Here is a 224,990-nt window from a genome sequence, read left to right as displayed (position 1 = left end):
TCAGCACACGATCATCGAGGTCGTCCGCTCCGGCCAGGGGATTGCGCTCGCGGACCGTTCGCTGATCGACCAGGACGTGAATGCGGGGCGGATCTTCGTGATTTCCGAAAGCTACATCCGCCCGCCGCTGTCCTACAAGTTCGTGTGCGCCGAAGATATCATTGCCGCCACGTCCTATGTGGACGTGTTCAGGAAGTGGCTGATGGACGAAATCGCCGAGATACAGGCGCTCAGTGGAGGCTCCTGACCCGCCCCCGAAAGGGGAAAGACCGATCGGGACGATTTCGCCGGTGCGAAGGGCAACATCCTGGCGGACAGCACGGGGACGGCATGCGCGCATGCCATCACCGTCCCGGAAGACGGCAGTCCCGAAAGCCCGCAGATTGCCCGCTGTCTTCCCGCATCGGCCTGCTGTCCGCTTCAGCGGTTTTGTCAGGCCGGTGCGGGGGCGGCGCGGGCGGTGTCGCGCAACGCACGACGTTCGTCGGCCTGCCGCACGAGCCAGGCGAACAGCCTCTTCTGTCTGGGGGTGAAGGGCATGAGTTCCGGATGCCATTGAACCCCGAGCACGGGCGGGCCGGCGTCTGTCTCGATCGCCTGGACGATGTCGAACTCGTCCCTTGCACTGATCCGCAGTCCGGGGGCGAGATCCTTCACCGACTGATGATGGAGCGCATTGACCTTGCACCTGTCGCGCCCGAGGACGGACGCCAGCAGCGAGCCTTGCGAGACCGTGATCGTCTTGCGCGGGAGCACGGTGCGAAGCCGCGGCGCATCCTTGAAGACGGTCTGGATGTCGACATGCAGCGTCCCGCCGAAGGTGATGTTGATCATCTGCGAGCCCCGGCAGATGCCGAGCACCGGGACCCGGTCGGACACGGCGGAGCGGATCAGCTGCATTTCCAGCGCATCGCGTTTCGGATCGATCCGCACGTCGGGCATCAACTCGCCCCCGTAAAGCGTTGCGCTGATGTCGTCTCCTCCGCCCGCGACAAGCCCGTCCAGGCTGTCGATCGCGCGTGGCCGGTCGGCGGTGATGCGGACGGCCTTTGCGCCGGCACGCCAGAGCGCGAAGCGAATGGCCAGGAATGACCGCCATCCGCCGCGCACCGATGTCGAAACGCCGATCCGTACCGTCACGTCACTTGCCAATAACGTCGGCGAACATTCGCTTGAGTGTTCCCAGGGCGTCGTCCGTTTCGTGGCGGTCTCGGAACTCTTTCAAGCCATCGCGGAGGCGGCGTTCGTCGGCGGCCAGCGCCTCCACGCGCAGCCACCGCTCCCATTCCCGGGCAATCGACCAGTCCGCGACGCCGATAAGCGAATTGGGCAAGCGGTAGTGAAACGTCGGGCGGATCGCCGTCGGCTTTTCCCCCAGCGCGTGCTCAACCGCTTTTTCATCGATCGAGGCAAGCAGCGGCAAAAGGTCCAGCTCGCGGTTTTTCGACGGATTGGCCAGACAGTAATCGGCGACGAATTGCCGGAAATCCGGGTCGTAGTCGAGATCCAGGACCTTTGCCTGATAGTCCCTTGGAAAGCGGCCGATGAAGGGCAGGAGGGTCCTGGTCGTGTCGGGCTCGATATCGGCGCGAAGGGCGGGAGCCATCAGCAGATAGGCCTGCAGAACCCGCATGATGGAACCGACACCGGTCTCGGTCCATTCGATGTTGAGATGCACGCCGCAGGCAAGGTGAGGCTGCTCGGTGCCGACGGCACCGGCTTGCGCAAGATTGTCAAGAAGGTGGTCCACCCTGGCAATCGAGGACACCGGCAAGGGCTCCGTGATCAGCTCCGTGGGAACGACCGGTCCGGAGACGTCGCCGGCAAACCGGCGGACCTTTTTTTCCAGCGCGGATGCTTTTTCGCTGCTGTGGACATATTTGCTGTCCAGCTCGATGCGGATATCGCCAAGATCGGTGTCCTTCACATCGTAGCGATGGGCATCCGTCTCGACAATTTCGCCACCCAGAAGATCCTGAATCACGCAGGTTGCCTCGCGGGCATTCAGCCCGCCGAACTCGACCTCGATGCCCACCCGTCTTTCGTGCGGAGACGTGCCGCTATCAGTGCCGCGCGCCGTTTTGCTGGCGCAAGCCTCTCCTTGGAAAGACACGTGATCATGCTCCCGGGTCATGGTTGATACCACTTCGCTTTGCCAAGCCAACGTGCGAAGGCGGGTTTGGTTCCATGGCGGTTCGCAAAAAAAGCGCCGGCGGGTCTGCTCATGCCGGATGAACGATCGACATCCGTCGACGCACACGATCATGCCGCTTCCGCTTGAGATCGGGAACGTTTTTCAACGGCGCGCGTTTGCCCTGTTTGGAAAGGAGCTTCCCATGTCAGAGAAATCCAAGGGCGAACGCCAGGCGAAACTGGAAGACCCTTTGACGCTTGCGGAAAACGTCCGCAGCCAGGGAAACCGGTCCGGCGGCAATTTGCAAAGGGAGGTGGGGACCCGCGATCACAAGAAGCGCGCGTTCGAGCGTCCCGCCGGTGCGACACGGGTCGAGGGGCGGCACGAAAACAAAAATGGCTAGCCATGGCGGTGCCTTCCGGCAATGATGGACATGGCTGCGGCAGTTCCCTGCCGCAGCCATTTTTGTGCGCTGATCCCGACACGCCGGAGAGTAACCGATATGTCAGACGACCGGGCCTCGCAGACGGAGTGTCATAGATGCCCGCTGCGCAAACAGTCTATCTTCCGGCCCCTTGACGAGAACGAATTGAACTTCGTCTCCAGGTTCAAGACCGGCGAACTGACTGTCGACCCCGGTTCGACTATTCTTTTGGAAGAAAACAAGACCCCTCATCTCTACACCATTCTCGACGGCTGGGCATTCCGCCACAAGTCCCTGGTGGACGGGAGGCGGCAGATCCTCAATTTCGCCTTTCCCGGAGACCTGCTCGGTCTGCAACTGGCCATCTTGAGCGAAATGCAACACACGGTGACGGCTTTGACCCGCACGACGCTGTGCGTTTTTCAAAGAGACAAGGTCTGGTCCATTTTCAAGGAGTATCCGACGCTCGCCTATTCCATGACGTGGATGGCCGCGCGGGAGGAGCAAATGGTGGACGGTCATCTTTTGAGCATCGGCCGGCGCAATGCATTTGAGAGGCTCGCCTATCTTATCATTCATCTTTATGAACGGGCAAAAGTGGCCGGCTACGCCGGAAACCAGACCTTCGACGCGCCCTTCACGCAAGAACACCTGTCGGACGCCTTGGGGATAACGCCCGTGCACACCAACCGGACACTCAAGAAGATGCAGATGCGGAAGTTGATCAGCTGGCGCAGCGAGCGCATCCAGATCCTCGACAGGAGCGGGCTGGAAGCTGTGGCCGCCTATGAACCCGAGGGCGACGGACAGCGCCCGTTGATCTGAACCGCAGCGCCGCGGTTCAAGACTGCAAAAGCTCCATGAGCTGAGCCTTGGTATACGGCTTCCCGATCACGACATGATTGCGAAAGAACGGGGGCAGACCCTCGCCATCGCTGTATCCGCTGGCAAACACGATCCGCGCTCCACGTACCGCGAGGCCTTCGGCATATTTCACGCAGGCGTCGTCGCCGATCTGCACATCGAGAATTGCAAAGCTGAAGTCGTGGTCGGCAAAATCGGCATGTCCGGCAGACAGGCTCGACAAAACGATGACCGGCGAGAAGCCGATGTCTTCGAGCAGTGTCTGAGTATCCATCGCAATAAGCGGGTTGTCTTCAACAACGAGAGCCCGCCCACGCGATTTTTGCTCGGACGCCTTAAATTCGGATATCATGAAATATCTTTCCAAGAGCGTGATGATTTTCGCACTCTATACACGACCCATCCGGGCCCGCATTAACATATGTTTTGAGCGAAAATGAATTTTCAGTAATTATTTCAACGAGATGAATGCTTGGCGGCGTTTCCCTGCAACCATCCGTTAACTTGTGCGTTTTCTTGGCGGAGGTGACGACATGATTACTTTACGCAAACGCACACCCGTCATGAAATCGCCGGCGATCGTTGTGGGCGTCTTTCTGGCGGCCGCGCTCGGCGCCACGGAAATGCTTTCCGCAGAGCCGACGGCGCCGGTTGCGCAGACCGGTGAAGCGTCGAAAGCCGGGGCGGGTACGAAATCATCGGCGAAAGGCGATCTCAAGGTCGATCTTTCCGATGTGAGGGACAGGCACGTGCGCTGCGTCAGCCGGGTTCAGGAAACGACCTGCACGGGCTGGCCGGTGACCGTAGGTTCACTTGCCTACAACGGCGAGTGACCCTGCCGACACGCCCCCGTGAGCTGCAAGCAAGCCGCCCCCTCAAGGGCGGCTTTTGCGTGTGCGGCGGCCCGGAGGTCGGGCATGCCGCCGGGGCCGGATGTGCCGGGAGCGTGTCTGCCGGGGATGCCATGCCGTCTCAGTCTCTCTCCATGGCGATTTCCAAGATGGTGGCGGCAACCATCAGGATCGGAACCGCCACGAACCCGCCGACCGGGCCCCAGAGCCAGATCCAGAACGCGATGGAGAGAAACACCACGAAGGGATTGAGCGTCATCGTGCGGCCGAGGACGGTTGGCGTAACGAACTGCGCCTCGGTCAGGTTCAGTGCCAGATAAACCAGCGGCGGAGTGGCGATTGCGAGCGGCGTGTCGCCGATGGCAAGGCCGACGCAGGTCATCACCACCACCATGACCGCGGGGCCGACATAGATCACGTAGTTGAGCAGGCCTGCCAACATGCCCCAAAGCGCTGGCGAGGGCACGCCGAGCGCCCACATCGCAAGGGTTACCGCCACACCCAGCCCGACGTTCACCAGCGTGATCGAGAGCAGATATGTCGACAGGCGCTCTCCGATCTTCTTGAACACATTCGACATGTAATCCCGATCCAGGGGATTCGAGGCGAAGTCCAGGGCGGATCTGCGCAGATACGGTCGTGTCAGGATGAAGAAATACAGGCTGGCCAGAAAAAGAATAACCTGGGCGACGAAATTGGGTGCGAAGTAAAAGACACTTTCGACAGCCGAGGTCTCCTCGACACTCACCTTCATCTCTCGCGATTGGCCCATGGCATTGCGCAGTTCTTCCTGCAAGCTGCCGATTGAAGAAAACACGCCTTGCCAGCTTACAAGCTGGGCCTGAAGTCTGGACCATATGAGGGGAAGACGGTCCAGCCAGTCGGACAAGGGCACCATGAGTGCCGCGCCGACGGTGAGAATGAACGTGATGAACAGGATCACCATCGATGCGGCCGAGACCCAGGACGGCACGCCCAACCTGCAGAGGCGGTCGGCCGCCGGCCCGAAGATCGAGCCGACCACGATCGACAGGCACACCGGTGCGAAGATCATCTGTGCGATGTCCAGCGCCGCGACGGCGACGATCACGCACAGGATCAACAGGGCCGTGCGGGCAACCGGATCGCCGGCGACCGACGGTGCAGTCCTGTTGGTTGCGTGCGCCCCGGTGGTTGCGGGGCCATCAGCATGTTGTGTCATCGGGGACTCCGGTCCGCGAAACGCGATGTTTGCATGACGCGGGATCATGCATCGCCGTCGTCGTCGCGCCCCCGGCTGAGAAGAAAGGCAAGCCCCCCAGCCGCGGCAACGAGAAGGAGGCTTTTGGATTTGGTCAATTGCGGCAAAACGGAAAGTGCCGCGGCCGCGGTCAGCCGCTGTGCGGCCTGCCGGCGTGCCTGACGGCGTTTTTCGCGCCGCCGGAGAATGGCAACCACCAGAAGGATGAGCGTGCCGACGGCTGCCATGGCACCAGCCACCAGCAGCGCCGAGACGCCCGGACCGTAGATTGGAACCAGATAGGCGCCGATGGCGATCAGTCCCGCGACATAGGCGGTTGCGAAGCACACGGCCGCCAGGCCGTTCAAGACGGCATTGCGCTTCGCACGGCGATAGATGCCGCGTATGTCACGCGACGTTGCGGAGATCGCCATCGGAAGGGCGCGGGTGAGCATTACCGGCGCACCAGAGCCGCGATCAGAAAACCGATTCCTGCAGCAATGCCAAGGGATTGCAGCGGACGGCGGCGCACCTCTTCCATCAGCGCTTTCTCGTAGCCTTGCAGTTCGGCGCTGAGGTCGTTGAGGGCATCTTGCGACTTGCGGGACAGATCGTCCCCTGCAGCGGCTGCGCGCGACTTGTACTCGCTGGACTTGCCCGCACCGTATTTCTTCAAGGATCCTGCGAGGTCGGCAATGTCGCCGCGGATCCGGGCAATGTTTTCCTCGATTTCCCGGGCGCTGACCGCTTCGTCGCTGTCGTTGGCGGTCGATGATGCGGATGCAGTCTTTGCAGTAGCCATCTTGGCGCTCCACTCGTTCTGGGTTCTGCCGCCGCAGGACGTTGCGCGGCATGGGAATCAGGTCAGGCGGCAGGCACAATCGTCCCTGCCGCAGGCCGCGCAAACGCACGGCTCTTAGAAGGAAACACCCTAAAGACGGTTTGGTTTCAACCGGAAATAAAAATTTCGACCGGCGTGGCGGGTCTACCCGCGCAGGGCCGCGATGAGCGCGGCCTTGTCCATCTGCGATCGCCCTTCGATATCGAGCTCCTGCGCCCGCCCGTAGAGCTCTTCCTTCGTCCAGTCCTCATAGCGCGGGGCGTGACCGCCCTTTTTCGACGGCGCCTGTTTGTTGTTCGCCTGGGCGTTGGCGATCCGCGCTGCCTTTTCCTTGCTGTTGCCGTCCTTGCGCAAGGCCTCGTAGACGTCCTCGTCCTTGACGCTGGCTCTGGTCTTGGCGCTCATCGACATGTCCTCCTTCTGGTTGCCGGCATCGAACCGGCCAACGTCACGCCCCCGGATGGAAATGCCGGACCCTCCCGTCCGGTTCCGTGGTCGGGTCCAAAGACGCCATAGGCATGGAAAGCGCGGGCGAGGCATCCGAAGGCAACGAGGTTTGCCGAAGTCCGCCTGCGGTTCATGCCAGCCGCCCACCGATGACAGGACCTCGTCAACTGCCTGAAGAAGTCCCGGGTCTCTTGGGCTGTTATACTGAATATGATTATCTATTTTTCTTGAGTGGAGATGTTATATAGATTTTTTTATTTAATATAATTCTGTAAAAATGAATATAATCAGATTATTTACAAAATAACTTTGAATTATATGGCGCTCAAATTATTATATATTTCTATAAATCGATTTATTGACGTGGATATACTTTTGAAAATCATACAGAAAGGGTTGAATTATGAAATTGTTAATCCAGCTCACGGTCTGTTGATTGCGTTTTTTCTTGTTTGGGGAACCAATCTGACCCACAAATCTTTTCCAATTGTGATCATTCGACGGTCCTCGGGCGTCACAGGGGCCTCCCGAACACCGCAGACCGAGATCCTCGGGATGCGGCGAATTGCGGAGACGCGGCTCGTCCCGACGGCGTGGCGTTGAAGACGCCCCATTGCCCGCGTATCGGCGGGCCGCCTCGCCCGGTGCAGATGGTGCCCCCATGCGGGAAAGCCTGTTGTCAGGGCGTCGTGCGCGGTCCCTGCGCTTGCGAGCGTGAAATGATCCGGCTCAACACCCACTGACACGATATCCTGCAAGGAGGATCCATGTCTGGCGTTTTGAATATAGAAACTCCGAAAGCGGAAAGCATAAAGACGGGAGTCGCGAGCGAGGTTCGTGAACAGCTCGCAAGGCGTTTGTCCGACGTTTTGTCGGAAACCTACTGCCTCACGGTCAAATCCCATCTCTACCACTGGAATGTCGTCGGACCGCTGTTCAAGTCGATCCACGATCTGACCGAAGAGCACTACGAGGATCTCTTCGCTGCGACCGACGACCTTGCGGAACGTGTCCGCGCCCTTGGCTACAGGGCGCCGTTCGACCTTCGCGAGGGGAAGCTCGATCTTTCAATTCAGCTGCCGGGCGACGGTGTGCCCGACGCACATGCGATGATCGAGGACCTCGTGGCCCAGCACGAAGCCATTTCGGCACGAATGCGCGATATCGCGACCTATGCCGGCGACAATGGCGATGTGGTCACCGAAGACCTGCTAACTGCCCGGATCACCTTCCACGAGAAGGCGGCCTGGATGCTTCGCGCGCTCATCACGGAGTGATCCGTTTCAGTGTGCGGGCCGGTCCTGCGCCACGGTGACCTTGCCGCGGAGCGATTGACAGGCTGCACGTCGTCGAGAGCGGCGTGCAGCCCGTTTCATTCCCACACGAACCGAAGTGTCGAGATGATCAATGTGCCACGAAACTATGCGGGATTTCGCTCTGCCTTCAGCGTCCTGGACGATCCGGCGCTGACGCATGCGCAAAAACGCAAGGCCTTGTTGTCCTGGCGGTCCGCGATGCAGCAAGCGGTCGCGACCTCAAAGGAAGGACGCATGCGACGAAGCGCCGTCCTGACGGAGATCGACGAAGCTCTGGCCATCCTGGACGAGGAGACCTGAGGGTCTCCCGGCGCAGTGCCGGTCATCATGCCGGGCGAAAGCTTGCGGGCCCGTCCGGCCGCAGCGTAGCCGGGCGGACGGGCTGTCAGCTCGCCAGGTGGCGCGTCGGGAATGCAATGACGCAACGGACCCCCGATGCCGCGAAATCGATGGTCACCTCGCCATCGAGGGCGGGGGCAACCAGTCTTTCCAGCAGCATGCGTCCGAACCCGTCGCGCTCGGGCTCGACCACTTCCGGACCGCCGGTCTCCGTCCATGTCAGCCGCACGGTCTCTTCGCTGATTTCCCATTCAACGGTCAGCTTGCCGTCGAGCACCGACAGTGCCCCGTATTTTGCCGCGTTGGTCGTGAGTTCGTGCAGGGCAAGACCGAGGTTCTGCGCGGCATCGGCCGAGATCGAGCGGGGCGGACCGTGCACATCGATTTGCGGGCTGTTCGGGTCGATCGACTGACCGAGATGGGCAATCACCAAAGCGCGCAGATCGGCGCCGTACCAGGATTGCGACACAAGAAGGTCGTGGCTTGCGGCCATGGCCTGAAGGCGCGCGGAAAAGCTCTCGACGAAGGCCTCGGTGGTGTCCGAGCGCGCCGCCGTCTGCCGCGCCATCGCCTGAATGACGGCGAGCAGGTTCTTTGACCTGTGCGTGAGTTCGCGCATCACGAGATGCATCTGGCGCTCGTTCTGGCGCTTGTGGGTCAGGTCGACGGCGGTTCCGATCACGCCGGTGATTGCGCCGTCGCGATCGCGCGCGGGATCGATGGAGACATTGTAGTTTTTCTGTTGCCCCTCCAAGACCATGTCGATCTCGAGGACCGTGCTTTCCCCGGTTTCCATGACGCGTTTCTTGGCCGGAACGAGCTTGAGACAATCCTCCTCGGAGAGCAGTTCCCAGTCGTCCTTTCCGACGAAATGCTCCACGCTCGTGCCTGCCGGCGGATTGACGACATGAACGTACTTCAGGTCGCGGGTCTGTTCGAAGACCGTGATCAGGGAGCCGTCAAGCGCTTTTTCAAACCGCTCGTTGGCCTCCGCCAGCTTGTCGGCCAGGGACATGAGGCGGATTTCATAGAGATTTTTTTCCGTCATATCGATCGCGGTGCACACCACGCCGTCGACGACGCCCTCCGCGTCATGCGTTGGATGCACCACGAGATCGAAATACACCGTTCCGCCGTCCCGGCTTTCGAAGGCGATGTGGGTCGAGGCCGGATCCCCGGTCTCCATAACCCTTTGCTTGAGCGCAATCATTTCTTCCGCGGCGTCGGGCGAGAACGCCTCTCGGTCGGTCTCGCCGACAAGGCGCGCCGGATCGAGACCGAACCGGGGATTGTGGATCCAGGTGTAGCGAAGGTCGGTGTCCTGGGTGAAGATGGAAATGCTCGAGCCGGTCAATGCCATCTCGAACCGGTCGTTGATGCTGTTGATCTCGCGACGGCTCCGGCCGATCTGCCTGTTCAGCTGCCGGTTTTCCTTTTTCAAATGCTCGTTTGCGCGCTCGAGATCCTGCAGCGGCGGGATCGCCAGGAGTTTGGGAAGGGCGAGCCAGATTACGATGGCGGTCGCGATCGAGACTGCTGCGGTTGCGGCCTTGATCAGCCCTTGCGCGCCGTAGGCGGGCCACCAGAGGGTGACAAGGGCGGCCATATGGGTCGCGGCGCAGGCCAGGATGAAGGCGACGAAAAGGTAAGCGACCCTGCGCGAATTGCCCCTGATGTCCGGACGCCGTCTCAAAAAGACCAGCAGGGCACCGGGTATCGCGATGTAGGCAAGCGCGATGGCGGCATCGGAAATAGCATGGAGCGCCACCAGGTCGGGACGCCACAACAGGCAGTATCCATGCGGAACGAAGGAGGCTGCGCCAAAAAGATACTCAAGGATTTCCGCCATCGGGTCGGCTCCGTTGTCTTCGCGAGAGGGGCATTTGTCGCCCCCGCGATTGCTTGCCCCGTCCAGAGCACGTTGGCGCGCACGCCACGGCGGGCCGGATGGCGTTCAGGTTGATTTCGCCGGAACCTTCGACAGGTCCGAACGTTTTCTCCATGTCCACAAAGCAAGGAGGTTCATTCAATGAACTGGGACCAGATCGAAGGTAACTGGAAAGAATACAAGGGCAAGGCACAGGCCCAGTGGGGCAAGCTCACGGACGATGAACTCGACCGGGTCGCCGGACGGCGCACCGAGCTTGTCGGTCTCTTGCAGCAGAAGTACGGACAGCAACGCGAGGAGGCCGAACGCGAGGTCGACGACTGGCTTGCCCGGAACTGATCGGATGGACGCACGGCACGCACGGTGCCGGGACAAGGCGGGGATAACCCCGCCTTTGTCCATACCCCCGCCATTGTCCATACCCATGAAGCCCGTGAAGAGCGGCCCGTTGCCTTTCGCCCCGGCCTTCCTGTTGTCCGGGTGGTCACGCAGCGACAGCGTCGCTTCCCGAGAAGAACAGGGCCTGACTGATACCCGCTTTCACCGTGTTGGGATTGAATGGCTTGGTGATCAGGAACGTCGGCTCGGGGCGTTCTCCGGTCAGCAGCCGCTCGGGGAAAGACGTGATGAAAATGACGGGAACCGTCATGTTCGACAGGATTTCCTTGACCGCGTCGATCCCGGAAGAGCCGTCGGCAAGCTGAATGTCGGCCAGCACGAGGCCCGGTGTCTTGGTCTTGGCTGCGGCGATGGCTTCGCTGGCCGTTCGCGCGACCTGCGTTACCGAATGCCCCTGGGATTCGACGATCTGCGTCAGGTCCATGGAAATGAGCGGTTCGTCCTCGATAATGAGAACCTCGGTTTTTGTCTGCCGGTCGATCTCTGCAATGGCATCCTTGATCAGCTGTCCGACCTCGTCTTCGTTCCTGTCGATGATCCGGGCCGTTTCGGGAATGGTGAACCCCTCGAGCGTGGAGAGCAGAAGTGTTTGCCGGCTTTCCGGCGCCATCGTGGAAAGGCGGTGTTGTGCCGTCTGTTCGAAGATCGACGAGGTTCCGTCCGCCTCTGCGGCGGGAACGACGGTGGCGTTCCACAGGACATGAAAGAGACGATAAAGGCCGATCTTTATTCCGCCGTCGGTATCGATGATGGATTGATCGCTCACCAGGGCCTGAAGGCAGGCGCGCACATAGGCATCGCCGCTTTTCTGGCTTCCGGCCAGGGCCCGCGCATATCTGCGCAGATACGGCAAGAGGGGAGCGATATCTTGGGAAAGACTTGTCGACATTTAACGAATCCTCAGTGTGACATCGCGTTAAGATCGCATAGGGAGGCATCGCGGTGGCGCCTCCATGAAGCAAGAACGCGGCATGCGAAAAAAAGTTCCGGGAGCGCGGAACTTTTTTTCGCATGCCGCGTTTGCGCCATAGATCGACCACAAATCAACACGAGCTCAGGAAGTGGCAATGGCAGGACATACCCGACCTGGTCGGCTGGATCCCGATTGCGGCATCATCAAACCGACGGCTGGGGCGAAAAAAAAGGAAGACTGGATCGGCAACCAGCTTAAAAAAGTGTACGATGAAGCCCTGTGTGAAGACATTCCGCCGGACATGCTTGAACTGCTGTCCGCGCTCGATGACAGCGACGCGGACAAGACGGCCTCCGACGAGGAGGCCGCTGAATGAGCGCCGCACAGTTCAAGAAGGATCTCGTTGATGCGATCCCGCGGTTGCGTGCATTCGCGCGATCCATCAGCGGTGACCGGGACCGTGCGGACGATCTCGTGCAGGAGACGCTGTCCAAGGCGATCGCCAACCGTGACAAGTTCACGGAAGGCACCAATCTGACCGCCTGGCTGATCACCATCTTGCGGAACCATTTTTATTCCGTCGGCCGGAAAATGCAGCGCGAGGTGTCCGATCCCGACGGCAAGCATGCAGCGACGCTTGAATCCAATCCCCAGCAGACGGGCCATCTGGAACTCAAGGATTTCATGGGCGCCTTGCAGGTTTTGCCGGACGACCAGCGCGAAGCGCTTATCCTGATCGGCGCCAGCGGTTTTTCCTACGAGGAAGCAGCAGAAATCCTCGGTGTGAAGGTCGGGACCGTCAAGAGCCGGGTGTCGCGTGCAAGAATGCGTCTGGAAGAGTTGATGAGCGGCCGGGAAGAGTTCGACCGCTCCGAAGTCGCCATAGCGGAGTCCGCGGCGATGATCGAGGACGCCCTGTCCGTTTGAGCCCTGTCGCCTGCGCCGGCGACGGACCGCCCTCGGTCGCGAATTCCGTCTGCATTGGCTTTGTTCGCACCGGTGCCGGCAATCGCGGCGAGACAAGAATGCAAGACACAAGAAAGGGCGCCGGCGGCGCCCTTTCTTGTGTCTCGTACTGTTTTCGGCGTTGCCCGTTTAAACGCCCCGGCCGCGAACCAGATGGACAACCGCGGATATCAGGAACAGGGCGATGGCGACGAAGAAAATGATCTTCGCAATCGAAACGGCCGTTCCGGCAATTCCGCCGAAGCCGAGCACCGCAGCGATCAACGCGACGATCAGGAAAAAAATTGCCCAGGAAAGCATGACGTCCTCCGTTTTTGTGAACCTTGAGGACAAACGCCAGCAAAGCGATATCGTTCCGTTTCTGAAATAAAGATATGTATCAGATTCATTTCAAACGAGTGAAAGCTCCTGTTTTCCCGGCGCCTTTAAAATAACGTTGTTTTTTACTGGAACTTTCCATGCCGTTCCCGGTTTGCATCCTGTCTGATAATTGGAGGCACACCATGGAATACGGGATACTAGGCCTGATCATTCTTGTTCTGGATATCTATGCCATCGTCAAGACCCTGGGAAGCGGGGCTTCGACGGGCGCCAAGATTCTATGGACGCTTGGCATTTTGATTTTCCCGGTGATCGGTTTTGTCGTCTGGCTCTTCGCGGGGCCGCGCGGTAGCGCGCAGACAATCTGATCCCGAAAATCTTGCGCTGACAGGCGCTTTATTTTGGAACCAATCCCTGAACACGATGTTTGCAGTACGTAATCACTAATCGTGATCTGAAATTCAGAAGGAGGGCTTAATATGCTCCGCAATATTCTGGCATCCACAGCGATCGTTGCCTTGATGACTTCCGGCGCCATCGCGCAGAGCGAGACGCCGAGGGCAAAGAAGGCTGACGAACAGACGATGATGCAGGGCGAGAATGCCCGCGGTTCGGGCATCTACGAGTTCGAGACCGATACCGTCGCCCAGGAATCCGCGAGGGGCTTTCTTGTGTCGAACATGATCGGCGAGTCCTTGATGGCCGGCGAAGGTGAAAATGCCGAGGAAATCGGTGACATCAACGACATCATCGTGGAGCGCGACGGCTCCGTTCGTGCCGTGATCGTCGGCGTCGGCGGGTTCATCGGCCTCGGGGAAAAGGACGTTGCCGTGGACTTCGGTCGTCTGTCCTTCGTCTCTTCCAACGAGGATCAAATGCGGGTCGTCAGCGACCTCTCCAAGCAGGAGCTCGAGAACGCGCCGGGATATGAGCGTCCGGACAATATTCCGAACTGGATGTCCATGAATCGCCAGGGCGAGATGACCCAGGCTCGCCGTGATGGCGAGATGGACCAGGTCCGCAACGGCGACGAAATGAAGCAGACCGGGGAAGGTGCCGATGGTGCTTATCGGACGGCCCAGGACGAGTCGGCCGCGCCCGCCCAGAAGCAGATGGAGAGCATGTCGGATTCCGACTGGACGGCCGAGAGGACCGAGATTGATACCGCGACCGTGTCGACCGACGCGCTGGTTGGCGCTTCCGTCTACACTGCGGCCGACACTGACATCGGCGAGGTATCCGAGGTCCTTCTCGGGCAGGACGGTCAGGTCGAGGCCGTCGTGATCGACGTGGGCGGCTTCCTCGGCTTCGGTGAAAAGCCGGTTGCCGTGTCCTACGACAGCCTGAGGATGTACGAGGGTGACGGCGGGGGCCTGCTGATCACGGCATCCTTCACCGAAGAGGAGCTGGACAACGCAAGGTCCTACACGGAAGCCGACTACAAGGCCGATCCGGACAGCGTTACGCTGCAGAATTGATTGCCTGACCGGCATGGACAGAAGAACGGGCCGCCTTCGCGGCCCGTTTTTTTTGTCTCCGGGTCCGGCTGTGCCTGGCTGACCACGGAACGCAATTGCGCAGTCGGGTGGGGATGGACGCATATGTGCAAGCCGCCGCGTCCCGGGTTGCGCGCTACCCGGTGCGCAGCCGCGTTGAAGTCTTCGTCTCGTCGCAGCGGTCGCGCGGCATGTTCGCGGCTGACATGGCCTGTGTCGGTGAGCATGGCGCTGCGCTTGCAGGGTGCCCGATAGACAGGGTTCCCAACAAAGCGGGCGGGCGGTGGCCGTGTTGCGATACCTGTCTTTCGTGATCGGCGACTTCGCCGGCAGCCCCCGCCCCGGGCGGGTCGACGGTCGTCGTGTGGGCCTTGGTGCTCGCTGCGTCCCGAGAGTGGCAGATGCCCCGATCCGTGACGTTTTTCCGCGCACCGCAGCCATTTGCACGGAGCCACACGCTAGAGGGTCAGGACGACGACGGTGGCAATGGCGCCGGCGGTCGCGACCAGCCCGACGAGGATCACGACGCCGTCGCGGCTGAGAAGGCCGAGCGCCAGGAGCAGGATGGCGCCACCCGGCAGTGCCGCGGCAAAGGGCAGGAGCGTTGCCGGATAGACCAGCCCGGCAAGGACGATGCACAAGGCGGCGATTGTCCGGACCATCGTGTCGCCGGTCAGACCCGACAGGCGTTGACCGAGGATCCTGTCGACCCGGCAGGCGCCGGGGCGCAGCCAATCGATCGTCTCCGACACTTTTTCTTCGGGAATACTCCGGTCGCGGAGCTTCGTCGGGAGCCAGATGGAGCGGGCGCCGAAAAGGATCTGCGCGGCGACGAACACGACCAGCGTGGACAGGACGATGGGAACGCCCGGAACGGCGCCGACGGGCGAGATCATCACCAGCGCCGGCAGAAACAACAAGGGGCCGGCGGCACGGCTTCCCGTCGCGCGCATGATGGAATCGACATCGGAGCGTCCCTGCCGGACCTCCCGTTCCCAGGCGTCGAGGACGCCGGTCGTCGTGTGTGTTTCTTCGGTCTTTGCGGTCTTTGCGGTTTTCGCGGTCATTGGGCGCAGGTCCTTGTCACGGCAGAGGTACGTCGGCAAAAAAAAGCCCGGCTCGACGAGCCGGGCTTTCGTTTCTATTGATGCAAGGCGCGCATCAGCTCGTCGATGTCAGCGTCAACTGGCTCACGCCGAGGGTGATGTTGGCCCCCGTCTGGCTTTCCACGCTGATCGGGTTCAGCGCGATGGACTTGTCGAAGCCGCCGACAAGCGCATTTGCCTTCACACCCGCACCGAGGGTCGCGCCCGCGGTCACGCCGCCGTAGGACCCTTCGAGCGCGCCCGGCTTGGTGTCGGCGCTCGGGGCCAGAACGCCCCAAACGAGCGTCGCGTTGGATGTCGTGCCGATGTCGAGGCCGTAGTCGTTGATCGTACCCCTGTAGGTCGTTTTGGCGCCGGTGCCGGCCGGATCGAACACGCAGTTCAGGTTCGCGGTGGATCCGACAACGAAACTCGTTTCGTCCTGGACGGAGCAGGTCAGCGTGCCGACCTTGACGCCGGCGTTATTGTCGTTGCTCTGGGCGATCGCGGTCGTTGCCAGAAGCGTCGCGCCGGTGAGGGCGAGGGCATATGTTGCAAAGCGTTTCATCAGGTACTCCTCGGGTAGACGAGAAACATCCGGCCGGTTGGCCGGACTTGAATTCATTGTCCTGCCGGTGTCACACGTCACCCGGCAGCGATGAGGCCTAAACGGCTCAGGTCGCCCGGAGTTCCTGAAAATGTCTGGGAACCGATCGCGCGCGTCATGCGTTCGCTTTTCATGTCTGAACCCAAGCCCCCCTTGCGCAATCGCAATGGCGCCATGGCGACGTCCGTGCTGCACATTCCGCTCACCGGGTGGCGCGCTGTCTTGAAGCGCACATGGACACAGTCGAATGCGGACAATGTCCTGTTGATTGCCGCGGGCGTGGCCTTCTATTTTCTTCTGGCGCTCGTGCCGGCACTCACCGCCCTTTTCGCGGTCGTCTCGCTGCTGGCCTCGCCCGACGCCATCCGCGAACTGCTCGAGGAAGTCAGTGCCATCCTCCCGCAGAGCACGACCGTCCTTTTTACCGACCTGCTCGATCGCATCATCGTCTCGAGCCAGTCGGATTCCACGCTCACGCTGAAGGCTTTGTTCGGTCTTCTCCTGGCGTTCTGGGCCGCCGGGGCCGGTGTTCGGGCAATGATGACCGCCGTGACCGTCGCCTATCGCGAGCGCGAGGCGCGTCCGCTGCTGCGATTTCACCTGAGGGCGCTGGGCCTGACGCTCGCTGCGCTCCTGATCGGGGTTTTTGCGATCATTGCCTTCGTTGCCATTCCCGTGGCCGTCTCCGTGCTGCCGTTTTCGGTCCGCAACGAGACGCTGCTGACGCTGTTTCGCTGGCCGGTGATCCTGACCGCCGTGATCATCGGCCTTGCCCTGACCTACCGCTTCGGGCCCTCGAGACGGCAGGCGAAAACGAGGTGGGTGACGACGGGGGCGATTGTGGCAACGCTGCTCTGGCTGACCGGGTCCATCGCCTTCACCACCTATGTGGAACAAGTGGCGAACTACGAGGCGGTTCACGGAACCCTTTCGTCCATCGTCGTCCTTCTGCTCTGGTTGTGGTTTTCTGCGGCGGTGACGATCCTGGGGGCCGAGCTCAACGCGGAACTCGAGCATCAGACGAGCGTCGACACGACGGTCGGTCGCGACCGGCCAATGGGTGAACGCGGCGCTTTTGTCGCCGACCACGTCGCGGCCTGTACGGGCACCACGCCGGCGTCCGAAACGCCCGATGCAGCGCGCGAGTGACCCTTTGCGTCAGGTTTCTTCGCCGGGCCCGGCCGCTTGCCGCGGTCGATGTCAGGATGTCCAGTCGGGAAAGATGTCGGCTCCGTAGAGGTCGTCGATCCGCTTGCGTTCCTGCATGTCGGGGCGGGCATGCGACAGGTGGCGGCTGGTGAACGTCCCGCCGTTGAGGCGGGAGAGCGAGGTTGCCGCTTCCGCCATCGCGATCAGGCCGGCGATGCCGTTCACGACCGGCGCCCCGGTGTCGAAGCGGGTAATGCCGGCCTTGTCCATCAGCGCCATTACCACGCCCCCGGCCGGCACCACGACCTCCGCCGCGCCCAGCTCGCGGTCGACCGCATGTCCGATTGCCTCGACGAGACGCGCAAGGGCGTCGGGATCGTCGAAGGCCGCCCCCATGGCGGTCAGACGCGGCATGTCGAGGACGGCGAGCCCGGCGAGGCGGGCGTCCAGCCGGTCGGCACGCAAGCGCCTTTCCATCCGTGCCGCGTATTTCGCGTTTGGACAGATCAGGCCGTAGGATTGCCCCATGAAATGGCTGAGCGCGATGCTTGTCTCGCCGAGGCCAAGCACGGGGAAGGGCGCAACTTCGCGCGCTTCCTCCAGGCCGATATCGAAGAAGTTGCCGATGACGAAGGCGTCGGCCTGTTCGGCCACCGCCTGGCGCAGGTTGCGCAGGACATCGCCTTTTGCCTCATGCGCCAGCGTTGCATGATACTCGGCAATGCCGCGTTGCGTCCCGTTGAGGACGATTTCGGTGGTCGGCGACCGGGCGCGGTCGATCATGGCGCCGAGTTGCGCCGGATAACCGCCCCAGGCGTCGAGCCGGCCGAGACTTTGATACCAGATGCGCATGTGCGTCCCGCTTTCTCAGTCGGTTTCGCCGGAAGAGACCGGCGTCGAGGCGCGTTTCAGTCTCCGCCGCACGCCGGAAACGAGCGGCAGCAGCAGAAACACGACCGCCAGCGCAAGGAACCCCGCCGTGATCGGGCGATTGAGGAAAATCGTGAAGTCGCCTTGCGACATCTCCAGCGACCGCCGCAGGCCGCCCTCCATCATCGGCCCGAGGATCAGGGTCATGATGATCGGAACGAGGGGGAAGTCGAGCTTTCGCATCACGTAGCCGATAAGCCCGAAAACGGCGATCAGACCGAGGTCGAACTGGCTGTTTGCCAGACTGTAGGCGCCCACGACGGTGAAGCCGAGGATCACCGGGAACAGAAAACTGTAGGGAATGCGCAGGATCGAGACCCACATCGGAATGAACGGCAGGTTCAGGACCAGCAGAATGACGTTGCCGACATACATCGACGCAATCAGCGTCCAGACGAGATCGCTTTGTTCCTCGAACATCAACGGCCCGGGAACGATGCCGTTCATCATCAGTGCGCCCATCAGGATCGCGACGACGCCGGAACCGGGAATGCCCAGGGTCAACAGCGGCAAAAGCGCGCCATTGGCGGCCGCGTTGTTGGCGCTTTCCGGACCCGCAACGCCCTCGATCATTCCGGTTCCGAAGCGCTCTGGCGTGCGCGACAGCCGTTTCTCGGTGACATAGGACATGAAGGCGGCCGGGATCGTGCCCATGCCGGGAATGATGCCGATCAAAAAGCCGAGCACCGTGCCGCGCGCGATTGCCGGCGCCGAGCGGCGCGCATCGTCGCGGGTGATCTGCAGCTTGCTGACGACGGCCTCGCGAAAGCTGTTCGACGGGTCCTCCAGGTTCTTGAGAATCTCGCCGACGCCGAACAGCCCGATAATCACGGGAATGAAGGCGACCCCGTCCAGCAGGTGCATTTGCCCGAACGTCAGCCTGGGCAGGCCCATGACCGGATCGGTCCCGACCATGGCCAGGATAAGCCCGAAGACGGTGGTGATCAGGCCGCGCAGGATCGAGCTGCTTCCCAGCGTGACAACAAGCACAAGGCTGAGCACGATCAGGGCAAAGAACTCCGGCGGGCCGAAGCTCAGCGCGAGCGAGGTCAGGGGCAGGGCGATCATGGCAAGCACGCCCACCGTGATCGTGCCGCCGACGAAGGAGGCAATCGCGGCGATTGCCAGCGCCGTTCCGGCCCGCCCCTGCTTGGCCATCATGTGCCCCTCGACGGCCGTCATAGCGGCGCCGCCGGTGCCGGGGGTGTTGAACAGCACGGCGGTGATCGTGTCGCCGTACTGGCAGCCGTAGTAGATCGCCGCCAGCATGACGATTGCCGCGGTCGGGTCCATCGCCGCGGTGATTGGCAGCAGGATCGCTATCGCCGCCGACGGACCGAGGCCGGGCAACATGCCGACCAGCGTGCCCAGGAAACAGCCGGCGAATGCGAAGATGAGGTTTTCCATCCGAAGGGCATTGCCGAACCCGGACAGGAGCAGACTGAAATTTTCCGACATTGTGGAGCGGTGTCCGTCACAGGCCGAAGGCGCCGGAAGGCAGCGGCACGTTCAGCAGGCTCTTGAAGAAAAAGTGGTAGGCAAACGTCAAGGTGATTGCCAGCGTCGCGCTCAGGAGCAGGCGATGTCGCCCCAGCACCGCGAACATCACGAAAAAGAAGAGCGCCATCATGGGCCGAAAGCCCAGGTCCTCGATGAACACCGCGATGGCCAGCAGCGCGAGCAGAACGGTCGCGATGCGGGCGTAGGCGCGCGGATCGCCGGTGAAGGCGACCCGTGGCAGCGTGTCGGGACGAAACAGCGCCTGATACAACAGGCTCACCGACAGGAGCGCCAGAAGCCCGGCCAGGATGGCGGGAAAAAATCCCGCCCCCGGACCGAGGTACGTATAGAAACGCATGCTCACGGCTTGCTGGCCAACGATGCCTGCGATGAGGAGAAGCGTGAGCGCGGCGATGGCGTAGGTGCGATGCACCTGCCGCGTCCCTTGCCCCCCGGAGCCGGTTTGCGATGTTGCGCCCGTATCAGGCTGCGGGTCTGCCGAGGTCATTGCTGTGCGCTGCGTGCAAGCTCGATAAGCCGGGCCTGGCGCGTTTCGAAGTCAGCCCAGTAGGCTTCCAGCTCGTCCGCGGTCATGTAGTTCGATTCCAGCGACAGCGCCGTCAGACGGTCCTGGAATTCCGGCTTGGCGATGACGGTTTCAATGGCGCTGGAGAGGGTTTCGACCGTGGAGGCGTCCATCCCGGCCGGCCCGATGACCGCAAAGGAAGACGGTGCCGCAACGTCGATCTGCTGGTCGCGCAGCGTCGGCAGCTCGGGCAGGAAGGCCGTCCGACGGTCGCCGAAAAAGCCGATGGCGCGCATTTTTCCCGCCTTGATGTGGGGGATCGTCGTCTGCGTGCCGTTGATCGCCACATCCACGTCTCCGGCCAGGAGCGCGGTGACGAGCGGTGCCGCACCGTTGAAGTGGACGAAGGCGAATTGCACGTCGGCCGTGTCCTCGAGCGCGATGCCGGGAAGGTGACCGTTGCTCATCAGCCCGACCGTGCCCATGCGGACCGTGCGCGGGTTTTCCCGGGCCGCGTCGATCAGGTCGTTGACGCTCTTGTAGGGGCTGTCCGCCTGAACGGCGAGAAGGTTGGCGCCGGAGATATAGTGGGCGACCGGCGTGAAGCTGGAGCGGTCGTAGGGGGCCTGTCGGGCCTCGTCGACATAGGTCATCACCAGTGAGGGCAGCGAGGCGAGCGACAGCGTGTGCCCGTCCGGATCGGCCTGCGACAGCGCGGTGCTGCCGATTTGTGTGGTGGCGCCGGGCCGGTTGATCACCTCGAACGGCACGCCGAGTTCCGGCTCGAGAAATTCCGCAAGAACGCGCGCGCTGACGTCTGTGGTCCCGCCGGGCGAGAAGGGCACGATGATGGTGATCGGTTTGCCGGCTTCCGGAAAGGCAGAGGCCGGTGTCGGCGCGACGGAAAAGAGCGCCGCCGCCAGTGCGAGGCCCTTGATGAAGTTGCGCATGATGTCTCCTCCCATATGCATGACGGCGAGGTCGATGGTGACGCCGGTCAGCCGGCACAACATGGCAAAGTGTCGACAGTAGTGTCAACTGAATTGAATTATTCGAACAATAATTGCAGTTTTTGCGAAATATAAGGATGAATTCGCGGGTTATCGCGGAAATTTGATGAATTCTGTCGACACTTTTGAGGGGCATGCCGTCGCGTGCCCTGCCTTGCACGCCTAGATTTCAAGGCCGGTGGCATGCCCGTCGGCAGTGGCCGACAAAAGGTCGCCGGGGCTGCGGCAATCGCCGACACGGCGCACCTCGATCCCGGCTGCGCGAAGAGGTTCGACCAAGGCGTCATTCGGTGCTTTCGGACTGGCGTAGGTCAGCAGCGCCACGTCCTCGACGCGCTTGCGCAGTCCGGAATAGACATCCTCGTATTCGAGGTGGCCGTCCTCGATTGCGTCGCTCCACACCGGTTCGACCAGCGTCACGACATCGATGGACTTGCGCGAAAGACGTCGCAATATGCCTTGCCGGGCAACGATCCACAGCTCCGAGGCGACGGTGTCGCACGGGGTGAGCAGGACCACCTTGTCGAAGATGTCGGCGAGGTGTTCGGCGGCGGCGTAAACACCGTCCGACTGGTCCATGTCGTGGATCACGGCAGTTCCCGGCTGCCGACCGGGATGACGCAGCACGTCTTCCATGGCCCGATGCAGGTCCGGAATCAGGCCTTCTTCCCGGATGTCGGGCGGAATCCAGTCCGGCGCAAGGGGCGTCGCGCCCGTTGCGAGCACCACGACGTCGGGCTGGAGGGCGAGAATGCCGGCGGCATCGGCGGCAATGCCGAGGTCGATCCGCGCGCCGGCGCGCAGGGCCGCCATGTGCTGATAGTCGTAGATGCTTGTGATTGTCTCGCCGCCGGGAAGCCGGGCGCGCAGGTGCGCCTTGCCGCCGACCTCCGCGCCCGATCCCAGCACGGTGACGTCATGGCCGCGTGCGGCTGCAAGCCAAGCGGCTTCCATGCCGGCAATGCCGGCGCCGACCACCACGACCCGCTTGCTGTCGGTTGCCGGAGCGGGCTTGAAATCGACCTCGTCCGCTGCGGCGACGCGTGGATTGTTCACGCAGCTCAAGGCGCGGTGGAACAGTGTGCCGTACCCCCAGCAGGTGTTGCAGGACAGGCAATAGCGGATCTCGTCGGTGCGTCCGGCGGCCGCCTTGTCGAGCCACGCGGGATCGGCCAGAAGCGCCCGCCCGACGGCGATGAGATCCGCCTCGCCGGCGGCAAGCAGGCCTTCTGCCTCTGCCGGATCGGTGATGCGTCCAAGCGCCATTGTCGGCACGTCGGCGCAAGCCTTGCGCAGTTGGCGGTGAAGGTCGCGATACGGCATCGGCGGCCCGTAGCGGTCGGGGAGATGCATCTCCAGCGAGCGCGCGTGAGAGCCTTGCGTGAAACAGATGTAGCTTGAAAGCCCGGTCCCGCTCAGCCGTCCGGCAATTCGGGCGGCCTCCCGGGGGCCGATGCTGCCGGCGACCCCGTCGTCACCCGGCAGCTTGAGGCCGATGATGAACCCTGCTCCGCAGGCCGCGCGAATGGCCGCCATCAACTCCACCAGCAAACGCGTGCGGCCCTCCAGTCCGCCGCCGTAGTCGTCTTCGCGCCGGTTCGAATGCGGTGACAGGAACTGATGGAACAAATGTCCGTGGCCGGCGGAGATTTCGACGCCGGCCACGCCATACGCCTGCAATCGCGCGGCGCCTTCGGCGAAATCGGCAACCAGGGCGCCGATCTCGACCGGGCTCAGCGCGTGTGGGACCGTCCAGCTCAGATCGTCGGGAAGAACCGATGCCCCGATGGCCTGCTGCGTGCGGCCGCGCACATGGCGGCCGCGGCCCGGGTGCTGAACCTGTGCGAGAAGCAGGCTGTCACGGGCAGCGATTGCCGCCACCCAGCGCCGGAAGCCGTCGGCATTCGCCGGGTCGAGAACCTGCACCTTCGGCTGGTCCGACTGCGAGGGCAGCATGGCGAGCGGTTCCGACACGATCATGGCCGCGCCGCCGGCGGCGCGGTTTTCAGAGTAGCGGATCAGTCGATCGGTGATGCGCCCCTTCGCCTGCATGCGCGTTGTCATCGAGGCGTGAACAAGCCGGTTGCGGAGCCTGTGTCCGGCCAGCTCGAACGGGCTTTGCAGGTTCGGGTAGGCGGTCTGGACGCCAGGGACCGACACGACGCTCATGCGGATGCCTTTCCGAGCAGGGACACGCTTGCGGCAAGCGTTGCCGTGTCCGTGTTGCGCGCAATCAGTACCATTGTATCGCGAACCTCCCGCTCGACGGGCCAATCGACCGGGCGTGGCGGATCGAACAGCAGACGCACGCCCTGGACGGCATGGACCCGGCCATCCTCGAAGGTGACGAGGCCCTTGACGCGCAGCAGGCTGTCGGCATGAACCGATTGCAGATGCGCAACCCAGGCCGCGTATCCCGACCATGTCACGGGCGTCTCGATCGGAACGGCACAGGTGACATAGCCGTGCGCCTGAAGATGGGCGTCCGCCTCGGAAGCGTCGTGGCCGCAACTGGGGGGGGAGGCCGACCGCTGCCGGTTTCCGGTCAGCCCGTACATGAGCACACAGGCAGGATCGATATCGCCCGAAACGGCCATCAGCCGGTCGCACCGCGGGTTGAGCCTGGTCGCGGCGCCCAGTGTTTTTGCCAGCGCGATGTCCGTTGCCACGTCGCTTTTGGTGACGATTGCCCGGTCGGCCATGGCGAGCTGCAACCGCGCTTCCGCGAATTGCGCGAGATGGTCGGCCCCCTGGTGGCCGTCGAGCGTCGTGAGAATGGCGGCGAGATGGACGAAGCGCGAGACGAACGTCCCGCCTGCAAGGGACGTTGCGATGGGGCCCGGATCGGCAAGGCCCGTCGTCTCGACGACGACGCGCGCGAAGCGCGGGATCTCGCCGCGCTCGGCCTTGTAGTAAAGCGCCTCGAGTGTCTCCTCCAGCGATGTGGTCAAGGTGCAGCAGATACAGCCTGAATCGAGCAGGACCGTGTTGCCTTCCTCGCCCTGGCTGACCAGGGCATGGTCGAGTCCGACCTCGCCGAACTCGTTGACGATGACCGCGGTGTCGGCGAAGCCCGGGTGCCGGATCAGCCGCGACAACAGTGTCGATTTTCCGCTGCCCAGAAAGCCGGTGAGGAGAAACAGGGGAATGGATGCTGGCATCGTTCGTGGCTCCTGCTGATCTTCCGGCCTGGGCGCGCGCTTAGCCCCGTGCCAGATAGCGGCCCGACGGGGCGGTTCGAACCTGTTCGGGAATGGCGTGATTTCTGGCGATCGTTCGCCCGCGCAGCACGGTCATCACCGGCCAGCCTTTCAGGGACATGCCCTCAAACGGCGAATAGTCGGCAAAGCTTTCCAGTCCGGCGGGGTCGACGACGCGTTCCAGGTGCGGATCGATCAGCACGAGGTCCGCGTCGTAGCCAACCGCGATCTGCCCCTTTGAGGAAAGGCCGTAGAGACGCGCCGCATTGGAAGAGGTGAGGGCGGCGATCCGTTCGATCGGCACGCCGCGCCGGTGGTAACCTTCGTGGATCAGGAGCGGCAACATGGTGCCGACGCCCGGAAGGCCCATGCTCGCAGACCAGATTTCCTGCTTGGTTTCGCGCTTGCGCGGGACATGGTCGGTGCCGATCGTCGTCACGGTGCCGTCCAGCACGCCCTCCCAAAGCGCATCGACATCGTCCTGGCTCCGCAACGGCGGGTTCACCTTGGCAAGCGGGCCGGTGTCCGCCTCGCGGGTGAGCGAAAGATAGTGCGGACAGGTTTCGATCCCCATCGGCACGCGGGAGCGGCGGCGATGCCGTCGCGCTTCTTCCAGCGCCTCGCGACTCGAAAGATGCACAATGTTGACCGGGCAGCCGGTCTTTTGGGCAAAGTATCCCACCCGGTGAACGTTCTCCGCTTCCAGGAAGTCCGGGCTTTGGGCATCCCAGGCCGCAAGGTCGGTGCGCCCCTCGCGGCGAAGCGGGTCGCGCAGCACGGGGATCACCTCGACGTTCTCGCAATGCACGCCGAGCACACCGCCCGGCACCTTCAGGGTTTCCAGCATGGCGTGATAGAGCAGCCCGTCATCGATTTCGGTAAAGCCCTTCGACAGCCCGGCCTGTCCCTTGTACTGGAGATAGAGCTTGCAGGACGTGATCCCGAACCTCCTGGCGCATTCGACCATCGTCTCGACATGCAGCCGGTGCGTGATGCCGAGGTGGAAGCCGACGTCGATGCAGCTTTGAGCAAGCGCGAGGTCGCGCTCCTTCGCCAGGGCCTCGCGCGGGTCGGGGCTGCGATGGAAGGAGAGCACGCTGGTCACCCCGCCAAGGGCTGCGGAACGCGCTTCGGTGGAAAAATCCGTTTCCGGCGCGCCGTAGCCGAAATGGACATGAGGGTCGACGAGGCCGGGCATGAGCCAAAGCCCGCCGCAGTCCACCGTTTCGGCGGCAGGCAGCAGGGCGTCGGGCGCGAGAATTGCAGCAATGCGCCCGTCCTTCACGCCGACAGCTCCTGGCGTCACGCCGACATCCGGGAGCACCAATTGCGCATTGTGCAACAGCAGGTCGAGGATCATTGACGGCTCGCGTTGTCTGGCGGATCTGTGGCGGCCCGGAACCGGCGATGCCCGGGTGCTCGGATCTGCGAGGGGTGATCCGTAATTGTGTTGACAGTTTTGAGTGGAGTGTCAAGCGGGTTGCCACTTCCGGGCGTCGCACCGGACGCGGAGCGTTCCGACAATGGGGTGCGTCTCATCGACCGCGTATGCCTCACAAGATGAAAACAGAGGCGATTGGGTGTTCGAGGTTTTGATGTAATTGTTGTTTTTCTGCCAGCGCGATCTGGAAAGGGCCCGTCACTGCTGTTCGTGGCCCGTCCTCTTTTGACGCAGACATCGAACGGGTTTGTAGAGCAGGTTACCGCATTTTGTATAACTGTTGACAGTTTTGGATGGCGACCTCAGACTGAACAGCGACACTTGGACGGTGTTTCAGACTGAACAGCGACACTTGGACGGTGTTCAAGACCGTCGCGGCGCTGTGCCGGACGGTGGCATTCACTGGGAGGAAAAGACCATGCCGATCGTGACCGTTGCGATTCCCGAAGGGGTGTATACGCGTGACCAGAAAGACACCCTGATCGGGGAGCTGACCGATGCAATCGTGCGGGTGGGCGGCGAAAAGCAGCGCGCGATCACGCGGGTGATGATCCAGGATTATCCGGAAGGGAACTGGGGTTCCGGCGGCAAGACATTTGTTCGCACGCCACCGGCCGGCGCGGACTGACGGGGATCTCCGGTCTTTGGCGACGGCGTGCGGCTGTCGCGCGCCCGGCTGGCTAAGCGCCAGATCGCAACGGCACAGCCGGCTGTCCTCATGCCGGCTGCAGGCGTGCGCGTCGGCATGACCCACAGCGCGCCGACGCCCGCGCCGCGCCCGCTTGAATGTCCGTGCATCTCAAGCGGGCGCCCATTGTTCGCGCGGAAGCGTGTCTTGTCAGGCCAGGTCGGTGAGGGCAGGGCCGTTTTGGAAGGCTCGACCAGCGGCGTTCTCTTCGAGAACAATTGCCCCCGCAAGCAATTTGCGGGACTTTCCTGGTGAAGCTGACCCGACGCCGTGTGCCCGGCGCAGTCGCGGCCTCCGGCTCTTCGCTGCCGGCCTTCGCGCAAGCGGACGAGGGCCTTGCAACGCGGAAACGAGGTTCAGGGACTGGCCCTTCAAGATCGCGATCCGACCGCGCTGCAGCGACAAGATATTCATCGAACACAGGTATCCCGCCACGGCCTTGCATCGCCCGACAGGACTGACGTTCGACCTGAACAGTGGCCCGACCAGCCTCCAGGGCTAGATGCCGCGCGCCCCGGCGCAACGGGTTGGCGCAGCAAAAAGGTCTCGCTGCGGAAACAGACCTACGCGGCAGCCGGCCTGCTGCGCGACGCACAACGGCTGCAGCTCAAGGCCGGCTATTTCAACACTGGTGACAAGACGTGGAAACGCATCGCGCCGAACGATGTGGACGCCGAAGGTCTCGCCGGTGCGCTCGACCGGCTCACGAATGACATACGCGCCTGCCTGGCGCGGGAGGGGGCGGTCCGCAGACCTGCGGCAAGCCAAGGGACTGTTTCCTGACCACCGCCTGTTGCGCTCACATGGGCCGCGCGGATGATTGCTTCGAGCTGCGCCCCCTTCGCAGGTTCCGGGACGGCCGGCTCGCCGCCCGGCCGGAGGGCGAGCCGCCATCGCGGAACACACTCGCATCGCGCCGGAGATTGCCCGGGTGATCCGAAACGACCGCGTCACACCCGCTCGCCTCTATTGGGGAATGATCCTCCCCTGCGTCGCGGCGATCCAGCTGGGCGCGCATGGCCTGGCGTTCCGGCTCTGCGGACGGATGGTGCGGTCCCTGGCGACCGCGCATCCGCCTGCGGTCTGGGGGGAGCTTTCAGGAGGTTGTCAGGCGCTGGCGTGGTGAACATCCAGGGCTTCCGGCAGGTCGGCGATGCTTGCCAGGCAAAGGTCGGCATGCGGGGCGAGTTCCTCGCGCGTGCCGGTCCCGGTGAGCACCGCGACGCGCAGCCCGGCGTGTCCCGCGCGCGCCATCTCCAGGTCGTGCAGGTTGTCGCCCACCATGGCGATCTGCGAGGCCGGAATGCCGGTCTTTTCGCTGAAGGCCGTCAGCATGCCGGGACCGGGCTTGTAGCCGTAGCCCGAATCATAGCCGGCGAGAAAGGCGAAGCGGTCGCTCAGGCCGACGGTCGCGACAAACCGCGCGATCGCCCCCTTGCTGTCGGAGCTCGCGATCCCGAGCAGCAGACCGCGGCGCGAAAGACCGCCGACGGTTTCCGCAAGCCGTGGCACGGCCACGGCGCGTGTGGCGTTTTCGGTGAACCGCCTGTCGAGTTCCGCGACCAGTTCGGGAAGCGGAAGGCGCACGCCGGCCGCGCGCCAGGCTTCGGCGATCTCGGCGGTGTTTCCGGCGGCATAAAGGCTCCCGGACCGCGTCTTTTCGCTCATTGGGTCGAACCCCGCCACGGCCATCAGCCGGTCGGCGAATGCGGCGTCGCCGCCCGCCGCCCAACTGGCCGTGCTGCGGTTGACCGGGGCCCAGCTCTTGTCGAAGTCGAGCAGGGTGCCGTCCTTGTCGAAAAGGACGGCGCGGATTTCGGGAAACGTCATGGGAGCCGGACCTAACGGATGAGCGTGACCGATTTCGCGCCGGCAAGCCACAGCACCATGCGCACGATCAGGAGACAGGCGATCACGATCGCCATGATGCACATGGAAAACGCCGCCGCCTGGTTGACGGCGCCGCGATCCGCAAGCTGAAGCACGGAGACGGCGGCCACCTGGGTTTCCGGCGTGATCAGGAAGATCACCGCCGACAGCGAGACCATGGCGCGCATGAAGAAGAAGACGCCGACCCCCAGAAGTGTGGGCCACAGCAGCGGCAGCGTGACCTTGAAGAACGTCCGCAAGACGCCGCCGCCCAGCATTGTCGAGGCCTCGTCGAAGGAACTGCTGATCTGCTTCAGGCTGGTGGAGGTGATCAGGAAGGCCTGCGCGTGATTGTAGTAGACATAGAGAAAGATGATCAGCGCGAGACTGCCGTACATCAGATTGAGCGGATTGGCCGGATTGTTGAAGGCCAGCACATAGCCAAGTCCGAGCACCATGCCGGGGATCGAACTCGGCAGGATCGCGAGGAAGGACAGCGGCCCGCTCAACGGGGTCTTGAATTTCTGCACGACGATGGCCGACACCGTCGCGATCGTGACGCCGAGCCCTGCAGTGGCCAGCGCGACATAGACGGAGTTCCAAAGCGGTTCCGTGCCATTCTGGACGTCGAAGGCATAGTGCGTGAACGAGAACGCCATGTTGTAGGGCCACAGCTTGACGAAGCTCGCGGTCGCGACAATGCCGGGAATGGCAAGGAAAACGATCATGATCGCAAGGCAGTATCCGCCGAGGAGGAGATCGCGCATCCGGTTTGCGCGTGTCGTCAGCGGAACGGACTTGTCGGTCATCTGCGCTTGCTGACGGCTCGAGATGCGCTTTTCCAGAAGCTTGGAGATGACGGCGGGTGCGAGCAGGACGACGCCGATCACGGCACCCAGTGCGAATTGTCCCTGGCCGATCACCTTGTTGTAGATCTCGGTTGCCAGAACGCTGAAGTTGCCGCCGATGACGATGGCGTTGCCGAAATCCGTCACCGACAGCGAGAAGGTGACGAAAACCGCGGCCGCGATGCCATAGCGGGTGGCCGGAAGGGTGACCGTCCGGAAGATCCGTCCCGGCCGCGCACCGAGCATGGTCGCGCTTTCGTAGACGCGCGCATCCGCCACAGCGAGGGCGGCCGACAGGATCAGGAAGGCGTAGGGAAACGTGTAGAGCGTGTTGGCAAGCGCCACGCCCCAGAAGCCGTAGATGTCGAAATCGAAGCCGAGAAAGCGGTTGAAGGCGCCGTTTCGGCCCAGAAGCAGCAGCAGGCCCTGCGCTTGCACGAGCGATGGCGCAAAGAGCGGCATCATCACCACGATGCGCAACAGCGGCTTGAGCGGAACGTTCGAGCGCTGCAAAGCATAGGCGTAGAGATAGGCAAGGCCGACGGCGAGCGTCGAGGAGAGCAGGGACACCGAAAGCGAGTTGACCAGCAGGTCCCAGAAGCGCGGGTCGGCGAAGGTCAGCGCGAAATTGCCGAGGCCCGCGCCCGCCGGCGTGTCCAGGCTGCGCAGCAGGATCGCGCCGACCGGCAGGACGAGGAACACCAGCATCAGGCCGGCCATGACGGCCGACAGCAGAAGCGCGATGCCCCGATCGCTGGTCAGTGCCAGCCGGGAGCGGCTTTCGCCGCGCGGGGCCGCCGTTGGTGCCGCGCCGCTCATGCCAGGTCCTTCACATCGCCGGCGGCAATGCCGAGACGCAGTTTCCGGCCGGCTTCCAGTCCGTCGGCCGGGCCATGCGCCTCGAAGACGACCGGCTGGTCGGGAGCGGCCTCGAGACGCGCATGCAGCACCGTCATGTTGCCGAGGAAGGTTGCCTTCTCGATCGTCGCCGCAAAGACGTTGTCGGCCTCTTCCGCATCGCCAAGGACCTTGATCGCCTCGGGGCGCACGCCGACGGTGCTGCTGGCGAGAGGTTCCGACGTGCGAAGGCGCAGGGTGCCGAGGTGCGGGTCGGTTTGCGGGTCTTGAACGGTGAAGGTGTTGATCGCGCCGATGAATTCCGCGACGAAGCGGGTGCGCGGGCGATCGTAGAGCGCGCGCGCGCTGCCGGCCTGTTCGATCCGGCCGGCGTTGAGGACGACGATCTGGTCGGCCATTTCAAGTGCTTCGTTCTGGTCGTGGGTCACCATGATCGTGGTGATGCCGAGCCGCTGCTGGATGGCGCGGATTTCATGGCGCAGTTCTTCGCGGACCTTGGCATCGAGCGCCGACAGCGGCTCATCGAGAAGAAGCAGTGACGGGTGGGGCGCCAGGGCCCGCGCAATGGCGACGCGTTGCTGCTGTCCGCCCGACATTTGGGCCGGGAGTTTGTCGCGCTGGTCTTCCAGATGCACGAGCTCGAGCATTTCCGCGACGCGGACGCGGATGTCGGCTTTCGACCATTTGCGGCATTCAAGACCGTAGGCGACGTTTTGCGCGGCGCTCAGATTGGGAAACAGCGAGTAGGACTGAAAGACGACACCGAAGTTCCGGTCGCGGGCCGGCGTGTGCGACAGGTCGGCGTCGCCCAGCATGATCGCGCCCGAATCCGCGTCCTCCAGGCCGGCGATCACGCGCAAGAGCGTGGTCTTGCCACAGCCGGAGGGGCCGAGGAAGCAGGTCAAGCTGCCTTCGGGCACGTTCATGGTGACGTCGCTGAGCGCGGTGGTCGAACCGAATCTCTTGGTCAGGCCGGTGACGCGAATGTCCATCTTTGTCCTCAGGCTTTCAGGCGCAGCGAAGGCGAACGGCGCGCGGTGGGCGCCGGTCGCGATAGGATATCGGGCGGGAGACGCGGCATCCGCCGCAAGGGCGGATGCCGGTGTCGCTTGAAGACGATGCGGCCGCGCGACTTCGCCCGGCCGGATCGTGGTGTTCGGCGTGAGGTGTAACCGGCCTCAGCGCTCGAATTTTTCCTGCCACGTTGTGATGATTTCCTTGCGGTCTTCTGCAGCGGCCTTGAAGTCGGTCGGGTGCAGGACGCTGTTGGTGTCCGCCGGCAGGCCGGCATCCAGGAAGCGCTGCGGCATGTTGCCGCCCGGAATCGTCACGATGGCCTTCCATTCCAGGTAGGCGTCGGCGGCCGTCTTGGTAACGGTCCAGTCGAGGAAACGCTTGGCTGCGTCCTTGTTCTTCGACGTCGCGACGAGCGCGTTGGCTTCGAGCTCGTTGCCGGAACCTTCGGCCGGGATCACCATCGAGATCGGATAGCCTTCCTCGATGTTCTTGATGGCGCGCATGTCATAGGAGGCGCCGACCGCGAATTCGCCGGCAGAGGCGGCATGGCACGGCTTGGAACCGGACTTGATGTACTGCGCGATGTTCTCGTCGAGCTTTTCCAGGAACGCCCAGCCTTCGTCCTCGCCCATCATCTGCAAAAGCGAGCTGACCTGGATGTAGCCGGTGCCGGAGCTGGCCGGGTTCGGCATCACGATCTCGCCCTTGTATTTCGGGTCGAGCAGATCCTTCCAGGAGGTCGGCTTTTCAAGGCCGAGCTTTTCCAGGCGTTCGTCGTTGACGCAGAAGGCGGCCATGTAGCCGGTGACCGCGAACCACTTGTCGTCGGCGTCGCGGAATTCTGCCGGCACGGCGTCGATGCCCTTCGGGCGGTAGGCCTCGAGCGTTTCCTCGATCTGCGGGGTGACGATGGTCGAGGCGGCAAAGCCCCAGATGACGTCGTGCTGCGGGTTGGCCTTTTCGGCGATGATCCGTGCCGCAAGCTCGCCCGTCGACAGGCGCAGCATGTTGACCTCGAGATCGGGCATGTCCTGCTTGGCAAGCTCGAGGAACCTGGCGGCTTCGTCCTCTTCGTAGGAGGTGTAAACCGTGATCTCGTCCGCTGCGGCCGGCACCGAAAGGAGCAGGGCTGCAAGGGCGGTGATGCAGAGTTTCGAATCCATCCGTGATGATCCTCGTCTTGTGTGTGGGCAATGCGCTCTCTCAAGCTGCCTCATGAAAACCATATTGTAATCCAATTTACAATATTATGTTAGAAAAATTACATTTCCTCGGGATCGACTCATCGAATATGGCGTCGCTGCGGGGGCGGCGTTAAGAACCGGAGACGGCCCGTTGGCGACAGGACGGCCGGAGCGGAGGCAGGGTGATCGAGATTCCGAAGAAGCAGAAGCGCCAGCAGCGTCTCGTCGAGCGTATCGAGGCGCAGGGATACGCGACATTGGCGGATCTGGCGAGAGAGCTCGCGGTGTCGGAGCAGACCGTGCGGCGCGACATTTCCGAGCTGGATGCGGCGGGAAAGGTTCGCCGGGCACACGGCGGAGCCGCGATCCAGGGCAATATCGACCGCTCGGTCTATGCGCAGCGTCGCCTGCAACGTGCCGCGGAGAAACAGCTGATTGCCCGTCAGGTTGCGGATCTGGTGGAGGATGGATCGTCCGTCTTTCTCGACACCGGCACCACCTGCGAGGCGATTGCCTCGGCGCTGACGGCGCGCCGGCACCTGAAGGTCGTGACCTACAGCCTGCGCTCGGCCTTGCGGTTCAGCGAGAGGGACGACTTCGTGGTCGCCGTTCCGGCGGGCTTCGTCCGTCATGTCGACGGTGCCGTGGTCGGCGGTCAGGACACCGGTTTTCTGGAACAGTTCCTGTTCGACTACGCCATCCTGTCGGTGAGCGGGATGGATGCGGCCGGCAACATTTGCGACGACGACCAGTTCGAGGTCCGCTTCGCCAGCATGGCGATGAAGCGTGCCAAGACGATCGTGCTGGCGCTGGATTCCAGCAAGTTCGGCAAGGGTGGCCTGGTGCGCCTGTGCCACGTCGGCGCCATGGACTATGTGATCAGCGACAAGGCGCCGGATGCCGATATCGCGGCCCTGCTTGCCGCCCGCAACGTGAAACTCGTCACCTGCCCGTGAGGGGCTCTGTTTTCTCATGAAGCCGGACGGGGGGTCGCGTTGAACGGGCGCGATTTCTCGCGCCCGTCGCGCTGGCGATGCCGTCGATTCTGACCGATCTCTCGGGCCGCGCGATGCGGGCCTGGTCTCAGCCCTTGGCCACCCGGAATCGGGGCCGACGAGACGTGCAGCCCCTCCTTCGGCACGCCGACTGTCCGGCGCATTGCGCGTAGCTATTCCCCTTCATCGAAGATGCCCGCGCTCGTCCGGACTGGCGGGTTTGCGGTCGATCTGGCGGCGATGGAGGCTGAGGCGATTGTCGTGTCTCTGGCCGCCTTTACCCGTTCGTCCCCAGTCCGACCCTTTCCTGGCGCGACCCTGGTCCGCAGATGCAATGGGTCCCGGTCCGTGCAGGTCGGCAGGCGCGCCTCCCTGCCGAAGGTGCGGTGACCATATTGTGGTCAATTGATCTGATTTCCCCTCATGGTTTCGCAATGTGATGAATTTGATCTCCGGTTGCTTGACAGTCGGAGAAAACAAAATATGGTCATATATGCTGAATATGAACAAAAATGACCACAATATGGTTATTGTGAAAGGATCCCGAATGACCGCATCGCAGCTTTCCGCTGGCGCGAAGTTCCGCAAGGCGCTGGCCGAAGAGAACCCCTTGCAGGTGATGGGCGCCATCAACGCGTATACGGCGATGATGGCCGAGCGCACCGGCTACAAGGCGCTCTACCTTGCCGGCGCCGGCGTCGCCAACGCGTCCTACGGCCTGCCGGACCTCGGCATTACCACCATGACCGACGTCCTGACCGACCTGCGTCGTGTCACGGATGCGACCAGCCTTCCCGTCCTGGTCGACGTGGACACCGGCTTCGGCGGTGCCTTCTCGATTGCCCGCCTCGTGCGCGGCCTGATCAAGGACGGTGCCGGCGCCATGCACATGGAAGACCAGGTCTCGCTCAAGCGCTGCGGCCATCGTCCGGGCAAGGAGATCGTTTCCAAGCAGGAAATGGTGGATCGCATCAAGGCGGCGGTTGATGCGAAGACCGATTCGGACTTCTTCATTGTCGCACGGACGGATGCGCTGGCCATCGAAGGGCTGGACGGTGCGATCGACCGGGCCTGCGCCTATGTGGAAGCCGGCGCCGACATGATCTTCGCCGAGGCCTGCACCGAACTGTCGCAGTACAAGGCCTTCGTCGATGCGCTCGACACGCCCTATCCGGTGCTGGCCAACATCACCGAGTTCTCCAAGACGCCGAATTTCACGCTCGAGGAGCTGCGTGGCGTCGGCGTTTCGGCCGCGCTCTATCCGCTGTCGGCGGCGCGCGCCATGAATGCCGCTGCTCTCAAGGTGTACAAGCACATCCGCAAGGAAGGCTCGGCCAAGGGCATTCTCGACATCATGCAGGATCGTGAAGAGCTCTACGACTACCTGAACTACCACAGCTACGAGAGGAAGATCGACGAACTGTTCAAGACGCAAAAGTAATCACGAGACGTCTAGGGAGAGAGAGATGTTTACCAAGAGAGCAATCCTTGCAGGTTTCGCCAGCGCCTTCGCGCTGGCGGCCCTTCCGGCGGCGCAGGCCACCGACGCCTTTCCGGCAGAGCCGATCCGTCTGATCGTCCCCTATTCCCCGGGAGGGGGAACGGACGTCACGGCGCGGATCGTTGCCGAGGCGGTTTCCGAAAACATCGGTCAGCCGGTGGTCGTGGAAAACCGCCCCGGTGCGTCGGGCACGGTCGGCACGCTGCTTGCCTCGCGCGAGAAGGCGGACGGATACACGCTGTTGTTCGGCATTCAGGCCACGATGGCGCTCAATCCGTCCCTGTTCAAGGCCGCGACCTACAAGCCGAAAGAGGACTTCGACGGCGTCGCCCTGATCTCGGAATCGCCTTATGTGATCACGGTTCCGGGGGCTTCCGACATCAACACCTACGAGGAGTTCGCCGAAGCGGCCTCCGAGCGGATGACGATGGCGAATGGCGGCAGCGCCGCATTGCTCGCGGCACGGCTTCTGGCCCGTGACGCGGATCTGAAGTTCTCCAACATCCCTTACTCCGGTTCGGGTGCCGCGATCTCCGACATTCTGGCCGGGCGCGTCAATGCGCTCATCAGCAGCCCGGTGTCGGTGCTTCCGCACATCGAGAGCGGTGCGCTGAAGCCGGTCCTGGTGACCAGTGCGGACCGCTATCATGCGTTGCCGCAGGCGCCGACCGCGGATGAACTGGGCTTCGAGGGCTTCAAGGTTGTCGGTTGGTACAGCATCGTCGCTCCCAAGGGGGTCCCCCAGGACCGTCTCGCGAAACTGAATGCGGCCTTCAACAAGGCGGTCGCCGATCCCAAGACCAGCCAGCGCCTGTCCGAAATCGGCGTGACGCCGTCGGGACTGGCGCTCGGCCAGCAGGCCGTCACGGACTACATCGCCAAGGAATACGACCTGTGGACGGCGGAAATCGCCGAGGCCGGTCTGGAAGCGAAGTAAGCCGCGGCAAAAGACCGGGCGGAGGCGCCGCGCGCCTCCGCCCATCCCGAACAGGAATGGAGCAGGTCATGCCGCACGCATGGATCGAATATTCGAAGAACATCGCCGACGAGGCCGAGGTTCAGGGGTTTGGCAGATGCGTCCATGACGCAATGATGGAAACCGGCATCTTCCCGCTTGCCGGCGTCCGGATCCGCATCAACCGGATCGACGACTGCATCGTCGCGGACGGAAAGCCGGAGAACGCCTTCGTGCATCTTGCCATCCGGATCGGCGAAGGGCGCGACATGGAGACGAAACAGGCGGCGGCCGATCTGGTCTTCGAGCGCATTTCAACGCACCTCAAGACGCTTGCCGACCGAACCCCTCTGGCCGTGGCCTTCGAGATGCAGGAGATCCCCGGCCCCTTCAGTTACAAGATGAACAATCTGCATCGGCACCTCGCTGCCAAGTAATGCCGCCACGGCGGTTGGGAGGAAACATGAAGACCTTGAGGGACGCAGGTGGAGGCCTGCTGATTTCGACGATCGGGCTGCTGTTTTTGCTGGGAGCCAGGGACATGGCGCTTGGCGATCTGCGCAACATGGGCCCCGGCATGGTCCCGACCGCGCTCAGCGTCGTTGCCATCGTCGCCGGACTTGCCATCGCCGTGAGCGAGGTCCTGCGCGGGTCGGGCGGAGCCAGCGGCTTCGATCTGCGCGCGCTTGTCTGCGTCGCGGCCGCCATCGCGCTTTATGCGGTGATGCTGGAGACGGCCGGCGTGTTCGTCACCACGATCGTTGCGGTCTTCGTTCTGGCCCTTGCCCGGCCGCAGCTGCGTGCGGCCGAGACGCTGGTCGTCGGCATCGCGCTGTCGGTGTTCGCCTGGGTCGTCTTCGTGAAGGGGCTTGGCATGCCTTTGTCGTTCCTGCCGGACGTCCGGTCATGAGCGATTTTCTCTCCGGTTTCGCAACCGCGCTTCAGCCCGTCAATCTCCTCTATTGCTTTGCCGGGGTCATACTCGGCAACATCGTCGGCGTGCTGCCGGGCATCGGCGCGATCGCCGCGATCTCGATCCTGCTGCCGCTGACCTTCAGCCTGGAGCCGACGACCGCGGTGATCATGCTGGCCGGCGTCTACTACGGCGCCGAATACGGCGGATCGATTGCCTCCATCCTCCTGAACCTGCCCGGCACGGCGTCCAATGCCATCACCACGCTCGACGGTTATCCGCTCGCGCGGCGCGGCGAGGCCGGTCTTGCCCTGCTGACCGCACAGATCTCCTCCTTTTCCGGCGGCACGCTCGGCATCGTCGCGATGGTGGTGTTTTCGCCGCTGATCGTCAGTTTCTCGCTGTCGTTCGGACCGGCGGAGTATTTCGCCACCCTGTTGCTCGGGCTTGTCGCTGGGGCGTCCGCCATTGGGGCGGGACCCTTGAAGGGGATCGCGATGGTGGCCGTCGGCATGTTGTTCGGCACGGTCGGTCTCGATCTCAACAGCGGTTTCGCCCGTTTCGATCTCGGCATTCCCAACCTTCTCGACGGCTTGAGCATCGTGGCGGTTGCAATGGGACTGTTCGGCATTCCCGAGGTGATCGCAAACATCAGCGCCTCGCAAGCGAAGGAAAAGCCCATCGCGGTCAATGCGCGCGCGATGTACTCCGCCTTCCGCCGTCTCGGTGCCATCGTTCCCTCCGTCCTGCGCGGCGCGACGGTCGGCGGCCTCCTGGGCCCGCTCCCCGGTGCCGGTCCGACGATTTCCTCTTTCCTCGCCTATTCGCTGGAGCGGTCCACCTCCCGCAACCCGGAAGAGTTCGGAACCGGCCGCGTCAACGGCGTCGCCGCGCCGGAGGCGGCCAACAACGCCGCAGCGCAGACCGCGTTCATCCCGACGATGACGCTCGGCATTCCGGGAACGCCGACGATGGCGATCATTCTCGGCGCCTTGATGATCCACGGCATTTCGCCGGGGCCCCAACTGGTCGTCGATCACCCGGACCTGTTCTGGGGACTGGTCGCGAGCTTCTGGATCGGCAACGTCTTCTTGTTGATGCTGAACATTCCGCTGATCGGGGTCTGGGCCCGGCTTGTCGCGGTACCCCGCCGGTTCTTCTTTCCGGTGATCGTCGCGCTTGTCTGCATCGGGGTGTTTGGCGTGTCGAATTCCTCCTTCGACATCTGGATGGTGCTCTTGATGGGCGTGCTCGGCTATGTGCTGCGCTGCTACGGCTTTCCTCCGGCGCCCCTGCTGATCGGCTTCGTGCTGGGGCCGATGGTGGAGGAATACCTGCGCCGGGCGCTGATGATCTCGGCCGGGGACTACAGCTATCTGTTCAGCACACCCACGAGCATCGTCATTCACTGCCTGACCGCGGGCCTGTTGCTCTGGTCGGTCGTGCGCGGCTTCCGCACGAAAGCGCCGCAACCCGCCGGGTGACGGCTTTCCTTCTCACAAACGGCCGGGCCGGCGCGTGCGCGCGGCGGAACGGCACCCCCTTGCAAAATCGGAGACGAGACATGTCTGACTACGGTCGCCTTGCAACCTTCACGGCGGATGGAAAAACACGCTTCGGTCTTGTCACCGACGCTGGCGTCGTCGACCTGACGGCGGCGGGACGGGGGGCGTGGGCCGACCTTCAGCAGGTGGTGTGCGATGGCGACCTTCGCCGTGCCGTCGATGCGGCCGCCGGCCAGCCGGTCGACTTCGCCCTGTCCGACATCCGCTACGAGATCCCGATCCAGGCGCCGCAGAAGATCATCTGCGTCGGCGTGAACTATCCCGACCGGAACGCGGAGTACAAGGACGACAAGGCCGCCCCGCCCAACCCCTCGCTCTTCATCCGCTTTCCCGGTTCCTTCACCGGTCACGGCCAGCCGCTGGTGCGTCCGCGCGAGTCCGAGCAGCTCGACTACGAGGGCGAGATCGCGCTGGTGATCGGCAAGGCCGGGCGCCGGATCGCGGAAGCCGACGCGCTGTCGCATATTGCCGCCGTCACGCTTTGCAACGAAGGCACGATCCGCGACTGGGTGCGTCACGCCAAGTTCAACGTCACCCAGGGCAAGAACTTCGACGGCTCGGGAGCGATGGGGCCCTGGATCGTGCCCTTTGTCGACGAGGCGCAGATTGCCGACATTGCGCTGTCGACGCGGGTCAACGGCGACTTGCGCCAGGAAGACCGCACCGGCCGCATGATCTTCAGCTTCCGCAAGCTGCTCAACTACATCTCCACCTTCACCACCCTGCAGCCCGGCGATGTCATCGTCACCGGCACGCCGACGGGGGCGGGTGCGCGCTTCGATCCGCCGATCTGGCTGAAGCCCGGCGACGAGATCGTGGTCGAGGCCGAAGGCATTGGCCAGCTGCGCAATGGCGTCGTGGCGGAGGAGGCGTGATGCTAGCCGAAGCCGATATCGCCGGGCTTGCCGGCGAGCTGGACGCGGCGGAGCGATCCCGCTCGCAGATCCCGTTGATCTCCGGTCGCTTTCCCGACGCCGACATGGGCGATGCCTATCGCATCCAGGAGCGCTGGGTGTCGCTCAAGGAAGCGGCCGGACGCCGGCGGATCGGCTGGAAGATCGGCCTGACGTCGCGCGCGATGCAGGCGGCGCTCAAGATCGACACGCCCGATTCCGGCATCCTGTTCGACGACATGGCATTTCAGGACGGTGACGCGGTTCCCGAGGATCGCTTCATCCAGCCGCGCATCGAGGCGGAGATCGCCTTCGTGCTCAAGACGCCGCTCAAGGGGGCGACCGTCGGCATCACCGATGTGCTGAACGCCACGGACTACATCCTGCCGGCGCTTGAGATCCTGGACACCCGCGTGCAGCGCCAGGACCCGGAAACCGGGCAGATGCGCAATGTCATCGACACCATCGCCGACAACGCCGCCAACGCCGGCATCGTGACCGGCGGGCGCCCGATGCGTCCGCTCGACATGGACATGCGATGGATCGGCGCCTGCGTGTCGCGCAATGGCGTTGTCGAGGAAACCGGCCTGGGCGCCGGCGTCCTCAACCACCCGGCGATGGGGATCGTCTGGCTGGTCCGGCGTCTCGACACGCTCGGGCTCGGGCTCGACGCCGGTGAAGTCGTCTTGTCGGGCTCGTTTATCCGCCCTGTGGAAACCGCCCATGGCGACACGATCACCGCCGACTTCGGCGCGGCCGGCACGGTCAGTACCCATTTTCGTTGAGGGAGGTCGCGATGCCGGCTCCAAGTAATCCGTTCAAGGCCCGCCTCAGGGCGGGAGACGCGCAGATCGGCCTGTGGATGGGCCTTGCCAACGCCTATACGGCGGAGATTTGCGCCGGCGCCGGTTTCGACTGGCTGGTGATCGACGGCGAGCATGCGCCCAACGACCTGCAGCGCATGGTCGGCCAGTTGCAGGCGCTCGCCGCCCATCCTGTCGCGCCGGTGGTGCGCGCGCCCATCGGCGAAACCTGGATCCTGAAGCAGCTTCTCGATATCGGCGCCCAGACGGTGCTGGTGCCCATGGTGGAAAGCGCCGCGCAGGCGGCGGAGCTGGTGCAGGCTGTGCGTTACCCGCCGCATGGCAAGCGCGGCGTCGGCGCGGCGCTGGCGCGCAGTTCCGCGTTCAACCGGATCGGCGACTATCTCACGACGGCGGATGCGGAAATCTGCCTCATCGTCCAGGTGGAATCGCAAAAGGCACTCGAGGCCCTCCCGGAAATCGCCGCCGTCGAGGGCGTCGATGCGGTCTTCATCGGCCCGGCCGATCTTGCCGCCGACATGGGCTATCTCGGAAATCCCGGGGCGCCGGCGGTCAAGCAGGCCGTTCGCGATGCCATTGCGAGCATAACGGCCTGCGGAAAACCGGCCGGCCTCCTCACGGCCGACCAGGCCTTTGCCCGCGAGTGCCTGTCGCTTGGGGCAAGTTTCGTGGCCGTCGGTACGGATGTGACCCTGTTTTCCTCCGCGACATCGACCCTGGCGAAGGCGTTTTTCGACCGGCCGGCGGAGCAGGCCGGCGCGTCGGGTGGGTACTGAACGATTGCAGGGGGACAAGATGAGCAATGCGGCTGCCGTTCGTGAACGGCTTTCCGATCCGGGGCTCCTGGAAACCCGGGCGTTGATTGGCGGCGAGTGGGTCGAGACGGAGCGTTGCTTCGATGTGGTCAACCCGGCAAGCGGCGAGACCATCGCCCGGGTGCCGGATCTCGGGGCTGCCGATTTCGAGCGCGCCATATCGGCGGCGGAGGCGGCGCGGGGTGCGTGGGCGGCGCAATCCGCCGAAGAACGTTCCATCGTCCTCCGCCGCCTTCACGATCTCATGGTCGCCCATGCTGATGACCTGGCGATGATTTTGACCCTGGAAATGGGAAAACCGCTCGCCGAGGCGAAGGGCGAGGTGCTTTACGGCGCGTCCTATGTGGAGTGGTTCGCCGAGGAGGCGAAGCGCATTCAGGGTGACATCATGCCCGGCCATGGCCGCGACAAGCGGATCCTGGTCATTCGCCAGCCGGTCGGCACGGTGGCGGCGATCACGCCGTGGAATTTTCCCAATGCCATGCTTGCGCGCAAGCTCGCGCCGGCGCTTGCCGCCGGCTGTTCCCTTGTCGCCAAGCCGGACGCGCGCACGCCGCTGTCGGCACTGGCGCTGGCCGCGCTTGCCGAAAAGGCCGGCGTGCCGAAAGGCCTCTTGTCGGTCCTGACGACACGGGACGCGGATATGGCCGGACGGGTTCTGTGCGGGTCGAAAGCCGTGCGCAAGATCAGTTTCACCGGGTCCACGGACGTGGGGCGCCTGCTCATGCGCCAGTCGGCGGACACTTTGAAGAAACTCAGCCTGGAACTTGGCGGGAATGCGCCCTTCATCGTCTTTGACGACGCGGATCTCGAGCGCGCGGTCGAGGGGGCGATTGCCGCGAAATACAGGAACGCCGGTCAGACCTGCGTCTGCGTCAACCGCTTCATTGTCGAGGACGGCATCCACGATGCCTTCGCCGGGCGGCTGGCCGAGGAAACGGCGAAACTCGCGGTTGGCGACGGCCTGCGGGCCGGGACGCGCATCGGGCCGCTGATCGACGAGGCCGCGTTGAAAAAGGTGGAAGGCCAGCTCTCGGATGCACTTGCAAAAGGCGCCCGGCTTCTCACCGGCGGCTCGCGTGCCCCGGATCGCCCGTCCTGCATGCTGCCGACCGTGCTGAGCCACGTCACGCCGGACATGCTGGTGGCGCGGCAGGAGACCTTCGGGCCGGTTGCGCAGATTTTTCGCTTCAAGGGCGAGGAAGAAGCGCTCGCGCTTGCCAATGACACGGAATACGGCCTCGCATCCTACTTCTACACCCGCGACCTCAACCGTACGATCCGGATTTCCGAAGGGCTGGAATTCGGCATGGTCGGGATCAACACAGGCCAGATCTCCACGGCGATGGCGCCCTTTGGCGGCATCAAGCAGGCCGGCATGGGGCGCGAAGGTTCGCGCTACGGGATCGAGGACTATCTGGAAATGAAGTACCTCTGCCTCGATACCGGCGCAGCCTGACACGCCGACACCCGACGCCACCAGGTGCCGGGGCCGGATTGCGCCGTCAGCCGGTGTGCTGGGGGCGCAGCCGGCTGAGTTTTTCCCGGATCGCGGCGACTTCCTCGCGCAGCGCCGACACCACGCTCTCCAGATGGTCGCCCTGCATGCGGTCGCGGATCGTGGAGACGCTGAGCGACGCGAAAGGCTTGCCGGTGCTGTCGTGCAGGGCCATGGCGATGGTCCGCGTTCCAAGTCCCGACCCATCGCGTGCGACATAGCCCCGTTCCCGTGCTTCATCGACGAGGCGCGCGGCGACGCCGGTGTCGCCGCCATGGGCGGCGATGCGCTCGGCGTTGCGCCGGAGCAGGGCATTGGCCTTTGCCGCGTCCATTTCGGACAAAACGGCGAGACCGCCGGCGCCGATGCCGATCGGCCGTTGCACCCCGACGTCCAGAATGAAGGCCTTCACGGGAAAACTGCCGGATTCCCGCGCGATACAAACGATGTCGTCGGAAACCACACGGTTGAGAAACACCGTGTCGCCGGTGTCCTCGACAAGCCGGTTGAGGCTTGGCTGGTAGATTTCGCGAAAGTCGAAGGAGGGCAGGACCAGCAAAGCCAGATCATAGACCTTGGGGCCCAGAAAATAGCGTTTGTTGGAGGCATCCTGCTCGATAAACCCATGTTCCGCGAGCGCCATCAGCAGGCGGCGCGCCGTTGGCCGGGTCAACCGGGTTGTGTCCAGAAGTTCGGAAAAGGCGACCCCGTCCCGGTTGTTCTTCGAGACGATGTCGAGAAGCCCTACTGCCCGGTCGAAGCTTTGGGTGCCTTCGGCCATGTGTTTGCTTTCTATCTCTTGTTTTCGGCGTCGGCCCGAAGATGCGCTGCGTCGTCTTTTGCTCAGGCAGGTTTTGGGTCCGCCGGCAAGACCGCTGGGCAAGTGCCCTCGTTGACAAGTGTTTCTTACACGATTCTCGCTAGTTACGTCTTCCTGCAAATGCAGGAATTCGACGGTTTGCGGGACGATCCGGGCCGCGCTGCTGGGGCGTTTCGAGCGCTGGCCAAAGGGCCGCCGGGTGTGCGTGCGCCATCCGGACCCTCCACATTTGCCGTCCGCTTCGTCTAAACTCGGATGCATGACAGATCACGAGTGCTCATGAGCGATCAATCGCAAGTTGCGTCGCGGTCCGCGCCAGCGGCCGCGCCGCGTGTTCTTTTGCTCGGCGCGACCGGCACCATCGGGCGGGCGACGGCGCGGGCGCTGGTCGAGGCCGGGGCCGAGGTGGTGTGTCCGGTGCGTCCGCGCCCGGACCGGGAGACGGTCGCCGCCGCGGTCGATCACGAAGGAGCGCTTGGCGGTGCCAAGGTTCGTTTCGCCAGTGTGACCGACCGGAATTCGCTCGTCCGCGACGGGCTTTGCGGCGAGCGCTTCGATGCGGTGGTTTCCTGTCTCGCCTCGCGCAGCGGTGCGCCGAAGGATGCCTGGGCCGTCGATCACCGGGCAAATCTCAATGCACTGGAGGCGGCGCGGGAGGCGGGGGCCGGGACATTCGTCCTGTTGTCGGCGATCTGCGTCCAGAGGCCTCTGCTCGCGTTCCAGCAGGCCAAACGCACTTTCGAGGCGGAGCTGATGGCCTCCGGTCTCGCCTATTCCATCGTCCGGCCAACCGCTTTCTTCAAGTCGCTCTCCGGGCAGATCGAACGGGTAAGGCAGGGAAAGCCCTTTCTGGTCTTCGGCGACGGCGAACTGACCGCCTGCAAGCCGATCAGTGACGAGGATCTCGGGCGCTACATTGCCGCGTGTGTCTTTGACGAGAGCCGTCACAACCAGGTGCTGCCGATCGGCGGTCCGGGCCCGGCGATTACGCCGAAGGACCAGGGCGAGGCGTTGTTTCGCCTGCTCGGACGAAGCCCGAGGTTCAAGCACGTCCCGGTCGCCTTGCTGGATGCAATTGTCGGCGGACTGGCGCTGCTCGGCCGGATCAGTCCGAGGCTTGCGGAAAAGGCCGAACTTGCGCGCATCGGTCGCTACTACGCGACCCAGTCCATGTTGCTCCTCGATCCGGCGACCGGCAAATATGATGCGGAGGCGACACCATCGACCGGCAGCGACACGCTGTTTGCCTATTACGAACGGGTTTTGAACGGCGAGGCCACCGTGGAACGCGGCGCGCATTCGGTCTTTTGAGCCGCGACACAGAAAAACGGCGGCCCGGATGTCCGGGCCGCCGCTTGTGTCGGTTTCAAACCGTCCGCCCGAGCCTTCGGGCGTTTCGGCGTCACGCCAGATCGAAGCGATCCGCGTTCATGACCTTGGTCCAGGCCTTGACGAAGTCCTTGACGAACTTCTCCTTCGCGTCGTCCTGGGCATAGACTTCCGCATAGGCGCGCAGCTGCGAGTTCGATCCGAAGGTCAGGTCCGCACGCGTTCCGGTCCATTTGACCTCGCCGGTCTTGCGGTCGCGGCCCTCGAAGATGCCGTCGGATGCCGCCTTCCACTCGGTCCCCATGTCGATCAGATTGACGAAGAAGTCGTTGGTGAGCTGGCCCGGACGGTCGGTGAAGACACCGTGCTTCGCTCCCTTGTAGTTGGCGTCGAGCACCCGCATGCCGCCGACAAGCACGGTCATTTCCGGCGCCGTCAGCGTCAGCAACTGGGCCTTGTCCACCAGAAGCTCTTCGGTGGAGACCGTGTAGTTGGTCTTCTGGTAGTTGCGGAACCCGTCGGCCATCGGCTCGAGCACGTCGAAGCTGTCGACATCGGTCTGCTCCCGGGTCGCGTCGGTGCGGCCAGGTGCAAACGGCACCTCGATCGCATGACCGGCGTCCTTCGCGGCCTTCTCGACCGCGGCCGTTCCGCCCAGCACGATCAGGTCGGCGAGCGAGACCTTCTTGCCGCCGGACTGGCCGGCGTTGAAGTCGCCCTGGATGCCTTCCAGAACCTTCAGCACCTTGGCAAGCTGCTCAGGCTCATTGGCGTCCCAGTCCTTTTGCGGGGCAAGACGGATGCGCGCGCCATTGGCGCCGCCGCGCTTGTCGGACCCGCGGAAGGTTGAAGCCGACGTCCAGGCGGTGGCGACCAGCTCGGCAGTCGACAGGCCCGAGGCAAGCAGTTTTGCCTTGAGGCCGGCGATGTCCTTGTCGTCGACCAGCGGATGATCGACGGCGGGAACCGGATCCTGCCAGATCAGCTCTTCCTTCGGCACTTCCGGGCCGAGGTAGCGCGAGACCGGCCCCATGTCGCGGTGGGTCAGCTTGAACCAGGCGCGGGCAAAGGCGTCGGCGAATTCGTCCGGATTGGCGTGAAAATGGCGCGAGATCTTCTCGTAGTCCGGATCCATGCGCATCGCCATGTCGGCGGTGGACATCATGATCGGCACCTTTTTCGAGGGATCCTCGGGATCCGGCGCCATGTCCTCTTCCTTCAGGTCCTTGGGCGCCCACTGCCAGGCGCCGGCCGGGCTTTTGGTCAGTTCCCACTCGTAGCCGAAGAGGACGTCGAAATAGCCGTTGTCCCACTGCGTCGGATTGGATGTCCAGGCGCCTTCCAGGCCGCTGGTGATGCTGTCGCGGCCCTTGCCGCTCTTGTAGCTGGAGAGCCAGCCGAAGCCCTGGGCCTCGATTGGGGCGCCTTCCGGCTCCGCGCCGACGTTGGCGACATCGCCCGCGCCATGCGTCTTTCCGAAGGTGTGGCCGCCGGCGGTGAGTGCGACGGTCTCATAGTCGTTCATCGCCATGCGCGCGAAGGTCTCGCGGATGTCGTGGGCGGAGGCCAGCGGATCGGGCTTGCCGTCCGGACCTTCCGGGTTGACGTAGATCAGGCCCATCTGCACGGCGGCCAGCGGATCTTCCAGCTCCCGGTCGCCGGAGTAGCGGCTCTGCGCATGGTCGCTGGTGGCGAGCCACTCGGATTCCGCGCCCCAGTAGATGTCTTCTTCCGGCTCCCAGATGTCCGCGCGTCCGCCGGCGAAACCGAAGGTCTTGCCGCCCATCGATTCGATGGCGCAGTTTCCCGCCAGGATCATCAGGTCGGCCCAGGACAGCTTGTTGCCGTATTTCTGCTTGATCGGCCACAGCAGGCGGCGGGCCTTGTCGAGGTTGCCGTTGTCCGGCCAGCTGTTGAGCGGTGCGAAACGCTGAGAGCCGGAGGTCGCGCCGCCGCGCCCGTCGGCGGTGCGATAGGTGCCGGCACTGTGCCATGCCATGCGGATGAACAGACCGCCGTAGTGACCGTAATCTGCCGGCCACCAGTCCTGGCTGTCCGTCATCAGCGCATAGAGGTCCTTCTTGACCGCTGCAAGGTCGAGGGACTTGAAGGCTTCCGCATAGTCGAAGCCTTCGCCCATCGGATCGGAGATCGCGGGGTTCTGATGCAGGATCTTGAGGTTCAGCTGGTCCGGCCACCAGTCCCGGTTCGACTGCACCCCGAAGGTTGAGGCAATCGGCTTTCCGTGCATGACGGGGCACTTGCCGGTCTTGTCGTCGGTAATCGCGTCCATAATCCCTCTCCGATCATAAAGTTTCCCGCCCCGCGTGCGGCGTCGTCGGACGCGGCGAGGCAAAAATCAAGGTGGTCCGCATCTCTTCCGGCGCTCGCATGTCCCGATCGCGATGGAGCCGGTCTTCCGGTCGTCCTGCGATCAGGCGCATGTCCAGCGACACGCCACCGGTGGTCGAGATGTGGGATCTCCCATGCGTTTGGCCACCCCCAAACGGCACGTGTCTAACCTAACAAGCGCAATCGATCAGGTGAACATGCGTTTTCTGACAAGTCGATAAGGGTAAGTTATTGCCCGGATCGGCCGTTGCCTTATGCCTTCACCCGTTCGTTCTTCGGATCGTAGAGCGGTCCCAGATGAAGGGTGGCCGGAACGGGCTCGTTGGCGACCACCAGCTCGTAGCTTCCGTCCGTGAGATAGTCGTCGGTCACCCCGTCCGCGTTCCTGACGTAGCCGTAGCCGATGGGCTTGCCGAGCGTGTAGCCGAAGCCGCCGCTGGTCAGATAACCGGCGAAGGCGCCGTCGCGCAGGATGGTTTCCCGACCGAGCAGAACGACGTTCGGATCCTCCACGGTGAAGGCGGCAAGCTTCTTCTTCAAGGGCGAATTGGCTGCCCGTTCGGCCGCCGCGCGACCGTTGAAGGCAAGGCCCGACTTGAGTTTCACCGCCCAGCCGAGGCCCGCTTCATAGGGGCTGTCATTCGCCGTGATGTCGGCGCCCCAGGCGCGGTAGCCCTTTTCCAGGCGCAGTGACTCGATGGCGCGGTAGCCGGCCAGGCGAATGTCATGGGCCTTGCCGACGCGCATCAAGGTGTCGAAGACCTCGCCGGTCTTTTCAATCGGGATGTGCAGCTCCCAGCCCAGTTCGCCGACATAGGTGACGCGCAAGGCCCGCACCGGGCAGCCGGCGATGGTGATTTCGCGCAAGTGGCCGAAGCGGAAGGCCTCGTTGCTCACGTCATCGTCGGGCGCCGCCTCCGCGAGCACCAGACGCGCGTTCGGCCCCATCAGCGACAGCGTGCCGTAGTCCTCGGTCACGTCGCGCAGCGTCGCATTGGTGCCATCCGGCAGGTGATCGGCGATCCAGGCGCCGTCATGGGTGCGAAAGCCCGTGCCGGTGACGATGTAGAACAGATCCTCGGCGAGCCGGGCGACGGTCAGGTCGCATTCGATGCCGCCGCGCGAGTTGAGGAGCTGCGTATAGGTGAGGCGTCCGGCCGGCTTTCCGACCTTGTTGGAACAGATCGCCTCCAGCGCGTCGGCCGCGCCCGGGCCGGACAGCTCGAACTTGGCGAAGGACGACTGGTCGAACAGGCCGACGCTTTTACGCACCGCCTTGTGTTCCTCGCCGACGGCGTCGAACCAGTTCTGCCGGCCCATGGAATAGATGTCGCGCGGCTCGTCGCCCGGGCGGGCGAACCAGTTGGGCCGCTCCCAGCCGAGCTTGGAGCCGAAGACGGCGCCGCGTTCCTTGAGGCGTTCGTAAAGCGGGGAGACGATGCGCGGCCGGCCGCTTTCGTATTCCTCATGGGGAAAGCCGATGGTGTAATGCTTGCCGTAGGCTTCCAGCGTGCGCTCGCACACCCAGTCGCGGTCGCGGTGCAGGCCGGAAAAGCGGCGGATGTCGACGCTCCACAGGTCGAGCGGCGCCTCGCCGGTCATCGCCCATTCCGCCAGCACCCAACCGGCGCCGCCGCCGGATGCGATGCCGAAGGCGTTGAAGCCGGCACCGACGAACATGTTGTCGCATTCCGGCGCCGCGCCCAGGATGAAATTGCCGTCGGGCGTGAAGCTTTCCGGTCCGTTGATCATCTGCTTGACGCCGCTGGTCTCCAGCGCCGGAACGCGGTGCACGGCGTTGACCAGATGCTGCTCGAAATGGTCCCAGTTGTCATCGAACAGCTGGAACTGGAAGTCGTTCGGCACATCGCCCGTGGTCCAGGCGATGGGGTCGGGCTCGTATCCGCCAAGCGCGAGGCCGCCGACTTCTTCCTTGAAATAGGTGCGCCGGTCGGGATCGCGCACGGTCGGCGTTGCCGAGGTAATGCCCTCGATCTGCTCGGTGATGACGAACTGATGCTTGACCGGCTGCAGCGGCACGTTGATCCCGGCCATCGTGCCGACCTGTCGCGCCCACTGGCCGGCGCAATTGATGACGAGATCGCAGGTCACGGGACCCGCCGTCGTCTCGACGCGGGTGATGCGCTTGCCGTCCATGGCGAAACCGGTGACGCCGACGCCCTCGACGATGCGCGCTCCGTGCATGCGCGCGCCCTTGGCGAGCGACTGGGTGATGTCGGAGGGGCTTGCCTGCCCGTCGGTCGGCAGGAAGCTCGCGCCGACGAGGTCGTCGACATTCATCAGCGGCCACATCGCCTTGACCTCGGCGGGCGACAGCAGGGCCATCTCCATGCCGAAGCTGCGCGCGGTCGTCGCCAGGCGTTTGTATTCGGTCCAGCGGTCCTCGTTGCAGGCAAGGCGCAGGCAGCCGGTCATCTTCCAGCCGGTCTCAAGCCCCGTCTCGGCGTCGAGCCGCTTGTAGAGGTCGACGGAGTATTTCAGCACCTGGGTAATGGAGGCGGAGGAGCGCAGCTGGCCGACGAGACCGGCGGCATGCCAGGTCGAGCCGCTGGTGAGCTGGCCCTGTTCCAGGAGCAGCACGTCGGCCTTGTGATCGCGGGCCAGGTGATAGGCGGTCGAGCAGCCGATGATACCGCCGCCGATGACGACGACCTGGGCGTGCGAGGGAAGCGACATGGATTCAGACCTTCTCGAAGCGGAATTGGTAATCGGCAAGGGCGGCCTCGTAGGCCGCCAGCGTTTCGGCCGTATAGGCGGCGTAATCGACGCCGGGGGCCGTGAGGTGGAGTTCGGAGACGAGGCTCCACATGGTTTCGCGCAGGAGCGAGGCGACTTGCATCGCCGCATAGGCCCGCTGCATCGCCGCGTCGGGCGCGTGGCCCAGATAGGCGTTCATCAGCTCGGCCGATTCCGCGGCCGACAGGCCGGCGTTGGAGGTGACGCCGGCGAGATCGAACATCGCGGTGCCGAAGCCCGCGTATTCGAAATCGATCAGCCAGAGCCGCTCGCCGTCGTCGATGAAGTTCGCCGGCAGGAGGTCGTGATGGCCGAAGACGATGGGCATCGGGATCTGCGCATGTTCCATGGCCTCGGCGATCTTGAGGAACCCGGGCAGCCGGTCGGCCATGCGAGAGTGGCCGGCCTTGAGCGTGCGGGCATAGTCGCGAATGACGTGAAACACCCAGAAGAAAAAGCCGGCGCCCGAGACCTCTTCCTGCATCTCCCGGTGGAATCGGCGAATGAGTGCGGCAATGCGCAGTCTGTCCCGGCGCACGTCCTCGGCCGCATAGGTGTGGCCGTCGATGAAGCGGGTGACCATCACGCCGGGTTCGGCATGGACGAGATCGGGTGCGAAGCCGCGCGAAACCGCGGCGCGGGTCACCATGGTCTCGCGTTCGCGTTCGACATGATGAAACGGAAAGTCGCGACCCAGCCGCACCACATGGGCGCCGGATCGATCGCGCACCAGAACGCTTTCGTTCGACAGGCCGCCCGACAGCGGTTCCATGTCCGGCGTGCCGCGCCACACGGGCAGGGCGGCGACGCGGCGTTCGGTCTCCGGCGAGAGGCCGGGTTTTGAGGGTGCGTGGGTCATCAACGGATCTCCTCAGCCGTTGCAAGGCCAAGGCGGACGCGCAGCCGCGCGGCGCCGGCCGAAATCAGCCGGTCGGCGATGATCGCGATGAAGGCGACCGCCAGACCGGCGACCAGACCGCGACCGGTGTCCGCCTTTGTGAGCGCGATATAGACCTCCTGGCCGAGGTCGCGGGTGCCGACCAGAGCGGTGATCACCAGCATCGACAGCGCCAGCATGATCGTCTGGTTGAGCCCGAGCAGGATTTCCGGCAGGGCGAGCTTCAGCCGTACCTTGGTGAGCAATTGCCAGGGGGTGGCGCCGGCGGCGATGCCGGCCTCGATCAGATGCGGATCGACCCGGCGCAGGCCGTAGGCGGTGTAGCGGATCGCGGGCGCGACGGCATAGGCGACAACCGCGATCATCGCGGTGAAATCGCCGACGCGAAACAGCATGACGGCGGGCATCAGGTACACGAAGGAGGGAAGCGTCTGCAGCGTGTCGATGACAAGCTCGACCGCCTTCCACAGCCGCTCGCGCCCGGCCGCCAGAATGCCGACCGGCACGCCGATGAGGCAGGCGATGGCAACTGAAATCCCGCAGAGATAGACGGTGATCATCGCCTTTTCCCATTGGCCGGTCAGCGCGATCAGCGCGGAAAGGGCGGCTGCGGTCAGCGCCAGACGCCAGCCGCCGAGCCGGAAGCCGGCAAGCGCCAGCAGTCCGACGACACCGATCCAGGGCAGGCCGGTGAGGAAGCGCTTGAAGGGGATCAGGACATTGAGCAGCAGCGTGTTCTTCACCGCTTCCAGCTGGTCGAAGAAATGCACGTTGATCCAGCCGACGATGTCGCTGCCGATCGTGCCGGAGGAGATTTGCAGGGCCTCCGGGTAGGCCTGCAAGGGGGCGGACACCAGCCCGGCCAGCGTGCTGATCAGGATCAGCGCCACGCCCGAGGCCAGATAGGGATGACGCTTTGCGATGGAGCGTTCCCGTTCCTCCGCGCTTTCGTGGTGCGGACGGCGCGCGGCGAAGGCCTGGCTCAGCCGGTCGAGCGCGATGGCAAGCGCGACGATGGCAAGGCCGGCTTCAAAGCCCGCGCCGATGTCGAGCCGCCGCAGGGCCGCGAGCACCTCGAAGCCGAGGCCCCCGGCGCCGATCATCGAGGCGATGATCACCATGTTGAGCGACAGCATGATCACCTGGTTGACGCCGACCATCAGCCCCGGCATGGCGCTGGGCACGAGGATGCGCCAGGTCATCTGGCGCTTCGAGCAGCCGGTCATGCGGCCAAGCTCATGCGCCTCTTCCGGAACCGCCCTGAGGGCGAGCAGGGAGATGCGCGTCATCGGCGGCAAGGCGTAGACGATGGTGGCGATGATCGCGGAACTCGGACCGAAGCCGAAGAGGAACAGGATCGGCACCAGATAGGCAAAGACCGGCACCGTCTGCATCAGGTCGAGCAGCGGGCGCAGCGCCGCCTCCACCGGGCGCCAGCGGAAGGCGGCAAGGCCGAGCAGCAATCCGCCGAGGATGCCGATGGGCACCGCGATCAGGATCGAGGCGAGCGTCACCATCGCCGCGCTCCACTGTCCGAAGACGGCGAGAAAGGCGAAACAGCCGCCGACGAGAGCCGCAAGGCGGCGTCCGCCGGCGTAGTGGCCGATCAGCATCGCCACGCCGATGACGGCGATCCAGGAGAGCGGCGGCAGAAGCTGGGTCGCCGAGGAGCCGCGCCCGTCGAGGATGCCGGTCGAGAGCAAGCCGAGAATGAAGCGGTAGGGCGCCTCGATGGCGCCCGCGATAAAGCGGGTCAGGTCGGTGAAGGTGAAGAGGCCGAAGCTTGCCTCGTCGAGCAGCCAGCGCATGGCATCCGATATCCAGCGCTGCGCCGGGATGCGCCAGTCGCGTGGCACCTTGAAGGCCCAGTCCGCGACGGGCTTGCCGAATTGCCACAGGAGAATAAAGGCGGCAAGCGCAATCCCCCAGAGAAGGCGCGCGGGCCAGCGCCCGCCCGGGGCCGATTGCGACGCGGCCGGCGGGGGTGCCGTGGCGGTCGTGGCTGTCTCGGTCTGGATCGCGAGCGGCGCGGTCATCGTCAGCCCAGCATCAGGACGTTGACGACGGCATCGCGGGTGAGGCGTCCGGCGGGCTGTCCGTGTGCGCCGAGAACAGTCACCGTGCTGACGCCGTCCGAAAAAAGTCCCGCCGCCTGCGACACGGTGGCCGTCGCGGCGATTGTCGGGGTGCCTTCGCCGGCGGCCGTCGCGGCCTCCATCACGGAGGCGACGCGGACGACCTTGGCGCGGGTGACGTTCTTCGTGAATTCGGCGACATAGTCGGTGGCCGGGTTCATCACCAGGTCCTCCGGGGTGCCCAGTTGAACGACCGCGCCGTCCTTCATGATGGCGATGCGGTCGGCGAGGCGGATCGCCTCGTCGAAATCATGGGTGATGAAGACGATGGTCTTCTTCAGGACGGACTGAAGCCGCATGAATTCGTCCTGCATTTCCTGACGGATCAACGGGTCGAGTGCGGAAAAGGGTTCATCGAGGAACCAGAGCTCGGGTTCGACCGCAAGCGAGCGGGCGATGCCGACGCGCTGTTGCTGGCCGCCGGACAATTCGCGCGGGAAGAAGCCCTCGCGTCCGCCCAGTCCGACAAGCTCGATCATCTCGCGGGCGCGGTCCTCGCGCGCGGCGCGCGCCATGCCCTGAACCTCCAGCGGAAAGGCGACATTGCCCAACACGCTCAAATGCGGCAGCAGCGCGAAATGCTGGAACACCATGCCCATGCTGTGGCGGCGGATCTCGATCATCCGCTTGTCGCCGGCCGCGAGCAGGTTCTCGCCGTTGAACAGGATCTCGCCGGCGGTCGGCTCGACGAGGCGCGACAGGCAGCGCACCAGCGTCGACTTGCCGGACCCCGAAAGCCCCATGATGACGAAGATCTCGCCGTCGCGCACCGCGAGATTGACGTCGCGTACCGCACCGACGAGGCCGGCGGCCGCAAGCTTTCCGCTGTCGGTCGCGTTCGGGTCACGGACGGAGTAGCGCTCGGCGCCGGCGCCGAACAGTTTCCAGACGCCCCGGCATTCCAGCTTCGCCGGAGCCGCTCGGGTTGCAGCCGGTGACAAGGGAGGCGAGGTGGTGGCGGAACTTTGCACGATCGGATCATCCCGTGGGACCGGACGCGGGAATTCGCTCCGGCGCCAGAAGGCGAAGGAAAAAAACGGCTGCCGCCAAAGGGGACAGGGCGGCGGCAGCCAGTCGGCAAGAAAGCGGCTATTTGATCCAGGCGGACCAACGGTCCTGATTGTCGTCGACCCAGTTGGCGACCACATTCTCGACGGTCTCCCCGTCGATATCGACGCGGGTGATCAGCGCTCCCATCTCGTCGTTGTCGATGGAAAAGGCCGAGATCGCCTTGTGGGCGCCGGGCCACTGGTCCTTCACGCCGGACCAGGCGACCTTCCAGATCGGCCCGCGCGGCTTGCCGCAGTCGTAGGCCATGTCCGGATTGGAGCCCCAGGCGGGATCCTCGTAGCAGGCCTTTTCATAGGCCGGGAATTCCACCCATTCGCCGTCGTACTTCAGCGGCGCCCAGTGGGGGGCATAGACCCACAGGAGCACCGGCGCCTTGCGCTGATAGGCGGATTCCAGTTCGGCGAAGAGTGCTGCGTCCGTGCCTGCGTGAACGACCTCGAAGGGCAGTTCGAGTGCTTCGACGCGTTCGTCGTCATAGCCGCCCCAGGTCACCGGCGCGCCGAGGTAGCGGCCCTTGGGCAGAGTTTCGGCGGTGCCGAAGGCTTCCGCGCAGGCCTCGCTCTTCAGCGCTTCCCAGTTGGGCAGGCCCGGGCAGACCTCCTTCATGTAGGCGGGGTACCACCACTCCTCGATGGCGAACATGCCGCTGTCGCCGAGGTTCTCGACCTTGCCGGTCGCGGTGGCCTCGTCGAGCGCATCGCGGCCGGTGGTTTCCCAGATTTCCATGGCGACATGCAGGTCGCCGGTCTTCAGGCCGGCGAACTGGGCGATGTAGTCCGCCTGGACATATTCGATGTTGTAACCGGCCTTCTTCAGGACCTCGCCCATGATGCGGGTCGACAGGAGCTGTCCGGTCCAGTCGTGCAGCGTCAGGCGAATGGGATCGTCGTTTTCAGCTGCAAGCGCGGGCGTCCCCGAAAGCGCGGTGGCGACAAGCAAGGTCGACAGCAGCGCGGCGGCAGGGCGGGCAAAGGTCATGGCTGGTCCCCTTTGGAATGACCGTCTGGAAGGCGGTGCCCGTCCCTTGCGACCTTTCAAGCGGCCTTTTGGTGGGATCTTTCAGCAACCGACACTGGATCGTCGCATTCGTTTCATTTCGCTGTCAATTATTTTGAGGTAATTTTTTGGCTTTAAATCCTGTTGATGTGGTAATTATGTTGTTTATCTGATCAATAGCCACAAATCGGGCATGAAAGCCAAATTGCTGCCGGAGTCGTCATGAGCTTTGGAAAACGTCAGATGAAGATCCTCGAGCGCGCCCGTCAGGCGGGCAGCGCGCGCATCGGCGACCTCGCGGTCGAGCTTGGCGTGTCGCTTGAAACCATTCGCCGCGACATTCGTCCGCTGGTCGACGCCGGTGACCTGGTCAAGTCGCACGGCTTCGTCAGCCTTGCGCGCCAGGACGCGGAGGCCCCGTTCGAGCGGCGGATGCGCGAAAACCTGCCCGCCAAGCAGGCGATTGCGCGGCATGTCGCGGCCGGCATCGAGGATGGCGACAGCGTGATGATGGACACCGGCACGACCACGAGCGTTTTGGCGCGCGAGCTGCGCGGCAAGGCCGGGCTGACGGTTGTCACCAATTCCTCCGACGTCGCCCGCACGCTTGCGACCGTCAACGGCAACCGGGTCTATATGGCCGGCGGCGAGCTGCATGGCGACAATGGCGGGGCGTTCGGACGTTCGGCCATCGAGTTCATCGCCTCGTTCCGGGTACGCCATGTCATCATCTCGATTTCCGCCGTCGACCCCGTCGGCGGGTTGATGGACTACCAGCTGGCCGAGGCCGATTTCGCGCGCACGGCGCTCAGATGCGGCGAGACCTCGAGCGTGATCACCGATCACACCAAGTTCGACCGCCGGGCGCTGGTGCGCGTTGCCGGCTTTTCCGAGATCGACCGCATCGTCACCGATGCCCCGCCCTCGCAAGCCCTTGTCGCGCGGCTTGGCGAGGCGGGCACCGTGCTTGAGATCGCGCCGGCGCTGCCATCCTAGGGGATCGGCCGCACACGGGCGTCGCGGCGGTTTTCGAAGCCTTTCAGAAAACGCGTCGGCGTCTCGACCGCACCTGAAATTATGGCTATGAAACCGGGTATTGCGGTTCCATAATTCTGTTTGGTTTGAAAGGGAGTTGCGGGTGGGTCAGGACGCCATGTCGAAGCCGCGCGCGCCACGCGGCGTGCAGTCGATTGAAACCGGCGGCGCCATACTCATGGCCCTGGCGCAGGCCGGCGGTCCGCTGAAGCTGCGCGACCTCGCCGAGACGATGGGAATGGTGGCCGCGCAGCTGCATCCCTATCTCGTCAGCTTCCGCAACATCAACATGGTCGAGCAGACGGAGACGGGGCAGTATCAGCTCGGGCCTTTCGCGCTGCGTCTGGGTCTGACGCGGTTGCGCAACCAGAATGCCTACCGCGAGACGATCCGCCGTGTTCCCGATCTTGCCGACGAACTCGGGCTGATGGTCGCGATCAGCGTCTGGGGCCTGCACGGACCGACCATTGTCTATATCGCGGAATCGACGGCGCGCATTCACTCCAACGTCGCGGTGGGCGGTACCTTCATGATGACGGCGACGGCAACGGGCAAGGTGTTTTCCGCCTTCCTGCCGCTCTCAACCTCCGAGCCGCTGGTGCGCGCGGAACTCTCGGGCGCGCAGCCGCCGCTCTATGCGATTCCGGCGGTGGACGAGGAGGCCTATCGCGCCGACGTACGCGATGCCGCCAAGGTCGGCTATTCGATCACGCGGGACGCGCCGATCCCCGGCGTCAGCGCGATTGCCGCGCCGGTGTTCGACCATACGGGCACCATTCAGCTGGCGGTGACCATCATCGGTCCCACCAACTACATCGACCTGTCGGAAGACGGCGCGACGCTCGACCGGCTGATCGGTTTCACGAAGGCGCTGTCCAGCGATCTCGGCCATATCGAAGACGCCTGACCAGCGCGGCGAAACCGTCGAGCGACAGGATCAGGCCGAAGGCGGCGATGCCGACACCGATCATCTGGATGCCATTCGGCCAGATGCCGGCGTAAGGGATCGCGATCAGCACCGCGAGCGGCGGCACGATGGCCGGGAACAGGCCGGCGAGCCCGGGTCCCAGCCGCGCGATGGAGGCGGCATAGACGACGATGGCGATGCAACCGCCGAGAACGCCCTGATAGAATAGCTGCTCGCCCCATTGCGCCGGGGTGGCGCTCGCGGGTGTGACCGCGATCAGATAGACCGGCAGGCAGACGAGGGTCGTCAACACCGAGATGGTGCCGATCGCCTCGATGGCCGGTATGCGCCAGCGCCCGACGAGATAGGTGAAAAGCCCCCACAGCGTGCCCGATCCGACGAAGCACAGGTCGCCGACAAGGGTCGAAATGTCCGGATCCTTCGACGGCGGCTGGTCGAGCGCGATGGCGACGAGGCCGCCGATCAGCACGGCGATACCGACCTGGCGGTGGCGCGGCAGCCGCGCTCCGTCGAGGAGGACCGGCAGGAGATTGGCGACGATCATCGTCATGCCGGGCGAGATCACCACCGCATGGGCAAGCGGGGCGATGCCGTAGCCGGTGTTGATCAAAAAGGCGAAGGGCGGGCCGATGGCAACGCTGAGAATCAGCATGCGCCCCGCGCTCATGCCCGCCGACAGCCGTCCGTGGCGCAACAGCAGGACGGGCAGCAGCAGCGCCCCGGCGCCGGCATAGCGCAGGATCGCGAGATCGGCGCTGGAAAATCCGTCGGCGCGGCCGATGTCGACGCCGATGTTGTAGATCGCCCAGGTGAGGGCGGCGGCAAGGCCGAGGAGGACGCCTTCGACAAGGCGCCTCCCCGGACCCTGAAACCATCCTGGCGGGACCTTTGTCACGAATTGGCGCCGGACATGTGCCTTGCGGCGATATAGCCGAAGGTGATGGCCGGGCCGAGCGTGATGCCGCCGCCGGGGTAATTGCCGCCCATGATGGAGAGTGCATCGTTGCCGGCGGCATAAAGCCCGCCGACCGGCTGGCCGTCGTCGCCGAGCACGCGGGCGTTTTCATCGCAGCGCAGCCCGGCGAAGGTGCCGAGATCGCCGATCACCAGCTTGACCGCGTAGAACGGGCCTTTTTCCACCGGCGCGACGCAGGGATTGGGGCCGTGCTCGGGATCGCCGAGCGAGCGGTTGTAGGAGGTGGACCCCTTGTGGAACTCGGGGTCCTCGCCCTTGCGCGCATGTTCGTTGAAGGTCGCGACCGTTTGCTCCAGCTGCGCGGCGTCGGCGCCGATCTGTTCGGCAAGGTCGCCCAGCGTGCGGCCCTGGAAGAGATAGCCGGAACGGATGTGATTGCGATAAGGCACCGGCGAAGGCTTGACGAAGCCAAGGCCATAGGTGCGCAGCGTCTTGTGGTCGGCGATGAAATAGGCGCAGATCTCGCCGCCTTCCTCGGTGCAGGCCTTCCTCATCGCCTGACAGAAGTCGTGATAGGAATCCGCCTCGTTGACGAAACGCTTGCCCGAGCGCGTCACCGCGATCACGCCCGGCTTGGAGCGGTCGACGAAATGCGGGAAGACGCCCAGCGTCCCGTCGCGCTTGGGCGGGCGCGACACCGGCACCCAGGCGGCGTCGTTCGGCAACCCGTCCTTGATCGACGCGCCGGCCGCGGAGCCGAGCCGCAGGCCGTCGCCGGTGTTGCCCGGAGGGGCCGGGGACACATGCTCGTGACCGCTCGGCGCATGCGGAAACAGCTCCTTGCGCCGCACGGCGTCCTGCGGGAAGCCGCCGGCGGCCAGCACCACGCCCTTCTTCGCCTCGATCTCGACACGGCCCTCGGCGGTGTCGACGATGGCGCCGGTCACCTTGCCGGTCTCGTCGCGCAGCAGTTCCTTGACGGCGGCGCGCGTCCAGATCGGCACATTCATGTCGAAGCAGGATTTCGCCAGCCGGCCGACCAGCGCGTTGCCGTTCATCAGTCGCATCGGACGGCCGTAGAACGCCATGTCGCGCAGGAACTTGAGGAAGAGCTTGGCGACATAGAACGCCGAGATCGGCGATTTGGTGACGCGGAAGAAATGCAAGAGCTCCTTGCCCGAGCCGATCATCATTCCAAGGAAGGTGATCTCGGCGAGCGGCGGGCGCAGGCGCTTGATCTCGTCCTTGATCTCGCGCCCGTCGAAGGGCCGCGCCACGATGGAGCGTCCGCCCGGCATGCCGCCCGGCGCATCGGGGTGATAGTCGGCGAAGGTCGGGCCGAGGTCGAACTGCAGGGCGGTTTTTTCCTCGAAGAACTCCACCGCCTTGGGGCCGGCCTCCAGGAAGGCGTCGACACGGGCCGCGTCGAAATGCTCGCCCGCCTCGTGCTCGAGGTAAGTGCGTGCCTTTTCGGGGCTGTCCTCCACACCGGCACGCTTGGCCGGCGCGTTGCAGGGGATCCACATCCAGCCGCCCGAACGGGCCGTGGTCCCGCCGAAGACGGGTTCCTTCTCGACCACCAGAACATCGAGGCGCCGGTGCGCGGCCGATACCGCGCTTGCCAGTCCGCCGGCGCCCGATCCAACGACCAGAACATCGCAAGTGTGTTTTTTCATCTCAAGTTTCCTTCAGGCAATAACGGGGAGCGTCAGGCTGCGAGATAGCCGCCGTCGACGGGCAGGATGGCGCCGGTGACGTAGCTCGACATGTCGGAGGCGAGGAACAGGACCGGGCCGACCAGCTCTTCCGGCTGACCGGTGCGCGCCAGCGGCGTATGCGCCATGAAACGGGAGATCGCCGCCTCGTTGGCGCGGGTTCCGGTGGTCATCGGCGTGTCGATCACGCCGGGGGCGATTGCGTTGACCCTGACGCCGCGCGGCGCGAATTCATGCGCCAGCGCCTTGGTGAACTGGGCGACCGCGCCCTTGCTAGCGACATAGGCGCTGATGCCGGGGCCGGCGGCCTGCGACATGATCGAGGCCATGTTGACGATCCGCCCGGCACTCGCCTCGAGCTGTGCGGAAAAGGCCAGAACCATGTTGCGGATGCCGTCGACATTGACGCGAAAGGTCGCGTCCCAGCCGTCGGCGAAACCGGGGTCGCTCAACGGCTGGCGGCGGATGACGCCGGCGTTGTTGACCAGGATACCGGCCGCGCCGAACTCGGCTTCGACGCTTGCGGCAAACGCCCGGGCGGCGGCAAGGTCGGACACGTCGCAGTGTGCGGCGAACGCCTGTCCGCCCTCAGCGCGAATCGCTTTCGCAGTGTCTTCCGCCATTTCCCGGTCGATATCGCAGAGCGCCAGACGGGCACCGGCGCGGGCCAGCCCAAGGGCGATTGCGCGGCCATTTCCCTGGCCTGCGCCGGTCACGACCGCGACCGAACCGCTCACACCAATCATCGCGTCCTCCATGAATTAGTATATTGCTAATTCGTTTGATTATAGATAATACTCGGGCAGGGCAAGCGGCTGATTGGGAAAGTCGGGCGGCCTCAGACGTCGTCGCTTCGACGCGGGCGTCGCTGCAAATGCGTTGAGGAAACGGCGCATCGAATGCGTTCGAAAAGGACGCCAGAAAGGGAGGACTTCATGAAAGCTCGGCTTATGTCCGCAGCACTTGCGGCAACGATGCTCACCGCGGCCCCGGCCGTTGCCGACAGCTACGACCTGCAAAGCGTGTTCGGCCTTCAGGTGCCGTCAATCGGCCCGAGTCCGGTCAAATGGGCGGAGCGCGTGAAGCTCATGACCGGTGGCGAGATCGATATCACGGTTCACGGTGCCGGCGATTTCGTCCCGCCCTTCGAGGTGTTCGGCGCGGTCAGCACCGGCGCGATCCCGATGGGCTTCGACTGGATCGGCTATTGGGCAAGCACCATTCCGGTCGCCAACCTGATCGGCTCCATGCCGTTCGGTCCGAGCCCGGAAGTCGCCAATGCGTGGATGTTCGAAGGCGGTGGCCTGGAAATCATCCAGAAGGCCTACGATCCGCACGGCGTGAAGGTTATCCCCTGTCATCTGGTGGTGCCGGAAGCAGGCGGCTGGTTCAACAAGGACATCGAGACGGTCGAGGACTTCAAGGGCCTGAACATGCGCATCGCCGGCCTCGGCGGCAAGGCGCTGGCTCGTCTCGGCGCCAACACCCAGCTGGTCCCGGCGGGCGAGATCTTCGTGTCGCTGGAAACCGGCCGCATCGATGCGACCGAGTTCTCCGCACCGCAGCTCGATCTCGGCTTCGGCTTCCAGAAAGTGGCCAAGAACTATTACTTCCCGGGCTGGCACCAGCCGTCGAGCTGGGATTCCATCATCATCAACATGGATGTGTGGAACGGCTTCTCGGAAGACCAGCAGACCATCATGGTCGAGGCCTGCCGCGCCAACATCGCCTACAATCTTGGCGACCAGATCCATCAGCAGGCCGAGGCGATTGCCGCCATTCGCGAAGCCGGTGTGGAGATCAAGCGCTTCCCCGATCCGGTGCTTGCCGAACTGCGGGCGGCCTCGCGCGCAGTGATGGACGAGGAAGCGGAGAAGGATCCGATCTTCAAAGAAGCCTATGAATCGCTTAACGCCTATGTCGAGCGGGTCGGCGAATGGGGTCAGCTTCAGGCTCTGCCGCGCTGAACCGATAGATTGTGACATCAGTGGGCGGCTCCCGGACGGGGGGTCGCCCATCGGTATGGATCGGGGAGCTTGGGCGTGAAACGGCTTGGTGAAACAGTGGGGAATGCCTGCGCGCTTCCCGGAACGATCGTGGGGTGGCTGATCCTGCCGCTGATCCTGTCGGTCTGCCTTGGGGTTCTTGCCGCGCAGCTCGGCATCAACCGTCTCGCCGACTGGGAGGGCAGCGTGCCCTTCTTCGACGAGGCGCTGACCGTCAACAGCATGCTGGACCTGCAGTGGCACATCTTCGCCATGGTGGTGCTCTTCGGCGGCGTCTATGCCTATCGCGACCGCGAGCATGTCAGCGTCGATTTCCTCGCCGCGCATTTTTCCAGGCGGCGCAAGGCCTGGGTCGACATGCTGTGCGACCTGTTCTTTCTGCTGCCCTTTTGCGCGATTGTCGTCTGGTTCGGCACCAAATTCGCCTATCGCGCCTATCTCACCGGAGAAGGCTCCACCTATGGCGGCATGATCGACCGCTGGTTCGTGAAGGCCTGCATTCCGGCCGGGTTCTTCCTGCTTGGAACGACCGCATTTGCGCGGATCGTTTCGACCGCGGCCTTTCTCTTCGGCCGGCCCGCGCCCGGGTCGACCGCGGATGACATGGAAAGGCCGGCCCGATGATGGAAGATGCCTTCTGGCCCGTCCTGATGCTCATCGGCCTGATGGGCGGGATTTTCGCCGGCTATCCGGTCGCCTTCGTGCTTGCCGGCATCGGCATCTGTTTCGCCGTTCTCGCCGGCGTGCCGATGCTGTTCCTGTCGACCACCGTGTCGCGCATGTATTCCGGCATTCTCACCAACTGGCTCTTGATCGCGATCCCGCTCTTCGTCTTCATGGGGCTGATGCTGGAGCGCTCCGGCATTGCGGAGCGGCTCTTGAAGTCGCTCGCCGCGATCTTTCGCGGACTGCCGGGCGGCTACGGGTTCGCCGTCGCGGTGATCGGCGTGATCATGGCGGCATCGACCGGCATCATCGGGGCCTCCGTCGTGCTGATGGGCATGATGGCGCTGCCGACCATGCTGCAGAACAACTACGACCCGAAGATCTCCTCCGGCCTGATCGCGGCAAGCGGCACGCTCGGCATTCTCATTCCGCCCAGCATCATGCTGATCGTGCTCGGCGACCAGCTGCGCGTTTCCGTCGGCGACCTGTTCATGGCGGCGGTCGGGCCCGGGCTTCTGCTCGGCGGGCTCTACATCGGTTATCTGGTGCTTGTCGCCATTTTCCAGCCGCATCGCATGCCCCCGGCACAAGCTGCCGAGCAAAAGCCGTTCTGGTCGGCGGTTGCCTCGCTTGCGCTCGACCTTCTGGCGCCGGTGATCCTGATCGTCTCGGTGCTCGGCACCATCGTCGCGGGCATCGCCACGCCGACGGAATCGGCGGCCATCGGCGCGCTCGGCGCCATGCTTCTCGCGCTTGTTTCGCGCAAGCTCGACTGGAAAACCCTGAGTTCGGCGCTGCGCGACACCACCAAGACCACGGCGATGATCATCTTCGTGATGATGGGCGCGACGGTGTTTTCCGTCGTGTTCCGAAAGCTCGGCGGCGATGCGCTGATCGCGGATGCCTTCGCGATCCACGACGGCAACCCCTATGTCGTCTTCATCATGATCATGGCGCTGGTCTTCGTGCTCGGCTTTTTCCTGGAGTGGGTGGAAATCTCGCTGGTGGTCGTGCCCATCGTTGCTCCTGTGGTGGCGGCGCTCGACTTCGGCCTGCCGCCCGAGCAGGTGCTGGTCTGGTTCGCGATTGCGCTTGCCGTGAACCTTCAGACCTCGTTCCTGACCCCGCCGTTCGGCTATGCGCTGTTTTACCTTCGCGGCATCGCGCCGAAGGGCGTGACCATCGGCATGATCTATCGCGGCGTCATTCCCTTCGTGGTGCTGCAGATCGTGGCGCTGGCCTCGGTCATCGCCTGGCCGCAGATCGCGCTCTATATCCCGAACGCGCTGGCGCGGTGAGGGCGCGGCCTGTCTGGTCTCGACGGTGAGGATGCCGCCCCAGTCGGGGGCGGCAGGGTCATGCCCGGGCCTGCAAGACACGCCCGGTGGGCCGGTGCCCGCATGACCGGGGCGGACGCGCGCTCCTCTCGAATTGCGCCGGAGAGTGGCTGCGCCCTGCTCAATAGGCGGAAATTCCGCCGTCCACGGCAAGCGCCTGACCCGTCACATAGCTGTTGTCGGGAGAGATCAGCGCGATCATTGCGGCGACGACTTCCGCCGGCTCCGGCAAGCGCTTCATCGGCGATCCGGCGGCAAGCCGGTCGGCGCGTCCGGCAAGCGGGCCCTCGCTCAGAAGCGGCGTCGGGCTGTAATAGGGGCAGATCGCATTGACGCGGATGTTGTCGCGGGCGTGTTCGACCGCCGCCGTGCGGGTGATGCCGATCACCGCGTGTTTCGCGGCCGAATAGGCGGCAAGCCTCGGCCCCGCGCCGATGCCGGCGAGCGAACTGACGTTCAGGATCGCGCCGCCACCTTGTGTCAGCATCTGGCGGATCTGGTGCCTGACGCCGAAGAACACGCCCTTGGCGTTCACCGCAAGGGCGAAATCGAGATCGGCTTCCGTCGTCTCCACCAGCGGCTTTACAGCGCCGGTGGCACCGGCATTGTTGACCGCAATGTCGAGCCGCCCGAAAGCGGAGACGGCGGCGGCGACCAGCGCTTCGACCTCCGCCTCGCGGGTCACGTCGCAGGGCTTTGCGAGGACGTCGGCCCCGCTCTCGCGCAGGTTTGCGGCGCGCCGCTCAAGTCCCGCCGCATCGCGGTCGCCGAGAACGAGCTTCGCGCCCGCTTCGGCAAGACGCGCCGCGAGCAGGCCCCCGAACCCGCCGGCGGCGCCGGTGATCAGCACGACACGTCCGGCAAAGGCGGCATCCGCCATCGTTTCGCTCCCTGAATGGTCGCGCGACACGGCGCGGTCGGTGTTGGCTTTCGATCATTCATGTCAGGCGAAGGGGCGCAAGCCAATCCTGCCGTCACCGGGCGTCAAGGATACCAAAATTGCGGATTGGTTCTGCGTCTTCGGCACGCACCGCGTTTTTATGGACGTTTTAAGGGACGGATATTTCACAAAGTTATTTTTTTGGCAGGCTGATTGAAATTTATGCGCAGCAAGCTGTCCCGGAGGGCTTGCCTATTCAGCGTCGGTGGCAAATAATGAAACCAATGCTGATAAAGGTTCGCAAGGGTTCGTACGTCTTGTCAGACACATCCCAATCGCCCCGGAATTCAAGCCTCGCGCTCGAGCGGTTGCGCATCATTGTCGACCAGCTGGAGCTGGAGGCGCGTGAGCAGCTACCCACGGAACGCGAGCTTGCCGAGCAGATCGGCGTCGGCCGCCGCGCCGTGCGGCGGGCGCTCGATGTGCTGGCGGCGGAAGGGCGCATCTGGCGGCGCCAGGGGGCCGGCACCTTCATCGGCGCCGCGACGCGGCTGACCGGCGCGCGCCAGATGGCGCAGCTTCCGCAGATGAGCAACATGTTCGAGGTCATGGAGGTACGCCTGCGGCTGGAGCCCGCGCTTGCGCGGCTTGCCGCCGTCAGGGCCTCGGCCGCCGACGTGGCGCGGATGCGGGCCTTGTGCGACAGCGTGTGGCAGGCGGAGGACATGGACAGCCGCGAGCTCTGGGACGGGGCGCTGCACCGGGCCATCGCCGAGGCCGCCGGCAACACGCTTTTCCTTGCCGTTTTCGAGGTCGTCGACCGGGTGCGTCAGGACGAGACCTGGCGTCACGTGCGCGAAGCCCTGCGCACCCACGGCACGGCAGAACTTTACACCTCGCAGCATTCGGAGGTGCTCGACGCCATCGAGCGGCGCGATCCGGTCGCGGCCGAGCGGGCGATGCGCCGACACCTGTTGGCGCTTCAGGAGCGCCTGCTGCTGCAATCGACGGAGGAGACCGCCGATGCCGAGTGACGAAACGGGACGCGCCGGTTCGCCAGGCGAGCCGCTCCTCACCCTCGACGGGTTGTCCATCCGCTTCAAGGGCGCGCAGGCGAATGTCGTCGACGGCGTGTCGCTGTCGGTCAATCCGGGCGAGACCCTGTGCATCGTCGGCGAAAGCGGCTGCGGCAAGTCCGTGACGGCGCTGTCGCTCATGGGACTGTTGCCGGTGCCGCCGGCCGAGATCCTGTCCGGGCGGGCGATGTTCGAGGGGCGCGACCTTCTCGGTCTGACGCGCCGGGAACTCGGCGAGATCCGCGGCGACCGCGTCTCGATGATCTTCCAGGAACCGATGACCTCGCTCAATCCGGTCTATACCGTCGGCGACCAGATCGCCGAGATCGTCCTGCGGCATCGCCGGATCGGCAAGCGGGAAGCCCGCGCCCGGGCGCTGGAGATGCTGCGCCGGGTCAAGGTTCCCGCGCCGGAGAAGCGTCTGGACGATTATCCGCACCAGCTGTCGGGGGGCATGCGCCAGCGCGTGATGATCGCCATGGCGCTTGCCAACGACCCGCAGCTCCTGATCGCCGACGAGCCGACGACCGCGCTTGACGTGACGATCCAGGCCCAGATCCTCGACCTGATCCGCACGCTTCAGGACGAAAGCGGCACGGCCTTGATCCTGATCACCCACGACCTCGGCGTCGTTGCGGAGATCGCCGATACGGTCGCGGTGATGTATGCCGGCCGGGTCGTGGAGCAGGGCAGCGTGACGTCGGTGTTCGACGACCCGCAGCATCCCTACACAATCGGCCTGATGAGTTCCGTGCCCTCGCTCGGCAAGCGCACGGGAAGCCTTGCGACCGTGCCGGGCATGGTGCCGACCGTCGACACGATGCCGGACGGCTGCCGGTTCGCGCCGCGCTGTCCTTTCGCAAGCGAGGCCTGTCGCCGTGAGGCGCCGCCGCTGCGCCGGGTCGACGCCTCGCAGGCGCCCGGGCACCGTGTTGCCTGCGTGCACGCGCCGCTGGAGACAACATTTGGCGGGGTGGCGGCATGAACGGGAAGGGCCATGACAACGCCGGAGCCGGGGCGCCCGCCCGGGGCGACTATGTGCTCGAAGCGCGCGATCTGGCGCGGCGCTTCAAGGTCGGCTCGTCGTTTCTCGCGACGCCGCAGGTGGTGCGGGCCGTCGACGGCGTGTCGCTGAGCGTTCGGCGCGGCGAGACCCTGGCCATCGTCGGCGAGAGCGGTTGCGGGAAATCGACGCTGGCGCGGCTGCTCTTGCGGCTGCTGCGGCCGAGTTCGGGGCAGGTCCTCTACGACGGGACGGATATCAGCGACCTGCCGGAGCGGGAGATGCGGCGGTTGCGCAAGGATCTCCAGTTCATCTTCCAGGACCCTTTTTCCTCGCTCAATCCGCGCATGACCGTCGGGGCGATTGTCGAGGAACCGATGCGGGTACACGGCATCGGCACCCGCGCGTCCCGCCCGCAGCAGGTTGCCGATCTCCTGCGGCGCGTCGGCCTCAGGGCGGAATACGCCAACCGCTATCCGCACGAGTTTTCCGGTGGGCAGCGCCAGCGCATCGGCATCGCCCGCGCGCTTGCCTGCGGGCCCAGGGTGCTGATCGGCGACGAGCCTGTTTCCGCGCTCGACGTCTCGATCCAGGCCCAGGTCATCAATCTGCTGGAGGAGCTGAAGGCGGAGTTCGACCTGACGCTGGTGCTGATCGCCCATGATCTGGCGGTGATCCGGCATATGAGCGACCGGGTGGCGGTGATGTATCTGGGCGAGATCGTCGAGCAGGGCGAGACCGACACGCTCTACGATGCACCGCTGCATCCCTACACGCAGGCGCTGATGCGCGCGATTCCCATTCCCTCGCCGCGCAGCCGCAAGGTGGATTCCGGGCTGACGGGCGATGTTCCCTCGCCGCTGGCGCCGCCGCCGGGCTGTCGCTTCCACACCCGCTGTCCGCTGGCGAGCGGAATTTGCAAGGTCGAGCGTCCGCCGCTCGCCACGGTGGCACACGACAGGATGGTCGCCTGTCATCACTGGGAAGAGGCGCGCGCCGGCATTCCGTCGGCCGCGGAGACACCGGCGCATTCGCACGCGGCCGAGCGGCGTTTCGCGCTTTACCGGGAACACAGTCTCGCCGGGACAGCAGCGGCCTCGGATCGCACGCCATGATCGCGGGCCTTGGTCCTTGTCTTCTTGTTTCGTCCCGCGAGGGACGACACGTTGCCGGACACGGCGCCGGGCGACCGTCGCCGGATGCCGTGTCCGTATCGCCACAGCCGGGCACCCGGGCGCGCTTCCCTTGCGGAGCCGCCGTCACAAGATCCGGCAGGGATCGACCGACTTCATCCCACCAGAGGAGCGTTAGATGAAAACCAAACTGCTAGCTGCAATGCTGTTCGCCCTTGGCGCCTCCACGGCGCTGACGGCACAGGCGGCCGATCTTCGCATCGGTCTTCAGGACGACCCGGACGTGCTCGATCCGGACCAGTCGCGCACGTTCGTCGGCCGCATCGTTTATGCCTCGCTCTGCGACAAGCTGGTCGACATCACTCCGGAGCTGGAAATCGTTCCTCAGCTCGCAACGGACTGGTCGTGGTCCGACGACGGGCTGACGCTGACGATGGACCTGCGCGAGGGCGTGACCTTCCACGACGGAACGGCCTTCGACGCGGAGGCGGTCAAGGCCAACATCGACCGCTCCAAGACCATGCCGGAAAGCCGGCGCAAGAGCGAGGTCAAGTCGATCGAAAGCGTTGCCGTGACCGGCCCGCATCAGGTCGCCTTTACCCTCAACGCACCCGACGCGACGCTGCTTGGACAGTTCGCCGACCGCGCCGGCATGATGTTGTCGCCGACGGCAACGGCCGCCGCCGGCACCGACTTCGGTGCAAACCCGATCTGCTCTGGACCCTTCACCTTCGTCGAGCGCGTGCAGCAGGACCGGATCGTTCTGGCAAAGTTCGCCGATTACTGGAACGCGGACGCGATCAACTTCGACACCGTCACCTTTCTGCCGATCCCCGACACGACCGTGCGTCTTGCCAACCTGCGCGCCGGCGATCTCGACATGCTGGAGCGTCTGGCGGCCACGGACGCGGCCGCTGTCAAGGGCGATGAGGATCTCGTTTACGCGGAAGCCGTCAGCCTCGGCTACCAGGGCATCACCGTGAACGTCGACAATGGCGAACGCGGCGACAACCCCTTCGGCAACGAGCCGAAGTTGCGCCAGGCATTCTCGCTGTCGCTCGATCGCGACGCGATCAACCAGGTGGTGTTCGAGGGCGCCTTCGCACCTGGCAACCAGCCCTATCCGTCCACGAGCCCCTGGTATGACAAGTCGCATCCCGTGCCCGCGCGTGATGTCGCCAAGGCCAGGGAACTGATGAAGGAAGCCGGCTACGAGACGCTGGACGTCGAGGTGCAGGTCGCCAACAACCCCGTGCAGACGCAGATGATGCAGGTGGTCCAGGCGATGGCGGCGGAAGCCGGTTTCAACGTCAAGCTCAAGTCGATGGAGTTCGCCAGCCTGCTTGCCGACCAGTCGGGCGGCAACTACCAGGCCAGTCAGGTGGGCTGGTCGGGCCGTGTCGATCCGGACGGCAACATCCACCAGTTCATGACCTGCAAGGGCGGGATCAACGATTCCAAATACTGCAACCCCGAGGTCGACCGCCTGCTCAATGCCGCGCGCACGAGCAACGATCTCGCCGAGCGGAAAAAGAGCTATGATGCGGCCCGCGCCATTCTCGCGAACGACATGCCGATCATCTATCTGTACCATCCGACGTGGATCTGGGCGCTCGATGGCAAGATCGAGGGCTTCACCCCCTATCCCGACGGCATGATCCGGCTCGAGAACGTCAAGTTCAAGTCCTGATCCGGCCTGACCGGTTCCAGCGAGGGGCGGGCATGCCGCCCCTCGCGTTTTCATGACGACACGACCCGCCTGAAGCGTAAAACATGACCAGGATGCAGACCTTTGTGATCAATCTCGACCGGGCTCCGGACCGTATTGAACGGCTCGGCGGGCGGCTTCGTGCCCAAGGGGTCGTCTTCGAGCGTATGCCGGCGGTGGATGCGCGGCTTCTCGGCGATGCCGACATCGCGCGCCACGTGGACGGTATTGGCTACTGGGGGCGTCTGACGCGCGGCGAGGTCGCCTGTTTCCTGAGCCACCGCGCCTGCTGGCAGCGGATCGTCGACAGGGGGCTGCCGCACGGGGTCGTGCTGGAGGACGACGTGGTGCCGGGCGAGGACGTCGGGGCGCTGTTTTCCAACGTTGACTGGGTGCCGCCCGACGCCGACCTCGTGAAACTGGAGACCAACCGCAAGCCGGTGTGGCTTGCCCGCGGGCATGTCGCACAGGCCGCGCGCCATGCCGTCACACGGCTGTATTCCTCCCACGACTGCACCGCCGCTTATGTTGTCACCCGGCACGCGGCGCAGCGGTTGCTTCGAGAAACGCTGCGCTTTCGCGACGAGGTCGACGAACTTCTGTTCACCGAACGCTCCCCGCTGCACGGCCGGCTGGTGAACTACCAGATGGACCCGGCGCCCTTCGTGCAGGAGCGATGGCTGGAGGCGGTGGAACCGTCGCCAGATGTCGATCCCGACACGAGCATCGAGGAACGGGAGCAAAAGGTGCGCCGGCCGCTGTCCCGCCCCGAAAGGTTCGTGGAGTATCTCGGCCAGGGCCGGCGTGACTTCGGTCAGGCCGCAATGGAATTCCTCGGCCGCCGCCGGACCGCCGTGGTCGATTTCCGATGACCCGGCGTCCCGCCCTTCTTTCTATCGCGACAGGACCAGCGTGATGCTTGCCTTTATCGCCCGCCGCCTGCTGATCGCGCTGCCAACACTGGTTCTGGTGTCGATCTTCGTCTTCACCCTGCAAAAGCTCCTGCCGGGCGATCCCGCGCTGGTGCTGGCGGGTGAGGAACGCGACCCGGAGACACTCGCCTTCATCCGCGAGAAATACCATCTCAACGAACCGATCCTGTATCAGTATTTCTATTGGGTTGGCGGGTTGCTGCAGGGCGATCTCGGCGTTTCGCTCAGAACCAACCAGCCGGTGCTGTCGCTGATTGCCGACAAGCTGCCGGTGACGATCCAGCTCGCGGTGATGGCGATGATCATCGCCATGGCGATCGGCATTCCCACCGGCATCCTCTCCGCCGTGAAGAAGGGCGGACCGGTCGACTATATCGCCAACTTCCTGGCGCTGTCGGGTCTGTCGATCCCCAATTTCTGGCTCGGGATCATGTTGATCCTGCTGGTGTCGGTCAATCTCGGCTGGCTTCCGGCGTCGGGCTACGAATCGATCTTCGTCGATCCCGTGCGCTCGCTGGAAACGATGATCATGCCGGCCTTCGTGCTGGGAACGGCGCTCGCCGCCACCTTGATGCGCCACACCCGCTCGGCAATGCTTGGCGTGCTCAAGGCCGATTATGTGCGCACCGCCCGCGCCAAGGGCCTGAGCGAGCGCGTCGTCGTCATCAAGCATGCCTTCCGCAATGCGCTGCTGCCGGTGGTGACGCTCGGCGCGTTGCTCTTCGGCGAGCTGCTCGCCGGTGCGGTGCTGACCGAGCAGATCTTCACCATTCCCGGTTTCGGCAAGCTTATCGTCGATGCGGTCTTCACCCGCGATTACGCGGTGGTGCAGGGCGTCGTGCTGTGCACGGCCGCCGGCTTCATCCTGATGAACCTGATCGCCGACGTTCTCTATGTCCTTCTCAATCCGCGCATGAGGAACGCCCAGTGACCGGTGCAACCGTTTCTCCCGCCTCAGACGGGGTCGCGCCCCGGCGCCAGAGCCGGGTCTGGAGCAAGCTGAAGCGCAACCGCGGCGCGCTGATCGGCGCGTTGATCGTCGGTTTCTTCGTGATCGTCGCAGCGTTGGCGCCCTTGCTGCCCATCGCCGACCCGACCGCAACGAGCTGGACCGCGGTGCGCAAGGCGCCGTCGGCGCTCTACTGGCTCGGCACCGACGAGATCGGCCGCGACATCTTCTCGCGCATGATCTGGGGCGCGCAGGCCTCGCTGCTGGCGGGCGTCGTGTCGGTGCTGATCGCGGTCGTCATCGGCGTGCCCTTCGGGCTGGTGTCGGGGTATTTCGGAGGTTGGACGGATCAGGCGATTTCGCGGGTGACCGACGCACTTCTGGCGACGCCGTTCCTGATCCTGGCCATTGCGCTGGCCGCCTTTCTCGGCCCGAGCCTGACCAATGCGATGATCGCCATCGGCCTGTCGGCGACGCCGATCTTCATCCGCCTGACCCGTGGTCAGGTGCTCAGCGTCAAGACGGAAGACTATGTGGAGGGCGCGCGCGCCATCGGGTTGAGCGATGTGGCGATCATGTCGCGCTACATCCTGCCCAATGTCTTTGCGCCCATCCTCGTGCAGGCGACGCTGACGATTGCCACGGCGATCATCGCGGAGGCGAGCCTGTCCTTCCTCGGCCTCGGCCAGCAGCCCCCCTATCCGAGCTGGGGGTCGATGCTGAACGTCGCCAAGAACTTCATGACCCAGGCGCCCTGGATGGCGTGGTGGCCGGGGGCCGCGATCTTCCTCGTCGTGCTCGGCTTCAATCTACTCGGCGACGGCCTGCGCGACGCGCTCGACCCGCGCGAAAGCTGACCAAAACAATCAAACAAGAAATTTCGGGAGTTCCCATGTCCACCTTTACCACCCGCCCGGAAATCCAGGGCACCTTCGGCGTTGTCACCTCGACGCACTGGATCGCTTCGGCCGTCGGCATGCGCATTCTGGAGATCGGCGGCAATGCGTTCGACGCGGCGGCGGCCACGGGGTTCGTCCTGCAGGTCGTCGAGCCGCATCTGAACGGTCCGGGCGGGGACATGCCGGCGATTGTCTATGACGCTGGCCAGGACCGGATCGAGGTGATTTGCGGGCAGGGCGGGGCGCCGGCGGGCGCGACCATCGAGCGTTACAAGGCGGAGGGCATCGACCTCATTCCGGGCGACGGCCTGCTGGCGACGGTGATCCCCGGCGCTTTCGACGCCTGGATGCTGATGCTGCGCGATCACGGCAGCCTGCCGCTGCGCGAGGTGCTGGAACCGGCGATCCATTATGCCGAGGCCGGCCATCCGGTGCTGCCGCGCGTCAGCGCGACCATCGCGGGGCTGGACGGCTTCTTCGAGGAGCATTGGCCCACCTCGCACGCGACCTGGCTGCCCGGCGGCTCCGCGCCGAAGGCGCATGCGCTGTTCAAGAACCCGGTGCTGGCGGAGACCTGGAAGCGGATGCTGCGCGAAGCCGAGGCCGTTTCGGGCCGCGAGGCGCAGATCGAGGCGGCGCGCGCCACCTTCTACCGCGGCTTTATCGCGGAGGAGATCGATACCTTCCTGCGCGAGACCGAGGCGATGGACGGCAGCGGACAGCGCCACAAGGGGGTGATGACGGGCGAGGACCTCGCCGGCTGGCAGGCAACCGTCGAGGCGCCGCTCACCTACGATTACCACGGCTGGAGCGTGGCCAAGACCGGGCCCTGGGGGCAGGGGCCGGTCCTGCTGCAAAGCCTGGCGATCCTCAAGGGACTCGATGTCGCTTCGCTGGATCCGGCTGGGGCCGACTTCGTCCATCTGGTCGCGGAGACGATGAAGCTCGCCTATGCCGACCGCGAGGTCTATTACGGCGACCCCGATTTCGCCGAGGTGCCGATGCAGCACCTTCTGTCGGACAGTTACAATGTGGAGCGTCGCAGGCTGATCGGCTTGCAGGCCTCCTACGATCTCAGGCCCGGCGCCGTTCCCGGCTTCGAGGATCAGCGCGCCCGCGCGCTTGCCGCCATCGATGCGCTCGGCGTGTCGGAAACGGGGGTCTACGAGCCGACGATGGCGCATCTGTCGGAGCGGCGCGGCGACACGGTGCATATCGACGTCATCGACCGTTGGGGCAACATGGTCTCCGCCACGCCGTCGGGCGGCTGGCTTCAGTCCTCGCCGGTGATCCCCGGTCTCGGCTTCTGCCTCAACTCGCGCGCGCAGATGTTCCTGATGACGCCGGGCCTGCCGACCTCGCTTGCGCCGGGCAAGCGGCCGCGCACGACGCTGACGCCGAGCCTCGCCTCGCGCTACGGAAAGCCGGTGCTTGCCTTCGGCACGCCCGGCGGCGACCAGCAGGACCAGTGGCAGCTGTCGCTGTTCCTCAGGCTGGTGCATCACGACCTCAACCTGCAGCAGGCCATCGACATGCCGCTGTTTCACACCACCCATTTCCCGGCCTCCTTCCATCCGCGCAAGCGCGCGCCGGGCCATGTGATGGTCGAGGAGAACTTCGGCGAGGGCGTGCTGAATGCCCTGCGCACGCGCGGCCATATCCTCGATGTGGCGCCGCCTTGGACCGTCGGGCGTCTCACCGCCGCAAAGCGCGAGGCGGACGGCCTGTTGAAGGCGGCGGCGACGCCGCGGCTGATGCAGGCCTATGCCATCGGGCGATAGCGGCCGGCCAGCCGTGCCGGGGGCGGACGCAAGGGGGCAATTCGCCTGCGCTGAACGAAGAGGAGACGAGGATGACCTATTCGATTGTTGCGCGCGATGCGCGCACCGGCGCCTTCGGCATCGCCGTTGCCAGCCGCTTCTTCGCCGTGGGCGCGCTGGTGCCGCATATGCACGGGCAGGCCGGCGCGATCGCCACCCAGGCCTTCGTCAGTCCGCTCTACGGCACCGACGGGCTCGACATGCTGAAGCGCGGCGAGCAGGCGCAAACGGTGATGGAGACCGTCACCGGGCGCGACGCCGGCCGTCATTCGCGGCAGATGCATGTGATCGACGCGCAAGGGCGAAATGCGGCTTTCACCGGCGAGAACTGCGTCGACTGGGCAGGGCATCTGGTGGCGGACAACGTGTCGGTCGCGGGCAACATGCTGGCGGGGCCGCAGGTGCTGGAGGCAACCCTTGCCGCCTATCGGGACGGCGGCGATCTGGAATTTGCGGAGCGCTTGCTCCGTGCGATGGAGGCGGGCGAGGCCGCGGGCGGAGACAGGCGCGGCAAGCAGTCCGCGGCCCTTCGGATCACCCGCGGCGAGGCCTATCCCTGGCTCGACATCCGCGCCGACGATCACGGCGACCCGCTTGCCGAACTGCGCCGTCTGTTGGCGGTTGCCGGAGAGCGCTTCCTGCATGTGGCGGAAACCCTGCCGACAGCGCAGGATGTGTCCGGCCTGCTCGATCGGTCCCATATCGACCTGAAGATTGCGGAGCTGGAGGCAGAGCGAAAGGCACGGGGGCAGTCCTCGGCGTCGCTGGCCACACCCTGAGGCCCCGCGTGGCGCTGAGGTCATGCCTAGAGATCAGCCTGTGCGCCGCGATTTCTGTGAGTTTGAAAGTTGTGAAAACCCGGATTGTAATTTGTTTGTAGTATAATATGTATTTAACGTGATAATTGAATTATGTTTTTTGAATTTTCTGTATGAATATATTGATTGCGCAAATTTTATGCAATTTATACGATGAAACTAAGTATTATGCTGCATTGCACAATTATTTATACATGATTTTTTGCGGTTTATCCTGAATGTTGATTTTGGGAGAAAACGCCGTGCCGTTTAATCGCCATATTATACTAAATGAGAGTTGCGGACTTCTGGTGTTTCCGGAACGCTGACCCTTCGGATCGAGAGTGACCTTGCGTACGCTTTCATCCCAAGAAAAGGCCCGTGAAACGGCGGGCGCAGGGAAATGCTGGAGGAGATATTTCATGATAAAGCGACCAATCAGCCGTCGCGGGCTCATCAAGACAGCCGGTGTCGTCGGCGTCGGGCTCGCGGCACCGCATGTTTTCATTCGCAACGCAAATGCCTTCAACAACGAGCCGACGGGCGGTACCGTCACGCTCGGCTTCAACGTTCCGCAGACCGGTCCCTATGCCGACGAGGGGGCTGACGAGCTTCGCGCCTACGAGCTTGCCGTCGAGCATCTCAACGGCGAGGGCGACGGCGGCATGCTCAACACCTTCTCGTCGAAGGCGCTGAAGGGCAACGGCATCCTCGGCAAGAAGGTCGAGTTCGTCACCGGCGACACGCAGACCAAGTCGGATGCAGCGCGCGCGTCCGCCAAGTCGATGATCGAGAAGGACGGCGCGATCATGATCACCGGCGGGTCGTCGTCGGGAGTCGCGGTTGCGGTTCAGAGCCTTTGCCAGGAGGCCGGCGTGATCTTCATGGCCGGCCTGACCCACTCCAACGACACGACCGGCAAGGACAAGAAGGCCAACGGCTTCCGCCACTTCTTCAACGGCTATATGTCCGCGGCGGCTCTCGCGCCGGTGCTGAAGAATGCCTACGGCACGGATCGCAAGGCCTATCACCTGACCGCCGACTACACCTGGGGCTGGACGCAGCAGGAATCGATCGCCTCGGCGACCGAGGCCATGGGCTGGGAGACGGTCAACAACGTTCTCACCCCGCTCGCGGCAACCGACTTCTCGGCCTATATCACGCCGATCCTGCAGTCCGACGCCGACGTGCTGGTGCTCAACCACTACGGCGGCAACATGGTGAACTCGCTCACCAACGCGGTCCAGTTCGGCCTGCGCGACCGCCAGGTCAACGGCAAGAACTTCGAGATCATCGTGCCGCTCTATTCGCGGCTGATGGCCAAGGGCGCCGGCGAGAACGTGAAGGGCATCTTCGGGTCCACGAACTGGCACTGGTCGCTGGAAGACGAGGGCTCGATCGCCTTCGTGCAGTCCTTCGGCAAGAAGTACGGTTTCCCGCCCTCGCAGGCGGCGCATACCTGCTACGTGCAGACGCTGCTCTATGCGGACGCCGTGGAGCGGGGCGGTTCGTTCAATCCGTGCTCGGTCGTCGAGGCGCTGGAAGGTTACGAGTTCGACGGGCTGGGCAATGGCCCGACGCTCTACCGGGCCGACGACCACCAGTGCTTCAAGGACGTGCTCGTCGTGAAGGGCAAGGAAAACCCGACCTCGGAGTTCGACCTTCTGGAGATCGTCGAAGTCACGCCGGCCGCGCAGGTCACCTATCCGCCCGACCATCCGATGTTCGCCGGCGGCGATCTGGGCACCTGCAACTCCGGCGCCTGATCGCCGGCCGCAGGGCAAACGACGTTCCGGCTGCGCGTCACGCGCAGCCGGTTCCCTCGTCTTTTCAGGTCGCTTCGCCAAAACGGACAATAAAATGGACGCCATCATCCTGCAGGTCCTGAACGGACTGGACAAGGGAAGCGCCTATGCGCTGATCGCCCTTGGTCTGACACTGATCTTCGGCACGCTCGGGGTCGTCAATTTCGCGCATGGCGCGCTGTTCATGCTGGGCGCTTTCTGCGCGGTCACGCTGAATGCGATCCTGCGGCTCTCCACCGAGACCATCGATCCCTCCCGCACCGACTTTCTCGGCAACCCCCTCAAGGTGAAGACGCCTTACGTGGAAAACTGGTTCGGTCCGGAGATCGGCGGCGCAATGATCGAATGGTCGGTGCCGCTCGCGATCGTCTTCGCCATACCGGTCATGGTCGCCGTCGGCATCGCGACGGAGCGCGGCCTGATCAAGTATTTCTACAAGCGTCCGCACGCGGACCAGATCCTGGTCACCTTCGGCCTTGCCATCGTCCTGCAGGAAATCATCAAGTACTTCTTCGGTGCGAACCCGATCCCGACGCCGGCACCCGATGCCTTCATCGGCAGCTTCGATTTCGGCGCACTGGTCGGCATGGAGGCCGGCACGATCATCTATCCCTACTGGCGGCTCGTCTATTTCGCCTTCGCGGCGATCGTCATCGGCGCGGTCTTTGCCTTCCTGCAATACACCACCTTCGGCATGGTGGTGCGGGCCGGGATGGCGGACCGCGAAACCGTCGGTCTTCTCGGGATCAACATCGACAAGCGCTTCACCATCATGTTCGCCATCGCGGCCTGTGTCGCGGGGCTGGCGGGCGTGATGTATGCACCGATCAACTCGCCCAACTATCACATGGGCATGGACTTCCTGGTGCTGTCCTTCGTCGTTGTCGTTGTCGGCGGCATGGGCTCGCTGCCCGGAGCGGTGGCGGCCGGTTTCCTGCTCGGCATCCTGGAATCCTTCGCCTCCATGTCGCAGGTCGTGAATCTGCTGCCCGGCATCAACCAGATCATCATCTACCTGGTGGCGATCATCATCTTGTTGACCCGTCCCCGCGGCCTGCTCGGCCGCAAGGGTGTGATGGAGGGATAACGTCATGCTCGGACTGAACAACAAGGACCTGATGCTGTTTGCGATCGTCATCGCGATCACGCTTCTGGCGCCGGTCATCCTCAATCCCTTCCCCGTGGAGTCGGATCTCGCGCAGTTCAACGCCGGCTATCCGGACCTGATGCAACGGTTCGTGATCTTCGGGATCTTCGCCATCGGCTTCAACATCCTGTTCGGGCTGACCGGCTACCTGTCCTTCGGACATGCCGCCTTTCTGGGCGTCGGCTCCTATGCCGGCGTGTGGATGATGAAGCTTCTGACCATGAACGTCGTGCCGGCGATCATCGTCTCGGTGATCTTCGCGGGTCTGTTTTCGCTGCTTGTCGGCTTCATCTCGCTGCGCCGGTCGGGCATCTACTTCTCGATCCTGACGCTGGCCTTCGCGCAGATGTCGTTCTCGCTCGCCTATTCGGTGCTGACGCCGATCACGAACGGCGAGACGGGCCTGCAGCTTTCGCTCAACGATCCGCGGATCCTCGGGGTCAGCCAGACGGCCGACGGGTCGATCCCGATGACGAACTTCTTCGGCATCGCGATGCGCGACGGCTTCGAACTGTCGATGGGCGGCTGGCTGTTCACCTTCAACGCCGGCTACTACCTTTGTGCCGCCGTGATGCTGATCGCCTTTTACGTGTCGATCCGGATTTTCCGCTCGCCCTTCGGCGTGATGCTGAAGGCGGTGAAGTCCAACCAGCAGCGCATGCTTTACACCGGCCTCAATTCCCGGCCCTACACGTTGGCGGCCTTCGTGATCTCGGGCATGTACGCCGGGCTTGCCGGCGGGCTGATGGTGGCGATGGATCCGCTGGCGGGGGCTGAGCGCATGCAGTGGACGGCGTCTGGCGAAGTGGTGCTGATGACCATCCTCGGCGGCACGGGAACGCTGATCGGACCGGTTCTGGGGTCGGGCCTGATCAAGTATCTGGAAAACATCTTTTCCAAGATCAACGACAACATCCTGCACCAGTGGTTCTCCTTCCTGCCCGACGGGCTGGAGGATTTCGTCGTGGCCATTGTCTATCCGTTCATCGGCAAGGGCTGGCACCTGACGCTGGGCATCGTCTTCATGCTCGTGGTGATCTTCCTGCCGGGCGGCATCGTGGAGGGCGGCCAGCGCATCGGCCGGCTGTTCCGGCGCAAACCGCCGGAAGACAGGAACAACACAACGACGGCCGCCGCGCCGTCGGCGGCGGAGTGAAGGCGTCATGGGCATTCTTGAAGTAAAGGGCGTCAACAAGCGCTTCGGCGGGCTCAAGGCATTGAACGATGTCAATCTGGACATCCAGGAAGGCAGCGTCCACGCGATCATCGGACCGAACGGCGCGGGGAAGTCGACGCTCCTCAACTGTTTCGTCGGGCGGCTGGAGCCGGACACCGGGTCGGTCATGTTCGACGGCCAGTCGCTGCTCGGCATCCAGCCCTACCGGATCAACCAGATCGGGGTCAGTCGCGTGTTCCAGACGCCGGAGATCTTCGCCGATCTCAAACTGCTGGAAAACGTGATGATCCCCGCCTTCGCGCGGCGCGACGGCTCGTTCAAGGTCAATGGCTGGAAGAGTGTCGGCGAAGAGCGCGAGATCCGGGACGAAGCGATGACCATGCTTGCGGAACTCGGCATGGAGGCCAAGGCGGACCATGTCGCGGGCCAGCTCTCGCGTGGCGACAAGCGGCGGCTGGAACTGGCGATGTGCCTGGTGCAAAAGCCGAAACTCCTGCTGCTCGACGAGCCGACCGCCGGCATGGCACGGGCCGACACCAACAACACCATCGACCTGTTGAAGCAGATCGCCAAGCGCGGCATCACCATGGTGGTGATCGAGCATGACATGCATGTCGTGTTCTCGCTTGCCGACCGGATCTCGGTGCTGGCACAGGGCACGGTGATCGTCGAGGACGTGCCGGGCAATATCAAAGGCAATCCGAAGGTTCAGGAAGCCTATCTGGGAGGGGCGCACCTATGAACGACACAACGCCGGCCGAGCCGACTTCCGCAAAGACGGGCGACGGCCTGATCCCTGACGATCCCTGGAAGGGACAGGCGCCGGGCGTTCCCGCGCAAAAGGCGCAGGGCGGGCAGCGGGCCTATTTCTCCGTCTGGGACCTTCACGCCTATTACGGCGAAAGCTATGTGGTGCAGGGCGTCAGCTTCAACGTGCGCGAGGGCGAGATCGTTGCGCTGCTCGGCCGCAACGGCGCCGGCAAGACCTCGACATTGCGCGCGATTGCCCGGGTGGACGACCCGCAGGTCAAGCATGGCGAGGTCTGGCTCGACCACAAGCCGCTGCACGAGATGAAGGCCTATCAGGCCGCGCAGAACGGCATCGGCCTGGTGCCGGAGGACCGGCGCATCATTCAGGGGCTGACGGTGGAGGAAAACCTCAAGCTTGCCCAGATCGCTCCGCCACGGGGCTGGTCGCTGGAGCGGATCTACGAGCTGTTTCCCAGGCTCGCCGAGCGCAGGAACCAGGAGGGCACCACGCTGTCGGGCGGCGAACAGCAGATGCTGGCGCTGGCCCGCATTCTGGCCCGCGACGTGAAGCTGCTGCTGCTGGACGAGCCCTACGAGGGGCTCGCGCCGGTGATCGTGCAGGAGATCGAACGCACGCTTGAGGAGATCAAGGCGCTGGGCATGACCACGATCATCGTCGAGCAGAACGCGATCGCCGCCCTGCATCTGGCCGACCGCGCGCTGATCCTCGACATGGGCGAGATCGTCTTCGACGGCACCGCGCAGGAGGTGCTCGACAACGAGGACCTGCGCCAGGACTATCTGGCGCTTTAATCGCCGGCGTATCGTTCTGCACTCTTGGCATCACGCGTCCGCCCGCAATGGCGGGCGCGGGGGACGCGCGGCTCCGGTCGACGGGTCATGCCGGCCGGGTGCAAAGTCGACCGGCAGGGTCCGCGTCAGGTCATTCGCCCGCGCGCGGCGATGGCGGTTCGGCGAAGCACGCCGTCGTTGCCTTTCAGCCAGGCGAAATCGAAAAGGTTGGTCACCACGCAGGCGTGGTTCGGCACGATGGCGACGCGTTGGCCGATTTCGAATTCGTTTTCGCGGGTGGTGTGGACAATGCCGTGTTCTTCGCTGAGCCCGACGATGGCCGCCTCCGGATGCCCGAGGATCGTGCCATGTCCGGTAAGTCCGAGAAGATCCGACGACAGCGCCTTGGAACCGGCATCGAGAATGGCGCGCGTCGGCGTCGGCGTGCTGACCACGGTCGCCTCAACGGTGAGCGCGCAATCGTCGAGCGAACACGCGCCGCCCGCGACCAGCGAGCGGTCATTGTAGATATAGGTGCCGGCGCGATACTCCGTGACGACCGTCTCGCCGCCCGCCTTCCACATGTCCGGCGAGCCGCCGCTGGTGATCGTCGCACAGGCGATGCCCTGCGCCTCGATCAGGGCTTTCGCCGTGCGCATGAAGGTCTCGACGGCGCTCTGGCCGCCGGGCGCGGGGTAGGTCATCAACCCGCCGAAGACGAGGCCGCCGGTTTCGTGGATCGTGGCGGAGAGACCGGCTGCCGCCTGCGGCGACGGCACGCCGCAGCGCCCCGCACCCGTGTCGCATTCCACCAGCACGGTGAGCGGACGTTCCTCGCGCGAAAACGCCGCGCCGAGGCCCGCGACCGTCACCGCGCTGTCGGCGACGACGGCGAGGCGCTCCACCCGGCGGGCGACGGCGGCGAGCCGGGCGAGCTTGTCGACGCCGAGAATATTGTAGGTCAGCAGGATGTCGTCGATGCCCGCATCGGCCATCACCTCCGCCTCGCCGACCTTCTGCACGGTGATGCCGCAGGCGCCGGCCGCGATCTGGTCGCGGGCGAAGAGCGGCAGCTTGTGCGTCTTGATATGCGGGCGCAGCGCCAGCCCGGCCGCCTCGCAATGGGCCTGGAAGCGGGCGATGTTGGCCCTTGCGACGCGCTCGTCGATGACGAGGGCCGGGGTCTCGGGGGCGTGAACGGTCATTGAGAGGAAATCCTTCGGGCGGGTCAGCTTCCCGTTGCCTTGAGGGCGTGGGGGTCTTTCACGCGCGGCCAGATGGCGCGCGTCAGCTTGGTGTAGGCGTTGGTGGCCGGGTCGTTGGGGTAGGGGCCGTCGACCGCAGCGTAGAGAATGTCCGACGCCACCGGCAAGAAGGCATCGTGGAAGTGATTGGTCGATTTCACCACCAGCACCTTGCGGGATGCCGGATCGATGCCGAGGTTGGAAAAGGCGTCGGGGCTGAAGATCTGCGAGCGCACCGTGTTGAGGATGACGTCGACGCCCTCGATGCTGATCCAGACGCTGTCGCCGAGCGGCACGATGCTCTCGCCGAAGCTCTGCACCGCGTTGCGCACCACCTTGCGCACCCGCACGGTCGCGTCGACCGGGTCGCCGGCGGTGGCCGACATCTTGCCGCCGAAACGCAGCGGCAGCACAGCACCCTCGCCGGCGGAAATGCAGGTGCGCACCGCGACCGGATCCCAGATCGAGGCAAGCGCGGCATTCTCCATCTTTCGCGCCAGCATCTCGCGCAGGATGATGGTGGAATCGCCCGCGACCCCGCCGCCGGGATTGTCCCAGACATCGGCCACGACGATGGGAGCGCCGGCGCAGCTGTCCGCCAGCTCCAGCGCGCGCTGCGGCGTCAGGAAATCCGGACGCGTGCGACCGCGATAGGAGAAGAGCTCCATGCCGAGCTTCTGCGCCAGCGCGTCGCCCTTTGCCTTCTTGCCGTCGGTGACCACGACGATCTTGCTGCCGAGGTCGGCGACATCGGCTGCCATGAAGCCGTGGATCGCGGAGACGCAGAGCACGCCGTCATGCCCTTCCATCGCCTTCATCCGGTCGACGAAGCCGCGCATCGGTTCGCGGCTCGTGGGGAAGATCTCGATCATCCGGCAGTCGAAGACGGAGATTTCCGGGGAGACGGCGCCGGTCGAGGTACGGTGGGCGAGATCCACCAGGCTTTCCGCCGCGATCACGAAGTCGGTGTGCGGGAACTCCTTGAAGACGACGACGAGGTCGGCGTTTTCGGTCCGGCGCGCCGACAGGTGGCTGTGCGGGTCGAAGGTCGCGCCGATCACGGTGTTTGGGCCGACGAGCTGGCGGACCTTTTCCAGCAGTTCGCCCTCGCAGTCGTCGCAGCTCTCCGCGATCATCGCGCCATGCAGGCCGAGCAGGACGATGTCGAGCGGAAGGGCTGCCTCGATCTCGCCAAGGATCGCATCGCGCAAGGTTTCCCAGGTGGCGCGGTTGACCACGCCGCCGGGTTCCGCCCATGCGGCGGTGCCTTCCACCAGGGTCCAGCCGTATTGACGGGACCGCTCGCGCGCGACCGGGAACACCGCGCTGCACAGTGTCGGCGTCACGGGATGCTCGCCGGGTGGGGCATAGAAACTGTCCCGAAAGTCCTGCATGTCGGTGCGCAGCGGGGAAAACGTGTTGGTTTCCGTTGCCACGGATCCGACGTAGACGCGTTTGTTCTCGGCCATCACGCGGCCTCCCCTTGTTGGTTGCCGGCGTGGTGACAGGCGCTGAATTGTCCGTTGCCGAGATCGACCGGCAGGGGCCGCTCGCTGCGGCAGATGTCGGTGGCGAGTCCGCAGCGCGGATGAAACGGGCAGCCGGGCGGCGGGGCCGCGGCGCTGGCAGGCTCGCCCCGGTCTTCGGCGGCGACGCGTCCCGGGCGGATGCGCGGGATCGAGGCGAGCAGAAGCTTCGTGTAGGGGTGCGAGGGCGCGGAGAACAGTGTCGCCCTGGGGGCGGTTTCCACGATCCGGCCGAGATACATCACCGCCACGCGGTCGCAGATATGCCGCACGACGCCGAGGTCGTGGGAGATGAACAGCATCGAGATGCCGCTCTCGGTCTGCAGGTCCTTGATCAGGTTCAGCACCTGCGCCTGGATCGAAACGTCGAGCGCGGAGACCGCCTCGTCGGCGATGACGAGCTTCGGCTCGACGATCATTACCCGGGCGATGCCGATGCGCTGGCGCTGACCGCCGGAGAACTCGTGCGGATGGCGGCTCATCACCTTCGGGTCCAGGCCAACCTGGGTCAGCGTGCGGGCGATGCGTTCGCGGATGGCCTCGCGCGTTGTCTCCAGGCCGTGGATGCGCACGGGTTCGCTCAGCGTCTGCTCGATGGTCAGGCGCGGATTGAGCGAGGCGAAGGGATCCTGGAAGATCATCTGGATCTCGCGGCGCAGCGGGCGGAAATCTGCCTTCGAAAGCGAGAGCATCTCCTGGCCGTCGAATTCGGCCGTGCCGCCGGTCGCGTCTTCCAGACGGGTCAGCGTGCGCCCGACGGTGGACTTGCCGCAGCCGCTCTCGCCGACAATGCCCAGAACCTCGCCCGGCGCGAGATCGAAGGAGACGCCGTCGACGGCCTTGAGCACTTTCCTGGTGCCGCTGAAAAGACCGCCGGCCTTCAGCGTGAAGTGGGTCTTCAGGTCGCGGACCCTGAGGAGGGGGCGTTCAGCGTCGGTGGTCATGCGTCCGGCTCCAGCGGGTGGTGGCAGCGCCCGGCATGTCCGCCGCCGAAGGCGGTTTCGGCCGGGTCCTGTTCGCGGCAGATGTCGGAGGCGCGCGCGCAGCGCGGGTGGAAGGCGCAGCCGTCGACCCGCTCGTCGAGACCGGGCACCCGGCCGGGGATCGTCGGCAGGCGCTCGACGTCTTCATCGGGCTCGGGGATGGAATCCAGCAGGCCGCGCGTATAGGGGTGGCGCATCCTGGCAAAGAGATCGCGCGTCTGCGCGCTTTCCACCACGCGCCCCCGGTACATCACCGCGATGCGGTCGCAGGTCTCGGCGATCACGCCGAGATCGTGCGAGATCAGGATGATGCCCATGCCGGTCTCCGACTGAAGATCGGCGATCAGCTTGAGGATCTGGGCCTGAACGGTCACGTCGAGCGCGGTCGTCGGCTCGTCCGCGATCAACAGGCGCGGCGAGCCGGCCAGCGCCATGGCGATCATCACGCGCTGGCGCATGCCCCCCGAAAGTTGGTGCGGATAGCTGTCGATCCGGCCTTGCGGGTCGGGAATGCGCACCATGCGCAGCAGCTCGACGGCGCGCGCGCGGGCAGCCGTCTTCGACATCGGCTGATGCTCGCGGATCGTCTCCACGATCTGGTCGCCGATCCGGTAGACCGGATTGAGGCTGGTCATCGGCTCCTGGAAGATCATGGACATCTCGTTGCCCATGATGCGGCGGCGTTCGCGCGCCGGAAGCGTCAGCAGGTCGCGGCCTTCGAAGAGGATCTCGCCGCCGGTGACGCGCACCGGCGTTCCCTCCAGAAGGCCCATGATTGCAAGCGACGTCAGGCTCTTGCCGCAGCCCGATTCCCCGACGATGCCGAGTGTCTCGGAGGCGTTGAGGGAAAAGGAGAGATCGCGCACGACCGGCATTAGGCTGCCGCCGGTTGCGATCGAAAGCGACAGGCCGCGCACGTCGAGAAGGGGAGGCTTGGACTGTGTCATCGTCACACCCCCTTGATGTCGTTCTTGAACCTGGGGTCGATGCTGTCGCGAAGCGCGTCGCCGACGAGGTTCATGGAAAAGACGGACAGGATGATCAGCGCGCCGGGAAAGAGCAGAAGCCAGGGCGCGCGGGTGACGTAGATGCGCGATTCCGACAGCATGTTGCCCCAGCTCGGAACCTCCGGCGGCAGGCCGAGGCCGAGGAAGTCCAGGGCTGCGGCCTGCAACTGTGCGAAGGCGAAGATGAAGCTTGCCTGCACCAGCAGCGGTGAGATCAGGTTCGGCAGGATGTGGCGGAAGAGCACGCTGGCATGACCGGCGCCGGAACAAACGGCGGCATCGATGAAGACCTCGTTCTTCAGCTTCAGCGTCATGCCGAAGAGGATGCGCGCCGTCGTGGTCGCATAGACGATGCCGATGACCAGCACGGTGTTCATCACGCTGCGCTCGAGGATCGTCATCAGCACCAGCGCCAGGAGCAGCGCGGGAAAGGCCATCAGCACGTCGACGACGCGCATCAGGAAAGCGCCAAGTCTGGTGAAATAGGCGGAGATCATGCCGGTGAGCCCGCCGACCAGCAGCGCGACGACGACGGAGCCGAGGCCGATGACGATGGCCATCCGCGCGCCGTAGATGCTGCGCGAGAAGGTGTCGCGGCCGAAGTGATCGGTGCCGAAGAAATGCGCGGCACCGGGTTCGGTCAGCCGGGCCACCGGATCGATCTCGAGCGGGTCGTAGGGCACGATCAGCGGCGCGAAGACGGCGGCGAGCACCACCAGCACCAGCCAGGCGAGACCGAGCGTTGCGAGCCAGCGGCCACGGAAGATCCGCCGGCCGGTGGCGAACCACTGCACTGTCGCGTTGGGGGTCATTTGAGCGATACCCTTGGGTCGAGCCATGCATAGGCCAGGTCGACGAGAAGATTGATGACCATGTAGAGGACCACGATGATCAGAATGACGCCCTGGATGACGGGATAGTCGCGGCGCAGGATCGACTGCACCACCAGCCGGCCGATGCCGGGCAGCGAGAACACCGTTTCCGTCACCACCGCCTCCGAGATCAGCGCCGCGAAGGTGAAGCCGAAGGCGGCGGCGACCGCGATCAGCGCATTGCGGAAGACGTGCTTGGTGGCGACCTTCCAGGGGGCAAGGCCCTTGGCCCGGGCCGTGCGCACATGGTCTTCGCGCTGCACGTCCAGCATGGAGGCGCGCACCAGGCGGATGATCAGCGCCGCGTTGGGTGCGGCCAGCGTGAAGCTCGGCAGCAGCAGGTAGCGCAGGTTCGCAAGGCCCCCGTCGTCGGAAATCGAGGGATAGCCGGACGAGGGCAGCCAGCCGAGGCTCACCGAGAAGATCAGGATCAGGTAGAGGCCGAGCCAGAAGGTCGGCACGGAGGCAAACAGCATCGCGCCGCCGGAGGCGAGCTGGTCGACCCAGGTGCCGTGGCGTGTGGCCGAGACGACGCCGATCGGAACGCCGAGGATCACGATCCAGACCATCGTCATCACGGCGAGCAGGATCGAGGTTTCCGCACCGTCGGCGATCACGGAGAGGACCGGTGCGCCGAAGAAGATCGACGTGCCGAGATCGCCCTGCAGGACGTTGCCGAGCCAGTAGAGATACTGGAGGTAGACGGGCGCATCGAGGCCCATTTCACGCGTCAGCGCCTCGACCTCTTCCGGGGTTGCCGTGTCGCCCAGCAGGACGGCGGCGGGGTCGCCTGGAATAAGATGGACGAAGAGGAAGACGAGCAGGGATGCGGCAAGCAGCGTCGGGATGAGCGCCAGCAGTCTCCGCGTCGCATATCCGAGCATGTCGACGGTCTTTCCGCGTTCAGGAGGGGCGGGTCAGGCAGTGTGCCGCGAGTTTCAGGGCGTGTCGCGGCGCGCAAGGGCCCCTCCCGCGCCTCGGTCCGTGAGGACCGGGCAGGCGGCGCGGGAGGGGCAGCCGGGAGGACGCCTTCCTACTTGTCGACGTTCCAGAAGTGCGGCCAGATCAGGGTGGCTTCACCCAGTCCGCTCAGCTTCGTGGAGGCGATGTTGTAGGTGTAGACATCGCCCGTCTTCATCGTCGGGACCTGCTGGTAGATCAGGGACTGGATCTCGCCCCACAGCTTCTGACGCTCGGCCGGATCGGCGCTTTCGGTAAACTTCGCCTTCAGCGCGGCCTTCTCCGGGGTCGTCCACCAGCCGGGATAGTTGTCGTTCATCACCGAGATCAGGATCGGATCGGGAACGAAGCCGTGGTGGGTGAAGAAGAGGTCCCACTGGTCCGGCTCGGCGCGCTTCTTGATCAGCGTTGCCCAGTCATAGACCTGAAGGTCGATGTTGAAGCCGGCCTGGGCCAGCTGCTTGGTGTAGACGATGGCCGTGTCGTAGTGGAACGGATAGTTGGTGGAGACCATGAACTTGATGGGCTCGCCGTCGTATCCGGCTTCCTTGGCGAGCGAGCGGGCCGTGTCGGCATCGCCCCTGGAGAAATTCTCCGCACCCGCTTCCGTGTACCAGACGTTGCCCTTGGGCAGGAACGAGCCGTTGGCGCGCCACAGCTTGTCGGGGCCGATGGCGACCTGAAGCGCCGGCACCTTGTCGATGGCGGTCTGGATGGCACGGCGCAGCGCGAAGTTCTCCTTCAGCGGGCCGTCCTTGGAGTTCATGAAGACGAGACCGAACAGCGGGCCGCCGTTGACGATGGTGGTGACCTGCGGATTGGCGTCCAGATCGGCGAAGAGGTCGCCGGGGATGCTCTCGGCATAATCGTAGTCGCCCGCCTGAAGCCCGCTGACGCGGGTGCCGACGTCGGGCACGGGGATGAAGCGCAGCGCGTCGAAGTTGGCCTTGCGCTCGCCGGCATAGCCGTCGGCAGCCCCGGAAGGCGAATCATAGTCGTCGAAGCGGACCAGCTCGACATGGCGGTTGGCCTGCCATTCGCCGAACTTGTAGGGGCCGGTGCCGATGTAGTTTTCCGGGGAAATCGGCGCCTTGCCGGCGTCGGCGACGACGGAGGCCGGATAGATCGCCGGACCGCCGTTGATGAAGGCCATCAGGTTCTTCCAGGGGCCGAAGGGCTTCGACAGGCGGATGGTGACTTCATGGTCGCCGGTCGCCTCGACGCTTTCCACGTTGGAGAAAAGCAGCGAGCCGCGCGAGCCGTGCGCGCCCCAGCGCTTCAGCGAGGCGACGACGTCGGCCGAGGTCATGTCGGTGCCGTCGTGAAAGGTCACGTCCTTGCGCAGGGTGATGACGATCGTCTTGCCGTCGTCCTCGAGGCGGTCGCTTTCGGCAAGCAGCGGCTGGGGAGCGTTGCTGGCGTCGAAGGTGTAAAGCCCTTCGAACATGTGATGTGCGATGGTCGTCGCCAGGTCCGAAGTGACCACGTGCTGGTCAAGGCTCGGCGGCTCGCCGACGGTTGCATAGCGCAGCGTCCCGCCGGCATAGGCGGTGCTGGCCATCGATGCGGCAAAGGCCGCCGCCAGAATGGTCTTAAGGGGTCTGTTCAGCTTCATGCCAGTCTCCTCCCAGATCGTTCGCATGCATGCCGGATATCGGCCGGTCAATATGAAAGAAATTTTCAGAAATGACAGGAATTGTCAATTGCGGATTTGCATATGGCAGAAATTCCGCTAATTTATGAAAGAAATTTACAAAACGGAGCCGACGCATGACCACTGGAATCACCCGATACGACACCGCCGACCTCGCGGCCGGCGGCACACGCCGCCCCTTCGCCAAGGCCGTGCGCGCCGGGGATTTCGTCTATGTCTCCGGTCAGGTGCCGGCGGAAAAGGGCGAGATCGTCACCGGCGGGATCGTCGCGCAGACCGAAAAGGTGATGGAAAACCTGATCGCGGTTCTGGCGCTGGCCGACTGCACGCTGGAGCATGTCGTGAAGGTGAATGTCTGGCTCGACGACGCGCGCGACTTTTCCAGCTTCAACGGTGTGTTCGAGCGCTTTTTTCTCGATCACCCGCCGGCGCGTTCCACGGTCCAGTCGCCGCTGATGGTGGATGCCAAGGTCGAGATGGACGTGATCGCCTACAAGCCGGAATAGGCGCGGGCCGCGCGGGTGTCTATCCTGCGCGTTCGGGAGACGGCAGAGGGGATCGGGGAACGTGAGCAAGGTGATCGATATCATCGCCCAGTTGCGGGGCTTGAACGGGGCGCTGCCCAAACGCGAGCAGCATGTCGCCGACTATGTGCTCGCCAACCTGGAGACCATCGCCTATCAGCGCCAGAGCGAGATCGCCAAGGGCGCGGGCGTGTCGGATGCCACCGTCAACCGCTTCTGCCAGTCGCTCGGCTGCGACGGGTTCAAGGAGTTCAAGATCCGGCTGGCGCAAAGCGTGGCGGTCAGTCTCCAGTATCTGGGCGGGCAGGCGAACGACCGTTCGCCCGCCGACCAGCTCGTCGCGCAGGTTTTCGGCGCGCTCGTCGACACGCTCAACACCGCCCGCTCGCAGCTTGACGGGGCCGCGCTTCAATCGGCCATCGACACGCTGGCCGACGCGCGGCGGATCGTGTTCTTCGGGGTGGGCGGCGGGTCCGCCAATGTCGCACGCGAGGGGGCCAACCGGTTCTTCCGTCTCGGCATTCCGGCGGAGGCGCATGCCGACGGCTACCTGCAGCGGATGATCGCCTCGACGCTGGAGCGCGGCGATGTGGTCTTCGCGGTCTCCGCCAGCGGCACGCCGGCGGAATTGCTCGACAGCGTCGCCATCGCCCGCCAGTACGGCGCGGCGACGATCAGCCTGACCAAGGCCGGGTCGGACCTGGCCCGGGCTTGCGACATCGCCATCGGGGTCGACCTGCCGGAGGATCACGACATCTACAAGCCGAGCGCCTCGCGGCTTGCCTATATTGCGATCGTCGACGTTCTGGCGGCGGGGGCCGCGCGCCGCCGGCCGGAGCGGGTCAAGGAATACCTGCGCCGCATTCGCACCTCGTTGGTGCCGCTGTCGAGCGACGTCGGACCCAAGCCGATCGGCGATTGACGAGAGGGCCGACGGGTGCGCCCGCTATCTGTTTTCGTGATATCCGCTTTACTGAATGCTATTTGATTGAAATAGCAATCTGCCGTCTCCTGAGCCTCGGAATCATGTGCCGGAGCGGACCCGGCCACGCCTTGCAGCGTGTGCCCTGCGGTCCGGACCGGCTGTTCGGGAGCGGGACATGTCGAGACTTGCAGCCTTCAACTTTCAAAAGTGGATCGAGGACAACAAGCATCTGCTGAAGCCGCCGGTCGGCAACCAGCAGATCTGGAAGGACGCAGACCTGATGGTCACCGTCGTCGGGGGGCCGAACAAGCGCACCGACTATCACGACGACCCGGTCGAGGAGTTCTTCTACCAGCTCAAGGGTGACATGCTGCTCAAGCTCTATGACGGCAAGGAGTTCTACGATGTGCCGATCCGCGAGGGCGAGATCTTCCTGCTGCCGCCGCATGTGCGTCATTCGCCGCAGCGTCCGCAGGAGGGCTCAATCGGCCTCGTGGTCGAGCCGTCCCGTCCCGAAGGCGCGCTCGATGCCATCGAGTGGTACTGCTTCGAGTGCGAGCATCTGGTGCATCGCGCGGAGCTGGATCTGGAATCCATCGTCGACGATCTGCCGCCGGTCTATCAGGCCTTTTATGCCTCCGAGGAGGCCCGCACCTGCGCCAATTGCGGCACCGTTCACCCGGGCAAGGAGCCGCCGGAAGGCTGGGTCGAGCTCTAGCGGCGCGCTGGCTTCCTCATCGCATCCCTTTCATCATCAATGTGACTGCCCGTCCGGCAGGGAGGTGTCGGGCCGGCATTCGGGAGGACCGACATGAACTTCAAGACCCTGATCGCGCGCACGCTGCCGGCGGCGCTCGTTGCGCTGGCCTCGACAAGCGGCCTTGCGTCCGCCAAGGAATTCCGCCTCGGGCTGATCACGCCGCCGCCGCACATCTGGACCGTCGCGGCGCAGTCCTTTGGCGAGGAGCTGGAGGCTGCGACCGACGGCAAGCATTCGGTGGCCGTCTTCCCCTCGCGCCAGCTCGGCAACGAGGCGCAGATGATGCAGCTGCTGCAGACCGGGGCGCTCGACATGGCGTTCCTGACAATCGCTGAGGTTTCCAACCGCGTGCCGGACTTCGGGGCCTTCTATGCGCCCTACATGGCCGATGACGTCGGTCATGCCGGGCGCATTCTGCGCTCGGAGGAGGCCAGGGCGATGCTGGCCGATCTGCCGCAGAAGGCGGGGGTCGTCGGGATCGGCTACAGCATGGCGGGCCTGCGCCAGATCGTCAGCCGCGATCCGGTGACGAGTGCCGCCGATCTTGCCGGAAAGAAGCTGCGCATCACCCCGTTCGAGCCGATCAAGGACTTCTACAATGCGGTCGGCGCGGCCTCCACGCCGATGCCGTTGCCGGCGGTCTATGACGCGCTCGCCAATGGCCAGGTCGACGCCATCGACATGGACGCGGAGCTGATCTGGAAGCTGAAGTACTACGAGCATGCCGACACGGTGCTGATTTCCAACCACATGATGTTCCCGATGGTCGGTCTCGTGTCGGCCCGGGTGTGGAAGGATCTGTCGCCGGAGGATCGCGAGACGATCACCACCTTGATGGCACGCCATCTCGACGGGGCGATCGACACCTATATCTCCAAGGAGGCCGACTGGCTGCTCGCGGTCGAGGGCACTGGCACCACCATCGTCGAGGCGGATGCCTCCTTCTTCCAGGATGCCATCGCCGAGTGGGAAGCGATCTGGAGCGAGAAGGCGCCCGCGCTCGCCACGCTTCGCAAGGTTGCCGACGAGACCCGGCAGTAGGCCCGGCCCGGCACCTGCAATCCCGCATCCGGACGGTCAGGGTCCAGGAGCCTTGCGTTCCGGGTGCGCGGCGTGGATGGATAACGCGCGATGCTCTACAGGATCTCCGCCTTCTGGGCGCGGTGCGAAATCGCGCTGGCGGCCGCCCTTGCCGCCACGATCACCGGGCTGATCCTTCTCAATGTGGTCACTCGTTCCGCCCATATGGCGATCTACTGGATCGACGAGGCGGCGATCACCGCCATGGTGTGGATGACATTTCTGGCCGGATCCGCCGCCGTCCATCGGCGCTCCGGCGTCGCCGTCACGCTTTTGTTCGATATGCTCTCGCCGTCGGTCGCACGCTGGTGGCGGCTTGGCCTCGACCTGGTCGCCGGCGGGTTTGCGGCGGCGATGGTCTGGTTCTGCCTGCTGTGGTTCGATCCGCTCGCGCTTTACGCGGCCGGCTTCGACACGCAGGCCTTCCAGGGGGAGACCTTCAATTTCATCTATGCCGAGCCCACCGTGACGCTGGGCATTCCAAAGGCCTGGGTCTGGTCCGTCATGATCGTCTTTACGTTCGGACTGACATTGCATGCGCTGTCCAATCTGGTCGCGACAGTTTGCATGCTTGCCGGCGGCAACGATCCGCAGGCAGGTGCCGACGCGGGGACACGGGTATGACGGCGATCGTCTTTCTGTTTCTGCTGTTTGGCGCGGTGCCCATCGCGCTGGTGCTGGCGCTGTCGGCAATCTGGTACATCCAGGCGAGCGGCAACGAGGTGCTCTACGCAAGCTTTGCCCAGCAGCTCTACTCCGGCATCGAAAGCTACGGGCTGCTCGCGATCCCGCTGTTCATGCTGACCGGCGAACTGATGAACGAGGGCGGGCTGACCAGGCGGCTGATCCAGGCGGCGCGCGTCTTCGTCGGCGGGTTTCGCGGCGGGCTTGCCTATATCAACCTGCTCGCCAACATGTTCATGGCGGCGATCATCGGCTCGGCCGCCTCGCAGATCGCGGTGATGGCGCGGGCCATGGTGCCGGCGATGGAGGCGGAAGGCTACCGCCGCGATTTCGCCGCCGCGACGACGGCCGCCGGCGGGCTGCTGTCGCCGATTATCCCGCCGTCGATGCTCTTCGTGATCTACGGCGTTCTGGCGCAGATCCCCATCGGCGACATGTTCATGGCCGGCATCATTCCCGGCCTGATGTTGTCGGCGTCCTTCTTCGTCATCATTGCGCTTGTCGGGCTGACGCAGTCGTTTCCCAGGGGCAAGTGGATGAACAAACGCGAGGCGCTGGCCGCATTGCGCGACTGCCTTCCCGCCGCGCTTATTCCCGTGGCCATCGTCGGCGGCATTCTGCTCGGCGTTGCAACGCCGACGGAATCGGCCGCCGTTGCCTCGCTGATCGCGTTTCTGATCGGGCGTTTCGTCTACCGCGACCTGAAGATCTCGCGGCTCGGCTCGCTCTTCGTGCGCACCGCCACCAGTTCCAGCCTGGTGATCTTCCTGATCGCCACCGCCAATGTGTTCGGCTGGGTGATCATCTACGAGGCGCTGCCGCAAAAGCTTGCAGGCCAGCTCACGGCGATCACCTCCGATCCCTTCGTTTTTCTGCTGATCGTCAACCTGTCGCTCTTCGTCATCGGCATGGTGATCGACGGCATCGCCGCACTCATTCTGGTGGTGCCGATCCTGCTGCCGATCGCGCAGATGCATTACGACATCGACCCCTTCCAGTTCGGGGTGATCGTCTGCCTCAACCTGGTGCTGGGTCTTCTGACGCCGCCGGTTGGCGCGGGGCTTTACATCGCCTCGGCGATGAGCGGCACGCCGCCGATGCAGATCGTGCGCGCGCTCTATCCGTTCCTGATCGCAGTGGCGCTAATTTTGGTGCTGTTGAGCTGGGCGCCGATCCTGACGACCGCGCTGATCTGACCGGCGTCGCACGCCGCGTTCAGAGCGTCTGCGCGACCGCTCGCAACTCGTCGAGGAAAAAGGCGGCGGCCGGTGTCAGCCCCTTGCTCTTGCGATAGGAGACGCCGACGGGGCCGATGGGGATCGGCACGTCCCAGGGGACCCGTGCCAGAATCCCGGCTGCGATGTCCTGTTCCACCACGTGATTGGGCAGGATTCCGATCATCGTGGAGTTGGCGAGCAGGCTGCGGTTGGCGAGGAAGGATACCGATTCCACCGCGTTGATCGGCGAACCAAGGCCGTGATCGAGGAACACCAGGTCGATCTGGCGCCTGAGCGTCGTCTCCGGCGGCGGCAGGATCCAGCCGTAATCCATCATGTCCTGGAAGGTGACGCGCTTCCGCCCCTGCAGCGGATGGCTCATGCCGGTGACGGCGATCACCTTTTCCTCGTAGAGGCGTTCCTGAAGCAGTTCGTCGCGATGGCGGTGGGTCGGCAAGCGTCCGACGACGAGATCGACCTCGCCGGAGCGCAGCGCCGGCATCAGCACCTCGTTGGTGCCGTCCTGGATCTTGATCGACAGGCTCGGTTTTTGCGCCAGCACCCGGGCAATGGTTTTCGGCAAGAGCAGCGCGGAGGCCGCCAGAAGCGAGCCGATGACGATGCGTCCGCTCGAGCCTTCCGCGAGATCGTCGAGTTCCTGCGCGGCGTGGGAAATCTGCGCGAAGATCAGCTTGCCGTGGCGCGCCAGCGCCTCGCCGTAGATCGTCGGCACCACGCCCCGGTTGGTGCGCTCGAACAAGAGCACGCCGAAATCGGCTTCCAGGTCCTTGATCAGCTTGGTGGCGGCGGGCTGCGACAGGTTCAGCTCGCGCGCGGCATGGAGAATGCTGTTGTGGCGCTCGACCGCGACCAGCAGGCGCAGTTGCTTGAGCTTCAGGCGCGTCAAGATCCGCTCGACGATGCGAACGTGTTTCTGGTTCGGTTCGCTCATTGCAGCGTGTTCATCCTTGCGGCGGGTGCAGGTGGGCCGGAGCGGCGCCACAGCCATACCCCAACGGATCAGGCAATGCGAATGGGGTCTTCAAGGCGCAGCAGCGTGTCGACCATGCTCATCGCGGTCAAGGCGGAGGACTTCGGATTGTCCGGCATGGCACGCCCGGAAACCTGGAAGGCGAAGGAGCCGAAGGCGCCCTCGGCGACGAGTTCGTGCCGGTTTTCCACACAGGCGGGGTCGGAAATCAGCTCGACCTCTGTGGCGTCGAAGCCGATCCCGGCGAGCGCGATGCTGGCCGTGACATTGGCGTTCTTGGGATAGAGCGCCGCCGCCTGACGGGCATTGCCGCGAAAATGCACTTGCGCTTCGCCCTGGGCGTCGAGGTCGATCCTGTCTTCCGCCGGCGTGCCGCGCCAGCTCGCAGGCGGCTTGCGGCCGCGATAGACCACACGGGTCAGCCCGCCCTGGCGCGCCGCGCCGAGGATGTCGAGGCCGCCGATTGCCCCGGACACGATCCTGAGCGCGGCCCGGCCGCGCCGCGCGGCAGCGCTCAGCGCATCATGGAGCGCCGCGTCGGCGAGGGCGCCCGCGGAGACGCTGTAGAGATCGATGCCGGCAGCGAGAATGTCGGGTCCGTGGTCACGCAGGCCGGCGTGGCCGGCGCAGTCCAGCACGAGGTCGGGGCGTTGCGGGAGGCCGCCGACAGCGTCGGCGATCGCGACCGTGTCGGGCGCGCAGGCGCGGGCATCCTCCAGCCGCCCGGCACGTCCGATGATGCCGCAAAGGCTCAGATCGTCCCGCTCGGCGATCGCCGTCATCACATACCGGGCGATGGCGCCATAGCCGATGATGGCGACATGTTTCATGGGCAGCTCCAGCTTGTCTCAACAGATGCGATCTTGCGCCAATCCGTGCGCTCCAGCTATCCAATTTCCGGATAGCAGGTTTGAAACACAATATTTGCTGCGATATCTGATTGGCGCCACTGTCGGCTCGAATTCTCAAGGGGCACGCCGCCCGCCAGCAAAAGACGAGTTTTGGCCGTGACAGTTTTTTCGGCCCGTGGCCTTGAGCGCGCGGGATCACAAGAGCCGCAGATCGGCCGTCCGATGCGTCGGCGCGAGGACCTTCACCTCGTCACCGGAGCGGGGCGCTATGTCGCGGATGTGCCGTTGCAGGACCCTTTGCATGTGGCCTTCGTCCGCAGCCCCGTGCCGGAGGGGCGGATTGCCGCTTGCGAGACGCAGGACGCCCACGACATGCCGGGGGTCGTGCAGGTTGTCGATGCTGCGGGTCTTGGCGCGCTCGGGTCCCTCAGCATCAATCCGGTTCTGGAGCCTTTCGGGGTGGCGCCGTTTCCCGTGCTTGCGGGCGAGCGGCTGGCGGCGGTCGGACAGCCGGTCGCAGCCGTCCTGGCGGCAACGCCCGCGCAGGCGCTCGACGCCTGCGACGCGGTTCTGGTCGAGATCGAGGATGACGTCGCCGCCGTGGAGCCGGCCGGCTTTCGCGGGGCCTGGTCGTCGGGCGATTGCGATCAGGCGATGGCGGCGGCCGCGCACCGGGTGTCGGTGACGGTCGATCATCCGCGCCTGGCGCCCGCCTCGCTGGAGCCGCGCGGTATCGCGGTTGCCTATCATGACGAGAGCGACAGTGTGACGGTCTTTCTGTCGACGCAGACGCCGCATCGCGCCAGGCTCGAGTTGTCGCGCATTCTCTCCGTCGCGCCCGAGCGCATCCAGGTCGCCGCCCCCGATGTCGGCGGCGCCTTCGGCATGAAGGCCTCGCTCTACCCCGAAGAAGTGCTGTGCGTCTGGGCGGCGCTGCGGTTCAAGCGCGCGACCCGCTGGATTTCTTCGCGGGGCGAGGATTTTCTCGCTGCAAGCCATGGCCGTGGCGCGACGAGCGAAGGCACGCTCGGTGTCGATGCGCAGGGCCGGTTCGTGGCGTTAAAGGCATCTGTCTCCTCGCCGCTCGGGCATTGGCTGCCGAGCAGCGCCGCGATCCCGGCCTGGAACGCCGGGCGCATCCTGCCGAGCGGCTACAGGGTCGAGGCCGTCGACATTCGCTCAAGCGCCGAGACGTCCAACACGGCGGCGGTCGGGATTTATCGCGGCGCGGGGCGCCCGGAAGCCAATTGCCTGATGGAGCGGCTGGTGGAGGCAGCCGCCGCTGCGACCGGCATCGATCCGCTGGAGATCCGCAGGCGCAACCTGATCCCGCCGACGGCCTTTCCCCACACCGGGCCGAGTGGCGTGGTGCTCGATTCCGGTCGCTATGCCGAGCTGCTGGACCGGCTGGCGCAGGAGACCGGCTACGACGCACGTCGCGCAGAGGTCGCGGAGCGGCGGGCCCGGGGCGAGGTGGTCGGCCTCGGCATGGCCTTTTACATCGAACCCTGCGGCACGGGCTGGGAGAGCGCGCGCGTGACGCTGAACCCGGACGGCACGGCGCTGGTTGCCTTCGGCGGCAGCACGCAAGGGCACGGGCGCGAGACGGCGCTGGCCCAGATCGCGGCGGATGCGCTGTCCCTTGCGCCGGACGCCGTCAGCGTGGTCTGCGGCTCGACGGACACCTGTCCGACGGGGATCGGTGCGCTTGCCAGCCGCAGCACGGCGATTGGCGGCAGCGCGGTGCTCAAGGCCTGCGAGGCGCTGCTCGCCCGCATCGATAGCGGCGCGGACACCAGCGTGCCCGTCAGCGAAGAGGTCGTCTATGAGGCCGCCGGCGAGGCCTGGGGCTATGGCGCCTATCTGGTGCAGATCGCCATCGACCCGGAGACCGGGGACCCGACGCTTGAACATGTCGCCTGCGTCGACGACGCCGGCACGGTGATCAATCCGATGCTGGTCGAGGGCCAGATCCGTGGCGGCTTCGCGCAAGGGCTCGGCGAGGCGCTGATGGAGCGGCTGGTCTATGACGGCGACGGCCAGCTCGTGACCGGCTCTCTGATGGACTATGCGCTGCCGCGCGCCAGCGACATTCCCGCGTTTTCGATCTCCAAGATGGAGACCGCGTCGCCGAACAATCCGCTGGGCGCCAAGGGGGTCGGCGAGGCCGGCACCATCGGCGCGCCGGCCGCCATTCTCAATGCCGCCATCGACGCGCTGCGTCCCCATGGCGTGACCGATCTTCCGATGCCGCTCACCAGCGAAACGCTGTGGCGCGCGCTTCACCGAACGTGAGACAGGACAGACCCATGAATTACAGCAGACTGGATGCCAAGGCCTACGCCCGCGCCAACATGAAGGGCATCTGGGCGGCCGCGCTCAATCCTTTTCGTCCCGACTTCAGCCTGAACGAGGAGGGCCTGCGCGCCAACATCCGCCACTGGGTCGACGATCTCGGCATTGCCGGGCTTTTCATCGCCGGCAAACAGGGCGAGTTCTTTTCCATGTCGCTCGACGAGCGCAAGCGCAACTTCGAGATCGCGGTGGAGGAAACCGGAGACCGCGCCGGCACCATCATGTCGTGTTCCGACCAGAACTTCGACACGGTGATCGAACTGGCGAAACACGCGGAAGCCGTGGGCGCGGACTATATCGTCGTGCATGCGCCGATGCTGCATTTCGTCACCGATCCCGACGACACGGTCTACGAATACTACAAGGCGATCTGCGAGAAGGTGAACATCGGCATCGCCATGTGGAGCCATCCGGATTCCGGCTACCTGATGAGCCCGGAGCTTTGCGCGCGCGTCGCCGAGCTGCCCAATATCGTCGCGATCAAATATTCCGTGCCCCGGCCGATGTACACGAAGCTGACCGAGATGGTCGGCGACACAATCCTGGTGTCGACGGCCTCGGAAGACGAGTGGCTCGACAACATCCTGGAGCTCGGCTGGCAGCTCTACCTGTGTTCCTCGCCCCCCTACTTGCTGCAGACCGCGAACGACCGTCGCATGCATGACTACACGCAGGCGGCCTTCGCCGGCGATGTGGCGCGGGCGCGCGAGATCAGCAAGAGCCTCGATCCGGTGCGCAAGGCGCTGAAGGGCACGCGTCCGGGCGGCAAGCCGCAGGCGCATCAGAAATACTGGCAGGAACTGCTTGGGCAGGTCGGCGGGCCGGTGCGCCCGCCGCTGCTGCAGCTGACGGACGCGGAAAAGGCGGCGACGCGGGAGGCGTTCGAGAGCTGCGGCCTGCGGCTTTGACAAGGAGGCGGGCGGGGGAGGATATCCCGCGTCCGCCCGGTGTCCTGCGCTTAGGGTTGTCCCCGCGCCGCACGCTGATCCTGTGAGCGGGCCGCGCGGTGCAATTTCGCCAATAACGGCAAGTCCGAGCGCAAATTTTACAAGTTTCGCGCTTCAATTTGCCGAAATTGCACGAAAGAAGCGCGTGAGGGGGTGCCTCACGCGCTTCATCCGTTCTTGCAGGCTCAGCCGGTTCAGCCGAGGACCTCGGTCACCGCCTCGCGGGTCTTGGCGACGACGTGAAGCGCTTCGGCGCGCGTCAGGCAGAACGGCGGGGCGAAGCCGAGGATGTCGCCCTGCGGCATCGCGCGGCCGATGACGCCGTGCTTGAGCAGGGCGCCCGAGACCAGCGCGCCGATCTTCTTGGACGGGTCGAAGAAGGTCCGGTTCGCCTTGTCGTCGACGAATTCGACCGCGCACAGCAGGCCCTCGCCGCGCACGTCGCCGACATGCTTGTGGTCGGCCAGCGCCTCGCGCATCGCGTTGTTGAAATAGGCGCCGGTCTCGCCCGCATTGGCGACGAGGTTCTGGTCGTCGATCAGCTTGAGATTGGCGACGCCGGCCGCCGCGCCGATCGGATGGGCGGAATAGGTCCAGCCGTGGCCGATCGGGCCGTTCTCGTCGGTGCCCTGTTCCAGAACCTTCCAGACCTTGTCGGAAACGATCGAGCCGGACAGCGGCGCATAGGCCGAGGTCAGGCCCTTGGCGATGGTGATGAGGTCGGCCTCGATGCCGTAGTGGTCGGAGCCGAACATGGAGCCGAGGCGGCCGAAGCCGGTGACGACCTCGTCGGCGATCAGCAGGATGTCGTGGCGCTTCAGGACCTCCTGGATCGCGGCCCAGTAGCCGGCGGGCGGGGGCACGATGCCGCCGGTGCCGAGCGCCGGCTCGCCGATGAAGGCGGCGATGGTGTCGGCGCCTTCGCGGTCGATCAGCGCTTCCAGCTCCGCGACGCAATGGGCGACGAAATCGGCCTCGCTCATGTCGAGGTCCGGACGGCGGAAGTAATAGGGCGCCTCGGTGTGCAGCACCTGCGAAAGCGGCAGGTCGAACTTCTTGTGGAAGAGCTCAAGCCCGGTCAGCGAGCCGGTCATCAGGCCGGAGCCGTGGTAGCCGCGCCAACGCGAGATGATCTTCTTCTTCTGCGGCAGGCCACGGATGTTGTTGTAGTACCAGACAAGCTTGATGTTGGTCTCGTTGGCATCCGATCCGCTCAGGCCGAAATAGACCTTCGACATGTTCTTCGGCGCGCGCTCAAGCACCATGTGGGCGAGCGTGATCGAGGCTTCCGTGCCGTGGCCGACATAGGCGTGATAATAGGCAAGCTCATGCGCCTGCGCGGAAATGGCGTCGGCGATCTCCTTGCGGCCGTAGCCGACGTTGACGCAATAAAGGCCGGCGAAGGCGTCGAGCAGCTTGTTGCCGTCGCGGTCCTCGATGTGGACGCCGTCGCCGCCGGTGATGATGCGCGCCGGGCTCTCGCCGCGCGCATGCTGCGCCAGGTGGGTGGAGGGGTGGAAGAAGCTCTCGCGGTCCCACTTGCCCAGTTGATCGTTGGTCAGCATTTTGTGTCTCCCTATCGTGTCCCAGGATCGCTACCCGGATCCTGTAAAGAAATCATGTGCTTGGTATTCGGGTCGCCGGGCTTTTCCTCAGGCCCAGTCGCGGCAGACGTATTTGAGTTCCATGAAGGCCTGCATGCCGAGCGCCGCGCCCTCGCGGCCGACGCCGGACTGTTTCATGCCGCCGAAGGGGATTGGCGCGCCGGTCACCTTGGTCCTGTTGACCGCGACCATGCCGTAGGTGAGCGCCCGCGTCAGCCGGTAGGTCCGCCGGGCGTCCTGGGTATGGACATAGGCGACGAGCCCGTATTCGCTGTCGTTGGCGCGGGCGATTGCCTCGTCCTCGGTGTCGAAGGGCGTGATCGCCGCCACCGGTCCGAAGGTCTCCTCGCGCATGATCAGCGCCTCGTCCGGCACGTCGGCGAGAACCGTCGGCTGGTAGAACAGCGGTCCGGCGGAATGGCGCTCGCCCCCGGCGAGAAGCCTGGCGCCATGCTTTCGTGCGTCCTCGACATGCGACACCTGCTTGGCGACGGCGCGCTCGTTCATCAGCGGGCCGATGTCGGGGTCGTCGAGGCCGATGCCGACGGTCAGCGCCTTCGTGCGTTCGGCAAACAGCTCGCAGAATCGCTTGTAGAGCGGACGGGCGACATAGAAGCGGTTGGCGCCGAGGCAATCCTGGCCGGAGGTGGCGAATTTCGCCTTGATGCCCTCGTCGACCGCGCGGTCGAGATCCGCATCGGCAAAGACGATGAAGGGGGCGTGGCCACCAAGTTCCAGCACCATGCGCTTCACGGTCGCCGCGCATTGGCCGTAGATCAGCCGGCCGATCTCGGTCGAACCGGTGAAGGAGACGGCGCGGACCCGGGCGTCCGCCGTCCAGGCGCCGACGACGGTCGCCGCATCGCCGGTGACGACGTTGAAGACGCCGGCGGGAAAGCCCGCGCGCTCGGCAAGCTCGGCCAGCGCCAGGCCGGAGAACGGGGTCTCGTGCGAGGGATGGATCAGCACCGTGCAACCGGCGGCAAGGGCCGCGGCCGCCTTGCGGGTGATCATCGCACAAGGGAAGTTCCAGGGCGTGACAAGCGCCGCGACGCCGACCGGCTCCAGCCAGACTTCCATCTCGGCGTCGGGCAGGTGCGAGGTCACGCTTTCGATGTTCGGGCGCTTGGCTTCCTCGGCATAGAACTCCGCGAAGGAGGCGGCATAGTCGATCTCGCCGCGCGCCTCGGAAATCGGCTTGCCCTGCTCCAGCGTCATCAGCCGGGCGAGGTCTTCCTTGTGTTCCACGATCAGGTCGAACCAGCGCCGCAGGATTGCCGAGCGCTCCTGGGGAAGTGTCAGGGACCAGTCGGCGAAGGCTGAATGGGCAACGCCCACGGCTTCGGCGCTCTGGTCGGCGGTGAGGCTTGCGACCTCGCCAAGGCGCTCGCCGTCGCCCGGATTGCGCACGGCAATGGTCTCGCCCGTCTCGCCGGCGATCCAGCGCCCGCCGACATAGGCGAACTGGCGCATCAGCCGTGCGTCGTGAAGCGAGGGCCGCGTGTGGCCGGTTTCCGTTCCCGTCTTGATCATGGCGCCGAACTCCCTCTTGCGGTCGCGTCGTTGACAACAGGATGGGCGCGGATGTGCAGACGATGTATCTGAACTGGCGCCGCGCGCCAGACGATCCGTCTTTTTTCGGGCGGGTTTGCAGTCCGGTCAGTCTGACGGGCCGGCGACAAGCAAATCGAGCGGTGGCGTGCCAGACGATTTCACGTCCTTGGTGACGATGTAGGTGTAGTAGCGCGCCAGCCCCAGACCGCGGTCGAGCAGACGGTCGATCAGCCGCTGATAGGTGTCGACGTCGCGGGTGACGATCTGCATCAGATAGTCGAAGCCGCCACCGAGTGCCCAGCAGTGGACGATCTCGTCCTGCGTCTCGACCAATTGTTCGAAGAGCTGGAAGGCGCCGGCGCTGTGGTTGTCGAGCTCAAGCGTGACGAAGACCGTGACATGCGGTGCCGTCTTCTTCAGCGCGATGCGCGCGTTGTAGCCCTCGATGATGCCGGCCTTCTCCAGCCGCTTCAGCCGTTCCCAGCACGGGGTCGGGCTGAGGTTGATGCGGCGCGCGAGATCGGCCTTCGACAGCCGGCCCTCGCGGGCAAGCACTTTCAAAATGGCAATGTCGCGGTCGTCGAGGCGGATCATCTCACGGTCATAGCGCCAGCCGGCCCTGCCTGTCCATCGTGGCGCGAAGCGGCGGCCTGCCGGCGTCAGGCCTGGATGACGGAGCCGATGCGCTCGTCTTGCCCGGCCTTGCGGCACACTGCGAAGACGTGGGCCGCGATCGCCGTATCTTGCGCGCCCGTTCCGGTGAGGTCGCAGATGGTCACGTCGGAAGGCGCACGCCGCCCCGCCCGCGTGCCGGCGATCACCTCGCCCAGTTCCGCAGGCGTCTCCGGCAAAAGCAGACCGGCGGCTCGCGCGCTGCGCAATTCGCCGAGCCTCTCGCACTGGCTCACCCGGTCGCAGACATAGGCGTCGGCGCGCGCAAGCGCCTGCGGGTCGATCTCGTTCTTCGCCTCCTGGTCCGATCCCATGGCGGTGATGTGGAGACCGGGGTGCAGCCAGTCGGCCAGGAACACCGGATCGCGAGCCGGCGTCGTGGTGACGACCAACTGGCTTTGCGCGACCGCGCCCGCCGGATCGTCGGTCGCGAATGCCGCGACGCCGAGCGTTGCTGCGATATCGCGCGCGCAGGCCTCGGCCTTTGCCGGATCGCGGCCCCACACGAAGACGCGCGAGAACGGGCGCACCAGACGCGCGGCGGCGGCCTGGAGCCTTGCCTGCACGCCGGTGCCGAAGACCGTGACGGTATCGACGGTGTCGGGGGCCATGTGGCGGGCGGCAACGGCGCCTGCGGCCGCCGTGCGGATGTCGGTCAGATAGCCATTGTCGAGGAAGAGCGCCTCGACCAGTCCGGTCTGGGCCGAAAACAGGATCATCAACCCGTTGAGGCTTGAAAGCCCGAGGGCGGGATTGTCGAAGAAGCCGGGGCTGACCTTGATGGCGAAACCCTCAAAGCCCGGAATATAGGCGGTTTTCACGTCGACCTCGCCATTGACCATCGGCAGGTCCATCGAGAGGATCGGAGGCATCACCACATCGCCTTTGGCAAGCGCTGCAAAAGCGCGCTCCACCACGTCGACGGCGGCGAGATCAAGCGGTACGGCGGCGCGCAATTCCGCTTCGGTTGCGATCACAATGTCATGCGGCATAGGCGCGGCCCTCGATCCGGCGGTCGCCAAGCCGAACGACCTTGCCCGTGACGACGCGGGTGAAGATCTCCATGTCGACATTGCGGCCGGTGATGACGGTGGCGAGCGGGCCTTTCGGCGTCGGCAGCTTGCCGGCGATGAGTGCTGCGATGCCGACCACGCAGGCGCCCTCGGCGACCAGGCGTTCCTCGAAATAGAGCGCCTGCATCGCCCGGTAGATCTCCTCCTCGCTGACCAGGACGATGTCGTCGAGAAGGTCGCGGCACAGCGAAAAGGAAAGGCGGTTGTCCAGCCCGATGCCGCCGCCGAGCGAATCCGCGAGGCTTTCCACCTCTTCGACCTCGACCGGGTGGCCGGCGCGGATCGAGGCATGCATGGCCGCGCCCCGGTCCATCGAGAGGCCGATCACCCGGATCGCCGGGTTGATCGCCTTGGCGGCGAGCGCGACACCGGCGGCAAGGCCCCCGCCGGACAGCGGTACGAGGAGGGTGTCGAGGTCGGGCGCGTCCTCCAAAAGCTCCAGGCCGATGGTGCCCTGGCCGGCGATCACATGCGGATCGTCGAAGGGCGAGATCTCGAAAAGCCCGTCCTCTGCGGCAAGCCGGCGGCTTTCGGCATGCGCCTCGTCCTGGCTGCGTCCGGTGATGCGCACGTCGGCTCCGAGCGCGCGAATGCCCTCGACCTTGGTTGCCGGCACCAGCGCGGACATGCAGACGACCGCCTTCAGGCCGCGCGCCCGTGCCGCATAGGCGACGCCGCGTCCGTGATTTCCGGTGGAGCAGCAGGTGACGCCGGTCGTTCCCGGCGGCAGATGGGCGAGCGCGTTCAGCGCGCCGCGCAGTTTGAAGGCGCCGATGGGCTGCGTGGTTTCCAGCTTGAGCAGGAACGGCTGGCCGGCGCGCGCCGTAAAGGCGGGCGCGGGCACCAGCGGCGTGCGGGTCGCGGTTCCCGCGATCGCGCGGGCCGCGGCAAGGATGTCGTTCAAATGCACGTATTGCGCCCCGCAAGTTGGTCACCCGTCGCCTGCGTCAGGCGACCACGCGCGGCGGCCGGCGTCAATCCTGCCTTGCAGCGGGGCAACGGCAATGGCGAGGCAAGCGAAAATCCCTCTGTCCAAATCAGGCACAGCGTGTGTACAACGCCAGAGGCTGTTCTTTTCAACGAACTTCACACAGGGGGGCTCATGCCGGCGTCAGAATTACCGTTTTCCGTGGCCGAGTTTGCGCGTCGCCTGGAAAAAGTTCGTGCCGCCATGCGGAAAGAGGACATCGACATTCTCTTCGTCGAGGATCCCTCCAACATGGCCTGGCTGACCGGTTACGATGGTTGGTCGTTCTACGTCCATCAGGGCGTTCTGGTGTTTCACGACGCGGAACCGATCTGGTGGGGCCGGCTGCAGGACGCCAACGGCGCGATCCGCACCGTGTGGATGGATGACGAGCGGGTCTCCGGTTATCCCGACTTCTATGTCCAGTCGACGGTGCGCCACCCGATGGAAACGCTGGCGGCGATCATTCGCAGCTACGGCTACGACGACAAGCGCATCGGCGTGGAGCTGGAGAACTACTACTTCTCCGCAAAGGCCTTCCTGACCCTGCAAAGCGAGCTTCCCGAAGCGGATTTCATCGATGCGACCGCGCTGGTCAACTGGCAGCGGGCGGTGAAATCCGACGAGGAGATCGTCTTCATGCGCCGGGCCGCGCGGATCTCGGAAAAGATCATCGACGGCATCGTCGAGCGCATCCGTCCGGGCATGCGCAAGACCGATCTGGTCGCCGATATCTATGCCGATGCGATCCGCGGCACCGAGGATGCCTGGGGCGACTATCCCGCCATCGTGCCGCTGCTGCCGAGCGGATCGGACGCGGCCGCGCCGCATCTGACCTGGGACGGACGGCTGATCGATGCGGAAAGTGCGACCTTCTTCGAGATCGCCGGCTGCTACCGCCGTTATCACGCGCCGTTTTGCCGGACCGTCTACCTCGGCAAGCCGCCGCAATATCTGCTGGATGCCGAAATGGCGCTGGTGGAGGGGCTCGAGGCCGGCCTCGACGCGGCGCGCGCCGGCAACACCGCCGCCGACATTGCCGAGGCGCTGGGCGCGCCGCTGGCTCGCGCGGGCATCGACCGGGCGGCGCGCTGCGGCTATCCGATCGGCGTTTCCTATCCGCCGGACTGGGGCGAGCGCACGATCTCGCTGCGCGCCGACGACGACACGGTGCTGGAAGCCGGGATGACGTTTCACTTCATGCCGGGTCTTTGGATGGATTCCTGGGGAATGGAAATCACCGAGAGCATCCTGATCAAGCCCGAGGGGCCGGCCGAGTGTCTGTGCAAGCGGCCGCGCGAGCTGATCGTCAAGGTCTGACAGACGCGACTGCGACGCCGAAACAGGAGAGTGCCAGATGGCCCTGATCGATGACACGCGCGACATCCTCGCCGAGCTGATCGCCTTCCCGACGGTGTCCTCCGACAGCAATCTCGAACTGATCGCCCATGCCGCCGACTATCTCGGAGAACTGGGCGCGCGCACCCAGGTGATGATCGACGAGACCGGCCACAAGGCCAATCTCTTCGCAACGCTCGGACCGGAGACCGACGGCGGGATCGTGCTGTCGGGGCACAGCGACGTGGTGCCGGTGGAGGACCAGGACTGGTCGTCTGACCCCTTCACCTTGCGTGAGGCGGACGGCCTTCTTTACGGGCGCGGCAGCTGCGACATGAAGGGGTTCATTGCCGCGGCGATGGCGGTCGCCCCGCGCTATGCCGCGCAAAAACTCACCCGGCCGCTGCATTTCTCCTTCACCTATGACGAGGAGGTGGGGTGCCTGGGCGCGCGCCAGCTGGTCGACGACCTGGCGCGGATGGAGCTGCGCCCGTCGGTCGCGATCATCGGCGAGCCGACCGAGATGCGCATCATCGAGGGCCACAAGGGCTGCTGCGAATACACCACCCGTTTCACCGGTCTGGAAGGGCATGCCTCGGCACCCGACGCCGGCGTCAATGCGGTCGAATACGCCGTGCGTTACGTTGCCCGGCTGATGGAGCTGCGCGAGATGCTCAAGGCGCGCGCGCCCGCCGACAGCCGCTTCGATCCGCCCTGGACGACACTGCAGGTCGGCCGTCTCGTCGGCGGGGTCGCGCACAACGTGATCCCGGGGCACTGCAGCCTCGACTGGGAAATGCGGCCCGTGACCGAAGCCGACCGGCTGTTCGTGCGTGCGCGCATCGAGGCCTATGTCGCGGACGAACTCCTGCCGGCGATGCGCGCGGTGTCGCAGGACGCGGAAGTCGTCACCGAGGTGATCGGCGAGGTCGCGGGACTGGAACCGGCCGACGACAACGAGGCACGGCGCATTGTCGCCGAACTCACCGGCGCCAACGGCGCGGACGTTGTCGCCTTCGGGACCGAGGCCGGGCTGTTTCAGGCCTTCGGCATGTCGGCGGTCGTCTGCGGTCCGGGATCGATCGCGCAGGCGCACAAGCCGGACGAATTCGTCAGCCGCGACCAGCTTCAGTCCTGCCTCGACATGCTGTGCGGCCTGGAGCGCAAGCTGACCGCCTGAGCCGGCCCGTCGCCCTGCCGGTCGGTTCGGACCATCCCGGACACGGCACTGGTGCGCCGAAGAATTCAACCATTGCGCGATATTTGAGTGATTGAAACTGTTTCTTGTTTTTTGTTACACTTTTTGCGGGCGTTCGGCGTCTTGTTCTCGCGTCTTTGGCCGGGCGATTCAATTGTTTTTGCCTTCCTCTGGGGAGGTTTCATGATTTTTGCGCGAAAATTCAGGGAGATGTCGGGATATGGTAAGTTCACCCAAGGATTCCAGGGAAAATCGGGACATCATGGCGCGGATCGTGGTCAAGGCCTGGACCGATCCGGATTACGCCAAGATGCTGTCGGAGCAACCGCACCGGATGCTTGAGGAAGAGGGCTTCGAGTTCGAAAAGGACGGCGACGTCAAGGTCCAGTTTCACTTCGACACCAAGACCCACAAGAATATCGTCATTCCCTCTCCCCCCGATCTGCTGAAGCTCGACAGGGACGACCTGATGACGATCGCCGCCCAGGTGATCGCCATTCAACTTGAGCTTTTCTGACGCACGGGAGAGCACCATGACACTGCAGGCAAGCACGCCGGCGGAAGCGTCGGCGAGCCTCGCCTCGCTGCTCGCGCCGCTCTCGGTGGAGGCGTTCTTCGCCGACTACTACGAGAAGAAACCGTTGCATCTCACCGGGCGCGGTGTTGGCGAGCGCTATCCGGGATTCCCGGATATCGAGGGCTTCGAGCATTTGCTCTGGAGCCAGGAGGAAAAGCTGCGCCGCGTGCTGAGGGTCAACCGGCGCGGCAGCTATTTCGCGATGCCGCATCCCTCGCAGGGCAAGAGCCTGTTTCGCTGGTCGGTGGACCGGCTGGCGGACGGCTGCACGCTGATCCTCAACGGCATGGACACGATGTCGGTTCCGGTGGCGCGGGTGGCGCGCGCCATCGAGGCGGAATTCGGCGGCAAGGTCGCGGCCAACGGGTTTTTGACCCCGACCGAGCAGCAAGGGTTCCTCGCCCATTTCGACACGCACGACGTCTTCATCCTGCAGCTTGAAGGCACCAAGCGCTGGCCGCTCTTCGACCAGCGCGTAGAGCTCCCCATCGACCGCCAGATCCACTTGATCGACCAGGACAGCGTGGGAGACCCTTCCGCCGTCTTCGATCTGGAGCCGGGCGATCTTTTGTATGTGCCGCGCGGGCTCGTGCATGGGCCGCACACGCTCGAGGGCCATTCCTTTCATCTGACGATGGGGTTCAGGCCGCTGCGCTGGGTCGACTATCTGTCGGCGCTGGTTCAGGTCGCGGCGGAACAGGATCCGGCCTTCCGCAGCTCGATCCTCCAGCTCGACGGAGAGGCCTTCGACGCCTTGTGCGCGGAAAAACTGGCGCATCTTGGCGAAATCGCCGGCAAGCGACGGCCGCGCAAGCTCGCGATGGAGCGGTTGATGGAAAATCTCGGTGCGCAGTTGCGTCCCCTGCCGGGCGAACACATCCGGGTCGCGACGCGGGCGGAAGACATCGACGCCGACACGCTGGTTCTGCGCCGTCCCGAATGCCCCTGTCACGTCTACGAAAAGGGCGCTGCGGTGCGCATCCAGTTCCCCGGCATCGGGCTTGCCACCGACGAGGATCTCCAGCCCGGGTGTATCGAGGCGCCGCTGGTCGCCGGCGGCGCGTTGCGCTGGATCGCGCGTTCGCAGGCGCCGTTTCGCGCAAGCGACCTGCCGGAGCCCCTCGACATCGACGCGCGCGTCGAACTGGTGCGCCTGCTTGCCCGCAACGGGCTTCTCACACTCTGTCCGCCGGCGTGATCTACCGCGGTTGCGCGGAGGCCCTGCCCGGGTTCGACGTGTGCCACGCGCTGGCCGGGCAGGCGGTGACAGAGGCTGTGGCACGCGCCGGCGGAGGGCCGGGGCCGGCGATCCGCCTCGCCGGCGAGGCGCGCGCGGATCTGGTGCGCGAAGGCGCGCGTGCGCTTGCCGGGATCGCGGTTCCCGACATTGTGATGGCACAGGCCGCCGGCGCCGGCCTTCCGCTCGCGGCTCTTGCGGGACACGCGGATTTTCCTGCCTTTCAGGAGGCCGCGTGCCAAGGCGGCGCGCGCAGTCTCGGCCGGCATCTCGCGGTCTTTCTGGAGGACTGGACGGCCGGCGTTGCGGCAATGCTGTCGCGGCGGTGCCTGGACGCGGCGCGCCTTGAGGCCGATTTCGCCATCCCGGAAACGGGGGCCGTCGAGCGGATCGCCGGTGCTTGCGGCGAGTATCATCGCGGCGCCTGCGTCAGACGGATCGACTTCGAGGGGGGCGGCCGGCTGGCATACAAGCCGCGTTCGGTTGCGCGCGAACGCCTGTGGCACGGGTTCGCCGGGTTCCTTGCCGGACAGGGGGCGGGTTCGGCCCTGTTTGCCCCGCAGACGCTGGAGCGGTCGGGATACGGCTGGTGCGCCTGGATCGACACGGCGCCGGCGACGGCGAGCGGTGAGGTGTCCGCCTTTTACCGGCACGCGGGCCATCTCCTCTTCTGGCTTTGGGTGACCAATTCGCGCGATGCGGTTGCCTCCAATCTCGTCGCCCGCCGCGGAACGCCCTGGCTCGTCGATTGCGAGACCTGCGTCTATCCGGGGGCCGATTTATCGACTCCGCCGCTGTCGCGCACCGGCTTTCTGCCGCCGGCGGGGGCCGATCCGGCGATGTCGCGCGCGGGCCTGTCGATGACGGCGGCGCGCCGGCACAGCGTTCGCCATTTTCATCTAGACCCCGTTGGGCGCGTTGCGCTTTCCCGGCACGAGATCGTCGATGAGGATCTGTGCAACCTTCCCTGTCTCCATGGGCGGTGCGTGCCGGCGCGGGGGCGTGGCGGCGAGGTCGTGCGCGGGTTTCGCGAGGCGGGCGACGACGCCTTGCGCTTGCGCGAGGTGCTTCTGGCGCGCGGCGCGCCGTTTGCCGGACCGGGCGGCGAGGGCCGTTTCGTCGCACGCGCCACGGTGCTCTACGGCGAACTGATGGCCGGCTATCTCGCCGGTGCGCGCGCGCCCGGCTGGCTTGAGCGCACGATCGCGGAGCTGCCGGTGTCGGTCGCGCTTGCACCGGAGGTCGAAGCGGCGGTGCGCCGCCGCGAATCCGCCGAGCTGATGCGGCTTTCCGTGCCGAAATTTCCCTTTGTCGACACCGCAGACGGGCCGGTGATCGTTGAGGGCGGCATGTCCTTGTCGCCGCTTGTCTGCGGTCACCGGGTCGCATCGGCGCGGCTTGCGGCGCTGCGCGAAGCGGATCTCGATGCGCTGGCGGGCGAAATCGAAACGGCGCTTTGCCCGGATGCGTGATCGGACGGCCGGTCTTTTCAAAACGGAATGAAACTGCGCTCCGCATGCCGCTTTCGCCAGCGCGGGTCCGCGTCGACGAAGGCAACCGGCAACAGGTCGAAGGCGATGGAAATGCGGGCGTCCGGGCCGGTATAGGCGGGCACGTCATGGGCAAGGCCGGGTTTGGCGAACACTGTGATGTCGCCCGGCCGGTTGTCGATCTCGACCGGGTCGCCGGCGCCGTAGCGGGTCACGCTTCCCGAGGTGGAGACATTGAGATGGCCGTGGAGCGGGTAGGGGTGGGCATGACGCGGCAGGCCCTCACCGGCGCGCAGGATGTTCGACCAGCACTGGATGTACATCTGTTTTTCGGGCAGGCCGCGCGCCGCGCGCAGGGCATCGATGCTGGCGCGGATTGCGCGTCCGAGGGCCTGAAAAGGCGGGTCCGGCAGTGCCAGCAGATTGTAGCTGGCATAGCGCGACGAGGCGACGCGGTCGTGCCGCACGCTCCATTCCACGCTGCGCGGCAGGCGCAGGATCTCGGCTTCCCGGGCCAGGATCGCCGCGCGGATCTCGGCAAGCGCCTCTTCGTCTGTCCAGCGGTAAAGGTGCAACGGGATGCCCTCCACCGTGAGCGTGCGGACGGGCTCAAGTCTCATGTTGCGTTGTGCGCGGGGATCCGGGGCCATTCGGGCGATCCGTGTACATGGGTGGCGAGATAGGAGACGAGATCCGGACTGTCACGGTCCTCGGGAAGAAAGGGCTCGAGCGCGCGGCGACCGTCGAAGGCCCCCATTCCGGACAGGACGACATCCCAGTTGTGCGGCCGGTAGAAAAAGCCCGGGTCGCGATCGATCTGCGTGTAGTCGCCCGCCGCGGCACATCCCAGCACCCGCGACAGAAGCGGGCTCGGGGTGAGCTGCTTGACGTCGCGCCAGTAGGGCGTGTCCGTGCGGTCGCTGAGCCAGTAGTGGGCGAAGACGAAGTCGGCCGTCGTGTCGAACCGCCGTCGGCAAAGCCGGTCCCACTGGTCAAGGTCGGCAAGTCCCGGCACCAGTGCCATGATGGCGGCCTGGGTCATCGACAGGCCGGTCGATTCCAGCGGCTCGATAAAACCGAAGGCGCCGCCGAGGGCCACGCAGTTTCCGCGTCGGGCGTGTGTATGACGCCCGTGGCGAAAGGCGATATGCATCGGCTCGAGGCCGTCGTTCGTGCCTTCGGGTCTGTCTGTGTCCAGGCCAAGCTGCGCGCGCAAGCTTTTTTCGGCCTGGGCGGCGGAGATGTGGCGGGAGCTGTAGCAATAGCCGGCGCCGAGCCTCGACCAGAGCGGGATGCGCCAGATCCAGCCGGCCTCCATCGCCGTGCATCTGGTGTAGGGGAAGGGGCGTTCTGCCACCGCGTCGTAGGGCACGCGCAGGGCAACGGCGGCGTCGTTGGGAAGCAGGCCGGACAAGGGTTCGAAGGGCGTGGCGAGCGCATCGCCGATCAGCAACGCGCGAAAGCCCGTGCAGTCGATGAAGAGATCCGCCGAAAGCCCCTCGACCGTTGCGATGGTATCGCCCTTGCGCAAGACCTCGCGGGCATGGCGTTCGATATGTCGAACGCCGAGCGAAAGTGCCAGGTCTCGCAAGCAGGTGGCATAGCGTGTCGCGCAGACGTGGTAGCCGCGCGCGTCCTCGCGTGGATCGAAGCGGTCCTGGCGGCACAGTCCGGTTGCGGCATAGGCCTCCTGGGCGCCTGGAACGGCCCGAACCGGGGTTCGGGGGCGGCCGAAGGGATGGAAGAAGTCGCCGCCCGCGCGGTCGAAGTTCTCGAAGCGGATGCCGATCTTGTATGTGCCGTCGCCGGCGCGCAGGAATGCGCGTTCGTCGAGACCGAGGGCGGTGTTGAACCGGCGGGAGATGTCGTTCAGCGATTCCCCGACGCCGAGCGGCGCCACGGAGGGCGAATCCATCAGCGCAACATCCGCTGACGGCAACATGCGTTTCAGGTAGGCGGCTGCCATCCATCCGGTGGCGCCGCCTCCGATCACGGCGATGTCGGTTTGACTGGAAAGGCTCATGCGGGCGCATTTGCTGTTTCGGTCGGTTCGCCGTCAGGATGCTCCGCAACCTCTGATGGGTCAAGCGCCAGTGCCACGCGGTTTGGTGCCCGCAATTTCGCGAATCTGGCTTCATGAGCGTTCGATGACCGCTTGACGTTACGTCAGGTGTGTCAGGACGGAAACAGGATCAGTCTTCTGGACTGTGTTGCGCTGAGCGGTCTCGGCGAGGAGGAGGTGCGCGCCATCGCCGGGCATTTGCTTGAGCTGCTGAATGTGCCGCACCGCCACCTGCGCAAGCATCCGGAGGCCTGCCCGGCGGTGCACCCTTGGAGTGCGGTGTTTTGAACCGTCTGTCCTCAGTGGCACGAAAGGGCGGGTCGGGATGGCAGGTCGCGACGCTGTCCGGGAGCCTTGCGCGATGCGCAAGCCTTTGCGTTTACGCAATCTTTGCAGGTTCGGTGACAGGTCTTGGGCGCGCGCGGTCGTTCCCGGTCGCCGGCGTCCCGCCGCAGATACACCGGGCAGAGTGGGGATGAAATGACGGGTTTGAAAACAATTGCCGCGACATGCGTCTTGAGTGCGGCTTTGGCCTCCGGGGCGATGGCCGATGAGGTCGACTTCAAGCGGTTCCTGGCAACGCCGGCGGGTGCGGCCGGTGTCGCGGCGATGGTGGCCGGGCTCGGCAATTGCGACGGGGCGATCAACTGGGACTATGCCTATGACGAGGCGGCCGGGAAGGTGAGTCAGGACATGCTGTTTGCCGGCTGCGTGGAAACGGTCGAGGGCGAGGACGATCCCTTCGAGAAATCCGTCGTGGCGCGCTTCCAGTTCTGGGCGGGGCCGATGCTGGAGAGCCTGACTTATCTGCCCTGACGGGGCAGGCCCGAGGCCCGGCCGGGCCTCATCCTAATTCGCGGCGGTCGCCGGCACCGATATCGTACCGGTGTAGCGACCGTCGCCCTGGCAGCTGCCGGCAATCGTCACATGCACGATGCGTGCGGTTCCGATGAAACTGCTGCCCGCCAGAAGCGGCATCGGGTCGCCGCCCGGATCCCGCAGTTCCTTGCCGTCCCGATAGAGCGTCACCTTGCCCGGATCGCAGGAGATGTTGCTGGCGTCGAAGGCGACCTTGACGCGGGTCGGCGTGTGGAAGGCGGCCAGCATCATCGTGTGATCGCGGCTCGGATCGTAGCTCCACGGGGTCGAGAAGCTTCCGGTCGTGCCGCCCAGAGCCTTCCAGTGGCAGGGTTTGTTCGGGCGGTCCTGGTTCAACTGGACCGTGATCTCGCGTCCCTTCACGAAGGCGCCGCTTTTCTCGTTGAACGTCGAGATGACCTGGAAACCGTCGACGGTTACGCGGTAGCGCGGGTATTCGGTGTCGATGGTGATGTCGTTGCATTGCAGTGCAATGAGCATGGGCGCATCCGGCGGCGGGTCCATCAGGACCAGCGTCTTCGCGCTCGGGGACAGCATGAAGCTTCCGGAGTGGAATTGATCCGCCCGGCTCGCTCCGGTCAGGGCGAGCGACACTGCGGCAATCAGGCTTGCGACGATCCGTTTCATGGCGCTCTTCCCCCGTCCCGCGCAAAGCCCGAGCCTAATGCACGTGCGACATGCGTGTACAGGCTCTACCCGTCTCCGGCCTCATCTCCGTCTCCGATCTCAGGCGCATTGCGCACCGACAGCGTGATCCGGTCGGCGGCGAAGCGGCTGCGGCTCATCTGGATCGGCACGCCGTCCCGGTCGGCATTGACGGAGGTGGTGAGAAGCACCACCGCCCCGGCTTGCAGGCCCAGGTCCTTGCGGTCCGCGCGGCTTGCGGGGGCGGCGGAGATTTCCGTGGCCAGGCGCTTGTAGTCGGTGATGCCGCAGGCCTTCAGCCCCTCGGTGATCGAGCCGCTTTGCGCGCAATGCGCCGGCAGATCGGCAAACCGCCCGGCGTCGAACCAGTGGGTTGCCCGCGACAGGGCGGTTCCGTCCGCGGCCCCGATGGTTTCCAGGCGCAGCACAGGCGTTGCAGGGGCGAGCGCAAGCGCCCTTGCGACCTCTTCGCTTGCCGGTTCCGTCGCCGTTTCCAGGAACCGGGTCGCCGCCTTGGCCACCTGTCCGCCGAGGCCGGCGGAAAAGCGGGTGCGCGCGCCGATCGGATAGCTGACGCGGGTGCGCGGCAGGATTTCCGTCCCGCGTCCCTGCACGGTCCGCACCACGCCGTCGCGCGCCAGCGCGGCAAGCGCCTGGCGCACGGTGTGGCGGTTGACGTCGAATTGCGCGGCAAGCGCTGCTTCCGTCGGAAGCCTTTGGGCCGAGTCATAAACACCGTTGCCGACGGCGGCGCGAATGTCGTCGGCGATCTGGCGCCATAGCGCAACGCCACTGCGTCGCTCGATTTCGCTCACCATCCCTCTCCGTCCACCTTCGTGTCCCGTCATCGGCGCATCCAATTCGCGCCCTCGCGGGTCCCCCACCCGGGTCCGTTTCGCCCGACCCTGCCGTCGACGCAAGGATTTTGCGCAATGGCCGTCGCAGTCGCGGGAGGGTCATCAAGGCGTCATGCAGCGGATATAGAGTGTTCGATGTTGGTTGTCTATAAAACTATACAAATTACGGAATGGCCGGTATACGGGACCGGAAGACGCGACCTGATTGACAGGGTCGGAAATCCGGCCCGCTGACTGAAACGGAGCGAGTGAATGACATCGCAAGCCAAGGGGCATGCAACCGGCGCCGATCCGCAAGGGGATGGCGCGCGCGGACTGAAGACGCTGATGGATGTGCTGGCCGCCTCGCCGGCCAGCGAAATCGCGGCCTGTGCGGAGGCGCTCGGAGGGCTTCCGCAAGCCGCGCCCGTGCGCGGCCCGGAGACGGGTCTCGTCATGGTACGCGGGCGCATCGGCGGAGATGGCGCGCCGTTCAATCTGGGCGAGGCGACGGTGACCCGCGCAACGGTGCGGCTTGCCGAGGGAGCCATCGGCCATGCCTATGCGCTCGGCCAGGACCGCGCGAAGGCAAGCCTTTCGGCAACGCTTGCCGCTCTCTGGACGCAAGGCGACCGCCGGGCGGAGATCGATGCCGCGGTCACCGCGCCCCTGCTGGCGGCCCGGGCGGGCGAGGAGACACAGACGAAACGCGAGGCGGCCGCGACCAAGGTCGACTTCTTCACCATGGTACGGGGAGACGACTGATGCAGACCCTCCAGTTCGATGCCGGCCAGTTCACGGCGAAAGCCGTCGATGGCGGTTTCGCCGATCCCGTTTACGACGCGCAGGCGGTGTTTCATGCGCTGATGCAGGCGAACGCCCGGCCGGGCGTTCGCGAGACGCTCGCCGACCGCCTTGAGCCGCCGGCGCCGCTTGAGGCGGGTCTTGCCGCCGTGGCGCTGACGCTGTGCGATCCCGATACGCCGGTGTGGCTGTCGCCCGCCTTGCGCACCGACGCGGTGCGGGCCTGGCTCGCCTTTCACGCCGGCTGCCCGCTGACGGACGACGCAGGCGCTGCCGCATTCGTCCTTTGCGCGCAAGACGACACGCCGCCGGCGCAGGACACGCTTCATGCCGGCACCCAGGAATATCCCGACCGTGCCGCCACGCTGGTGCTGGCGCTGCCGGCGCTCGACGGCGGTGCTGCGCTGACGCTCACCGGTCCCGGCATCGAACAAAGCGCCGCGATTTCGCCCGTCGGTCTGCCCGACGGTTTCGTTGCCGCGCGCGCCGACAACCGAGCGCTCTTCCCGCGCGGCGTCGATGTCGTGCTCGTTTCGGGCCGCGATCTTGTCGCCCTGCCGCGCACGACCGTCGTCGCGACGGCGGACGGCTCTTCTTCCAATGCGGAGGCCAACTGACATGTATGTTGCAGTCAAGGGCGGCGAGGCAGCCATCGCCAACGCCCACAAGATGCTCGCCGACCGCCGGCGCGGCGACCGGTCGGTGCCGGCGATCACCGTGGAACAGCTCGTCGAGCAGCTCGCGCTCGGCGTCGACCGGGTGATGGCGGAAGCCTCGCTCTATGCGCCGGAGCTTGCAGCGCTTGCCGTCAAGCAGGCGCGCGGCGACATGATCGAGGCGATTTTCCTGCTGCGCGCCTATCGCACGACCCTGCCGCGCTTCGGGGCCTCGCGTCCTGTCGAGACCGGCGAGATGATCGCCGAGCGGCGGATTTCGGCCACATACAAGGATCTGCCCGGCGGGCAGGTGCTCGGGCCGACCTTCGATTACACCCACCGTCTGCTCGATCCCGAGCTTGCTGGCGATGGCGAGGTGCCGCCGGCGCCGGCCCGCGAGAGCGAAGGCGAGCCGCTGACACGGGTGGCCGACATTCTGGCGCATGAGGACCTGATCGAGCGCTCCGCAGCCGGTCCGCAGGACGAGCCGTTTCCCGAGGAACCCTCCGGCGACCTGACGCGCGAGCCGCTGGAATTTCCCATGGCCCGCGACCTGCGCCTGCAGGCGCTGGCGCGCGGCGACGAGGGTTTCCTGCTGGCGCTCGGCTATTCCACCCAGCGCGGCTACGGCCGCACGCATCCCTTCGCCGGCGAGATCCGCATGGGCGAGGTCGAGGTGGAAATGGACGTGCCCGAGCTCGGTTTCTCCGTGGCGCTCGGCGCCGTCAAGGTGACGGAATGCCAGATGGTCAACCAGTTCGCCGGTTCGGCCAAGGTTCCCCCGCAGTTCACCCGTGGCTACGGGCTGGTGTTCGGCCAGTCGGAGCGCAAGGCCATGTCGATGGCGCTGGTCGACCGCTCGCTGAGGGCGGGCGAGCTTGGCGAGGACCGCGTCGCCCCCGCACAGGACGAGGAATTCGTGATCTCCCATTCCGACAACGTGCAGGCGACGGGCTTCGTGGAGCACCTGAAACTGCCGCATTACGTCGACTTCCAGGCCGAGCTCGACCTCGTGCGCCGCATGCGTGGCGAATTCGAGGAAAAGGCGAAAGGGTCCGACACCGCCAAACAGGAGGCCGCGGAATGACGGTCATGACCGGCGACATCGCCACCTATAATTTCGCCTATCTGGATGAACAGACCAAGCGGATGATCCGCCGGGCGATCCTCAAGGCCATCGCCATTCCGGGCTATCAGGTGCCCTTCGCCAGCCGCGAGATGCCGATGCCCTACGGCTGGGGCACGGGCGGCGTGCAGGTGACGGCCTCCATCATCGGCCCCGACGACACGCTCAAGGTGATCGACCAGGGTGCCGACGACACGACCAACGCGGTTTCGATCCGCGCCTTCTTCCAGAAGGTCGCCAATGTCGCGGTGACGACGCACACGCGCGACGCCACGATCATCCAGACACGGCACCGCATTCCCGAGGAGCCGCTCACCGAGGGGCAGGTGCTCGTCTATCAGGTGCCGATCCCCGAGCCGCTGCGGTTTCTCGAGCCGCGCGAGACGGAAACCCGCAAGATGCATGCGCTTGAGGAATACGGCCTCATGCATGTGAAGCTCTACGAGGACATCGCCCGCCACGGCCATATCGCCACGACCTACGCCTATCCGGTGCTGGTCGCGGATCGCTACGTGATGGACCCCTCGCCGACGCCGAAATTCGACAATCCGAAGATGGACATGTCGCCGGCGCTGCAACTGTTCGGCGCCGGGCGCGAGAAGCGGATCTATGCGATCCCGCCCTATACCCGCGTCGTCAGCCTCGACTTCGAGGATCACCCCTTCGAGATCCAGAGCTTCGAGGAGCCCTGCGCGCTCTGCGCGGCGGAGGGCGTCTATCTCGACGAGGTCATTCTGGATGACCACGGCGGACGGATGTTCGTCTGTTCCGATACCGACCACTGCGAGGAGCGGCTGGCCCAGGGCCACAAGGGTCGCCTCGCCGCCGAAGATGCCTATGCCGCAAAGGAGCCGGCGCAATGAGTTCGCTTTTCGAGGATGCCGCGCCGCTGCTTTCGGTCGACGGCCTGACAAAATTCTACGGGCCGCGCATCGGCTGCCGCGATGTCTCCTTCGACGTCTATCCGGGCGAGGTGGTCGCCATCGTCGGGGAATCCGGTTCCGGCAAGACGACGCTGCTCAACTGCATCTCGACGCGGCTGGAACCGTCCTCCGGCACGGTCGGCTACCGGATGCGGGACGGAAAAACCCGCGATCTCTACCGGATGAGCGAGGCGGAGCGGCGTTTGTTGATGCGCACCGACTGGGGCTTCGTGCACCAGAACCCGGCCGACGGGCTGCGCATGACCGTCTCCGCCGGCGCCAATGTCGGCGAACGACTGATGGCGGTCGGCGAGCGGCACTATGGCCGCATCCGCGAAACGGCAACCGGCTGGCTCGAGCGCGTCGAGATTGCCGAGGATCGCATCGACGACCAGCCGCGTGCCTTTTCCGGCGGCATGCGACAGCGCCTCCAGATCGCGCGCAATCTGGTCACCGGCCCGCGCCTCGTCTTCATGGACGAGCCGACCGGCGGGCTCGACGTTTCGGTGCAGGCCCGTCTGCTCGACCTGTTGCGCGGGCTTGTCGCCGATCTCGGGCTTGCGGCCATCGTCGTGACCCATGATCTCGCGGTCGCGCGTCTCCTGTCGCACCGCATGATCGTGATGAAGGGCGGCGACGTGGTCGAGGCCGGCCTGACCGACCGCGTGCTCGACGACCCGCAGGCGCCCTACACCCAGCTTCTTGTTTCCTCCATCCTTCAGGTGTGACGATGGCAAATTCCAACACATCCGGGTCCGCGCTCGCCGTCAGCGTCGCAGACCTCTCCAAGGCCTTCACCATGCATTTGCAGGACGGCATCGTGCTTCCCGTCGTGGAGGGCGCGTGCTTCGATGTCGCGGCCGGCGAATGCGTCGTGCTCGGCGGACCGTCGGGCGCCGGCAAGAGCTCGATCATGAAGATGCTCTATGGCAATTACGCCGTCGAGGGCGGACATATCCTGGTGCGTCACCGGGGCGACATGGTCGATCTCGCGACGGCAGACCCGCGCGCGGTGATCGCCATGCGGCGCGAGACCATCGGCTACGTCAGCCAGTTCCTGCGCACGGTGCCGCGCGTGAGCGCGCTCGATCTCGTCGCCGAGCCGCTGACGGCGCGCGGGCAGAAGCTTGAAGCCGCCCGTGTGCGCGCCGGCGAGATGCTGGCAAGGCTCAATGTTCCCGAGCGCCTCTGGGCGCTGCCGCCGGCGACCTTTTCCGGCGGCGAACAGCAGCGCGTGAACATCGCGCGCGGCTTCATCACCGATCATCCGGTGCTGCTGCTCGACGAGCCGACGGCCTCGCTCGATGCCACCAACCGGCGCATTGTCATCGAGATGATCGCCGAAAAGAAATCCGCAGGCGTCGCCCAGATCGGCATCTTCCACGACGAGGAAGTGCGCGAAGCGGTCGCCGACCGGATCATCGACGTGCGCGCCTTCGCGCCGAAACAGGCGGCGTGAGGCGCAGATGACCAAACTTCGCGAGACGCCGCTCGTGCATGAGACGGCACATGTCGCGCAGTCCGAACTCGGCCGCTTCACGGAAGTGGCCGAGCGGGTGCGCATGAGCGAGACGACCCTGGGCGATTACTCCTACATCATGCAGGACGGCATCGTCTGGTGCGCTCAGATCGGCAAATTCGCCAATATCGCGGCCGCCGTGCGCATCAATGCCACCAATCACCCGACCTGGCGTGCGACGCTGCACCATTTCACCTATCGCGCCAACGACTACTGGCCGGATGCCGAGCCCGACGCCGCCTTTTTCGACTGGCGGCGCGAGGGACGCGTGATCATCGGTCACGACGTGTGGATCGGCCACGGGGCGACGGTGCTTCCCGGCGTCACGGTGGGGGATGGCGCGGTGATCGGCGCCGGTGCCGTGGTGGCGCGCGATGTCGCGCCCTACACGATTGTCGGCGGTGTGCCGGCAAAGCTCATTCGCGAGCGGTTTCCGGAGGCTGTCGCACAGCGCATGCAACGGCTCGGCTGGTGGGACTGGGACCACGACCGGCTGCGGTCCGCGCTCGACGATTTCCGCAAGCTCGACGCCGAGGCGTTCCTTGCCAGGCACGGCGGCTAGCCGCCGGTTTGCTTGGCCGGGAACTGAGCCGGATGTGTAAGCAAATCGTCACAAAACCGCAGATCGCCTGTCATGAAGCGGCGCTATGCAACACGCACCACAGGAATTGAGGCGCGTATGTTCAAGCTCGAAAGCGTGACACGGAAGTTTGGGTCCAACACGGCGGTCAAGTCGGTGACCCTCGACATTCCGGACGGACAGATGGTCGGGATCATCGGCCGCTCCGGAGCAGGGAAATCCACCCTGCTTCGGATGATCAACAGGCTGATCGACCCCAATGGCGGCCGCATCGTCTTTGACGATACCGAAGTGTCGGCCCTGCGCGGCAAGGCGCTGCGTAACTGGCAACGCGACTGCGCGATGATCTTCCAGCAGTTCAACCTGGTGCCGCGTCTCGACGTGCTGACCAACGTCCTGCTCGGCCGGCTCAACCATCGCAATTCGGCGAAGAACCTGCTCGGCATGTTCTCGCAGGCCGAACGTGCCATGGCGATCGCCGCGCTTGAACGGCTCGGCATCGCGCAGACGGCACTCCAGGCGGCGGGCACGCTGTCCGGCGGCCAGCAGCAGCGTGTGGCGATTGCCAGGGCCTTGATGCAGCGACCGAAGATGGTGCTCGCCGACGAGCCCATCGCCTCGCTGGATCCGCTGAACGCGCAAAAGGTGATGGACGCGCTGAAGGACATCAACGAGCGCGACGGCATCACCGTCGTCACCAATCTGCACACGCTCGATACGGCGCGCAGCTATTGCGAACGCATCATCGGCATGTCGCAGGGGGCGGTCGTTTTCGACGGCCCACCGGAGGAGCTGACGACCGACGCCGCGCGGCGCATCTACGGCGCCGAGGGCGATGCGTTGTCGGAAGCGATCACCTCCACAAGCATCACGGCGCCCGCACGGGTTGCCCGCTTATCCGCAAGCAGCCGGCGCTCGCCGGCTGAGGACCACGGATCGGCTTCCCACGAAACGGGACCAACTCGACCTTTAACGGCCGGATCAGCCGGACCACCCATGGAGACGTCAATGCTCAAGAGCACCCTTCTTGGCGCAGTTGCTGCCGCCACCCTTCTGGTCACCGGTGGCGCGATTGCCCCGGTTCAGGCCGAGGACCTCAAGGAATTCCGCATCGGGATCATCGGCGGCGAGAACGAGGCCGACCGTCTGCGCAACTTCCAGTGCATGACCGAAAAGCTTCCCGACGTGCTCGGCGTGGAGAAGGTCTCGCTGTTCCCGGCCGCCGACTACGACGGCGTGATCCAGGGCCTGCTCGGCGGCACGCTCGACTATGCCGAGCTTGGCGCCTCGGGGTATGCCAAGGTCTATCTGAGCGACCCGGAAGTGGTCGAACCGATCCTGACGACCGTGCAGACGGACGGCTCGACCGGCTATTATTCGGTCATGGTCGCCCATTCCGACAGCGGCATCACCTCGCTTGAGGACATGAAGGGCAAGAAGCTCGGCTTCGCCGACCCCGACAGCACCTCCGGGTTCCTCGTGCCCTCCGTGACGCTGCCCGATGCGATCGGCGGGCCGATCGACGGCTATTTCGGGGAGACCGGCTTCGGTGGCGGTTACGAGAACCTGGTTCTGGAAGTGATCAAGGGCACCTTCGACGCCGGCACCACCTGGTCGTCGGGCGTGGGCGAGTTCAAGGACGGTTACACGTCCGGCAACCTGCGCAAGATGGTCGACAAGGGCATTCTCGACATGGACGACCTCGTCCAGATCTGGCAGTCGCCGCTGATCCCGAACGGACCGGTCGTCGTGCGCTCCTCGCTGAACGAGGACATGAAGAGCAAGTTCAAGAATTTCATGCTCTCGATGCCGGAAACCGACCGCGACTGCTTCATGGCGATCCAGGGCGGCGACTACAAGAGCTTCACGGAAGTCAACGTCGACTTCTACAAGGCGATCATCGCCGCACGCAAAGCCAAGATCGGCTCGTAAGAGCTTTTCCAGCGCGGACGCCGGCCCCTGTCGCCGGCGTCCGTTTTTCTTTGTCCTCCCGCCTTCATTGCGAGCCCCGCCCATGTCGCTTGCGACGTTTCCTCCCGCCGCCACGCCCGGCGCTGCGACGCCCTTGTCCGCGCAAGGCGCGCTTGTCGAGCGCCACTGGCGCGAACAGTCGATGCGCCGGCGGATCTACACCGTCGGCGGGCTTGCCGTGCTCTTCCTTGCGCTGTCGGGATCGCTCTGGTTCGCCAATGAGACCAACGCCGGCAAGTTCTTCGACCGGCTGCCCTACTTCTTCGATTTCTTCATCGACCTTGCGCCGCGCGATCCGATGGAGATCTGGCGCGCGTTGTTCGACCTGCCGTCGCCCTATGACGACGGCAGCTTCAAGTACAATTATCCGGAAGGCCGGGTCTATCTGACCGAGAGCCTCTACGTTCCGGAATATTTCTACAAGATGCTGGAAACGCTCAACATCGCGATCCTGTCGACGCTGATCGGTTTCACCTTCGGCTTCCTGCTGTGCTTCGTCGCGGCGAAGAACCTCGTGCGCAATCCCTGGCTGCGCGGAAGCGTGCGGCGCTTGATGGAGCTCCTGCGTGCCTTTCCCGAGATCGTCATCGCCGGCTTTTTCGTCGCGGTTCTGACGCTTGGGCCGATCCCGGCGATCATCGCGGTGTCGATCCACACGGTCGGCTCGCTCGGCAAGATGTTCTTCGAGGTGGTGGAAAATGCCGACATGCGCCCCGACGAAGGCTTGCGGGCGGTCGGCGCCAACTGGTTCGAGCGGGTGTGGTTCGCAATCGTGCCGCAGGTTGCGCCCAACTTCATGAGCTATGCGCTGCTTCGGCTGGAGATCAACGTGCGGGCCTCGACAATCATCGGCGCGGTCGGCGGCGGCGGCATCGGCGAGGTGCTCCGGTTGTCGATCAGCCGCGGCCATGAGGCCAAGACGCTTGCCATCATCCTCCTGCTGTTCCTGACGATCGTCGCCGTCGACCAGTTTTCGGCCTGGCTGCGCAAGCGCCTCGTCGGAAATCAGGCCTTCGAGTTCGGACGCTAACCAAGGTCTTCGTTCATGGCTGCCAATTCTTCCGCACAGCTGAGCGCTGGCGATGTCGAGGACATCGTCGCGCGTCACCCCGAGGTCTTCCGCAACCGTCCCTGGAAGCGCTACCGGGCGCCCTTGGCGATCCTCGCGGTCGCGCTCTACAGCGTTTATTGCTGGTCGTTCTTCGGCATCGGCAAGGTGCTTCAGGACGGCAACTGGGACATCGCCGGAAACTATCTCGCGGACTGGATCTCCTACGAGGTCCGGCCCGACTTCGAGATCGAGCCGGACGGGGCGATCCTGCTTGAATGGCCGAGGTTCTCGCCGCTTGGCGCAAATCCCGATCCCGACTGGATCGTCACCTCCACCGCGACGATGGAGCGTCGGCGCGTGGAAGAGGGCGTGACGGCGTCCGGGACGGCTGCCGACAAGACCGCCAACAGCTTCATGGTGCCCGATGCCATGGGCACGACGCCGCAGGCGGCGGCCCCGTCCGGCGGCACCAGCAGCTTCTCCTTCATGGCACCCGATGCGGCGACCGGCGGGGGCGCCGATGCGGATGCCGCCGTGCCAGGCGAACCGCAAACGGTCGTGGAGGAGGTCATCACACAAGCCTCGGTGACCCTGGGGGCGGGGAACCTGATCGAGATCGCGCCGACGCGTGTGGTTGTGACGCGCGGGACGGAGAGCGTCGCGGTGCGGCTCGGGCCCGGTGAACTGGTCACGGTCGAGGGCGACCTGCCGGAGTGGGCGCAGCAGAAACGCGCGGGCCGCAAGGTGCTTGCCTATTTCGGCTTCAACGGCCGCGCGGAGATCGACTACGACGGCGTCAAGGTGCGCCACCGCTTCATCGGCTGGGAGAATTTCGTCTTCGACGCGAATTCCCCCTTCTGGGGCAAGAGCGCGGGCGAGGTCTTCGGGCTGATCGTCTCCGGCGAGCGGATCGATCCCGACCGCTCCAACCTCTCGCTTGCATGGAACAACATCCTCTACAACGCCGACTGGCAGCATCTCGATGTCTGGACGAAACTGCTGCAGACCATCGTCATGGCCTTCGTCGGTACGCTGTTTGCCGGGATCGTTGCGTTTCCGCTCGCATTCCTCGCGGCCCGCAACATCACGCGCAGCCGCATCGTCAACCAGATCAACAAGCGCTTCTTCGATTTCCTGCGCTCCGTCGACATGCTGATCTGGGCGCTGTTCTTCACCCGCGCCTTCGGACCCGGCCCCCTGGCGGGCATGTCGGCGATCTTCTTCACCGACACCGGCACGCTTGGAAAGCTCTATGCCGAGGCGCTGGAAAACATCGACGACAAGCAGCGCGAGGGCGTACGCTCCGTCGGCGCTTCTCCCGCCTCGGTGCAGCGGTTCGGCGTCCTGCCGCAGGTTCTGCCTGTCTTTGCCAGCCAGGCGCTCTATTTCTGGGAATCGAACACCCGCTCGGCGACGATCATCGGTGCCGTCGGCGCCGGCGGCATCGGTCTGAAACTGTGGGAAGCGATGCGCACGAACCAGGATTGGGAGAATGTTGCCTATATGGTGTTCCTGATTCTCGCCGTCGTCTTCCTGTTTGACGGCATCTCCAACGCCTTGCGCTCGCGGCTGATGGGCGGTCAAAAACGCTAGACGACGTCTTCTTCCCTGCCGGTCGCGGGCCAGGAAGCCGGTCGCGGCCGCTTCACTGCTTCCAGGCGCGGCAAACCAGCCCACGAATGCCGCGCGACCGCCCGTTTGCAAGGCCACATTCACTGCAAGACCGATGGATCAGATGCGCTACGCCCTCTACTACACGCCGCCGCAGGATCATCCTCTCGTCGCAAAAGCCGAAGGCTGGCTCGGCCGCAGCCTGTTCGACCGCGAGATCGCGCCGGAAACGGTCGACGGTCTGGCGCCGGACGCGCGCGCGCCCTGGATCGCATCGCCGCGTCGCTACGGCTTTCACGCGACCCTGAAGGCGCCCTTTCGCCTGGCCGGGGGGCGCGACGAAGCCGGCTTGATCGCCGGCCTCGATGCGTTCGCCGCAACGGCCCGACCCGCGCCGGCGGCGTGTCTCGACCTGGAGAACCTGCGTGGCTTCCTGGCGCTGACCTTTGCCGACCCGACGCCGGAGCTCGATGCGCTCGCCGGCGAAATCGTGCGGCATTTCGACGGCTTCCGCGCGCCGATGACCGCCGAGGAGCGGGCGCGGCGTCAGCCGGAGCGTCTTGACGAAACGTCGCGCCGCAACCTGGACAGCTGGGGCTATCCTCACGTGTTCGACGCCTTTCGCTTCCACATGACCCTGACGGAGCGGCTCGACGCGCCAGACGCGACGCGCGCTGAACACGCTCTGCGAATTCATTTCGCGGATCTTCCGGCAAAGCCGGTTGCCGTCGACCGGATCGCGCTGTGCCGCGAGCCGGCCCCCGGTGCGCCCTTCACCTGCATTCACGAGGCACCGCTCGGCGGTGCATTGTCCCAAACCGCCTGAAAGACGAAACGCATGGAAATGATTTTGACGAATGCCCGCATCGTGCTGGGCGACGAGGTGATTGACGGCACGCTGCACCTGAAAAACGGCGCGATTGCCGGCGTGGACACGACCCCCAGCGCGGTCGCGGATGCGCAGGACATGAACGGCGACTACATCATCCCGGGCCTTGTCGAGCTGCACACGGATCATCTGGAAAACCATTACATGCCGCGCCCCAAGGTGCGCTGGAATCCGATCGCGGCGGTCTGCGCCCATGACGCCCAGATCGCCGCGAGCGGGATCACGACGGTGTTCGATGCGTTGCGCGTGGGGCTGGACGAGGACGCCGGCGTGACGGGGGACGACATGCGCCGGCTCGCCGATGCCATCGAGGCCGGCGTGGCGAAAGACCGCCTGCGGGCCGACCATTTCATCCACCTGCGCTGCGAGGTGGCCGCGCCCAATTGTCTTGAGAGCTTTCGTCTGTTCGACGACGATCCGAGGGTGCGGATTGCCTCGCTGATGGACCATTCGCCCGGCCAGCGCCAGTTCGCCAGCCTCGAGGCCTATGCGATCTATTACAAGGGCAAGATGAAGATGAGCGACCGGGAGTTCAACGCCTTCTGCGAGCGACGGATGGCGCAGTCGGCCGAATATTCCGACAAGAACCGCACCGCCGTTGCCGATTTGGCCCGTCCGCGCGGCATCGTGCTCGCCAGCCACGACGACGCGACGGCTGCTCATGTGGACGAGGCGGTCGACCAGGGGATCCAGATCGCGGAATTCCCGACGACCATGGAGGCGGCGCGGGCGTCGAAGGACAATGGACTTGCAGTGCTGATGGGGGCGCCGAACGTGGTGCGCGGCGGCTCGCATTCCGGCAATATTTCCGCGCGCACGCTCGCCGAGCACGGTCTGCTCGACATCCTGTCGTCGGACTACATCCCCTTCAGCCTGATCCAGGCCGCGTTCTTCCTCAGCGAGGTGGTGGAAGAGGTTGACCTGCCGCAGGCGGTCGCGATGGTGTCGCGCAATCCGGCCCGCGCCGCGGGGCTTGGGGACCGCGGTGAAATTGCCCTGAACCGGCGGGCCGACCTGGTTCGCGTGCGGGTCGAGGATCACATCCCGATCGTGCGCTGCGTGTGGCGCGAGGGGCGCCGCGTCGCGTGATGGCACAAACGGACACACCGGAGGAGGCGAGCGGCGCAACGCGGCCCGGGCGGCTGATCGCGGTCGTCGGGCCAAGCGGTGTCGGAAAGGACAGCCTGCTCGCCCTGGCACGACGGGAGCTTGGCGCGGAACTCTGTTTCGTGCAGCGGACGATCACCCGACCGGCCGCCGGCGATGCGGAAGACCATGTTCCGGCAACCGACGCGGAATTCGCGGCGCGCGAAGCCGCCGGCGGCTTTTGTTTCTGCTGGCGCGCGCATGATCTGTGCTACGGGCTGCCCGCCTCGCTGCGCGATCATCTCGCCGCCGGCCTTCCGGCGGTCGTCAACGGATCGCGAAAGGTGCTGCCGCAGATGGCGGCCTGCTTCCCCGGCCTTGCGATTGTCTCGATCACCGCGGATCCACAGGTGATTGCCGCCCGGCTCGTCGCACGCGGGCGCGAAGATGCCGCCCAGGTGGCCGCGCGGCTGGCGCGCTCCGCGCCGGTGCCGGCCGTCGCTCCGATCCGGGTTGTCGACAACTCCGGCGCGCTGGAGGTGGCCGCGGCCGATTTTGTCGCGGCTTTGCGGGACCTTGCGCGGAGCGGGCGCGTGGAGCGTTAAGCGCCGCTGACCTGCAAGCGGGAAATGCCCGGTTCGTGCGCAGTTGCCGTCATGCTGCAACGCTGGGAAGCAAATTTGTGGCCTGCACCCGAGTTTTGCGATATGTTTTCCGCAGTCGAATGCGCGTGAGTCGCGCCCTGCCGCAGCCTGTCGCCGCCGGGGCGTGACGGACCGTGGCATTCTTTTTTGCATGCAGGATCACAGGGTTCGGACGGTGACGGCTTTTCTGGCAACGCATGGAACGAGCGGGCTGGTTCTCAGTCTGGACGACGCGGTCGCGAACGAACGCATCGTCTCCGAGATCAAGCGCGGCCGTTACGAAGCGAGCGAACTCGCCATCGCCTCGCGGTTCGTGCGCGAAAGCGACCGGGTTCTGGAGCTGGGAGCCGGTGTCGGCTTCATTTCCGCCGGCGTCATGCGCAATGTCGGGCCGGCCTATTATGCGGCGGTGGAGGCCGATGCCCGGCTCATTGCGCATATTCGCGAAACCCATGCGCGCAACGGCGTGACGGGGGTCGAGGTGATCAACGCCGCCTTTACCAGCGATCCCGATGCACTCGCCCGAGGTGCCGTCGATTTCACGCTGCACCGCGAGTTCTGGCGATCCGGGATCGGCCAGACGCAACCGGGAAGCGCGGAGACGGTGAGCGTTCCGGCCCGGGACGTGTCGCGGTTTCTGGACGAGCAGGGCATCACCGTGTTGATCGCCGACATCGAGGGCGCGGAGCTGGAGCTGCTTCGCCATATCGACACCGCGCGGCTGGAAAAGATCGTTCTGGAGCTTCACCCCCAGCGGATCGGCAAGGCCGGCGTGCTGGAGATTTTCCAGATCCTCTGCGCCCGCGGATTTGCCTACAACACGGCGCTGTCGGAAGGCTCCGTGGTGTGCTTCGAAACGGTGGCGCGTCAGAGCCCGGAAATCGGCGAGACCGTTTTTTCCGCAAGCCGGGCCTGAACCGGCAAAACACCCGTGCGACACCCGCGAATCATCGGAGAATTCACGATGTGCGGAGCCATTATCATCGAATTCGAACTAATATAATTTCTTTCACATCCGGATAAATCACAGTATTGCGCCTTCATATTTGAAGTTATTTTTATGTTTTTTCAGCAATTTATATTGATATGTTAATTACTCCTTAGAGCTGAAGGTTACATCTTTCTGGTGTCAGGCCGTGCTTGTCAGGGGGGGTGACTTCGTCAGGCGGGGGCTGGCGGTGTCCGGGAGTGAGATGACATGAAAAATCTGCGACTTATCTGCGCTGCGATGCTGTTGCTCGGTTCCGTTCTTGCGGGCGCGGCGCGGGCCGAGGGAGAAGTCGTGCTGACCGTCGATGGCCGGATCGCCGGCGGTGCGCCCGTCGATTTCACGCTTGGCGACCTGCGGGCGCTTGGCGTCGAGCGGGTCGAGACGACCACGCCCTGGCACGATGGCACGATGGTCTTCGAGGGCGTCTTGCTGTCGAAGCTGATGACGCATGTCGGCGCAAAGGGCGACAATCTGACCGCTATCGCGCTCAACGACTTCTACACCGAAATCCCGCTTTCCGACGCGGTCGACTATGGCGTCATCCTTGCGTATCGCGCCAATGGAGCCGACCTCACGGTGCGCGACAAGGGGCCGCTTTTCGTCATCTATCCGTTCGACCGTTTTTCGGGGTTGCGCAACGAATTGTATTTTTCCCGCTCTATCTGGCAGTTGCGACGGCTGACGGTCAAGTAAGGCCACAATGATGGCAGGGTTGTTGCGCATCGGTGAAACGCTAGTCGGCAAGATCCGCCTTGTCGGCATCATGGTGCTCGGCGGTCTGGTGCTCGTGATCATGGTGCAGGCGGAGGCGGTCCTGACCACCGGCGAGGCGGTCAACCGGTCGATGCGCTACGACATCGCCATGAGCGGGCTGAACGGCCGTCTGGATGCCGTCAATTCGATGGAACGGACCGCACGTTATGCGGCAAGCGGGTCGGCGGAGGATGCGCGCGGCGCCCGCCTGTTCCACGATATCCTGCTCAGCCGTATCGACACCTGGTCCGCCGGGGCCTTCTGGAGTTTCGTCGCCACGTCGCCGGAGCGCATCGCGCTCCTGGAGCGCGCGCGTGCGAAGGTGAACGGGCTGACGCCGCTTTACGAGCGCCTCGAAGATCCCGCGGTGCTCAGCGAGATCCGCCGGACGCTGCGCGGGGCGGTGCAGGACGTGACGCTGATCGGCAGCCAGGCGATGATGGCAAACCTTGCGGAGGCGGAGGAAATTCGCCGGACGTTGCGCGAGCATCAGCAGATCCAGAATTCGCTGGTGACGGTACTGATCGTGTTCGGCGCGGTGTTGCTGGCGATGATGTCCTATCAGGCCCGCCGGTTGCGGCTGGCGCGCGAATTGGCAGAACGCAATGCCCGCAAGTTCGAGCAGGTTGCGCAGCGCGACCCGCTCACCCAGCTCGCCAACCGGCTGGCCTTCGATGCCGCGCTGGACATGGCGCTCCTCGACACGCGCGAGACCGAACGGCAGCTTGCGGTCTATGCCATCGATCTCGACGGCTTCAAGGCGGTCAATGACATGCTCGGCCATGCGGCGGGCGACAGTCTGCTGGTATCGGTCGCGAGGCGGCTGGAGGAGATTGTGGCCGGCTGGGGCGCGGAGGGACTGGTGTCGCGGCTCGGCGGAGACGAGTTCACCGTGCTGACGCGCGTGTCCGGCGGCGTGCGGCAAGCCGAGGCGCGGGCGCGGGAGATGGTCGACGGCCTGCATGCGGCTCACGGTCTGGGCGACGGAAACATCGTCGTCAACGTCACCATCGGCTTTGCCCTTGTCGATGCGGACGCCATCGACGGCGACGCGGTGGTCCAGAATGCGGATCTCGCCCTCAGCCATGCCAAGGCCGCCGGCAAGGGGCGGGCGCAGGTCTATGACGCATCGATGCGCGAGGACGCCACCCGGCGACAGGTGATCGAGGCGGGGTTCACGGATGCGTTGGCCAGGGGCGAAATCGTGACGCATTATCAGCCCCAGGTGGAGATGGCGACCGGCCGGATCGTCGGCTTCGAGGCGCTTGCGCGTTGGCGTCATGCCGAGCTCGGCTGGATTCCGCCGGGCGAATTCGTGCGCATCGCGGAAGCCTCCGGGCGGATCGTCGAGATCGGCGAGCATATTCTGCGCTCCGCCTGCCGCGACGCCAGCCTTTTGCCGCAGGATGTGCCCGTCTCCGTCAATCTGTCGGTGGCGCAACTGGCGCGCAGCGACCTGCCCGGCCGGGTCGCGGACATTCTCGCGGAAAGCGGTCTCGCCGCTGAACGGTTGAAGCTCGAAGTGACCGAAAGCATGGTGATGAGCGATTCCACGCGGGCGCTGTCGACGATGCGTCGCCTCAAGGCGCTGGGCGTGTGGATCGCGCTCGATGACTTCGGAACCGGATATTCCGCGCTTTCCTATCTGCGCGATTTCGCCTGGGACGAACTGAAGATCGACCGCAGCTTCGTCGAAACCCTGGAAAGCGATGCGCAAAGTCTGCTGATCATCCGCTCCATCGTCGAGCTGGCGCGGCGTCTCAGCATCAGCGTCACGGTGGAAGGGGTGGAAACGCCGAGCCAATGCGCGCTGTTGCGCCGGGCCGGATGTCGTATCGCGCAAGGGTTCTACTACGGCCATGCGGTGCCGGCGAGCGAGCTTCCGGCGCAGTTGCTGCGCAGTTTCTCCCGCGTTCCGCTTCTGGAGAAACCGGGTGTGCTTGGCAAGGGGGCCTGAGGCGCGTCGGCGGCCTGGCGAAGATCTCCCCGCGCGGTTTGCCGTTGCCTGTGGAAGCTGATAACCAACGGCCCGTTGTCGCATCCTGCGGCCAGCCGCCGTCACGCCGGTTCATGATATTTGCCAGGAAGATGCGTCGGGGCCGCTGAAGCCGCCGACGGCGTCGCCTATCACGGGAGCTTTCTCGCATGTCCGATCCATGCATCATCTGCGTCGCCATCACGGGTTCGGTCCCCAGGAAGTCGGACAACCCCGCGGTTCCGATCACCGTCAGCGAACAGATCGAAAGCACGCAGGCGGCTTTCGAAGCCGGAGCGACGATCGCCCATTGCCACGTGCGCGAGGACGACGGCACGCCGACCTCCGACCCGGATCGCTTCGCGCGGCTGATGGAGGGGATCGCGACGCATTGCCCGGGCATGATCGTGCAGCTCTCGACCGGCGGTCGTTCGGGCGCGGGCAAGACGCGCGGCGGCATGCTGCCGCTCGCCCCGGAAATGGCGTCGCTTTCCGTCGGATCGAACAACTTCCCGACCCGCGTCTACGAGAACCCGCCCGAGCTGGTCGACTGGCTCGCAGGCGAAATGCGCACCTACAACGTCAAGCCCGAGATCGAGGCCTTCGACCTGTCGCACATCTTCCAGGCGGCGGCGATGGTTGCGGACGGACGCCTTGCCGCGCCGCTGCACGTGCAGTTCGTGATGGGCGTGAAGAACGCCATGCCGGTCGACCGTCGCGTGTTCGACTTTTATGTCGAGACCACCCGGCGGCTGATGCCCGACGCGACCTGGACGGCAGCGGGCATCGGGCGTCACCAGCTCGAAGTCAGCCGCTGGGCGATGGAAGCCGGCGGACACTGCCGCACCGGTCTGGAAGACAACATTCGCCTGGATCGCGACACGCTCGCCCCCTCCAACGCAGCGCTGGTGAAACGCACCGCCGATATCTGCGCCGACCACGGCCGGCATCCGGCAAGCGTTGTGGAAGCGCGCGCGATCCTCGGTCTGCCGGCCTAGCGATGGTGCCTCGCACGGCCGGCGGTGCGCCGCAGAGGCGGGCTGCGTCCGGGTGAGTGTCACCCTGGATTGACATGTGTCAATTTTGAGTGACGCATAAAGGTGTAACCTTTCCGGATCACGGGAGGGTTTGCCATGCGCATCGTGCTTGTTCATCCGAACTATCATTCCGGCGGCGCCGAAATCGCCGGCAGCTGGCCGCCGGCGTGGGTCGCCTATCTCGCCGGCAGCCTGCGGCGCGCGGGCTTCGACGACATTCATTTCATCGATGCGATGACGCATCACATCGACGATGAGGCCCTGGCCGCGCGCCTCGCCGCGCTCAAGCCGGATATCGTCGGCGTCACGGCGATCACGCCCTCGATCTATACGGCAGAGCGCGTGCTCGAGGTGGCGCGCGATGCCTGCCCCGACGCGGTGCGGGTGCTTGGCGGGGTGCATGCGACCTTCATGTACAAGCAGGTGCTGAGCGAGGCGCCGCAGGTCGATGTGATCGTGCGCGGGGAGGGCGAGGAAATCTTCGCCAATCTGGTCTCGGCCATCGCCGGCGGCGCCTGGCGCGATGCGGTCGACGGGATCAAGGGGCTGGCCTTTCGGCGCGGCGAGGAAATCATCGCCACGCCCGCGGCTCCGACCGTGAAGGACCTGGACGGGATCGATCCCGACTGGTCGCTGCTGGAGTGGGAAAACTACATTTATGTGCCGCTCGGCGTTCGCGTCGCGATCCCCAACATGGCGCGCGGCTGCCCCTTCACCTGTTCCTTCTGCTCGCAGTGGAAGTTCTGGCGCGATTACCGGGTGCGCGATCCGAGGAAGGTCGTCGACGAGATCGAGCGGCTGGTGGAAGATCACCAGGTCGGCTTCTTCATCCTTGCCGACGAGGAACCCACCATCAACCGCAAGAAATTCATCGCCTTTTGCGAGGAGCTGATCGCGCGCGGCCTGCCCGACAAGGTGAAATGGGGCATCAACACGCGCGTCACCGACATCCTGCGCGACGAGGCGCTGCTGCCGCTCTACCGCAAGGCCGGGCTGGTGCATGTGTCGCTTGGGACGGAGGCTGCGGCGCAGCTCAAGCTCGACCGGTTCAACAAGGAAACCAAGGTTGCCGACAACCGCCGCGCCATCGAGCTGTTGCGCGATGCGGACATCTTCGTCGAGGCGCAGTTCATTGTCGGGCTGGACAATGAGACGCCGGAGACGCTGGAAGAGACCTACAAGATGGCGCGGGACTGGAATCCGGATCTCGCCAACTGGGCGATGTACACGCCCTGGCCGTTCTCGCCGCTCTACCAGGATCTTGGCGACAAGGTCGAGGTCTTCGACTTCTCGAAATACAATTTCGTCACGCCGATCATGAAGCCGGAGGCCATGGACCGGGCCGAGCTGCTTGACCGGGTGATGAACAACTATCGGCGCTTCTACATGAAGAAGGCGCTCCTCGATTATCCCTGGCGCGGCAGCGGCTTCCGCCGGCGCTATCTGCTTGGATGCCTGAAGGCTTTTCTCAAGGCCGGGTTCCAGCGCACCTTCTACGATCTCGGCAAGGTCGGCTACTGGGGGCCGCAGTCGAAAAAGAAGGTCGATTTCCACTTCGACGAGACGCGCAAGATCGCCCCGGCCCAGCTTTCGGACTGGGAGGCGGCGGCCGAGCGCGCGCAAAAGGTCAAGGCGGCCCGAAGCCGGGCGGCCGCGCAAAAGGCCTGCGGCGGCAGCGAAGGGCAGATGGCCGATGTCTGAGCGCCGACCCGGGATGCGCTATGCGGAAACTGCGTTTCCGGCGGGCGCCGTGTCGGCTGGCGGAAAGGCGAGCGGCGTGATCGGTCCCAATGCGGCGCTTCAGCTCGCAGCGGCGATGACGGCGCTGCAGGGCGGGACAGACACCGACCGGCTGTTCGACGCCGCCGGACTGTCTTGCTGGCTGTCCGCGCCGCCGGGCGACATGGTGCCGGTTTGCGATGTGGAGCGTCTCTACGCGGTGCTTTACCGCGACTGGCCAAAGATTGGCGGCGCCGTCTGCGCCGACGCCGGACGGCGCACGGCGGACTATGTGATCGCAAATCGCATTCCGGCCGTTGTCCGCAGCCTCTTGCGCATGCTCCCGGTCGACCTTTCGGCCCCGCTTCTCGCCCGCGCCGTGGTGCGCAATGCCTGGACGTTTGCAGGCGAGGGGGCGTTGCGGGTCCTGCCGGGCCGGCCGATGAAATTCCTTTTGCAGGGGCAGGCCCTGGCGATTGCCGGCTGTCCCTGGCACCGGGCGGTGTTCCGGCAGCTGTTTCGCGTCCTGGTCAGTCCGCGCGCGACCGTCGCCCACGCCCGCTATGCAGGCCCCGACGGGCCGGGCGATGTCCTGATCGTGAGGTGGTGACGGGATCGTGCGTCACGCCACTGGCGCGGTCGGCATGCGCCTGGTGAATTCCGCTGCAAGGTCGAGCGATGCGGTCTCTTTCGGATGCAATTCGTCGTTCCAGCGGCCGGCGACGATGGTTCGAAGATCGACCACCTCGACATGGGCATGGCTGGCGGCGATGGTGGCCAGCATGTCGTAAAAGGCATCGACGAGGTGCATCAGGATTGCCTCGATCAGGTCCTTGTCGGCGACGAGGTCGTAGCCGCGCGCGGCGAAGGGAACGCCGAGCCAGGGTTCGCCGGCAACCGGGCGCGGATAGTCGTATCCGTGGACGAGCATCTTCACATCCGGGTCGGCGGCCGTCACGTCCCGGGCGATGAAATCATAGCCTTTCGCCAGATCCGAAACGGCCGCGGCAAGGGCTGCGGGATCGATGCACCCAGCCGGTGTCGCTGCGGCGCCCGTCGCCGGGCGGTCGCGCAGGAGCCGCGACAGGGCGGCGCCGCCCAGCACGTCGTTGCCGCCGCCGGAAAAGATGAAACAGTCGAAGGTTCCGGATGCCAGAAGCTGGCGGTAGTCGCGCGCCGCCAGCATGTCCGCCAGCGTATCGCCGGGATAACCGACGCTGCGGGTGTAATAGGCGCTGTCGCCCTCGATCACGTCGAAGAAGGTCTTTTCGTACCCGAAGGCGCTCGACCAGGGCCAGAGGATGTTGATCCAGGAATCGCCCTCCGCGCACACGCGCAGCTGGCCGGCGCCCGGCGCGATTTCGAGGTTTCGCAAAGCAGTGCGCAGCCGGTTGCGCAAATCGTCGGTTTCGTCGCGCCCGTCGGGCCCGAAAATCCGATAGACCAGCGCGACCTCCGGGTCTTTCGCCATCGTCCGGGCTGCAAGCCCGAGTGTATCCAGGATCGCCGCGATCATTCCGTCCTCCCGCCCATGCGGGTGGAAGTCTTGCGTGTTGTCACTGCGATTGCAATCAAAAGCTGCAGGGTGGATCACGCCGCGCTGTGGCTGGTCTCCGCGCGAACGATCACACGTGTCCCGCTGTGCAACAGCTGGCGGGCCAGTGTCTCGGGCGGCTGTCTGTCGCAGACGACCGCGGCAACATCGGTGATATGACCGCCGCGCACATGCGCGGGACGGCCGAACTTGCTGCCATCGAGCACCAGATAGGCCTTGCGGCAGTTCTCCAGGATCGCCTGGCGGGCGGCGACTTCGTCTTCGTGAAAATCGAGAAGCGTGCCGTCGGCATCCACGCCGGCCACACCGAATATGCCGATGTCGACCTTGTAGCCGGAGAAGAACCGGCGGGTGTCGGCACCCAGGATGTCGCAGTCGCCATGACGCAGGCGGCCGCCGGCGATGGTGACCTCGAAGCTGTCGCATTGCGAGGCGGCGAAGGCGACATGCAGGTTATTGGTGAAAATGCGCAGGTTCTTGCGATGCACCAGCGCCTGCATCACGATCTCGGGCGTTGTTCCGATGGAAAAGGCGAGGGCGTCGCCGTCGCATATGTCTTCCGCGACCGCCTCCGCGATCGCGCATTTCGCCGCGAGATTGAGTATCTGGCGTCGGGCGTAATGCAGGTTGCCCGATTGCGCCGGCGGTTCAACCCCACCATGCGTGCGTCGCAGGATGCCGCGCCGGCACAGCTGCGTCAGATCGCGGCGGATGGTCTGTGTGGTGACGCCGAAGCGCCGGGCCAGGCCCTCCACCGAGGCGAAGCCGTCCGATTGCACCAGATCGGCGATGTCGCGCTGGCGCGGCGTGATATCCACTGTTGCGAACATGGATGCGGGTCTGCTCCCTTGAGGGCGTACACTTCGCGCGAAGCTTCGGATGTCCACGCCCTGGTACAGTCAGGTGACCGTTGGACTACGTTCATATGAACATAGCGTGACGTGTCGTCGCCGTCTTCTTTGCCGGCGGCTTTTCTTCCTGTCCGCGTGGCGCTGCAGGATCCGCCGTGAATGGCGTCTCGCAGACGCATACACGTCCGGCGCGCGGCGAGAGGGGGGGGGTGTTTTTGCAAATGGTTCTCATTTTCATTGACACTTGCAAATGGTTCTCATATTCATGTTGCAGAACGTGAATTCGGATTGCGCAGCGTGCGTGCGAACGGCAGTGAGGAAACATGTTGGACCGGTTGAGCAGATGGATGGTGTTTGCGGCGTTTGCGTCGGGATTGGCATTTGCGGCCGGCCCGCCGTCGTCGGCCGTTGCACAGGACGCGCCGCTCAAGGTCGTTGCGACCACCGGGATGATTGCCGACGCCGCCCGGCGCATCGGCGGCGACGCCGTCGAGGTCCGCGCGCTGATGGGGCCGGGGGTCGACCCGCATTCCTACCGTCAGACCCGCACCGACATCGTTGCCATGGTCAATGCCGACCTGGTGCTGCGCCACGGCCTGTACCTCGAAGCGCAGATGGAGGATTTCTTTGCCGGTCTCGGCAAGCGCAAGCCGGTCGTTTCCGTCGCCGAGGGGCTCCCGCGCGACACGCTGATCGCCCATGAGGACTATGCCGACAAGTTCGATCCCCATGTGTGGATGGACCCGGAGCTCTGGACAACGGCGATCCTTGCCGTGCGCGATGCGCTGGTTGCGGCGCGGCCGGAAGCGGAAGGCGTCTTTGCCGCCAATGCGGCGGCCCATCTGGAAGAGGTCGGGCAGCTTGCCGCCTATGCCCGCAAGGTGCAGGCGAGCGTCCCGCAGGAGGCGCGCGTGCTGGTCACCGCGCATGACGCGTTCAACTATTTCGGCCGGGCCTACGGGTTCGAGGTGCTGGGTATCCAGGGCATCTCCACGCAGAGTGAGGCTGGATTGCAGCGCGTGTCGGAGCTTGTCGAGGTGCTGGTGTCGCGCGGCATCAAGGCGGTTTTCGTGGAATCCTCCGTCTCCGATCGCAGCGTGCGCGCGCTGATCGAGGGGGCGGCAGCGCGCGGTCACGAGGTGAAGATCGGGGGCGAGCTCTTTTCCGATGCGATGGGCGAGGACGGCACCTATGAGGGCACCTATCTTGGCATGATCGATCACAATGTCACCCTGATCGCCCGGGCGCTGGGCGGGGCGGCGCCGGAACGCGGCGCGACCGGCCGTCTGGCGGCGGGAAGCTGAAGCCGGTATCGTCACACCACGCGCAACGCCGCCTGAAAAGAGGCGGATGGGAGACCTCATGGCACCGCCAAAGCTTGAACTTGCTGCCGAAGACGGCGCCCGCGCACCGTCGCCCGAAGACATCGCCAATGCGTCTCTGGCGCTCAGCGAGATAACGGTTTCCTACGGCGAGAAGCCGGCGGTGTTCTCCGTCGATGCGGCCCTTCCGCGCGAAAGCATGGTCGCGATCATCGGCCCCAATGGCGCGGGCAAATCCACGCTTCTCAAGGCCGCGCTCGGCATTGTGCCGCGCCTGTCGGGCAGCGTGCGCATCTTCGGCCAGGAGCTTGAGCGCGCCCGCGACCGGGTGGCCTATGTGCCGCAGCGCGCCTCGGTCGACTGGGATTTTCCGACACGGGTGATCGATGTCGTGCTGATGGGGTTTTATCGGGAACTCGGGTTGCTGCGCTTCTTGCGCAAGGGGCATCGGGAGCGGGCGCGCGCGTGTCTTGAGCGTGTCGGCATGGCGGACTTCGCCGAGCGTCAGATCGGCCAGTTGTCCGGCGGTCAGCAACAGCGGGTCTTCCTGGCGCGGGCGCTGGCGCAGGATGCCGAACTCTATCTGCTGGACGAACCTTTCGCCGGCGTCGATGCAGCGACCGAAAAGGCGATCATCGACGTGCTGCACACGCTGAAGACGGCGCGCAAGACGGTGGTCTGCGTTCATCACGACCTGGCGACAGTGGCCGATTACTTCGACCATGTGCTCCTGATCAATGTGCGCAAGGTCGCGGAAGGTCCGACGTCGACCACCTTCACCGCGAAAAACCTGCAGGCGACCTACGGCGGGCGCCTCGCCTCCACGCATATCGACCAACTCAAGCTGTCGAGCTGATCCGCCATGCCCGACGCCATCCTTTCCGCGCTTCTGCTTCAGGCCGGTTACAACGCCGCGCTCGTTGCGATCGGGTCCGCATTGCTCGGTATCGCCGCCGGCGCGGGCGGCACATTCTTGTTCCTGCGCAAGCGCGCGCTGGTCAGCGACGCGGTCGCGCATGCCACGCTTCCCGGCATCGGACTTGCGTTCATTCTCATGGTCGCGCTTGGGGGCGACGGGCGCAACCTGGTCGGCCTGCTGGCCGGTTCGGCGGTGTCGGCGGCGGTCGGGCTCTTGCTCGTCGACTGGATCGTGCGTCACACACGGCTGGCCGAGGATGTCGCGATCGGGTCGGTGCTGTCGGTGTTCTTCGGCCTCGGGGTCGTCGTGCTGACCGTCATCCAGTCGATGTCGAGCGGACGGCAGGCCGGGCTCGAGGGCTTTCTTCTCGGATCGACGGCCGGGATGCTGCGCCAGGATGCCCTGGTGATTGCGGTCGGCGGTGCGCTGGCGCTGGCGGTCCTGGTGCTGCTGCGCCGGCCGATGACGCTGGTCGCCTTCGATCCCGGCTATGCGGCGGCGCGCGGCGTGCGCGTTCAGGCCGTCGACCTTGCAATGATGGCGCTGGTGCTCGCGGTCACCGTGATCGGGCTGAAGGTCGTCGGGCTGATCCTGATCGTCGCGATGCTGATCATTCCGCCGGTGACGGCACGGCTGTGGAGCGAGCGCACCGACAGCGTCGTACTGATCGCTGGCGCGCTCGGCGGGCTTGCCGGCTATCTCGGGGCGGCGGTCTCGGCTTCTGCGCCCAATCTTCCGACCGGGCCGATCATCGTTCTGGTGTCCTTTGCCCTGTTTTGCATTTCGCTGCTTTTTGCGCCCAGTCGCGGTGTCCTCGCGGCCGCGATCCGGCATCGGCGGTTCCAGCGCCGGGTGCACCGGCGTCAGGGCCTGCTGGCGCTGGCCCGCAACGAGCCGATCCTCGATCCGCTGACGCTGAAGGTGCTGAGGCGGGACGGGCTGATCCGTCCCGACAAGGTGGCGACCGACGCGGGGCGGGCGCGGGCCGCCAAGGCGCTGCGCGACGAGCGCCGCTGGGACGTTGCCCGCCAGATGCACCAGGACGAGGGTGTTTCCGGAGGTTACGACGGCCTGACCGCCATAGAGACGGTTCTGACCCCGGACGAGATCGCGGCCATCGACGCGCGGATCGGCACGCCGGCGCTTGCCGACAAGGGAGTCGTTTGACGATGGATGGCTTTTTGCAACTCTCGCTTACGCCGATCCTGATCGGCATTCTGTCGGCAATCGCCTGCGCGCTTCCCGGCAATTTCCTCATCCTGCGCCGGCAGGCTCTGATCGGCGATGCAATCAGTCATGTCGTGCTGCCGGGCATCGTCGTCGCCTTTCTCGCCACCGGCGTCATTGCCGCGCTGCCCATGCTGGTCGGTGCGGCCGGCGCGGCGCTGGTCGCCGTCATCCTGATCGAGACGATCAAGCGGGTCGGGCGGATCGAGCCGGGGGCGGCGATGGGTGTCGTCTTCACCTCGATGTTCGCAGCCGGGGTTTTGCTGCTGGAACAGACAGATACGAGTGCCGTGCATCTCGACGTGGAACACGCGCTGATGGGCAATCTGGAAAGCCTGATCTGGTTCGACGCGACCGGGTGGGGGTCGCTTGTCGATCCTGTCGCCCTTGCCGGACTTCCGCCGGAACTGCCGCGCATCGCGGTCGTGGCGGCCGTGATCGCCGTCCTTGCCTTCGTGTTCTGGCGCCCGCTCAAGCTGTCGACCTTCGACGAGGGGTTCGCCGCGACGGTCGGGGTGCCGACGCGCACCATCGGTCTCGCGCTCGTCGCCGCCTCCGCGGTTGCCGCCGTTGCCGCCTTCGACGCGGTCGGTTCGATCATCGTCATCGCCATGTTCATCTGTCCACCGGCAGCCGCCAGGCTGATGACCAACCGGCTGGAGGCGCAGGTCGGCTGGAGTGTCGTCTTCGCCACGCTGTCCGCCATTGTCGGATATGTGCTGGCGGGGTACGGGCCGCTCTGGTTCGGCGCGCAAAACGCGGTCAGTGCCGCAGGCATGATCGCGGCGGTCTCCGGGGTGATCCTCGCCATCGCATGTCTCGCCGCGCCGCATCGGCGGCGCATCGGTGCCGCGCAGGGGCAGGGCTAGGGCGGCCTTCCGCCCGGCGCTGCCCGGGCTGCCCAACCGGGCAATTGCCGTTTCGGATCGAAAACACGTGCCGCGTCACGGTCGGTGGGGTCTGCCCTGGCGAAGACCGGAAGCCGGTGCGTCCGCGCGCCAGGGGCCGTTGGCGCGTGCTTGGCGGGGCGCGAACTGTCCGGGCCGACCTTCTGGCACGGAATTGAAACGCCAATTATTCATATTTATATATTTTAATACTAATAATACACGTAAATCTTGTTAAATTGTCATATGGGTTGCAATAAAAACGCAACGTAAGAAATCCTATTTCACTTGTAAGTTGCGCATTCGAATGCCACTCTTCCCGCATAGGTAGATTTTCAGAATTCTTCTAATTTATCGCGATGCGAGGACGCCATGTTTGACATCACCACAGTGCGCGAAATCGATTACGGCCCGAATGGCGTCGTCTACGTCTATCAGGATCACGACAAACCGAAGCTCTGGTACATGGTGCCGGTTCCCACCCTGCGCACGGTGAACGGCGCGCCCGCCTTCTCCATCGCCGAATACACCAAGAACGGCGGCGGTCTGTCGGGACTTTGCACCTTCGAGATGGAGCTGGTGCAGCCGCTCGCGGCGAAGGCCGCGGCGGAGGCGGTTCTCGGCGACGACATCAGCTGGGGCGGCTTCACCTGGGTCGGCGGCACAGCCTATTTCCACTACGACATCGAGGGCGAAACGGAGGTTCTCGCAGTCGAGCCGACGCTTTACGGGACAAATGTGGCGGCCTTCCAGATTCCGCTGGAAACGGCGGAGGCGCTCAACACCTTCAAGGCGGCCTATTCCGAAGGGGGCGGCGCCTCGCCCTTCCGCGTCGAATACGACATGCAGGTGCTGACCAAGCTGCTCGGCGCCAAGGCCACGGTCAAATATGTCGCCGAGGCCGCGATCCACTACGAGAAGACCTACAAGACCGTGCGCGATACCTGGGGCAACCAGAAGCAGGTCCTGCAGGACGTCAAGCAGGTGCTGCAGCAGTCGGGTGCAGGCGAGGTGAATGTCGAGATCGGCGCGGGAAGCACGCAGGAGCTGGAACAGCGCGTGCGCGACTGGGGCTGGACGACGCTGGAGACGCAGGTGGCCAACACGGTCGCGGCCGCCGCGACCATGGCGACCGGTCCCAATCCGGTGTCGGCGACGACGTCCTTCGAGCAGACCTACAGCGAGGACACGGTGATCGACTGGTCGACGCCGGTCTCGAGCTTCATGCGCAAGTTCTCGAGCGAAGAGTGGAACAAGCTCTTCATCCGGGTCGACAACCGCAAACTTTCGGTTGTCTTCAACATGATCGGGCAGCTGACCCGCACCGGCGACGGTGAGGCCATCGCCGAGTCCGTGACCGTCACGGTCGACTATCCGACCCGCACGACCGGCAACACCTTCACGCTGATCGTCAAGGACGGCGACCAGTCCTCGATGATCTACGAAGCGCCGGGAGACTTTTCCGGCGGGGCCTACAATGCCGAGTTTACGTTTTCCTATGTGATCCAGTTCAAGGACGGGACGAGCTTCCAGAGCGATCCCGTCACCACGACAGACACGCTGATCAACATCACGCCGAATGTCTTCGGCACGCGTCAGGTCAGCTTCATCGGGCAGTCCATTCCGTTCCTGACCGGCGCGTCCCCGAATGGCACCGTCAAGACCGTCAATATCGACTTCTTCTTCGCGCCGCCCTCCGGCAGTCCCGCGATCGTTCAGACGAAGACGATGACCGGAAACGGCGAGGACGGCGCGGTTCTCTTCGAAAGCTACTACAATCTCCCCATTGGCCAGGCTTACAGCTACCGGCTGCGCTACCAGATGTCGGACAATTCCGAGGTCATCTCCCAGCCGCCCGGGGCGTTGTCGAGTGCGCCGGACAACACCACCTCCGGCAATGCCGATATCGTTTTCGTCAAGGATCCGAAGGGGCTGTTCACGCAGTTCACCCTGCGTGCCTTCAACTATGCCGGCCAATCGCAGGATCTCCTGCTGGTCGACGTCAACGCGCAGTATTTCGACCCGGCGAACGATCCGAACGGCTGGCTGTACGAGAACACCTGGTCGAACTGGCAGCCGAGCGGGCTTCTCAGTTTCGCGGAGCCGCGCTGGAACTTCCAGGCGGTCGATAACACGAATTCGGCCTACTACAACATCGCGGGAACGATCTTCTACTCGGACGGAACTGATTTCACGCTCGCGAATTACAAGCAGTCGAGCGAGTACAAGACGCTGACGATCACCAATACGATCGAGAACTACAGTGTTCTCGTTGACACGACCCTGATCGATTGGTCAGAGGTGGCGAGCGTCAATCTGACGATGTTCCAGCTCAAGAAAACGGCGAAAGAGGAATTCGGCGACACGCTGCCCGATTTCTTCACCAAGCCGCGCGAGGAGATGACCACCGAGGAGCGTGCGGCCGCGCTGGGGTCGCAGGACAATCTGCTGCTGTTCAGCATTCTCAGCCCGGCCGGCACGCCGCAGGTCGACGACCTCAATCGCTACTACGGGGTTCAGCGGCTGCGCGAGGATCCGCTGGTCGAGTTCTATTACACCGCCGTCTACGTGATGAAGAGCGACGGGGAGCAGCGCACGCTGACCGACCAGAAGGTCGAAGGCAAGCTGTCGGTGGAACTGCCGGCGCTGCCGCCCGCACAGGTCAAGCCCGGTATCGTGCGCCACAGGGTCGAGCCCGCGGCGCTCGCAGACCATATGCGCGCCGCAGGCTAGGGCAATGTCCGACGCCCTGTCCATGGATGGCGGCGGTGCAGCTCATGGCGGCGCGGGGGGCGCCGCCGGCTTTGCAAGGCTGGGCGACCTCTCGTCGCCCATCGCAAGCGACGCCGGACGGCTGATCGACGAGGTGGCGCGGGTCGCGCCATCCGCGCCATGCTCGACGCCGAGCAGGCTTACGCCGGCCGGTGCGCCGCTGGAAGCCGCGCTGGTGTGGCCCACGCCCGGGGTGCGGGTGAGCCTCGATCCTTGTCCCGACGCCACGGCCTCGGAGCGCGCAAGCCTGTGCCGGGCGGCGTTGTCCCGGCCCCTTGCGGCCGCGCAGGCGGCGGTTGCGGCGCGTGTGGCGGATTGGCAGCGCGATTTCGCGGGGCGCTACGGCGCCTGGCTCGGGCTTCGCGTCGCCGGCGGGGAGATGCGCGACAAGCTCTATCTCGATGTGCCGCAGGGATGTGCCTGGCAGTCTCTCGACGAAGAGATGGCCGGCCGACCGGCGGTCCTGCCGCGCCGGCAAATCCGGTTGACCATGATCGGCCTCGATCCGGCCTCGGGAGGCGTGGAGCTTTATTACCGGTGCGCACGATTGTATCCGGCGGAACTCGATACGCTGATGCGCCGCTTTTCCTGCCCCGAACGCGGGCAGGAGGTCGTCGATTTTATCGGCGCCCTGACACAACGCACGGTCCGTTTCGAACTGCCCTCCTATGACATGGGCTTCAGTGTCGCTTTACAGGCTGCGGGCGGCGCCTCGGTCTTCACCTGGTATTCGAATGCCACCGCCTTGCTCGGACCGGCCGCGCGCACCCGTGCCGCCCTTCTCAGGGTCGGTGGCGAGAGGGGCTGGCCGATGGAAGACTATGACGCCTTGAGCCGGCCGGACGAAAACGGCCAGGTGCCCGAGCACGGGCTGGTCGGCGTGATGCTGGCGCAGGGCCAGCCGATGCATGCGACCGCGACGATTGCCCTGTCGCCGCCTTCGACCGGCGCGAGAGCAGCGGCGGAGGCGGGTCTGTGCGTCGGCGCAGATCGCGAGGCGCGTCATGCCTGATGCGCTGCTCCTGGATCTCCTGGCCCGTCAGGCCCCTTCCGGCGCCTTTCCCTCCTGCGTCGAGGGACCGGACGGTCCGCTGGAGGACGAGACCTGTTTCGTCACCGCGCAGGTGGCGCTGATCCTTTCGGGGCTCGCCGAACGCGACGTTCGTCTCGATGCAGCGCGGGCACGGAAGCTGCGCCAGGCGATGGCCCGGGCGCTCGATTTCGTCGAAAGCTGCGCGGCGCCGGCCGGGGGGTTCTTCTTCTATCCGCCGGAAGGGACGGCGAGGCTCGACATTCAGCTGCCACCGGATGCAGACGACACCGCGCTCTCCTGGATGGCGCTGGTGTCCGGCGGCCGGCGAGCGGCGGGCGAGGCCGCAGCGGTCCTGTCCGGGCTTTTTGCCGGACAGGGCGTTCAGGCGCCGCGCCGCGGCGATCCGCCCTTCGTGCGCCCGCCATTGGTCAGAACATGGCTCGATGCCCGAGCGCCTGCAAATCCGGTCGACCTGATCGTCAATCTCAATGTGCTTGCAAGTCTCGCAGCTGCCGGTGTCGACATGCGTGCGTCCGACGGCTTCGGGGCGAGGCTGTTGGGGCGTGTTGCGGCCGCTCTGCCGGATGGCCCGCCGTCCCTGTCTGAGCTTCGGATGCTGGCGCCCTTCTATGCCCATCCCGGCGAACTGGCCGAGGCGCTGGCGCGGGCGGTCGATGCCGGCGTTTCCGCGCTTGCCCCCGCGCTGGAGCGGATCGCGCCGCGCGCGACCTTCGCTGCGCATGACGACGACCGGCCGCTCTACTGCAATGCGCACGGACGCCCGTTGTGGCGCTCGCCGGCACTCCAGGTCGCCCGCCGCTGCCGGGATCGCGTAGCGGACGTATTCCAGACGCCGTTTTCCTCATCTTCGATTTCAGGAGGTTCCCATGACATTCATGCCCAGATCCGCATTCGCTGAACTGTCCGCGGGAGAATTCCCGGCGGCGCGCGCGAGCACGAAGTACATGGAGACCTTCCAGCTGTCGAAGCCCGCGCTTGGCGGCACGGACATCCGGACCTACCCCAATGTCGCGGGCAATCTCGATCTCTACACCATCGGCACCAACGACGAGATCTATCGCCTGCGCCGGGGCGAGGACGCGGCGGCGCCCTATCACGACACCAATCTGAAGATCACCGGCCGCCAGCTCTTTCTCTATTCCTCGGTGAGCGAAAGCAGCGATACGCCGAACATCATCTCGCTCGGCGGCAACGGCCAGCTTCGCTATGCCTCCTACAAGCCGGAGACGGAAAGCTATTTCCAGCAAGAAACCAAACCTGAAGACGCCACGGAGACGATCCGGCAATTCCGGGCGGTGCGCGGTGCGACCAACGGCAACATCTACGTCAATGTGATGCTGGATGTGCCGGGCGAGTCCTTCGGCCTTCTGGCGAACAACTTCTTCACGCCCGGCGAAAACACCTGGAACGGCCCCGTCTGGGCACCGCTGATGGGTCCGGGGGGCACCCAGGCGGAGGTCCTTTCGATCGCGATGGTGGAAAACAGCGTCGTGCAGTCGTCCATTCTGGCGATCAGCAAGAACCACGAGGTTCTTTATTGCGAGCAGGCAAACCGCGCGACGCCGCTCAGGGTGCTTGGCCCCAAGAAGGCGACGGCGCTCTATGTGGTTGTCGACCAGGAGCAGCGGCTGAACATTTTCGCGGTGGAGAAGGACACCGGCAAGCTGCTGCTCAAGAAGCAGAAAAAGTACCAGTCCGGCACCCTCAAGCAATTCGACGACTGGATCTATGTCGATGCCGGGCAGGGCGTGAAGCTGACGCAGATCTATGCGTCTATCTGTTTCGACGGCCTGCTGCAGGTCTTCGGCATCGGCGACGACGGACGGCTTTGGCGCTCCGGACAGGTGCCGGGAAGCGGGCGCTCGGCCGAACCGGTGTGGAACACGCTGTTTCCGCTTGGCAACGAGATCCCCACCGATCCGGGATCCAAAGCCTCGATCTTCACCGTCGGTCGCGATCTCGCCGGCTATGCGGAAGCCTATACGGTGTCGGCGGGCGGCGAACTGACGCGTTTCTGGCAGTCTCCGACCTCGCAGCAGTGGTTCGACGAACACGTCACGCTCTATCGGAGCGACAACGAAATGGTGCCGGTCCAGACCCATGCGCTGGAACTCGTCGTGCTCGACAACGACGGCATGCCGCTGCCCTTTGCCAAGGTGTCGATCCAGGCGAGTTTCCTGGTGACGCTCTTTGTCGACGGACGCTCTTACCGGTGCAGCCAGCTCAACCGTGTCGGCGTGGAAACGGGGCCGAACGGCAAGGTGGTCGTCTATCAGCGCGCCAATGCGCTCGCGGCGGCAACGCTTTATGTCGAGACCCCCTCGACGCTTGCCGGCACGCCGCTCACGGTAGAACCGAACCTGCAATTGCAGGAAAAGCTGGCGACACTGTCGGTGGAGGAGATCAAGAACGCCAAGGATGCCTCCGGAGCCTACCTGCTTCCCGCACAATACCGCACCAACGACGAATATGCGCAAAGCCTGCAGCAGATCACCCAGTCGTCGATGCAGATCGCCGGCCAGCAGGAGGTCAGGGCCAGCAAGGTCGCCTATCACGCCGTCGGACGCGGCCGTGCGGCCCGCGCCTTCAGCCCCAAGCTCAACCTCGCCGCGATGAACGGAACCACCTGGGCGATCGATTTCTCCTCCGGGTTTCCGCAGTATCAGGCCATGACGCTGGATGACGTCGCCGACTGGAAGAGCTCGCGCCTGGAGATGATGCGGGCGAGCAGCGCGGATGGCGCGGAGCTCGGCGGCTTTCTCGGCATCGACTGGGGGGATGTGTGGAACGGCATCAAGAACGCGGCGAAATTCGTCGTCGACGGGCTGGTCAAGATTGTGGTCGAGATCGTCGACGGCATCGGGCGGGTGCTGTTCGAGATCGCCGGCAAGGTGTTCGAGGCGATCATCGAGTTCGCGCAACAGGCCTTCGACTTCGTGCAGGGCGTGTGGAACTGGCTGAAGGTGAAGCTGAAGCAGCTGTTCGAGTGGCTCGCCTTCCTGTTCAACATCGGCGATTTCGTGCGCACGGCGGAGGCGGTGGAACACAACACCCGCGTGTTGCTCGATTTCACGGTCGACGGCGTCGAACACGTCAAGCAGATGATCCTCGGCGGCATCGACACGATGAAGGACAGCCTGAAGGCCACGGTCGACAGTTTCGTGCAGGAGCTGAACAAGGCGGACAATCCGACCTACGACCAGTTCTCCAAGCAGGAGGAAATGACCGACGATCAGGCCTATCAGCTGGAGCACAACCTCTTCGCCAACGCCTATGAGGAAAACGGCGGCAATGCGAGCGAGAAGGGGACCACCTCGGTCTCGCTGATGACCCAGACGGCGCTTTCCTCCACGCTGGAAGGGCTGGTGCAGATGCTGGAGGACCTCGCCGACAACTTCCAGTTCGGGGACGGAAAGGCGGCCTTCAACGAGGCGATCGAGTATTTCACCGCGATCGGCGACAATCCGAACGAGGTGCTCAATCTGTTGATCAGCGGCATCGTCAAGGTGATGGAGGCGGTCGCGCTCTTCGCGCTCGATGCGGCCAAGGGCGTCATCGCCGTGCTGATGGATCTCATCAAGGACGTGGTGGAGGCCTTCCGCGATGTCTTGTTCGCGGAATGGGAAATCCCGATCGTTTCCCAGCTCTACAAGTTCTTCACCGGCAAGACGCTGTCCATCCGCGTCAGCCAGATCGCGTCCTATCTGATCGCCATTCCCACGACGCTGATCTACAAGCTGGCGACCAACAAGGCGCCCTTCCCCGATCAGGCGGCGCTCGACGCCTACAAGAACTACATCACCGTCGACTGGCTGAAGTCGAAGTTCGGCATTCAGACGGAAAAGGCCGTTGCCTTCGATTCAGGTCAGGAAAAGGTCGTCGCCCAGATCGCGCTCGGCGTCTATGCCGGGGCCATGGGGGTGCGGCTCTTCACCGACAATCTGACCGGCTTCCTGAGCGCAACGGCAGCGGTCTCTCCGGACCAGCCGTCGAAACTGCCGACCAACATCAAGGACTATGTCGGAAGCTGGAAACCGAAGGGCAAGTCGCTTGCCGGCCTTGCCGCCGTACTCCTGCGCTACACGACGACCTTCGCCACCATGCCCTGGCTGATCCGGCCCGGGTCGCCCGGACCGAGCTGTCCGGCGGGAGATCCCGGCTTCGGCGGCACGATCTGGATCACCCAGCTTATCTGCGGTCCGACGCGCGGGTTGTTTGTCCTTGCGCTTGTGCCGGGCGGACGGCCGCGCGTCTACACCGGAGAGCTGACGCTGTGCCTGTGGGGGGTCGCCAACATGATCATGGTGGCGTGGAACTACAACGACAGCCAAAACAAGGACACACTCGCCAAGCTTGGCCTGTCCCGCGCGCTGACGAACATCATTCCCGGCCAGATCGGGCGGATCCTCTTCATCCCCGACGTGCAGGACAAGACCTATTTCATTCCCGCTCTCATCGGCGGGGTGCTGCAGGTCGTCGGCTATCTTGGCTCGGCCGGGGTGGCCATTGCCGAACTGGTCGAGGTCGGGCAGATGGACGAAAGCCGCTTCATCGAGGGGTGACGGACATGGCGGCCAGGCGGACCTCGCCCGGCCGCCCGGGGATCAGCCCAGGTGTTCCTGGAAGAAGGCGACGGTGCGCGCCTCCGCAAGCCTGGCGGCTTCCGCGTCATAGCGCGGCGTCGTGTCGTTGTGGAAACCGTGGTTTACATCCGGATAGATGTGCGCGGTATAGGTCTTGTCGGCCGCCTTCAGCGCAGCCTCATAGTCCGGCCACCCCGCGTTGATGCGCTCGTCGAGCCCAGCGTATTGCAGCAAGAGCGGGGCCTCGATCGCGGCGACATCCTCCGAGGCCGGCTGGCGGCCGTAGAAGGGCACGCCGGCGGCAAGCTCGGGATAGGCGACCGCAATCGCATTGACGACGCCGCCGCCGTAACAGAAGCCGACGGCCCCGACCTTTCCGGTTCCGTCCTCGCGCGCCAGCAGATACTCAAAGCCCGCGAAGAAGTCGTTCATCAGCTTGGTGCCGTCGACGGTGCGCTGCAACTCGCGGCCCCTGTCGTCGGAGCCGGGGTAGCCGCCGACCGAGGTCAGCCCGTCGGGGGCGAGCGCCATGAAGCCGGCCTTGGCCATGCGCCGCGCGACATCCTCGATATAGGGATTGAGGCCGCGGTTCTCGTGGATCACGAGCACCGCCGGCAGCTTCTCCGTCGCGCCGGCTGGACGGACCAGATAACCGTTCACCTCGCCATGGCCGTCGGGCGAGGGATAGGTGATGCGGCTTGTCTCGATGGAGCTGTCGTCGGGCGCCACCTGTTCGGCCAGCGCATAGTCGGGCGACAACTGGCTGAGCAGTGCCGTCGCCGTGATGCCGCCGACCGCGAATTTCGCGGCCCGGTCGAGGAAGGCGCGCCGGTCGATGATACCATGGGCATAGAAATCGTAGAGTTCGAGCAATTCCTGCGGGAAATCCCGCGCGGTCTTGCGCTGTCGCGGGCCGGGCGAATGCGTGCCGAGATCGTCCATCTGTTCGCGCCTTCTTCTGGAGGTGGGACAGGCCGACGGGTTCTCTGCCCGACGGGCCTGCAAGAAGGAACATGGGATGGCGGATCGAATAGGCCAGATCTCCTGCCCGTTCGATCCCGGAAAAATCACGCGGCCGGGTTTCGCTTTCCCGTCTTCGCAGGCGCTTTCGTCTCGCGGGTGGGCGTTTCCAGGATCGCGTGCATGCGCGCAAGCAACTCCCGGGTGCCCCGCTCCATTTCCTGCGGCGAGCCGACGATGTATTCGACCGTTTCGAGGGCCGTGATCCGCTCGTCTTTCTCTGTCAGCAGCAGGGGCAGGGCGAGCAGACCGCGGTCCGGTTCGAAATGGGCGATCAGGGTCTGTTCGTGGATCAGCCGGGCGCGGGCGGCGGGATCCATTGCCTCGAAGGGGGCATGGCTGGACAAGACTTCCGCAGAGCGTTGCAGGCGGTCGCTGCGCACGGTTCCGCGACTGTCCGCCATCAGCACCAGCATGCGCACCACCGCCTCGGCATAGCCGCCGGTTTCGGTGTGGTCGAGCGCGGCGAGCACCTCGCGCAGGTTGCGCAGGTCGGTTTGCGGCTTGTGGGCGCGTTTCTTGGCATGGGGTGCGCCGAACCAGGCGGCGAGCGGACTGGCATAGAGCGAGAGGAAGGTCATTTCCGTGGCCATGGCGCGCATGTCGCGCACGAGGTTCCAGCTTTCCTCGACCGTGTTGGCCCACAACCGTTCGAGCGTGATGAAGGGGTTGTCGGGATCCGCGACGCGGCGGTTCGCGCGGACATGATCGGCCGCCGTGCGCGAGCCCGCCATCAGCGGGTTGGCGGAGGCGAGCAGGCGCCGCTGCAGACGCAAGGGATGCAGCGCGCGCGTGACCTCGGCCGATTGTGCCGTCACGCCCGCCTGGACGAGCGGCCGCAGCGTCGTGTCATAGGCTTCGGCGATGTTTTCCGACAGGCGCGCGACGGCGGCGAAGGCGAACTCCTCGTCGCGGTCGTCGTTGCCGACGGCCTCGATGTCGGAAAACCGGCGCTTGTGGAAGGAGACCGTGAAGCGTTTCTCATGTCCCTTGCCGACGATATCCTCGATCGTCATCTCGTAGAGGCCGGGCGGGAGAGCCTCGATGGTCTTCAGCGTCGAGGCCATCTGCGTGTGTTCGCGCCGGGCGACGGACGAGGAGACGAAGATCCCCAGATGGCCGACCTGCTCGTGCACCATGTAGATGATGCGCTGGCCGCGGATCTCGATCTCGCGTTCGTCGGAATAGGTGTCGACGATCCAGTTCAGCGCCTGTTGCGGCGGCGTGATGTTGTCGCCATGGGAGGCGAAGACGATGATCGGCGCGCGGATCGCCTTCGGATCGATCGGACGGCCTGTCTCCATGCGGGCTTCGTTGCGCGACAGCTTGTTGCCGACAAACAGGTTTTCCACGATCCAGCGGATTTCGGGCTCGTTCATCAGGTAGAAGCCGCCCCACCATTTCTCGAACTCCAGAAAGCGGGTGTCGCCGTCGTCGATGGTGGCGAAGAGGTCGTAGTATTTGCGAAACCAGGTGCGCCCGGGATTGAGGGTCTCGAAGTTCATCACCAGGTCCGCGCCGTCGAAGACGCCGTTTCCGAGGTCGGAGGAGATGAGCGCGGGCAGGACACCGCCGAGAATTCCGCCGCTGTAGCGCATCGGATCCTGGCCGAGACGCCCGGACCAATAGGCCATTGGCGCGCCGTTCAGCACGATCGGGCCTGTCAGGTCCGGGTTGGTGGCCGCGAGGATGGCCGCGGCCCAGCCGCCCTGGCAGTTGCCGACGACGACGGGACGCGGGGATTCGGGATGACGCCGATGCACCTCGCGCAGGAATTCGGCCTCCGCATCGGTGACATCCGCCAGCGTCTGCCCGGGTTCCGGCATCGGGCGGAAGGCCACGAAATACACCGGATGGCCGTCCTTGAGTGCCACGCCGACCTGGCTGTCGGGCTTGAAACCGCCGATCCCCGGTCCGTGGCCGGCGCGTGGATCGATGATCACATAGGGACGCTTCCAGTCGAACACCTCGACACCGGCGGGAGGCGCGATCTTCAAGAGCATGTAGTTGCAGGGACGGGGAAGGTCGGTGCCGTCCATCACCGTTTCATAGTCGTAGACGAGTACCGGGGGCGCGCCGGCCGCCTCATGCGAGATGAAGATGTCGCCGCGCTTGCGCAAGGTATCGAGGGTGAGGAGCGCCCGCTGGCCGGCGTCGGTGGCATAGTCCGCGCCCGCCTGCAGCAGGGCATCCGGCGTGCCCAGCTGGGCGAGGCTTGCAAACAGTCCCTTCCACGCGGCCTCGGCCGCAGCGCTGTTTTGTTCGGAGGTCGTCTGGATACGGTCGAGATGGCGCGTCAAGGCGGTCTGGCACAGCCGGTGCTGGCGCACAGCCGCCTCGCTCCAGCCTTCGGCCTCTTTTAGGCGTTGCTCGAAAAGACGGTCTTGCATGGCAAACCTCGATGCGTCAGCCGACGATGTGATAACCGCCGTCGATGGGATGAATACCGCCGGTGACATTTGCCGCCTCGCGGGAGGCGAGAAAGGCGGCATAGGCGCCGATGTCCTCGATGCTGGCGAGGTGGCGGCTGGGCGTGCGGGCCGCGCTGGCGGCCATCAGCTCGTCGAAATGGTCGATGCCGCTGGCCGCGCGGGTGGCGAGCGGTCCCGGCGAGAGCGCGTGAACGGAGATGCGTTTGGGGCCGAGTTCGGCGGCGGCGTAGCGGGTCACCGATTCAAGCGCCGCCTTGACCGGTCCCATGATGTTGTAGTGGTCGACGACCCTTTCCGAGCCGTAGAACGACACGGTCATGCAGGTCCCGCCATCCGACATCAAGGGTTCGGCGCGGCGGATCATGCGCAGATACGAATGCACCGAGATGTCCATCGCGGTGGCGAAGCCGTCGCGCGAACAGTCGATCACCCGCCCGTGCAGGTCGTCCTTCGGGCAATAGGCGATGGAGTGGAGCAGGATGTCGATCTTCCCCCAGCGGGTCTCGATCTCCTCGAAGACCGCATCCATCTCGTTGTCCTCGGTCACATCGAGGGGGGCGACGATCTCCGCGCCGAGCGTTTCCGCCAGCGGGCGCACATGCGGCTCCGCCTTGGCATTCAGATAGGTGACGGCGAGATCAGCGCCCTGACGGCGGAACGCCTGCGCGCAGCCCCAGGCGATGGATTGCTCGTTGGCGATGCCCACGACAAGGGCACGCTTGCCTTCAAGGGAGAACATGGAGGGGCCTAGGGTTTGTTTTTCGGTCATGGTGCAGCGCAACATAGTCGAAAAACGTGTCGCAATCGTGAAGGGGATCGCTCGTCTCAAGAAGAGAATGCGTGTGCGGCGTGTCTCTTGTCCGCCATGGCGGAACACCGGTGGAACCGAGGGGCGGACATCTTGCGTCCCCGCCGTTTACGAACACTTCAAGTTATACGCCGATTATAGGGAAACTGGCCGCAACCCGTCGTTGACGTCCGAGGGGGCGACAATCGCGCGGTTTTGTCTACGGGTGAAGATTTGAGCGAACGTGACAACCAATATGCGCTCCTTCTTGGCAACTATCGCCCGACGATGGTGATTGCCCGCGAACTCAGGGCGCGCGGCTACCGCGTGGCAACGGGGCTCGACGGCTTCGAGCGCGGGGCGGCGCTGTCGCGTCATGTGGATCGCTTGTGGACCCATCCGAAGGTCGACGAGGATGCGGCCGCTTTCGCACGCGCGCTGTCGGAGGTTCTGGCGCGGCGCGACGATATTCGCCTTGTGGTGCCGGTCTCCGAGCCCTACGTGCGCTTTTTCGCCGGGGGAGAGGCCGTGCTGCCGCGCGGCGTCAAGGCGATGATGGTGGCGCCTGAGCTTGTCGAGGCCTGCCTCGACAAGCGGCGGATGATGGCCACCGCCGAGGCCGCCGGCGTGCCGGTCGCGCCTTTTGCGGAAGTCTGCGATCATGCGGAGCTGATCGGCGAAGCGGACCGCATCGGGTTTCCGATCGTCATTCGTTCGCTCTCCTCGTCTCACCGGCTGCTCGGAGAGAAGGCGGTGACGGTGGAGGACCGCGCAGCATTGGAGCGACTCCTGCCGGACTGGCCGGAGGGGCATCGCGCGCTGCTGTTGCAACGCAAGGCCTCGGGGCCGCGACATAACCTTTATTTCTCCGCACGCGAAGGACGGATCGACAGCCTGCTGCATGTGGAGATCACCCGCACCGACCGGCTCGACGGAGCCGGGCTGGCGGTGGAGGGGGTGGCAGGGGCGACCGACCCGGCTCTTGGCAGATACACCGCGGCGATGATCGCGGCGCTTGGCTATTCCGGGATCGGTTGTGCGCAGTTTCTGGTGGATCCGGAAACGGGCGCGACCTGCTTTCTGGAGATCAACCCCCGCTATGCGGGCAATCACGCGATCCCCGCGGCCTGCGGACTGGACCTGACCGACCGGTTGCTGGATGTGTGTCTGTCGTTGGACGGACGCCCCGACGAGGGGCGGCAGCCGCACCGCACACCGCTTCGCTATTGCTGGCTTGCGGGCGACCTGCTCGGCGCCAAGGTCGCCTGGCGGACGGGGCAGGTTTCGAACGGGGAAGCCTGTCGTTGGCTCGGGCGCGCCATTCGCGCCCGTTGGAGCGCGCAACTCGATGTCGGTTTCGACTGGCGCGATCCGTTGCCCGGCCTTCTTGCGATCCTCGATGTTCTTCCCGGCATCGGCAAACTCGTCCGGATGTGGAAAATAAGCCCGGGTCGTTTTGCCAAAGACAGTCTCTAGCGAGGTTTGACATGCATCGAGCGACAGACCGGTCGTTGGCGGGGGCGCCACAGGGTATGCTCCATCGCGATTTGGCGTTGGAGACGGAAAGCCGTGCGCCATCGATGGCAGCCGGTGGCGTGTGCGCCGCAACGAGGGCCGATGTGCGGGTGGAAGATGTCGCCGCCGAGGACTGGGACCGCCTGGTGCTCGGGTTCGACGACGCGGTTCAGGAACAGCTCCAGAGCTTCAACGAAGTGCGTCGGGCGCCGGAGCAGTTGCGCCGCCTGGCCGTCTACGCAAACGGCGAATTGGTCGGCGGCGCGTTTCTGCGTCTGGTGAAGGTGCCGGTGTTTGGCTGTACGATCACCTCCACACGCTGGGGCCCCGTTTGGCGGCGCAACGGCAAGGCCGTGACCCCGGAGACGCTCGAACTGGTCTTGCGGGCGGTGACAGACGACGTGTGTCGGCGCAAGAAAGAGTATCTGATGATCATGCCCAGGCCCGATCCGGATCTCGGGGACGCGCCGGCCGCGGCACTGGAGCGGATTGGGTTCCAGGGCATGGCCCCGTTCTCCAATCCGCTGCGGTATTTCGCGAGGGTGGATCTGGACCCGGAGGCGCTGCGGGCGAATTTCTCGCAGAAATGGCGATACAATCTCAAAAAGGCGGAAGCCGCCGGACTGCAAACCGAACTGGTGGAGGGCGAGGCCGGACTGAACGAGGTTCTCGGCCTCTATCACGAGATGCTGGCACGCAAGAAGTTCGTCGACTATTCGCCGATCGACACCCTGGCGCACAGGCTGGCCAGCCCGCTGGAGCGCTTGCGCCCGCGCATGTTCGTCACCCGCAAGGACGGCGTTCCCCTTGCCATGGCGGTGGTCGACTGTTGCGGTGACACGGCGGCATTTCTCTATGGCGCGACGGCGGACGATGCGTTGCCGACGCGGGCAGGGTATGCGCTGCAATGGGCAGTACTCTGCCATTTGTCGCGCGACCCGGCGATGCGCTGGTATGCGCTTGGCGGTGCCGGTTCGGCGACTTGTCCCCTGCATCAGTTCAAGCGCGGACTGGTCGGCAAGACCGGCGTCATCCTCCACGAACGGCCCGCGCATGTCATCGCCAGCGGCAAATACGCGGCTGTGGTCGGGCGACTGGTCATGGCGGTGCGGGATGTGCGCGACCGGCTGCGCGAACCGCTTGCCCAGATGCTTCCCGTTCGATTTGGCCGCTAGGGTGTGGTTCCGCAAATGAGGCTGCCGGGGACGGGGGACGCGCCGCGACGGCAGGCGTGCAAAGCGGCCCGGGCCGCGCGCGACGGGGCCGCCATGTTCCTTGCTTCCGGCCAGAGCTTGCGCATCCTGCCGCACGGCAAGAAGGGCGGGGGCATGACCGGCCCTTTCATCGGCGTGCGACCCGGGGCCGAACCGCGGGAGCGCTTTGCGTCATGCTGGCGATCCTAACAAGGCTTTCGGTGCTGACGCTCGCCCGGCTCGGCGGCGCGGGCGCGGTGTTGCTGGCGACGCTGGTGATCGCACGGTCCTTTGGCGCCGATGCAACGGCGGCTTATGCGTTGGTGGTCTCCGCCTCCGGGGTGCTTGCGGTGCTGATGCTCGCCGGCTTTCAGGCCTTCGCCCAGATCCTCACGGCCGAATACGCCGCGCGGGAACAGGACGACCGCCTGCACGGACTGGTGCAGGCCGGCCTGCGCAATGTGCTGGTCGCCTGCATTCCCGTTGCCGGGATCGCCTTTCTGGCGCTTCTGGCGCCGGAGGCGGTGCCCGGTCTCGCGGAGGGGGGCTTGCATTCGCAGGCGGTCGTTGCCGTGTGCCTGACCGCACCCGGCGTTGCGCTGACCCTGTTCAACGGCGCGGTCCTGACCGGGTTGCAGCGGCCCGGCGAAGCGCAGATTGCCGACAGTCTCGGGCGTCCGTTCTTGATCCTCGTTTTCGTCTTGGGGCTGGCGTTGGCCATGCCGGGCGTTTCCGCCGGCTGGATTCTCGCCGGCATCCCGGTTGCCGTGTGGAGTGCGGCAGCGGTGCAAGGCTGCTTCCTGTTTCGCGCACTGCGCGCACGGCCGGCGCCGGCCGTGCGCGAAACCCGGCGCTGGTGGTCGATGGCGCCGCCATGGCTGACCATATCCCTGATCTGGGAATATGTGATCGAGCTGCATTTGTTGCTGGCGTCCCTGGTCGCCGCCCCGGTCGAGATCGCCCTGTTGCATGTGTGTTTCCGCTTTCGCGTGCTGGCCGGTTTCGGGGTTCGCTCGATCTATTCGGTGTTTCAGCCGAAGATCCTTGCCGCGCAGGCCCTGGACGACCGGGCGGCGGCGACCCGGCTGATTGCCGTCACCAACGGATTGTCTGTCGGCTATGCGCTTGCCGCCTTCGCCGGCTTGTGGCTGGTCGGTCCGTTCTTCCTGTCGTTGTTCGGGCCGGAGTTCGCCGACGGCCTTCCCTTGCTTTTGGTCTTGTGCGGGACTTTCGTGGTTCGGGCCGTGTTCGGGCCGGCCCTGTCGGTTCTGAGCGGGGCCGGGCGGCAGCGTGAGATCGTCGCGATCCTGATCCTGTCGCTGCCGCTTTCCGCCGGTTTGATGTTCGCGCTCTATCCGCTGTTCGGCATTGTCGCCGCCGGCATCGCCTACACTGCGTCGACGGGCTTCGCCGCCGGCGCGATGTGGTGGACCGCGCGCCGGCGTCTTGGTGTCGACTGCGCCGTGTGGAGCGGCCGGGCCGGCTGAGCGCGCGCCGCCTGGCGGCAAGGCCGAGCCTGCGGCGCCCCGTTCACGCCTTGAAGGCGTCGGCCCATTCCGGATGTCTGCGGCGCTGGGCATTGACGAAGGGGCAGAGCGGCACGATGAGAAACCCGCCGGCGCGGGCGTCCTCGACCAGGCGTGCCACCAGCGCATGACCGACACCGGTGCCGCGCAGACTGTCGGGCACGCCGGTGTGATCGGCGATGACCAGCGTTTCGCTGGCGATCGAGAAGGTGAGCTCCGCCGGCTCCGCGTGCTGTGCGACCGTCGCGACATAGCGGCCCCGGGCGCTTTCGCGCTCCAGCTCGATGGTGATGGGTTGACCAGTCATTCGTGACATCTCCTGCCGGGCGGTCCGCATGCGGCGCGCCTGTCTTGAACAGGCGGACCGGGGGCATTCTGCCCCGGTCCGCCATCATGGGCTATGCGGCGAGATCGAACAGCAGGAATTCCGCGTCCTCTCGCGCCGCAATGGCGAGCGTGTCCGGCGCGTCGATGCCGAGGCCGTCGCCGGCGGCGAGGCTCTGGCCGTTCACGCGGAGCGTTCCGCGCACAAGCTGGAGCCAGGCCTTGCGCCCCTCGGCCAGGGCATGGGAGACGCTCGCCTGCGGTTTCAGCAGCGCGCCATAGAGCGCCACATCCTGATGGATGGTGAGCGAACCGTCGCGACCGTCCGGCGATCCGAGAAGCCGCAGCCGGCCGTCGCGCTCAGCCGCCGGAAAGGTCTTTTGCTCGTAGCCCGGCTTCAGCCCGTTGCGTTCCGGCAGGATCCAGATTTGCAGGAAGTGCACCGGTGCGTCCTTGGAGTGATTGTATTCGCTGTGGCGGATGCCGGTGCCCGCACTCATGCGCTGAAGGTCGCCGGGCCGGATCACCGAACCGGTCCCGATGGAATCCTTGTGTTCCATCGCGCCTTCCACGACATAGGACAGGATTTCCATGTCCTTGTGCGGATGGGTGCCGAAGCCTGCACCGGGTGCCACACGGTCCTCGTTGATCACGCGCAGCGCGCCGAAGCCCATGTGGTCTTCGTCATAATACTGGCCGAAGGAAAAGCTGTGGCGGCTGTCGAGCCAGCCGAAATCGGCGCGGCCCCGCGCGTGTGACGGACGATGGATCTGCATCGCATTGGTCCTTTTCGATGGGGCGTTTGGCCGTATGCCGGCCCGCCCGTTTCAACGATCTGGACCCAAGGTGGGATCTCAGGCTCTCCGGAACAATCGGCAAACCGGTGGGCGCACTGTTCGCATTCCGGAAACAACCCGATGTGTCGGCGGGCAAACACCCGCAGCGCCCCCGTCTGCGGTTAAGACTGCGTCCCGCAAAGGTCGGCGGCCGTGCCGAGATCGGCATCCCGGCGGGTCGCAAGCGTCCTTGCAAAGGCGTCGGCCAGCGGCGTCTTGCCGGTCTGGGCCGGGCGAACCAGCGTGGTGACGAAGGGAAGCATGTGGGTCAGGCGGCGCAGGACAAGGCCCGCCGGAACGAAGTCGAGCGCGGTCAGCGGATTGACCACGGCGATGCCGACGCCTTCCGCTGCAAGCGCGCAGGCGGCGGCGCTGGTCTCGACCTCGATCACGGAGGTATCCATGGCGGGTGTATCGGTGGCGAGGCCCGACAGCAGCGTGTCCAGCCGTGTGCGATAGGGATCAGCCGCTGCCAGGCGAACGATCCTTTGGGTCGCGAGGTCGGCCGGGGTCAGCTCCTGTCGAGCCGCGAGGGGATGCTCCCGCGGCAGGACGGCGACCTCGGCGCATTCGGTGAAACGGGTGCTGCGGACGCCGGGGGCCTCGACCTCATAGGCCGCGATCCCGATGTCGATCAGCCCCTTCGACACGGCGTTGCGGATCTCGGCGGAGGCGAGCGGGCGGACGAAGATGCTGACGTGCGGGTGGTGGGGGAGAAAGTCGGAGAGTGCGCGGGCGATGAACCCTTGCGTGAAGGCCGGCAGGCAGGCGATGCGCAGGTGCCCGATGCGTCGCCGGCGTATCCCCTTCGCCGCCTCCTGGATCCGTAGCATCCCCTGGTGGTTTTCCAGAACGACGCGGGCGAGATCGCGGGCGTCGGCGGTCGGCACGAGACGACCCTTGGTCCGGTTGAACAGCAACAGTCCGGTTGCATCCTCCAGCTGCTTGATCGCGCGGGTGATCGATGGCTGGGAGGTGTTGAGAACGCTCGCGGCGGCCGTTGCCGTGCCGAGATCGAGCACGGCGGAAAAGGCATCGAGCTGGGCGGTCGTGATTTTCATATGCCTATATCGATTCTGTATGGACTGTAGGTCAATCTCTATTGGATCTGAATGACGCTACGGCCGAAAACCACGCCTCGTGACCACCGAGGGACAGACGCATGGTTTCAGGCGACAGGACATCGACCGCGGGCGCGTTCGACAATGCGAAGGGCGTTGCCTGGGCGGCCGTGGCCGTTGCGCTGTTTGCGCTGATCTTCGTTTCGGGAAAGTGGAGCGGCGGTGTCGCCTCCGCCGCCCAGATCATCTGGCTGCGCTACGTCGGCGGGTTGCTGTGCGTGGTTGCCTGGGCGCTCCTGCGCCGGGAGCGGCAGTACGGGCTGGCCACGCCGCAAATCCATGTCCACGCGGTGCGGGCGGCCGCCGGCGGCGGAGGCGGCATTGCGGCGATCTATGCGGCCACCAACATGCCCGTCGCGGAGGCGACGGCCATCGGCCTGCTCGACGGGTTCTTTACCGTTCTCCTCGGCGTCTGCGTGCTGAAGGAAGCCTTCACGCTTCGGCAGTGGGGCGCGGCTTTCGTGTGTCTGGCGGGCGCGATGATTGTCGTCGCGGGCGATGGTGTCGGCCTGCGTCTGGCGGCCGATATGGTGCTTCCCGGCCTGGCTGCGCTTGCCGGCGCGGTGCTCATCGCCGTGGAGAGCGTTCTCATCAAGACGCTTGCCCGGTCGGAACGCGCGCTTGTCGTGCTTTTCTATGTGAACCTGTTCGGCATGCTGCTGTTTGCGGCTCCGGCCCTTTGGCAATGGCAACCGGTTCCCGCCAGCCTGATCGGTGCATTCGTTTTGCTGGGGCCGGTTGCGATCATCGCGCAGGTCTGCAACATCCAGGCGTTCCGCTTGTCCGACGCCGCCCTGATCGGTCCGGTCCGCTACACATGGATCGTGTTCGGGGCCTTGTTCGGATGGCTCCTCTTCGCGGAAACTCCGCGACCCGCCACCTATGCCGGCGGCACGCTGATCCTCATCGGCGGGGCGGGCCTGGCCGCGTCGCGGTCCCGCCGCACCCAGGCCGGGCCGGCGCCCGGATCGTCCGGCTGATACGGACGCGGACTTGCGCGTCCGTCAGCGCGGGCGGCCCGTCTTCAGACGTTGTCGCGCTTGAACACCATCATGGTGAAGAGCCCGAAGGGCGCGATGCGCTCCTCCTGCACCAGGGTCATGCGGGTGTTGTCGAGCACGGTCTCGCGCTCGAACAGCGGATCCCAGCCGAGCTTGCCGGCAAAACGCGCCAGTCCGCGCTCGATCCAGGCGAAGAGGCCGGAGCGCGAGGCGAAGTGGTTCACGACGATGACCGTGCCGCCCGGCCGCACGACACGTTCAAGTTCCGCCAGCACCTTGTCGGGATCGGGCACCACGGTCATGACATACATCACCGTCGCGACGTCGAAGCGTCCGTCGGCGTAGGTGAGGTCGGCGGCGTCCATCGCGCGCAGCTCGGCGACATTGCCCAGATGCTTGCGCGCGACGCGCTCGCGGGCGCGATCCAGCATCGGCTCCGACAGGTCGATGCCGGTGACGGTCAGGTTGCGGTTATACAGCGGGAGCGAGAGCCCGGTTCCCACGCCCACCTCCAGAAGGTCGCCGGAGAGGGTGTTGGCGGCGCGTGCGGCGGCGCGCTGGCCGAACACCAGCGGCGCGGTGAACACCCAGTCATAGACCGGGGCCCAACGCGCATAGGCGCTTTCGACGTCGCTGTGCGTGCCCGCGCCGCTCGGCGCGGAGGAAAACACACGCTCCAGCCAACGCCCGAGCCTGGACGCGCGAATAAAATCTTCAACCATTATGCCGTTGCCGTTGCTTGTGTTGTCTTTTCGGGGCTTCCGCTCGCATGGCCGGGGACGGTACGTTCGATCCATCCGCCGCCGAGCACCCGTGCGCCGTCGCCGTCGTCATCGAAGAAGACGCAGGCCTGCCCCGGCGCGACGCCGGTTTCCCCGTCCAGCAGCTCGACTACGGCTTCCCCGTCGCGCAGCCTGAGGATCGCGGGCCTCGGCGGGCGGGTGGAGCGCACCTTGGCGTGCAGTTCGAGCCCGTCCGCGGGGATGTTATCCAGAAGGCCGGGGCCGATCCAGTTGACCTCGCGCAACACGATCTCGCGCGTGCCGAGGGCCTCGCGCGGGCCGACGATCACCTGCTTGTTCGTGGCGTCGAGGCGCACGACATAGAGCGGCTCGCCGGTGGCGACGCCGATGCCGCGACGCTGGCCGATGGTGAAATGGATGATGCCCTGATGGCGACCGAGCACGCGTCCGTCGAGGTGGACGATGTCGCCGGGTTCGGCGGCATCGGGCTTCAGCCGCTCGATCACATCCGCGTATTTGCCCTGGGGCACGAAGCAGATGTCCTGGCTGTCCTGCTTCTCGGCGACGGACAATCCGAACTCGCGGGCAAGCTCGCGGGTTTCCGCCTTGGTCATGCCACCCAGCGGAAAGCGCAGGAAGTCGAGCTGGTCCTGGGTGGTGGCGAAGAGGAAATAGCTCTGGTCGCGGTCGAGATCGACCGGACGGTGCAACGCGCGATGGTTGCCGACCATGCCGGTGCGCACATAGTGGCCGGTCGCCAGCACGTCGGCGCCAAGCGTCTTCGCCGTTTCCAGAAGATCGGAAAACTTGACGGTCTGGTTGCAGGCAACGCAGGGGATCGGGGTTTCGCCTGCGATGTAGCTTTCGGCGAAGCGCTCGATCACCGCCTCGCGGAAACGGTCTTCATAGTCGAGCACGTAGTGGGGAATGCCCAGGTTCTCGGCAACCCGGCGCGCGTCCTGGATGTCCTGGCCCGCGCAACAGGCGCCCGCCCGGTGCACCGCCTCGCCATGGTCATAGAGCTGAAGCGTCACGCCGACGACGTCATAGCCCTCGCGCTTCATCAGTCCGGCGACGACAGAGGAATCGACGCCGCCCGACATGGCGACCACGACCCGTGTGTCCTGCGGTCTCTTCGGGAGATCGAGACTGTTGAGCATTGTTCTCACCTTGCGGTCTGAGCCGGCCGGCCCGGCGCTCCCGCCCGGTCCGTGCCGCCCGATCAATTCTGGTTACCCGGCCGATCGACGTCCTGGCGGCCGTGTCCGGGTCTCTGGCTGGGCGCCGGCCCTGCCGCCGCGCCTTGCGTTGGCGCGACTATAACGGAAGCGACCGGCCGAGGCCAAGCGCCCCCGGAGGTCCGGTTTTCGATGCGCCGCCCACCCGGCAATCCTTTCCCGGTGCGGCAAAGCTTTCCGGGTATGTGAGGCCATTGTGTGGTTCAGGCAAGGAGGAATTCCTCCCGTTTTGGCCGGAAACGCGGATTTTCGGAGTTGGCCCGGCATTTGCTGACAGGTTTTGCAGATGATTGCGCGCGGAGTCCGTAACGGCGGGCGGCGCGGTTTCCAGTGGAGAGATGCGTGACGCTCGCCAATTCCATTTCCGCACCTGCAATGTCCGCCAGCGCGGCCGTGTCGGGGCAGGGTGCCAAGTCTGCGGCAGCGGGCGCCGGGGCGACCGTCGTTCCGTCGATGTTCGCCCAGCAACTCGGCTCCTTGAGCGGCGATGTTTCCGCACGGGCGTTGTCCGCAGCCAAGGGCGCGGCATCAGGCGCATCGGTTAACGCGTCGGTTGCCGGTGGCGCAACGGCGTCGGTGGCTGTGACGGGGCCCGTGACGGGAACGGGAACCCTTGTTGCCGGTGTGACCTCGGCTCAAATGGCAGGGACGCCCTCCGGCGTCTCCGCAGCAGCGCTTGCCATGTCCGGAAATGCCACGCAGGACACCGGATCGGTGCTGCCGGCGGGGTCGGCCGCATCCGACAACACTGCCACGGGTGCTCCGGTTGCAGGTGCGACGGGCGCCCCGGCCCTGACCATCGATGTCGTCACCGAAACACAAGCGGCGACACCGCCGGACGCCGCCACGCCCCTCACTCTGGAGTCAGCGGCTCCCGCGTCGATGTCCGCGCCTTTTCCTCCGGTTCCCTCGCTTTTGGCGGGTGCAACGCCGGGGGACGTTTCCGCCGAGAGCATACAGGCGAAGGGGCAGGCCGTTTCCGCGAACGGTCTGGCGGCGCTTGCCGCCGGCGCGGGTGACAAATCGCCCGGGGCGTCGGGCAAGACGCCCGGCGCCATGACCGCCGGCACCGCAGACGGAACGCCCGCATCCGGCGCCCAGGGCAAGGCAGGAGCGGCTCCCGGCTCCACGGCGGCCCTTGCCGGCGGGACCCCGGCAACTGTCGGTGCACCGGCGGTCGGGGCAACCCTTGCCGCAGACAATCCGGTCCGGGCCATGCGGTCCGCGACGGTGACGCGTGCCGCTTCCGTGTCCGTGGGCGACCCGGGGGCGGGCGCGCCGGTTCCCACAGGTCCCGCAGGTCCTCAAGGCCCGGTTGCTTCTGTTGCCGGGACGACGCCGGGAGCGTCGGCCATCGTGCCGCAAACCGCTGGCACGGCCGGTGACGCAGGCGTTGCCGTGCTCGCGGCGCAGGACGGTTCGCCAAAGGGCACACCGGGGCAGATTGCGTCAGCCGCCGCGCCGGTTTCGGCCGGTTCCGACGCTTCTTCGACTGTGTCTTCAACGGGGGCGGACGCTGCTGCCGCAAGCCGCGAGGGTGCGGGGGCCCCGTCCGCCGCACGGGCCGGGGCGCAGGAGACGGCCGCCGCGCATCCGCGATCCGTCGCGCCGGCACCGGGGACGATGCCGACCGGATCTCCGGTCGGCGCGGACGCCAGCCTGTCGGCGAAACTCGATGCCGCAATCGCGCAAGAGATGCCGTCGGCCTCCGCGGGAGCGAGGGACACGCCGCAGACGAATGCGGCAAAGGCAGGCATTGCAGCCGATGGCAGCGCGCAGACCGCGCCGCGCCTCACGCCCGCCCATGCATCTGCCTCAGGTGCAGCGCAGGGGCGTTTCGCTCCGGTGACCGAAGGGGCCGCGCTGCCTGAGGCAACGACGGGCGCTGGCGAGAGCGCGGATGATGGCGAGGTCGCCGCGCAGACCGATCGGGCGCCGCGCGACACACGCGACCCGGTGGCGCTTCGTGCCACGACACAAATGGCGATGAACGCCCCGGTCCGCGACCTTGGCCAGCCGACGGCCGTCGGCAACGCCGAGGCCGTGGATGCGGAGCCGACATCCACGCTGGCGAAAGCCATGGCAGGCGACGGAGTTGCGAGCGAGGACACGGCCTCCGATCACAAGCCGCCGGCAGCGACGCCGGCCTCCGCGCAGCCTGCCCAGCCGCAGATCATGCGCGCCGGCGTCAGCGCGGCCGCCCTGGCCTTCGCAGCCGCCATGAGCGACAGCCGGGCGACGGGGGGCGATGCAGGCCTTGAGGTCGACGGGTTCGGCGAGCTTTCCATGCGCGGCGATGCGGCGCAGCAGGCGGCGGCAACGGCGCGTGCCGCGGCCGCGACACCGCTTCCGCAGCAGGCCGCTGCCGCAACGACACATCTCGCGGCCGAAATCGCGCGGTTCGCTTCCAAGGGGTCGACGCGCTTCCAGATCCGCATGGATCCGCCCGAAATGGGCCGGATCGACGTCGATCTGAAGATCGGCAAGGACGGCAGCGTGCGCGCCCATCTCTCGGTGGAGCGCAGCGAGACCCTCGACATGTTCCTGCGCGACCAGCGCAGCCTGGAGCGCGCGCTCGATGCGGCCGGCCTGAAACTGGAAAACGGATCCGTGCAGCTCAGCCTCAAGGATCAGGGCGGCTTTGCCGGTTTCCAGCACCGGGACGACCGGGATGACGGTGATGGCAAGGGCCAGGGCGGCGATGGCTTGGGCGCCGATGGCGATGCCGAGGAAACGGTGAGCGCATCGCGCGTTCAGGTGAGGGGCGCCAGCGGCGCGCTCGACATACAGATTTGACCGCTGACACGGTGGCCGGAAACGGCATGACGGACCAGGAGAGACACGGATGACGGGTATCACCGGAATTAGCGAACAGAGCAGCGCCGCTGCGGCGGCGGCGAATTCCGCGTCTTCGGCGAAATCCGCGCTCAACAGCAACTACGAGCTGTTCCTGTCGATGCTGACGACGCAGATTCAGAACCAGGATCCGCTCGACCCGACGGATTCGTCGAAATACACCGAGCAGCTCGTCCAGTATTCCTCGGTGGAACAGCAGATCAAGACCAACGACCAGCTCGGCAACCTCCTGCAGGTGATGGCGTCGTCGACCGCCTCGAGCTACGTGAGTTATCTCGGAACCAATGTGGTGGCGGCCGGCAACACGACACAGCTCGAGAGCGGCGAGGCGTCCTGGACCTATGATGCGGGGGACGGCGGCAAGGCGCGGGTCGAGGTGCGCAACAGCCTTGGGGCGGTGGTCTATTCCGCGGATACGACCCTGTCGCAGGGCCGCGACACCTTCGAGTGGGATGGGCGCACATCCGCCGGGTCGCAGGCCCCGGACGGCGAGTATTCGATCGTGATCGGTCGCTACGATGCCAATGGCGCGCCCAGCATTCGCGTCGGCACGGAGGTGTCGGGCACGGTTGAGGGAATCGAGTTCACCGCGGGCGGCGCGGTGCTGACCGTCGGCGGTGCGCGCATTCCTGCAAATGCGGTGATTTCCGTGAACCGCACCTGACGCCTGGGTGCCAATCCGCCGAAACGCGGCTTTCAAGGTCCCCGGGGGCCTTGCCGCTTCCCGCTCGCACGCCCGCAAGAAAAGTCTTGCGGGCGTTTTTGTTTGCGCCCCTCGCACCCAAGTGGCTCGCCTGGCGGCGCTTTGTGCCGATGTGCGGAGCTGGCAAGGCACCGGAGAGGGAGGAAAACCCGGCCTTCCGGCAAACTTCTTTCGGGATTTTTTGCCCGCGCTTTTCCGTTTCCCATTTTGCGAAAGGGCCGAAACGCTGTTTTTCTCAAGGTTTGCCTTGTATCGCGGCTCCCCGGGGCGGGCCTGAGTCGTTTCAATTCTTACCGAATTGTTGCTTCAGCCTTAGTCAAATTTTAAAGCCGGATAGCTACTGTCATAGTCAACGTGGTCATGTTGAGTGTGAGAGTACAATGACCGACCGAGCAAGTGTACGAGTCAAATATGTTATCGGCCCGGACGGGTCGCCGCTTACGATCGCCGACCTTCCGCCGGTGACAACGCGTCGATGGGTCATCCGCCGCAAGGCGGAAGTCGTTGCCGCCGTACGAGGTGGATTGTTGTCGCTGGACGAGGCGTGCAAGCGCTATACGCTGACGGTTGAGGAGTTCCTCTCCTGGCAGAGTTCCATTGACCGGCACGGACTTGCCGGTCTTCGGGCGACCCGCGTGCAACAATATCGAAATTGAAACGATCGGGCGGAACCGCCCCTTCGCACCGTTTGTGACAAATGGGCTGGCAGTTTGCCGGCCCTTTTGTTTTGGCCGCGGTTCGCAGGCTGCGGGAGCCGCGGCGTGCGTCACGCCCGCGCCAACCTGCCGCAGCGTCTTGTGTCGCGCCCCGGGCAGCCGGTGAAGCGGTGACTCGTTCTCCTTTTTCAAATTCGTTAATCCGACCGGTCGATTTTGCCGGGTGGCTTTCGCATTTCGCCAAGGCTGAAGCGCGGTTTTCCGCCATCTTCACCAATTCCTAACATTCGTTAACACCTTGTTTACCATCTGGCGGGCAAATTTTGCCTACCGGCCGTCCGGGGGAGCTTTTTCACCATCCCCTCATCCCCAGGCTCCCCTGGACGGCCCGGTCTCCTGAAGGCTTCATCAAGCGCATCGGATGGGTGGCACGTGAACGGACTTGCGGAACTCGTAAAAACACTCGGACCGACCCGCATCGCTGCCATGGGAGCGGTCGCGGCCATTCTGGTGGGCGTTTTCGCCTTCATCATGCTGCGCATCACCACGCCGCAGATGACGCCGCTCTACACGGACCTGACCTTCGAGGATTCCTCCGCGATCGTGTCGCAGCTGGAAAGCCTGGCGGTTCCGCATGAGTTGCTCAACGATGGCGCGACCATCCTGGTGCCGCAGGACGACGTCTTCCGCACCCGGATGCGGCTTGCCGAACAGGGCCTGCCCCTCGGCGGGTCGGTCGGCTACGAGATCTTCGACAAGGCGGACACGCTCGGCTCCACGAGCTTCGTCCAGAACATCAACCGGACACGGGCGCTGGAAGGGGAGCTGACCCGCACCATCCGCTCCATCGGCCGCATCAAGTCGGCCCGCGTGCATCTGGTGATCCCCGAGCGCAAGCTGTTCCAGCGCGACCACCAGCCGCCGACCGCATCGATCGCGCTGAGCGTGCGCGGCTCGCTCGACCCCGGCCAGATCCGTGCGATCCAGCATCTGGTGGCGACGGCGGTCGAGGGGCTGCAGCCCAATTATGTTTCCATCGTCGACGAGACCGGCCGCCTGCTTGCAAGCGGCGCCGGCGAAGAGGGCGAGGGCTTCATCGCCTCGTCGCTGCAGGAGCGCCGCCAGTCGATGGAGGCGCGGGTGCGCACGCAGATCGAGGAGATCGTGAACTCCGTCGTCGGCGTCGGCCGGTCGCGGGTCCGCGTCGCCATGGAGCTCGATCACAACCGCATCACCGAGACCCAGGAAACCTACGACCCGGAAGGCCAGGTGGTGCGTTCCACCCAGACGCGGGAGGAAAACTCCTCCGCTGTCGGTCGCAACGGCGCGGTGACGGCTGCCAACCAGCTCCCCGAGGCCGATCAGCAGGGCGGCGAGAATGCCGAGCGCGACATCGCCAACCAGGCCGAGGAAATCGTCAACTACGAGATTTCCAAGTCGGTGAAGACCGAGGTGGTCGAAGCCGGCGGCGTGCGCCGCCTGTCGGTCGCCGTGCTGGTCGACGGCGTCTACAATCCCGACGAGAACGGCGATCTGGTCTATGCGCCGCGCACCGAGGACGAGCTGGAGCGCATTGCGCTGCTGGTGCGCTCGGCCGTCGGCTACGACGACACCCGCGGCGATACGGTGGAGGTCGTCAACCTGCGCTTCGCCCAGGCGCCCAACAGCGTCCTCGCCGACGAGGAGGCGGGGCTGTTCGAGTTCACCCGCGCCGACATCATGCGCTTCATCGAGCTCGGGGTGCTGTTCCTGATCGCCCTGCTTCTCACCCTGTTCGCGGTTCGCCCGCTGATCAAGCGGATCCTGAGCGTGGAAGAAACACAGCCGCAGGGGCTGCTCACCGCCGACGGTCAGCCGATCGACAGCGCCATGATCGCGGACCAGTCGCACGAGCCGGGCATCGAGATCGACGAGGACGGCGAGCCGCGCATCGAATGGCTCGAGGAAGCCCAGGCGCAGGGCGCCGTTCAGGTGGCGACGATCGCCAAGGTCGGCGGCCTTATCGAGGAATATCCGAACGAAGCGGTGGGGATCATCCGCAGCTGGATGAATGAAGCAGCATGAGCATCGCAAACACCTTACAGACCGGCGGCACGCATCTGACGGTCAGCGAAGCGGGCAGGGAGCGCGAGCTCAAGGGGCCTGAGCGCGTGGCGGTCCTGCTGCTCGCGCTCGGCGAGAAACACGGCCGCCGCATCTGGGAAAAACTCGACGAGATGGAGGTGCGCGAGATTTCCGCCGCCATGTCGCGGCTCGGTCCTGTGACCCCGAAGATGCTTGAGGAGCTTTTCGTCGACTTCGTCAAGAAGATCTCGTCGAACGGCTCGCTGAACGGCAATGTCGACGTGACCGAGCGTCTGCTGTCCAGCTTCCTGCCGGGCGACCGCGTCAATGTCATCATGGAGGAAATCCGCGGGCCGGCCGGGCGCAACATGTGGGAAAAGCTCTCCAACGTGCAGGAGAACGTTCTCGCCAACTACCTGAAGAACGAGTACCCGCAAACGGTCGCCGTCGTCCTGTCGAAGATCGATCCCGACCATGCTGCCAAGGTTTTGGGCATCCTGCCCGAGGAACTGGCGCTGGAGGTGATCTCGCGCATGCTGAAGATGGAGGCGATCCAGAAGGAGGTTCTGGAAAAGGTCGAGCAGACGCTGCGCGTCGAGTTCATGTCCAACCTGACCAACACCTCGCGGCGCGACAGCCACGAGATGATGGCCGACATCTTCAACAATTTCGACCGCCAGACCGAGGCCCGCTTCCTTGCGGCGCTGGAGGAGGAGAACCGCGAATCCGCCGAGCGGATCAAGACGCTGATGTTCACCTTCGACGACCTGATGAAGCTCGACGCCGGCAGCTGCCAGACCCTGTTGCGCAGCGTCGAGAAGGACCGGCTGGCGATTGCGCTCAAGGGCGCCTCGGAAACCGTTCGCGATTTCTTCTTCGGCAACATGTCGTCGCGCGCGGCAAAGATGATGCAGGACGACATGGAAGCGCTCGGACCGATCCGCCTGCGCGACGTCGACGAAGCGCAATCCGGAATGGTGGCAACCGCCAAGGATCTCGCCGCTAAGGGCGAGCTCATGCTCTCCAAGAGCAAGGGCGATGACGAAATCATCTACTGAGTGGCCTGAAATCCGATGATGACACGATTTGCGAGCACAGAAATGAAGGCCAACCGGTTCCTGTTCGACCGCAACTTCGCGGCGATCGACGTGGCGCCCGAGCCGGAACACATCAAGGAACCGGTCGTGCCCGAAACCCCGATGATGCCCGTGGCCGACCACGAGGCGCTGCTGGCGGCCGCCGAACAGGCGGCCTATGAGCGCGGCCGCGCGTCGCTCGCGGTGGAACAGCAGCAGACCGACGAAGGCCGGCTCGCCGATGAGGCCAGGCGGCTGTCCGACGACGTTTGCGCACTGATCGGGCAGCTCGATACCGATCAGGCGCGCCAGGAAAAGGACGCCGTGGCGCTGTCGTTTCTCGTGGCGCGCCGGATCTGCGCGCATCTGATCGCCCGCGAGCCGCTCGGCGAGATCATCGCGCTGATCTCGGAATGCCTCGGCCCGCTTCGCCGCGCGCCGCATCTGGTGATCCGGGTGCGCGAGGGCGATCTGGAAGCCCTGAAGGGGAAGGTCGATCCGCTGGTTTCCGAGAAGGGCTTCGAGGGCCGGGTGGTGTTTCTCGGCGAACCGGATCTCGGCGCCGGCGACTGCCGTATCGAATGGGCCGACGGCGGCATCGTGCGCGACCGCCGCGCCATCGAGAAGCAGGTCGACCAGGCCGCGAAACGGTATTTCGAAGGGCGGCGGGCTTCCGCCCGGCCCAGCAACTCCGAAATCCAAGAGACCGCCGGGGAGCGGATTGACCAATGAGCGATACGGACGAAAACGTACAGGAAAACGGACTGCCGCTCACCGAGATGGGAGCCAAGGCCGGCGGGCGCGAGGAAGAGCGGGATTTCAGCCAGGCGCGGGGCGCGGGCGACCTGGAAGCCGTGTTCGACGTTCCGGTGCAGATTTCCGCGGTGCTCGGCCATTCGCGGATGCATGTGTCTGAGCTCCTGAAGCTCGCGCCGGGCACATTGCTCAAGCTTGACCGCAAGGTCGGCGAGGCCATCGACATCTATGTCAATGACCGCCTGGTGGCGCGTGGCGAAGTCGTCCTCGTGGAGGACAAGCTCGGCGTCACAATGACGGAAATCATCAAGTCCGATCGCTGATCGGAACAGGAGAAGACCATGCGACTGTTGATCGTCGGCACCCTTGAAGGCCAGTTGATCACCGCCTCGAAGATCGCGATGGATGGCGGGGCGGCGGTTACCCATGCCGGCACCGTCGAGGACATGCTGAAGGTGCTGCGTGCGGGGCGCGGCGCGGATCTGGTGATGGCGGATGTCGGGCTCGACATCGCCGGCCTGATCGCACATCTGGAGCGCGAGCGGTTCCATCTGCCCGTCGTCGCCTGCGGCGTGAAGACCGACGCAAGCGCGGCCGTCGCCGCCATTCGCGCCGGAGCCAAGGAATACATCCCGCTGCCGCCGGATCCGGAGATGATCGCCGCGGTGCTGGCCGCCGTCGCACGTGACCAGTCCAATGTGATCTACCGCGACGACGCGATGGCGTCCGTCGTTCGGCTGGCGGAACAGATCGCGGCCTCCGACGCCTCCATCCTGGTGACGGGCGAGAGCGGCTCCGGCAAGGAGGTGATCTCCCGCCATGTGCATGCCCGCTCCAACCGGGCGGACAAGCCGTTTATCTCGATCAACTGCGCGGCGATCCCCGAACATCTGCTGGAATCGGAGCTGTTCGGCCACGAGAAGGGCGCCTTCACCGGCGCCGTCGCGCGGCGTGTCGGCAAGTTCGAGGAGGCAAGCGGAGGCACGCTGCTGCTCGACGAGATTTCTGAAATGGACGTGCGCCTGCAGGCCAAGCTGTTGCGTGCCATCCAGGAGCGGGTGATCGACCGGGTCGGCGGCACGAAACCGGTTCCCGTCGATATCCGCATCATCGCGACCTCCAACCGCGATCTTGCGGAGGCGGTGCGTTCCGGCACGTTCCGCGAGGATCTTCTCTACCGGCTGAATGTCGTCAACCTCAAGCTGCCGCCGCTCAGGTCGCGTCCCGGCGACATTCTGGAACTGGCGCAGCATTTCGTTGAGCGCTACTCGCGCGAGAACGGTATCGCCAGGCGCCCGATCTCGGACGAGGCGCGGCGCATGCTGATTGCAAATCCCTGGCCCGGCAATGTGCGGGAACTGGAGAACACAATGCATCGTGCGGTGCTGCTTGCGAGCGGCGAGGAAATCGATCTCGAGGCCATCCGCATGCCGGACGGCAGCCCGATCGCCGCCGGTCAGGGCGCGGATGCCCGCCTTGCCGCCGATGCCGCCGCCACGGCGGAAGCGGTCAATCGCGGCCACGTCGGACGCACCGTCGCCGATGTCGAGCGCGACCTGATCCTCGACACGCTCGACCATTGTCTCGGCAACCGCACCCATGCGGCCAAGATCCTGGGGATTTCGATCCGGACCTTGCGCAACAAGCTGAATCAGTATGCCGATGAGGGGCTGAGCGTGCCCGGACCCGGTGAAGCCCGTGTCGCGGTGGCGTGAGACAAACCGATGAACGGACAAGGTGCCGGTGCTGTGAGTGAGGGCGGTCGATGAGCGATGTGACGGCGCGTGAGGGCGGTGACGCGGGCGTGCCCGCCGAGGTGCCCGGCGCCGCGCCTGCGCCTGGCCGCGGCAGCGCGGGCCTGGCGGCTTTCGGACTGAACGTATCGTCGATCTGGGATGCGCTGCGCCGCGGCGAATTCGCGTTGGCGATCGGCGTCATGATCATTCTGGTCGTGCTGATCTTGCCGATGCCGGCGTTCATGCTCGACCTGTTCCTCGCTGTCTCGATCATCTTTTCCGTGCTGATCCTGATGACCGGGCTGTTCATTCAAAAGCCGCTCGAGTTCTCCTCTTTCCCGACGGTGCTCCTGATCGCCACCATGTTGCGGCTGGCGCTCAACCTGGCCTCCACCCGGCTGATCCTCGCCAACGGGCATGAGGGCACCGACGCCGCCGGCCAGGTGATCGAGGCTTTCGGCCATTTCGTGATGGGCGGCAACTTCATCATCGGCATCATCGTGTTCTCGATCCTGGTGATCGTGAACTTCGTGGTGATCACCAAGGGTTCGGGCCGGATCGCGGAAGTCGCGGCGCGCTTTACCCTGGATGCCATGCCCGGCAAGCAGATGGCGATCGACGCCGACCTGAGCGCCGGCCTGATCGACGAGACAACGGCGCGCACCCGCCGCCGCGAGCTGGAAGACGAAAGCACCTTCTTCGGCGCCATGGACGGCGCCTCCAAATTCGTGCGCGGCGATGCCATCGCCGGCCTGTTGATCACCTTCATCAACATCGTCGGCGGCATCATCATCGGTGTCGCGCAGATGGACCTTTCCTTCGGCGACGCCGCGACCACCTACACGCTGCTGACCATCGGCGACGGCCTCGTGTCGCAGATCCCGGCGCTGATCGTCTCCACGGCCGCCGGTCTTCTCGTGTCCAAGGCGGGTGTCTCCGGGTCCGCCGACAAGGCGCTCGCCCGGCAACTGTCCGGCTATCCCAAGGCGCTCGGCATGTCGTCCTTCGTCATGGTGACGCTTGCCATGCTGCCCGGCATTCCGATGCTTCCCTTCCTGAGCCTCGCCGGAATTTCGGGCTATCTGGCCTTCCGGGCCGGCAAGTCGCACAAGGAGGTGGCCGAGCAGGTCGAGGCGGCAGAAGTGGCGGCCGCCGCGCCGCCGCCGCCGGCGGAAGCGCCGATCACCGAATCGCTGAAGATGGACGAGCTGCGCATCGAGCTCGGCTATGCACTGCTGACACTGATCAACGGGAAGGGCGCGGAAAGCGACCAGTTGACCGAGCAGATCAAGGCGTTGCGCCGCCAGCTCGCCTCCGACCTCGGCATTCTCATGCCGCCGGTGCGCATTCTCGACAACATCCAGCTCGGCGCCAACGATTACATCATCAAGGTCAAGGAAGTGGCGGCCGGCGAGGGCCAGCTCTATCCCAGCCATTTCATGGTCATGGATCCGCAGGGCGGGCAGGTCAAGCTGCCGGGCCAACACACGACCGAGCCGACCTTCGGCCTGCCGGCGACCTGGGTGGAGGCGCAATACCGCGAGGACGCGGCGCTGCGCGGCTATACGGTCGTCGATCCCGCCACCGTGCTTGCGACCCATCTCACCGAGACGATCCGCGGCAATGTCGCCGAACTTCTCACCTATGCCGACGTGCAGAAGCTCCTCAAGGAGATCACCGGCGAACAGGCGAAGCTTGTCGAGGACATCGTCCCCGGCCAGATCACCGTGTCGGGCATCCAGCGCGTGCTGCAGACGCTTCTGTCGGAGCGCATCTCGGTCCGCGATCTGGGCACCATCCTGGAAGGCATCGCCGAGGCGACCGGTTTCACGCGCAATCCGGCGACCATCGCCGAACACGTGCGCACGCGGCTGGCGCGCCAGATTTCCGCCGCCAACCAGGCGCCGGGCGGCTATCTTCCGCTGATCGCGATGTCGCCGCAGTGGGAACAGGCCTTCATCGAATCCATCGTTGGGGAGGGCGACGAGCGTTCGCTTGCCATGGCGCCGTCCAAGCTGCAGGAATTCGTGCGCCTGGTGCGCGATGCCTTCGAGCAGGCCGCGCAGGCGGGCGAGGTTCCGGTGCTCCTGACCTCGCCGCAGACCCGACCCTTCGTGCGCTCCATCGTCGAGCGTTTCCGCGCCCATACCACGGTGATGAGCCAGAACGAGGTGCATTCGCGCACGAGACTGAAGACGGTCGGCACGGTCTAGGAGCCGGCGGGGGCGAGTGATGACGTTGCCGGTTGCCCGCGTTTTCGCGGTCCCGGGTCCGGCGCTGCCAACAAAGCTGTCGCCGCCTCCGGTCTTCACGTCGAAAGGCGACTGAAAATTCCCGGACATCTCGGATGAAAAGCGCCGACGCGCGATGGCCTCGAACGGTGACGTCAAGGCTTTCGACGGCGGTGCCGATGGCGTCGTCCTGCTCGCCAATCTTCGACTGGGCCTCGGTCTGAACCTGCTGCCTCACCTTCTGGAACAGAAGCTCGGTGGCAGCCGGGATCAGACCGACGTTGACAGCTAGTCCGCTGTGTCGAAGATTTCCGCGTGCCGCGCCTCCACACGGGGCCAAAGGCTGGCCGCTTCGGCGACGTCGAGGTCGAACATCTCCTTCAGGCAGGTGACCAGATCCCCGGGGGAGGCCAGATGCCGATCTTCCATGCCGTTCGCGGTGACGGTCCTGAGGATCTTGCCGCGCAGGGCAAGGTGGCGGTCCGCGAACCGACGCTGCGTGGTCAGATTGAGACGGAAGGGCGATGCCGGATCGCTCTGGAGCTGCAAGTTCGAGGCCTCGAAGTGACCAGGCGCCACCGGCTCGGGCGTGAAGTCGAAGCTGGAAGCGCTGTCGTGGACGGCATCTGAAAACCGCAAGAACCCATCTCCGGTTTCGGTGATCGAAAGACGATACGGCGTCTGCTCGGCCTCGCCGGGCGCAAGCGGCATCGGTTCGAGCTGGCTGCCGCCATAGCCGACATCGACGAGAAATGCGCCGCCGTCCAGATCCACGCGCAAGCACTTGTGATTGTCGGAAATTTCCGGCGCGCTGGCGCTGCGCCCGACGTGGCCCGCGAGTGGCGCGACGGCGAAACCGATCTCGCCGAGTGCCCATTCGAACAGCGTGTTCACCTCAAAGCACCAGCCGCCGCGTCGTCGCGTGACGATCTTGTCGTAAATTCCGGAGAGATCCGTCGTCACCTTTCGCCCGAGCTGCTGGTCGAGGTTCTCGAAGGGGACGCTGGCGAGATGGGCGCGCATCACACCCTTGAGCGTGTCGAGATCGGGACGGACCGGAAAGGAATATCCGATGCGGTCGAGATAAAGAGCAATATCCATGCTGGTCGTCTATCAGACCCCGAAAAGATCGGGAAGTGTGGCCGGGTGTTTCACACGCGCTGCTTGTTTCCGTCAAATGGTGACGTCGAGGCTTTCGATGGCCGTGTCGATGGCGTCGTTCTGCTCGCCGATCTTCGCCTGGGCCTCGCTCTGGACCCGCTGCATTACCTTCTGAAACAGAAGCTCGGTGGCGGCCTGGGTCGCGCCGACGTTGACGCCGAAGACGTTGGACGCGGCGGCCTGCTGGTTCAGGAATTTCTCGTTGTGGTTCTGCTGTTTGGCACGCCAAGCCTTGTTCCGTTCGTAGAACGAAAACTTCTGCGCCTTGCCAAATGAAGAACCGATTCCGGCCATGGGTGAGGGTGCGTTCCTGTTTGTGGAACCCGATCCTCGCCCGCTTATGGTTAATGCCGGTTTAACACTTTGCGCGATTTGCAAGTCGCACGGCGCGTCAGGGCTGGGCTGCTGTTCCCGGCACCTGCTGGGTGATGCAGTGGATGTTGCCGCCGCCGAGCAGGATCTCGCGTCCCGGCACGCCGACGATATCGCGGGTCGGGAAGAGGTCTTGCAGGATGTCGCGTGCCGCGCCGTCCGACGCCGGATCGAGCAGGGGAAAGACCACGCGGCTGTTGCCGATGTAGAAGTTGGCGTAGCTCGCCGCCAGCCGCTGGCCACCGCTGCGTGCCATGCCGGTCGCCGCTGCCTCGATCCCGGCCGCTTCGGTCTCGCTCATGTAGAGCGGTCCGGGCGCCGGCAGTTTCATGACCCCGAGCCTGCGTCCCGTCGCATCGCGGGCGGCTTCCAGCACGGCGAGCGCCTCGGCAGACCGCTCGTATTGCGGATCGTCGCGGTCCTGCGTCCAGGTCAACGCGATCACGCCGGGCGCGCAGACGTGCAGCAGGTTGTCGATGTGACCGGTGGTCTCGTCCTCATGGACGCCGCGCGGGATCCAGACCACGGTCTCGATGCCGAGGTAGTCCTTCAGCAGGTCCTCGATCTCCGCTTTCGACAGCTTTGGGTTTCGGCCGGGGCTGAGAAGGCATTCTTCCGTGGTGAAGGCGGTGCCCTCGCCATCGACATGGATCGCGCCGCCTTCCAGCACGAAGGGCGCGCGGTAGCGCTCGACGCTCTCAAGCTCGGCCACGCGGGCGGCGACGGCATCGTCGCGGTCCCACGGCGTGTACAGGCCGTTATAGTCGCCGCCCCAGGCGTTGAAGCGCCAGTCGACGGCGCGCCGGTGTCCCTTGCCGTCGATGACGAAACTCGGGCCGATGTCGCGCATCCAGGCATCGTCGCTTGCCATCTCGACGACGCGAATGCCGGGCGACAGCCGCGCGCGGGCGTTGGAATATTGCGTCGGCGAGACGGCCATCGTCACGGGATCGGAGGGGTGGATCGCCTCGGCGACGGCCGTGAAGGCATCCTGCGCCGGCCCGGCACCCTGCCGCCAGTTGTCGGGCCGTTCGGGCCACATCATCCAGCAGCCGGAATGCGGTTCGAATTCGCCGGGCATGCGAAAGCCGTCGGCGCGCGGGGTGGAGGAGAGCGGTTGCTTCATCGTTGACGCGTATGCCCGTCAAGGGTCGTCAGCGGGCCGTAGAGCTCTGGCCGGCGGTCGCGGAAGACGCCCCAGCCCGCGCGCAGCGCGGCGATCTCGTCCAGATCGAAGCTTGCGGTGAGCACCGTCTCGGACGTGCGGTCGGCCTCTGCCACCTTGGCACCGGTGGCATCGGCAATGAACGAGGAGCCGTAGAAGGTCAGCTCCGTGCCGCTGCGGCCCGGCTCCGTGCCGATGCGGTTGGAGGCGACCAGCGGCATCAGGTTGGCGCCGGCGTGGCCCTGCATCACGCGCTGCCAATGGGCGGCCGAATCCCAGTCGGGATCGAGCAACTCCGACCCGATGGCGGTGGGGAAGAACAGCATCTCCGCGCCCATCAGCGCCAGGGCGCGCGCAGTTTCGGGAAACCACTGGTCCCAGCAGATGCCGACGCCGATCCGTCCGAAGCGGGTGTCGAAAACCCGAAAGCCGGTGTCACCGGGCGAGAAATAATACTTTTCCTGGTAGCCCGATCCTTGCGGGATGTGGCTCTTGCGGTAGATCCCGAGGTTGGAGCCGTCGGCATCGATGATTGCGATGGAGTTGAAGCGCGCTTGCCCTGCGCGCTCGTAGAAGCTGACGGGGATGACCACGCCGAGCTCTTTCGCCAGCGCCTGCATGCGCGCGATTGCCGGATGGCCCTCCGCCGGTTCTGCGCGCAAAAGGAGATCGGGCGCCTCGTCCTGGCAGAAATAGGGGTATTCGAACAGTTCCTGCGGCAGGATGATGGTCGCGCCCTTTCGCGCGGCGTCGCGGATCAACCGCTCGGCGCGATCGAGGTTCCCATCGCGGTCTGGCGAACACGGCATCTGCAGGGCAGCGAGGACGACGGGGCGCATGGACACTCCGCAAACGTGGGGTTGCCGGCCCCAAGCGTGGGGATGCCGGTCGGCGGGAAGGGCCGGTTAACCGCGAAGACTATCGGATGTGGACGCGCGCGCCAATCGGCCGGTTGGCGCTGCGGGCTGCTTGATCCGGGTGGCCGGGAGGGCTAGGGGAAGTCGTCCCTCAAAGCCAAATGCCTGCGAGACCCATGTCCAGTCTTTCCGTCAAACTGTCCGGCTGCACCGATTTGCCCCCGGGCAAGATCGCCAATGTCGTCACCTATCTGGAGATGCGCGCGCGTCCGGCGCTGCGCGTCGTGGATCGTCCCGACCTTCGGCTGGAGCGGATCGAACGGCCGGATCCAGCGGAGTACCGGAGGCTGTTCCGGCGCATCGGCGACGACTGGCTGTGGTTCGGCCGGCTCGGCCTCGATGATGAGGTGCTCACGAAAACCCTGACGGCACCGGGGCACGAGGTCTATTATTGCCGGGGCGCAAAGGGCGAGGCGGCCGGCCTCCTGGAACTGGATTTCTCTCATCCGAGCGACGTGGAACTCGCCTATTTCGGGCTGGTGCCGGAGGCGATCGGCGGCGGCGCCGGACGCTGGCTGATGAACCAGGCGATCGGCAAGGCGTGGGACAGGCCCGCAACGGCGCGGTTCTGGCTGCACACCTGCACCGCCGACAGCCCGCAGGCGCTCGGTTTCTACATGTCGAGCGGGTTCGCCCCCTACAAGCGGGCGATCGAGATCGAGGACGACCCGCGTCTGACCGGTGTTCTGCCGCGCGATGTCGCCTCTCGCATCCCCCTGATCGAGGGCTGAGGCCCGCAGGCTCCGGTCAGCCGGTCATCTTCAGCCAGGCGCCGCCGGTGGCCGCGCGCAGATCCTCCACGGTGATGGAGAACACGCGGTTCGGCGCCCCGCCGGCCGCCCAGACGGTGGAATATTGCGCCAGATCCTCGTCGATGAAGACACGCACCTCGCCGATATGGCCGAGCGGGGCGACACCGCCGATGGCAAAACCGGTGCGCTCGCGCACGGTGCGGCCGTTGGGGCGCGTGAGTGTTTCGCCCAGATGGCGGCCGACGGCTGCTTCATCCACCCGGTTCACGCCGCTGACGAGCAGGAGCACGACGGTGTCGCTATCGGCACCCAGATAGACGAGGGACTTGACGATTTCCGCAACGGAGCAACCGCAGGCGGCGGCTGCTTCTTCGGCGGTGCGTGTGGAGGCCGGCATCTCGACGATGTCGATCTCGAGACCCGCGCTGCGGGCTGCCTCCAGAACGCGTTCGGTACTTGAAGGTCTTGCCATGAATAAGTCCTAAAGCTCGTTAACCATAAAACCGACTTTGATCGTGGATGAATCTTTCACACGGAGTCGGGCTGCTGCGATTGCAGAATGAGTGTGGTAAGCATTTTCGTTAAGGGTTCGTTTACCGGGTGAACGCAGGGGGATACCCGCCGTTCGTGGTTGAAAACAGGGTGCCGCATGACCAGATCGCGCGACAATGTCGTTCCGCACGCCAAGGTGCGCAGTCTTCGCGATGCCATTCGCAAGGTGAAGCTTGCGGAGGTTGAGCGCACGGATGTGGTTGTAGACCTTAAGGAATCCGAAAAGGCACGGCTGGAGCTGCTCTCGGAAGAGCTTCAGGATGTCTTCAAGGAAGTGCCGGAAGACGACGACCAGTTCTCCTTCCAGATCGTGCCCGGCAACCTGCCGAGACTGTGGATCGATATCACCAGCCATGTCGCCATGGGCCGGGACAAGCGCGTCTATCGCTTCATCAAGGACACGCGCATCGGCCGCACGGTGATTCTCGAGACGCCCGAGCTTGAGGATATGGCCGACTGCATCACCGAGTATATCGCCGAGCGCGTGCTGGAGCGCGAGCGCGCCGTCGAAGGCGACTGGCTCACCAGGCGGTTGAAGGAAGCGCCCGGTGCGGACGACGCGCCAGCCGGCGCCGTGCCGGCCGAAGCGCCGGTGCCGAGCGTACGTGGACTCTGGGGGCCATTCGCGGCCTTTGCCATTGGCCTGCTGGTCGGCGCCGCGGGCCTCGTCGGCTACGCCTGGTTTGCAAACCCGCTGAACTGATCGCCGCATTGCGGTTCGGAATTTCACGTTTGCCGCTCAGCCCGGGATGATCAGGCGCCGGGTGCCGAGATGCGCGACATGCGGCGTGTCGGTTTCCGGCTGCGACGGGTAGCCGCGCTCTTCCATCTCGCACTGCCAGTTTCCCGGCGTTCCCGAAATCGAAAACAGGTTGTAGCGCGCCGCCGGACGCTTGTGTCCGGGGGCATTGGATGCCGAGGGCACGCCGATCACCGGCACGGGTCCGTTTGGCCCGTCGATCTCGACATGGGTGGCGAGATGGGTGTGGCCGTGCAGGACCAGTTCGCAGCCGGCGCGCTTGATCGCGGCGCGCACGCGCGAGGCGTCCGTCAGCCGCTTGTGCCAGCCGGTCGCGCTGCGCTGCGGCGGGTGGTGGATCATCACCACGCGAAACGCGCCTTCGTCGCCAAGCCGTTCGAGCGCCGCGCGGAACGCTTTCGCCTGCCGGCTGCCGACGCGACCGGTGGCGAACCAGGGACCGCTCGCGCGCGCGCTCGAGACGCCGACAATCGCAACGTCTCCACGCCGACGCACGAAGGGAAAGGCGGGCTCGTGGTTGCCGTCGCCCGTCATGTAGGGGGACCAGGCATGCACCGCGCGGCGCAGAGCGCCCGGCACATAGGCATCGTGATTGCCCGGAACGAGCGAGGCGATGTCCGGCGGGGCGAGGGCGTCGAGCCAATGGCGCGCGGCGGAAATCTCGAGGTCGAGCGCGATGTTGACGAGGTCGCCGGTCACGGCGATGTGGTCCGGGGCGACGGTCTGTATGTCGTCGACAAGGCCGTCGAGCCAGGTCGCGGTCATTGTGCGCGCGCGGCTGCGATGCCAGTTGACGTAGCCGATCACGCGTTTGGACAGAAGCTCGCGGATGCGGGTGTCGGGCAGCGGACCGAGATGGGGGTCGGACAGATGGGCAAGACGAAACATAGCGCCACAACAAGGGGAAGCGCGGCGCCGGTCAAGCAAAAAGCGCCGCGGACGGATCCGGGCGCTTTGCGCGTGATGAATGCGGACCTCGGTCCGCGCGTGCGGAACCGGGTCTGCGCTGGCTCAGTTGCCGCTGAAGGTCGTCAACACCGCGGCGATGCGCGGGTTGGTCAGGTCGACAGCCGGACGCCATGCGTAACGACGGTTTGCGCGCCGCTGGAAGAACGCCGAGAACATGTCTCTCTCCTTGAGAATGCAGATTGGGGAAAGCCGTCGATCCGGTCTTCCGGGGGCACCCCTTCGCCTGCCGCGCGAAATTCGTTGATATCGTCGACTTCCACAAGCGACAGTTTCGCAGTGCACCCATGCAGTTCACGCATGGTGAGTTAAGACTGTCTGTATATCTGCACTGCGAAAGAGCCATTCGCCGCGAAAGCCGTTCACGGAGAGCAACACGTGCCGTCGCCAACATCCCTGCCGATGCGCCTGATGCGTCGCATCACCCTGACCGCGAACCGGCTGCGCCGGTCGATGACGCTCGGCGTGCGGGTTGCCGCCTACAGTGACGACGGCCGTATCCTGCTGGTGCGGCACGGCTACATGCCGGGGTGGTATCTCCCGGGCGGGGCCGTGGATGCGGGCGAGACGCTTGCGGAGGCGGCGGAACGCGAACTTCTGGAGGAAACCGGCGTACGGGCGCGGGCGCGCCTGCGCCTGTTTTCGATGTATCTGAATGCGCGCATGTCGCCGCGCGATCACGTGGCGCTGTTTTGCCTCGACAAGGTGCTGATGGCCGACCCGCCGCCCCGGCCGGGTCTGGAGATCCGCGAATCGGGGTTCTTCGCGTTGGCCGACCTGCCGGACGACACCACCCCGGCAACCCGCCGGCGGATCGCCGAGATTGCCGGAGCGGCGCCGGTCAATGCCCGGTGGTAGGGGTCAGGCGACGGCCTTGAGCCGGTCGCGGTCGTGCGGCGCGGTCAGGTCCATGGCGGGACCGACGGGCACGATGCCGGTCGGGTTCACCGTCTCGTGCGAGCCGTAGTAATGCGTCTTGATCGTCTCGAAGTCGCAGGTCCCGGCGACGCCGGGATGCTGATAAAGCTCCTTCAGGTAATTGTGGAGATTGGGATAGTCGGCAATTCGGCGGATGTTGCACTTGAAGTGCCCGACATAGACCGGATCGAAGCGCAGCAGGGTCGTGAACAGCCGCCAGTCGGCTTCCGTGATCCTGTTGCCGACGAGATAGCGTTGCCGGCCCAGCCGGTCCTCCAGCCAGTCGAGCGATTCAAACAGCGTCGTCACCGCTTCCTCGTAGGCGTCCTGGGTGGTCGCGAAGCCGGCCTTGTAGACGCCGTTGTTGACGGTGTCGTAGACTCGCGCGTTCACCGCCTCGATCTCCTCGTGTAGCTGTTCGGGCGAGACGTCGAGCGCGGCATTCACGCCTTCAAGTCCGTCGAAAGCGGAATTGAACATGCGCAGGATTTCCGCGGATTCGTTGGAGACGATGGTTTCTGTCTTCCTGTCCCAGAGAATGGGCACCGTGGCCCGGCCGGTGTAGACGGGATCCGCCTTCACATAGACCTGCCAGGCGGTTTCCGCTCCGGTGACGGGATCGGGGGTGGCGAAAGTCCAGCCGTTGTCGAGCATCAGCGGCTCGACGGCGTTCAGGGAAATCGCGTCCTCCAGACCCTTCAGCTTGCGCAGGATCATCGTGCGATGTGCCCAGGGACAGGCATAGGAGACGATCAGGTGATAGCGGCCGGCTTCCGCCTTGAAGCCGGCGTCGCCGCTCGGTCCGGCGCTGCCGTCCGGCGTGACCCAATTGCGGAAAGCGGCGCTGTTTCTGACAAAGCGTCCGCCGGTGGATTTCGTATCGTACCAGTCGGTGTTCCACACACCCTCTACCAGGCGGCCCATGACAAGATCCTTCTCGTTTGCGATGCTCACTCTCTCACATGGGCGGAAGGCGTGTGCCTTCAATGGGCTGAATGGTGCGTTCGCTCTGGTTGAACGCCGGAGGACAGGTCGATCTTCGCCTTTACGGCGCGGCCATCGCATGCTACCCACCCGATCCAACCGGCGTGTCATGGCGATGCGCCCACCCAGGCCAGACGGACATCGATGACCCGGATCGAACGGCAGCGACGAAGAGACGAACGACGAGGCTTGGCCTCGCGCGTTTCTCTGCGCATGCGCTGACGATCCACGGACTGCACCCTCGACGCCGTCTTTTCCGGATCCGAACGTCTCGCAGCATTTCATCGTTCTTCCTGCGCCCTGGATCCGTATCATGCTTGCATCGTCTTGGCTTATCCGGACAGAAACGTCCGACGACCTTCCCGAAATCGAGACCCTTCAGGCCGAAGCCTTCGGTCCCGGCCGCTTCGCGCGCACGGCGTTTCGCCTGCGCGAGGGCATCGCACACGACCCCAGGCTGAGTTTCGTCGGCGTGAGCGGCAATGCGCTGGCCGGGTCGGTGTGGCTGACGCCGATCACCATCGGAACCGCGCCGTCGCTCCTGCTCGGTCCGCTGACGGTCGCCCCGGCCTTCAAGAACCGCGGCCTGGGGCGTTTGCTCGTCGCGCATGTTCTCAAAACCGCGCAGGCGCTGGGCGAGCGCTCGGTGCTTCTGGTGGGCGATGCGCCCTACTACGGGCCGCTCGGGTTCGAGCCCGTGCCGGCGGGCAGCATCGCGCTCCCCGGACCGGCCGATCCGGCGCGTGTGCTCATTGCCAACCTGTGCCCCGAAGCGCCGCTTCCGACCGGCGCGGTCCGTGGCGGCCGCGCACGCGCCGTCTGATTTGCAGGCGTCAGCGCCCCTCGCGGTACCACAGCAGCGACACCACACCGAGCAGAAGCGCCAGACCGAGAAGTCCCTGGAACAGCGGATAGCGGTCGACGCCCTTCAGCACGCTGGCGCTTGTCGAGCGCAGGCCGATCCAGCCGTCCCCGGAAAAGGCCGAGGCCCGGCGCAGCGGCACCACGCGCGGCATCAGCACCTCGCCACCCGCGTCGGCGATCCGCCGGGTCGCACCGCCGGTTTCCGCGCTGAGCGGTCCCAGCGTCTCAGTCGTCGACAGGACGTCGGTAAACTCGCGCGGGTTGGGCGGGCCGACATGGACCAGCGCCTTTCGCGTGCCGTCATCGACGGTATAGAGACCCAGATCGGGCGCCGGCGTGCTGGCGCGCCACAATCCCGGGGCGACCTCCGTCGGAGTGAGGGTACGGGTCTCGCCGCCGGGCAGGGAGAGAACGAGGTCGCCGACGTTCTCGCCGATGGTCTGGCGTTCGGCCACGACCTCCGGTCCACGCGATGTCAGGCGAAGCGCTTCTTCTTCCAGGTCCGGTTCCTTCATCAGCCAGTGCGCCAGCCGCCTGAGCAGCGCGACATGGGGTCCGCCGCCCTCGTAGCCGCGCGCCCACAGCCAGACATGATCCGACAGAAGCACCGCGACGCGGCCCTCGCCCTCGCGCCCCAGCACCAGAAGCGGCTTGTCGTTCGCTCCGTTCATCAGCGTTTCGGCGTTGGCGACATTGGCTTCCACCAGACGGAACCAGCGGCTCCAGTCCGGTGGCGTCGCGCCTCCGCCCGGCAGGTCGCGGGTGACGGGATGGCGCGTGCCGGTGTCGGAAATTTCGGCGCGGAAGGGCTCTTCATAAACGATGCCGGTCGGCTCGGCCGGCAGGACCGGAGACAGCGGCGTGCGGTAGATGCTGCCGCCATCGGCATAGTCCGGGCCGCTTGCGACCAGCACGGCGCCGCCGTCGCGCACATAGCGCGCGATGTTGTCGAAATAGAGCAGCGGCAGCACGCCGCGCCGGACGTAACGGTCGAAGATGATCAGGTCGAACTCGTCGATCTTGACCGAGAACAGCTCGCGGGTGGGAAAGGCGATCAGCGACAATTCATTGATCGGCGTGCCGTCCTGCTTGTTCGGCGGACGCAGGATGGTGAAATGCACGAGATCGACGGAGGCATCGGACTTCAAAAGGTTGCGCCAGGTGCGTTCGCCCGCGTGCGGACTGCCGGAGACGAGCAGGACGCGCAGGTTCTCGCGGATGCCCTCTACCGTCACCACCACGCGGTTGTTCAGATCCGTCAGTTCGCCGGCCAGCGGATCGGCGGTGAACTCGAAGATGTTGTCGCCGCCATGGGCGATCTCGACGGGAATGTCGACGGTTGAGCCGGGCAGGGCGCGTTGCTCGGCCACGACCTCGCCGTCCCGGCGCACGAGAATGCGCACACGCTCTCCCGAAGCGGCCGGGCCCCGATCCTGCAATTGGAGCGTGACGACCTGCTCGGACCCGACCAGCGCGAATTTCGGTGCGCGGGCAATTGCCAGCCGGCGGTCGACCTCGTCCTCGCGGCCGGTGATCAGCGCATGCAGCGGTGCCTGGAAGCCGAGGTCGGCGGCGGATTCGGGAATGTCGTGCACCTGACCGTCGGTGATCATCACCGCGCCGCCGATGCGTTCGGGCGGCACGTCCGACAGGCTGTCGGCCAGCGCGGAGAACAGCGCGGTGCCGTCCGCGGCCGCGCCCTCGCCGCGTGCGGCGCGGGTAACGCGGATCTCATAGCCGGGAAGGGCGGATATCCGGGTCTCGAGCGCTTCCAGCGCGTCGGCCGTCGTCGTGTCGCGCCCGTCGAGACGCTGACTCTGGCTTTCGTCGACGACGACCGACACGATACTGGTCAGCGGTTCCCGGTCCTCGCGCTCGATTGCCGGTCCGGCAAGCGCGAAGACAAGCGCGGCCATGGCGGCGGCGCGCAGCGGCCAGGCGGGCAGGCGCATCACGGCCGCCGCGCCGGCAAGCGCGAGCGCCACGGCGCCGGCAAGCGCGAGCGCCCAGACCGGAACCAGCGGGTCGAGGGACAGGGACCAGATCAAAGGCGGTGCTCCTATTGTCCGAGACGTTCAAGCAGGGCGGGGATGTGAACCTGGTCGGCCTTGTAGTTGCCGGTCAGGGCATACATCACGATGTTGACGCCCGAGCGGAAGGCGAAGTCGCGTTGCGTCTGGTCGGGCGGAACCGTCGGGTAGAGATAGGTGCCCGCCTCGTCGATCGCCCAGGCGGCTGCGAAATCGTTCCCCGTGATCAGGACCGGCGAGACGCCGTCTCCGGCCCTGACCGGACGTCCCGAAATGCCGCCGGTGTCGCGCTGGCTCGCTTCCACCCACAAGGGGCTGCCGGTGTAGCGTCCGGGAAATGTGTCGAGCAGATAAAAGGCCTTGGTCAGCACATGGTCCGCGGGGACGGGCTCCAGCGGGGGAATGTCCAGTCCGTCGAGCACGGCCCTGAGCCGCAGCACCGACGGCGAGGTGCCGACGCCCGAGATCCCCGAGGAGAGCTGGTCGGCGGTATCGAACAGGATTGTCCCTCCGTTGCGCATGTAGGTGTCGATGCGCGCCAGCGCTTCCGGCGAGGGGCGGGCGGTGTCCTCTGAAATCGGCCAGTAGAGCAGCGGAAAGAAAGCGAGCTCATCGCGTGCAATATCGACGCCCATCGGCGCTTCGGGTTCCAGCGCGGTGCGGCTGGCGAGAAAGCGCGTCAGTCCGTAGAGCCCTTGCCGGCTGGTTTCGTCACGCCGGGCGTCGCCGGTCAGCACATAGGCAAGCCGCGTGTCCAGCGAGGCGTCCAGCGCCATCAGGTCGGCGGAGGTTTCCTGGGCAAGCGCCCGCTCGCCGGGCAGCGCCACGAGGCCCAGTGCCAGCAGGGCCGCGCCGGCGGAGGTCGCGAAGCGTCCGCGCAAGGGTCGGCGGTCGCCGCGCAGCCAGATCATCGCCAGTGCATCGGCGAAGAGCAGAAGCAGCGCGAGCGTGAAGAACAGCGGCCTGAGATCGCTTGCGGTTTGCGTCGGATAGGCGGCGATCTCGGCCGTGTCGCGCAAAGGCGCGATATCGAGCGCGGTCACTTCGGCCGCTTTTGTGAACAGATTGACGGCCCGCAGTGCATCGTCATGCCCGTAGAGACCCGGTGGGTGGCGGCGGCTCGCGGCGACCTCCCGGGCCGGATCCATCGGCACGGCCGAGGCGGGCGGCGGTCCGAGGCGGCCGTAGCCGTTCAGCACGCGCACCGGCGGAAGCACCGAGGCGGGATCGCCGGCCGGGCGCGCCGCACCGGTTGCATCGCCGCCGGCCTCGGCCATCGGCGTGGCGGTGCCCGACAGGGAGACGATCCGGCGCAGCATTTCCACGAAGGTGCCCGACAGGGGCAGGTTGGACCAGGCGGTGTCGGCGGAGACATGGAACAGGATCAGGCGTCCGCGTCCGCGCTGCGACGCCGTCACCAGCGGGGTGCCGTCGGCGAGCAGCGCCCAGCTGTGCTCCGACAGGTCCGGGCCCGGCTCGGCGAGCACCTGCCGGTTGACCGTGACGTCTTTCGGCACCTCGAGGCCGGCGAAAGGCGACTGCGCGGAAAAGCCCGAAAGCGGCTGCGGATCGTCCCAGGACAGGCTGCCGCCAAGGGCGCGGTCGCCGGCGCGCAGGGGGGTGGGGACGAGATCATCGCTTCCCCCGGCCAGCCGCGGGCCGGCGAAGCGCACAAGCACGCCGCCCTGATCGACCCAGCGGGCCACCTCGTCGCGCACGGGATCGCGCAGGCGGCCGACATCGGCCATGATCAGAACGGAAACGCCCTCGTCGATCAGGGTCGGCACGGCCTCGTCGAGGTTGTCGGCGCGCGGGCGGCGCAATTCGGTAAAGGGCGAGAGCGCGCGGTCGAGATAATAGAGCGGCGAGAGCAGCGGCTGGGCCTGGTCGATGGAGGCACCGGAAACGAGCCCGACGGTGCGTCGCTGCGAGCGGTCGTCCAGTAGCTGCACACCGGCGGCGCTGGCTTCTCCGCTCACCTCGAGACGGGCGATGTCGTTGCGCAATTCCACGGGAAGCGCGAAGCGCACCGATCCGCTCGTTTCGTCTTCCCCGAAGGTTGCCTGCGTTTCGCCGATCACCAGGCCCTTGCGGTCGAGTGCGCGCACGGTGACGGGGCCCTGCGTTCCCGCCGGGCGCACAAGGGTCGCGGTCAGTGCGTCGACATCGTTTTGCGCGGCGGCCAGGACCATCGGTCTTTGCAGCCCGGTGTAGACGGTGAGCGCGGCGTCGCCGGAGATGGCGCGCAGGTCATCGACGAAGCGCGGGTCCGCGCTGGCGGCGCTGTCCGTCGACAGCCAGATAACGGCGCCGGGCGCTTCTTCGGCGGCCGCCTTGCGCAGGTTGAGCGTGAGTTCGCCGCGCGCGGTCGGCCAGGCGCGCGGTTCGAGCGCGCGCAGCCGTTCCAGGGCGGCCCGGGCGGACTGGGGCACGAGTGGCTGGTCCGGACCTTCGGCGGTCGCGGCAAGCAGCACCGGGCGGGCCTGTTCCGCCGCCGTTTCCAGCAGGCGTTCCGCCGTCGCGCGCTGGGTTTCCCAGTCGACGGCCGAGGCCCAGCCGTTGTCGACAACGAGCCAGAGCGGTCCGTCGCCGGCCGGCGCGTCGGCGACCGGACGCCAGACCGGGCCGGCGAGGGCGACGATCAGGGCGGCGGCCAGGCCCAGGCGCAGCAGCGTCAGCCACAGCGGGCTCTTGTCCGGCGTTTCCTCGCGCTTGTCGATGTCGGCCAGGAGGCGTGCCGGGGGAAAGGCGACCTGGCGCGGCCGCGGCGGAATGAGCCGCAGGAGCCACCAGATCGCCGGCAGGAGCAGAAGGGCGGCAAGTGCCAGAGGCGCGGTGAAGCCGAGTGGCAGGAAGGACATCATGCGCCGTCTCCCGTGCCGTTCGACATCAGGTGTCCGCTCAACCGGCTGTGCAGCACCAGCATCGGTTCCGCCGCCGGCCGGTCGGTGTGATGGACGAGAAAGGTCCAGCCGGCCTTGCGCGCGACGTCGCGCAGCGTTTCGCGGTGGGCGTCGAGGCGGGCGGTATAGGCGGCGCGCCAGTCTTCCGCCTTGCCGCTGGTCAGCCGGAAGCCGCTTTCGGGGTCATGAAACTCCGTACGGCCGGTAAAGGGAAAGGTTTCCTCGATCGGATCGAGCAGCATGACCACATGCGCGCGCGCGCCGGTCGCCGCCACCGTTTGCATCCACGCAAGCGTGTCCTCCAGCGGGTCGAGCAGGTCGCCGATCAGCACAACGTCGGAAAAGCGGCGGATCTCGTGGGGGTCGGGCAGGCTCACGGGGTCCTTGATGTGGGCAAGGGCCGAGGCGATGCGTTCCGCCGCATGCCGGTCGGACACGGGACGGCGCAGGCCCGGCAGGCCGACGCGTTCGCCGGTTTCGGCAAGCAGGTCGGCAAGCGCCAGCAACAGCACCAGCGCGCGGTCGCGTTTGGTCGCCTGCGACAGATGCGAGCGAAACGCCATGGAGGAGGACAGATCCGCCCACAGCCACACCGTATGCGCGGCCTCCCATTCGCGCTCGCGCACATAAAGATGGTCGTCGCGCGCGGAGCGGCGCCAGTCGATGCGCTTCACCGGCTCGCCGGCGACAAAGGGCCGGAACTGCCAGAAGTTTTCGCCCGATCCGGCACGGCGCCGTCCATGCCAGCCGGCGTTGACCGTCATGGCCACCTGCCGGGCCTCGACAAGGAGATCGGGCAGCGCGTCGGCGAGCGAGCGCGCCCGCGCGACCACCTTCGGCCAGGCGTCTTTCTCCGTGGGTGCCTCGGCGGCGGAACGGGACGTTGCGAAGCGGGGGAGGCCCTCCATCGGCGATTACCCGACCCGGCTTTTGACGCGCCCGATCAGGCTGCGGATGGTGTGACCGTCGGCGCGGGCGGCGAAGGTCAGCGCCATGCGGTGCTGGAGGACCGGTTCGGCGAGCGCCAGCACATCGTCGACCGACGGCGCAAGACGTCCGTCGACGAGCGCGCGGGCGCGCACCGTGAGCATCAGGGCCTGGCTTGCACGCGGTCCCGGGCCCCAGGCGATCAGGCCGGCAAGGTCGTCGTCGGTTTCCCCGGGGCGTGCGGAGCGCACCAGCTCCAAAATGGCCTCGACCACGCTTTCGCCGACCGGCATGCGGCGCACGAGCTGCTGGCAGGCCGTCAGGTCCTCGCCGTTCATCACCGCCTCGGCATCGGCGTCATGCGCACCGGTGGTTTCCATCAGGATGCGGCGTTCGGCGTCGCGGTCGGGATAGTGCACGTCGATCTGCATCAGGAAGCGGTCGAGCTGGGCCTCGGGGAGCGGATAGGTGCCTTCCTGCTCCAGCGGGTTCTGGGTGGCGAGCACGTGGAAGGGGCGCGGCAGGTCGTAGCGCTGCCCCGCGACGGTGACGTGATACTCCTGCATCGCCTGCAGCAGCGCCGACTGGGTACGCGGACTGGCGCGGTTGATCTCGTCGGCCATCAGGAGCTGGGAGAACACCGGCCCCTTGATGAAGCGGAACTCGCGGCTGCCGTCCGGCGCCTGGTCCATCACCTCGGCGCCGAGAATGTCGGAGGGCATCAGGTCGGGGGTGAACTGGATGCGCCGGGCGTCGAGCCCGAGAACCGTTCCGAGGGTTTCCACGAGCTTGGTCTTGGCCAGGCCCGGTACGCCGACCAGAAGTCCGTGGCCGCCCGACAGAAGGGTCACGAGCGCGCGCTCGACGACGCTTTCCTGGCCGAAGATGATGCGCGCGATTTCCCGGCGGGCGGCCGAGATCTTTTCCATCGCCGCCTCGGTGTCGCGAGCGATCTCTTCCGGATCGATGTCGGGTTGCGTGATGGCACTCATGTCGGCTGCGTCCTTCCTGATGCTGTGCCCAGTATGGGCCGTCCCGCGTCTCTTGTCGCACGCGCAATCGCCTGCGTGTCGATCCCGTCGACCCCACCGTTGCGACCGGGGCCGTTTGACAGCCTTCCGGCCGCGCCGTAAATCGGTGGGAGGGCATCCCGACGCACCCTCTTGCGCGGGCGCGCAACCGCCCCACCTCCTAGTGGGATTGGCCGATCGTCTTCATCCATGTCAAAACAGGGTATGGGCCAAAACAAGGCGGGGACAACTGGATTGATGCAAAAAGCGACGCACGACATTCGCCGCGACGGGTCCGATTCAATTCCCGCGGGTCTTGCGGATCTTGTTGCACGCGCCGGTGACGGGCGGGGAATTCCGCCGGTGGAACGCTGGAATCCGCCCTATTGCGGCGAAATCGACATGCGGATCTCCGCCGACGGGCGCTGGCATTACCTTGGCTCGCCGATCGGACGCGCGCGTCTGGTGCGGTTGTTCGCGTCCGTCCTGCGCCGCGACGACGACGGCCGTCACTATCTCGTGACCCCGGTCGAGCGGATCGGAATCACCGTCGACGATGCGCCGTTTCTCGCTGTTGAACTGTTTGCCGAAGGCGAGGGCCGCGACCGGCTGATCACGCTGCGCACCAATGTCGGCGATGTGGTGCGGGTCGATGCCGATCACCCCTTGCGCTTTTCGGCCGAAGCGGAGACCGGGGGGCTGAAGCCCTATGTCACCGTCCGGCGGAGGCTGGAGGCGCTGTTCTCCCGGCCTCTGCTGCACCAGCTCGCGGAGATGCTTGAGGAAGATCCCGCCACGCCCGAACGCCTCGGCGTATGGAGTGGCGGTGTTTTCTTTCCTGTTCCCGCGGAGGTCGCCGCGCCCGACGGGGAGGAGGGGACGTGAGCCTTGCCGCCGACGCGCAGGACCGCGGCTTTCTTGCGTCCGCCGAAGCCTTCACGCTGCATGCGAGGGCGCGAATCGACCGCGTCGCGCGCGAAGAGGTCGGCGACCATGTCCTCAATCCGGACCTCGAACCCTTCGCCTTTGCCAAACGCCCGCCGCGCGACGCCGCGGTCCTGATCGCGGTGATCGAACGCAAGGCGGGGGCGAGCGTCATCCTGACCCAGCGCACCGACCACCTGCCCTCGCACGCCGGACAGATCTCGCTTCCCGGCGGCAAGATCGAGCCGCATGACGACGGCCCGCTGGCGGCGGCATTGCGCGAGGCGGACGAAGAGATCGGCCTGTCGCCCGGACTTGTGCGTCCGGCCGGAATTCTTCCCACCTATCTGACCGGATCCGGGTATAGGGTTGCCCCTGTCGTGGCTCTGGTCGATCCGGCGGCGCGCCTGACACCCGATCCCGGCGAGGTGGCCGAGGTCTTCGAGGTGCCGCTCGCCTTCCTGATGGACGAGGCCAACCACCAGCGGCAAAGCCGGATGCTCGCCGGAAAGCCGCGTCACTTCTACGCCATGCCCTACAGGGAACGCTACATCTGGGGCGTGACCGCCGGGATCCTGAGGCTCTTGTTCGAAACGGTTTGCCGCTGATGCTGCGTGTTGTTCTCACTCAACTTTTCCTGTTCGCGCTTCCCTTCATCGGGTACGCGGTCTGGCTGTTCGTCAACAAGAAGGCGCAGACATCCGAAAACTGGCGTCAGGGTCCGATGGTCTGGCTGGTGATGGGCGGCTTCGGCCTCGCGATTGCCGGCATGGTCTGGCTGGCGACCTTCGAAGGGCTGCCGGAGGGCAAGGTCTACAAGCCGGCCGAACTGCGCGACGGGGTGCTCATTCCCGGTCGCTACGAGTAGGGCACGGATCGCGATGAACGCGCGGATCACGGCCGACTGGCTGCGGGCGCCTGCGCTGCAGGCGGTGTTCGATGCCCTGGAGACGGATGGCGACACGGCCCGCGTCGTTGGCGGCGCGGTGCGCAACACGCTGCTCGGCCTGCCGGCGACCGATATCGACATCTCAACGACGGCCGAGCCGGCCTTGGTGATGGAGAAGGCGGCCGCAAAGGGGCTCAAGGCCGTGCCGACCGGCTTCGATCACGGGACCGTCACGCTGGTCAGCGCCGGCACGCCCTATGAGGTCACCACCCTGCGCGAGGACGTGGAAACGCACGGGCGCTCGGCGACCGTGCGCTTCGGCCGCAACTGGCAGCACGATGCGGAACGGCGCGACTTCACCATGAATGCGCTTTATGCCGACCGAAGCGGCCAGGTGTTCGACCCGGTCGGCGGGCTCCCGGACCTGGAGGCGCGGCATGTGCGCTTCATCGGGGATCCGCGGCTCAGGATCGCGGAGGACTATCTGCGTATCCTGCGGTTTTTCCGGTTTCACGCCCAGTATGGCGCGGGCGATCTCGACGCCGCCGGCTTTGCGGCCGTCATCGACCTTCGCGACGGCCTGGCCGGGCTTTCGGCGGAGCGCATCGGCATGGAGATGCGCAAGCTCGTGGCCGCGCCGCGTGCCGCCGAAACGGTGCTGGCGATGCGTGAGGCGGGCATTGTTTCGCGGGTGCTTGCAACCCATGGCGGGCTGAAACCGTTTCAGAACCTGAGGGCACTCGACGCGCTGGCGCCGGAGACCCGCGCGCCCGCGCTTGCGCTGGCGGTCCTCAGCGACGGCGGCGAGGACGACCTCGACGACATGGCCGACCACCTGCGGCTGTCCAATGCGGAGCGCAAGCGCATGAAGGCCGCGCGCGCCGCCTCCGACATTCCGTGCGGGTGGGGCGCGGCGCGTCCAGCACCCGTGCCCGACACCGAGATCCGGCGCCTGCTGTTTCTCGCCGGCCGGGAAGCCGCCATCGACGGGATGCTGCATGCCTGGGCAAATGCGGGGACGGGGCCGCAGGACGACTTGTTCGCCGATGCGCTCACGCGCCTCCGGGACGCCGAAATTCCGGTGTTCCCCCTGACCGGCAAGGATCTTGTCTCCGCCGGCGTGCCAGCCGGGCCAAAGGTCGGAGAGGGGCTTCAGAAGGCGCAGGCTGCCTGGATCGACAGCGGGTTTGCGCTCGATCGCGAGGCGCTTCTTGCCGCAGCGAAAGCGGACTGACCGGCCGGGCGCGGATTTTTCACGGAGGGTGCCACAGACGCAGCTGGAGAAACGGAGGAAACGAAGATGACCGAACAGGTTCTCGTTGCAACCGATGGATCCGACATGTCCGGCAAGGCCGTTGAAATGGCGGCCCGGATCGCCGCGAGCTTCAAAGCCCCGATGACAGTGGTGCATGTGCTCATGCACGGAAGCCGCGCCGAGGAAGCAAGCCGGCTGGCCGAGGTCGAACATCTTGTGGACCATGTCTCGGCGACGGCGATGCCGAACCTCGGCAATGTCCCGGGGTCGATGCAGGACCTTCTGGGCGCTTCGCGGAACGCGGACGAAACGGCCCGGATCGTCTCGGCGCTCGGCGACCGGATCGCGGAAGACGCCGCAAACCGGTCGCGCGAGATGGGGGTTTCGAGCGTCGATGTCCGCGTGGTGGCGGGCGATTGTGCCGAAAGCATTCTCGACACAGCCCGGGACATCGGCGCCGACCTCATCGTGATGGGCAGCCGCGGTCTTGGCGGCCTCAAGGGGCTGCTCCTCGGGAGTGTGTCCAGCAAGGTCTCCCAGCATGCCACCTGCAGTGTCCTGACGGTGCGATAGGTCGCTGGCAGGTTCCTTGCGGACTAATCCTCCGCGAAAACGCCCGTCGCGGCGAGGCCTTCGACACGGGTCTCGCCGGCGTCCTTGAGGATCCTGCGCGGCACGGCGCCAGCCTCGCGGGCGAGCGCGTCGGCGAAGGTCTGCGAATGGGTCACGATCCACACTTGGGTGCGCTCGCAGGCGCGTGCGACGGCGCGGGCAAGCGGTTCCAGCAGATCCGGATGGAGGCTTGCTTCCGGTTCGTTGAGGGCGACGAACGCCGGCAACCGGTAGGCGAGAAGCGCGCCCATCAGCGCCAGATAGTTCAGCGTTCCGTCGGAGAGTTCATGCGCCGCGAAGGCGCGCGGCAGGTCGGGAAAGCGCATCGCGAAACGGGCGCTCGCCCCGTCGACGCCGATTTCGAGCCGCGCGCCGGGAAAGGCATCGGCCACGGCCTCGTCAAGCAGGTGGGTGTCGACGCGCACCTCGCTCAGCGTCGCGAAGACGGCCGCGAGGTCGGATCCGTCGGCTGCAAGCGTCGGGGTGGTGAGCGCCAGCGCGGGCCGGCGCAGCGCAGCCTCCGGATCCGTGCGAAATCCGTGGTGAAAGCGCCAGTCGGAAAGCGCCCTGCGGACAATGTCGAGTTCGGGAAAGCGTGCCCCGTCGCGAAAGGCGAAAAGCGCGGTCTCGGACCCGAGCAATTCGTTGGCATAGGTCGCGCGGCTGCCGTCCGCCGCACGCAGGGTCGCGGTCGGGCCGGCGCGTTCCATCAGCACGACATCGCGGCGGCCCGCCGCGATGGTCAGCCGCTCCGACTTGACCAGCGGTTCCAGCGGCAGTGCCGCGTCGGAGCCGAGTTTCGGCAGACCGACGGCGATGGCATAGGTCATGTCGCCCAGTCTGGCGGAGAGTTCCAGCCGCACCGGCGCGCCTTTGCGCCGCACGCCCGCCCACAGCACGCTCTCCACGCCGCCCTCTTCCGCGATCGCCCGCGTGATGCGGCCGAAGGCGGCTTCCCGCAGGAGGGACAGCGCACGGTAGAGATTGGTCTTGCCGGTGCCGTTGCGCCCGACGAAGACGTTCAGCGCACCGACGGGCAGATGCATCCGCCGGATCGAGCGGTAGTTGTCGATCCCGACGGCTGTCAGCGGCGGCAGGCTCATGGCGTCCGGATCACGGCCATTTCACGACCGGGGGCATGGAGGAAAGGATCGAGGCGACGTTGCCGCCGGTCTTCAACCCGAAGATCGTGCCGCGGTCGTAGAGCAGGTTGTATTCCACGTAGCGGCCGCGCCGCACGAGCTGTTCCTCGCGCTCCGCTTCGCTCCAGGGCTTGTGGTAGTTGGCGCGCACCAGCTTCGGGTAGACGTCGAGAAACGCCAGTCCCACGTCCTTGGTGAAGGCGAGGTCCGCGTCCCAGTCGCCGGAATGCAGGTAGTCGTAGAAGATGCCGCCGATGCCGCGCGCCTCGTTGCGGTGCTTGAGGTGGAAATACTCGTCGCACCACGTCTTGTAGCGGTCGTAGTCGGCAACCTCATGGGCGTTGCAGGCTTGTTCCATCGCGGCGTGGAAGGCCACGGTGTCGGGATCTTCCTGGGTGCGGCGCGCATCGAGAACGGGGGTGAGGTCGGCGCCGCCACCGAACCACTGGCGCGTGGTGACAACCATGCGCGTGTTCATGTGCACGGCCGGCACATGCGGATTGTTGAGATGCGCGATCAGCGAAATACCGGATGCCCAGAAGCGCGGATCTTCGGCCGCGCCCGGGATTTGGCCGCGAAACTCCGGCGAGAACTCGCCATGGACCGTGGAAATGTGAACGCCGACCTTCTCGAAGACCCGGCCCTTCATGATCGACATGACGCCGCCGCCGCCCTTGGCGCCCGAGGAATCGGTGCGCTCCCAGGGAGAACGTTCGAAACGGCCGGGAGCGGTGTCGGCGAGCGCGCCCGGCAGCGCCGCATGTTCGCCGGCGTCATCCTCGATCGCCTCGAAGGCGGCGCAAATGCGGTCGCGCAGGCTGCGAAACCAGAGCGCCGCCTCCTCCTTCTTGGCTTCGATATCCGACGGAACCGGTCCGCCCTTCACATCCTGCGTCGCTGCCTTTGCGCCAGTCATGGTGCCGTGTGTCCTCGCTGTCGTTCTTGGGTCCGCCGGCGGTGTCAGCGCCGGTAGATCAGGGGGTAGCGTTCCGGGTCGACCGCTGTTCCGTCGCAGTCCGGCTTCGCGCGATATTCGATCATCTCAAAGGCCGCGTCGACGACGCGGTGCCGCTCATAGGTTCCGCAATCGCCGAGGCCCCGGTCAACCGTGAAACTCGAGACCGTTCGGGTCGGGAGATCCCAGACCGGGTTGAACAGAACATTGGCCGACATGCGTGGATGGCCCTTCACGTTCTGAAACGTGAGGAAGGTGAATTCGCCCGGTGCGTAGAGATTGACATGGGCATAGACATAGGCGGCGTTGTGCATTCCCGCGCTGCAGCCCATCTCCCAGATCGCGCCTTCTTCGCTCGTCTGGTAGCCGGTGACGCCGATACGCTCAAGGGAGGCGCGCCAGTCGCAGTCGTATGTGCTGTTCAGCGCCGCGATCATCTCGTCGGGCACATCGGCGGTGCGCACGTCGTATGTCTCGAAGAGATTGCTGAAATCCGTCTCGCCCTCGTCGGCAAGGGAGGTGGGACCGTTCGCCGGCGGGGTCATGCAGCCGGCGCCGCCCGCCACGCTCATGCGGAAGGGAAGAAAGCCCTGGCGGATCACGGTGAGCTTGCCGGTTTCCACCTCGATGGCCTCGCCCTCTTCCGGCGCAAAGGTCAGGTCGAGAATGACGCGCGTGTCGCCGTCGTCGCTCCGGTAGAGCTGGACGGGATAGAGGTCGTAGCCGGTGGCCGCGCCGCCGACGGCGATACGCGTCAGTCGAGGCACCGCGTCGCCGATGCGGATGCGGGCGGCGGAGCGCGCGAAATCGAATCCGAAATCCTCAAGGAAGACATGCGCGTAGCGGTCCGTGTCGGGATCGCGATTGGCTTGCCACAGACGCAGCGAACAGGCGCTCGGGGGCGCGATGTCGGAGGTCTTGAACAGGCGCACGTCGAGGGTTGCATCGTCTTCGGCGGCGAGTGCGGGAAGCGCGATCGCCAGCACCGCGCCGGCCGCCAGCGTTCCGGCCAGCCGTTGTGCACCCGCCCGGTGCCGACTGAACCATGCGTCGCCGTTTCGCTTCATTCGCCGCTCCCGTTTCCCTGCGATCCCCGGCGCAACAGTAGCTTGCGCAATGGGGTGCGCAAGCCCGTGTCGGTTATTGTTCCGGCGGCATCGCGAACCCGCCGGTCTGGCGCAGTGCCTCGCCGAGCACCATCGCGGCGGAGACCGCGACGTTGAGCGAGCGCAGGCCCGGGTGCATCGGAATGGTCAGCCTGGCATCGGCGCCCGCATGCACCTCCTGCGGGACGCCGGCGCTTTCGCGCCCGAGCATCAGGATGTCCGTATCGGCAAAGGCAAACCCGGTATAGGGCGTCGTTGCCGCGGTGCTCATCAGCACGAGGCGGCGACCGGTTTCCGCCCGCCAGGCTTCGAAGGCCGCGAAATTCAGGTGGCGAACCAGCGGTGCGCGCTCCAGATAATCCATACCGGCGCGTTTCAGTGCGTGGTCGGAGAGCGGGAATCCCGCAGGCTCAATCAGATGAACCTTGCTGCCCATGCAGGCGGCCAGCCGCAGGATCGTGCCGGTGTTCTGGGGAATGTCGGGTTGGTAAAGCGCAAGGTCCGGCATGGAAGGCCATTGTTTCCGGGCGCGGCCGGCGTGGGGCAAACCAGCCGGCAGGCGCATGGGTTGGGCGAGCGCCGTGGTGATAGACTGACGAGGGCGCGCTGTCATTTCGATTCGGTCTGTCGGATGCGCGGGGCGTGTCGCGAAGCCGGGCCGAGGCGAGGGAGAGTTTGGTGTTTGAGCGCGTTTTCTCCTGGTTCGAGAGACGGATCGATCCGCTGGTGCCGTTGCCCGGCGGCCCGGTGCCGCGCGGGGCGCTTTCCTACCTCTGGTTCTTCGTTTCGCAGGCGAAGCTCGCGTTCCTGGCAATGCTGGTGCTCGGCGGGCTGACGGCGCTGATCGAGGCCGCGCTTTATGTGTTCGTCGGCGACCTCGTCGACATGATGGAAAGCGGCTCGCGGGCGGATTTTCTCGCCGATCATGCGCCGATGCTGACGCTGATGGCGCTCACCGTGCTGCTGCTTCGCCCAGCCATCGCCGCCTTGACCGCGCTGGTGGAGGAGCAGGTGATCGTGCCGGGTTTCTTCAACCTGGTGCGTTTTCAGGGGCACGCGCAGGTGATCGGCAAGTCGCTCGCCTATTTTCAGGACGAGTTTGCCGGGCGCATTTCGCAAAAGGTCTGGCAATCGGGACAGGCGGCCGGCGACTTCATGGTCAGCCTTTTGCAGGTGATCTGGTTCATCGTTGTCTTCGCGCTCACAACCTTGACGATCCTGACAAGGCTCGATCCGCTGTTCGGTGCGGTGGTCTTCGTCTGGCTGGTCGTCTTCGCGCTCGTCGCCCGCCATTTCGTGCCGAAGATCCGGGCCCGCGCCCGCGCAACCGCCCATGCCGGCTCCGGTGTCACCGGACGTTTCGTCGATACCTACGGCAACATCCAGACGATCAAGCTGTTCAGTTCGCCCACGCGGGAGGGCGAGGGCACGCGCGCCGCCTATGAGGTTTTTCTCGGCGCGATCCGGCGTTTCACCCGCACGTTGACGACCGTGCGCAGCCTGATGAGTGTCGTGTCGGGCGTGATGATCGCGGCGATCGCGGCGCTGGCGATCTCCGCATGGCTGGCGGGCACCGTGACCACCGGCGACGTGGCGCTGACGCTCGGGCTGGTGTTGCGCCTCAATGTCCTGCTCGGCCGCCTGCTCGGGCAGCTCAACGGGCTGTTCCGCGCGCTTGGAACGCTTCAGGACAGCGCGGAAACGATCACCCGACCGGTCACGGTCACCGACCGTCCGGGTGCCGGGGCGCTTGCCGTGCCGCGCGGGGAAATCGCGTTCGAAACCATCCGCTTTCACTACGGCAAGGCCGGCGGGGTGATCGAGGATCTGTCGCTCACGATCAAGCCGGGCGAGAAGGTCGGGCTTGTCGGGCGGTCGGGTGCCGGCAAGTCGACGATGATCAACCTGCTTTTGCGTTTCTACGATCTGGAAGGCGGGCGCATCCTGATCGACGGCCAGGATGTTTCCGCCGTGACGCAAGGCTCGCTCAGGGACAAGATCGGGGTCGTCACCCAGGACACCGCACTGCTGCACCGTTCGATCCGCGACAACATCGCGCTGGGCCAGGCCGGCGCGAGCGATGCGCAGGTGCTGGAGGCGGCGCGCCGGGCTCATGCGGAAACCTTCATTTCCGAGCTTTCCGACAGCCGCGGGCGCACCGGTTTCGACGCGCATGTCGGCGAACGCGGGGTGAAGCTCTCCGGCGGTCAGCGCCAGCGCATCGCCATTGCCCGGGTGCTCCTCAAGAACGCGCCGATCCTCGTGCTCGACGAGGCGACCTCGGCGCTGGATTCCGAAATCGAGGCCGCGATCCAGGAAAGCCTGTCGGAGCTGATGCGCGACAAGACGGTGATCGCGATTGCGCATCGCCTGTCGACGATTGCCGCCATGGACCGTCTCATCGTGATGGACGGGGGCCGGATCGTGGAAGACGGTCCGCATGAGGCGTTGTTGCGGCAAGGCGGGCTTTATGCGGACCTGTGGAACCGGCAGTCGGGCGGCTTCCTGACGGCGGACACGTTTGCGCGGGAGAACACGCCGACCTGAGGGTGTGTTAAGTCGTTTTTATCGTTAAGACATTCTTAAGAGGTTTGGTTCGATATGGGGTACGCCTTCAGGTTGTGTTTTGCTGCCTTTAGGCCTGCGAAACGGGGGTGTTTGCGGTGTCGGTACTTTCCATGCTCAAGACGGTCTCGGCGTTTGCCGGGCTTTCCGGTCAGAATCGCAACAACCGTGCGGTCGGCCTTTTCGCCCAGCAGGCGAACGCGACCCTCGACAAGCTGTCCGGCAGCGGCATCGCGCTGGACAAGGATTCCGTCAAGGAAGTCAAGGACAGCGTCGAGATCAGCCAGAGCCTGAAGCGCATGTCGGAATCGATGAAGGACGGTGCGCGTTCCAATCGGGTGTCGGAGATCAAGCAGAAGATCGCCGAGCTCAAGCAGCGCCTGCAATTCGCCACGCCGAAGCAGGCCAAGGCCTTGCTGAAGGAACTCAAGCAGCTTGCCCAGGATTTCAAGGGCGCCGCCTCGCAGCTCAGTTCCGATGCATCGGTGCTTTCCGGCGGTGGAGCCGGGGGCGCCGGCGTGCAGGCCATGGCCGGAACCGGCGAGACAGCTGCCGCGGTTGCAGCCGGTGCCGAGGGGCAGGCGGGCGAGGGCGGCGCGAATGCGGACACCGGGGGCGAAACCGCCACGCCGTTTGCCATGGTGTCCCCGGACGGGGACGCCGGGAGCGAAGCCGGACTTGGCGTTGCCATTGGCTCGGGCGAGGATGCCGCGCCGGGCGACGAAACGGGGCCGAACCAGGAAGAACTCAGGTCGGGTCTCCAGGCCTATATCGGAGAGCAGGAAGCCGAGGAACAGGCGGTAACGCGGTCTCGCGCCGAGAACATGAAGCGCGAGCGCGACACGCTGAAGGAGATCGGCGAGGAGCTCAAGCAACTTGCCGAAAAAATCGAGGCTCTGGCCCGCCGGGACCAGTCCGGCGAGGCGGACAAGAAAAACGACGCGCGGGCCATCGACCGGGCCATCGACGAGGGGGACCGGGCGCTCGACAGTCCCGGTCTCGTGCAGGCGCTCTCCGGGCTGTCTCCCGAACCCGAGGGCGCGTCGTCACCCTCCGTTGCGGCGCCCGCCCCTTCGGTGGAGCCGGGGCAGGCGAGCCTGGCCTATACCGCCAGCGCGCCGGCGCAGGTCGCGGTTCCCGGCTCGGTCCAGCCCGTGGCAGCGCTTGTCGTGTAGCGGAAACGCCTTTCTTGAAAACCTCGTCACTGCGGGCCGGTCGCCGCAGGCGGACAAGCTCGACGCGCGTGCCGGCGAGTGCGGTGTGAAACCTGCCGGCGGCCAGCGCCGGCGCACCGCCTGCCGGCGATTTCAGTCATGGACCGTCTCATCGTGATGGACGAGGGTCGGAGCGTGAAGGACGGTCCGCATGAGGGCTTCCGGAGCGCGGCGGCCGCCATGCCGATCTGTGGACCCGGCGGCCCGGCGCATTTCGCGCGGCCGGGCGAGATGCCCGACACAACCTTGAATGTTGCGTTCGCGCAACAGGGCGTTGCCGATCTGCATCGGCGTGCGCGCTGGCGCTGTGCAATCGCCCGGTTTTGTGTATTGTCGCGATCAGGCATCGGTCTCGCATGGGACTGTCGCCGCCGAGCCGTCGCCATTTACAGCATCCACACACCGCAGAGGAGGGGTCGCATGATTGAAGTCCGTATGCTCGACAATCGAACCGCCGCTGCCGGTGTTTGCGTCTCGCCCTGTCAACAGGGCGCTGCCGCCGGTTCGTGACGGCCTGAGGCCCGGCGCCCGACGCCGCGCATTTCACGCCTGATTTTCCCCAAAGTCTGCCGGACCCTGTCCGGCCTCCTTTTCGTCGTCGCACGCAATTCCCCGCACACGGGGAATGCGCGAAAGCTTCGGTTTCGTGTCGGCCGCGCGGCGTTTCCCGTTTTTGACGTTTTGGGAGATTTCCCATGTCCGGCCATATCCATCGGGATGCCGGTGTCGACCGCCTGTCGGTCGATGCCGCCGTTCCCCCCGCGCCGCGCTTGCGGGCACGCGATGTCGCGCGCGCCGTTGTCGTCGCGGTCCTGGCGAGCGTTGTTATCGCCGCTCTCCTGTTTCTGCCGCTTGCAGCGAGCGAGATCGCGCGCCTCGATGCGGTGGTGATGCAGGGCGCGTCGCAGCCCGCCGCCGCCCTGCTCGACAGGTTGAGCACGCTGTTTTTCGGCCTGCTTGTGCTTTCCGGCGCGGTCGTCTCCTTCGCCGCCGCCGTTTTGCTGACCCCGCCAGCGCCGCAGCCGGTGTTTCCGCCATCGCGGCGCTGGCGGAGACGCGTGGACCGCGTGTCCCGCGGGTCCGATCCGATCCTTTCGGGAGGTCAGAATGTTCGCGTGGTTTGAGAAGATGATCGATCCGTTCCGGTCGGGGCCGCTTGAGGCCCCGCCGGCGACGCTTTTCAGTTTTTGCTGGCATTACACCCGGCCGGTCTGGCCGGTCCTTGCCGTCGTTTCCGGTCTCGGCGCGGTGCTCGCGATCTTCGAGGTCTTGATCTTCTCGTTCCTCGGAGATCTGGTGAACTGGTTGGAAACTGCGGACCGGGACACTTTCTTTTCGCAAAACGCCGGCCAACTCATCTGGATGAGCGCGGTCTTGCTGATCGTTCTTCCGGTGCTTGCGCTCTTGTGGGAGCTTTTTTTCCATCAGGCGCTGATCGGGAACTATCCGATGGTCATCCGCTGGCAGGTGCATCGCTATCTGCTGCGCCAGAGCGTCGGTTTCTATCAGGACGACTTCGCCGGGCGCATCGCCACCAAGGTGATGCAGACCTCGCTGGCCGTGCGCGAGGTGGTCACACGGATCCTCGACGTTCTTGTCTATGTCGTGGTCTACTTCGTGTCCGCCGTGGTCCTGACCGGCCTTTCGGACTGGCGCCTGGCGATGCCGCTGGTGCTGTGGCTCGGGGCCTATCTGGCGGTGCTCTTCTTTTTCGTGCCGCGTCTCAAGACGGTCTCCAAGGCGCAGGCGGACGCCCGCTCGCTCATGACCGGGCGTGTCGTCGATGCCTACACGAACATCGCCACGGTGAAGCTCTTCTCCCACACCGACCGCGAGGAGACCTATGCCCGCACGTCCATGTGGGATTTCCTGAAGACCGTCTACCGGCAGATGCGGCTGGTGACGCTGCTCAACATCTCGCTTCATATGATCAACCTGCTGCTGATCTTTGCAAGCGGTCTGGTTTCGATCCTGCTCTGGCAGGCCGAGGCGGTCTCGACCGGCGACATTGCTGTGGCGATCGGCCTGGTGTTGCGGCTCCAGGGCATGTCGCAGTGGATCCTGTGGGAGGTCTCGGGACTTTTCGAGAACATCGGCACCGTGCAGGACGGCATCACCACGATCTCGCGCGAGCGCGATGTGCGCGACTTGCCGGATGCCACGCCGCTGGCGGTGACCGAGGGCGCGATCCGCTTCGAGGACATCCGTTTTCACTACGGCAAGCAGGCGGGCGTCATCGAGCGCATGTCGCTCGACATCAAGCCCGGCGAGAAGGTCGGCGTCATCGGGCGTTCGGGTGCCGGCAAGTCCACCCTGGTCAATCTGCTGCTGCGTTTCTACGACCTCGAGGGCGGGCGCATCCTGATCGACGGGCAGGACATCGCCGACGTCACGCAGGCGAGCCTGCGCGCCAACATCGGCATGGTCACGCAGGACACCTCGCTGCTGCACCGTTCGGTCTACGACAACATCGTCTACGGCCGGCCCGATGCCGGTCCGCAAGACGCGATGCAGGCTGCAGCGGCTGCTCATGCGGACGGTTTCATTCCCGATCTGGAGGACAAGGCCGGCCGGCGAGGGCTCGATGCCCATGTGGGGGAGCGCGGGGTGAAGCTCTCCGGCGGTCAGCGCCAGCGCATCGCGGTTGCCCGCGTGCTCTTGAAGAACGCGCCGATCCTGGTTCTGGACGAAGCAACCTCCGCGCTCGATTCGGAGGTCGAGGCCGCGATCCAGGAGAGCCTGGAGGACCTGATGCAGGGCAAGACCGTGATCGCCATCGCGCATCGCCTGTCGACCATCGCGGCGATGGACCGCCTGATCGTCATGGACCAGGGGCGCATCGTCGAGGACGGCACGCATGACATGCTGCTGGCGCGGGGCGGAATCTATGCCGACCTGTGGCGGCGCCAGTCCGGCGGTTTCATCGACAGCGCGGCACCGGCGCCCGCGTCCTGACGGTCGTCCGGGCGGGCATTGTTTCCCAGATGGATCAGGTGTCCGCCCGGTCGGTGCCGGGATGCGAAAAAAACCGCGACAAACCGTCATTGCCGGCACGGGGGATCTGGACAAGCGCTGGCAACGGTGCCAATAACGCCGGTGCTTGGAAAGGTGCGACAGCCGCACCTGCCGCCCTGACAGCACGTCCCGCCGACCCTTGTGTCTTCGACCGCAAGGGGCCGGCGGCCAGACGGCGTTGTCGCCGGGCTCGAAGATCAAAGAGGACGCGACCTTGGCACAGCAGGATACGGTCGAACCCACACGCCGCGATTTCCTCTATATCGCGACCGGTGCGATGGGTGCGGTCGGCGCAGGCGCGCTGGCATGGCCATTCATTCACCAGATGAACCCGGATGCGTCCGCGCTGGCGCTGGCCTCCATCGAGGTCGACGTGGCGGCAGTGGAGCCGGGGCAGTCGATCAAGGTGATGTGGCGCGGCAAGCCCGTGTTCATCCGCAACCGCACCGACGAGGAAGTCGCGGAAGCCAACGACGTTCCCGTCGATGAACTTCCCGACCGGATGGCGCGCAATCTCAATCTCTCCGCCGACGCTGTGGCGAGCGATGAAAACCGCGGCGTGGAGGGCAACGAGGCGCTGATCGTCATGGTCGGCGTGTGCACCCACCTTGGTTGCATTCCGCTTGGACAGGCCGGCGATTTCGGCGGGTGGTTCTGCCCCTGCCACGGTTCGCACTACGACACGGCCGGTCGTATTCGCAAGGGTCCCGCGCCTGAGAATCTCCTGATCCCGCCGTTCGAGTTCATCTCGGACGATGTGATCCGGATCGGTTGATCAAGCGGCAGTTTCGAGGAGGCAGCCATGGCTGGACATTCCAACTACGTGCCGCAGAGCGCGGCGGCTAAGTGGCTTGAAAGCCGCTTGCCGGTCATTTCGCTCGTTCGCGGCTCTTTCGTCGATTTTCCCACCCCGAAGAACCTCAACTACTGGTGGACCTTCGGCGGTATCCTGTTCTTCGTGCTGGTCGCGCAGATCCTCACCGGCATCGTGCTTGTGATGCATTACACGGCGAGCACCGACGCGGCCTTCGCCTCCGTCGAGCACATCATGCGCGACGTGAACTTCGGCTGGTTGCTGCGCTACCTGCATGCCAACGGCGCGTCGATGTTCTTCATCGCCGTCTTCATCCACATGTTCCGCGGCATGTACTACGGCTCCTACAAGGCGCCGCGCGAGATCTCGTGGATCCTGGGCGTCATCATCTTCCTGATCATGATGGCCACCGCCTTCATGGGCTACGTGCTTCCCTGGGGGCAGATGTCCTTCTGGGGCGCCACGGTGATCACCAACCTGTTCTCGGCGCTGCCGCTCGTGGGCGAGCCCATCGTGCAGTGGCTGTGGGGCGGCTTCGCGGTCGACAATCCGACGCTGAACCGCTTCTTCTCGCTGCACTACCTGCTGCCGTTCATGATCTTCGGCGTGGTTTTGCTGCACGTGTGGGCGTTCCACACGACGGGCAACAACAACCCGACCGGCATCCAGCCTAAGACCAAGCAGGACACGCTGCCGTTCCATCCGTATTACACGATGAAGGATCTGTTCGCGATTGTCGTGTTCATGATCCTGTTTGCCTATTTTGTGTTCTACATCCCGAACTACCTCGGGCATGCCGACAACTACATCGAGGCGGATCCGCTGGTCACTCCGGCCCACATCGTTCCGGAATGGTACTTCCTGCCGTTCTACGCGATCTTGCGTGCCGTGCCGGACAAGCTTGGCGGCGTCATCCTGATGTTCGGCTCGATCGCAGTGCTCTTCGTGCTGCCGTGGCTCGACACCTCCAAGGTCCGCTCGGGAACCTACCGTCCGCTGTTCAAGCAGTTCTTCTGGATCTTCGCGGCCGTCTGTGTCGGTCTGGGGTACCTGGGCGCCATGCCGGCCGAGGGCATCTATGTCGTCCTCGCCCGCATCCTGACGGCCTATTATTTCGCCCACTTCCTGATCATTCTTCCGCTCCTCGGGTTCCTCGAGAAGCCGAAGCCGGTGCCTGCGTCGATTTCGGAATCGGTGCTGGGCGGATCTGGAAGCGGCAAGCCCGCCGGTGCGGTCGCCGCTCCGGAAACGAAGTGAACCACGGACGAGATTGGGAGTTCTCCTGAATGAACACGATGATCAAATCCGTGCGCGGCGCCATGCTGGCCCTGGCGACAGTCGCCGTCGCCGCGCCGGCCCTGGCCGCCGGCGAGGGACCGCACATCGAGCGTGAGCAGTGGTCTTTTGCCGGTCCGTTCGGCACTTACGACCGGGCGCAGCTTCAGCGCGGCTTCAAGGTGTACAAGGAGGTTTGCGCCTCCTGTCACGGCGCAAAGTTCCTCGCCTTCCGCAACCTCGCCCAGCCGGGCGGTCCCGGCTTCACCGAGGAACAGGCGAAGGTGGTTGCCGCGGAATACACGGTGCCCAAGGGTGTCGACGAATATGGCGATCCGGTCGAAGGACCGGCCGTCCTGTCCGATCGCTGGCCTTCGCCGTTTCCGAACGAGACGGCCGCACGCGCGGCCAACGGCGGCGCCTATCCGCCGGACTTCTCGACGCTGGCCAAGGCGCGCGCCGTGGCCAGCGGCTTTCCGGGCTTCGTCTTCGATATCTTCACGCAGTATCAGGAGCACGGTCCTGACTACATCTACAATCTGCTGACCGGATACGAAGAAGCGCCGGAGGGGGTCGAAGTGCCCGTCGGCCAGTACTACAATCCGAAGTTCATCGCCGGGAACACCCTCGCAATGGCGCCGCCGCTCTATGCCGACAGCGTCGAATACACCGACGGCACCCCGATGACGGTCGAGCAATACGCCAAGGATGTCTCCGCCTTCATGATGTGGGTGGCGGAGCCGAAGCTCGAGGAACGCAAGAACCTCGGCTTTCGGGTCATGATCTTCCTGATCGTGTTCGCGTCGCTGCTGTATTTCACCAAGAACGCGATCTGGCGGAACGTCGATCATTGATCTGACAGACCGTATCTCGCAGGATCGAGGCCGCCGGGCGACCCGGCGGCCTTTTTCATGTTCGCAACAGCCGTATTTCCCGTTAGGGCTGCGCTCATGATCGATGCAATCTATTTGGAGGTGGACGAATGAGCGAAGCCGTTCTCGGCGTGATTGGCGGCTCCGGGCTGTACGACCTGCCCGAACTGATCGATGCCGAATGGGTCACGGTGGAAAGCCCCTGGGGCGCGCCGTCGGACGATCTCAGGGTCGGGCGCGTCAACGGCCTCAAGGTCGTGTTCCTGCCGCGCCACGGGCGCGGCCACCGCCATGCCCCTTCCGATATCAATTATCGCGCAAACATCGATGCGATGAAGCGCTGCGGGGTGACGTCGCTGGTCTCTGTGTCCGCCTGCGGTTCGCTGAACGAGGCGATGGCGCCGGGGACTTTCGTGCTGGTCGATCAGTTCATCGACCGCACCTTTGCGCGCGAGAAGAGTTTTTTCGGCAAGGGCTGTGTCGCTCATGTTTCCATGGCGGAACCGGTCGCGCCGTTGCTTGTCGGGCATGTGGCCGCCGCCGCGACGGCGGAAGGCCTCGCCTATCACAAGGGCGGCACCTATCTGGCGATGGAAGGGCCGCAATTTTCCTCGCTCGCCGAAAGCGAGCTTTACCGGTCCTGGAACTGCGACGTGATCGGCATGACCAACATGCCGGAAGCCAAGCTCGCCCGCGAGGCGGAGATCTGCTACGCGACCGTTGCGATGGTCACCGACTACGACAGCTGGCACCCCGATCACGGGTCCGTCGACATCCAGGCAATCATCCGCGTCCTGCATGAGAACGCGGACAATGCCAGAGGTCTGATCGCGCGGCTTGCCCGCGACCTGCCGCGCACGCATGAACCCTGCCCGATCGGCTCTGATACGGCGCTGGAATACGCGATGATGACGGCACCCGAGGTGCGCGACCCCGAACTGGTCGCGAAGCTCGACGCCGTTGCCGGGCGCGTTCTGCAGGCGGCCGGCTGAGTTAAAGCGCGCGCCCGCCGTGCATCCATGGGCCCATCATGCCGAGGCCCCCGAAGACCCCGGCAAAGAGGCTCATGATCACGCCGAGGATGAGGGACACCACGATCGCGGCAGGAATGGCGGCCAGCGAGACCTTGATGATGATCATCATCAGGCGGACAAACGGGATGTCGATGTCGGTGATGGTCACGGTTTGTTTTTCGCTCATGGTGGGTTCCCGATCTTTCTTGAAATTGCAAGGCAATCAACGCCGCCGATGATGCTCCGAAGGCGCGCGGCAGACAACAGCGAGGCTTGAAGATGGCAGACAACAGTGTATCGGACGAACTTCTTGCGGCGATCCGCACGATTCCCGACTATCCCAAGGAAGGGATCATATTCCGCGATATCACGACGCTGCTCGGCAATGCGCGTGCCTTCCGCCGCGCGGTCGATGCGCTTGTGCAGCCCTGGGCCGGATCGAAGGTCGATCAGGTCGCGGGCATCGAGGCGCGCGGCTTTATCCTGGGCGGCGCGGTGGCGCACCAGCTGTCGGCCGGCTTCGTCCCGATCCGCAAGAAGGGCAAGCTGCCCTACGAGACGGTGCGCATCGCCTATTCGCTGGAATACGGCCTCGACGAGATGGAAATGCACAAGGACGCCATCAAGCCCGGCGAAAAGGTCATTCTCGTTGACGACCTGATCGCGACCGGCGGAACGGCGGAAGCCGCCACGCGTCTGCTGCAGCAGATCGGCGCGGAGGTGATTGCGGCCTGTTTCATCGTCGACCTGCCCGATCTTGGCGGACGGGCGAAGATCGAGGCGCTCGGCGTGCCTGTGCGCACGCTCGTGGCGTTTCCCGGGCATTGACGGAGACGCCCGACAGCGCTTCGGCGGGACCGGGTGCGGGCGGCGTCTTCGACGCGGCCTTTCTCGCCCGCTTCGAGGACCTGCTGGCGTGGCGTCGGGACGTGCGGCGGTTTCGCACCGATCCGCTTCCAGACGACATGCTCCAGCGGCTTCTCAAAGCCGCGCATATGGCGCCCTCGGTCGGAAACAGTCAGCCGTGGCGCTTCGTGACGGTCGATGAGGCCGCGCGCCGCGAGGCGGTACGAGCGAGCTTTCGCCGTGCGAATCGGGAGGCGCTTGCTTCTTATTCGGGCGAAACGGCCAGCCTTTACGCGACGCTCAAGCTCGAGGGGCTCTCGCGTGCCCCTGTGCAACTGGCGGTCTTCTGTGACGGGGAGACCGGGCAGGGGGCCGGACTTGGACGGCGGACCATGCCGGAGATGCTGGCCTATTCCTGCGTTTGCGCGGTCAACACGCTGTGGCTTGCCGCGCGCGCGCAGGGCGTGGGGCTTGGCTGGGTGTCGATCCTGGAGCCGGAAACCGTTGCCGACGCGCTCGACGTGCCGGCTTCATGGCGCTTGATTGCCTATCTGTGTATGGGCTATCCGGCAGAAGAGCATCTTGATCCCGAGCTTGAACGGGCCGGCTGGCAGGCCGGTACCGGCCTCGACGCGCGATGGGTGCGCAGATGAATGCGCGTTTGCCGTCTGTGTAGACGGAGACACGCCGAAACCGACAGGGGAAACGAAATGGCGGTGAGCATCCGAGCCACCACGGAAGACGATCGCCCGGCGGTCGTCGACCTGCTGACACGTCGCTGGACCAGCCCTGAAATCCTGATCGAGGGCGAGATGATCGACGGATCGCGCCTGCCGGGGTTTCTTGCGGAGGACGACGGCGAGGTTGCCGGGCTTGTCACGCTGATCAAGCGCGACGCCGAGTGGGAAATCCTGACGCTCGATTCGCTGAGTCGCTGGAGCGGCGTCGGCACGTTGCTGCTCAACTCGGTGGTGGGATCTGCAGTCGAGAGCGGTATCCGCCGTTTGCTGGTGCGGACCTCCAACGACAATCTCGATGCATTCCGGTTTTATCAGCGCCGCGGCTTCCGGCTGGAAAAGGTCGTGCCCGGCGCGATCGACGAGGAGCGCAAGCTCAAGCCGGAAATCCCGCTGTCGGGCGAATATGGCATCCCGATCCACGACGAGGTCGTATTCGCACGCGCGATTTGACGGCGCGGGTGGCTCAGCCGCCCGCCGCGTCCGGCCTCCGGGCCACCAGCACCTTGCCGGCGAAGGCGAACACCGTCACGCCGTCCTGGTTGATGCCTTCGTTTTCGTGGGTGGCAAGACCCCAGGCCGGACGGGTCCTGAGCGGGGTCTTGTCGACGAGGCGCGAGGTGTAGCGGATCGTGTCGCCGGCAAAGACCGGACGGATCCATTTCAGGTTGGAAAACCCGGGCGAGGGGCCGAAGCGCGGCGGCTCGCCCGTTCGTTCGGTTTCGGCCTGCACGCTGGCAACCAGCAACTTCATCCAGACCGACGCGGTATGCCAGCCGGAGGCGCACAGCGCGCCGAAGTGGGTGGCGCGCGCCGCGGCGTCGGACAGGTGGAACGGCTGCGGGTCGAAGGCGGCGGCGAAGCGCGTGATGTTTTCCTCGGTGAATGTGTAGGTGCCCAGATCGCGGAACTCGCCGATCTTCAGGTCCTCGAACCAGGTCATTGCGCGACCTCCCGGCGTTCGAACATGATCACGCTCTTCTCGCTCATCACGGGTGCATCTTCCTGGTTCTTCAGCGTGAAGACGAATTGCACGAGGCCGAGGCCGGGGCGGGACTGCAGGGCGCGAGCCGAGACGACCTCCGCCGTCGCCGTCAATGTGTCCCCCGGATGGACGGGCCGCATCCAGCGAAGATCCTCGACGCCGGGCGAGCCCTTGCAGGACGAGGCGAGAAGGAGATTGTCGCATAGAAGCCGCATCAGCATCGACGCGGTATGCCAGCCGGAAGCGGCCAGGCCGCCGAGCAGCGAGGCCTTGCCGGCTTCCTCGTCGAGGTGAAACGGCTGAGGGTCGAACTCGGCGGCGAAGGCGACGATCTCGTCGCGGCTGACGGTCTTCGATCCGAGCGACAGTGTCTCACCCGGATGGAAGTCCTCGAAATAGCGGAACTCACTCATGACGCAGGACTATACGCAGCCCCGTCATCGTGTCGAGCGGATCCGGCACGGTCAGTCGAAATAGATTTCGTTGAGGTCGGGACAGATGTTGCCCGCCGCACGGATGCCGATGGAAATCGGCTTGTCGAGCCGTTCCGGTTCCCTGCGCCAGCGCGGCGCCGGCAGGAAGCGGGCGGTGACGGCCGCGACAAAAGCCAGGGAATGCAGGCGCATGGGCTGTCCCCCAAGGGCGAAACGCGAGCCGGAACGGCCGGTTTTCGCCTTCAGGCGGCCCTTGCGACACGTCAGAAGCGCACGATCGGTCCTTGCGCCGGGGGCAGGCGGAAACCGGGCAAAACAATTGTTCCGCCCGGTCCCCTTTGTCTCTTTGTATTGCGTGCTGCGGTCAGGTCAGTCCCGGCCGTTCGCCGTCATGAATTCGAACGGTTTGGCGGCCTCGAAATGCTCCGCGGTATTGCCGGAGTAATAGTGACCGCCGGCGATCGGCAGTTTCTTCGGTTCGGCACCTTCCGAGAAGTCCATGTCGGCGAATTCGACCCAGAACGTGTTCGGCGTCGTGGCGCTGTCGAAGAAGTAGACCAGATTGGTCTGGTCGGCCGCGGTGCGCCACAGGGTCGAGGCGATGTTCGGCTCGCCGGGGGAAGAGATGCCGAGCGGCACGCTCACGCCGCGCATGATGGAAAGCGACTGGGCGACGGCCTGGTTTGCATAGGTCTTGCCCGGCACTGCGTCGATGAAGCTCTTGTCGATTTTCTTGGTGGCCGAATCCAGCAGGAAGGAGGCCCGCACGAAGCGGTCGGCGGCGCTGATGGTGCCCGGCAGGAAGGCGTTGCCGCCGACCTTGTCCCAATAGGTGGTGAGCGCCAGCTGCTGGTCGTACACCGGCGAATTGGTCATCACCTTGTAGTCCTTGCTGTGATGGACGACGAGCTCACCCTTCACATACTCGAAGATCGCGCTGTCGCCGCTGGGGTCGGAAATCGACAGATGCAGCGTCGCGGCCGAGCCGTTGGGCAGTTTCGGCGCGACGATCTGGAAGTTGGCCGCCTTCAGGCCCTCGACGGTTTCCGCAACGGTCGCGAAATTGTCGAGCACATATTGCGCCCACATGCCGATCACCAGCGGCGTGCGGCCGGTGTCGTTGCCGTAGTCGGATTCGGCGAGATAGAGCATGTTCGCGACAAGCCCCTTCTCGTTCATCCCGTCCGCGCTTGCGGTGTTGTAGCCCGACGCGATGACGCTGCCGTATTTGGCTGACCATTCCGGCGAACCGGGGCCGGCGTTGCCGGAGCGCTTCATGCCGCGCGGGAAGACCCAGAGATCGGTCTGCATGTCCTCCATCCAGTCCATGTTGCGGCCGGTGATCACCGTGTTGTCGTCGCCGACATAGACGGTGCGCGTGCAGGCGAGCGCGGCCTGCGGCAGGACACTGACGCTGAACATCAGGGCGGCGGCGAGAGCGGGAAGGATTTTGGATTTGGACATTCGAACGGATCCTAACGTGCATTATCGAGTGAAAAGACAATGCACTCAGCTTAAGTTCCGAGCCTTTAACAATCAGAAAAAAATCAATGGAAATAAAGCCTTAAACAATGACTTGGGGAACGCCTCCGCCATCTGCGGGCAAGGTTCCGCGACTGCAAACAGTTCGGCCGGCGGGGGTGCCGCCGGCCGGGATGCGCATGCCAATACGATCGGACCGGTGGTCCTCAGGTGTTGAACTTGAAGAGCAGGACGTCGCCGTCCTTCACCACATACTCCTTGCCCTCGTCGCGCGCCTTGCCGGCTTCCTTGGCGCCGCTTTCGCCGCCGAGCGCGACATAGTCGTCGAAGGCAATCGTCTGCGCGCGGATGAAGCCGCGTTCGAAGTCGGTGTGGATCACGCCCGCCGCCTGGGGCGCCTTGGTGCCCTTTTGAATGGTCCAGGCGCGGGTTTCCTTGGGACCGGCGGTGAAATAGGTGATCAGCTCGAGCAGGTCGTAGCCGGCGCGGATCAGGCGGTCGAGACCGGGCTCGGTCAACCCCATGGTTTCCAGGTAGTCGGCCTGCTCGCTGTCGTCGAGCTGGGCGATCTCCGACTCGATGGCGGCCGAGATCACGACGCAGGCCGCCCCTTCCGCTTCCGCCATTTCCCGGACGCGGTCCGACTGGGAATTGCCGGTGCCGGCGGAGCCTTCCTCGACGTTGCAGACATAGAGGATCGGCTTCGTGGACAGCAGGTTCAGCCCGTCGAGGATCTTCTTTTCCTCCGGCGTGGAGACGTCGAGAAGCCGGGCCGGCTTGCCTTCCTGCAGCAGTGCCAGCGCGCCTTCCATGATCGGGATCACCGCCTTGGCCTCCTTGTCGCCGCCGGTCGCCTTCTTCTTCAGCGGCGCAAGGCGGCGTTCCAGGCTCTCCAGGTCGGAGACCATCAGCTCCGTCTCGACGGTCTGGGCGTCGGCGATCGGGTCGATGCGGCCGTCGACATGGGTGATGTCGTCGTCCTCGAAGCAACGCAGCACATGCGCGATGGCGTCGACCTCGCGGATATTGGCGAGGAACTGGTTGCCGAGGCCCTCGCCCTTGGAGGCACCGCGCACAAGGCCGGCGATGTCGACGAAGGTCAGCCGGGTCGGCAGGATGTTTGCCGACTTGGCGATCTTGGCGATCTCGTCGAGACGCGGGTCCGGGACGGCGACTTCACCCGTGTTGGGTTCGATCGTGCAAAACGGATAATTCGCCGCCTGCGCCGCCGCCGTCTTGGTCAAGGCATTGAACAGCGTGGACTTGCCCACATTGGGGAGGCCGACGATGCCGCACTGAAAACCCATTTCAATCTAGTCCTTCTTGCCGAACATGCGGGCAAGCCCTTCCGCCAGGGCGCCGCGCGGGGGTGTGTCCTTGCGCGCCGGGGCCGCTTTCCAGCGGCCTTGCGCGTCGGGGCGCGGCGCAACGGGCGTGCGCGGTGTCTTCGGTTCGCTTCGTGTCGCTTTCGAAGCCGGCAGGGCCCGGTGAATGCGGTTGCAGAATTCCGAGGTGCGCTCGCCGAGGAGAAGCGCCGCCTCGCGGCCGGTTTCCTCCAGCAGCGGGTCGAGCCAGTCGCGGTCGGCCTTGGAGAAGTCGCCGAGCACATGCGCGGTCACGCGGTCCTTGTGACCGGGATGGCCGATGCCCATGCGCACCCGGAGATAGTCCTTGCCCAGATGCGCGTCGATGGAGCGGATGCCGTTGTGGCCGCCGCTGCCGCCGCCGGTTTTCACCCGCACCTTGCCCGGCGCCAGATCGAGTTCGTCGTAAAGGACGACGACATCGGCCGGGGAAAGCTTGAAGAAGCGCACGGCCTCGCCGACGGCGCGGCCCGACTCGTTCATGAAGGTCTGCGGTTTCATGAGGAGGACCTTCTCCCCGTCCAGCGTGCCCTCGGCGACATCCGCCTTGAACCGCGCTCGCCAGGGGGCGAAGGACGAATGATGGCCGTGGATCGCGTCCACGGCCATGAAACCGATGTTGTGCCGGTTGCGGGCGTATTTGGCGCCGGGGTTGCCGAGGCCGACGATGAGCCGCATGGGTTCTCTCCGTCATCCGCCGCGTGACGGTCCGGCCCCGCGAGAGGGCGGACCGCCAGGCCGGTATCAGTCTTCCGAAGCCTCGGCCTCGGTGTCGGCTTCTGCTTCTTCCTCGTCGGAAGACGAGCCGCCGCCCGGTGCCGCGATCGTGGCGATGGTGAAATCGCGGTCGGTGATCGTCGGGATGCAGCCGGCCGGAACGTCGACCGCCGAAATGTGGATCGAGTCGCCGACATTTGCCGTTGCGAGGTCGATCGTCAGCGCGTCGGGGATGGAATCCGCGGGAACGGTCATCTCGACGGTGTGACGCACCACGTTCAGCATGCCGCCCGCCTTGATGCCGGGGCAGATCTCTTCGTTGATGAAGTGGACCGGAATGTCGACGGTCAGTTCCGAACCCTTCGCGACGCGCAGGAAGTCGACGTGAATGAGGTCGTCGCGCACCGGGTCGAGCTGGTAGTCCTTGGCGATGACGCGATGCGTCTTGCCGTCCACCTCGATGGTGCCGAGATTGGTCATGAACCCGCCGCGGTGAAGCGCGATGGTGGATTCCTTCATCGGGATCGCGATGGGAAGCGCGGGTTTCTTGTCGCCGTAGATCACGGCGGGGACGAGGCCCTGACGACGGAGTGCGCGAGCGGCCCCCTTGCCGACCCGGTCCCTCGTCGAAGCCTGCAGCACATAGCCTTCAGCCATGGCAGTTCTCCTTGAGTTGTGTTGAAAACGAACGGTCAACCGCCTGCCGGTGTCGGATAGGACGCGTGGCGGTCGGTTTCGGTCCGAATGCGCCGCCTCCAGGGGTGCAGGTGCGCGCCGGTGCTATAGCCGAAGTCCCGCAAAAGGGCAAGCGGCGCGGGCTCGCGCGAGGGGGCCGGGCTGCAGCGGCCGGCGTTTGGTCTGCCTGTGCAATCATTGCGAGCTTTGAAACATGAAAGCGACTTATGGGAGTGCAACTTGAAAGGATGATATTTAAATATTTGCAACCAATAAATGCATTCCCAAGACAGGATAATTGAATAGATCTGATTAAATTATACTACATCCACTTCCCGTTAACCGGCGTTCGTCATGGTTACTACGTAAGTTTGGGTGAGGAAACCAGGCCTTTGAAGGGAAAATGGATGAAAAACTACGTCCTTACGTCCGCTGTTGCGCTTCTGATGATGACCGGTCTTGCCAATGCCAATCAGTTCGAAGCCGAACTCAGCACGCTCGCCAAGGGGCAGATCGCGGAAATCGCGATTGCACCCGAAGTCGTCAGCGCCGTGAAGGCGCAGAACGAAACCACCGCCGGATATGACCAGGCCAAGATCGATGAGCTCGACAAGACATGGCGCGCTCAGGCGGATGCGGCCGACCAGCCGATGATCGATGCCGCGCTGGACAGCGAGGTTTCCGGCTACCTGATGGATGTGCAGGACGGCAGCGACGGCCTGTTCACCGAGATTTTCGTGATGGACGCCAAGGGGCTGAACGTCGGCCAGAGCGATGTGACCTCCGACTACTGGCAGGGCGACGAGGCCAAATGGCAGCAGACCTATTCGGTCGGCGCCGATGCGGTGCACATCAGCGAGCTTGAGGAAGACGAGTCGACCCAGACCGTGCAGAGCCAGGTCAGCGTCCCGGTTGTCGATCCCGATACCGGGGATGTGATCGGTGCCGTCACCTTCGGGGTGAACGTCGACAAGCTCTGAGTCCTTGAGCGCGCGGGGCGGCGCACCGCCCCGCCGTTTGCCTCGTTCCTCGGGAGATTGTGCCTTGAAAATATCCGTGAAGCTGCCGGCCATTATCGTCGGTCTGTCTCTGATGTGTTCCGCAGGGGTGGGGATCGCCAGCTACGTGACCGGGGCCTCTGCCGTTCAATCGCTTTCCGAGGAACGCCTCACGGCGCTTGCCGAGAACCGCAAGGGCGCGCTCGAGGATTATCTCAACGGGCTTCAGGCCGGGCTTGTGTCCTTCGCCGACAGCAAGACGGTGCTCGGTGCCCTGGCCGGCTTCTCGGCCGGCTGGAGCAAATCGGGCGATGCACCGGCGCAGACGCTGATCAAGGGTTATATCACCGACAATCCGAACGAGGCCGACAAGCGCGAGGAACTCGACCGCGCCGGGCGCAAGCCCTACGACCGCGAACACCGCAAGGTCCATCCGATCATGCGCCGGCATGTCGCGGACAACGGTCTCGGCGACTTCATGCTGGTCGACCCGCAAGGCAACGTGATCTATTCGGTCAAGAAGCGCGGCGATTTCGCGGCCAATCTTCGCGATCCCGCCTGGCGCGAAACGACGCTGGCCCGGGTGTTCGAGGCGGCCATGGCCGGCGAGGAGGGCACGGCCCATCTTGCGGACCTGAGCGCCTATGCGCCGAAGGGCGGGCTGCCTGCCGGTCATATCGCGTCGCCGGTCACGCTTGGCAGCAAGACGCTCGGCGTCGTCGTCTACGAAATGCCGACGGCGGGGATCGGGTCGGTGCTGGCCAATTACGCCGGGCTTGGCGACACCGGCGACATCGCCCTGGTGAACGCGGCGGGCCTGTTGCAAAATGACAGCGCGCGCACGCCCGACGCGAACGAATTGCTGTCCGCGGACCTCGACCGGCCCGAGGTGCGCCAGGCAATGGGCGCCGACGCGCGCTATGTCACGATGTCGGATTTCAAGGGCAAGGAGGTGGAAGCCGCGATTGTGCCGCTGACCTTCCTTGGCAAATCCTATGCGCTGGTCGTCAGCCAGACGGTTGACGAGCTGTTCGCACCGCTTGTGTCGTTGCGCAACTGGATCCTCACGATCACGCTTGTCGCGGTCGGCATCGCGCTGGCGGTCGGCATTCTCTTCTCGCGGGTTCTGACCGGGCGGATCAGCCGCCTGTCGGGTGCGATGGAAGTGCTGGCCGGCGGCAAAACGGACCTGGACTTGCCGCAGGACACGGCATCGGACGAGATCGATGCCATGACCCGCTCCGTTGTCGTGTTTCGCGACAATGCCATCGAGCGCCTGACCCTTGCACAAGAGCAGGAAGCAGGCCGTCGCGAGACGGAAGAGCGTGCCACACGCGTGTCGGGACTGATCGAGGGATTCCGCGGCGAGGTCGGCGAGATGCTCGATGCCGTAACCGCCAATGCCGGGCAGATGCAGGGCACGGCGCGGGCTCTGAGCGCGGTGGCCGAACAGGCGTCGGGCGGTGCCAGCACGGCCGTGGCCGCGGCCGAGCAGACGTCCGGCAATGTGCAGACCGTCGCCTCGGCGGCGGAGGAACTGTCCGCGTCGATCCAGGAGATCGGCCGGCAGGTGTCCAACGCCACGGAAATTGTCGGCGGGGCAGTGACCAGCGCGGAATCGACCAACGCCAGGATTGGCGGACTGGCCGAGGCGGCGCAGCGCATCGGTGACGTGGTGAAGCTGATCACCGACATTGCCGAACAGACCAACCTGCTTGCGCTCAATGCCACCATCGAGGCAGCGCGCGCGGGCGATGCCGGAAAGGGCTTTGCAGTCGTCGCCGCGGAGGTGAAGGAACTCGCCACCCAGACCTCCAAGGCGACCGAGGAGATCAGCGCGCAGATTTCGGCGATCCAGGGCGCGACCCAGGACGCCGTCGGTGCGATCGGAGAGATCAGCACGACGATGGGCAGCGTCAGCGAATACACCAATTCGATTGCCGCCGCCGTCGAGCAGCAGGGTTCGGCCACGGGGGAAATCTCCGGCAGCGTCCAGGAGGCCGCGCGCGGCACGCGCGAGGTGACCGAGACGATGGCGAACATCACCGCGCAGGTGCAGGAGACCAGTCAATCCGCCACGGAGGTGCTGACTGCCTCCGGCGACGTCAGCGAACGCGCGGTGGAGCTGCGCCAAAGGGTCGACCGCTTCCTGAACGAGGTGTCGGCAGCCTGATCGACTGCCCCCGCCGCAGGCGCACACATGGCCGGCCTCGCGCCGGCCGTGTCTTTTTCGGGAGCATGCGCGGAACTGTGGGCAGACGGGCTTGCGGATTGACAATTCCGGTCCGCTGGGATCACCTGCCGACCCGCTGAAAATGCCATTGTTCGGCCAATCTCGAATAACATTCGGACGCCGGGGCATCGGCCCCTGCCTCAACCGCGCTCCGGGAGGACACCATGACGAAGCTCTCCAAACGTTCGATGCTGAAGACGCTGGCCGCGACCGCGCTTGCCACCGCCTGTGCGCTTGCGCCCGTCGTGCCCGCCGCCGCCGCCGACAAGGTGACTGTCGGTGCGTTGCGCTTCACCTCGCATGCGGCAAGCTTCGTCGCCTTCGAGCGCGGCTATTTCGCGGACGAGGGTCTGGAGGTCGAGTTCAAGTTCTTTCAGGCCGCACAGCCGATGGCCGTCGCGATTGCCTCCGGCGACGTCGACTTCGGCGTCACCGCCATCTCCGGCGGCTTGATCAATCTGGCGCAGAAGGGTGCGATCAAGGTGGTCGGCGGGGCCTTGCAGGAGGAGCCCGGCGTCGACGGCCAGATGATCCTGGCGTCCAGGGCCGCTTTTGACGCTGGCCTGACCAGCCCGGCCACGCTTGCCGGCAAGAGCTTCGGCATTACCCAGACGGGCTCGTCCTTCCACTACATGATCCACAAGATCGCCGACAAGGAAGGCATCCCCCGTTCCGAGATCACCTTGCGCCCGCTGCAAAAGGTCGGTGCGGTGATCGGCGCGCTGAAGACGGGCCAGATTGATGCCTGGACCATCGTCCCCCATATCGCCAAGGCGATCGCCGCGGGTCCCGAGATCGAGCCGATCGGCATGATCGCCGACTATATTCCCGACTATCAGGTCACCACCGTCTTCACCTCCACCGCGAACGCTTCCGACAAGCCGGATCTCGTCAAGCGCTTCCTGACCGCCTTTGCCAAGGGCGCTGCGGACTTCAACGCGGCGCTTGTCGACAAGACGGCGAGCGCGCAGGAAGCCGAGGACATGGTTCGCCTGATCCACAAGTATGTCTACGCCGACCGCCCGTTCGAGAAGGCCGCGCCCTCCATCCGCAATGGCGCGATGCGCATCAACGAAGGGGCACGGCTGAACCTCACCTCGGTCACCGACCAGCTTGAGTGGTTCCAGTCGGAAAACCTGGTGCCGGCCTCGGTGACCATCGACATGCTGGTGGATGCGAGCTTCGTCGAAACCGACTGACGACACGCCGGAAAAGGCCTTACGACCCATGGACCTCCTGCTGCGCGGGGTGTCGCACCGATATGGCGACACCCAAGTCCTTGCCGATATCGATCTTGCCGTCGGCGAGGGCGAGATCGTGTGCATCATCGGCCCGTCCGGCTGCGGCAAGTCGACGCTTTTGCGCTTCATCGGCGGGCTGGAACGTCCCGACGCCGGCGAGGTGCTTCTGGCCGGTGAACCGCCGGCGGGGTCGCTCAATCCGCTCACCTATGTCTTCCAGGACTTCGCCTTGCTGCCCTGGCGCACGGTCGAGGGCAACGTCTCGCTGGTGCTGGAGGACCACGGGCTGTCGGCGGCCAGGCGGCGGGAGATCATCCAGGACGTGCTGGAGCGCACGGGGCTCAGCGATTTCAAAGGCGCGCTGCCGCGCCAGCTCTCGGGCGGCATGAAGCAGCGCGTGGCGATTGCCCGTGCGCTCAGCGTGCGCCCGGCGGTGATGCTGATGGACGAACCGTTGTCGGCGCTCGACAGCCAGACGCGGGAACTCTTGATGGACGATCTGGTCGGGCTTTGGCAGCGCGAGCGGTTCACCGCCTGTTACGTGACCCATAATCTGGCGGAGGCCGTGCGCCTCGGCCACAAGATCGTCGTGCTGTCGCGTCGTCCGGGCAAGATCCGCGAGATCGTCGAGATCGATCGCGATCTCGCCGACCGGCAGCAGGCGGATGCGAAGCTTGAAGCGGTGCAGCGCGACCTTTGGCATTTGCTGCGCGACGAGGCGCGGGCCGCCGACCGGGAGCTTGCCGATGACACTGTCTGATACCCCCGACCGGGCATCCGCGCGCGCGGGTGCGCCGCCGCAGGCCGAAAGCCGGCTTCAGCCCGTGCCGTTTCGCGGCGGCGGGTTCCGCCCCGTGCGGATGCGGTTCGTCGGACCGCTGGTGTTCGCGGCGATCCTGCTTCTGTGGGAAGCGGGGTCGCGCAGCGGCGTGATTTCCAATCTTGTCCTGCCCGCCCCGAGCGAGGCCTTCGAGGCCTTTCGCCAACTGGTGGAGACGGGTCAGCTCTGGCGTCACCTTGGCGCCTCGTTGCAGCGTCTCGTCATCGGCTGGACGCTCGGCATGTCGCTGGGCGTTGCGGCCGGGCTTATGATCGGCCTGTTCTCGCTGGCCCGGGCCGGGTTGATGCCGCTCGTCTCCGCTCTGTTTCCGATCCCCAAGATCGCGCTCTTGCCGCTTTTCGTGATCTGGTTCGGGATCGGGGAAGGGTCGAAGGTTGCGACGATCCTGTTCGGCTCGTTCTTTCCCACGGTGATCGCCACCTCCGCCGGCGTCGACAATGTCGACCGCTCGCTGGTGCGCATGGGGCAATCCTTCGGACTGTCCTGGTGGTCTATCGTGCGCAAGATCATCCTGCCCGGCGCCATGCCGGCGATCCTGTCGGGCGCGCGGATCTCCGCCTCCATCGCCATCATCCTGCTGGTGGCGGCCGAGATGATCGGCGCCGAATACGGCGTCGGTGCCTACATCCTGATGGCCGGCAGCCTGTTCGCGACGGACCAGTTGCTGGCCGGCGTCGCGATCCTTTCCGTCATGGGGCTGCTGGTCGGGTGGTTGATCGGCCGCGCCGAACGGTGGCTCCTGCGCTGGCGCAGCTGATGTACGGACCCGAGACGCCCGAACGGCCGATGCGGATCGGCGCGCATCTGCAGTTTTGGAGTGAGACTTGAATGTCACGGAATAACGAGCGCCGGAAACGCATCCTCGTAACCGGGGGCGCCGGTTTCATCGGCTCGCATTTGAGCGACCGGTTGCTCGCCGAGGGCCACGAGGTGATTTGCGTGGACAACCTGATGACCGGGTGCCGGCGCAACATCGAGCATCTGCGCGACAATCCAGGGTTCTCGTTCCGCTTGCACGACGTGACCGTGCCGCTGGATATCGAGGTCGACGAGATCTACAACCTCGCCTGTCCCGCCTCGCCGGTCCACTATCAGCGCGACCCGGTGCAGACGGTGAAGACCTCGGTTCTCGGTGCGATCAACATGCTCGATCTGGCAAGGCGTCTCGACGTGCCGATCCTTCAGGCCTCGACCAGCGAGGTCTATGGCGATCCGCTGGTGCATCCGCAGCCGGAGAGCTACTGGGGCAATGTCAATCCGGCCGGTCCGCGCGCGTGTTACGACGAGGGCAAGCGTTGCGCCGAAACCCTTTTCCTCGACTATCATCGACAGCATGGGGTCGACATCCGGATCGCCCGCATCTTCAACACCTACGGCCCGCGGCTGCGGCGCGCGGACGGTCGCGTCATCTCGAACTTCATCGTCCAGGCCTTGCGTGGCGAACCCGTGACGATCTACGGAGACGGCGGCCAGACGCGGTCATTCTGCTTCGTCTCGGACATGGTCGACGGCCTTGTCCGGCTGATGTCGGCGGGCGAGGCGCGCATGGGACCGGTCAACCTGGGAAATCCGCGGGAATGCACCATGAAGGATCTTGCCGGGCGCATCCTGCAGGAGACGGCATCGCGGTCGCCGCTCGTGTATCTGCCGCTTCCCGAAGACGATCCGAGGCAGCGTCAGCCGGATATCGGGCTTGCGCGTACAGCGCTCGGCTGGGCGCCGCGCGTCGCACTTGAGGCGGGGATCCGCGAGACGGTCGGCCATTTCCGGCGCCTTGAGGCTCCCGGCGGCGACCGGACCGGCCCGGCAACGGCAGGCGACGGACTACAGAACACACAAGGCGGCTCGCGGACGTGCTTTCCACTTTGATCGGTTCGCTCGACCGTGCCCTGTCGCTCGATGCAAGGGAGAGACCCGGTTTCAGCCCGGCTCCCGCCCCGCTTCAGAACACCATGCCGATGCCGGAGACCCGGGAGGAGGCGCAGCTCGACGTTCCGCCGCTTGTGTGGCGTCGCGAGGACATCTCGGGCGCGCGCCTCACACCGGCCGGGGTTCTTGTCGAGCCGGGCCTGCGCGTTTCTTCGCTGCCCTATGTCAGCGCGAACGGAGACGCCCACGCCCGGACGCGGCGGCTTTCCAGCGCGCGTCTGCGAACGCTGCACGAAACCCATCGGGAGCGGGGTCTGCCAGCGGCCTTGCGCCGGGGGTTCGACGCCCGCATGCGCGTTACCCGTCTCGAGGGCGACACCGTCCTCCTCGGCGCCCATTACACGGACTGCGAGAACTACTTTCACTTCTGGACCGACGCCATGTGCGACCTCTGGTTCCTGAAGCAATGCGGTCTCGACTGGTCGTCGGTCCGCCATGTCCTGATGCCCTGGAGCGGTGTTGGCTGGCAGAGGGAGATCGCCGCGCTTTGCGGTATCGCGCCAGAGCGGATCGTCGCGCTGTCGTCGGCCGACGGTTTCGTTCTGGAAAGGGGCCATGTCCCGCTGCGGATCAAGGGCGGTACCCGCAATCACAATTGGATCGTCCAGGCGATGCGGGAGATCGGCGGATGGCGTCCGCCGGAAACGGCCCCCCCCGGGCGCAGGATCTATGTGACCCGGCGCGGCGCGGTGCGGCGCCCCTTCGCCAACGAGGAAGAGGTTCTCAAGGTCCTCGCGCCCTTCGGCTTCGAGGTGGTCGATTGCGCCGGCCTGTCTGTGGCCGGCCAGCGCCAGTTGTTCGCAACCGCGGAGATCGTCGTCGCGCCGCATGGCGCCGGCCTCACAAATATCGCCTGGGCCCGGGCGGGAGCGAAGCTGATCGAGTTCATGCCGCGCGCCCACGCCAATCCCTGCTTCCTGGATCTCGCGTCACAGGCCGGGGTCGCTTATGGCGTTGTTCCCTCCACGGTCGAGAAGGAGGGTGTGGATCCGATCCATGCCGGGTTTGCCGTCGATCCCGCTCATGTCGCCGTTCTTGTGCGGGACATGCTTGAGCGGTGAAGCCGTCCGCGGCGCTGTCGCCTTGCGGACGGCCTGTGCTTTAACGAACGCCTGCTTGATAAAACACCGCGTTCGTGCCGTCGCGCCCGACCGTTAGCACGTCGTAGCGCGCGTTCGGGTCGTCGCCCATGCCCATGGAACCGGCCGGCATGCCCGGCACGGCGATGCCGGCGATGTCGGGTCGCTCGCTCATCAGCTTGGCGATGGCCTCGACCGGAACATGCCCCTCGACAAAGTAACCGTCGATCACGGCGGTGTGGCAGGCTTCCATCGCGCCTGGAACGCCGACCTGCTTCTTGACCGGGGACATGTCCTCGCGGTTCTCGACGGTCAGGCGATAGCCGGCCTGGCGCATGCCGTTCGCCC

214 protein-coding genes and 1 pseudogene (2 of these 215 only partly in view) are annotated in these 224,990 nt (G+C 65.3%); 129 read left to right on the top strand and 86 right to left on the bottom strand.

The window, feature by feature from the left end:
* A protein-coding gene (locus G572_RS0115580; RefSeq protein WP_029059270.1) for a LysR family transcriptional regulator crosses the window boundary here: on the top strand, positions 1-247 show its 3' end. Its footprint begins 698 nt before the window's first position; the window shows 247 of its 945 coding nt (coding positions 699-945); its start codon lies off the left edge, out of view; it ends in the stop codon at positions 245-247.
* Between the two features lie 185 nt (positions 248-432).
* Here G572_RS0115580 and G572_RS24205 read toward each other — a convergent pair whose 3' ends face one another.
* Both G572_RS24205 and G572_RS24200 read right to left on the bottom strand, forming a co-directional pair.
* A complete protein-coding gene (locus tag G572_RS24205) occupies positions 433-1,140 on the bottom strand; it encodes a gamma-glutamyl-gamma-aminobutyrate hydrolase family protein (RefSeq protein ID WP_037546949.1) in 708 nt (235 codons plus the stop codon).
* Position 1,141: 1 nt separating this feature from the next.
* Complete coding sequence (locus G572_RS24200; RefSeq protein ID WP_084650179.1) at positions 1,142-2,266, bottom strand: amidoligase family protein; 1,125 nt, start codon at positions 2,264-2,266, stop codon at positions 1,142-1,144.
* A 70-nt stretch (positions 2,267-2,336) separates the two neighbouring features.
* On the opposite strand from G572_RS24200, the gene G572_RS0115565 reads away from it, so the two are divergent.
* Positions 2,337-2,537: a hypothetical protein gene (locus G572_RS0115565; RefSeq protein ID WP_029059269.1), complete on the top strand. Its 201-nt coding sequence runs from the start codon at positions 2,337-2,339 to the stop codon at positions 2,535-2,537.
* 99 nt (positions 2,538-2,636) lie between these two features.
* Positions 2,637-3,383 carry a Crp/Fnr family transcriptional regulator gene (locus tag G572_RS0115560; RefSeq protein ID WP_029059268.1) on the top strand — a complete coding sequence of 249 codons (747 nt, stop codon included), beginning with the start codon at positions 2,637-2,639 and terminating at the stop codon, positions 3,381-3,383.
* Between the two features lie 16 nt (positions 3,384-3,399).
* Here G572_RS0115560 and G572_RS0115555 read toward each other — a convergent pair whose 3' ends face one another.
* Positions 3,400-3,774: a response regulator gene (locus tag G572_RS0115555; RefSeq protein ID WP_029059267.1), complete on the bottom strand. Its 375-nt coding sequence runs from the start codon at positions 3,772-3,774 to the stop codon at positions 3,400-3,402.
* A 181-nt stretch (positions 3,775-3,955) separates the two neighbouring features.
* Here G572_RS0115555 and G572_RS0115550 point away from each other — a divergent pair, with 181 nt between their 5' ends.
* Positions 3,956-4,255, top strand: a complete 300-nt coding sequence (locus G572_RS0115550) for a hypothetical protein (RefSeq protein WP_156884647.1) — start codon at positions 3,956-3,958, stop codon at positions 4,253-4,255.
* 139 nt (positions 4,256-4,394) lie between these two features.
* Here the strand turns inward: G572_RS0115550 and G572_RS24195 are convergent, their stop codons facing one another.
* From G572_RS24195 to G572_RS0115530, 4 genes are all read right to left on the bottom strand, one after another.
* Entirely contained in the window at positions 4,395-5,474 is a 1,080-nt protein-coding gene (locus G572_RS24195; RefSeq protein ID WP_084650278.1) for an AI-2E family transporter, read from the bottom strand.
* A gap of 44 nt (positions 5,475-5,518) precedes the next feature.
* The gene (locus G572_RS0115540) at positions 5,519-5,947 is read right to left on the bottom strand and encodes a hypothetical protein (protein ID WP_029059265.1); all 429 of its coding nucleotides are present in this window, start codon (positions 5,945-5,947) and stop codon (positions 5,519-5,521) included.
* Positions 5,947-6,294 carry an ElaB/YgaM/YqjD family protein gene (locus G572_RS0115535; protein ID WP_029059264.1) on the bottom strand — a complete coding sequence of 116 codons (348 nt, stop codon included), beginning with the start codon at positions 6,292-6,294 and terminating at the stop codon, positions 5,947-5,949. Before G572_RS0115535 ends, G572_RS0115540 begins: the two co-directional genes overlap by 1 nt.
* A 183-nt stretch (positions 6,295-6,477) precedes the next feature.
* Complete coding sequence (locus G572_RS0115530) at positions 6,478-6,738, bottom strand: DUF7218 family protein (RefSeq protein ID WP_029059263.1); 261 nt, start codon at positions 6,736-6,738, stop codon at positions 6,478-6,480.
* An 809-nt stretch (positions 6,739-7,547) separates the two neighbouring features.
* Between G572_RS0115530 and G572_RS0115525 the strand changes: the two genes are divergently transcribed.
* Positions 7,548-8,057, top strand: coding sequence for a Dps family protein (locus G572_RS0115525; protein ID WP_029059262.1), 510 nt, complete (start codon positions 7,548-7,550; stop codon positions 8,055-8,057).
* 123 nt (positions 8,058-8,180) lie between these two features.
* Positions 8,181-8,396 carry a hypothetical protein gene (locus tag G572_RS0115520; RefSeq protein ID WP_029059261.1) on the top strand — a complete coding sequence of 72 codons (216 nt, stop codon included), beginning with the start codon at positions 8,181-8,183 and terminating at the stop codon, positions 8,394-8,396.
* A gap of 85 nt (positions 8,397-8,481) precedes the next feature.
* Here G572_RS0115520 and G572_RS0115515 read toward each other — a convergent pair whose 3' ends face one another.
* The gene (locus G572_RS0115515; protein WP_029059260.1) at positions 8,482-10,284 is read right to left on the bottom strand and encodes a sensor histidine kinase; all 1,803 of its coding nucleotides are present in this window, start codon (positions 10,282-10,284) and stop codon (positions 8,482-8,484) included.
* Positions 10,285-10,464: 180 nt separating this feature from the next.
* On the opposite strand from G572_RS0115515, the gene G572_RS0115510 reads away from it, so the two are divergent.
* Positions 10,465-10,662 carry a CsbD family protein gene (locus tag G572_RS0115510; protein WP_029059259.1) on the top strand — a complete coding sequence of 66 codons (198 nt, stop codon included), beginning with the start codon at positions 10,465-10,467 and terminating at the stop codon, positions 10,660-10,662.
* Positions 10,663-10,807: 145 nt separating this feature from the next.
* Here the strand turns inward: G572_RS0115510 and G572_RS0115505 are convergent, their stop codons facing one another.
* Positions 10,808-11,611 (bottom strand): response regulator, encoded by an 804-nt coding sequence (locus tag G572_RS0115505; protein WP_029059258.1) that lies wholly within the window; start codon positions 11,609-11,611, stop codon positions 10,808-10,810.
* Positions 11,612-11,789: 178 nt separating this feature from the next.
* On the opposite strand from G572_RS0115505, the gene G572_RS0115500 reads away from it, so the two are divergent.
* Both G572_RS0115500 and G572_RS0115495 read left to right on the top strand, forming a co-directional pair.
* The gene (locus G572_RS0115500; RefSeq protein WP_029059257.1) at positions 11,790-12,011 is read left to right on the top strand and encodes a NepR family anti-sigma factor; all 222 of its coding nucleotides are present in this window, start codon (positions 11,790-11,792) and stop codon (positions 12,009-12,011) included.
* On the top strand, positions 12,008-12,562 hold the full coding sequence (locus tag G572_RS0115495; RefSeq protein WP_029059256.1) for a sigma-70 family RNA polymerase sigma factor: 555 nt from the start codon (positions 12,008-12,010) through the stop codon (positions 12,560-12,562). Before G572_RS0115500 ends, G572_RS0115495 begins: the two co-directional genes overlap by 4 nt.
* Before the next feature lie 168 nt (positions 12,563-12,730).
* Here the strand turns inward: G572_RS0115495 and G572_RS26015 are convergent, their stop codons facing one another.
* Positions 12,731-12,901 (bottom strand): DUF1328 domain-containing protein, encoded by a 171-nt coding sequence (locus G572_RS26015; RefSeq protein WP_029059255.1) that lies wholly within the window; start codon positions 12,899-12,901, stop codon positions 12,731-12,733.
* A 203-nt stretch (positions 12,902-13,104) separates the two neighbouring features.
* Here G572_RS26015 and G572_RS0115485 point away from each other — a divergent pair, with 203 nt between their 5' ends.
* Together G572_RS0115485 and G572_RS0115480 are read left to right on the top strand one after the other, a co-directional pair.
* Positions 13,105-13,290 (top strand): PLD nuclease N-terminal domain-containing protein, encoded by a 186-nt coding sequence (locus G572_RS0115485; RefSeq protein ID WP_029059254.1) that lies wholly within the window; start codon positions 13,105-13,107, stop codon positions 13,288-13,290.
* 111 nt (positions 13,291-13,401) lie between these two features.
* A complete protein-coding gene (locus tag G572_RS0115480) occupies positions 13,402-14,400 on the top strand; it encodes a PRC-barrel domain-containing protein (protein ID WP_029059253.1) in 999 nt (332 codons plus the stop codon).
* Between the two features lie 476 nt (positions 14,401-14,876).
* On the opposite strand, the gene G572_RS24190 is transcribed toward G572_RS0115480, so the two are convergent.
* Both G572_RS24190 and G572_RS24185 read right to left on the bottom strand, forming a co-directional pair.
* A complete protein-coding gene (locus tag G572_RS24190) occupies positions 14,877-15,485 on the bottom strand; it encodes an exopolysaccharide biosynthesis protein (protein WP_051242483.1) in 609 nt (202 codons plus the stop codon).
* Positions 15,486-15,579: 94 nt separating this feature from the next.
* On the bottom strand, positions 15,580-16,071 hold the full coding sequence (locus tag G572_RS24185; protein WP_037546946.1) for a DUF992 domain-containing protein: 492 nt from the start codon (positions 16,069-16,071) through the stop codon (positions 15,580-15,582).
* A gap of 171 nt (positions 16,072-16,242) precedes the next feature.
* On the opposite strand from G572_RS24185, the gene G572_RS0115465 reads away from it, so the two are divergent.
* Positions 16,243-17,259 carry a YihY/virulence factor BrkB family protein gene (locus G572_RS0115465; protein WP_169391326.1) on the top strand — a complete coding sequence of 339 codons (1,017 nt, stop codon included), beginning with the start codon at positions 16,243-16,245 and terminating at the stop codon, positions 17,257-17,259.
* 51 nt (positions 17,260-17,310) lie between these two features.
* Here the strand turns inward: G572_RS0115465 and G572_RS0115460 are convergent, their stop codons facing one another.
* The 7 genes from G572_RS0115460 to G572_RS0115430 form a co-directional block, all read right to left on the bottom strand.
* Complete coding sequence (locus G572_RS0115460; protein ID WP_029059251.1) at positions 17,311-18,111, bottom strand: aspartate/glutamate racemase family protein; 801 nt, start codon at positions 18,109-18,111, stop codon at positions 17,311-17,313.
* Between the two features lie 15 nt (positions 18,112-18,126).
* Entirely contained in the window at positions 18,127-19,647 is a 1,521-nt protein-coding gene (locus G572_RS0115455) for a tripartite tricarboxylate transporter permease (RefSeq protein WP_029059250.1), read from the bottom strand.
* A gap of 16 nt (positions 19,648-19,663) precedes the next feature.
* Positions 19,664-20,122 carry a tripartite tricarboxylate transporter TctB family protein gene (locus tag G572_RS0115450; RefSeq protein WP_029059249.1) on the bottom strand — a complete coding sequence of 153 codons (459 nt, stop codon included), beginning with the start codon at positions 20,120-20,122 and terminating at the stop codon, positions 19,664-19,666.
* Positions 20,123-20,193: 71 nt separating this feature from the next.
* Positions 20,194-21,228, bottom strand: a complete 1,035-nt coding sequence (locus G572_RS0115445; protein ID WP_051242478.1) for a Bug family tripartite tricarboxylate transporter substrate binding protein — start codon at positions 21,226-21,228, stop codon at positions 20,194-20,196.
* Positions 21,229-21,387: 159 nt separating this feature from the next.
* Complete coding sequence (locus G572_RS24180; protein WP_051242477.1) at positions 21,388-23,394, bottom strand: oxidoreductase; 2,007 nt, start codon at positions 23,392-23,394, stop codon at positions 21,388-21,390.
* Positions 23,391-24,386, bottom strand: a complete 996-nt coding sequence (locus G572_RS24175; RefSeq protein WP_037546944.1) for a CobW family GTP-binding protein — start codon at positions 24,384-24,386, stop codon at positions 23,391-23,393. Before G572_RS24175 ends, G572_RS24180 begins: the two co-directional genes overlap by 4 nt.
* Before the next feature lie 40 nt (positions 24,387-24,426).
* A complete protein-coding gene (locus tag G572_RS0115430) occupies positions 24,427-25,785 on the bottom strand; it encodes a dihydroorotase (protein WP_156884646.1) in 1,359 nt (452 codons plus the stop codon).
* Between the two features lie 499 nt (positions 25,786-26,284).
* Here G572_RS0115430 and G572_RS0115425 point away from each other — a divergent pair, with 499 nt between their 5' ends.
* On the top strand, positions 26,285-26,494 hold the full coding sequence (locus tag G572_RS0115425) for a tautomerase family protein (RefSeq protein ID WP_029059246.1): 210 nt from the start codon (positions 26,285-26,287) through the stop codon (positions 26,492-26,494).
* A gap of 396 nt (positions 26,495-26,890) precedes the next feature.
* Positions 26,891-27,337, top strand: coding sequence for a hypothetical protein (locus G572_RS26305; RefSeq protein ID WP_156884645.1), 447 nt, complete (start codon positions 26,891-26,893; stop codon positions 27,335-27,337).
* A 324-nt stretch (positions 27,338-27,661) separates the two neighbouring features.
* On the opposite strand, the gene G572_RS0115415 is transcribed toward G572_RS26305, so the two are convergent.
* From G572_RS0115415 to G572_RS0115400, 4 genes are all read right to left on the bottom strand, one after another.
* A complete protein-coding gene (locus G572_RS0115415) occupies positions 27,662-28,384 on the bottom strand; it encodes an HAD family hydrolase (protein WP_029059244.1) in 723 nt (240 codons plus the stop codon).
* Positions 28,385-28,395: 11 nt separating this feature from the next.
* Positions 28,396-30,090 carry an ABC transporter permease subunit gene (locus tag G572_RS0115410; RefSeq protein WP_029059243.1) on the bottom strand — a complete coding sequence of 565 codons (1,695 nt, stop codon included), beginning with the start codon at positions 30,088-30,090 and terminating at the stop codon, positions 28,396-28,398.
* Positions 30,087-31,121 (bottom strand): ABC transporter ATP-binding protein, encoded by a 1,035-nt coding sequence (locus tag G572_RS24170; protein WP_037546941.1) that lies wholly within the window; start codon positions 31,119-31,121, stop codon positions 30,087-30,089. The genes G572_RS0115410 and G572_RS24170 overlap by 4 nt, the downstream gene beginning before the upstream one ends.
* Positions 31,122-31,307: 186 nt before the next feature.
* Entirely contained in the window at positions 31,308-32,309 is a 1,002-nt protein-coding gene (locus G572_RS0115400; RefSeq protein ID WP_029059242.1) for an ABC transporter substrate-binding protein, read from the bottom strand.
* 203 nt (positions 32,310-32,512) lie between these two features.
* On the opposite strand from G572_RS0115400, the gene G572_RS0115395 reads away from it, so the two are divergent.
* The 10 genes from G572_RS0115395 (at position 32,513) to G572_RS0115350 (ending at position 42,250) form a co-directional block, all read left to right on the top strand.
* A complete protein-coding gene (locus tag G572_RS0115395; RefSeq protein ID WP_029059241.1) occupies positions 32,513-33,286 on the top strand; it encodes a DeoR/GlpR family DNA-binding transcription regulator in 774 nt (257 codons plus the stop codon).
* Between the two features lie 586 nt (positions 33,287-33,872).
* On the top strand, positions 33,873-34,766 hold the full coding sequence (gene prpB / locus G572_RS0115390) for a methylisocitrate lyase (RefSeq protein ID WP_029059240.1): 894 nt from the start codon (positions 33,873-33,875) through the stop codon (positions 34,764-34,766).
* A 25-nt stretch (positions 34,767-34,791) separates the two neighbouring features.
* Positions 34,792-35,763, top strand: coding sequence for a Bug family tripartite tricarboxylate transporter substrate binding protein (locus G572_RS24165; protein WP_051242475.1), 972 nt, complete (start codon positions 34,792-34,794; stop codon positions 35,761-35,763).
* A gap of 68 nt (positions 35,764-35,831) precedes the next feature.
* On the top strand, positions 35,832-36,218 hold the full coding sequence (locus G572_RS0115380) for a 5-carboxymethyl-2-hydroxymuconate Delta-isomerase (RefSeq protein WP_029059239.1): 387 nt from the start codon (positions 35,832-35,834) through the stop codon (positions 36,216-36,218).
* A 26-nt stretch (positions 36,219-36,244) separates the two neighbouring features.
* Entirely contained in the window at positions 36,245-36,691 is a 447-nt protein-coding gene (locus tag G572_RS0115375) for a tripartite tricarboxylate transporter TctB family protein (protein WP_029059238.1), read from the top strand.
* Positions 36,688-38,178, top strand: a complete 1,491-nt coding sequence (locus tag G572_RS0115370; protein ID WP_029059237.1) for a tripartite tricarboxylate transporter permease — start codon at positions 36,688-36,690, stop codon at positions 38,176-38,178. The genes G572_RS0115375 and G572_RS0115370 overlap by 4 nt, the downstream gene beginning before the upstream one ends.
* Before the next feature lie 80 nt (positions 38,179-38,258).
* On the top strand, positions 38,259-39,134 hold the full coding sequence (locus tag G572_RS0115365; protein WP_029059236.1) for a fumarylacetoacetate hydrolase family protein: 876 nt from the start codon (positions 38,259-38,261) through the stop codon (positions 39,132-39,134).
* Complete coding sequence (gene hpaH, locus G572_RS0115360) at positions 39,134-39,937, top strand: 2-oxo-hept-4-ene-1,7-dioate hydratase (RefSeq protein WP_029059235.1); 804 nt, start codon at positions 39,134-39,136, stop codon at positions 39,935-39,937. Before G572_RS0115365 ends, hpaH begins: the two co-directional genes overlap by 1 nt.
* An 11-nt stretch (positions 39,938-39,948) precedes the next feature.
* Positions 39,949-40,752, top strand: a complete 804-nt coding sequence (gene hpaI, locus G572_RS0115355; protein WP_029059234.1) for a 4-hydroxy-2-oxoheptanedioate aldolase — start codon at positions 39,949-39,951, stop codon at positions 40,750-40,752.
* 19 nt (positions 40,753-40,771) lie between these two features.
* Entirely contained in the window at positions 40,772-42,250 is a 1,479-nt protein-coding gene (locus G572_RS0115350) for an NAD-dependent succinate-semialdehyde dehydrogenase (protein WP_029059233.1), read from the top strand.
* A 46-nt stretch (positions 42,251-42,296) separates the two neighbouring features.
* Here G572_RS0115350 and G572_RS24160 read toward each other — a convergent pair whose 3' ends face one another.
* Complete coding sequence (locus tag G572_RS24160) at positions 42,297-43,070, bottom strand: IclR family transcriptional regulator (RefSeq protein ID WP_051242471.1); 774 nt, start codon at positions 43,068-43,070, stop codon at positions 42,297-42,299.
* 378 nt (positions 43,071-43,448) lie between these two features.
* On the opposite strand from G572_RS24160, the gene G572_RS0115340 reads away from it, so the two are divergent.
* Complete coding sequence (locus tag G572_RS0115340) at positions 43,449-44,420, top strand: NAD(P)H-binding protein (RefSeq protein ID WP_029059232.1); 972 nt, start codon at positions 43,449-43,451, stop codon at positions 44,418-44,420.
* A 91-nt stretch (positions 44,421-44,511) separates the two neighbouring features.
* On the opposite strand, the gene katG is transcribed toward G572_RS0115340, so the two are convergent.
* From katG to G572_RS0115310, 6 genes are all read right to left on the bottom strand, one after another.
* Positions 44,512-46,731, bottom strand: a complete 2,220-nt coding sequence (gene katG, locus G572_RS0115335; RefSeq protein WP_029059231.1) for a catalase/peroxidase HPI — start codon at positions 46,729-46,731, stop codon at positions 44,512-44,514.
* 311 nt (positions 46,732-47,042) lie between these two features.
* Positions 47,043-49,487 carry a GcvT family protein gene (locus G572_RS0115330; protein ID WP_029059230.1) on the bottom strand — a complete coding sequence of 815 codons (2,445 nt, stop codon included), beginning with the start codon at positions 49,485-49,487 and terminating at the stop codon, positions 47,043-47,045.
* 4 nt (positions 49,488-49,491) lie between these two features.
* Positions 49,492-50,406 (bottom strand): choline/ethanolamine kinase family protein, encoded by a 915-nt coding sequence (locus G572_RS0115325; protein ID WP_051242469.1) that lies wholly within the window; start codon positions 50,404-50,406, stop codon positions 49,492-49,494.
* Positions 50,406-52,481: an ABC transporter permease gene (locus tag G572_RS0115320; protein WP_084650172.1), complete on the bottom strand. Its 2,076-nt coding sequence runs from the start codon at positions 52,479-52,481 to the stop codon at positions 50,406-50,408. Before G572_RS0115320 ends, G572_RS0115325 begins: the two co-directional genes overlap by 1 nt.
* Positions 52,482-52,483: 2 nt before the next feature.
* Positions 52,484-53,551 carry a quaternary amine ABC transporter ATP-binding protein gene (locus tag G572_RS0115315; protein WP_245566231.1) on the bottom strand — a complete coding sequence of 356 codons (1,068 nt, stop codon included), beginning with the start codon at positions 53,549-53,551 and terminating at the stop codon, positions 52,484-52,486.
* A 118-nt stretch (positions 53,552-53,669) separates the two neighbouring features.
* Positions 53,670-54,629 carry an ABC transporter substrate-binding protein gene (locus G572_RS0115310; RefSeq protein WP_051242466.1) on the bottom strand — a complete coding sequence of 320 codons (960 nt, stop codon included), beginning with the start codon at positions 54,627-54,629 and terminating at the stop codon, positions 53,670-53,672.
* Positions 54,630-54,869: 240 nt separating this feature from the next.
* Between G572_RS0115310 and G572_RS0115305 the strand changes: the two genes are divergently transcribed.
* Entirely contained in the window at positions 54,870-55,643 is a 774-nt protein-coding gene (locus G572_RS0115305) for a DeoR/GlpR family DNA-binding transcription regulator (protein ID WP_029059225.1), read from the top strand.
* Positions 55,644-55,800: 157 nt separating this feature from the next.
* Complete coding sequence (locus tag G572_RS0115300; protein WP_029059224.1) at positions 55,801-56,589, top strand: IclR family transcriptional regulator; 789 nt, start codon at positions 55,801-55,803, stop codon at positions 56,587-56,589.
* Here G572_RS0115300 and G572_RS0115295 read toward each other — a convergent pair.
* From G572_RS0115295 to G572_RS0115285, 3 genes are read right to left on the bottom strand one after another with little or no spacing between them, the layout of a single operon-like run.
* Positions 56,543-57,505, bottom strand: coding sequence for a DMT family transporter (locus G572_RS0115295; RefSeq protein ID WP_029059223.1), 963 nt, complete (start codon positions 57,503-57,505; stop codon positions 56,543-56,545). The two genes, G572_RS0115300 and G572_RS0115295, sit on opposite strands and share 47 nt — an antisense overlap.
* Positions 57,502-59,202 carry an FAD-dependent oxidoreductase gene (locus G572_RS0115290; protein ID WP_029059222.1) on the bottom strand — a complete coding sequence of 567 codons (1,701 nt, stop codon included), beginning with the start codon at positions 59,200-59,202 and terminating at the stop codon, positions 57,502-57,504. The genes G572_RS0115295 and G572_RS0115290 overlap by 4 nt, the downstream gene beginning before the upstream one ends.
* A 32-nt stretch (positions 59,203-59,234) precedes the next feature.
* Positions 59,235-59,987, bottom strand: a complete 753-nt coding sequence (locus G572_RS0115285; protein WP_029059221.1) for an SDR family NAD(P)-dependent oxidoreductase — start codon at positions 59,985-59,987, stop codon at positions 59,235-59,237.
* 189 nt (positions 59,988-60,176) lie between these two features.
* Here G572_RS0115285 and G572_RS0115280 point away from each other — a divergent pair, with 189 nt between their 5' ends.
* The 3 genes from G572_RS0115280 (at position 60,177) to G572_RS0115270 (ending at position 63,211) form a co-directional block, all read left to right on the top strand.
* Entirely contained in the window at positions 60,177-61,208 is a 1,032-nt protein-coding gene (locus G572_RS0115280; protein WP_029059220.1) for a TRAP transporter substrate-binding protein, read from the top strand.
* A gap of 75 nt (positions 61,209-61,283) precedes the next feature.
* On the top strand, positions 61,284-61,871 hold the full coding sequence (locus G572_RS24155) for a TRAP transporter small permease subunit (protein WP_156884643.1): 588 nt from the start codon (positions 61,284-61,286) through the stop codon (positions 61,869-61,871).
* Positions 61,868-63,211, top strand: coding sequence for a TRAP transporter large permease (locus G572_RS0115270; RefSeq protein WP_245566230.1), 1,344 nt, complete (start codon positions 61,868-61,870; stop codon positions 63,209-63,211). The genes G572_RS24155 and G572_RS0115270 overlap by 4 nt, the downstream gene beginning before the upstream one ends.
* Before the next feature lie 160 nt (positions 63,212-63,371).
* Here G572_RS0115270 and G572_RS0115265 read toward each other — a convergent pair whose 3' ends face one another.
* The gene (locus tag G572_RS0115265; protein ID WP_029059218.1) at positions 63,372-64,130 is read right to left on the bottom strand and encodes an SDR family NAD(P)-dependent oxidoreductase; all 759 of its coding nucleotides are present in this window, start codon (positions 64,128-64,130) and stop codon (positions 63,372-63,374) included.
* A gap of 317 nt (positions 64,131-64,447) precedes the next feature.
* On the opposite strand from G572_RS0115265, the gene G572_RS0115260 reads away from it, so the two are divergent.
* The 14 genes from G572_RS0115260 to G572_RS0115195 all read left to right on the top strand — a co-directional run bounded on the left by G572_RS0115260 (position 64,448) and on the right by G572_RS0115195 (position 80,139).
* Positions 64,448-65,164: a FadR/GntR family transcriptional regulator gene (locus G572_RS0115260; RefSeq protein ID WP_029059217.1), complete on the top strand. Its 717-nt coding sequence runs from the start codon at positions 64,448-64,450 to the stop codon at positions 65,162-65,164.
* The gene (locus tag G572_RS0115255) at positions 65,154-66,191 is read left to right on the top strand and encodes an ABC transporter ATP-binding protein (protein ID WP_029059216.1); all 1,038 of its coding nucleotides are present in this window, start codon (positions 65,154-65,156) and stop codon (positions 66,189-66,191) included. The genes G572_RS0115260 and G572_RS0115255 overlap by 11 nt, the downstream gene beginning before the upstream one ends.
* On the top strand, positions 66,188-67,324 hold the full coding sequence (locus tag G572_RS24150; protein WP_051242460.1) for an ABC transporter ATP-binding protein: 1,137 nt from the start codon (positions 66,188-66,190) through the stop codon (positions 67,322-67,324). Before G572_RS0115255 ends, G572_RS24150 begins: the two co-directional genes overlap by 4 nt.
* 196 nt (positions 67,325-67,520) lie before the next feature.
* Entirely contained in the window at positions 67,521-69,032 is a 1,512-nt protein-coding gene (locus tag G572_RS0115245; protein WP_029059215.1) for an ABC transporter substrate-binding protein, read from the top strand.
* Between the two features lie 83 nt (positions 69,033-69,115).
* Positions 69,116-69,922 (top strand): glycosyltransferase family 25 protein, encoded by an 807-nt coding sequence (locus G572_RS24145; RefSeq protein WP_051242458.1) that lies wholly within the window; start codon positions 69,116-69,118, stop codon positions 69,920-69,922.
* A gap of 43 nt (positions 69,923-69,965) precedes the next feature.
* Positions 69,966-70,913 carry an ABC transporter permease gene (locus G572_RS0115235; RefSeq protein WP_029059214.1) on the top strand — a complete coding sequence of 316 codons (948 nt, stop codon included), beginning with the start codon at positions 69,966-69,968 and terminating at the stop codon, positions 70,911-70,913.
* Entirely contained in the window at positions 70,910-71,788 is an 879-nt protein-coding gene (locus tag G572_RS0115230) for an ABC transporter permease (protein ID WP_029059213.1), read from the top strand. Before G572_RS0115235 ends, G572_RS0115230 begins: the two co-directional genes overlap by 4 nt.
* 35 nt (positions 71,789-71,823) lie before the next feature.
* Positions 71,824-73,611, top strand: a complete 1,788-nt coding sequence (locus tag G572_RS0115225) for a gamma-glutamyltransferase family protein (protein ID WP_029059212.1) — start codon at positions 71,824-71,826, stop codon at positions 73,609-73,611.
* A 71-nt stretch (positions 73,612-73,682) separates the two neighbouring features.
* The gene (locus G572_RS0115220) at positions 73,683-74,429 is read left to right on the top strand and encodes a DUF1028 domain-containing protein (RefSeq protein ID WP_029059211.1); all 747 of its coding nucleotides are present in this window, start codon (positions 73,683-73,685) and stop codon (positions 74,427-74,429) included.
* Positions 74,430-74,869: 440 nt separating this feature from the next.
* Positions 74,870-76,213, top strand: coding sequence for a substrate-binding protein (locus G572_RS0115215; RefSeq protein ID WP_029059210.1), 1,344 nt, complete (start codon positions 74,870-74,872; stop codon positions 76,211-76,213).
* 94 nt (positions 76,214-76,307) lie between these two features.
* A complete protein-coding gene (locus tag G572_RS0115210) occupies positions 76,308-77,339 on the top strand; it encodes a branched-chain amino acid ABC transporter permease (protein WP_029059209.1) in 1,032 nt (343 codons plus the stop codon).
* Positions 77,340-77,343: 4 nt separating this feature from the next.
* On the top strand, positions 77,344-78,555 hold the full coding sequence (locus G572_RS0115205; RefSeq protein ID WP_029059208.1) for a branched-chain amino acid ABC transporter permease: 1,212 nt from the start codon (positions 77,344-77,346) through the stop codon (positions 78,553-78,555).
* Positions 78,556-78,562: 7 nt separating this feature from the next.
* Positions 78,563-79,318, top strand: a complete 756-nt coding sequence (locus tag G572_RS0115200) for an ABC transporter ATP-binding protein (protein ID WP_029059207.1) — start codon at positions 78,563-78,565, stop codon at positions 79,316-79,318.
* Entirely contained in the window at positions 79,315-80,139 is an 825-nt protein-coding gene (locus tag G572_RS0115195; RefSeq protein ID WP_051242457.1) for an ABC transporter ATP-binding protein, read from the top strand. The genes G572_RS0115200 and G572_RS0115195 overlap by 4 nt, the downstream gene beginning before the upstream one ends.
* 125 nt (positions 80,140-80,264) lie before the next feature.
* Here G572_RS0115195 and G572_RS0115190 read toward each other — a convergent pair whose 3' ends face one another.
* The 7 genes from G572_RS0115190 to G572_RS0115160 all read right to left on the bottom strand — a co-directional run bounded on the left by G572_RS0115190 (position 80,265) and on the right by G572_RS0115160 (position 88,325).
* Positions 80,265-81,323: an alanine racemase gene (locus tag G572_RS0115190; protein ID WP_029059205.1), complete on the bottom strand. Its 1,059-nt coding sequence runs from the start codon at positions 81,321-81,323 to the stop codon at positions 80,265-80,267.
* Between the two features lie 23 nt (positions 81,324-81,346).
* Positions 81,347-82,831, bottom strand: coding sequence for a M81 family metallopeptidase (locus G572_RS0115185; protein WP_037546938.1), 1,485 nt, complete (start codon positions 82,829-82,831; stop codon positions 81,347-81,349).
* Positions 82,831-83,832: an ABC transporter ATP-binding protein gene (locus G572_RS0115180; protein WP_029059203.1), complete on the bottom strand. Its 1,002-nt coding sequence runs from the start codon at positions 83,830-83,832 to the stop codon at positions 82,831-82,833. Before G572_RS0115180 ends, G572_RS0115185 begins: the two co-directional genes overlap by 1 nt.
* A complete protein-coding gene (locus G572_RS0115175) occupies positions 83,829-84,818 on the bottom strand; it encodes an ABC transporter ATP-binding protein (RefSeq protein WP_029059202.1) in 990 nt (329 codons plus the stop codon). The genes G572_RS0115180 and G572_RS0115175 overlap by 4 nt, the downstream gene beginning before the upstream one ends.
* 2 nt (positions 84,819-84,820) lie before the next feature.
* Positions 84,821-85,690 (bottom strand): ABC transporter permease, encoded by an 870-nt coding sequence (locus G572_RS0115170; protein WP_029059201.1) that lies wholly within the window; start codon positions 85,688-85,690, stop codon positions 84,821-84,823.
* Complete coding sequence (locus G572_RS0115165; protein ID WP_029059200.1) at positions 85,687-86,634, bottom strand: ABC transporter permease; 948 nt, start codon at positions 86,632-86,634, stop codon at positions 85,687-85,689. The genes G572_RS0115170 and G572_RS0115165 overlap by 4 nt, the downstream gene beginning before the upstream one ends.
* Before the next feature lie 149 nt (positions 86,635-86,783).
* The gene (locus tag G572_RS0115160) at positions 86,784-88,325 is read right to left on the bottom strand and encodes an ABC transporter substrate-binding protein (protein WP_029059199.1); all 1,542 of its coding nucleotides are present in this window, start codon (positions 88,323-88,325) and stop codon (positions 86,784-86,786) included.
* Between the two features lie 155 nt (positions 88,326-88,480).
* Between G572_RS0115160 and G572_RS0115155 the strand changes: the two genes are divergently transcribed.
* The 6 genes from G572_RS0115155 (at position 88,481) to G572_RS0115130 (ending at position 93,533) form a co-directional block, all read left to right on the top strand.
* Positions 88,481-88,870 carry a RidA family protein gene (locus G572_RS0115155; protein WP_037546936.1) on the top strand — a complete coding sequence of 130 codons (390 nt, stop codon included), beginning with the start codon at positions 88,481-88,483 and terminating at the stop codon, positions 88,868-88,870.
* Positions 88,871-88,931: 61 nt separating this feature from the next.
* Positions 88,932-89,810 carry a MurR/RpiR family transcriptional regulator gene (locus G572_RS0115150; protein ID WP_029059197.1) on the top strand — a complete coding sequence of 293 codons (879 nt, stop codon included), beginning with the start codon at positions 88,932-88,934 and terminating at the stop codon, positions 89,808-89,810.
* A 178-nt stretch (positions 89,811-89,988) separates the two neighbouring features.
* Positions 89,989-90,531, top strand: a complete 543-nt coding sequence (locus G572_RS0115145; protein ID WP_029059196.1) for a 3-hydroxyanthranilate 3,4-dioxygenase — start codon at positions 89,989-89,991, stop codon at positions 90,529-90,531.
* 93 nt (positions 90,532-90,624) lie between these two features.
* A complete protein-coding gene (locus G572_RS0115140) occupies positions 90,625-91,614 on the top strand; it encodes a TRAP transporter substrate-binding protein (RefSeq protein ID WP_037546934.1) in 990 nt (329 codons plus the stop codon).
* 90 nt (positions 91,615-91,704) lie between these two features.
* The gene (locus tag G572_RS24140; RefSeq protein WP_051242455.1) at positions 91,705-92,277 is read left to right on the top strand and encodes a TRAP transporter small permease; all 573 of its coding nucleotides are present in this window, start codon (positions 91,705-91,707) and stop codon (positions 92,275-92,277) included.
* Entirely contained in the window at positions 92,274-93,533 is a 1,260-nt protein-coding gene (locus tag G572_RS0115130) for a TRAP transporter large permease (protein ID WP_029059194.1), read from the top strand. The genes G572_RS24140 and G572_RS0115130 overlap by 4 nt, the downstream gene beginning before the upstream one ends.
* Positions 93,534-93,552: 19 nt before the next feature.
* Here the strand turns inward: G572_RS0115130 and G572_RS0115125 are convergent, their stop codons facing one another.
* Positions 93,553-94,506: a LysR substrate-binding domain-containing protein gene (locus tag G572_RS0115125; protein WP_029059193.1), complete on the bottom strand. Its 954-nt coding sequence runs from the start codon at positions 94,504-94,506 to the stop codon at positions 93,553-93,555.
* 68 nt (positions 94,507-94,574) lie between these two features.
* Positions 94,575-95,375 carry an aspartate dehydrogenase gene (locus G572_RS0115120; RefSeq protein ID WP_029059192.1) on the bottom strand — a complete coding sequence of 267 codons (801 nt, stop codon included), beginning with the start codon at positions 95,373-95,375 and terminating at the stop codon, positions 94,575-94,577.
* A 177-nt stretch (positions 95,376-95,552) separates the two neighbouring features.
* Here G572_RS0115120 and G572_RS24135 point away from each other — a divergent pair, with 177 nt between their 5' ends.
* Together G572_RS24135 and G572_RS0115110 are read left to right on the top strand one after the other, a co-directional pair.
* Positions 95,553-97,691, top strand: a complete 2,139-nt coding sequence (locus G572_RS24135) for a xanthine dehydrogenase family protein molybdopterin-binding subunit (protein ID WP_245566229.1) — start codon at positions 95,553-95,555, stop codon at positions 97,689-97,691.
* Positions 97,692-97,705: 14 nt separating this feature from the next.
* On the top strand, positions 97,706-98,659 hold the full coding sequence (locus G572_RS0115110) for a dihydrodipicolinate synthase family protein (protein WP_029059191.1): 954 nt from the start codon (positions 97,706-97,708) through the stop codon (positions 98,657-98,659).
* Positions 98,660-98,892: 233 nt separating this feature from the next.
* Here the strand turns inward: G572_RS0115110 and G572_RS0115105 are convergent, their stop codons facing one another.
* The 5 genes from G572_RS0115105 to eutB all read right to left on the bottom strand — a co-directional run bounded on the left by G572_RS0115105 (position 98,893) and on the right by eutB (position 104,511).
* The gene (locus G572_RS0115105) at positions 98,893-100,263 is read right to left on the bottom strand and encodes an aspartate aminotransferase family protein (RefSeq protein ID WP_029059190.1); all 1,371 of its coding nucleotides are present in this window, start codon (positions 100,261-100,263) and stop codon (positions 98,893-98,895) included.
* Positions 100,264-100,350: 87 nt separating this feature from the next.
* Complete coding sequence (locus tag G572_RS0115100) at positions 100,351-101,835, bottom strand: NAD-dependent succinate-semialdehyde dehydrogenase (protein ID WP_029059189.1); 1,485 nt, start codon at positions 101,833-101,835, stop codon at positions 100,351-100,353.
* A gap of 126 nt (positions 101,836-101,961) precedes the next feature.
* Positions 101,962-102,450, bottom strand: coding sequence for an Lrp/AsnC family transcriptional regulator (locus tag G572_RS0115095; RefSeq protein ID WP_208979122.1), 489 nt, complete (start codon positions 102,448-102,450; stop codon positions 101,962-101,964).
* Positions 102,451-102,515: 65 nt separating this feature from the next.
* Positions 102,516-103,520 carry a cyclodeaminase gene (locus G572_RS0115090; RefSeq protein ID WP_029059187.1) on the bottom strand — a complete coding sequence of 335 codons (1,005 nt, stop codon included), beginning with the start codon at positions 103,518-103,520 and terminating at the stop codon, positions 102,516-102,518.
* The gene (gene eutB, locus G572_RS0115085; RefSeq protein WP_029059186.1) at positions 103,510-104,511 is read right to left on the bottom strand and encodes a hydroxyectoine utilization dehydratase EutB; all 1,002 of its coding nucleotides are present in this window, start codon (positions 104,509-104,511) and stop codon (positions 103,510-103,512) included. The genes G572_RS0115090 and eutB overlap by 11 nt, the downstream gene beginning before the upstream one ends.
* A 192-nt stretch (positions 104,512-104,703) precedes the next feature.
* Here eutB and doeA point away from each other — a divergent pair, with 192 nt between their 5' ends.
* The 5 genes from doeA (at position 104,704) to G572_RS0115060 (ending at position 110,390) form a co-directional block, all read left to right on the top strand.
* Positions 104,704-105,888 (top strand): ectoine hydrolase DoeA, encoded by a 1,185-nt coding sequence (doeA, locus tag G572_RS0115080; protein WP_029059185.1) that lies wholly within the window; start codon positions 104,704-104,706, stop codon positions 105,886-105,888.
* A gap of 37 nt (positions 105,889-105,925) precedes the next feature.
* Positions 105,926-107,086, top strand: coding sequence for an acetylornithine deacetylase (gene argE / locus G572_RS0115075; RefSeq protein ID WP_029059184.1), 1,161 nt, complete (start codon positions 105,926-105,928; stop codon positions 107,084-107,086).
* Positions 107,087-107,324: 238 nt separating this feature from the next.
* Entirely contained in the window at positions 107,325-107,621 is a 297-nt protein-coding gene (locus G572_RS0115070; protein ID WP_156884642.1) for a nitrile hydratase subunit alpha, read from the top strand.
* A 16-nt stretch (positions 107,622-107,637) separates the two neighbouring features.
* Positions 107,638-108,879, top strand: a complete 1,242-nt coding sequence (locus G572_RS0115065; protein ID WP_029059182.1) for a JmjC domain-containing protein — start codon at positions 107,638-107,640, stop codon at positions 108,877-108,879.
* Complete coding sequence (locus G572_RS0115060; RefSeq protein WP_029059181.1) at positions 108,876-110,390, top strand: DUF4135 domain-containing protein; 1,515 nt, start codon at positions 108,876-108,878, stop codon at positions 110,388-110,390. The genes G572_RS0115065 and G572_RS0115060 overlap by 4 nt, the downstream gene beginning before the upstream one ends.
* Positions 110,391-110,407: 17 nt before the next feature.
* Here G572_RS0115060 and G572_RS0115055 read toward each other — a convergent pair whose 3' ends face one another.
* A complete protein-coding gene (locus G572_RS0115055; RefSeq protein ID WP_029059180.1) occupies positions 110,408-111,028 on the bottom strand; it encodes a 2OG-Fe(II) oxygenase family protein in 621 nt (206 codons plus the stop codon).
* Complete coding sequence (locus G572_RS24130) at positions 111,025-112,431, bottom strand: tryptophan halogenase family protein (RefSeq protein ID WP_051242451.1); 1,407 nt, start codon at positions 112,429-112,431, stop codon at positions 111,025-111,027. The genes G572_RS0115055 and G572_RS24130 overlap by 4 nt, the downstream gene beginning before the upstream one ends.
* Positions 112,432-112,563: 132 nt before the next feature.
* On the opposite strand from G572_RS24130, the gene G572_RS0115045 reads away from it, so the two are divergent.
* Both G572_RS0115045 and G572_RS0115040 read left to right on the top strand, forming a co-directional pair.
* A complete protein-coding gene (locus G572_RS0115045) occupies positions 112,564-112,758 on the top strand; it encodes a hypothetical protein (protein ID WP_156884641.1) in 195 nt (64 codons plus the stop codon).
* 228 nt (positions 112,759-112,986) lie between these two features.
* A complete protein-coding gene (locus tag G572_RS0115040) occupies positions 112,987-113,286 on the top strand; it encodes a hypothetical protein (RefSeq protein WP_156884640.1) in 300 nt (99 codons plus the stop codon).
* A 33-nt stretch (positions 113,287-113,319) separates the two neighbouring features.
* Here the strand turns inward: G572_RS0115040 and G572_RS0115035 are convergent, their stop codons facing one another.
* A complete protein-coding gene (locus tag G572_RS0115035; RefSeq protein ID WP_029059177.1) occupies positions 113,320-113,976 on the bottom strand; it encodes a hypothetical protein in 657 nt (218 codons plus the stop codon).
* Positions 113,977-114,041: 65 nt separating this feature from the next.
* Positions 114,042-114,812, bottom strand: a complete 771-nt coding sequence (gene phnF, locus G572_RS24125; RefSeq protein WP_051242448.1) for a phosphonate metabolism transcriptional regulator PhnF — start codon at positions 114,810-114,812, stop codon at positions 114,042-114,044.
* Positions 114,813-115,103: 291 nt separating this feature from the next.
* Here phnF and phnG point away from each other — a divergent pair, with 291 nt between their 5' ends.
* The 20 genes and pseudogenes from phnG (at position 115,104) to bchJ (ending at position 134,775) form a co-directional block, all read left to right on the top strand.
* Entirely contained in the window at positions 115,104-115,595 is a 492-nt protein-coding gene (gene phnG / locus G572_RS0115025) for a phosphonate C-P lyase system protein PhnG (protein WP_051242447.1), read from the top strand.
* The gene (gene phnH, locus G572_RS24120) at positions 115,595-116,251 is read left to right on the top strand and encodes a phosphonate C-P lyase system protein PhnH (protein ID WP_051242444.1); all 657 of its coding nucleotides are present in this window, start codon (positions 115,595-115,597) and stop codon (positions 116,249-116,251) included. Before phnG ends, phnH begins: the two co-directional genes overlap by 1 nt.
* Before the next feature lies 1 nt (position 116,252).
* Positions 116,253-117,377 carry a carbon-phosphorus lyase complex subunit gene (locus G572_RS0115015; RefSeq protein WP_029059175.1) on the top strand — a complete coding sequence of 375 codons (1,125 nt, stop codon included), beginning with the start codon at positions 116,253-116,255 and terminating at the stop codon, positions 117,375-117,377.
* The gene (locus tag G572_RS0115010) at positions 117,374-118,279 is read left to right on the top strand and encodes an alpha-D-ribose 1-methylphosphonate 5-phosphate C-P-lyase PhnJ (RefSeq protein WP_029059174.1); all 906 of its coding nucleotides are present in this window, start codon (positions 117,374-117,376) and stop codon (positions 118,277-118,279) included. Before G572_RS0115015 ends, G572_RS0115010 begins: the two co-directional genes overlap by 4 nt.
* A complete protein-coding gene (gene phnK / locus G572_RS0115005; RefSeq protein ID WP_029059173.1) occupies positions 118,276-119,067 on the top strand; it encodes a phosphonate C-P lyase system protein PhnK in 792 nt (263 codons plus the stop codon). Before G572_RS0115010 ends, phnK begins: the two co-directional genes overlap by 4 nt.
* Positions 119,068-119,069: 2 nt before the next feature.
* The gene (phnL, locus tag G572_RS24115) at positions 119,070-119,798 is read left to right on the top strand and encodes a phosphonate C-P lyase system protein PhnL (protein WP_051242442.1); all 729 of its coding nucleotides are present in this window, start codon (positions 119,070-119,072) and stop codon (positions 119,796-119,798) included.
* A gap of 7 nt (positions 119,799-119,805) precedes the next feature.
* Entirely contained in the window at positions 119,806-120,420 is a 615-nt protein-coding gene (locus tag G572_RS0114995) for a DapH/DapD/GlmU-related protein (protein ID WP_029059172.1), read from the top strand.
* A gap of 117 nt (positions 120,421-120,537) precedes the next feature.
* Positions 120,538-121,359, top strand: a pseudogene (phnC, locus tag G572_RS26010) (phosphonate ABC transporter ATP-binding protein); the annotation flags it as partial.
* Positions 121,360-121,446: 87 nt separating this feature from the next.
* Positions 121,447-122,370, top strand: coding sequence for a phosphonate ABC transporter substrate-binding protein (phnD, locus tag G572_RS0114990; protein WP_029059171.1), 924 nt, complete (start codon positions 121,447-121,449; stop codon positions 122,368-122,370).
* Between the two features lie 82 nt (positions 122,371-122,452).
* Positions 122,453-123,439: a phosphonate ABC transporter, permease protein PhnE gene (gene phnE / locus G572_RS0114985; protein WP_051242440.1), complete on the top strand. Its 987-nt coding sequence runs from the start codon at positions 122,453-122,455 to the stop codon at positions 123,437-123,439.
* A gap of 15 nt (positions 123,440-123,454) precedes the next feature.
* Complete coding sequence (phnE, locus tag G572_RS0114980) at positions 123,455-125,053, top strand: phosphonate ABC transporter, permease protein PhnE (protein WP_037546929.1); 1,599 nt, start codon at positions 123,455-123,457, stop codon at positions 125,051-125,053.
* A 133-nt stretch (positions 125,054-125,186) separates the two neighbouring features.
* Positions 125,187-125,897, top strand: a complete 711-nt coding sequence (locus G572_RS0114975; RefSeq protein ID WP_245566228.1) for a DUF1045 domain-containing protein — start codon at positions 125,187-125,189, stop codon at positions 125,895-125,897.
* Between the two features lie 12 nt (positions 125,898-125,909).
* Positions 125,910-127,049 (top strand): alpha-D-ribose 1-methylphosphonate 5-triphosphate diphosphatase, encoded by a 1,140-nt coding sequence (locus G572_RS0114970; RefSeq protein ID WP_029059167.1) that lies wholly within the window; start codon positions 125,910-125,912, stop codon positions 127,047-127,049.
* Positions 127,049-127,651: a phosphonate metabolism protein/1,5-bisphosphokinase (PRPP-forming) PhnN gene (gene phnN / locus G572_RS0114965; RefSeq protein WP_051242633.1), complete on the top strand. Its 603-nt coding sequence runs from the start codon at positions 127,049-127,051 to the stop codon at positions 127,649-127,651. Before G572_RS0114970 ends, phnN begins: the two co-directional genes overlap by 1 nt.
* Positions 127,652-127,865: 214 nt before the next feature.
* Positions 127,866-128,606 (top strand): FkbM family methyltransferase, encoded by a 741-nt coding sequence (locus G572_RS25560; protein ID WP_169391324.1) that lies wholly within the window; start codon positions 127,866-127,868, stop codon positions 128,604-128,606.
* A 282-nt stretch (positions 128,607-128,888) separates the two neighbouring features.
* A complete protein-coding gene (locus G572_RS0114955) occupies positions 128,889-129,374 on the top strand; it encodes a putative pterin-binding protein (protein ID WP_029059165.1) in 486 nt (161 codons plus the stop codon).
* Positions 129,375-129,381: 7 nt separating this feature from the next.
* Complete coding sequence (locus G572_RS25555; RefSeq protein WP_051242435.1) at positions 129,382-131,391, top strand: putative bifunctional diguanylate cyclase/phosphodiesterase; 2,010 nt, start codon at positions 129,382-129,384, stop codon at positions 131,389-131,391.
* Between the two features lie 188 nt (positions 131,392-131,579).
* Positions 131,580-132,407, top strand: coding sequence for a 3-oxoadipate:acetyl-CoA acetyltransferase (locus tag G572_RS0114945; RefSeq protein WP_029059164.1), 828 nt, complete (start codon positions 131,580-131,582; stop codon positions 132,405-132,407).
* Between the two features lie 135 nt (positions 132,408-132,542).
* Positions 132,543-134,147, top strand: a complete 1,605-nt coding sequence (gene bchE, locus G572_RS0114940) for a magnesium-protoporphyrin IX monomethyl ester anaerobic oxidative cyclase (RefSeq protein ID WP_029059163.1) — start codon at positions 132,543-132,545, stop codon at positions 134,145-134,147.
* Positions 134,140-134,775 (top strand): bacteriochlorophyll 4-vinyl reductase, encoded by a 636-nt coding sequence (bchJ, locus tag G572_RS24100; RefSeq protein ID WP_084650166.1) that lies wholly within the window; start codon positions 134,140-134,142, stop codon positions 134,773-134,775. The genes bchE and bchJ overlap by 8 nt, the downstream gene beginning before the upstream one ends.
* Before the next feature lie 12 nt (positions 134,776-134,787).
* Here the strand turns inward: bchJ and G572_RS0114930 are convergent, their stop codons facing one another.
* Complete coding sequence (locus tag G572_RS0114930) at positions 134,788-135,681, bottom strand: hypothetical protein (RefSeq protein ID WP_029059162.1); 894 nt, start codon at positions 135,679-135,681, stop codon at positions 134,788-134,790.
* Between the two features lie 74 nt (positions 135,682-135,755).
* Entirely contained in the window at positions 135,756-136,550 is a 795-nt protein-coding gene (locus G572_RS0114925) for a DeoR/GlpR family DNA-binding transcription regulator (RefSeq protein ID WP_029059161.1), read from the bottom strand.
* A 344-nt stretch (positions 136,551-136,894) separates the two neighbouring features.
* Between G572_RS0114925 and G572_RS0114920 the strand changes: the two genes are divergently transcribed.
* The 8 genes from G572_RS0114920 (at position 136,895) to G572_RS0114885 (ending at position 149,314) form a co-directional block, all read left to right on the top strand.
* On the top strand, positions 136,895-137,875 hold the full coding sequence (locus tag G572_RS0114920; protein WP_208979121.1) for a metal ABC transporter solute-binding protein, Zn/Mn family: 981 nt from the start codon (positions 136,895-136,897) through the stop codon (positions 137,873-137,875).
* Positions 137,876-137,933: 58 nt separating this feature from the next.
* Positions 137,934-138,749 (top strand): metal ABC transporter ATP-binding protein, encoded by an 816-nt coding sequence (locus tag G572_RS0114915; protein ID WP_029059159.1) that lies wholly within the window; start codon positions 137,934-137,936, stop codon positions 138,747-138,749.
* A gap of 6 nt (positions 138,750-138,755) precedes the next feature.
* On the top strand, positions 138,756-139,979 hold the full coding sequence (locus G572_RS0114910) for a metal ABC transporter permease (protein ID WP_029059158.1): 1,224 nt from the start codon (positions 138,756-138,758) through the stop codon (positions 139,977-139,979).
* A gap of 2 nt (positions 139,980-139,981) precedes the next feature.
* Positions 139,982-140,908, top strand: coding sequence for a metal ABC transporter permease (locus tag G572_RS0114905; RefSeq protein WP_029059157.1), 927 nt, complete (start codon positions 139,982-139,984; stop codon positions 140,906-140,908).
* 390 nt (positions 140,909-141,298) lie between these two features.
* A complete protein-coding gene (locus G572_RS0114900; RefSeq protein WP_029059156.1) occupies positions 141,299-143,659 on the top strand; it encodes a hypothetical protein in 2,361 nt (786 codons plus the stop codon).
* A 4-nt stretch (positions 143,660-143,663) separates the two neighbouring features.
* On the top strand, positions 143,664-144,710 hold the full coding sequence (locus tag G572_RS0114895) for a hypothetical protein (protein ID WP_029059155.1): 1,047 nt from the start codon (positions 143,664-143,666) through the stop codon (positions 144,708-144,710).
* Positions 144,703-145,650 (top strand): hypothetical protein, encoded by a 948-nt coding sequence (locus tag G572_RS0114890; protein WP_029059154.1) that lies wholly within the window; start codon positions 144,703-144,705, stop codon positions 145,648-145,650. The genes G572_RS0114895 and G572_RS0114890 overlap by 8 nt, the downstream gene beginning before the upstream one ends.
* Positions 145,619-149,314: a PLL family lectin gene (locus G572_RS0114885; protein WP_156884638.1), complete on the top strand. Its 3,696-nt coding sequence runs from the start codon at positions 145,619-145,621 to the stop codon at positions 149,312-149,314. The genes G572_RS0114890 and G572_RS0114885 overlap by 32 nt, the downstream gene beginning before the upstream one ends.
* A gap of 42 nt (positions 149,315-149,356) precedes the next feature.
* On the opposite strand, the gene yghX is transcribed toward G572_RS0114885, so the two are convergent.
* The 3 genes from yghX to fabI form a co-directional block, all read right to left on the bottom strand.
* Entirely contained in the window at positions 149,357-150,277 is a 921-nt protein-coding gene (gene yghX / locus G572_RS0114880) for a YghX family hydrolase (RefSeq protein WP_029059152.1), read from the bottom strand.
* A 125-nt stretch (positions 150,278-150,402) separates the two neighbouring features.
* On the bottom strand, positions 150,403-152,745 hold the full coding sequence (locus G572_RS24095; protein ID WP_084650165.1) for a DUF3141 domain-containing protein: 2,343 nt from the start codon (positions 152,743-152,745) through the stop codon (positions 150,403-150,405).
* A 16-nt stretch (positions 152,746-152,761) separates the two neighbouring features.
* On the bottom strand, positions 152,762-153,526 hold the full coding sequence (gene fabI, locus G572_RS0114870) for an enoyl-ACP reductase FabI (RefSeq protein ID WP_029059151.1): 765 nt from the start codon (positions 153,524-153,526) through the stop codon (positions 152,762-152,764).
* A 282-nt stretch (positions 153,527-153,808) separates the two neighbouring features.
* On the opposite strand from fabI, the gene G572_RS0114865 reads away from it, so the two are divergent.
* The 3 genes from G572_RS0114865 to G572_RS0114850 all read left to right on the top strand — a co-directional run bounded on the left by G572_RS0114865 (position 153,809) and on the right by G572_RS0114850 (position 157,769).
* Positions 153,809-155,050: an ATP-binding protein gene (locus tag G572_RS0114865; RefSeq protein ID WP_029059150.1), complete on the top strand. Its 1,242-nt coding sequence runs from the start codon at positions 153,809-153,811 to the stop codon at positions 155,048-155,050.
* Between the two features lie 56 nt (positions 155,051-155,106).
* Positions 155,107-156,264: a lipid II:glycine glycyltransferase FemX gene (locus G572_RS0114860; protein ID WP_169391323.1), complete on the top strand. Its 1,158-nt coding sequence runs from the start codon at positions 155,107-155,109 to the stop codon at positions 156,262-156,264.
* A 212-nt stretch (positions 156,265-156,476) separates the two neighbouring features.
* A complete protein-coding gene (locus G572_RS0114850) occupies positions 156,477-157,769 on the top strand; it encodes a lipopolysaccharide biosynthesis protein (RefSeq protein WP_029059147.1) in 1,293 nt (430 codons plus the stop codon).
* Positions 157,770-157,812: 43 nt separating this feature from the next.
* Here G572_RS0114850 and G572_RS0114845 read toward each other — a convergent pair whose 3' ends face one another.
* The 3 genes from G572_RS0114845 to G572_RS0114835 all read right to left on the bottom strand — a co-directional run bounded on the left by G572_RS0114845 (position 157,813) and on the right by G572_RS0114835 (position 160,029).
* Positions 157,813-158,115, bottom strand: coding sequence for a GNAT family N-acetyltransferase (locus G572_RS0114845; protein WP_029059146.1), 303 nt, complete (start codon positions 158,113-158,115; stop codon positions 157,813-157,815).
* A 91-nt stretch (positions 158,116-158,206) separates the two neighbouring features.
* The gene (locus tag G572_RS0114840) at positions 158,207-158,908 is read right to left on the bottom strand and encodes a pirin family protein (RefSeq protein WP_029059145.1); all 702 of its coding nucleotides are present in this window, start codon (positions 158,906-158,908) and stop codon (positions 158,207-158,209) included.
* A 182-nt stretch (positions 158,909-159,090) separates the two neighbouring features.
* The gene (locus tag G572_RS0114835; protein ID WP_029059144.1) at positions 159,091-160,029 is read right to left on the bottom strand and encodes a LysR substrate-binding domain-containing protein; all 939 of its coding nucleotides are present in this window, start codon (positions 160,027-160,029) and stop codon (positions 159,091-159,093) included.
* Positions 160,030-160,130: 101 nt separating this feature from the next.
* Between G572_RS0114835 and G572_RS24090 the strand changes: the two genes are divergently transcribed.
* The gene (locus tag G572_RS24090; RefSeq protein ID WP_051242431.1) at positions 160,131-161,069 is read left to right on the top strand and encodes a DMT family transporter; all 939 of its coding nucleotides are present in this window, start codon (positions 160,131-160,133) and stop codon (positions 161,067-161,069) included.
* A 44-nt stretch (positions 161,070-161,113) separates the two neighbouring features.
* Here the strand turns inward: G572_RS24090 and G572_RS24085 are convergent, their stop codons facing one another.
* Together G572_RS24085 and mnmA are read right to left on the bottom strand one after the other, a co-directional pair.
* A complete protein-coding gene (locus G572_RS24085; protein ID WP_084650162.1) occupies positions 161,114-161,812 on the bottom strand; it encodes a class I SAM-dependent methyltransferase in 699 nt (232 codons plus the stop codon).
* Complete coding sequence (gene mnmA / locus G572_RS24080; RefSeq protein WP_051242427.1) at positions 161,812-162,993, bottom strand: tRNA 2-thiouridine(34) synthase MnmA; 1,182 nt, start codon at positions 162,991-162,993, stop codon at positions 161,812-161,814. The genes G572_RS24085 and mnmA overlap by 1 nt, the downstream gene beginning before the upstream one ends.
* A gap of 420 nt (positions 162,994-163,413) precedes the next feature.
* Here mnmA and G572_RS0114815 point away from each other — a divergent pair, with 420 nt between their 5' ends.
* From G572_RS0114815 to G572_RS26300, 10 genes are all read left to right on the top strand, one after another.
* Positions 163,414-165,867 (top strand): flagellar hook-length control protein FliK, encoded by a 2,454-nt coding sequence (locus G572_RS0114815; RefSeq protein ID WP_029059143.1) that lies wholly within the window; start codon positions 163,414-163,416, stop codon positions 165,865-165,867.
* Between the two features lie 49 nt (positions 165,868-165,916).
* A complete protein-coding gene (locus G572_RS0114810; protein ID WP_029059142.1) occupies positions 165,917-166,591 on the top strand; it encodes a flagellar hook assembly protein FlgD in 675 nt (224 codons plus the stop codon).
* A 419-nt stretch (positions 166,592-167,010) separates the two neighbouring features.
* Positions 167,011-167,286: a CtrA inhibitor SciP gene (gene sciP, locus G572_RS26005; protein WP_084650161.1), complete on the top strand. Its 276-nt coding sequence runs from the start codon at positions 167,011-167,013 to the stop codon at positions 167,284-167,286.
* 432 nt (positions 167,287-167,718) lie between these two features.
* Complete coding sequence (fliF, locus tag G572_RS0114805) at positions 167,719-169,350, top strand: flagellar basal-body MS-ring/collar protein FliF (RefSeq protein ID WP_029059141.1); 1,632 nt, start codon at positions 167,719-167,721, stop codon at positions 169,348-169,350.
* Positions 169,347-170,408, top strand: coding sequence for a flagellar motor switch protein FliG (fliG, locus tag G572_RS0114800; protein ID WP_029059140.1), 1,062 nt, complete (start codon positions 169,347-169,349; stop codon positions 170,406-170,408). Before fliF ends, fliG begins: the two co-directional genes overlap by 4 nt.
* Positions 170,409-170,450: 42 nt before the next feature.
* Positions 170,451-171,158 carry a FliH/SctL family protein gene (locus G572_RS0114795; protein ID WP_208979120.1) on the top strand — a complete coding sequence of 236 codons (708 nt, stop codon included), beginning with the start codon at positions 170,451-170,453 and terminating at the stop codon, positions 171,156-171,158.
* Positions 171,159-171,205: 47 nt separating this feature from the next.
* Entirely contained in the window at positions 171,206-171,505 is a 300-nt protein-coding gene (fliN, locus tag G572_RS0114790; protein WP_245566241.1) for a flagellar motor switch protein FliN, read from the top strand.
* 18 nt (positions 171,506-171,523) lie between these two features.
* A complete protein-coding gene (gene flbD / locus G572_RS0114785) occupies positions 171,524-172,897 on the top strand; it encodes a sigma-54-dependent transcriptional regulator FlbD (RefSeq protein ID WP_029059137.1) in 1,374 nt (457 codons plus the stop codon).
* Between the two features lie 50 nt (positions 172,898-172,947).
* Positions 172,948-175,131, top strand: a complete 2,184-nt coding sequence (flhA, locus tag G572_RS0114780) for a flagellar biosynthesis protein FlhA (protein WP_029059136.1) — start codon at positions 172,948-172,950, stop codon at positions 175,129-175,131.
* Between the two features lie 154 nt (positions 175,132-175,285).
* Positions 175,286-175,441, top strand: a complete 156-nt coding sequence (locus G572_RS26300; RefSeq protein WP_156884632.1) for a hypothetical protein — start codon at positions 175,286-175,288, stop codon at positions 175,439-175,441.
* Here the strand turns inward: G572_RS26300 and G572_RS25550 are convergent.
* From G572_RS25550 to aguB, 4 genes are all read right to left on the bottom strand, one after another.
* Positions 175,438-176,250: an arylamine N-acetyltransferase family protein gene (locus G572_RS25550; RefSeq protein ID WP_051242425.1), complete on the bottom strand. Its 813-nt coding sequence runs from the start codon at positions 176,248-176,250 to the stop codon at positions 175,438-175,440. The two genes, G572_RS26300 and G572_RS25550, sit on opposite strands and share 4 nt — an antisense overlap.
* Positions 176,251-176,322: 72 nt before the next feature.
* Positions 176,323-176,604 (bottom strand): hypothetical protein, encoded by a 282-nt coding sequence (locus tag G572_RS0114765; RefSeq protein ID WP_029059135.1) that lies wholly within the window; start codon positions 176,602-176,604, stop codon positions 176,323-176,325.
* Between the two features lie 97 nt (positions 176,605-176,701).
* Positions 176,702-177,808, bottom strand: coding sequence for an agmatine deiminase (gene aguA / locus G572_RS0114760; protein ID WP_029059134.1), 1,107 nt, complete (start codon positions 177,806-177,808; stop codon positions 176,702-176,704).
* On the bottom strand, positions 177,805-178,686 hold the full coding sequence (gene aguB / locus G572_RS0114755) for an N-carbamoylputrescine amidase (RefSeq protein WP_029059133.1): 882 nt from the start codon (positions 178,684-178,686) through the stop codon (positions 177,805-177,807). The genes aguA and aguB overlap by 4 nt, the downstream gene beginning before the upstream one ends.
* Positions 178,687-178,880: 194 nt before the next feature.
* On the opposite strand from aguB, the gene G572_RS0114750 reads away from it, so the two are divergent.
* A complete protein-coding gene (locus tag G572_RS0114750) occupies positions 178,881-179,495 on the top strand; it encodes a GNAT family N-acetyltransferase (protein WP_029059132.1) in 615 nt (204 codons plus the stop codon).
* A 16-nt stretch (positions 179,496-179,511) separates the two neighbouring features.
* Here the strand turns inward: G572_RS0114750 and G572_RS0114745 are convergent, their stop codons facing one another.
* Complete coding sequence (locus tag G572_RS0114745; RefSeq protein WP_029059131.1) at positions 179,512-179,988, bottom strand: YbaK/EbsC family protein; 477 nt, start codon at positions 179,986-179,988, stop codon at positions 179,512-179,514.
* 177 nt (positions 179,989-180,165) lie between these two features.
* Here G572_RS0114745 and G572_RS0114740 point away from each other — a divergent pair, with 177 nt between their 5' ends.
* On the top strand, positions 180,166-180,771 hold the full coding sequence (locus G572_RS0114740; RefSeq protein ID WP_029059130.1) for a hypothetical protein: 606 nt from the start codon (positions 180,166-180,168) through the stop codon (positions 180,769-180,771).
* A gap of 36 nt (positions 180,772-180,807) precedes the next feature.
* Here G572_RS0114740 and G572_RS24070 read toward each other — a convergent pair whose 3' ends face one another.
* A complete protein-coding gene (locus tag G572_RS24070) occupies positions 180,808-181,716 on the bottom strand; it encodes a metallophosphoesterase family protein (protein WP_037546924.1) in 909 nt (302 codons plus the stop codon).
* A 456-nt stretch (positions 181,717-182,172) separates the two neighbouring features.
* Here G572_RS24070 and G572_RS0114725 point away from each other — a divergent pair, with 456 nt between their 5' ends.
* On the top strand, positions 182,173-182,652 hold the full coding sequence (locus G572_RS0114725) for an NUDIX domain-containing protein (RefSeq protein ID WP_029059129.1): 480 nt from the start codon (positions 182,173-182,175) through the stop codon (positions 182,650-182,652).
* A gap of 3 nt (positions 182,653-182,655) precedes the next feature.
* Here G572_RS0114725 and G572_RS0114720 read toward each other — a convergent pair whose 3' ends face one another.
* Positions 182,656-183,636, bottom strand: coding sequence for a glutathione S-transferase family protein (locus G572_RS0114720; RefSeq protein ID WP_029059128.1), 981 nt, complete (start codon positions 183,634-183,636; stop codon positions 182,656-182,658).
* Between the two features lie 373 nt (positions 183,637-184,009).
* On the opposite strand from G572_RS0114720, the gene G572_RS0114715 reads away from it, so the two are divergent.
* A complete protein-coding gene (locus G572_RS0114715; protein ID WP_029059127.1) occupies positions 184,010-184,519 on the top strand; it encodes a GNAT family N-acetyltransferase in 510 nt (169 codons plus the stop codon).
* A gap of 10 nt (positions 184,520-184,529) precedes the next feature.
* Here G572_RS0114715 and G572_RS0114710 read toward each other — a convergent pair whose 3' ends face one another.
* Genes G572_RS0114710 through G572_RS0114695 form a run of 4 tightly spaced genes read right to left on the bottom strand, consistent with a single transcriptional unit; the run spans position 184,530 to position 191,412 of the window.
* Positions 184,530-186,608, bottom strand: coding sequence for a membrane protein (locus G572_RS0114710; RefSeq protein ID WP_029059126.1), 2,079 nt, complete (start codon positions 186,606-186,608; stop codon positions 184,530-184,532).
* An 11-nt stretch (positions 186,609-186,619) separates the two neighbouring features.
* Positions 186,620-189,454 (bottom strand): DUF4159 domain-containing protein, encoded by a 2,835-nt coding sequence (locus G572_RS0114705; protein WP_029059125.1) that lies wholly within the window; start codon positions 189,452-189,454, stop codon positions 186,620-186,622.
* Positions 189,451-190,401 (bottom strand): DUF58 domain-containing protein, encoded by a 951-nt coding sequence (locus G572_RS24065; protein WP_037546922.1) that lies wholly within the window; start codon positions 190,399-190,401, stop codon positions 189,451-189,453. Before G572_RS24065 ends, G572_RS0114705 begins: the two co-directional genes overlap by 4 nt.
* 6 nt (positions 190,402-190,407) lie before the next feature.
* The gene (locus G572_RS0114695) at positions 190,408-191,412 is read right to left on the bottom strand and encodes an AAA family ATPase (RefSeq protein WP_029059124.1); all 1,005 of its coding nucleotides are present in this window, start codon (positions 191,410-191,412) and stop codon (positions 190,408-190,410) included.
* Positions 191,413-191,688: 276 nt separating this feature from the next.
* On the opposite strand from G572_RS0114695, the gene G572_RS0114690 reads away from it, so the two are divergent.
* The 5 genes from G572_RS0114690 to G572_RS0114670 all read left to right on the top strand — a co-directional run bounded on the left by G572_RS0114690 (position 191,689) and on the right by G572_RS0114670 (position 195,071).
* Positions 191,689-192,315 carry a DUF1285 domain-containing protein gene (locus G572_RS0114690; protein WP_037546920.1) on the top strand — a complete coding sequence of 209 codons (627 nt, stop codon included), beginning with the start codon at positions 191,689-191,691 and terminating at the stop codon, positions 192,313-192,315.
* Positions 192,312-192,962 carry a CoA pyrophosphatase gene (locus G572_RS24060; protein WP_051242424.1) on the top strand — a complete coding sequence of 217 codons (651 nt, stop codon included), beginning with the start codon at positions 192,312-192,314 and terminating at the stop codon, positions 192,960-192,962. The genes G572_RS0114690 and G572_RS24060 overlap by 4 nt, the downstream gene beginning before the upstream one ends.
* Positions 192,962-193,222, top strand: coding sequence for a DUF6111 family protein (locus G572_RS0114680; RefSeq protein ID WP_029059122.1), 261 nt, complete (start codon positions 192,962-192,964; stop codon positions 193,220-193,222). The genes G572_RS24060 and G572_RS0114680 overlap by 1 nt, the downstream gene beginning before the upstream one ends.
* Positions 193,223-193,235: 13 nt before the next feature.
* Complete coding sequence (locus tag G572_RS0114675) at positions 193,236-194,477, top strand: CCA tRNA nucleotidyltransferase (RefSeq protein WP_029059121.1); 1,242 nt, start codon at positions 193,236-193,238, stop codon at positions 194,475-194,477.
* A 66-nt stretch (positions 194,478-194,543) separates the two neighbouring features.
* Complete coding sequence (locus G572_RS0114670) at positions 194,544-195,071, top strand: universal stress protein (protein WP_029059120.1); 528 nt, start codon at positions 194,544-194,546, stop codon at positions 195,069-195,071.
* A gap of 23 nt (positions 195,072-195,094) precedes the next feature.
* On the opposite strand, the gene G572_RS0114665 is transcribed toward G572_RS0114670, so the two are convergent.
* From G572_RS0114665 to G572_RS0114650, 4 genes are all read right to left on the bottom strand, one after another.
* Positions 195,095-196,213 carry an AAA family ATPase gene (locus G572_RS0114665; protein ID WP_037546918.1) on the bottom strand — a complete coding sequence of 373 codons (1,119 nt, stop codon included), beginning with the start codon at positions 196,211-196,213 and terminating at the stop codon, positions 195,095-195,097.
* 10 nt (positions 196,214-196,223) lie between these two features.
* Entirely contained in the window at positions 196,224-197,168 is a 945-nt protein-coding gene (hemF, locus tag G572_RS0114660) for an oxygen-dependent coproporphyrinogen oxidase (RefSeq protein WP_037546916.1), read from the bottom strand.
* Between the two features lie 44 nt (positions 197,169-197,212).
* Positions 197,213-198,274 (bottom strand): DUF1176 domain-containing protein, encoded by a 1,062-nt coding sequence (locus G572_RS25545; RefSeq protein WP_029059117.1) that lies wholly within the window; start codon positions 198,272-198,274, stop codon positions 197,213-197,215.
* A gap of 73 nt (positions 198,275-198,347) precedes the next feature.
* Positions 198,348-198,821 carry a tRNA (cytidine(34)-2'-O)-methyltransferase gene (locus tag G572_RS0114650; RefSeq protein WP_029059116.1) on the bottom strand — a complete coding sequence of 158 codons (474 nt, stop codon included), beginning with the start codon at positions 198,819-198,821 and terminating at the stop codon, positions 198,348-198,350.
* 170 nt (positions 198,822-198,991) lie between these two features.
* On the opposite strand from G572_RS0114650, the gene G572_RS0114645 reads away from it, so the two are divergent.
* The 9 genes from G572_RS0114645 to G572_RS0114605 all read left to right on the top strand — a co-directional run bounded on the left by G572_RS0114645 (position 198,992) and on the right by G572_RS0114605 (position 209,060).
* Entirely contained in the window at positions 198,992-200,860 is a 1,869-nt protein-coding gene (locus G572_RS0114645; RefSeq protein WP_425423438.1) for an ABC transporter ATP-binding protein, read from the top strand.
* Between the two features lie 116 nt (positions 200,861-200,976).
* The gene (locus G572_RS0114640) at positions 200,977-202,053 is read left to right on the top strand and encodes a hypothetical protein (RefSeq protein ID WP_156884630.1); all 1,077 of its coding nucleotides are present in this window, start codon (positions 200,977-200,979) and stop codon (positions 202,051-202,053) included.
* 138 nt (positions 202,054-202,191) lie between these two features.
* Entirely contained in the window at positions 202,192-202,602 is a 411-nt protein-coding gene (locus G572_RS26295) for a hypothetical protein (RefSeq protein ID WP_156884628.1), read from the top strand.
* Between the two features lie 185 nt (positions 202,603-202,787).
* Positions 202,788-203,216, top strand: a complete 429-nt coding sequence (locus G572_RS0114630; protein ID WP_029059112.1) for a hypothetical protein — start codon at positions 202,788-202,790, stop codon at positions 203,214-203,216.
* Positions 203,200-205,047 (top strand): ABC transporter ATP-binding protein, encoded by a 1,848-nt coding sequence (locus G572_RS0114625; RefSeq protein WP_029059111.1) that lies wholly within the window; start codon positions 203,200-203,202, stop codon positions 205,045-205,047. The genes G572_RS0114630 and G572_RS0114625 overlap by 17 nt, the downstream gene beginning before the upstream one ends.
* A gap of 274 nt (positions 205,048-205,321) precedes the next feature.
* The gene (petA, locus tag G572_RS0114620; protein WP_029059110.1) at positions 205,322-205,882 is read left to right on the top strand and encodes a ubiquinol-cytochrome c reductase iron-sulfur subunit; all 561 of its coding nucleotides are present in this window, start codon (positions 205,322-205,324) and stop codon (positions 205,880-205,882) included.
* A gap of 27 nt (positions 205,883-205,909) precedes the next feature.
* Complete coding sequence (locus G572_RS0114615) at positions 205,910-207,178, top strand: cytochrome b (protein WP_029059109.1); 1,269 nt, start codon at positions 205,910-205,912, stop codon at positions 207,176-207,178.
* A gap of 29 nt (positions 207,179-207,207) precedes the next feature.
* A complete protein-coding gene (locus G572_RS0114610) occupies positions 207,208-208,050 on the top strand; it encodes a cytochrome c1 (RefSeq protein WP_029059108.1) in 843 nt (280 codons plus the stop codon).
* Between the two features lie 128 nt (positions 208,051-208,178).
* Positions 208,179-209,060 (top strand): S-methyl-5'-thioadenosine phosphorylase, encoded by an 882-nt coding sequence (locus tag G572_RS0114605; RefSeq protein WP_029059107.1) that lies wholly within the window; start codon positions 208,179-208,181, stop codon positions 209,058-209,060.
* Between the two features lies 1 nt (position 209,061).
* Here G572_RS0114605 and G572_RS24050 read toward each other — a convergent pair whose 3' ends face one another.
* The gene (locus G572_RS24050) at positions 209,062-209,268 is read right to left on the bottom strand and encodes a hypothetical protein (RefSeq protein ID WP_037546912.1); all 207 of its coding nucleotides are present in this window, start codon (positions 209,266-209,268) and stop codon (positions 209,062-209,064) included.
* Between the two features lie 92 nt (positions 209,269-209,360).
* Here G572_RS24050 and G572_RS0114595 point away from each other — a divergent pair, with 92 nt between their 5' ends.
* The 3 genes from G572_RS0114595 to G572_RS0114585 are packed head-to-tail and all read left to right on the top strand — an operon-like array spanning position 209,361 to position 211,117.
* Positions 209,361-209,909 (top strand): adenine phosphoribosyltransferase, encoded by a 549-nt coding sequence (locus G572_RS0114595; RefSeq protein ID WP_029059106.1) that lies wholly within the window; start codon positions 209,361-209,363, stop codon positions 209,907-209,909.
* On the top strand, positions 209,906-210,580 hold the full coding sequence (gene bluB, locus G572_RS24045) for a 5,6-dimethylbenzimidazole synthase (RefSeq protein ID WP_051242422.1): 675 nt from the start codon (positions 209,906-209,908) through the stop codon (positions 210,578-210,580). Before G572_RS0114595 ends, bluB begins: the two co-directional genes overlap by 4 nt.
* Before the next feature lie 57 nt (positions 210,581-210,637).
* On the top strand, positions 210,638-211,117 hold the full coding sequence (locus tag G572_RS0114585) for a GNAT family N-acetyltransferase (protein ID WP_029059105.1): 480 nt from the start codon (positions 210,638-210,640) through the stop codon (positions 211,115-211,117).
* 13 nt (positions 211,118-211,130) lie between these two features.
* On the opposite strand, the gene G572_RS26795 is transcribed toward G572_RS0114585, so the two are convergent.
* From G572_RS26795 to G572_RS0114550, 7 genes are all read right to left on the bottom strand, one after another.
* Entirely contained in the window at positions 211,131-211,607 is a 477-nt protein-coding gene (locus G572_RS26795) for a MaoC/PaaZ C-terminal domain-containing protein (protein ID WP_029059104.1), read from the bottom strand.
* Entirely contained in the window at positions 211,604-212,062 is a 459-nt protein-coding gene (locus G572_RS26790) for a MaoC/PaaZ C-terminal domain-containing protein (RefSeq protein ID WP_037546910.1), read from the bottom strand. The genes G572_RS26795 and G572_RS26790 overlap by 4 nt, the downstream gene beginning before the upstream one ends.
* Positions 212,063-212,113: 51 nt before the next feature.
* The gene (locus tag G572_RS26290; protein WP_156884626.1) at positions 212,114-212,275 is read right to left on the bottom strand and encodes a hypothetical protein; all 162 of its coding nucleotides are present in this window, start codon (positions 212,273-212,275) and stop codon (positions 212,114-212,116) included.
* Between the two features lie 177 nt (positions 212,276-212,452).
* Complete coding sequence (locus G572_RS0114565) at positions 212,453-213,547, bottom strand: linear amide C-N hydrolase (RefSeq protein ID WP_029059103.1); 1,095 nt, start codon at positions 213,545-213,547, stop codon at positions 212,453-212,455.
* 224 nt (positions 213,548-213,771) lie between these two features.
* Entirely contained in the window at positions 213,772-214,872 is a 1,101-nt protein-coding gene (gene ychF / locus G572_RS0114560; protein WP_029059102.1) for a redox-regulated ATPase YchF, read from the bottom strand.
* A gap of 6 nt (positions 214,873-214,878) precedes the next feature.
* Positions 214,879-215,607 (bottom strand): aminoacyl-tRNA hydrolase, encoded by a 729-nt coding sequence (pth, locus tag G572_RS0114555; RefSeq protein WP_029059101.1) that lies wholly within the window; start codon positions 215,605-215,607, stop codon positions 214,879-214,881.
* Positions 215,608-215,673: 66 nt separating this feature from the next.
* On the bottom strand, positions 215,674-216,303 hold the full coding sequence (locus G572_RS0114550; protein WP_029059100.1) for a 50S ribosomal protein L25/general stress protein Ctc: 630 nt from the start codon (positions 216,301-216,303) through the stop codon (positions 215,674-215,676).
* Between the two features lie 425 nt (positions 216,304-216,728).
* Between G572_RS0114550 and G572_RS0114545 the strand changes: the two genes are divergently transcribed.
* The 7 genes from G572_RS0114545 to G572_RS0114515 all read left to right on the top strand — a co-directional run bounded on the left by G572_RS0114545 (position 216,729) and on the right by G572_RS0114515 (position 224,624).
* Positions 216,729-217,301, top strand: coding sequence for a hypothetical protein (locus G572_RS0114545; RefSeq protein ID WP_029059099.1), 573 nt, complete (start codon positions 216,729-216,731; stop codon positions 217,299-217,301).
* Positions 217,302-217,365: 64 nt separating this feature from the next.
* Entirely contained in the window at positions 217,366-219,492 is a 2,127-nt protein-coding gene (locus G572_RS0114540) for a methyl-accepting chemotaxis protein (RefSeq protein WP_029059098.1), read from the top strand.
* A gap of 224 nt (positions 219,493-219,716) precedes the next feature.
* Complete coding sequence (locus tag G572_RS0114535; RefSeq protein ID WP_029059097.1) at positions 219,717-220,751, top strand: ABC transporter substrate-binding protein; 1,035 nt, start codon at positions 219,717-219,719, stop codon at positions 220,749-220,751.
* 28 nt (positions 220,752-220,779) lie between these two features.
* Positions 220,780-221,553 (top strand): ABC transporter ATP-binding protein, encoded by a 774-nt coding sequence (locus G572_RS0114530; RefSeq protein ID WP_029059096.1) that lies wholly within the window; start codon positions 220,780-220,782, stop codon positions 221,551-221,553.
* Positions 221,540-222,391, top strand: a complete 852-nt coding sequence (locus tag G572_RS0114525) for an ABC transporter permease (RefSeq protein ID WP_084650158.1) — start codon at positions 221,540-221,542, stop codon at positions 222,389-222,391. The genes G572_RS0114530 and G572_RS0114525 overlap by 14 nt, the downstream gene beginning before the upstream one ends.
* Positions 222,392-222,462: 71 nt before the next feature.
* Positions 222,463-223,503: a UDP-glucuronic acid decarboxylase family protein gene (locus tag G572_RS24035; RefSeq protein WP_084650157.1), complete on the top strand. Its 1,041-nt coding sequence runs from the start codon at positions 222,463-222,465 to the stop codon at positions 223,501-223,503.
* The gene (locus tag G572_RS0114515; protein ID WP_156884624.1) at positions 223,488-224,624 is read left to right on the top strand and encodes a glycosyltransferase family 61 protein; all 1,137 of its coding nucleotides are present in this window, start codon (positions 223,488-223,490) and stop codon (positions 224,622-224,624) included. The genes G572_RS24035 and G572_RS0114515 overlap by 16 nt, the downstream gene beginning before the upstream one ends.
* Before the next feature lie 40 nt (positions 224,625-224,664).
* On the opposite strand, the gene G572_RS0114510 is transcribed toward G572_RS0114515, so the two are convergent.
* On the bottom strand, positions 224,665-224,990 hold the 3' portion of the coding sequence (locus G572_RS0114510) for a DUF411 domain-containing protein (protein ID WP_051242420.1). Its footprint extends 121 nt past the window's final position; only the last 326 of its 447 coding nucleotides appear in the window; its start codon lies beyond the right edge, outside the window — the gene reads right to left on this strand; it ends in the stop codon at positions 224,665-224,667.

The organism is Stappia stellulata DSM 5886, assembly GCF_000423705.1.
Classification (GTDB): domain Bacteria; phylum Pseudomonadota; class Alphaproteobacteria; order Rhizobiales; family Stappiaceae; genus Stappia; species Stappia stellulata.
The sequence above is the reverse complement of the archived record's forward strand: the minus strand, read 5'-3'. Positions and strand labels throughout refer to the sequence as shown.

Excerpts from the sequence above, each read along its gene's own strand:
- G572_RS24200 (WP_084650179.1), bottom strand. The coding sequence starts at position 2,266 with ATGATCGTGTGCGTCGACGGATGTCGATCGTTCATCCGGCATGAGCAG.
- G572_RS0115565 (WP_029059269.1), top strand. The coding sequence starts at position 2,337 with ATGTCAGAGAAATCCAAGGGCGAACGCCAGGCGAAACTGGAAGACCCT.
- G572_RS0115560 (WP_029059268.1), top strand. The coding sequence starts at position 2,637 with ATGTCAGACGACCGGGCCTCGCAGACGGAGTGTCATAGATGCCCGCTG.
- G572_RS0115555 (WP_029059267.1), bottom strand. The coding sequence starts at position 3,774 with ATGATATCCGAATTTAAGGCGTCCGAGCAAAAATCGCGTGGGCGGGCT.
- G572_RS0115550 (WP_156884647.1), top strand. The coding sequence starts at position 3,956 with ATGATTACTTTACGCAAACGCACACCCGTCATGAAATCGCCGGCGATC.
- G572_RS24195 (WP_084650278.1), bottom strand. The coding sequence starts at position 5,474 with ATGACACAACATGCTGATGGCCCCGCAACCACCGGGGCGCACGCAACC.
- G572_RS0115540 (WP_029059265.1), bottom strand. The coding sequence starts at position 5,947 with ATGCTCACCCGCGCCCTTCCGATGGCGATCTCCGCAACGTCGCGTGAC.
- G572_RS0115535 (WP_029059264.1), bottom strand. The coding sequence starts at position 6,294 with ATGGCTACTGCAAAGACTGCATCCGCATCATCGACCGCCAACGACAGC.
- G572_RS0115530 (WP_029059263.1), bottom strand. The coding sequence starts at position 6,738 with ATGAGCGCCAAGACCAGAGCCAGCGTCAAGGACGAGGACGTCTACGAG.
- G572_RS0115525 (WP_029059262.1), top strand. The coding sequence starts at position 7,548 with ATGTCTGGCGTTTTGAATATAGAAACTCCGAAAGCGGAAAGCATAAAG.
- G572_RS0115520 (WP_029059261.1), top strand. The coding sequence starts at position 8,181 with ATGATCAATGTGCCACGAAACTATGCGGGATTTCGCTCTGCCTTCAGC.
- G572_RS0115515 (WP_029059260.1), bottom strand. The coding sequence starts at position 10,284 with ATGGCGGAAATCCTTGAGTATCTTTTTGGCGCAGCCTCCTTCGTTCCG.
- G572_RS0115510 (WP_029059259.1), top strand. The coding sequence starts at position 10,465 with ATGAACTGGGACCAGATCGAAGGTAACTGGAAAGAATACAAGGGCAAG.
- G572_RS0115505 (WP_029059258.1), bottom strand. The coding sequence starts at position 11,611 with ATGTCGACAAGTCTTTCCCAAGATATCGCTCCCCTCTTGCCGTATCTG.
- G572_RS0115500 (WP_029059257.1), top strand. The coding sequence starts at position 11,790 with ATGGCAGGACATACCCGACCTGGTCGGCTGGATCCCGATTGCGGCATC.
- G572_RS0115495 (WP_029059256.1), top strand. The coding sequence starts at position 12,008 with ATGAGCGCCGCACAGTTCAAGAAGGATCTCGTTGATGCGATCCCGCGG.
- G572_RS26015 (WP_029059255.1), bottom strand. The coding sequence starts at position 12,901 with ATGCTTTCCTGGGCAATTTTTTTCCTGATCGTCGCGTTGATCGCTGCG.
- G572_RS0115485 (WP_029059254.1), top strand. The coding sequence starts at position 13,105 with ATGGAATACGGGATACTAGGCCTGATCATTCTTGTTCTGGATATCTAT.
- G572_RS0115480 (WP_029059253.1), top strand. The coding sequence starts at position 13,402 with ATGCTCCGCAATATTCTGGCATCCACAGCGATCGTTGCCTTGATGACT.
- G572_RS24190 (WP_051242483.1), bottom strand. The coding sequence starts at position 15,485 with ATGACCGCGAAAACCGCAAAGACCGCAAAGACCGAAGAAACACACACG.
- G572_RS24185 (WP_037546946.1), bottom strand. The coding sequence starts at position 16,071 with ATGAAACGCTTTGCAACATATGCCCTCGCCCTCACCGGCGCGACGCTT.
- G572_RS0115465 (WP_169391326.1), top strand. The coding sequence starts at position 16,243 with ATGTCTGAACCCAAGCCCCCCTTGCGCAATCGCAATGGCGCCATGGCG.
- G572_RS0115460 (WP_029059251.1), bottom strand. The coding sequence starts at position 18,111 with ATGCGCATCTGGTATCAAAGTCTCGGCCGGCTCGACGCCTGGGGCGGT.
- G572_RS0115455 (WP_029059250.1), bottom strand. The coding sequence starts at position 19,647 with ATGTCGGAAAATTTCAGTCTGCTCCTGTCCGGGTTCGGCAATGCCCTT.
- G572_RS0115445 (WP_051242478.1), bottom strand. The coding sequence starts at position 21,228 with ATGTTGTGCCGGCTGACCGGCGTCACCATCGACCTCGCCGTCATGCAT.
- G572_RS24180 (WP_051242477.1), bottom strand. The coding sequence starts at position 23,394 with ATGAGCGTCGTGTCGGTCCCTGGCGTCCAGACCGCCTACCCGAACCTG.
- G572_RS24175 (WP_037546944.1), bottom strand. The coding sequence starts at position 24,386 with ATGCCAGCATCCATTCCCCTGTTTCTCCTCACCGGCTTTCTGGGCAGC.
- G572_RS0115430 (WP_156884646.1), bottom strand. The coding sequence starts at position 25,785 with ATGATCCTCGACCTGCTGTTGCACAATGCGCAATTGGTGCTCCCGGAT.
- G572_RS0115425 (WP_029059246.1), top strand. The coding sequence starts at position 26,285 with ATGCCGATCGTGACCGTTGCGATTCCCGAAGGGGTGTATACGCGTGAC.
- G572_RS0115415 (WP_029059244.1), bottom strand. The coding sequence starts at position 28,384 with ATGACGTTTCCCGAAATCCGCGCCGTCCTTTTCGACAAGGACGGCACC.
- G572_RS0115410 (WP_029059243.1), bottom strand. The coding sequence starts at position 30,090 with ATGAGCGGCGCGGCACCAACGGCGGCCCCGCGCGGCGAAAGCCGCTCC.
- G572_RS24170 (WP_037546941.1), bottom strand. The coding sequence starts at position 31,121 with ATGGACATTCGCGTCACCGGCCTGACCAAGAGATTCGGTTCGACCACC.
- G572_RS0115400 (WP_029059242.1), bottom strand. The coding sequence starts at position 32,309 with ATGGATTCGAAACTCTGCATCACCGCCCTTGCAGCCCTGCTCCTTTCG.
- prpB (WP_029059240.1), top strand. The coding sequence starts at position 33,873 with ATGACCGCATCGCAGCTTTCCGCTGGCGCGAAGTTCCGCAAGGCGCTG.
- G572_RS24165 (WP_051242475.1), top strand. The coding sequence starts at position 34,792 with ATGTTTACCAAGAGAGCAATCCTTGCAGGTTTCGCCAGCGCCTTCGCG.
- G572_RS0115380 (WP_029059239.1), top strand. The coding sequence starts at position 35,832 with ATGCCGCACGCATGGATCGAATATTCGAAGAACATCGCCGACGAGGCC.
- G572_RS0115375 (WP_029059238.1), top strand. The coding sequence starts at position 36,245 with ATGAAGACCTTGAGGGACGCAGGTGGAGGCCTGCTGATTTCGACGATC.
- G572_RS0115370 (WP_029059237.1), top strand. The coding sequence starts at position 36,688 with ATGAGCGATTTTCTCTCCGGTTTCGCAACCGCGCTTCAGCCCGTCAAT.
- G572_RS0115365 (WP_029059236.1), top strand. The coding sequence starts at position 38,259 with ATGTCTGACTACGGTCGCCTTGCAACCTTCACGGCGGATGGAAAAACA.
- hpaH (WP_029059235.1), top strand. The coding sequence starts at position 39,134 with ATGCTAGCCGAAGCCGATATCGCCGGGCTTGCCGGCGAGCTGGACGCG.
- hpaI (WP_029059234.1), top strand. The coding sequence starts at position 39,949 with ATGCCGGCTCCAAGTAATCCGTTCAAGGCCCGCCTCAGGGCGGGAGAC.
- G572_RS0115350 (WP_029059233.1), top strand. The coding sequence starts at position 40,772 with ATGAGCAATGCGGCTGCCGTTCGTGAACGGCTTTCCGATCCGGGGCTC.
- G572_RS24160 (WP_051242471.1), bottom strand. The coding sequence starts at position 43,070 with ATGGCCGAAGGCACCCAAAGCTTCGACCGGGCAGTAGGGCTTCTCGAC.
- katG (WP_029059231.1), bottom strand. The coding sequence starts at position 46,731 with ATGGACGCGATTACCGACGACAAGACCGGCAAGTGCCCCGTCATGCAC.
- G572_RS0115330 (WP_029059230.1), bottom strand. The coding sequence starts at position 49,487 with ATGTCGCTTCCCTCGCACGCCCAGGTCGTCGTCATCGGCGGCGGTATC.
- G572_RS0115325 (WP_051242469.1), bottom strand. The coding sequence starts at position 50,406 with ATGACCCACGCACCCTCAAAACCCGGCCTCTCGCCGGAGACCGAACGC.
- G572_RS0115320 (WP_084650172.1), bottom strand. The coding sequence starts at position 52,481 with ATGACCGCGCCGCTCGCGATCCAGACCGAGACAGCCACGACCGCCACG.
- G572_RS0115310 (WP_051242466.1), bottom strand. The coding sequence starts at position 54,629 with ATGACCTTTGCCCGCCCTGCCGCCGCGCTGCTGTCGACCTTGCTTGTC.
- G572_RS0115305 (WP_029059225.1), top strand. The coding sequence starts at position 54,870 with ATGAGCTTTGGAAAACGTCAGATGAAGATCCTCGAGCGCGCCCGTCAG.
- G572_RS0115300 (WP_029059224.1), top strand. The coding sequence starts at position 55,801 with ATGTCGAAGCCGCGCGCGCCACGCGGCGTGCAGTCGATTGAAACCGGC.
- G572_RS0115290 (WP_029059222.1), bottom strand. The coding sequence starts at position 59,202 with ATGAAAAAACACACTTGCGATGTTCTGGTCGTTGGATCGGGCGCCGGC.
- G572_RS0115285 (WP_029059221.1), bottom strand. The coding sequence starts at position 59,987 with ATGATTGGTGTGAGCGGTTCGGTCGCGGTCGTGACCGGCGCAGGCCAG.
- G572_RS0115280 (WP_029059220.1), top strand. The coding sequence starts at position 60,177 with ATGAAAGCTCGGCTTATGTCCGCAGCACTTGCGGCAACGATGCTCACC.
- G572_RS0115270 (WP_245566230.1), top strand. The coding sequence starts at position 61,868 with ATGATGGAAGATGCCTTCTGGCCCGTCCTGATGCTCATCGGCCTGATG.
- G572_RS0115265 (WP_029059218.1), bottom strand. The coding sequence starts at position 64,130 with ATGGCGGATGCCGCCTTTGCCGGACGTGTCGTGCTGATCACCGGCGCC.
- G572_RS0115255 (WP_029059216.1), top strand. The coding sequence starts at position 65,154 with ATGCCGAGTGACGAAACGGGACGCGCCGGTTCGCCAGGCGAGCCGCTC.
- G572_RS24150 (WP_051242460.1), top strand. The coding sequence starts at position 66,188 with ATGAACGGGAAGGGCCATGACAACGCCGGAGCCGGGGCGCCCGCCCGG.
- G572_RS0115245 (WP_029059215.1), top strand. The coding sequence starts at position 67,521 with ATGAAAACCAAACTGCTAGCTGCAATGCTGTTCGCCCTTGGCGCCTCC.
- G572_RS24145 (WP_051242458.1), top strand. The coding sequence starts at position 69,116 with ATGACCAGGATGCAGACCTTTGTGATCAATCTCGACCGGGCTCCGGAC.
- G572_RS0115235 (WP_029059214.1), top strand. The coding sequence starts at position 69,966 with ATGCTTGCCTTTATCGCCCGCCGCCTGCTGATCGCGCTGCCAACACTG.
- G572_RS0115225 (WP_029059212.1), top strand. The coding sequence starts at position 71,824 with ATGTCCACCTTTACCACCCGCCCGGAAATCCAGGGCACCTTCGGCGTT.
- G572_RS0115220 (WP_029059211.1), top strand. The coding sequence starts at position 73,683 with ATGACCTATTCGATTGTTGCGCGCGATGCGCGCACCGGCGCCTTCGGC.
- G572_RS0115215 (WP_029059210.1), top strand. The coding sequence starts at position 74,870 with ATGATAAAGCGACCAATCAGCCGTCGCGGGCTCATCAAGACAGCCGGT.
- G572_RS0115210 (WP_029059209.1), top strand. The coding sequence starts at position 76,308 with ATGGACGCCATCATCCTGCAGGTCCTGAACGGACTGGACAAGGGAAGC.
- G572_RS0115205 (WP_029059208.1), top strand. The coding sequence starts at position 77,344 with ATGCTCGGACTGAACAACAAGGACCTGATGCTGTTTGCGATCGTCATC.
- G572_RS0115200 (WP_029059207.1), top strand. The coding sequence starts at position 78,563 with ATGGGCATTCTTGAAGTAAAGGGCGTCAACAAGCGCTTCGGCGGGCTC.
- G572_RS0115195 (WP_051242457.1), top strand. The coding sequence starts at position 79,315 with ATGAACGACACAACGCCGGCCGAGCCGACTTCCGCAAAGACGGGCGAC.
- G572_RS0115190 (WP_029059205.1), bottom strand. The coding sequence starts at position 81,323 with ATGACCGTTCACGCCCCCGAGACCCCGGCCCTCGTCATCGACGAGCGC.
- G572_RS0115185 (WP_037546938.1), bottom strand. The coding sequence starts at position 82,831 with ATGGCCGAGAACAAACGCGTCTACGTCGGATCCGTGGCAACGGAAACC.
- G572_RS0115180 (WP_029059203.1), bottom strand. The coding sequence starts at position 83,832 with ATGACCACCGACGCTGAACGCCCCCTCCTCAGGGTCCGCGACCTGAAG.
- G572_RS0115175 (WP_029059202.1), bottom strand. The coding sequence starts at position 84,818 with ATGACACAGTCCAAGCCTCCCCTTCTCGACGTGCGCGGCCTGTCGCTT.
- G572_RS0115170 (WP_029059201.1), bottom strand. The coding sequence starts at position 85,690 with ATGACCCCCAACGCGACAGTGCAGTGGTTCGCCACCGGCCGGCGGATC.
- G572_RS0115165 (WP_029059200.1), bottom strand. The coding sequence starts at position 86,634 with ATGCTCGGATATGCGACGCGGAGACTGCTGGCGCTCATCCCGACGCTG.
- G572_RS0115160 (WP_029059199.1), bottom strand. The coding sequence starts at position 88,325 with ATGAAGCTGAACAGACCCCTTAAGACCATTCTGGCGGCGGCCTTTGCC.
- G572_RS0115155 (WP_037546936.1), top strand. The coding sequence starts at position 88,481 with ATGACCACTGGAATCACCCGATACGACACCGCCGACCTCGCGGCCGGC.
- G572_RS0115145 (WP_029059196.1), top strand. The coding sequence starts at position 89,989 with ATGTCGAGACTTGCAGCCTTCAACTTTCAAAAGTGGATCGAGGACAAC.
- G572_RS0115140 (WP_037546934.1), top strand. The coding sequence starts at position 90,625 with ATGAACTTCAAGACCCTGATCGCGCGCACGCTGCCGGCGGCGCTCGTT.
- G572_RS24140 (WP_051242455.1), top strand. The coding sequence starts at position 91,705 with ATGCTCTACAGGATCTCCGCCTTCTGGGCGCGGTGCGAAATCGCGCTG.
- G572_RS0115130 (WP_029059194.1), top strand. The coding sequence starts at position 92,274 with ATGACGGCGATCGTCTTTCTGTTTCTGCTGTTTGGCGCGGTGCCCATC.
- G572_RS0115125 (WP_029059193.1), bottom strand. The coding sequence starts at position 94,506 with ATGAGCGAACCGAACCAGAAACACGTTCGCATCGTCGAGCGGATCTTG.
- G572_RS0115120 (WP_029059192.1), bottom strand. The coding sequence starts at position 95,375 with ATGAAACATGTCGCCATCATCGGCTATGGCGCCATCGCCCGGTATGTG.
- G572_RS0115110 (WP_029059191.1), top strand. The coding sequence starts at position 97,706 with ATGAATTACAGCAGACTGGATGCCAAGGCCTACGCCCGCGCCAACATG.
- G572_RS0115105 (WP_029059190.1), bottom strand. The coding sequence starts at position 100,263 with ATGCTGACCAACGATCAACTGGGCAAGTGGGACCGCGAGAGCTTCTTC.
- G572_RS0115100 (WP_029059189.1), bottom strand. The coding sequence starts at position 101,835 with ATGATCAAGACGGGAACGGAAACCGGCCACACGCGGCCCTCGCTTCAC.
- G572_RS0115095 (WP_208979122.1), bottom strand. The coding sequence starts at position 102,450 with ATGATCCGCCTCGACGACCGCGACATTGCCATTTTGAAAGTGCTTGCC.
- G572_RS0115090 (WP_029059187.1), bottom strand. The coding sequence starts at position 103,520 with ATGCCGCATGACATTGTGATCGCAACCGAAGCGGAATTGCGCGCCGCC.
- doeA (WP_029059185.1), top strand. The coding sequence starts at position 104,704 with ATGCCGGCGTCAGAATTACCGTTTTCCGTGGCCGAGTTTGCGCGTCGC.
- argE (WP_029059184.1), top strand. The coding sequence starts at position 105,926 with ATGGCCCTGATCGATGACACGCGCGACATCCTCGCCGAGCTGATCGCC.
- G572_RS0115070 (WP_156884642.1), top strand. The coding sequence starts at position 107,325 with ATGGTAAGTTCACCCAAGGATTCCAGGGAAAATCGGGACATCATGGCG.
- G572_RS0115065 (WP_029059182.1), top strand. The coding sequence starts at position 107,638 with ATGACACTGCAGGCAAGCACGCCGGCGGAAGCGTCGGCGAGCCTCGCC.
- G572_RS0115055 (WP_029059180.1), bottom strand. The coding sequence starts at position 111,028 with ATGAGACTTGAGCCCGTCCGCACGCTCACGGTGGAGGGCATCCCGTTG.
- G572_RS24130 (WP_051242451.1), bottom strand. The coding sequence starts at position 112,431 with ATGAGCCTTTCCAGTCAAACCGACATCGCCGTGATCGGAGGCGGCGCC.
- G572_RS0115035 (WP_029059177.1), bottom strand. The coding sequence starts at position 113,976 with ATGAAACGGATCGTCGCAAGCCTGATTGCCGCAGTGTCGCTCGCCCTG.
- phnF (WP_051242448.1), bottom strand. The coding sequence starts at position 114,812 with ATGGTGAGCGAAATCGAGCGACGCAGTGGCGTTGCGCTATGGCGCCAG.
- phnG (WP_051242447.1), top strand. The coding sequence starts at position 115,104 with ATGACATCGCAAGCCAAGGGGCATGCAACCGGCGCCGATCCGCAAGGG.
- phnH (WP_051242444.1), top strand. The coding sequence starts at position 115,595 with ATGCAGACCCTCCAGTTCGATGCCGGCCAGTTCACGGCGAAAGCCGTC.
- G572_RS0115015 (WP_029059175.1), top strand. The coding sequence starts at position 116,253 with ATGTATGTTGCAGTCAAGGGCGGCGAGGCAGCCATCGCCAACGCCCAC.
- G572_RS0115010 (WP_029059174.1), top strand. The coding sequence starts at position 117,374 with ATGACGGTCATGACCGGCGACATCGCCACCTATAATTTCGCCTATCTG.
- phnK (WP_029059173.1), top strand. The coding sequence starts at position 118,276 with ATGAGTTCGCTTTTCGAGGATGCCGCGCCGCTGCTTTCGGTCGACGGC.
- phnL (WP_051242442.1), top strand. The coding sequence starts at position 119,070 with ATGGCAAATTCCAACACATCCGGGTCCGCGCTCGCCGTCAGCGTCGCA.
- G572_RS0114995 (WP_029059172.1), top strand. The coding sequence starts at position 119,806 with ATGACCAAACTTCGCGAGACGCCGCTCGTGCATGAGACGGCACATGTC.
- phnD (WP_029059171.1), top strand. The coding sequence starts at position 121,447 with ATGCTCAAGAGCACCCTTCTTGGCGCAGTTGCTGCCGCCACCCTTCTG.
- phnE (WP_051242440.1), top strand. The coding sequence starts at position 122,453 with ATGTCGCTTGCGACGTTTCCTCCCGCCGCCACGCCCGGCGCTGCGACG.
- phnE (WP_037546929.1), top strand. The coding sequence starts at position 123,455 with ATGGCTGCCAATTCTTCCGCACAGCTGAGCGCTGGCGATGTCGAGGAC.
- G572_RS0114975 (WP_245566228.1), top strand. The coding sequence starts at position 125,187 with ATGGATCAGATGCGCTACGCCCTCTACTACACGCCGCCGCAGGATCAT.
- G572_RS0114970 (WP_029059167.1), top strand. The coding sequence starts at position 125,910 with ATGGAAATGATTTTGACGAATGCCCGCATCGTGCTGGGCGACGAGGTG.
- phnN (WP_051242633.1), top strand. The coding sequence starts at position 127,049 with ATGGCACAAACGGACACACCGGAGGAGGCGAGCGGCGCAACGCGGCCC.
- G572_RS0114955 (WP_029059165.1), top strand. The coding sequence starts at position 128,889 with ATGAAAAATCTGCGACTTATCTGCGCTGCGATGCTGTTGCTCGGTTCC.
- G572_RS25555 (WP_051242435.1), top strand. The coding sequence starts at position 129,382 with ATGATGGCAGGGTTGTTGCGCATCGGTGAAACGCTAGTCGGCAAGATC.
- G572_RS0114945 (WP_029059164.1), top strand. The coding sequence starts at position 131,580 with ATGTCCGATCCATGCATCATCTGCGTCGCCATCACGGGTTCGGTCCCC.
- bchE (WP_029059163.1), top strand. The coding sequence starts at position 132,543 with ATGCGCATCGTGCTTGTTCATCCGAACTATCATTCCGGCGGCGCCGAA.
- bchJ (WP_084650166.1), top strand. The coding sequence starts at position 134,140 with ATGTCTGAGCGCCGACCCGGGATGCGCTATGCGGAAACTGCGTTTCCG.
- G572_RS0114930 (WP_029059162.1), bottom strand. The coding sequence starts at position 135,681 with ATGATCGCGGCGATCCTGGATACACTCGGGCTTGCAGCCCGGACGATG.
- G572_RS0114925 (WP_029059161.1), bottom strand. The coding sequence starts at position 136,550 with ATGTTCGCAACAGTGGATATCACGCCGCGCCAGCGCGACATCGCCGAT.
- G572_RS0114920 (WP_208979121.1), top strand. The coding sequence starts at position 136,895 with ATGTTGGACCGGTTGAGCAGATGGATGGTGTTTGCGGCGTTTGCGTCG.
- G572_RS0114915 (WP_029059159.1), top strand. The coding sequence starts at position 137,934 with ATGGCACCGCCAAAGCTTGAACTTGCTGCCGAAGACGGCGCCCGCGCA.
- G572_RS0114910 (WP_029059158.1), top strand. The coding sequence starts at position 138,756 with ATGCCCGACGCCATCCTTTCCGCGCTTCTGCTTCAGGCCGGTTACAAC.
- G572_RS0114905 (WP_029059157.1), top strand. The coding sequence starts at position 139,982 with ATGGATGGCTTTTTGCAACTCTCGCTTACGCCGATCCTGATCGGCATT.
- G572_RS0114900 (WP_029059156.1), top strand. The coding sequence starts at position 141,299 with ATGTTTGACATCACCACAGTGCGCGAAATCGATTACGGCCCGAATGGC.
- G572_RS0114895 (WP_029059155.1), top strand. The coding sequence starts at position 143,664 with ATGTCCGACGCCCTGTCCATGGATGGCGGCGGTGCAGCTCATGGCGGC.
- G572_RS0114890 (WP_029059154.1), top strand. The coding sequence starts at position 144,703 with ATGCCTGATGCGCTGCTCCTGGATCTCCTGGCCCGTCAGGCCCCTTCC.
- G572_RS0114885 (WP_156884638.1), top strand. The coding sequence starts at position 145,619 with ATGACATTCATGCCCAGATCCGCATTCGCTGAACTGTCCGCGGGAGAA.
- yghX (WP_029059152.1), bottom strand. The coding sequence starts at position 150,277 with ATGGACGATCTCGGCACGCATTCGCCCGGCCCGCGACAGCGCAAGACC.
- G572_RS24095 (WP_084650165.1), bottom strand. The coding sequence starts at position 152,745 with ATGCAAGACCGTCTTTTCGAGCAACGCCTAAAAGAGGCCGAAGGCTGG.
- fabI (WP_029059151.1), bottom strand. The coding sequence starts at position 153,526 with ATGTTCTCCCTTGAAGGCAAGCGTGCCCTTGTCGTGGGCATCGCCAAC.
- G572_RS0114860 (WP_169391323.1), top strand. The coding sequence starts at position 155,107 with ATGCTCCATCGCGATTTGGCGTTGGAGACGGAAAGCCGTGCGCCATCG.
- G572_RS0114850 (WP_029059147.1), top strand. The coding sequence starts at position 156,477 with ATGCTGGCGATCCTAACAAGGCTTTCGGTGCTGACGCTCGCCCGGCTC.
- G572_RS0114845 (WP_029059146.1), bottom strand. The coding sequence starts at position 158,115 with ATGACTGGTCAACCCATCACCATCGAGCTGGAGCGCGAAAGCGCCCGG.
- G572_RS0114840 (WP_029059145.1), bottom strand. The coding sequence starts at position 158,908 with ATGCAGATCCATCGTCCGTCACACGCGCGGGGCCGCGCCGATTTCGGC.
- G572_RS0114835 (WP_029059144.1), bottom strand. The coding sequence starts at position 160,029 with ATGAAAATCACGACCGCCCAGCTCGATGCCTTTTCCGCCGTGCTCGAT.
- G572_RS24090 (WP_051242431.1), top strand. The coding sequence starts at position 160,131 with ATGGTTTCAGGCGACAGGACATCGACCGCGGGCGCGTTCGACAATGCG.
- G572_RS24085 (WP_084650162.1), bottom strand. The coding sequence starts at position 161,812 with ATGGTTGAAGATTTTATTCGCGCGTCCAGGCTCGGGCGTTGGCTGGAG.
- mnmA (WP_051242427.1), bottom strand. The coding sequence starts at position 162,993 with ATGCTCAACAGTCTCGATCTCCCGAAGAGACCGCAGGACACACGGGTC.
- G572_RS0114810 (WP_029059142.1), top strand. The coding sequence starts at position 165,917 with ATGACGGGTATCACCGGAATTAGCGAACAGAGCAGCGCCGCTGCGGCG.
- sciP (WP_084650161.1), top strand. The coding sequence starts at position 167,011 with ATGACCGACCGAGCAAGTGTACGAGTCAAATATGTTATCGGCCCGGAC.
- fliG (WP_029059140.1), top strand. The coding sequence starts at position 169,347 with ATGAGCATCGCAAACACCTTACAGACCGGCGGCACGCATCTGACGGTC.
- G572_RS0114795 (WP_208979120.1), top strand. The coding sequence starts at position 170,451 with ATGAAGGCCAACCGGTTCCTGTTCGACCGCAACTTCGCGGCGATCGAC.
- fliN (WP_245566241.1), top strand. The coding sequence starts at position 171,206 with ATGGGAGCCAAGGCCGGCGGGCGCGAGGAAGAGCGGGATTTCAGCCAG.
- flbD (WP_029059137.1), top strand. The coding sequence starts at position 171,524 with ATGCGACTGTTGATCGTCGGCACCCTTGAAGGCCAGTTGATCACCGCC.
- flhA (WP_029059136.1), top strand. The coding sequence starts at position 172,948 with ATGAGCGATGTGACGGCGCGTGAGGGCGGTGACGCGGGCGTGCCCGCC.
- G572_RS26300 (WP_156884632.1), top strand. The coding sequence starts at position 175,286 with ATGGCCTCGAACGGTGACGTCAAGGCTTTCGACGGCGGTGCCGATGGC.
- G572_RS25550 (WP_051242425.1), bottom strand. The coding sequence starts at position 176,250 with ATGGATATTGCTCTTTATCTCGACCGCATCGGATATTCCTTTCCGGTC.
- G572_RS0114765 (WP_029059135.1), bottom strand. The coding sequence starts at position 176,604 with ATGGCCGGAATCGGTTCTTCATTTGGCAAGGCGCAGAAGTTTTCGTTC.
- aguA (WP_029059134.1), bottom strand. The coding sequence starts at position 177,808 with ATGAAGCAACCGCTCTCCTCCACCCCGCGCGCCGACGGCTTTCGCATG.
- aguB (WP_029059133.1), bottom strand. The coding sequence starts at position 178,686 with ATGCGCCCCGTCGTCCTCGCTGCCCTGCAGATGCCGTGTTCGCCAGAC.
- G572_RS0114750 (WP_029059132.1), top strand. The coding sequence starts at position 178,881 with ATGTCCAGTCTTTCCGTCAAACTGTCCGGCTGCACCGATTTGCCCCCG.
- G572_RS0114745 (WP_029059131.1), bottom strand. The coding sequence starts at position 179,988 with ATGGCAAGACCTTCAAGTACCGAACGCGTTCTGGAGGCAGCCCGCAGC.
- G572_RS0114740 (WP_029059130.1), top strand. The coding sequence starts at position 180,166 with ATGACCAGATCGCGCGACAATGTCGTTCCGCACGCCAAGGTGCGCAGT.
- G572_RS24070 (WP_037546924.1), bottom strand. The coding sequence starts at position 181,716 with ATGTTTCGTCTTGCCCATCTGTCCGACCCCCATCTCGGTCCGCTGCCC.
- G572_RS0114720 (WP_029059128.1), bottom strand. The coding sequence starts at position 183,636 with ATGGGCCGCCTGGTAGAGGGTGTGTGGAACACCGACTGGTACGATACG.
- G572_RS0114715 (WP_029059127.1), top strand. The coding sequence starts at position 184,010 with ATGCTTGCATCGTCTTGGCTTATCCGGACAGAAACGTCCGACGACCTT.
- G572_RS0114705 (WP_029059125.1), bottom strand. The coding sequence starts at position 189,454 with ATGATGTCCTTCCTGCCACTCGGCTTCACCGCGCCTCTGGCACTTGCC.
- G572_RS24065 (WP_037546922.1), bottom strand. The coding sequence starts at position 190,401 with ATGGAGGGCCTCCCCCGCTTCGCAACGTCCCGTTCCGCCGCCGAGGCA.
- G572_RS0114695 (WP_029059124.1), bottom strand. The coding sequence starts at position 191,412 with ATGAGTGCCATCACGCAACCCGACATCGATCCGGAAGAGATCGCTCGC.
- G572_RS0114690 (WP_037546920.1), top strand. The coding sequence starts at position 191,689 with ATGCAAAAAGCGACGCACGACATTCGCCGCGACGGGTCCGATTCAATT.
- G572_RS0114680 (WP_029059122.1), top strand. The coding sequence starts at position 192,962 with ATGCTGCGTGTTGTTCTCACTCAACTTTTCCTGTTCGCGCTTCCCTTC.
- G572_RS0114675 (WP_029059121.1), top strand. The coding sequence starts at position 193,236 with ATGAACGCGCGGATCACGGCCGACTGGCTGCGGGCGCCTGCGCTGCAG.
- G572_RS0114670 (WP_029059120.1), top strand. The coding sequence starts at position 194,544 with ATGACCGAACAGGTTCTCGTTGCAACCGATGGATCCGACATGTCCGGC.
- G572_RS0114665 (WP_037546918.1), bottom strand. The coding sequence starts at position 196,213 with ATGAGCCTGCCGCCGCTGACAGCCGTCGGGATCGACAACTACCGCTCG.
- hemF (WP_037546916.1), bottom strand. The coding sequence starts at position 197,168 with ATGACTGGCGCAAAGGCAGCGACGCAGGATGTGAAGGGCGGACCGGTT.
- G572_RS25545 (WP_029059117.1), bottom strand. The coding sequence starts at position 198,274 with ATGAAGCGAAACGGCGACGCATGGTTCAGTCGGCACCGGGCGGGTGCA.
- G572_RS0114650 (WP_029059116.1), bottom strand. The coding sequence starts at position 198,821 with ATGCCGGACCTTGCGCTTTACCAACCCGACATTCCCCAGAACACCGGC.
- G572_RS26295 (WP_156884628.1), top strand. The coding sequence starts at position 202,192 with ATGGACCGTCTCATCGTGATGGACGAGGGTCGGAGCGTGAAGGACGGT.
- G572_RS0114630 (WP_029059112.1), top strand. The coding sequence starts at position 202,788 with ATGTCCGGCCATATCCATCGGGATGCCGGTGTCGACCGCCTGTCGGTC.
- G572_RS0114625 (WP_029059111.1), top strand. The coding sequence starts at position 203,200 with ATGTTCGCGTGGTTTGAGAAGATGATCGATCCGTTCCGGTCGGGGCCG.
- G572_RS0114615 (WP_029059109.1), top strand. The coding sequence starts at position 205,910 with ATGGCTGGACATTCCAACTACGTGCCGCAGAGCGCGGCGGCTAAGTGG.
- G572_RS0114610 (WP_029059108.1), top strand. The coding sequence starts at position 207,208 with ATGAACACGATGATCAAATCCGTGCGCGGCGCCATGCTGGCCCTGGCG.
- G572_RS0114605 (WP_029059107.1), top strand. The coding sequence starts at position 208,179 with ATGAGCGAAGCCGTTCTCGGCGTGATTGGCGGCTCCGGGCTGTACGAC.
- G572_RS24050 (WP_037546912.1), bottom strand. The coding sequence starts at position 209,268 with ATGAGCGAAAAACAAACCGTGACCATCACCGACATCGACATCCCGTTT.
- G572_RS0114595 (WP_029059106.1), top strand. The coding sequence starts at position 209,361 with ATGGCAGACAACAGTGTATCGGACGAACTTCTTGCGGCGATCCGCACG.
- G572_RS0114585 (WP_029059105.1), top strand. The coding sequence starts at position 210,638 with ATGGCGGTGAGCATCCGAGCCACCACGGAAGACGATCGCCCGGCGGTC.
- G572_RS26795 (WP_029059104.1), bottom strand. The coding sequence starts at position 211,607 with ATGACCTGGTTCGAGGACCTGAAGATCGGCGAGTTCCGCGATCTGGGC.
- G572_RS26790 (WP_037546910.1), bottom strand. The coding sequence starts at position 212,062 with ATGAGTGAGTTCCGCTATTTCGAGGACTTCCATCCGGGTGAGACACTG.
- G572_RS26290 (WP_156884626.1), bottom strand. The coding sequence starts at position 212,275 with ATGCGCCTGCATTCCCTGGCTTTTGTCGCGGCCGTCACCGCCCGCTTC.
- G572_RS0114565 (WP_029059103.1), bottom strand. The coding sequence starts at position 213,547 with ATGTCCAAATCCAAAATCCTTCCCGCTCTCGCCGCCGCCCTGATGTTC.
- ychF (WP_029059102.1), bottom strand. The coding sequence starts at position 214,872 with ATGGGTTTTCAGTGCGGCATCGTCGGCCTCCCCAATGTGGGCAAGTCC.
- pth (WP_029059101.1), bottom strand. The coding sequence starts at position 215,607 with ATGCGGCTCATCGTCGGCCTCGGCAACCCCGGCGCCAAATACGCCCGC.
- G572_RS0114550 (WP_029059100.1), bottom strand. The coding sequence starts at position 216,303 with ATGGCTGAAGGCTATGTGCTGCAGGCTTCGACGAGGGACCGGGTCGGC.
- G572_RS0114545 (WP_029059099.1), top strand. The coding sequence starts at position 216,729 with ATGAAAAACTACGTCCTTACGTCCGCTGTTGCGCTTCTGATGATGACC.
- G572_RS0114535 (WP_029059097.1), top strand. The coding sequence starts at position 219,717 with ATGACGAAGCTCTCCAAACGTTCGATGCTGAAGACGCTGGCCGCGACC.
- G572_RS0114530 (WP_029059096.1), top strand. The coding sequence starts at position 220,780 with ATGGACCTCCTGCTGCGCGGGGTGTCGCACCGATATGGCGACACCCAA.
- G572_RS0114525 (WP_084650158.1), top strand. The coding sequence starts at position 221,540 with ATGACACTGTCTGATACCCCCGACCGGGCATCCGCGCGCGCGGGTGCG.
- G572_RS24035 (WP_084650157.1), top strand. The coding sequence starts at position 222,463 with ATGTCACGGAATAACGAGCGCCGGAAACGCATCCTCGTAACCGGGGGC.